The following is a 230,686-nucleotide window of genomic DNA, read 5'->3' on the forward strand; positions in this document are numbered from 1 at the left end:
GACCGTCGCCGGCGTCGAGCAGGCGGCCGCGCGGCTCGCCGCCCTCGGCGCCGAGCAGGCCGCCTCCGGCAGGGAGCAGGGGGCCATGGCGGGGGCGCTCGCGGGCGAGATCGAGGAGGCTGGGGTGGCCGCGCAGGCGCTCGCCCGCTCCGGGCAGCGGGTGGGCGATGCCGTCATCGAGGCCGTGAGGGGGACCGAGGGCATGGCGGGCGGCATCGGCGCGCTCGCCCCCGCGCTCGCCAGCGTGAAGGGCGACGCCGACGCGCTCGCCGCCTCGGCGGACACGACCGCGGTCGCGCTCGAGGAGATCGCCCGCTCGGTGAAGGCGGCGAGCGCCAGCGCCGAGGAGCTCGCGTCCTCCAGCGAGGAGCTCCTCAGCGCGGTCTCCGTGACGAGCGGATCGGCCGACGAGGCGGCGGTCCGCGGCGAGAGCAGCGCCGCGGCCATCGAGCAGATCGGGGCCACCATCGAGGAGATGTCGAAGGGCGTCGCGCGCCTCTCGGCCGACGCCAAGGGGGTCGGGGCGCAGATCTCGAGCATGGCCGGGGCCGTCGTGGGCGTGAGCGGCTCCCTCGATCGCGTCGCGAAGGACGCGACCGAGATGGCGAGCGCGGTCGAGGAGACCGCGGCGACCGCCGAGCAGATGGCGCGGTCGATCCGCGGGGTGGCCGAGAGCGCGAAGGCGCTCGACGCGAGCGCGTCGACGACCGCGAGCACGATCACGGAGATCGCGAGCTCGGTCGAGGAGGTCGCGGCCACGGCCGAGAAGAACGCGGCGACCATCGAGGCAAACGCGGTCGCCGCCGAGCAGCTCGCGCGGGCCGCGCAGCAGGTCGCGCAGAGCGCCGAGCAGATCAGCGGGCTCGCGGCCGGTAACGCCGCCACGTCGTCGCAGGTCGAGGCCTCGACGCGGCGGATCGTCGCCATCGTCGAGACCGCGCGCACGACCGCCGAGCAGGGGATCGCGACCGCGCGCCAGGGCGCCGCGACGGTCGGCCGGTCCATCGCCGGGCTCGGGAGCATCCGGCAGGCGATGGCCGACTCCGCGTCGGTCATGAAGGAGATGGGCAAGCGGGCGGAGGAGATCGGCGACATCGTCCAGACGATCAACCTGATCGCCGACCGCACGAACCTCCTCTCGCTCAACGCCAGCATCGAGGCCGCGCGCGCGGGGGAGCACGGCCGCGGCTTCGCCGTCGTCGCCGAGGAGATCCGCAACCTCGCCGATCGGGCCGCCGTCTCGAGCGCCGAGATCGCCAAGATCGTCCGCGCGCTCCAGGCGAGCGCCCGGGAGGCGGTGGCCGCCTCGAGCGAGGGCGTGAAGGTCGCGGACGAGGGGACCCGGCTCGCGAGCGACGCCGATCGGGCGCTCGCGTCCATCCTGCAGGGGGTCGAGGAGCTCGGCCGCTCGATCCGCGACATCGACCGGGCGAACGCGGAGCAGGTGCAGGCGGTGGCCTCCCTGACCCAGACCGCGTCGCGCATGAGCGACGAGGGCAGGGCGGTCGCGCGCTCCGCGGCCGAGCAGACCAAGGCGATCCAGGCGCTCGCGCAGGGCAGCGCGGAGATGCGGCGCATGGCCCGGCAGACGAAGGACGCGACCGCCGAGCAGGCGCGCGCGCTGCGGGAATCCGTGAAGGCGAACGCGCAGCTCACGTCCACCGCCGAGCGCGTGTCGCGGGCGATGGACGAGCAGGCGACGGGGGCGTTGCAGCTGGCCAAGGTCGCCGCGCAGATGCGCGCGCTGACCCAGCAGACCAACGCCGCCATGGTCGAGCAGACCCGCACCCTGGCCGGGATCACGGCGCTCACGCAGGACGTCACGGGCGCGTCGCAGCGCATGGTCGCCGGCCTCGCGGAGCAGGCGGGCGGCGCGACCGAGATCGCGCGCGCGATGGACGACATCCGGCGGGTGTCGGTCCAGTCGGCGCGGAGCATCGGCGAGCAGGCGCGGGCCGCGAAGCAGCTGGAGGCGTCCGCCCGCCAGGTCGCGCGGCTCGCGGCGGCGGTGACCGCCGCCACGGCGGACCAGGGCAAGGCGACGGCGGCCCTGGCAAAAGAGGGGGAGTCCGTGCGCCGGATCGCCAGGCAGGCGGCGCGGGCCGTGGCCGATCAGGCGGAGGCGAGCATGGCCCTCGCGTCGGGCGCGAACCGGCACACGTCGTCGCTCCAGGCCGCCGAGAAGGGGATCGGCGAGCTCTCGACCCGGAGCGAGCAGCACGCCGCCTCGCTCTCGCGGCTGCGCGACCCGGTCCGGGAGCTGCTCGCCTCCACGGCCAGGCACGCGAGGGACACCGGCGCGATCGCGAGCGACGCTGGCCAGGTGCTCGAGCAGCTCGGCAGGATCCGGCAGGCGAGCGCGGAGCACGCGGTCGCGGTCGCGGGCGTCGTCGCGACGTTCGCCCACGCCGTCGCCCACATCAAGGCGAACGGGACGCCGCACCCCACGCCGCCGGAGACAGCATGATCGCTCGTCGACCCGCGCCCGCGCTCGCCATCTCGGACGCGGAGCGGCTGCGCGTCGAGCGGGTCGAGCGGCTCGCCGCCTCGGGGCCCCCGGGGGTGCCTGAGCTCATCGAGATGCTCGCGGATCCGAGCTGGACCGTGCGGCGGGCCGTCGTCGCGTCGCTCGCCGCGCTCGGCGATGCGGCGGTCCACCCCCTCTGCGCGTGCCTCTCCACCCGGCGCGACAGCGAGGCGCGCATCGCCGCCGCGGTCGACGCGCTCGTCGCGTCGCTGGGCGACGTCGACGCCGCCGTGCTCGCGCTGACCCTCGATCCTCGCCCCGCGCTCGTCGCCGACGCGGCGCAGATCCTCGGCCGCCGCAGCAGCGCGAAGGCCGTCTCCCGGCTCGCGGAGCTCACGTCGCACCCCGACGACAACGTCGCGGTCGCCGCGATCGAGGCGCTCGGCCGGGTCGGCGGCAGGTCCGCGGTCGACTCGCTCGTGGATGCCGTCTCGAGCGGAAATTTCTTCCGTGTCTTCCCGGCGATCGACGTGCTGGGCCGGAGCGGCGACCCGCGCGCGACCGGCCCGCTGGCGGTCCTCCTCGAGGATCCGCGCTACCTGCTCGAGGCGGCGCGGGCGCTCGGCCGCACCGGCAGCCGCGGCGCCGTGGCGCCGCTGGTGCGCCTCCTCGGGCGGCCGAGCGACGGCGTCGTGCGCGTCGCCGCGGCGGCGCTCGCCGAGCTGCGCGAGCGGTACCGCGAGCGCTACGGGACGGCCGCGCCGATCGACGAGGCGCTCCGGAGCGAGGCGCCGGCGCCCGGCGTGGCGCGGCGGCTCTCCCAGAGCCTCGCGGGCGCGGATCCGGCCGAGCAGGCCGCCCTCTGCAGCGTGCTCGGCGCGATCGGGGGCGACGAGGCCCTGCTCGAGCTGACGCGCCTGCTCGACGCCGATCCTCCCGTCGCGGGCGCCGCCGCGGAGGCGCTCGGCCAGCTCTCGCGGAGCGCGGACCCCCGGGTGCTCGCGGCGCTGCGCGACGGCGACAGCACGCGCAGGCTCCTGCTCCTGCCGCTCGTCCGGGGCGTCGCAGCCGCGGGCGACGTGGAGCGCTGCCTCGCCGATCCGGACGCGGAGGTCCGCGCGGCGGCGTGCGACGCGCTCGCGCGCATCGCGGAGCCCGGCTCGGCGCGCGCGCTGTTCCAGGTCCTCGACGACCCGAGCCCCCGCGTGGTCCACGCAGCGACGACCGCGATCCAGGGCCTCGGCGGCCCGGACGTCGAGGCGCTCGCGCTCGCCGCGGCCCGCGACGGGGCCCCGGCCGCGCGGCGGACGGCCCTGCGGATCCTCGGGCACCTCGCGCCTGCGTCGGCGCTGCCGGTCTTCCTCGACGGCCTCTGCGACCCCGACGTGCGGGCGCGCGAGCAGGCGATCCATGGCCTCGCGTCCCTCGCGGCGCCGGCGGCGCTCGACGCGCTCGTCGAGGTCGCGGCCGAACCCACGGCGCGGATCCGGGCCGTGGCGATGCGGGCGCTCGGGCAGTCGCGCCGGGACCCTCGCGTGATCGGCGCGCTCCTCGCGGGGCTCCGCGACGGCGACGCGTGGGTCCGGTACTACGCCTGCCAGTCGCTGGGGAAGCTCGGGTGGGAGGCGGCGGCGGGGGTCATCGCCGAGCGGCTCCGGGACGAGAGCGGCCAGGTGCGCGTGGCGGCGATCGAGGCGCTGTCGGGGATCAAGGGTGATCTCGCGCTCGCGGCGCTGGAGCAGGCGGCCCGGGACGGCGACACGGACATGCGGCGGTCGGCGCTGATCGGGCTCGGCATCGCCGGGCGGGAGGCGTCGCTGCCGACGTTGCTCGACGCGCTCTCGTCCCCGGACGTGGCGACCCGGCTGGTCGCGGTGTCGGCCATCTCCGGCTTCTCGTCGCCCGAGGTCCTGCCCGCGCTCGTGCGGGCGGCGGGCGACCCCGACGAGAGCGTGCGGGCGGCGGCGACCAGCTTCATCGCGGGGCGGCCCGGCGCCGAGGCGACGAGGACCCTGGTCGCGCTGCTCGTCACGGCGCGGGCGCAGGGCCCTCTGCTCGCCGCGCTCTCGACGCCCGTGCCGGGCCGCATCGAGGGCATCCTCGACGCGCTGGGGACGGCGGACGACGAGCTCTCGCCGCTCCTGACCGCGGCGCTCGCGCGGATGCGGCTCCCCAGGGCGCACGCCGCGCTCCTCGAGGCGCTCCGTCTGCCGCGCGCGCCGGCGCGGAAGGCGGCCGCCACGACGCTCGCCGCGGTGGCCACCCGCGAGGGATTCGCGGCGGTCGAGTGCGCCGCGCGGACCGATCCTGATCCCGAGGTGCGGCGCGTGTCCGCGTCCGTCCTCGCGCAGTGGGTCTGATCCCGTGGGCATGACGAGCCGCCTCCCCATCTCTCCGCAGGTCTTCGCGATCTTCAGCGCGCTCGTCGCCGAGAAGATCGGCTTCCACTACGACGCGGCCGATCGCGAGCTGCTCGGCGACAAGCTGTCGGCGCGCGCCCTCGACGCCGGCTTCGACTCGCTGCTCGATTACTACTACTTCCTCCGCTACGACCCGGCGGGCGCGGCCGAGATGGACGCGCTGATCGACGGGCTGGTCGTGGGTGAGACGTACTTCTTCCGCGAGCTCGCGCAGCTCGAGCTTGCCGTCTCGGAGTTCGTCGCGCCGCGCGTGGCGGCGGGCAGCCGGCCGCGGATCTGGTCGGCGGCCTGCTCGAGCGGCGAGGAGCCGTTCACGCTCGCGATGCTCCTGGCCGAGCGGGGCCTGCTCGACAAGGTCGAGCTCATCGCGAGCGACATCAGCGCGCGGGCGCTCTCGCGGGCCCAGGCCGGCGTGCTCGGGCCGCGCTCGCTCCGGAGCAACGCCCCGCCGCCTCCGTTCGCCGAGCGGTGGCTGCAGGTGACGCCCGATCGCGTCGTCGTGAGCGCCGAGCTGAGGCGGGCGATCGACTGGCGGCGGATCAACCTGCTCGACGCGTCCCATGTCGCGGCGCTGGGGCGGCTCGACGTCGTGATCTGCCGCAACGTGCTCATCTACTTCCACGACAACACGGCGCGGTGGGTGGTCAAGAACCTCTCGGGGGCGCTCTCCCCGGGCGGGATCCTCCTGGTCGGGGTCTCCGAGTCGCTCTTCAGGCTCGGCACCGCGCTCGCCTGCGAGGAGCGGGGCGGCGTGTTCCTGTACCGGAACGCGGAGCCATGAGGCGCCGTGCGGTCCGCGTGCTCGTGGTCGACGACTCGGCCTTCGTGCGCAAGGTGCTGCGGCAGGTCCTCGGCGCGAGCTCCTCGATCGAGGTCGTCGACACGGCCATGGACGGCCTCGACGCGCTGGAGAAGATCGCGCGCTACAAGCCGGATGTCGTCACGCTGGATCTCGTGATGCCGAACCTCGACGGCCTCGGCGTGCTCGCGTCGTTGCCGCGCGAGGGCGCGCCGCGGGTGATCGTCGTGAGCAGCGCCGAGGCGGACAGTGATCTCGGCGTCAGGGCGCTCCAGCAAGGCGCGACCGATCTCGTCGAGAAGCCGACGGCGCTCGCGACCGATCGCCTCTTCGGCCTCGCGGACGAGCTGGTCCGCAAGGTGCTCGCCGCTGCCGAGGCGAAGGTCCACCGCGTGGAGCCGCCGCCCGCGCCGCCGCCCGCGCCTGGCGCGATCCCGGCGCTCTCGCGCACCCAGGTCGTCGTGATCGGCGCGTCGACCGGCGGCCCGCTGGCGCTGACGCGGCTCCTCGCGGCGATGCCCGCTGGGTTCCCGGCCCCCATCGTCGTCGCGCTGCACATCCCTCCTGGCTACACGGAATCGCTGGCGCGCCGCCTGGACGACGGGAGCGCGCTCTCGATCGTCGAGGCGTCGGACGATCTCCCGCTCCGGCCCGGGCTCGTGGTCCTCGCGCGCGGGGGGACGCACCTCGCGGTCCGGCGCAACCTCGCGTGCGCCAGCGTCCGCTTCGTGGCGACGGCCAGCGCGTCCCTCTATTGCCCGTCCGTGGATCTGCTCTTCGCGAGCGCCGCGGCCGAGTTCGGGCCCGGCGTCCTAGGGGTCGTGCTGACGGGCATGGGGGACGACGGTCTGGCGGGCTCCCGGGCGATCCGCGCGGCGGGCGGGAGAGTCCTTGCGGAGGCCGAGTCGTCCTGCGTCGTCTACGGCATGCCCCGCCGCGTGCTGGAGGCCGGGCTCGCCGCGGCCGCGGCGCCGCTCGATCAGATGCCTGCGGCCATCCTGCGGCATCTTTGAGTTCGCAGGTCGCGCCTCGCGCGCCGCGCCTCGTCAAAGCGGCCAGTAGACGACCTTCCCCTCGATCTCCTGGAACGTCGCCGCGTTGCCGTCCTGGGAGACGATGAAGGCGATCCTCTCCGGGTACCCTGCGACGAACGCCGCGGCCGCGCGGTGGCGGGTGCCGCGCGCGTCGAGGCTCAAGCTCGCGTCCATCCGCTGGTCGGGGGTGGCGGCGAAGACCTCGGAGATGATCGCCCTCGGAGGCGGCAGCTTCGCGCCGAACGCGAGCACGTCGAGGGCGTGGCTCATCACGACCGCGCCGTCGACGGTCGTGAGCCGCACGATGAGCTCGAGCAGCCGGCTGACGCGCTCGGATCTCTGCAGCGCGTCTTCCGAGTCGCGCGGCGCTGGCCTCCCCCCGGACGGCTGGCATGGCCCGTCCGGCAGGTGGGTCTCGTGCGCGCCGGCGAGGTCGAGGATGGCCGAGCCGAGGCACAGGGCAGGGGCCAGCCGCTTGACCTCGGTGTCGAGCTGATTGCCCTCTTCCCCGAAGAGCTGCGGCAGGCCCTCGCCTGGCCCCAGGACGACGAGGAGCCCGCCGCGACCGAGCTCGACCATTCCCTCGACGATGCGCAGCAGATAGCCGCGCACGTTGCGGGCGAGCGCGCTCGCCTGGTCCCGCGCGACGGTCCGCTCGATGGAGTCGAGCAGCGGCCGGTTCTTGGGCATCCACGTCCGCACGGCGCCGCGCTCGTAGCGGACGACCTCCCATTCGCCGCGGTACACGGCCACGACGCCGGGCTTCGGGGCGACGACGCGCACGAGCTGATCGAGCGCGAACGACGGCCGGCTGTGCGGCACCGCGATGCCGGCGACGGCGAGCGACCCATCGAGCGGCACCACGGCCAGGAAGGCGCGCGGCCACGCGCTCGCCGGGCCCAGGTTGGCCAGGTGCTCCGCGTCGAACGCCACCGGAGACCCGAACCGCACGAGATCCCACGCGGGCTCTCCGGACTCGAACTCGGCGAGGCGCTCGGCGAACACGACGCCGATCGGGTTGAGCCGCCCCTCCTCCGTCGCCATGGACGCGAAGAACAGCGTCTCGATCAGCTGCGTCAGGATCGCGGCGAAGGAGGGCGGCGCCTCGTCGGGGGCGACGCGGGCGCCCGGAGCCAGCTTCTGCGCCGCGAGCGGAGGCTGCCCCTGCAGCTCGAGAAAAGCCGCCGTGACGTCCGCCGGATACTTGGGGCGCATGAGCTCGCTCTACCCTCCTCTGCGCCCCCGGTGAGACCGGCGGGCGGCGTGCACGCCGCTTCTCCGTGCGGGCTACGCGGCCCGACGCGAGCTGCGGCCCTTCCGCTTCGGGGCCTCCGCCTTTCGCACCCGGGATTTGCCGCCTTCTTCCGGCGCTCTTCTCCCGTCCTTCGCGCCGTCCTTCGCGCCGCTGTTCGCTTCGTCGTTCGCGGCCTTCTCGCCCTTCTGTCCGAGGCTCTTCTTGAGCAGCGCGATGAGGTCCACCGTGCCGGTGGCGCGGCGGTGGCGCTCTTCCTCGACAGGCTCCGCGGGCGCCGTCGTGCGGCCGGATTTCACCTTCCTCTCGATGAGCTTCATCACGTCGTCGCGGTACTCGTCCTTGTATTTCTCCGGCTCCCACGCGGTGGCCATCTCGGCCACCAGCCGCTCCGCCATCTCCAGCTCCCGCTTCCCGAGCCCCTTTCCCTGGGCGTCCATCTCGGGCAGGTCGAGCTCCTCATCGGAGCGGAGCTCGTGCGCGAACCGGAGCAGGTTCAGCACGAGCCCTCTGCCGTGAGGCCTCACCGCGGCGATGTGCTCGCGCGTCCGGATCACGACCTTCGCGATACCGACCTTGCCCGTCTTCCGCAGCGCCTCGCGCAGGAGGACATACGCCGTCACCGGCGATCGCTTCTTGCCGTTCTGAGACGCGGGAGCGAGGAAATACGGTTTATCGTAGTAGATCGGGTCGATCTCCGAGGCGTCGACGAAGTCGAGGATGTCCACGGTCTGCGTCGCCTCCACGTTCGCGCGGCGCAGGTCCTCGTCGGACAGGACGACATACTCGCCCTTCTCGTAGGGATAGCCGCGGACGATATCGTCCCAGCTCACCGGCTCGCCCGTCTCCCGGTTCACGCGCTCGTAGCGGATCGGCGCCATGGTGCGCCTGTCGAGCTGCGTGAAGTGGAGCTCGTCGGGCTCCTCGGCGGGGTAGAGGGCCACCGGGATCTGCACGAGCCCGAAGCTGATACTCCCTTTCCAGATGCTGCGAGGCATGTGCGCTCCTTCGACCCGGAAGGCGACCCGAGGGGCCCGCGCCAGGTCCGTCATGGCGAGCAATGCAAGCCGGCGGCCGACGACGCGTCCTCGCGCATCCTGCGCCGCGCGCCCGTCCTGGCCGCCTGGGGGCCATCGCGGATCCTGCGCCCCCTGCCGCGCGCTGCCACAGCCGAGGTCGCGTTTCGCCACGGCGGACCGGGCGCGGCGGTGATCGGCGGTGATCGCTGCCCCGCGCGCCCTCGCCTGCAGTATAACCCGCGCACGACATGCCTCGACGTTCCCACGACCTTCACGGCGCCGCGCCGGACGAGAGCCGGACAGCGCTGCTCCTCATCGACGTGATCAACGATCTGGACTTCCCGGGAGGCGACCGGCTGCTCGCCCACGCGCTCCCGATGGCGCACCGCATCCGGGCGCTGAAGCAGCGGTGTCGCGACGCCGGCATTCCGGCGGTCTACGTGAACGACAACTTTGGCCGCTGGCAATCCAACTTCCACCGTCAGATCGAGCACTGCCTGGAAGAGGGCGTGTGCGGCCGCGAGATCGCGGCGCTGCTGCGGCCTGGAGAGGACGATTATTTCGTGCTCAAGCCCAAGCACTCCGGCTTCTACGGCACCACGCTGGAGATTTTGCTCGAGTCGCTCGGCGCGCAGACGCTCCTCCTCACCGGCATGGCGGGGAACATCTGCGTCCTGTTCACGGCGAACGACGCCTACATGCGCGATTACAGGCTGCTCGTCCCGTCGGACTGCGTGGCCTCCGAGACCGAGGAGGACAACGGCCACGCGCTCCGGCAGATGCAGCGCTTCCTCAAGGCCGACATCACGCCGTCGGACGAGCTCGACCTCGAGCGGTTGCCCGCCTGACACCGGCCGATGCGCGGCGTCAGGCGGGCAGCTTCCCGAGATCACGTGGGATGACAGCGCGTCACGCTCAGGCGACGGCCCTGTGCTTCGACGAGATCCCCTCTTCGGTGAGGACCGCGACGTCGGTCGCGCCGCCGCGCTCGAGGATCTGCTTGGCGAGCGCGCGCTCGTTGCTGTCCTCGACGTGGACGGAGATGAGGATGTTGCCGCCCTTGATCTTGCCCTCGTACTGCTTGGCCTCGACCTCGGGGATGCCGAGCCCGATCAGGGCGCCGGTCACGCCGCCGAGCGCGGCGCCGGCCGCGGCGCCGCTCAGCGCGGCCATGATGGGGCCGGCCGCGATGAACGGCCCGAGCCCCGGGATGGCGAGGGCGCCGATGCCGGCGAGCAGCCCGATGGTCCCGCCGACCGCGCCGCCCGCGCTGACGCCCGCCGTCGCGCCCTCGGGCGCCTTCGTGTGCTTCTCGTGCGCGAAGTCCCGCGTCCCGTGCTTGTCGGGGAAGAGCGCGGAGATGTCGCTGGTCATGAAGCCGGCGCGCTGGAGATCGCCGACGATGATGTCTGCCTGAGCGAGCGTGCTCACGAGGCCAAGGACCGCTTTCTTCGTTGCCATGGTGTCTTCCTTTCGGACCGTTCGTATCGGTTCAGTCAACGTCGACTTCGAGCTGGTTATCGACCCTCTGCACACCCGGGATCCCGAGGGCGATGGCGGCGATGTCGGCCTTCTCCTTGTCGCTCTTCACCGGGCCGCGCAGCGTCACCACCTGCCCCGTCGTGATGATCTTGACGTTCTTCGCGCTCATCGAGAGCGTGTCGTTCGCGACCACCGCCTGCCGGATCTTCTGGGTGATCGTGCGATCGGCCTCGTTCTCGCCCTGGTCCCCGGGGGTCAGCGCGGCGGGATCGCGATCGCGATCGTTCTTGCCTGTGTTGTCGGCGGCCGTCGGCGTGGGGTTGTTCGCCCGCTGGGCGACCTCGCCCGGCACCATGGGACTGCCGTCCGAGCGAGTCGTGCCTTCCGCTCGATCGCAGCCGGCCGCAGCGGCAAGCGAGAGAGGCAGCAGCAGGACGAATTTTGCTGTGTTCATGCCCGGCACCCTCGCAAGGCCCGGGCCATCCCTGGCGGAGAGCGCCTGTCGGTGCGCGGTCGTGGTCAGGGTGGAGCATGATCCCCGTCACGCCGATGGATGAGATGCCTTTCTCCACGCCGTGTCGTGGGCGGCTCTTCCATCGCGTCGGGGTGCGCGGCGCCACGCGGCTGGCAGGCTCATGGCTGGATAGAGGCCGGACTGCCCCAAGTGGGGCGAACTGCCCCGTGCCGGCGATGTCAGAAGAGGAGAACTAATGCTATCGGGCGGAGGATGGTGCGTGTGTACGCCTGTGACGGACGCCGTCCAGAGCGCCAGTCGCCAGCGTCCGATCGGGCCCGCGCTCGCGCTCGGGGCGCTGGAGGAAGGGCTCAGTCGTCGCGGGCGCCTTTCGGCCGTTCGGTCGTGCGTGGGATGGGCGGCTCGATCGGCCGTTCGATTCCGAGCCGCCGCAGCTTCCGGTAGAACGTCGCCCTCGACATGCCCGCCTCGCGCGCGGCCTGGAGCGCGTTCCAGCCGGTCCGCTCGAGCGCGGCGAGCAGCGCGGCGCGCTCGTCGCGCGGCGGTCGCGGCGCGCCGCGGCCGCCGCCTTCCTGCGCGCGGGGCAGGTCCACGTCGTCGGGGCCGATCCTGCGGCCGTCGCACAGCACGACCGCCTTCGTGATCACGTTCTCCAGCTCGCGCACGTTGCCGGGCCAGCCGTGCTGGCCGAGCCGCCGCAGCGCCTCGTGGGACAGCTGCGGCGCCGGGCGGCCCAGCTGCTCGGCGGCGCGGCGCACGAAGTGGAGCGCGAGCTCCGGCAGGTCCTCCAGGCGATCGCGCAGCGCCGGCAGCCGGACCTGGACCACAGCGACGCGGTAGTAGAGGTCCTCCCGGAAGCGCCCGCGCGCGGCCTCGGCCAGGAGATCGCGGTTCGTCGCGCAGACGAGGCGGAAGTCCACGCGCACGGCCTCGGCGCTGCCCACCGGGCGCACCTCCCGCTCCTGGAGCACCCGGAGCAGCTTCGCCTGCACCTCGAGCGGCATCTCGCCCAGCTCGTCGAGGAAGAGCGTGCCGCCGCGCGCCGCGACCACGAGGCCGGTCCGGTCCCGGTCGGCGCCCGTGAACGCGCCGCGGACGTGCCCGAAGAGCTCCGACTCGAGCAGCGCGGCGGGGAGCGCGGCGCAGTTGATCCCCATGAACGGGCCGCTCTTCCGCGGGCCGGCGAAGTGGATGGCGCGCGCGACGAGCTCCTTGCCGGTGCCGCTCTCGCCCGTCACGAGCACGTTGACCGGCGCGTCGACCACGCGGTCGAGCGTCGCGAACACCGCGCGGAGCGCGGGGCCGCGCCCCACGATGGCGCCGTAATCGTAGCGGTGCTCCAGGGCCTGCTGGCGGACGAGCACCTGCTCCTGCAGCCGGTCGATCTCCGCGGCCTGGCCGCGCAGGAGCTCCTCGACGCGGCGCCGCTCGGCCTCGAGCTCCACGGTGCGGCGGCGCAGGTCGTCGACGAGCCGCGCGTTGCGCAGCGCGAGCGCGACCTGGTCGGCGAAGGCGAGGAGCAGGTCGACGTCCTCCGGCGCGAACCGCGCGCGCCGGAAGCGGTTGTCGAGGTAGAGCGCGCCGAGCACGCCGTCCGGCGAGCGGATCGGCACGGCGATCACGGACCTGAGCCGCATCGCGTGCACCGACGCGTGCTCGTGGAAGCGCGGGTCCTCCTGGGCGTCCACGGTGACCACGGGCTCCTGCGTCGCGATCGCGCGCTCGGCGATGCCGTAGCTGAACTTGAGGTGGCTCCTGCCGACCTTCTCCCGGTCGACGTTGCGCGCGACCGCGACGCGCAGCTCGCCGCCCGGCTGCTCGATCAGCAGGAACCCGCGCTCCGCGGCCGTGAGGTCGATCGCGGCGTCCATGGCCATCGCGAGGATGTCGGCGATCTCGACGGAGGAGTTGAGCCTGCGGAACACCGCGAGGAGCCGCTCGAGCTTGGCCGTGCGCTCCGCCGCCGGCGGCGCCGCGGCCTCGGCCGCCGCGGGTGTGCGCGCCGGCTGCGCCGCGCGGCGCCGGGGGTGGGTCCAGAAGGCGTGCTGCAGCGCCTCCGGCAGCGAGCGCGCCATGGCGGTCCAGGCGGCGGCCGCGCGCTCCCGCTGCGCCGCGGCGGCCTCCGGCTCGCCGGCGAGCTCGTGGGCTTCGGCCAGCGCCAGGCGGACGTCCGCGGCGAGGTCGGGCTGCGCCGCGCGCTCGGCGAGGCCCAGGGCGCGCTCGAGGCGCTCCCGGGCGGCGGTGAGGTCCTGACCGAGGTTGGGCTGACCGAGGTTGAGGCCACCCTGACCGAGGTTGAGGCCACCCTGACCGAGGTTGGGCTGACCGAGGTTGAGGCCACCCTGACCGAGGTTGGGCTGACCGAGGTTGGGGCCGGGGCCGCCCTGACCGAGGTTGGGCTGACCGACGACGAGGCTGAAACCGCCCTGGTCGGAACCGACCTGACCGAGGTTGCTGTCGCCCTCGCCGTCGAGCAGCGCGAGCCGCCCCTCCAGCAGCGCCGCGCGCGCCCCGAGGTCGGGCGCCTCCCGGGCGGCGCCGTGCTCCCGCGCCCGGCCCAGGGCGGCCCGCGCGTCCCCCACCGCGCCCCGCGCGAGGTGGGCCCGGCAGAGCTCCAGCTCCTCCTCCACCACCTCCCGCTGCGCCCCCTGCGCCTCGAAGCCGCGCCGCGACCGCTCGAAGCAGCGCGCCGCCTCCTCGGCGTCGCCGCCCGCGAGCGCGCAGTCCCCGAGGACCGAGGCCGCCGCCGCCGCGAAGAACGGCGCGCCCCGCCGCGCGGCCTCCGCCTCCACCCGGGAGGCCACGCGGGCGGCCCGCTCGAACGCCCCCACGTCCGCCCAGAGCTTCGCCAGATCGAAATCGAGGACGAGGACCAGGTCCGCCTGGCCCAGGGCGGAGGCGAGCCGCGCCCCGCGCTCGTAGGCGGCGAGCGCTTCCCCGAGCTCGCCCGACTGGTGGCACGCCGTACCCACGTTGAGGCTGCAGCGCGCCACCAGGTCGCCGAGCCCGTGCTCCTCCGCCGTCGCCAGCGCCTGCCGGTACCCGACGAGCGCTGCCTCGACCTCCCCGGCCCGGAAGGCGTCGATCGCCTGGTACGACAGCGCCCGCACCAGCGCCCTCGGCGCCCGCCGATCGCGGTGCAGCCCGGCGGCGAGCCCGAGGTGCAGCCCCGCGAGCCGGCGCTCCCCGAGGTAGCTCGCCGCGACGCCGACGTCCTCGTGGAGGCTCGCCAGCACCTCCGGCTCGTCGCACCACGCGAGCGCCGGCTCGGCGCGGGCCCGCGCCTCCGCGTGGGATCCGAGCCGCAGCAGCGCCCGGCTCGCCAGATCGGCGAGCCCCGCGCGCTCGCGCGGCGTGGACGATGACGCCGAGCCCTCCCCGCCGGCCTGCTCGCTCCGCTCGGCCTCGTCGAGCCGCGCGAGCGCCGCCGTGGGGTCGCCCAGCTCCAGCAGGCACGCGCCGAGCCGGACGAGGGCCTGGGCGCGCCGCGCGCCGAGCTCTCCGGCCTCGTCGCTCGCGAGCAGGTGCTCCAGCACCTCGCGCGCCCGCGCCGCGCGGCCGACGCGCTGGAGGGTGGACGCGATCTCGAGCCGCGCCTCCGCCGACGTCGCCACCTCGAGCAGCGCCTCCGCGGTCGCGCCCCACGGCCTCGGATCCGCCTCGCGCTCCGCGCGGCGCTCGAGGAACAGGCGCTCGGCGGCGGCCGCGTCGCCCGACAGCGCGAGGTGCAGCACCCGCTGCTCGGCGTGCGCCGGCAGGGCGGCGGCCGCCCGCGCGTGCGCTGCGCGCACCGCCTCGCCGCCGAGGGCGCAGAGGAGGGCGGCGATCGGCCCGGCGCGCGTCAGCGTCCACCCCCCTGCGGTGCGCGCGGCGACGCCGCGGGCGGCGAGCTCGGCCAGGTGCGCGACCGGGAGCCCGAGCGGCGGCAGCTCCTCGTCGGCGACCGCGCCCCCCTGCACGGCCAGCGTCGCCACCGCGTCCCGCAGCGGCCGCCCGAGGCCCCGCAGCCGCAGCGCGTAGCGCGCGCTCGCCCCGGGCGTCGTCGCGTCGAGCCCGGCCACGTCCCCGCTCTCGGCGAGCCGCCCCGCGATCACCACGAGATCGGCGGGCCACCCCGCGCTCGCGCGCAGCACGACCTCGGTCGCGTCGCCCAGGCCGATGTCGTCCATCCAGCGCTGCACCGCCTCGCGCCCGAGCGGCGGCAGCGCGACCTCGCGCGCGCTCCGCCCCGCCTCGGCGGCCACCGCGGCGAGCGGCGCCCGGCCGCCGCCGTGCGGGACGCGCTCGGCGGCGAGGAGCAGGACCGGATCCTCGGGGCCGAGCAGGCGGGCGAGCGCCTCGAGCATCTCCCGGTCCGCCCCGCTCACCTCGTCGGCGTCGTCGAGCACGAGCACCAGCGGCCCGGCCCCCGCCCCCGCGTGGCCTCCCCGCGCCCGCGTCAGGCGCTCGTGCGCGCGCAGGGCGCCCAGCGCGCCGGCGGGGAGCGCCTCCTCGCCGGTCGCGCGGCGCAGCATCGAGGCCACCGGCGCGCTGGCCCTGGCGAAGCCCTCCACGGCCTCCATCCGGAGCTCGGCGCTCCACGTCGCCTCGCGCAGGAGGCGGCTCTTCCCGCAGCCCGGCTCCCCGGCGATCACGCAGACGCGCGGGCCGCGCTCGCCCCGCTCGAGCGCGGCGAGCGCCTCGGCGACCGCGCGCATCTCCGCATCGCGCCCGACGAGGTGGGGCGGCTCCGGCGGCGGCGGGGCCACGGCGCGCGGCGCGGCGCCCACCCAGTCGAGCACCTCGCCCGCGTCGGCCGGGCGGTCGCGCGGCTCGGACCGCACGAGGCGCTCGACGAGCGCGCCGATCGCCTCCGGCAGCGGCTCCGCGAGCAGCGGCGCGATCGCCTCGAGCGTACGGCCGAGCGAGAACAGGTCCGCGCGCCCGTCGGCCGGCTCGCCGCGGATCACCTCGGGCGCGAGGTAGCCCCGGGTGCCGGAGACGCCGTCGTCGGGCCTCCCCCCGAGCCGCGCCGCGCAGGACAGGTCGATCAGCACCGCGCGCCCCGAGGCCCCGACGAGGATGTTGGCCGGCTTCACGTCGCCGTGGCGGATGCGCGCGCGGTGGAGGAACCGCAGCGCGTCGAGCACGTCCACGATCGCGGCCCGCGCCTCCTCGAAGCGCCGGCCTGTCACGTACTCGTCGAGCGGCGCGCCCAGCACCGCCTCCGACGTGAAGTAGAAGCGCGGCTCGCCGGTCTCCCGGAGCATGCCGAAGTCGAGGACCCGGACGAGGTGCGGATGGAAGAGCCCCGCCAGCATCCTGAACTCGCCGCGGAACGCCGCCCGCTCCGCCGTGCGCGCGTGGCCGAGCAGCTTGAGGCACAGGTCCCGCCCGAGCGCCTCGTCGCGCGCGAGCCACGCCGTGGCCAGGCCCCCCCGCCCCAGGGGACGGATCAGGCGGTAGCGGCGGGCGAGCAGGGTCCCTTCGGCTTGGCTCACCCCCATAGTGTCTCACGAATGTGCCATATGAGACAGTGAGACACTCGATGAGACACTTGTGCCTCGCATTTCACGACGATTTCCGTCCTTTTTCATTCGGCACCAGGTTTGCTCTAATGGCCGGCATGGCGATGCGGACGACATACGGACACCGAGGACGGCGGGGCGCGCGCGTCGCGACGCTCCTCGGAGCGCTCGTTGGCGGCTGTGTCGTGAGCCCGCAGCCGAGCCCGCCGGTCCACGAGCCGATCCTGGACACAGGGCTCGTCGGCGTGTCGGGCGACCCCCAGGTCTTGCGGCAACAGGTCTTCCTCAAGGGCGAGCCTGGCGCGGTCGAGCCGGCGGAGGGCGTGGTCGTGGTGACGAACCTCGACAGCGCGGACGCGCCCGTCATCGCGGAGATCAGCCGCGACGGCAGCTTCGTGGCCGCGGTGGACGCGTCGACGGATCAGGTCCTGCGGATCCAGGTGAAGCAGGGCGAGCGCCGGTCGGAGCCGGTGGATCTGCAGCTCACGGGGGAGCCCATCAACGCGACGCAGACGATGCTGGCGCACCTGCCTTGCCTCACGATCGAGCCCGCTTCGTGGGTCTCGCTCGAGGCCGGCGAGAGCGACGTTGTCGTCGGCAACACGTGCGCCGAGGACGTGTCCATCGGCGCGCCGCGCTTGCGCCGCGGCGCGGGGCCGTTCGGGGTCAGCCCGGCGGAGGCGTTCGTGGTGCCGGCGGGCGAGTCCGCCGTCGTCACGGTGCGCGCGGACGGTGAAGGGGTCGAGCGCGAGGACGTGCTCTTCCTCGAGGTCACGGCGCCCGAGCCCGGGCGCCGCGTCCTGACACTGACGCTCCCCGACTGAGCGGTCGGGGAGACGAACATCGAACTCGCGCGCCGCGCTCGCCGTACTGCGCGCGGCGCGAGGCGCCCTTCCCCTGGAGGGGAGGGGCTCGTGGATGTCTATCGCCTCGCCGGTGACGGCGGGGCTCTTTTGGAGGAACCCATGAACGTCCAGAATCGTATCAAGAGCAGCCGTATCGGATCCTTTCTCTGGCTCGCGCTGTCGATGCTCCCGCTCGCCGTGGGCTGTCAGGTGGAGATCGCCGACGACGACACCGCGTCCAACTCGGAGGAGGTGAGGGGCGGCGGCGGGCAGGGCAAGGCCTGCGGCGGCCTCCTCGGCCTCTCCTGCAAGAAGGGCCTCTTCTGCGACTACGAGCTCGACGCCATGTGCGGCGCGGCCGATCAGACGGGCACCTGCCAGCCCATCCCCGAGGTGTGCACGAAGGAGCTCAGGGAGGTCTGCGGCTGTGACGGCAACACGTACAGCAACGAGTGCATGGCGAACGCGGCGGGCACGTCGGTGTCGTCGATCGGCCAGTGCGCGCCTCCTCCGGGCGACGTCTGCGGCGGCCTCCTCGGCCTCTCCTGCAAGGAGGGTGAGTTCTGCGACTTCGCGCCGGACGCCCAGTGCGGCGCGGGCGACATGACGGGCACCTGCCTGCCCACGCCGGGCGGGTGCACCAGGGAGTACGACCCCGTCTGCGGCTGTGACGGGAACACGTACGGCAACGCGTGCACGGCGAACGCGGCGGGCGTCTCGGTCGCGTCGGAGGGCGAGTGCGCGCCGCCGCCGTCGGAAGGCAAGGCGTGCGGCACCCGCGGCGGCTGGACGTGCGAGAAGGGCGAGTTCTGCAACTTCCCGCCCGAGGTCGAGTGCGGCGCGTGGGACGGGCCGGGGGTCTGCACGCCCATCCCGGAGGCGTGCACGTTCGAGTACAACCCGGTCTGCGGCTGCGACGGCCAGACGTACGGCAACGCCTGCGCCGCCGCCTCGGCGGGCGTGTCGGTCGCGTCGAAGGGCGAGTGCGCGCCTGCTCCCGGGACGATCTGCGGCGGCATCGCGGGCTTCGCGTGCGACAAGGGCGAGTTCTGCAACTACAGCCTCGAGGCCATGTGCGGCGCGGGCGACATGACGGGCACCTGCGAGACCATCCCGGAGGCGTGCACGGAGCAGTACGACCCGGTCTGCGGCTGCGACGACACCACGTACCCCAACGCGTGCTTCGCGCACGCGGCGGGCGTGTCGGTCGTGTCGCGCGGCGAGTGCGCTGAGACGCCGGTAAGGCGGTAAGGCGGTACCGTAGGCGCCGGCCGCGCCGCGCGTCGCGTGACACCCCCCTCGCGCGACGCGCGGCGCGGCGGCGCCGCCCTTGACCGGCTACGCGCCGGTTCCGTAGCATCCTGCCGCGCATGAGCGCCGCTCGATCCCAGACAGCGTCGACGCTCCTCCTCGACGAGCACTTCGAGGCCGGCGACGACCGGTTCGTGGACGAGGTGCTCGCCTCGGAGGCGGGCCGGAAGCTGAAGGCGCTCGCCCCGCGCTGGTACGCGGACCGGCGTCCCTTCGCGCGCCGCGCGCTGCTCCGCTACATCGACGACGGCTGCGACCGGCCGCACCACCGCGGCCTCGTCAAGGTCCTTTACAAGCTCGCCGAGCAGGCGGGAGACGACGAGATCGTCGGCCGCTTCATGGTCGCCTTCGATCGCCTCGTCCGCCGCAAGCTCGTCAAGGTGACCCGCTACGACTGGGTGACCAGGACCTCCAGCGACGAGCCCTGCCTCGTCAGCGACACCGGCGTGCCGGTCAGCCTCCCGCAGGGCGACGTCGCGTCGCCGCGCTTCTCGATGCGGACGCGCCACTACCTGCGGCGCCGCGCGTTCCGTTACTTCCGGCGGCTCGGCCGGCGCGACGCCGCCCGCTACGGCCGCGCGATCCGCGCCGCGCTCGCGCTCTACCGCGACGAGCACCTCGACAGGCCCGAGCGGCTGCTCGACGCCTGGGGGCTGCTCCACGCGCTCTACTGGGGCTCGCCCGCCCTCGAGCGCCTCCCGCGCGGCGTCCGCCTCGCGGAGGGCGCCGCCCTCGCCGAGATCGAGCCCGCGCCGATCTACCCCGAGGCGTGGCAGGGCGCCTTCGACGAGGTGCTCGGCCTGGTCACGGCCGCGAGGAGCCGCACCGTCCGGGCGTTCGCCGTGGGGCTGCTCGAGCGCGGCTACGCCGCCGAGCTCCGCGGCCTGCCGCTCGCCCGCGTGCGCGCGCTCCTCGAGAGCCCGCACGACGAGGTGCAGACCCTCGCCGCCGGCCTGCTCCGGCAGATCCCGGGCCTCGGGAGCCTGCCGATCGCGGACTGGCTCTCGCTGCTCCAGACCGAGAACGCCGCGGCGCTCGCCTTCGTCTGCGAGGCGGTGGTCGAGCACGTCTCGCCTTCGCGGCTCTCGCTCGCCGAGTGCGTGGCCCTCGCCTGCGCGCGCGCCGCGCCGGTCGCGGAGCTCGGCCTCCGCTGGGCGAGGACGAAGCCCGTCGAGACCGCCGCGGATCTCGACACCCTCGCGCGCCTCGCGACCGCGGTCGCCCCCCGGGTCCGGGAGGAGGCGGTCGCGTGGCTCGTCGAGGTGCTCGGGCGCTCGCCCCACGGCCGGGCCGAGCACGTGCGCGATCTCCTGGACTCCCGCCACGAGGACGTCCGCGCCCGCGCGCTCGAGCTCTTCGAGGCCGACGTCCGCTTCCGCGACGACACAGGCCTGTGGGCTGCGCTGGCCGAGACGCCGCACGCCGATGCCCGCGCCTTCCTCGTCCGGCACCTCGCCGCCCGCAAGGCGGCCTTCTCGCCCGAGGCGCTGCGGCACGTCTGGGCGGTGGCGCTGCTCGCCGTCCACGGCGGCGCGCGCGACAAGCGCGCGGTCGTCCGGCAGATCGCGGACCGCGTGGTCGCCCGGCCCGGCGAGGCCGACGCGCTCCTGCCGCTGCTCGGCGTCGCGCTCCGCAGCGTGCGCGCGCCCGAGCGGCGCGCCGCCCTCGGCGCCCTCGCCCGCGCCGCGTTCCGCGCCCCCGCGCTGCGCGACGCCATCGCGCGCAGGCTCCCGGAGCTCCGGCTGTTCGAGGGGGAGGACGCGGCGTGAGCTTCGATCTCCGCTACCTCGGCACGAGCGGCGTCAAGGAGCTCGGCGGCGGCGCCGCCCTCAGCTTCGCGCCCAACCTCGCGCGCCCCAGGGTCTTCTTCGACGGCGAGCTCGCGCGGCCGGCGCGCTTCCGCGAGGCGATCAGCGCGCTCCACGACGTCGTCGTGGGCGACCTGCGGCGCCTGCCGAAGGATCGCTCTGCCCACGAGGCGTGGAAGCAGCAGGAGGCCGAGCGCGAGGCCCGGCTCCGCCGGGAGCTCCACGGCGAGGCCATGAAGGCCGAGCTCGCGCGCTTCGGGAGCGCGCCGCTGCCGCCGAACCTCGAGGCCGACTTCCGGAAGATGCACAAGCTCTACTGGGGCGCGCGCGTCCGCTGGGCGAACGAGCTCGCGCGGAGCGATCCGCAGCTCTTCCGCCATCTCGTCCCCTGCGATCCGGTCGTGACCGTCGCGCCCGATGTCGTCTTCTTCGAGTGCTTCTCCAAGGACGAGTCGAGCTACGGCTGCCTCTCGGTCGATCGCGACGCCTTCCGGGGCGCGCAGGACGCCGGCCTCGGCACGACGAACGTCGACTACTCGCTCGCGCTCTACGAGCACTTCCAGACGCTCCGCAGCTACCGGCCGACGCGGCTCCTCGTCGATCCGACCGGCTTCGAGGTCGCCGTGGAGGGCCGCGGCGACTACCGCGAGGAGAAGATCGATCTCCCGCCCTCGTGGCTGCGCGGCTTCGGCCAGCTCCAGGCGGCGATGTGCCTGCCGTGCCGGAGGGTCGACGTCCCCGTGGAGGCGGTCTACTCGCTGCTCGCGCACCTCGATCGGCACCGTGAGCGCACGGGCCCGCGCAGCCTGCGCTTCCAGCTCACGCCGGGCAAGGCGCCGATCCTCGTGCTCGACCCCTGGGGCGTCTCCATCCCGTGCCGCGGCGTCACCTGCGACGATGTCCCCGTGGCCGTGGGGCCCGCGGCGGGCGCGGGTGGGCTCGGCCCGTACCGCTCCGGGGCGCCGAGGGGCGCGCCGGCGGCGGAGGCGACCGAGGAGATCAAGGTGTGGGGGAGGCGCCGCCTCTCGGTGCTCGCGCGGCTCCTGCCGCTCGCCGATCGCATCGAGGCGCGGCTGCTCGGCTCCGGGCTGCCGAGCCTGTGGATCGTCTTCATGGGCGAGATGCGCTTCACCCTCGCGCTCTCGGGCTGGACGGCGAACGACTGGACCTCGGGCTCTCACCTCGACGTCATGGCGGACGCCTTCACCCCGGACGCGCAGCTGGCGGACCGCGTCGCGCGCCACCTCGAGATGGTGCGGCGCGCGTCCTACGGCGAGCTCGCCGTGTCGATGGGCGCTCCGGACGGCGCGCTCCGCGGCGCGCTGCACCTCGCCGCGAAGCAGGGGCAGGTGGTTTACGACCACGCCGCGGAGTGTTATCGCTGCCGCCCGGTGATGCCGGTCGCCCTCTCCGACGCGCTGCTCGGCCCCGAGCCCCCGGAGCTCGCGGAGGGCCGGCGCATCGCCCGGGACGGGGTGGAGATCGCGCGGGAAGAGACCCTCTCCGGCGGCCGCCGCGTCGTCATGGCCAGGGCCAAGGCGACGAGCTGCGAGCTGCTCCTCGACACCGACGGCGCGATCAAGAAGGCGAAGTGCAGCTGCTCGTACTTCTACAAGAACCGGCTGCGCGCGGGCCCGTGCCGGCACCTGCTCGCGGTCAAGCTCCACCTGTCCGGCCGCGGTGACGCGGCGCCCTCGCTGCCGTCTCCGGAGCCGTCGCAGCAGGCGGAGGCCGGCGCGCGCGGCCCGCGGGCGACGACGGCCGCCCCGCGAGGCGAGGCCGTGCCGTTCCCCGCGGAGCTCCTCGCCGAGATCGAGCGCGCCGCGGCGGCCCAGCGGGCGGGGCTCGCGGAGGTCGTCGAGGGGTCGTGGGATCTCGCGTTCGAGCGCATCCAGGGCTGCCGCTCCTGGGTCGAGGCCCTCGCGCTCGGCGGTCCGGAGGCGGAGCGGGCGCTCCGCGCGCGCGAGCTCCGCGCGCCGGTCGTCAGGACGCTCCCGGTCCACGCGGACGTGCTGGCCGAGATCCGGCGCGTCGCTGACCAGTTCAAGGCGAGCCCCGCCGCGGTGGTGGGCCTCGCGTGGCTCGTCGCCAGGCGATCGACGAAGTGAGGTTCACCCACGATCCGAGAGTCCAGCCCTGCAAGGAGGTCCGTCCGCTCGAGCCCAACATGCTGCGGCGCTCCGCCGCGGTGGAGGTTGTTCTTCCATGCATCCCCACCCCCGATGTTCTTTGGGCGCCTTTAGCAGCTGTGCGGTTCCACTCAGAGGGACCTGCGGTCCTGGAACCGCACAGCTGCCCGGCGCCTGGGTGATCGGGCGTGGTCACGAGCAAGTAGTCGGGCGGGCGGGCTTCCTTGGAGGGCTGGACCGGGTGCTGTCCAGAGGAACTGTCGAATGGGCTTCTGGGACAAGCTGAAGTCGATGCTCGGCCTTGGCGGGGCCGAGCAGGGGGAGCGAGCGCCGGACGGGGCCGAGGCCGAGCTGGTGGGCGGCGGAGGCGCCGGGGCCGCGCCTGCGCAGGTCCAGGTGGCCCGGGCGGCGAAGCCGGCCGCCCGCGCGGGGCAGCCCCGCGCCGCGGCGGCGGGCGCGAAGCCGCGCCCCGCGGACCCCTACGACGCCGGCGGGATCCTCGGCCTCTCCGCGGACGAGCTGCGCAGGCGCGCTCTCAAGATCAACCCGAACATGACGGCCTGGATCGGCCGCGTGGACACGATCCCGCCGCAGAGCGACGAGCGCACCGCCCTCATCGATCGGGGCCTCGTCCTGCGCGGCCTGCTCACCGAGGCGCAGCTCGCCGAGATCCACCGCGTCGGCGATCTCTGGCTCAGGCACAAGGACGCCGCGGCGCTCGCCGGCACCGTCGCGGCGCGCTCGGCCGACGAGGCGATCGAGCGGCTCAAGCGCGAGAAGCTCGCCCGCAAGGAGGAGAAGCGGCGCCAGAGCGCCGAGCGCAAGCGCCAGCGCGCCGAGGCCGTCGCGCGCCGCCGGGCCGAGGACATCATTTTCGTGGGCACCGACGTCTCGGCGGGCCTCGCGGACCGACGCTCGCACGTCGAGTCGCTCGCCCAGCGCGGGCTGCCCGTGCTGTCCACCCCGGCCGACCTGGCCGCGGCCCTCGGCGTCGCCGTCCCGCGCCTGCGCTGGCTCTGCTTTCACGGCGAGGCCGTCGAGCGCCCTCACTACGTGTACTTCGACGTCCCGAAGCGCTCGGGCGGGACGAGGCAGCTCGCGGCGCCCCACGCATCCCTGGCCGCGGCGCAGGCCTGGGTCCTGCGCGAGATCCTGGAGAAGCTGCCCGTCGAGGAGCCCGCGCACGGCTTCGTGAAGGGCCGCTCCACGGTCACCAACGCGCGCCCGCACACGCGCCGCGACGTGGTCGTGAACCTCGATCTGTCCGATTTCTTCCCGACCATCACGTTCCCGCGGGTGCGCGGCGTCTTCCATCGGCTCGGCTACTCCCCGGCGGTGGCCACGCTCCTCGCCCTGCTCTGCACCGAGCCGCCGCGGCGTCCTGTCGAGTACGACGGGCAGCGCTACTGGGTCGCGGTCGGCGATCGCGCGCTGCCGCAGGGCGCGTGCACGAGCCCGGCGATCTCGAACCAGGTCGCGCGGAAGCTCGATCGCCGCCTCGCCGGCATGTGCTCCCGCGCGGGCTTCACCTACACACGGTACGCGGACGACCTCACCTTCTCGGCGCCCCCGGGCAAGCGCGGCGATATTGCAATGCTGCTGGCCCGCGTCCGCCACATCGTCGAGGAGGAGGGCTTCGCCATCAATCCGGCGAAGGGTCGTATCCAGCGCTCCGGCGGTCGGCAGGTGGTGACGGGCGTCGTGGTCAACGACAAGCCCTCGGCGCCGCGCGAGGAGGTGCGCCGCCTGCGCGCGATCCTCCACGCGGCGAAGAAGACCGGCCTCGCCGCCCAGAACCGCCGGGGCGTGCCGGACTTCGAGGCGCACCTGCGCGGCAGGATCGCCTATGTGCAGATGATCGACCGCGAGAGGGCCGCGCCGCTGCTCGCGGCCCTCGACGCGCTCACGGGGTGAACGCGGGGCGCATCTTCGTGCGCTGCGAGCTCCGCCGCGTCGTTCGGCTCGCTGCGGGGTACTTTCGTACGCCTCACTCGCCTGCCTGGTGCTCGGCAGGCCTCATCCGCGAGCGCTCGATCATCACGACTTGGACTCGACTCGTCCGAGCGGCCTGGCAGCGCCCGCCAGCGCGCTTCGTGCGTCCTGCCAGGCGGGGTCTCCGGGGTAGAGCGCGGTGCGGAGGTAGGCCCGCGTGAGGAGCTGGACGGCAGCCACGCGCTCGGGGTTCTCGTCGGTGGTCTCGGCGAGGTCGTAGCCCGCCACGCCCCCCAGCCCGTGCCCTGCGTCGACCAGCATGAGCAGCGACTTGGGGCCTGGGGAGAGGAAGTAGGGATCAGCGTGCCAGGCGGCGCCTGCGGTCGTCAGGTGGGGAGAGCCGTCTTTGTCGCCGGCGACCACGAGCGCGGGCGTCGTCATGGTGGAAAAATCGATGTTCGCGAAGAATGGGTAGTTCTCTGCTGCGTACTTGCTGAGGGCGTCGCCTCGGCCGGGCGCGGCGAGCAGCACGCCCGCCTTGATCCGCGGCTCGGCGACGCTCACCTCGCTTCCGTCGTGGGGATCCACCTGGCGCGCGCCGAGCAGCACGCTCGCGGTGTGCCCGCCCATCGAGTGGCCGAGGACCGCCACCTTGCTTCGATCCACACGCCCGGCGGTCGCAGGGACGGCGCGCTCGATCGCGTCGAGCTGGTCGAGGATGCGGCTCATGTCCTCGGCGCGCGCGCGCCAGAAGAGAGGCGCATCGGGGTGGTCCGAGCCTCTGAAGGGCAGCGTCTTCGAGTCGAGATGCGTGGGCTGGATCACGACGAAGCCGTGCGCCGCGAAGTAATTGGCGAGCGGGGCGTAGCCGTGGAGCGACGAGACGAAGTTGGAGGGGCCGTGGCCGTGCGAGAGCAGCAGGATGGGCAGCTCGCTTCCGGTCACGGGCGCGGAGACGCGCACCTGGAGATCGACGGGGCGGCCGGGAGCGCGCAGCACGATGGGGTGGATCGAGAAGACCTGCGCGGGTGCGCTGGAGGCGTTCGCTGCGGGAGTCGGTTGGCTCATGATGTGGAGTTCCTTTCGGGGGCTCGGCCCCGCTCATCGCCTTGGTAGCTCCCGCCACCGCTCTCTCATTGGAAGGACCGGACATTTTCGGAGCGCTCGCGCCACGTCGGCTTGAACGAACGCAGCTGGCGCGCGACACTGCGACGGTGCTGCACACGACGGACACCGCGGCGACGTTCTCGCTCTCGCGCTTCGTCGAGGGTGTTCACTCGCTCCTGCCGGTGGGTGGGCACACACGTCATGAACGGCTGCCCGACGGACGAACGATGCTCGTCTTCCGCGTGCTCGAGGAAGGCCAGAGAGGCGACGTGTGCGTCGCGGGGCCGCGCACGCGCGCGCTGTTCAAGAACGCCGGCGGTGTGGCGCGGGCGATCAGCATCCAGTTCAAGCCAGGCTGGTCGGCGCCGCTCCTCGGCGTGGCCGCGAGCGTGCTGACGGATCGGATCGTCCCGCTGGAAGACATCTGGGGCCGCCCGGGCGGCGATCTATGCGACGAGCTGCTCGCGGCGCGCAGCCTGCCGGAGCTCCTCGACCGAGTGTCCCGCGCCATCGCCCTTCGTACCCGCCAGACGTTCGAATCGGCATCGGCGCGGCTCGCGCGCCGCGCGGTTCGCTTGCTCGAAGGAGACGAGGTTCGGGTGGAGAGCGTGGCGGAGCGGCTGGGCGTCACGGCGCGGCATCTCCGCCGTGCCTTCACCGAGAGCGTCGGCGTCTCGCCGAAGGATTTCGCGCGCACCGTTCGCCTGCAGCGTGCGGTGCGGATGGCAGCGACCTCGAAGGACTGGGCGCGCATCGCGAGAGACGCGGGCTATTACGACCAGGCGCACCTCATCGCCGACTTCCGGGAGCTCGTCGGGCTCACGCCGGGCGCCTTCGTGAAGAGGGCGAGCGCCAGGGACTCGACGACGGCGTCACGACGCTCACGGAGCTAGCGGCCGGGCAGCGTCCCGGCTCCGTGCGGGCCATCGCCCTCTGTTCCCTGCTGCCTGTCCGGAGACCTCGCAGGCCCGGCTCCCAAAGTAGCACCCTGAACCAGAACAGGTATCAACGGCGGATATCCACCCACGCCGTCCGGCGAGATTCGTCCAGCCGCGAAGCGTCTTCGTGGTACCATCCAGGACACATTCGTGGCGGGGGCATGCCACGACGTGGGCTGTTGACCGCGCCTGACAGCGCCAGAGCACGTCCGACGTCAAGGGGAGTGATGCTGACGATCTCGGGGTATCAAGCGACCGACAAGATCTACGAGAGCGGCAGCTCGCGCGTCTACCGGGGCCAGCGCGCCGGAGACGGGCGCGCCGTGATCCTCAAGCTGCTGCGCTCGGACTATCCCAGCCAGACGGAGCTCACGCGCTACCGGCACGAATACGCGGTGCTCAGCAACCTGGATGCGCCGGGCGTCGTCCGGGCGCTCGACCTGTGCAGGCACGAGAACGGGCTCCTCCTCGTCCTCGAGGATTTCGGCGGCCGCTCGCTGGCGCACCACCTCCACCACCTCCAGCGCCGCCCGCTCGACGCCGCGGACTTCGTCCGGCTTGCGATCCAGATCACGCGCGCCCTTCGCGAAGTCCACGGAAGCGGAATTATACACAAGGATATCAATCCGTCCAATATCGTAGTCAACCGCGAGACGGGTGTTGCCAAGATCATCGACTTTGGCATCTCGACGCGGCTTTCCCGGGAGGAGCTCTCGATCAAGAGCCCCGCGGTGCTCGAGGGGACCCTCGCCTACATCTCTCCCGAGCAGACCGGCCGCATGAACCGGTCCCTCGACCATCGCACCGATTTCTACTCGCTCGGCGCCACCTTCTACGAGCTCCTCACGGGCGCGCCGCCCTTCAGCGCGACGGACGCCATGGAGCTCGTTCACTGCCACGTCGCGCGCGATCCCGCCCCGCCGCGCGCGCGCTGTCCGGGCGTGCCGGAGGTCCTGTCGGACCTCGTGATGAAGCTCATGGCGAAGGCGGCCGAGGGCCGTTACCAGAGCGCGGCGGGCCTCCTTCACGACCTGGAGGAGTGCGAGCGGCGCCTCGCGGCCACGGGCGAGATCACCCCGTTCCCGCTCGGCCGCGCCGACGCCTCCGGCGAGCTCCGCATCCCGCAGCAGCTCTACGGGCGCGAGCGCGAGGTGCAGGCGCTGCTCGAGGCGTTCGAGCGCGCGGCGCGGGGCGGCGCCGAGCTGATGCTCATCGCCGGGTACTCGGGGATCGGCAAGTCCGCGCTGGCGCACGAGCTGTACAAGCCCATCACCGAGGCGCGCGGGTACTTCGTCGCGGGCAAGTACGACCAGCTCCAGCGAAGCACCCCGTACACCGCGATCACCAGCGCGTTCCGCGACCTGGTGCGGCAGATCGTCGCCGAGCCCGAGGCGCAGTTCGCGCTGTGGCGCTCGAAGATCAAGGCCGCGCTCGGGGCGAACGGGCAGGTCCTCGTCGACGTCATCCCGGAGATCGAGCGCATCGTGGGCGACCAGCCGGCCGTCCAGGCGCTGGGGCCCGCCGAGTCCCAGAACCGCTTCGTGCGCGTCCTCCAGAACTTCGTCCGCGTGTTCTGCGACGCCGAGCGCCCGCTGGCCATCTTCCTCGACGATCTGCAGTGGGCCGACGCGGCGTCCCTCAGGGTCATCGAGCTCTTGATGACCGACGCGAAGCTGCGCGGCCTGCTCGTGATCGGCGCCTACCGCGACAACGAGGTGGGGGCCGCGCACCCGCTCTCGGCCGCGATCGCCGCGCTGCGACGGGAAGGGGCGGTCGGCCGGGTGCGCGAGATCTCCCCGGGGCCGCTCGGCGCCGAGATGGTCTGCCGGATGCTCGCCGACGCGCTGCGCGCGGACGCAGCGGCGGTCATGCCGCTCGCGGCGCTGGTCACGCGGAAGACGGGCGGCAACCCGTTCTTCGTCAACGAGTTCCTCCGCACGCTGCACCACACCGGGTGTTTGCGGTACGACGCCGGGCTCGCGGCGTGGACGTGGGATGTCGAGCACATCGAGTCCAGGAACATCACGGACAACGTCGTCGATCTGATGATCGGCAAGCTGCGGGAGCTCCCCGCGGACACGCAGCGAGCGCTCATGTCGGCGTCCTGCCTCGGCAACCGCTTCGACCTGGGCAGGCTCGTTGTCATCCGCGAGGAGACCCGCGCCGATGCCTACCGGCACCTCGCGCCCGCGCTGCAGGAGGGCCTCATCGTCCCGCTCTCCCCGATGGAGCCCGCGGCGCCCGACGATCTCGCCGCGCCGCTCGTCTTCCCGGACTACAGGTTCCTCCACGATCGGGTCCAGCAGGCCGCGTACGCCATGATCGAGGACGGCGAGCGCAGCGGCCTCCACGCCGACATCGGCCGGCTGCTCCTGCAGAGCCTGGGCGGGCGCGCCCCCGAGGAGAAGGTCTTCGACGTCGTCTACCACCTGAACCGCGGCGCCGACCTGCTGAGCGACGCCGCGGAGCTGCGGCGCCTCGCGGAGCTGAACCTCCTCGCGGGCCGGCGCGCGCTGCTCTCCGCCGCCTTCGACGCGGCGCGCGGCTACTTCGCCCGAGGCCTCTCGCTGCTGCCCGCGAGCGCCTGGCAGAGCGATCCTGCGCTGATGAGCGCGCTCCACGTCGGCGCGGCCGAGGCGGCGTGCATGAACGCCGACTGGGGCGCGATGAAGGAGCTCGTGGACGCCGCCCTGTGCGAGATCCACGACGTCATGAACAGGAGCAAGCTCTACGAGCTCCTGATCCTCTATCACCACACCCAGGCGGAGTTCCGGAAGGCCGTGGACATCGCCGTGGAGGCGCTCGCGCAGCTCGGCGAGACGTTCCCGGCGAGCCCCGGCATGCAGGATTTCCTCGACGCGTACACGAAGACGACGAAGCAGGTCGCCGAGATCGGCCTCGAGCGCCTCGGCCGGCTCGCCCCGATGACGGAGGCCCCGAAGCAAGCCGCGCTCGTGATCCTCCGGCGCGCGATCCATGCGTCGTATTTCGCCGCGCCGGAGATGCTCGGGCTCTTCATCTGCCGCGCGCTCGACCTGACGATGGATCACGGCGAGTCGCCGCTCTCGTCGTATGCGTTCGCGGCGTTCAGCGTGCTCGTCAACGCCGGCGTGGGCGACATCGCGACGGGATCCCGGTTCGGTGAGCTTTCGATCGCGGTGCATCGGCGCCGGGACGAGCCGTTCTACAAGGCGAGCGTCTACAACTTCTATTACGGGCTCTCCCGGCACTTCTACCGTCCGGCCCGCGAGAGCCAGTCGCCGCTCCTCGAAGGGTACCTGAGCTACGCCGAGAACGGCGACGCCGAGAGCGCCGCGTACTGCCTGATCAACGCCTTCGTCTGCGGCGCCGTCTCCGGGCAGAACCTCCTCGACCTCGAGGCGATGTTCGACAGGCACATCGAGGAGGTGTTCAGGTTCAAGCAGGAGCAGGTCATCAACCAGCTCAGCGTGTGGCGGCAGGTCATCCGGAACCTCACCGGCAGGTCCGAGCACGCGGCGAAGATCAAGGGAGAGTTCTTCGACGCCGAGCAGGCGCTCCCCGGCCTCTACGCGACGAAGAACTTCAACACCGTCAATTATATCCATACGGCGCAGGCCATGCTCTATTTCGTGTTCGGCGAATACGAGCTCGCCTACAAGCACGCCGCCGAGACGGAGCCGACCCTCGGCGCGAGCACGGGCAAGGTGTTCACGCCGCTGCACACCTTCTATTACTCCCTCGCCATGACCGCGCTCTACCCGGCGGCCTCGCCGGAGGACAAGGCGCGCTACCGCGCGAAGCTGTCGGAGAACCAGGTGAAGCTCAAGGCGCTGTCCGGTACGTGCGCCAGCAACTTCCTGCACCGGTACCTGCTCGTGGAGGCCGAGCTCGCGCGGATCGACGGCCGCGCGGCCGAGGCGCTGGACCTGTACGACCGCGCCATCGCGTCCGCCTCGGAGCACGACTACGTGAACGAGGCCGCGGTGGCCTGCGAGCTGGCGGGGCGGTTCTGGCTCGCGCAGGGGAAAGAGAAGCTCGCGCGCGTGTACCTCGCGGACGCGAGTTACCACTACGACCTCTGGGGCGCCGTCCGCAAGGCGCAGGACCTGGAGGAGCGGTATCCACAGCTCGCCGCGCGCGAGGCGCACCCTCCGCGATCCTCGGAGATCGCGCCCTCACGGACGTTCGTCACGACGACCTCGCTCGGCGCATCGCGCCTCGACCTCAGGACGGTCCTGAAGGCGGCGCAGGCGATCTCCGGGGAGATCGTGCTCGACAGGCTCCTCGCCAAGCTCATGTCGGTCGCCATGGAGAACGCCGGCGCCCAGCGCGGCTGCCTCGTCCTCCGGGACAGCAACGGCCTGCGGATCGAGGCCGAGGTCGACTGGACGGACGGCCGCGACGAACCGCGCTTCCCGGGGCTGCCGCTCGACCAGGCCGCGGCGCACGAACGCCCGCTCCTCTGGGCCGCGATCGTGCAGTACGTCGCGCGGACGGGACAGTGCGTCGTCCTCTCCGACGCCTCGACAGATCGGCAGTTCCAGCGCGACGACTACGTCGCGCAGCGCTGCCCGAGGTCGGTCCTGTGCACGCCCATCACCCACCATAACGGCCTTTACGGGGCCATCTACCTCGAGAACAACACGGCGGCCGGGACGTTCACCCAGGAGCGGCTGGAGCTCCTCTCGATGCTGTCCTCGCAGATGGCGATCTCCATCGAGAACGCGAAGCTCTACACGGGCGTGGAGCAGAAGGTCCGCGAGCGCACGGCGGAGCTCGAGCAGGCCCACGCGACGATCGTCCGCCTGGAGCGGGAGGCGGTCGAGAACCAGATGGCGGGCGGCTTCGCGCACGAGATGCGCAACGCCCTCTCGGGGGCCGCCATGGTGCTCGAGTCGGTGACCCAGGGCGGCGAGACGCTGTGCGCGAAGAACGCGGCCCGGCTCGGCGAGCTGTTCGACTTGCTCAAGGGCGATATCCCGGAGGGCAAGATCAAGGCGGCCATCGCCCATCTGGGCGACATCGAGGAGGCCGAGGAGACGCTCGACAGCGTGCTCCGGATGGTGGGCGACTGCACGGAGCGCGCGCTGAGCGTCACGAACAGGATCCTGGAGTACTCGAAGCTCGGCGTCGCGCTCGCCGGCAACGAGGTCGTGAGCCTCCGCCGCGTCATCGAGTCCGTCGCGGCGCGGCACCGCGACGAGTTCGCGCGTCAGGGTGTGTCGGTCGAGCTCGATCTCCGGGGCGGCTCGGCGGTCGTCGGGTACGAGTCGCACTTCGACTCCATCGTGAGCAACATCGTCCTGAACGCGCGCGACGCGCTGCTCCTGGTCGGCGACGGCCGCGGCCGGCGGATGCGGGTCGAGACGGTCGACGAGGGGGAGCTCCAGGTCCTCACCATCAGCGATAACGCCGACGGGATCTCGTCCGACGACCTCTCGAAGATCTTCCAGCCGTTCTTCTCGACGAAGCCGACGACCGGCGTGGGCCTGGGGCTCAGCTTCGTCTCCCGCCTCGTCGCGATGTACCGCGGGACGATCGACGTCGAGAGCGCCGCGGAGCGCGGAACGACGTTCATCGTCCGGCTCCCGCGCGCGGCGCCCCACCAACAGCCGCAACGGCCGCAGCCGGCCGGCGCGCCCGCCGGCCGGATCGATCTCAACCTCTCCGGGAATTGAAAGGAGGCGCCAAGATGACATCGGCGAAATTCACCAGGCGCTTCCGCGAAGCTTCGGGCGAGGCGCCGGAGGAGCCCGACAAAGAGCGGGCGATCGTGGTCGTGATCGACGACGACCCGCGGATGCGGTCTGCGCTCGAGTTCACGCTGCGGCGTGATTACGACGTGCGCCTGTACGCGAGCGCGCAGGAGGGCATCGCCGCCATGACGGAGATGGTCAGCCTGGTCATCCTGGATATCCGCATGCCGGGCATCGACGGGCTCACTGCCTACCTGAAGATCAAGGCGCTGTTCCCGAAGGTGCCGATCATCTTCTACACCGCGTTCCAGGACATCCTGGAGAAGCAAGACCTGCTCTCGACCCACAAGGCGTTCGGCTATTTCGACAAGAATGGCGACGTGTCGGGGCTCATCGCGGCCGTCGAGAAGGCCGTCCAGCATCACAGCCTGGTCTCCAGCATGGCGAGCGCGCAGAAGCTCGTGCGCGGGATCATGCCCCCGGACGCGAGCTGATCAGTCGCTCGCGTGCCGCCGCGCGCGCGGCAGCTCGACCGTGAACCTCGCGCCCTCGCCCAGGCGGCTCTCCACGCGGACCGCCCCGCCCATCGCCTCCGCCGCCTCGCGCACGATCCACAGCCCGAGCCCGAACCCGCTGTAATGGCGGGACGTCGTCGCCCGCTGAAAGCAGCGGAAGATCCGCTCGTGATCGGCCGCCGCGATGCCGATCCCGCGGTCGCGGACGGTGAGGCGCGCCATGTCGCCGGACGCCTCGAGCGCCACGTCGACGGGCTTGCCGCCGCCGTACTTGGACGCGTTGGAGAGCAGGTTGGTGATGATCTGCTCGATCCGCACCGGGTCCCAGTGGCCGCGGAGGGCGCTCGGCGCGTCGACGGTGACCGGGCACGCCGCGCGCCGGAGCAGCGCCGCGTGTCCGTCCACGATATCCCGGAGGAGCGCGCTGAGGTCGACCTCCTCCGGCGCCACCGTCATCGGCGCCGCCGTGATCTGCGAGATGTCGAGGAGCTCCTCGACGAGCCGGTTCAGCCTGCCGAGCAGCGCCTCCACGGCCTCGAGCTTCGGGATCACCTCCTCGGCGGCCGGCGGCGGCCCGCCGGCCCTCCGGTACATGCGAAGGAGCGCCTGCACCCGGAGCATCACCGGGGTGAGGGGCGTCTTGAGCTCGTGCGACGCGATGGTCAAGAACTCCTGGCGCGTCTCCTCGACGTGCTTCCGGTCCGTGATGTCCTCCGCGATGACGATGAAGTAGGCAGGCGCCCCGGAGGCGTGGCGGACCAGGGAGACCGTGACCTTCGCCCAGACCGGCTCGCCGCCCTTCCGGACATAACGCTTCTCCCGCGAGACCGTCTGGACCTCCCCCGACAGGATGCGGCGCACGTTCTCGATATCGGTGGGCAGATCCGGCGGATAGGTGATCTGCTGGAACGTGAGATCGGTCATCTCTGCATGGGAGTAGCCCACGAGATCGCAGAATTTCTCGTTCAGCCGGAGCCACCGGCCCTCGACCGACGCCTGGCCGATGCCGACCGCGGCCTGGTTGAATGTGGCGCGAAAGCGCTCCTCGCTCCTCCTCAGCTCCTCCTCGGAGCGCTTGCGCTCCGTGATGTCGTGGAACGACGTGACCACCGCGTACGGGATGGACTCGCTCGGGCGGAGCAACGGCTGCGAGTTGATGGATATCCACGCCATCTCGCCCTCCGGCCGGTGGACCCCCATGATCACGTTCTTCTGCGGCGCCCCCGTGCGGAGCGTCACGATGGCCGGGTGCAGGTCGCCGTTGAACGGAGCGCCGTCCTCGTGGACGGCCCTCCAGCGGGGATCGCGGCTCTCCCGTCCCGCCATCTCCGCGGACGTGAGCCCGAGGATGCGCTCGGCGCTCGCGTTGCACGCCTCGATCGAGCCGCTCGCGTCCTGGAGGACGATCCCCTCGTCGAGGGCGGCGATCACCGAACGATAGCGCTCCTCGCTCCTCCGGAGCGCCGCTTCCGTCGCCCTCCGCTCCGTGACGTCGGCGCAGATCATGAGCAGGGTGGCGACGCGGCCGCCGCGCAGGATGGGGCTGACCCTCACCTCGTAGAGCGCTACCTGGCCGTGCTCGCCGGGGATCGTGCACTCGCAGCTGTCGGACGCCCCCGACCGCACCACGCGCTCGACGCAGGAGCGGGCCGCCTCGCGCGTCTCCGGCGCGATGTGCTCGTAGATGCTCGTCCGCAACAGGCTCGTCGAGCTCGCCCTCGGCAGCGCGCGGCCGGAGAGCAGGATCGTGCCGTCCGGGGAGATCACCAGGATGCAATCGGATGCGCCGCCCAGGATCGCCTGCAGCAACGCCTCGGCGCCGCCGAGCTCGGCCAGCTGTCGCTTGAGCGCGTCGGCGGCGCCTTCTTCCGCGGATTTCCCCAGCGCGGCCACGCTCTATGCATTGTTACCAGAGGCCGCGGCCGCAACCGCGCGGACGAGCTCGCGTCGGCTGACGGGGCCCGCGCGGGGCCCGCGTCGCCGAGGTCTCCGGCATCGTTTCTCGGCGCGACGAGCGCGCCGGCGGGTGGCGAAACGCCGAGCGCGCCACTACGCAAACCTCCGGGCGAGGACGATGCGGAGCACACGGGTGGACGGGGCTGGCCGCCAGCGCGCCGAGGGCGCCGCCGCGGCCGGGCAGGCCGAGGCGGCGCTGCGGGAGAGCGAGGCCCGCGACCGCGCGGCCAGCGCAGAAGCCGCCCGGCTGGAGGCCGAGGCGGCCGTCCGGCGGAGCGAGGAGCAGTATCGCCTCGTCAACCGCGCCACGAACGACGTGATCTGGGACTGGGATCTGGAGACGAACCGGGTCTACTGGAACGGAGCGGTCGTCCAGCATTTCGGCTGCACGCCGGAGGAGCTCGGCGACGGCCCCGAGGGCTGGTACGACCGCATCCACCCGGAGGACAGGGCGCGGGTATCCGAGGGGATCCGCGCGGCGATCGACGGCAACGGGGAGAGCTGGACCGACGAGTACCGCTTTCGCAAGGGCGACGGCTCGTACGCGCCCATCCTCGACCGCGGCTACATCGGCCGGAGCGCGAGCGGCGTGCCCACCCGCATGATCGGCTCGATGCTGGATCTGACCGAGCGCCACCGGGCCGAGGCGGCGCTGCGCGAGAGCGAGCTCTTTCACCGTCAGACCCTCGAATCGATCCCGGGCATGGTGTGGGCGACCCGGCCCGACGGCTACTGCGAGTTCTTCAGCGAGCAATGGGTCGAGTTCACCGGCGTGCCCGCCGAGCGGCAGTTCGGCGACCGGTGGCTCGAGGTCCTCCACCCGGACGATCGGGAGCGGGTCTTCGCCGCCTGGCGCGCCGCGGTCGGGGGGCTCGCCCCGTATGACCTGGAGTACCGTATCCGGTGGCGCGACGGCGGATACCAGTGGTTCAAGGTGCGCGGGCGGCCCATCCGCGACGCCTCGCGCCGGATCGTCCGCTGGTTCGGGATCGCGATCAACATCCACGATCTCAAGATGGCAGAGCAGGCGCTGCGGGACGCGGACCGACGGAAGGACGAGTTCCTGGCCATGCTCGCCCACGAGCTGCGCAACCCCCTCGCGCCCGTCCGCACGGCCGTCGCGATGCTCCGGAGGGTCGGAGCGGCGGATCCCGTGCAGCGGCGAGCCCGGGACGTGATCGATCGCCAGGTCACGCACATGGTCCGGCTGATCGACGACCTGCTCGACATCTCTCGCATCGCCCGCGGCCGGATCCAGCTCCGCAAGGCGCGCTGCGATCTCGTCGGCATCGTCCGCCAGACCGCCGAGGATTACCGGGCGAACCTCGAGGCCGACGGCGTGGCGCTCCGCGTGAGCGCGCCGGACGAGCCGCTCTGGGTCGAGGGCGACGACACCCGGCTGGCGCAGATGCTGGGCAATCTGCTGCAGAACGCCGGCAAGTTCACCGACGCGGGCGCGCGCGGGGGCGGGCGCGTGGGCGTGCGCGTCGAGGCGGGCCCTCGGCCTCGGGCGTCCGGGCGCGAAGGGGGCGTGTTTGGACAGGCCGTCATCACGGTCGAGGACAACGGCGTCGGGATGGAGCCGGCGCTGCTGTCGCGCATCTTCGATCCGTTCAGCCAGGCGGAGCAGGGGCTGGCCAGGAGCAAGGGGGGGCTCGGGCTCGGCCTTGCGCTGGTGAAGGGGCTCGTCGAGCTCCACGGCGGGACGGTGGCGGCTCACAGCGAGGGGCCCGGCCGCGGCTCGGTGTTCACGCTGCGGCTGCCGCTCGCGGCGCCGGTCGCCCGGGACGTGTCGCCCGCCTCCGACGGGGAGGAGGCCACTCGCCAGGGGGTTCGCGTCCTCGTGATCGAGGACAACCACGACGCGGCCGAGAGCCTCGAGATGCTCTTGACCCTGAGCGGCTACGACGTGGAGACGGCGTTCGACGGCCCGACCGGCCTGACGGCGGCCCGGACGCGCCCTCCGGATGTGGTCCTGTGCGACCTCGGGTTGCCGGGCGGGATGGATGGGTACGACGTGGCCCGCGCCATCCGCGCCGAGCCGTCGCTCGCGTCGACGCGCCTCGTCGCCCTGAGCGGCTACGGTCAGGACGAGGACCGGAGGAGATCGCGAGAGGCGGGTTTCGACAGGCACCTCGTCAAGCCAGCCGAGGACACCGCGCTGATGGAGGCCCTGTCGGCGGGGCGCCGCGAGCTGCGGAGCACGGCGAGCCCGCTCTCGCGCTGACCTGCGGCCGCGCGCTCCGCCTGCCTCGCTCGCCCGCGGCGCCGCGCCGGGCGGCGTCCCGGAGGCCCCGGCGCGCGCAACCGCAGGCGAGCACGACCGGTGTACCATGACCCGATGGTGCAAGGGGCAACCCCACCATGGCAGGCAAAGCGACGCTGAGGGCGAACGATGAACGACAGGGAGCTCGAGGCCGCGCTGCGGCGTGATCCGACCGACGCGCAGGCCTGGCTCGCGTACGCCGAGACGTTGAGCGCGGCGGGTGATCCGCTGGCTGAGTTGATCGAATGGGAGCGGCGGGCAAGAGCCGACGAGGCGGGAGCGTGGCAAGCGCGGCGGAGGGCGCGGGACGAGCTGCGCGGGGCGTGGGGACTGAGCGACAAGGATGGGGTCGACGGCGAGTTCGAGTGGGGGTTGTTCAGGGCGCGTCGGGTGAGGAAACATCATGCGGCGTGCCTGTGGCGTCTGACCCGAGTACGGTTGCTGGACGCGAGCTCGCTGGAGCTCGAGCAATTGCCGCGCGCTGAGCTGGAGGAGTGCCTGGCTGCGCTCGAGTCGTTGAAGCCGCGACGGCTGCTGTTGTCCGATGCCTTGCTCGACGCAGGGGATGCGTTGACGCTGGCGCGAGCTCCCGCGGCGACGATGCTGCGGCAGCTCGTGTTGGAAGCGAGCGGCGCGAGCTTCGAGGGGGACGCCGTGATGGGGGAGTTTGCTCGCGTGCTGCCCAAGGAGGAGCTCGAGCAACTGGGGCTGTGGAATCTGCGGATCGGGGATGCCGGGCTGGAGGCTCTGCACGGCGCGGGTGCCTGGCCGCGATTGCGGCACCTGTCGTTGGGCTTCAACGAGCGGGTGTTGAGCGGGTCGCTGTGCACGCTGTTCGAGGGCGCACGCTGGCCTCGGTTGGACCGGCTGGCGCTCGGCTGCGGTGAGGTGGATGCCAGCATGATGCCGCGCCTGTCGGGTCTGCCGCTGGCGGCACGGCTGCGCTCGCTGAGCTTGTGGGGAACTCCGGCGGGCCCGGCGTTCTGGCGTGACCTGGCGGAGAGCGCGAGCTGGGCCTCGCTGCAGCGGCTGAACGTGGAGGAGAGTGACTTCGATGACGCGGCCGCGTACGCGTTGAGTCACGCTCGAGATCGGTCGCTCGAGCTGCTCATGTCATTCTTCACGCCGCTCGGCGCGGACGCGGCGCTGTCGCTTCTGCGCGGCGAGGGGCTGCCGAACTTGCGGCTGCTGGCGAACATCACCTCCGCGACACCCGAGCAGACGGCGGCGCTGCGCGGCTTTGGTCAGCGGTTCACGCTGGGCAGTGTTCACGACTGCGGAACGCCTCAGTGGATCGTGCGCGATCACTTTCAGATGGATCAGTGGTAGCTTCTCCGGGGCCGCGTCGGGGTCGAGCCGCGTGACGAGGACCGTCCGGGCGCTCGACTGGGGGTTGCGGAGGCCGATTACGAGGCGCCCTGCGCTCCCTCCGACGGGCGACGCCGCGAGCCCCTCGATGGTTCGCGGCGGTCGCCTCGAGAGTGCTCAGCTCGCGCGCGCGAGGCCGACCGTGGCCGGGGCGCCGCTCTGGGCGAGGCGCTCGGCGAGGGCCTTGTCGTAGAGGGCCTGTTCGCTGGCCTTGTGGGCGGCCGTGAAGCGCACCAGGATCGCGCACACAGACGAGACGAGCGCGGCGAAGCCCAGCACCGCAAAGCAATCCTGGGTGTCGCCGACCGCCTTGAGCAGGAAACCCGCCGCGACCGCGCCGACGTTGCCGCCCGCTCCCACGATACCTGCGACGCCGCCGAGCGCCTTGCGATCGATGAAGGGCACGAGCGCGTAGGTGGCGCCGCAAGCCATGTGCGTGAAGAGCCCGAAGACGATCATCGCGAGCACCGCCATCCCCGCCGTCTGCATGCGGGAGAACCAGAGCAGGCCGAGCCCCTCGCCGACCATCAGCGCGAACAGGAGGGTCGTGCGGGCGTCCAGGCCCTTCCGGTGTGCCAGCCGATCGGAGAGCATGCCGCCCACGGCGCGGGCGAACAGCGCCAGGAGCCCGAAGCTACCCGCGGCCATGCCCGCGGTCTGGAGATCCAGCTTGAAGCGGTCCACGAAGTAGCTGGCGGCCACGTTGTGCACGAAGAGCTCGATCCCGAAGCAGGCCCCGTACGTGATGAACAACATCCAGGACCGGTAGTTGCCCATCGCCGCCTTGAAGATCGCCCATCCGCCCTTCTTCCCGCCCTCGATCTCGACGCCCGCCGCGCGAAGGTCCTTGTAGTTCCCTTGCGGGCAGTCCTGGGTGTACTTCCAGTAGAGGACCGCGACGACGAGCATGAGCGCGCCCGGCACCACCATCGCGAGGCGCCAGCCGAGCGATGAGCTGACACCCAGGCTCAGCACCGCCGCGAGCACCCAGGGCATGGTCGACTGCGTGACCCCCCCTCCGGCGTTGCCCCAGCCCGCGCTGGTGGCGTTCGCGGTGCCGACCACGTTGGGAGCGAACATGACGGACGTGTGATACTGCGTGATGACGAAGCTCGCGCCGATCATGCCGATCAGCAGCCTGAAGAACAGGAAGACCTCATAGCTCTGCGCGAGCGCGATCCCGAGCACGGGGATGGCGCCGAGCGCGAGCAAGCACGTGTAGGTCGCCCGCGGGCCGTACTTGTCGCAGAGCGGCCCGATCACCAGACGCCCCGCCACCGTGATTCCCACGGCGGCGATGTTGATGTTGGCGATCTGCTCCTTGGTCAGCCCGAATTCGCCCTTGATGACCGGCATCAGCGGTGCCACCGCGAACCACGCGAAGAAGCAGGCGAAGAACGCCAGCCAGGTCAGGTGGAATGCGCGCATCGCTGGAGTCGACAGCGAAAATAGCTCGATCTTGGTCGCCTTGGTAGCCTGGGTCATGGGTCCTCGTAAGTTGCAAGTTCTGAAGGACCTCGCGGTGCGGCGATCGAGGCCTCAGGACGGATTCATAAAACAAGGACCGTAAATGAATCGTAAATCGTATGTTTCCGGTCGATGTCGAGCCCAAAATAGGTTGTAGACCGTATGTTTCCGGTCGATGTCGGACGCCAGATGGGTTGCAGATCGTGTGTTTCCGGTCGATGTCGGACGCCAGATGGGTTGTAGACCGTATGTTTCCGTTTGATGTCTGCGCCGTGCCCATCACGGCACGCGAGGCGCGGTCAGGGCGCCTGCTGGTCAGCCATCGCGATCGGCGGACAGGCGTGCGCGAGGCGCGTCGGGCTTTCGCCTGCGTCAGACGCGCTCGTCTTGCTGGCGCCGCTCACGAGGTGTGCCGGGGGGATGCCGGTGATGGCGACCGTCACCCAGCCGGCAACAACCTCGACCAGCCGGGCCGCAACCAGAGCGCGGGGCCATGCATCGTACGGCCGCGGCCGGGAGAGGCGGGGATGAAGGATACGGCCTGACCCAAGGCATGCCAGGCGCCAGCCGGGGCCCACGCAGGATGAGGGCGTCGCCACGCGGACGGCACGAGCGTGCCGTGGACCCGCGGAGGATCGCGCCCGCCGCCGCGGCCCTGCTCGGCGTCCCGCACCTCTCGGCATCCCCGCCCCCGCCGACTTCACGCGATCTGCCTTCGTCCTGACAGCGTTCGCGTCAAACAGTCGAGACACAGAGGCGAAAGCCGATCGTTGTATGTCGCGCGACCTCGTGGCTCCAGTTGCGGTACGCCGACTGGAGCCTGCTCTCGATGCTGCGCCAGCACCCGCCGCGCAGCGGGCGCACCCGCGTCGCGCCGCCCACGCGCGGATCGCGGCCGAGGCGCATTCGTTCGAGGTGCGCGTCCGCGCGAAACGCGTCCAGGCACCAGCTCCAGACATTGCCGGCCATGTCGTGGCAACCAAAAGGGCTCGCGCCGGCCGGGTGCGCGCCTATCGGGCTCGGCCCGCCGCGATTCCAGTCTTCGGCGAAGCAGGCGCGCCGTTCGTCCGGGGGATCGTCTCCCCAGGGATACCGCCGACCATCGAATCCGCGCGCGGCGAGCTCCCATTGCGCCTCCGTGGGCAACGTCCCACCGGCCCAGGCGCAATACCGCAGGGCTTCCGCGTAGCTCACGTTCACCACGGGCCGATCGGGCGCGTCGAGCTCTGCCCGGCCCGCGGAGGGCAGCGCCGAGGCGCCCGTCGCCTCGACGAAGACATTGTATTCGGCGCGGGTGACCGGGTGCGCGCCGAGCCAGAAAGGGGACAGCTCGACGCGATGCGGCGGGTTTGGCGCCTCGGACTCGAAGATCGGATCTTGGCCCATCGTGAAGGTGCCGCCAGGGATCCACACGAGGCCGGGAGGCGTCGAGCGTGGGGCTGTTGTCATGGCGTCCGCGAGCCCGCCGCCGAGCGTTGTGCTTCGAATGGCTCGATGGAAGGCCACATCGACGCGCGCCGGCAGCCGATACAATCCTCCGCGACCGGAATCCCGGCGTCGAGCAGCCTGCGCGCCGCCGAGAGCTCGAGCAGCCCGGATTGGAACCACACCAAAGACGGACGCAACACGAGCGCATCCTCGACGTGGGGCACGAAATCCTGGGGCTTGCAGAAGACGTTCAGCACGTCGAGCGGCGTGGGAAGCTCGATCAGGCGGCGGCGGACGGGCACACCGAGGATCTGGGTCGCCTCGGGATAACGGGTCGGGACGGGGAGGATGTGGTAGCCGACCTTCTGGAGGTAAAGCGGGATCTGGTGCGCATCGAGGTCCCGGCGGCTCTCCGGCTTGATACCCAGGACCGCGATCGAGCGCGCATTCCTGAGCGTCCGTTCCATGTCCACGGTGCCGAGTAGAGGTACGTCGAGCATGTTCTTCGCCGCGGAGAAGATCTAGCATGCGCGACGTCGTCCTGGACCTGCGTGATCTCCTCGATGAAGATTCTCTCCATCGCCGTCGCGATCTCCGCGCTGAATGCAGCCAGGGCGCCACCGGCAACCCGAGCAGCCGAGGGGCGGTCGATCGATGAGGCCATGGGTGACACCGAGGCTTCGGTCAGAGGAGAGCAGGAAGACCACGTCACGAGGGGACAGCGGAGCCGAGCAAGAGGACGCCGGAGCTGCGCACCGGGGGGGTCGATCACGCGCAGGCATCGGGTCATGGTAATGTAGGACACCAAAATGGGCGAGACCCCTTTGAGCCGCGGCTACCCACGATGGCATTGCGGTTTCGGGTGATATTTTCTCGTGAAGAGGGGCAAGGACATGAGGATTCTTGCTGATTGACGCGGCGCAGTGAGCGTGAGTACGGTGACCGCATGCGTTTCATGGCGCATCTTTGCTCGGTTCTTCTCACGCTCGGGGCTGCGACAGGCTTCACGAACTCGGCCCGCGCAGACGGTATCCAGTCGAAGGCGAGACCGAGCAACGGATCGACGGTGAAGGACCTTGTTCGTCGTGGTCAGCGAGCGCGCGATGCCGGGCGGTGGACAGAGGCCTATGCCGCCTACAAGGCGGCCTTCGAGGCGGCAGACCCGGCATCCAGCACGGGGCTAGAGCGCGCGGAGATCGCCGGGGAGCTCGGGCTGTGCGAGCTCGCGCTGAACCGGCACCGTGACGCGGCCGAGCACCTGGCCTGGAGCCTTTCGCAGCTCGAGGCGCTCCCTTTGCCGCTGCAGCGAAGGTTCGAGGTCGGGCGACGCAAGGCGGAGTGGAACGTGACAGTGCTGCGTCTGAACGTGGATCCGCCGGACGCCGAGGTGCTCGTCGACGGCAAGCCGATCGGCCGGTCCGCGCGGACTTACGTGCTCTTCTTGGAGCCGGGCGAACACATGGTGTGGGCCCGAGCGCCCGGCTGTGAAAACGCGCTCCATATCGTCGGCGCCGTGGCAGGCGCGAAGCACGAGATCGTGATGCATTTGCCGCGCACGTCGGCGAGCGCGTCGGCGGGTGATGCCGAGGAGGGCGCGCCGGTGTCACCGAACGAAGCGCCGCGAGCCCCGAGCGCTCCGGCGGCTGCGCGGACGGGCTCCCCAGCCCATGGCCTCCCCAGCCCATGGGCCTCCTGGCCGGGGACGGCGCGGATCGGCGGTATCGCCGTGACGACGGCGACGGCAGCGGCCGGTGCGGTCTTTCTCCTGCGCGCTCACGTCGTTCATGGCGACCTGCGCGAGGGGGACGCCGCGCGCCGCGCGCGGGGATGGACGTCGCACACCTGCCGGGAAGCGAGCGCCCCCGCGGCGTGCGCCGGCATTCACGATCAGGTGAACGAGCGGGCTCTGTTCGCCACCCTCGGCAAGGTGTCGCTGGTGACGAGCGCCGTGTTCGGCGTGGCGACGGCGGCCTCCTTCTTCACGGAGATCGCCGTCTTCGACGCAGGGCCGAAGGCCGCTGGCGTCCGCGTCGTACCTACGGCGACGAGCGAACGGGCAGGGGTGCTTCTCGAGGGAGCGTGGTGAAGCGGGGCGAGGTCATGCGTTCCAGAGCTGGCGCCGTGGGTCGCGGTCGAGCGGTTCTCCGCTCGCTGGTGTCGATCGCGCTCGGTATGACCGGCGCGGCCGGCAACACGGGGTGCTACTCGGACAGCTGCGCGGATGACTACCTGTGCGAGGTTCCGCCGCCGGAGCCGTCTCCTTGTGATGGGGATCCGGCGAAGGCGGCGGCGCTCGACATGTGCGGCGTGTTCGTCGGCGAGCAGGGCGACGACGAGAGCGCCGGCACGAAGGACGCGCCCGTGAAGACGTTGCAACGTGCGATCCGGCTCGCCGCGAATGGGCGAGGGGGCGGTGAGGCGCCGACCCGGCGCGTGTACGCCTGCGGTGGGGTGTTCGAGGAGGCGATCTCGCTTCCCCAGGGAGTCGACCTCTGGGGCGGCCGCCTGTGTGCGGGCGGCGACTGGTCCTATGGAGGGCCGCTCGACGGGCAGAGCGCGCTGACCGTCATCGCGGCGCCGGTGGGGATCCCGGTGCGGGTCCTCGGGCGGGAAGGCGCGGTCATCGCGGGGGACGACGCGACGTCGGTGATCTTCGGCGTGCGCGCCGTGGCGGCGGACGCCTCCGCGCGCGACGGCAAGTCGTCGATCGCGATGATCCTGGAGCATGGGGCCAGGGCGATCGTGCGGAAGAGCGAGATCCTCGCAGGCGACGGCAAGGATGGAGAGCCGGGCGAGGACGCGCCGAGCTTCCGCGCGAATGCCGGCGTGCTGGGGAACGCCGGCGTGGACGCCTGCACGGCGAACGTGGCGCTGGGCGCGCTTCCGGTCGTGACGGTGTGCGACGATGGCATCGAGTCGACGGGTGGCCAGGGGGGCGATGGAGGCATCGAGACGGGCGGCGATGGGACGCCAGGCCAGCCGGAACCGGTCGGGACTCCGGACAACCGCGGCCTGGCTGGCACCGGCGCGTCCGGCATGCCGTGCGGTGATGGAGGCCGCGGCGCAAACGGCGCCCCCGCGGAGCGCGCTGCGGGAGCGGTTGGCGCTGGCCTCATGGGCGTCGACGGATGGGTCGGCGTCCGCGGTAAAGACGGGGAGAAGGGCGGCGTAGGCCAGGGCGGCGGCGGGGGTGGGGGCAGCTACTCGCGCAGCCGCACGTTCGCGTGTCCAGCAGGTCGGCCCCAGGCCGGTGCCGCCGGTGGATCAGGCGGCAGCGGCGGCTGCGGTGGCAAGGGCGGCCAGGGGGGCGGCTACGGCGGCGCGAGCATCGGGATCGTGGCCTTGCAGGGGAGCGACCTCACGGTCGATGCCAGCACGGTCCTCGGGGCCAAGGGCGGCGATGGCGGGGTCGGCGGAACGGGCCAGCCGGGCGGCGGCGGGTCAATGGGCGGTTACGGTGGAAGGTCCCCTGCGGGTTCAGGTGACATGTGGCCCGCGTGCCGCGGCGGCACCGGAGGCGACGGCGGTCGCGGGGGCGATGCCGGTGGCGGGCACGGCGGCCACTCGCTCGGCATCGGCTCCTTGGGCGCCTCCGTGGCCATCTTGGAGCATGCGACGGTCTTGCCCGGACAAGCCGGCGAGGGAGGTATCGGCGGCAATGCAACCCTGGAAAGCGGGCTCGGCGAGGGGGAACGCGGGATTGCGCAGTTCTGGTACCGGTTCGATGCGCCAGCCCCGGAACCACCTCGATGAATCGCCCTGTGCTGGCGGCGCCCGTCAGGAGACGCACATGAAAAAGAGCACCGCGGCGGCCTTGGTCCTTCTGCTGTCCCCTTGGACGACCGGCTGCGGAACTGCACCTGACGTGAACGACCCTGGCGTGACGCCTTGTGAAGGCACCTCCTGCGCGGACGAGCCGCCCCCGGAGTCGGTCTGCGTCGAGCACATCGCCGCCGACATCCTCGACGACGGCTGTGGCGTGTTCGTCGCCGGAAACTACGGCGGCGGCGACGACGGGAACCCCGGCACGAAGGCGAAGCCGGTGTTCACCGTCGAGCGCGGCGTCGAGCTCGCGCGCACTGGACGAGGGCGGGTGTTCATCTGCAATGACGGATTCGAGGTGCATCAGATCCTACTGCCCTCCGGCGTGGACCTCCTCGGAGGCTTCCACTGCCGGCGATGGGATCGCGACCCCCGAATCCCGCGGTCCACGTTCTTTCACGCGCCGATCTTCGACCCCATGGTGATCGTCGAGCCGGCGGGCCCCGAGGACACGGGGGCCGCAGACGGGGTGTCGACGCTCGCCGATCTCAACGTCTGGGCGTTTGGCCCGCTCGGCGCGCTCGTTCAATCCAACACGGCGGTGGAGATCCTGCGCAGTGAGATCCTCGCAGACAGTGCGCTGGAAGGCACCGATGGCGAGGAGTGGCCTCGGTACAGCCCACCGGACGGACCGGATGGTACGTTCGCCAGGGACGCGTGCTCGGCGGCCGTCGTCGCCGGCGGGGATGCGGCCGTGAACCGGTGCGAGAGCGGACACACGAGCATCGGCGGCAAGGGAGGCGACGGGCTGCCCGACAGCGCCGAGGATGGAGCCGACGGCGAGCCCGCCTCCGTGCGGGACCCTTCGCCCGCGGGGCTTGGTGGTACCGGCGAGCTGGGCGGGGTCCTCTGTTACGACGGGTCCAACGGGGGCCCAGGGGCGCCGGGGACGCAGGGCGCACCCGGTGGGGGCATCGGGCGTCTCACCGAGACTGGGTGGGAAGGCGACACGGGGGGCGAGGGGACCTGGGGCACCCCGGGCCAGGGGGGCGGTGGCGGCGGCGGTCGCCGGGGCGGGCTTGCCGTGTGCGGCGCGGCTTCCAAGGGAGGCGCGGGAGGAGGCTCGGGCGGGGCCGGCGGTTGCGGAGGCCGGGGGGGACGCGGGGGAGCGAACGGAAATCCAACCATCGGCGTCCTCGCGCTTCACGCCCGGGTGACCGTGCGCGACAGCGTGATCGAGACGGCCGCCGGCGGCCAAGGCGGTGACGGCGGGCCACCCCAGGAAGGCGGCCGAGGCGGCCGAGGCGCACCGGGCGCCGCCGAGGCGGACGTCTTTCAGGGCTGCCTGGGTGGCAGGGGTGGCCAAGGAGGGCCCGGCGGCTACGGCGGCCCCGGGCGCGGCGGCGACTCGATCGGCGTCGCCTACCTCGACGAGGATCAGCTCACGCTCGAGGGCGTCACCTTCGATATCGGACAGCCAGGCAAGGGCGGCACCAGCTGGAACCACGACGGCAGCACGACGGAGGGCGAGAGCGGCAACGCCGTCGAGACGTTTCGGTTTCCTGAATAGCGATGTGCTGCAGCGCGACCTCGTCGGCGATGTGCCCGAGCTCGGTCCGGTGGACAGGAGCGGCGCCGAGCTCGCCGACATGCGTCCGCCAGGTGCGCTATCCTCGCAGCACCATGGAACGCTCACCTGACTGGCTCTCCCCATGCACCGACGCCATCGACCTGGCCGCGCAAGATGCAGAAGCCCTTGAGACCCACCTGCTGACGAGCCCGAACGACGTCGAAGCACGCGTAAAGTTGCTCGGGTTCTATTTCAGGAACCAAGATGATGACGCCCGGCGCCGACGGATAGATCACGTTCGATGGCTAATCGCTCATCACCCAGAAATCAGCCTGGCGGCGTTCGCGCGCATCGCTCCGCATGAATGCCCGGACGCGTACAATGAGGGAAAGCGCCTCTGGTTGAGCGCGGTGTCCAACCATCCCAACGATCCCGCTATTCTCAGGAATGCCGGGAGATTCCTTTCGATCGAAGATCGAGATTTGGCCGAAGAACTGTACAGGCGAGGAGCCACAGTCGAACCGGATACGTCAGACTGGCGAGAGCTCCTGGGAGGGCTGTGCTTCCTTTCCAGCATTGGTGCCACATCGCGCGAAGAACGTGTGCGACTTGCGCGAGAGGCACTCGCGGAATACGAGGCGGCGCTCACGCTTGAGCGCTCTGCGCTTGGAGCGTTCGGAATTCTCATCGACATCGCAAGGGTGGCAGTCCTGTCCGAGGACTACGAACGGGCGACCGAAGCCGCAGAGCGACTGCTCTCCGATGCCACGGATCATGTGGACACATTTGAGTACGGAAATGCCGTGCATTACGCACACGTCGTTCTAGGAAAGGTCGCGATGGCACGCAGCGATTCAACCAGCGCAGTAGAACATCTCCAGGCCGCTGGTGAGGTCCGCGGCTCGCCGCAGCTTAACGCATTTGGGCCCGATTTTGAGCTCGCATCCCAGTTGTTTTCCATCGGGCATCGGGGCGCTGTTCTCTCCTACATCGACGGCTGCAAGAGGTTCTGGGAGAGCGGCGCGTCAGTGCTTGAAAAATGGGCGCTCGCCATCGAGCGCGGCGAAACGCCAGATTTTGCTGAGCGCTGGGCGACCTGACCAACACCGCAATCGCAAAGCGGCTAGACGCCGGCAGCCGGGGAACCACATGCATTGACGCCGGCGCTGACGCTGCGGTTTGCGTGTTCGCGCGCTCCTGCTGCGAGCGCGCTCCCCCGCCGCGGCGCTACTTCCCCGGCGCGAACGGCCCCATCGACGCTCGCCGCGTCCAGATCGCGCCCTCTCTCACCAGGCGCCTCACGTGGATGTGATAGCCGACCTCGCCGCCCACGCCGTCGCGCGCTATCTCGATCTCGTTGTAGCCGTTGTGCTCCTGCACCTCCCGGCTCGAGAGCGACGGCGCCGCGGCGATACGGATCGTCCAGTCCTCGTGCCGCTCCGGCCATTGCTCCTTGCCGAACCAGCCTGTGTGGCTGTGGCCGTGGAGCACCAGGCAGAACTCCTTGTGGGCCAGCGCGTCCTTCACCTCACCGGCGTTGATCAGGCCGCCGAAGCGGGCGAGCTCGGTGGACGGCAGCGGGGACACCGGGTGATGGAGGACCGCGATCCGGATCGGCGCGTGCCACTGCGCCCTGCGCAGGCGCTGGAGATCCGCGTTGTGGACCAGACCGGGATCGATGCGCGCCACGTGGTCGCGCAGCGCCGCCGCGCGCTCCGCGTCCGGCTCCTCCAGGGCGCCTTGCCGCAGGCGGCCGATGAGCGAGAGGAGCTCGTCCCGGACCGGATCCTCCTCCTCCTGGCCGCCGAACTCCGCCGATCCGAGCAACGCGAACTCCACCCCGAGATCCGCATACCGCGCCACCGCGAGCGCCCGCGTCGCCGGCGGCTCCTCGAGCGGCGGCCGCGCGCAGCGCGGGTGATCGCCGAACGCCCGCGCGAAAGGCACGTGGCGCGCCTGCGTCCCGGCCTGCGCGGGCCCCGTCGCCTGCCGCCAGTCGACGTCGTGATTGCCGCCCACGAGCAGCACGTTGGGCTCGTCGGGCGGGAGGCGAGGGTGAGTGGCGAGGTGCCTGGAGACCTGATCGAGCCAGCGGCGGGCCTCGGCGTACTGGTCGTCGTCGGCCCACTCGGCGACGTCACCGGACACGACGAGCAGGTGCGGCGCGCGGCCGGCCGCGGCGAGCTCGGCGACGTGCTCGACGTAATGATCGCAGACGCGCGGGGGGCCCAGCCCGCCCTTCATGCTGTTGCCGTGCGGGTTCCTCTCCTTGACGTCGACGCGCTCGGCGGATTTCGGGCCGAAATGGATGTCGGAGACATGGTGGATCCGCAGCGGGCACAGGTTCGCTTCGAGGATCGGATCGGCGAGCACGGGGCGCCCGCCGCGGCGCTCCACGAGGCCGCAGCGCTCGAGCAGATCGACGTGCTCGTCGCGAGGCGCCGCGCCGCGCGCGATCTCGCGGAGCACGCTCCGCTGCGCGTCGGTCAGCCCGTCCTCGAACACGGCGCGGTGGTAGGCGAATTCCATGCGCTCGCTGCTCACGCGCGCCGTTCGCAGGAGCGCCCATGGGGTGTTCGCCAGAGCGGGAGATTGCTCGGCGAGCTCGAAGACGAGCTCGAGCAGGAAGGGATTCCGGCGCCAGCTGGCGGGCAGGTCGGGGAGGAGCGCCTTCGACACCGCGGTGCGGGCGAGCTTGAGCGCCTCGCTGTGCGTGAGGGGATCGAGGAAGCGCATGTCCCGCGAGCAGACGAGCCCGGCGTCGCCGGAGGCCGCGCGCTCGAGCGCGATCCACTCGGCGGGGCTCATCGCCAGGAAGATCCTTGTGTTGTTCGTGTAGAGGTCGACGCACCAGCGCAGGAAGGCGCTCGCGTCGCGCGGGCTGCCGCCTTGGCCGGCGAGCTGCGGCTCATCCAGGAGGAGCGTTGTCCCCGGCGGCACGCTGGGGAGCGCCCGGCCGAACTTGCGGAGGTCGAGGTAACGCACGCTCGTCTTGTCGGCGAGGCCGAGGTGGTGCTCGAGCGCCCTGAGCGTCCACGTCTTCCCGGCCCTGCGGGCGCCGACGAGCGGCCATATCACGCCGTTCACCGGCAAGGACTGCAAGAGATCCAGGAGCTGCGCGTGATTGCGGACATCGCGTTCCGGTGCGTAGGGTCGCCTCACGTCGAAATCGCGCGTCACGGCTCTCTCCTTGGCTCCCTGGCCACCCGGCGAATCCAGTCGAAGAACGGCGGATCCGCCAGCCATGCGCCGAGCGCATCGCAGAGGCCCGCGTCGCAGAGGACGGCGACGTCCTCCGAAGGCAGCCTGCGCACCTCGGGCAGCGCCGCGTCGGGGGCGCCGCGGAGGGCGCCGAGCACGGCGCGCGCGCGCCGGGGCAGCTCGGCCCAGCGCGGGCGGAAGAAGGCCGCGTCGCGGTCGAGCAGGAGGCGCTGCTCGTAAAGCTCGCGCACGCCGGCGCGCTCGACCAGGGCGCGGCGCTGGCCTGCGCGGACGGCCTGGACGAGGGCATAACCCATCACCTGGAGATAGAACGGCCACGGGCCGCAGAGCTCGACGATCCAGCGGGCTGTGCGCTCGGCCTCCACCGCGACGTCGGGAGGAGCGGTGTCGACGAGGAAGCGGATCGCGTCCGCCTCGGAGAGCGGACCGAGGTTGATGGGGGTGACGTCGTTGCCGAACGAGGAGCCCGGGGCGGCGGCGAAGGCGTGCTCGACGATGGTGACCCAGTCCCAGTGCGAGCCGACGAGGACCACGCTGGTCCTCTCCTGGCCGACGGCGCGGAGCCAGGCGAAGACGGTGGCGTCGGCCTGGTGGAGATTGGCGACCTCGTCGAGGAGCAGGACGGCGTTCCCGGCGCTGGAGAGGCGGTCGCGGAGGGTGAGCGCGGGGGTGACGTCGGACTGGAGAGAGGGGTCGAGGAAGACGGCGAGATCGTCGGCGGTGCGAAGGGGAGAGGCGCGGCCCTCGAGAGAGCGGTGGTGGACGGCGCGGGCAGGGGAGAGGCGCGCGGCGAGGTGGTGGAGGATGGAGGTCTTGCCCGAGCGGCGCGGGCCGCGGAGCACCGCGGGGCTGCGGCTGTCGATGAGGGCGAGGAGCTCCGCGAGGATGGGGGCGCGGCCCGGGAGGGCAGAAGCGTCGGTGAGGGCGGGGCCGGGCCGGAAGGGGTTCGTGAGGGCGTACGACCGCGAAGGGTCGGGCGCAGGGACGCTGTCCGTGGCGGCGCGCGGGGGCACGATGCTGGCGGCTCGCGGCGCCAGCGCCCCTGGAGCATCGGAGATGAAGCGCTCGTCGCCATCCCAGGGGACCCCGCCCGAATAGCCGTGCCGTGCGAGCTCCTCTGCGACGTTATCGCCGCTGAGGTCGCCGGCGAGGGCCGCGGCCACCTTGTCCGGACGCCCCAGGACGTCGCGGAAGCCGGCGAGGGGCAGGTAGAGTGTCGTCCTCGATTCGGGGCGGCGGAGCGCGAGGCGCGCCCGCTCGGGCTCCGCGCCGTCGAGCACGCAGAAACCCCCGGGCGTGCGCGCGAGCGCGGTCAGGCCGGCGGATACGAAGCAGGCGAGGAGCCTTCGCTGATCCGCGCTCCAGATCCGCACGGCGCCGTCGTGCCCCGCGCTCGCCAGGCGATCGCCGCGCGGCTGCCAGGCCATGGCCATGACCCTCCGCGTGTGGCCCTCGAGCCGGGCGATCTCGTCGCCGGTGCCCGCGTCCCAGAGCCGCACGGTGCCGTCGTGCCCCGCGCTCGCCAGGCGATCGCCGCGCGGCGCCCAGGCCACCGCCGTGATCCCGTGCGTGTGGCCCTCGAGCCGGGCGATCTCCTCGCCGGTGCCCGCGTCCCAGATCCGCACCGTCGTGTCGTCGCCCGCGCTGGCCAGTCGTTTGCCGCCCGGGCACCAGGCCAGGGCCTTGACGTCGCGCGTATGACCCTCCAGCAACGCGAGCTGTCTGCCGGTGTCCGGGTCCCAGATCCGCACCATCGTGTCGTGTCCCGCGCTCGCCAGCCGGCCGCCGTCCGGGTGCCAGGCCAGCGCGAGGACCCAGTCGGACTGACCCTCGAACCGAGCGAGGTTCTGGCCCGTGCTCGCCTCCCAGATGCGCACGCTGCCATCGTGCCCGGCGCTCGCCAGGCGGCCGCCGTCCGGGTGCCAGGCGACGGCCAGGACACCGTTCGAATGGCCCACGAGCCGCGCGAGCTCCTCCCCCTTGCTCGTGTCCCAGAGGCGGACCGTCTGGTCGTCTCCCGCGCTGGCCAGGCGGTTGCCGTCCGGGTGCCAGGCGAGGGCCAGCACCCAGTTGGAGTGGCCCTCGAGCTGCGTCAGCTCCTTGCCCGTGCCGGTGTCCCAGATCCGCAGCATCGAGTCGTTTCCCGCGCTGGCCAGGCGGTCGCCGTCCGGGTGCCAGGCGAGGGCCAGCACCCAGCTGGAGTGGCCCTCGAGCCGAGTCAGCTCCTTGCCCGTGCCGGTGTCCCAGATCCGCACCGTGTTTCCGTCACCCGCGCTCGCCAGACGCCTGTTGTCCGGGTGCCACGCCATGGCCCTGACCGAGTTGGTATGGCCCTCGAGCCGCGCGAGCTCGCTGCCGGTGCTCGCGTCCCAGATGCGCACCGTGCTCTCGTCGCCCGCGGTGGCCAGGCGCCTGCCGTCCGGGCGCCACGCCACGACCCGGACCCCGCTCGAACGGCGCTCGAGGCGGGCGATCTCGCCTCGCGTGCTGACGTCCCAGATGCGCACCGTGTTCCCGTCGCCGGCGATGGCCAGGCGCCTGCCGTCCGGGTGCCACGCCACGGCCGTGACCCCGCGCGCCTGGCCCTCGAGCCGGGCGATCTCCTTGCCTGTGCTCGCGTCCCAGATGCGCACCGTGCTCTCGACGCCCGCGGTGGCCAGGCGCCTGCCGTCGGGGTGCCAGGCCACGGCCCTCACCCAGTCCGCGTGTCCCTCGAGCCGGGCGACCTCCTCGCCTGTGCTCGTGTCCCAGATGCGCACGGTCCGGTCGTCGCTCCCGCTGGCCAGGCGCTCGCCGTCCGGGTGCCAGGCCACGGCCCTCACCCAGTCGGTGTGCCCCTCGAGTCGGGCGATCTCCTTGCCCGTGAGGGAGTGCCAGATCCGCACCGTCAGGTCGTATCCCGCGCTGGCCAGGCGCTGGCCGTCCGGGCGCCATGCCACGGCCAGGACCCAGTCGGAATGTCCTTCGAACCGGGCGAGCTCCATGCCGGTGTCCGCGTGCCAGAGGCGCACCGTCTGGTCGTACCCGGCGGTCGCGAGGCGCTGGCCGTCCGGCGACCATGCGAGCGTGTTGATCGTGCCAGTGTGTCCGGACACCAGGTCTGCGTGCGCCGAGGGCGGGGTCGCGGCGAGCCTGCGCGCGTGATCCAGGAGCGCCCCCCTGCCCGCGATGACGCAGGCGCTCAGGTCGGTCCCTTCGGCCAGCACGCCGTTCCAGCGGCACCCGGTCCACGCCGATTGCCGCAGGATGGCGCCGCTCAGCGTCGCCAGCTCGAGGATGGCCCCCTTCGCCTCGGCTTGCGTGAAGTCCGCCCGGTGCGCGATCGCGCGCCGGAGGATCGTCCCGTCGAGCTTCGCGCCGGAGAGCATCGCCCCGCTCAGCGCGGCTTCTGTCAGGTCGGCGCCGGAGAGGTCGGCGCCGGACAGGTTGGCGTCCCGCAAGTTTGCGCCCGCGAGGGGCGCGCCGCGCAGGTCCTCGCCGGCGAGCTGAACGCCTTGGAGATCTGCCCCTTCCGGGATCCATCCGGCCGTCTCCTCGGCCCATCGCGCGAGACCGAGCAGCAACCGGAGGGCGTTCTCGGCCGGCTCCCTCGTCGAAGGGGTCAGCTGCCGGTCCATCTTCAGGAACGACTGGACCGCGCGCACCGCCGCCGCGCGCCTCGGCTCGCCGAACGTCCTCAGGATCTCGCCCACGAACGCCGCGACCTCCCGCGTGATCGGCTTGGTCCGGAGCGCCTCGAGCGGCCGCTCGGCCAGCGTCGCCACCAGCGCGCGCGCCAGGAAGTATTCGAGGAACGCCTTGTGCGCGAAGCGGTATCCGTCGCTGCCCTCCTGCACGAGGAACGTCCCGCCCTGGATCTCCAGGAACGCGGCGCCCGCCGGCATGCCTTCGGGCAGGAAGCGAAAGAGCCGCGCGCGGACCGACTGCTGGAGCTCCTGCCAGGTGCACGCCGGCCGGCCGGACCGCCAGAGCTGCTCGGCGAGCGCCTCGGCGAACTCTTTCTTCTGCTCGTCGGTGAAGCTGTCGGGGTCGCCCTTTCGGGTATTGTCGAGCCACCGCTTCAGGTACGCCTCGTAGAGATCGGCGCGCCCGACCTTCGCCCCGGAGGCGAACTCGTCCAGCGTGGCCAGCACCATCCCGAGCAGCAGCGGCCGGTGCACGAGGTCCTTGAGGTCGTAGATCGCGGCGATGCGCGAGAGCGCCGCGGCGGCGCCGTCCTCGCCGCGGATCTGCCGCACGAGCTCGCGCACCTGCGCTTCGGTGAACGGCTGGACGGCGAACCGCCGTATCCCCGCGGACGTGCCAGGCGGCTGAGAAGACACGCCCTCGGCGCTGGTCTGGAGGTGCGCCTCGGCGGGGAAGTGGTCATCTCGGGAGGAGACGAGCACCTTGCCGCCGCCGGCCGCGACCTCCAGCAGGCTGGCGCGCCGCCCTGCGAGCTCGGAGGCCTCCAGGCGAGTCGCCATCTCGTCGAAGCCGTCGAAGCAGGGGACGACGAGCCGGTGGCGGATGAGCAGGCGCAGGGCGGCGCGGTTCGCGGGGAGGTCCTCGGCCCCGGCCGCCTGGAGCAGGAGCTGCTCCGGGCTCACGTGGGGCGAGGCGCTGGCGAGGTTGACGAGCACGGGCCTCGGCCCCTCGGGGGACGCCCACCGCCGCTCGGCCCACGCGGCGAGCGCGGTGGACTTCCCCAGGCCGAACTCGCCGAGCACGAGGGCGATCTTCTCGCCCGACGAGAGCCACGCGTCGAGGGCGCCGAGAAGGGGTGTGGGCTCGTCGCGCCCGTCGACGCAGGCTTCGGGCTCCACGAACCGTCCCGCGACCTCGCGCAGCCGCTGCTCGCGGAGCGCCGCGACGACGTCGCGCGCGCCGTCGAAGCGCGGTGACAGGAGCGCGATCCGCGGAGCCAGGGTGTCCTGCGGGATCGCCTCGAGCGCAGCGTTGACCAGACCCGACCGGACGGCGGCCGCGCGGAGCTTCTCCCGCGCTCGCCGGGGCTCTGCCCAGCGCTCGAGGCCCTCGATCCACAGCAAGGTCCACCCCTCGTCCCGGAGGGCCGCGACCATGAGCGTGCACCAGGTCGGCCGCTCTTCAGGCCAGACGCCGACCGCCGCCACGTGCTCCCACCCCTCGGCGAGCGCGAGCAGAAAGACGGTCTCCGCAGAGAGGATCTGGTGCTCGGAGAACCGCGGGGCGAGCTCCTCCTTGCTCGGCTCGGCGATGGGGCCCAGCGCCGCGCGGGCGCCGCCGGAGGCGCGCGGCGCGGCGTCGTCCATGGCGGCGCGGAAGTCGGATGGCTGTCGCTTGAAGGAGAGCACCCAGCCCAGGTGCAGCTGCGTTCCGAGCGCCGCCGGGGCGAGCCTTCGCGGCAGCTCGGCCCTCACGTCCGGCGGCAGCGTGCTCTCCCGCTCGTCGTCGCTCGCCTCCGGCGCGCCGCGCACCGCCTGCGCCACCGCGCCGAGCGCCGCCATGCCGTCGGGCGTCCATTCGCCGTTGCCCCGCTTCGCGTCCACCGCCTTGCGGAGCCGCGCCTCGACCTCCACGAACCCGGCCTCGCGCGCCTCCCGCTCGGCCATCCAGGCGAACACGACGTCGGCGGCCGCCCCCGCCGTCGCCGCGCGCAGCGCCTCGAGCGGCAGCACCTCGGCGGGGACGATGATCTCCCGGGTGAACTGCCTTATCTCCTCGACGCGGGTCAGCTTGTCGAGCTCGCCGTAGAGCCGGCGCAGCCGCCTCCCGCGCGCCGCCGCCCCGGACAGGGCGCCCGCGTTCAGCAGCACGTCGCGCGCCTCCTCGAGCCGCGCGACGAGCGTCTCGAGCGCCTCGTCGTCGTCGCGTCGGAGGAGCTCCCTCGCGCCGTCGAGCCACCGCGCATAGGCCTCTCCCGCGGGGTGCCCTCGGTACACGAGCGTCGCCTCGGCGACCGGCACGACCGGCGGCGGCGCGGCGGGGCGGGTGGAGCGAGCGAGGTGCGCGCTGGCCCGCTCGTACCGGAGGTCGACGTCGGCGACGATCACACCTTCGTCGCCTGGCTCGAGGTACCCCGCCCGGTCCGGGAACCGCCGCAGCTCGTGGGCCTCGGCCTCATCGACGTAGATCGATGTGCCGCCGCCTTCGGCGCCATCGCAATACAGCGTGGGCCGCCCGTACCGGCGCGCCTCTTCCCACACCGCTCCGGAGAGCTCTGGCAGCGTGGTGTGCGGCGTCGCGCTGGGCACGGCGAGGAAGCGGCACTCGCCGACGCGCTCGGCGATGGGCGCCACGTCGTGCGCGCCGTCCCGGAGCAGGAAATCGAGACAGGCCAGCGCGCCCATGGGGCCCGGGATCCCGTCCGGCATCTCCACGGGCGCCCAGGTCTCGCCCGGGCGCATCGTGCTCCGCTCCACCGCCGCCGTGGCTCGCTTCGCGTGCAGGCCGAGGAGCCGACCCCGATGCAGCACCGGGCACACCGACTGTCCGAGCGCGGGGAGCCCCGCGCCGAGGCGCTCGTAGATGCCGGAGCGGCGCGCCGCCCGATCCACCGAGTGCGTCCCCGCCACGACCACCATGTCGCCCGCCGCGTCGGCGACGCCGCCGAGGATCTCCCAGGGGATGCTGTACTCGGGAAACACCACGATCCTCGCCCCGTACTCCAGGCAAGCCGACAGCACCGCGCGGATCCGCGCGAAGAGCTGCGCGTCGTAGGTCTCGCGGATGCGCCGCCGGAGGGCCTCGAGCCTCGGCTTGATCGCGTCGGGCACATCGGCGCGCGCCGGGAGCAGCGAATCGGCTGCTGTCCTCGGATCGAAGAGCGGGTCCTCGAGCGGAGACCGCCGATCGACGATGATCGCCGGGTAATAGGCGAGCTGCGCGACAGCAACCCGTGTGTACATCGCTCCCCCCGCGGCTATCTGCATTCGTTTGCTCGCTCTCCGCCGAAGCTCGACGCGCGCGCTGCTCACCGCGGAGCGCCGCGGTACTCTACGTGAAATACGTGAACGGCGAGGGATACGACACCTCCGACCGGCGGATCGGGCGGCGTGCGCCCGGAGACCTCCTGGTCACCGGGCGCTGGAACGACGGTGGGTAGCTCCGCGCGGTGGTCTCGGGTACGCGCCAGTCACCGGCGCGTGGTGGCGGACAGCCGGCCCCGGCGGAACAGCGGCCGCCGGAGCCGCGGCGCCCCCAGCGCGAGCGCGGCCCCGCACGCGAGCGCGAGCGCCTGCAGGTAAAACCGCGGCAGCGCCACCACCGCCTCCAGGTGGTGCCGGCCGGGCCCGACGCGCACCGCGAAGAAGCCCGGGGCGACGCGCCTCGTGGCCAGCTCGGCGCCGCCGTCGCGCACGCGCCAGCCGCTGTACGCCGTCGCGCGGAACACGACGTCGACCGGCGCCTCGGCCTCGACGAACGCCTCGTATGCGCCCGGCTCGCGCGGCACCTCGCGCACGCTGGCGCGGGCCGCGTCGCAGCCGTCGTCGGCCACGGCCACGCGCTCGAGCGGGCCGCGTGTGGCCTCCAGCGCCACGAGCTCACCAGGCGTGTCGAGCACTGTGCGCGGCTGCTTCAGGTGCTCGAAGAGCGCCGCGAGCAGATCGGCCTCCTGGCCGCGCCACACCTCGCGCACGCACCCGAGCCCCACGTAGTCCGTGCCGCCCACCCGCCGAGACAGCTCGACCTCGCCGCGCCTGTCCACGAGCGCCCACGCCTCGGGCGGCCCCGGCCGCTGCGTGGTCAGGTGGATGAGCGTGCGGATGCCGAGCGCCTCCGCGCGCGCGGCGCTCCCGGGGCGCTCGGGCGCCACCGCGAGGAAGGCCGCGGCGTGAACGCCCACATGCGCGCCCGCGCCGGTCGAGACGGCCATCGGGACCGCGCGGCGGAGATCGGCGGCGTGCATCATCGAGCAGGTCGCGAACTCGTCCTCGACGGCGTAGCTCGCGCGGCCGTGCGGCGCCTCGGCGAGCCAGCGGGCGATGAGATCGGGGTCGAAGCCCTCGGCGGGCGGCGGGCAGCCGCGCGACGCGACGAGCGCGGCCTGCTTCTCTGCAAGGACGTGGAGATCGGCCGCGCGGGCGGGGATCTCGAGGGCCGCGACGAGCGCGAGCGCGGCCGGCAGGACCGCGGCGAGCGCGGCTGGCAGGAGCCCGGCGAGCGCGGGGCGCGAGCGGCGCGCGCCCCGCGCTGCCAGCGAGGCGCCGATGCGCGCGAGCGCCGCCGCCGCGAGGTCGAGCGCGCCGAGGATGGCCGCGGCCGCGACGAGCGGCAGGAGGGCGAGGGCGCGCATCGGCTGGAACAGCGAGAGCAGCGCGCGGCCGAGCGGGCCTGCGCCGACGATCCAGCCGCCGCTCATCGACAGGAGCAGCGCGACCGCCGACGCCGCGAGGACGGCCCGCGACGCCGGGGCGCGGAGGCGCGTCGCATGGAGGAAGCAGGCGGCGATCCACGCGGAGCCGATCACCGGGGCGTGCTCGTGGTCCAGCAGGTCGCCATCGAGCATCCACGGCAGCACGCGCTCGGGCCCGAAGCCGATGTGCCGCCAGCCGAGGCCGGCGGGCCAGCCGAAGGGCGCGGCCATCGACGCGATGCCGGGGCCGTAGAGCGCGGCCGCGACCAGGCCGCCGCCGGCGAGCGAGCGGAGCACGCGCGCGCACAGCCGCCGATCCCACGCGGCGATCGCGGCCGCGCCCAGGACGGCGGCGCTCACCGTGAAGACCTGCGGGTGCGTCGCCGCGCAGGCGGCGGCGAGCGCCGGTCCGAGCTCGAAGCGGGCGGGGCGGATCACCGCGGCGGCCCACGCGATGACGAGGGGGATGACCAGGATCTGCGAGAGCAGCCCGAGGAGGAAGAATGACGGCCACCCGCCGGCGAACTGCACGTACGGCGCGACCCACGCGAGCGCCACCGCGCCGGCGGCGGCCGACGCGGGCCGCGCGCCGACCGCGCGGGCCGCGGCGAGGACGACCAGCGGGGCCCCGACGAAGGCCGCGAAGCCGAGCCCCTTCACTGCGACCACCGGCGCGACGCCGAGGCGGATCAGCGCCGCCACGAGCAGCCAGCCGACCGGCGGGTAGTGCAGCGCGACCGGGAAGCCGCCGTTGTTCGTGGCGATCCACCCGTGCGGCAGGCCGCTCGTCGCGATGTCGTAGGCGATGGCGAGGTGCGAGATCGTGTCCTTCGACAGCGCGGCGCCGGGCCCGGCGAGCGCGGGCGCGTCGCGCAGCGCGGGCAGGAGCGCCACCACCACCGCCGCCGCGGCGGCGAGCCAGGCGAGGCGCGGCGCGGGCCCGGGCGCGACGGGTACGGCCGGCGCGGACGCGGGCGCGATGGGGCCGGCGGCCGCGTCCGCGCGGAGCTCGGCCAGCCGGAGGACGAGGACGCCGAGCGCGAGCAGGAGGTAGAGCATCAGCGGAGCTCGCCGTCGCCCGGGTCAGCCCGGGGCGCGTTGCCAGGTGCCGAGGAGCGACCAGCCGGTGAGCGTGCGCCGCACCGATACGAGCCGCATCCGCTCCCCGACGTCGAGCGCCGCGAGGCTGCGCTCGTCGAACTTGCTCGGGTGGATGTGCTTGCGCGAGAAGCCGTCGCGGCGCGCGATCCACTCGAGCACCGTGGCCTCGAGGAGCGGCAGCGTCGACAGGCAGCCGTAGTTCGGGGTCGTGAGCAGCAGCGCGCCGCCCGGCGCGAGGCGCGCCGAGAGCCCGCGCGCCCAGCGCGACGGATCGAGGGTGTGTTCGACGACCTCCTTCGCGAGCACGACGTCGAACGGGCCGTCGAACCCGCCGCCCGTCGGGAGCTCGTAGGGCCCCGGACAGACGGCGAAGCGCGCTGCGCGCGCCGGGTAGAGGCGCCGGCACGCCTCGATGGCGCGCGCGTCGAGATCGCAGCCGTAGAGCTCGGTCGCGGGCGGCGCGCCGGGGATCTCCCCTTCGAGGCCGCAGCCGACGAGGAGCACGCGCGGGCGCGGGCCGCGCGCGGCGATGGCGCGGGCGAGGGGGCGGGTGAGCGCGCTGTGGTAGAGCGACCACGGGAACCGCTCGCGGCGGCGGTGGTTCGAGAAGTAGTCGCCGGGCGGCGCCGCCGTTTCAGCCATCGGGCCCTGCCTGCGCCACGAGCAGGTACTCGGCGGCCGCGTCGCCGCCCGGGGCGAGGCGCCCGAGCGCGTTGACCATGGCGCGCGCCACGTCGACGGTGAGCGGGCGGAGCGCTGGCATCGCGATCCAGCGGCCGGTGAGCTTGCGCATCACGTAGCCGAGCAAGCTCGGGTACAGCATGAAGTCGAACGCCCACGAGGTCGGCCGGCCCGCGATGGGGCGCGTCTCCACGAGGTCGAAGCCCGCGCGCGCGAGGTGATCGCGCCAGCCCGCCTCGTCGTAGAGGTGGACGTGCGAGAAGACCCGATCGAGCGCGTCGCCGTACGCGCGCGAGAGGCCGACCAGGCCCACGGAGCGGAGCGCCTCGGGCAGGGCGAGCTGGTACGTCCAGTCGGGCGTGGGCACGATGAGCACGAACCGCGCCCCGGGCCTGAGCGCGCGCCGGATGTTCACGAGGGCGCCGTGGAGATCGGGCACGTGCTCGAGGCTGCAGTTGGCGATGGCGCTGCCGAAGAACCCCTCGGGCAGGTGGACGTTGACGATGTTGCCGCAGATGAGCGTGCGGTACGACGCGGTCCGCTGCGCGCGCTGCACCTCGGTCGGGTTGATGTCGATGCCCCACGCCTGCTTGTCCGGGTAGGCGAGGCGCGCGAACAGGCCGTCGCCGCAGCCGACGTCGAGCAGCGGTTCCGGCAGATCGAGCTCGCGCACGGCGCGCAGCCGCACGCACTCGCGGATGGCGAGCGCCGCCGGCGCGAAGGCGTAGTAGGCGGAGAAGTCGTCCGCGTCGAGCGGCCACTCTCGGTCCATGGGAGCGCTCATCACCCGTGGAGGCGCAACGAGCGCCGGTATGCGCGGACCGCTCCGGTCGGGTGCGGCCCGTCCGTCGGTTCGACGATGGCCTCGAGGGCTCCTGGATCGAGGTGCGGCAGGGGCATGCGCCGCATCCTACCATCGGAGCGGCGCTCCTCGGGTACGGCCGAATTTCGCAGGCACGGGGACGCCGAGGGCCGTGTTACCGAGCGCGGGTTCGGCGTTCGCGAGCTCGGAGAGCCCGCCCTGTACGGGGCTGTCGCGCAAGGACGCGCCCATCTTCTTCGAGTTCGAGCGTGCGACTCCGGAAAGCGTCTTTCAGAAGCTCGCCGCGACCGAGCCCACCACGGGCTTCGGCGAGACGTTCCAGTGCAGCAACAGCATGGCCTCGGCCGCCGGCTACCTTGGAGGGGATGTCGCGGAGCCGATGCTCGGATACGCCTTCATCGAGGCGGACTGAGGCGCCCTGCGTCGGCGTGGCTCGACGTGTCGGCTCCGGGGGCCACGAAAGGAAGACGCGGCGATTGGCGAGATCCGCCGGCCGCGATCGCACCTTGTGATCAGGCCGTTGGTGGCAGTTGGTGTGTCGAAATGAAAATGCATCGGGCCGAGCGCGCGTAAGCGGTTTGCGATGCCCGCCGCGCGGACGAGCCTGCATTTTTCTTCGTCTCGTCCGCACGGCGTGCCAGCCTGCGCCCGCCATGCGGAACCGATCCAGCGCGGGCCAGCGACACCGGAAGAAGAGGAGTTCGTGATGACCACGCAGGAACTCGTCGAGCAATTCATCGAGCAGGGACGCACGCAGGGGGTCGCGCAAGGGATGGCGCAGGGGATGGCGCAAGCGACGATCGAGCTCTACGAAGCTCGGTTCGGCCCCATGCCGCCACCGCTGCGGTTGGCCGTGGAGGCCATGCGCGACCTGCCGACGCTCCGAGCGTGGCACCTCCTCGCCGGCACTGGGACGCGCGAGGCCGTGCACGAGGCCCTCGCCGCCGGTCCCTCCGAGCGCTCGTCCTGACCCCCGCCGCCAGCCGCCCGGCGGCGCGCCGCCGGCGCCGGGCTGGCCGGAGCGCCGCCCGCGCGACCCACGGCGGCCTCGGGTCATGGGTCGAAGCGCCTCGACGACGCGTTGCGCCGGGTGTTACCGAACGTAACGCGAGCGCATCGAAGCGTTACCGAACGTAACGCCACGTGGTCGGACGGCGCGCCCCGGGCGTTCTCCCGGCGATGAACCGAGTAGTATATCGAGTCCTCGTGTGACACACTCGATGGCGCGTGTGAGGGACATGGCATCGGCCCGCGCTCTCCCGCGCGCCTCCGGACATCGACGGTGGGCAGCGCAGCCATCCAGATGAGCTCTTCGATCGATCGGGGCTCGATCCGGGCGACGCTGCGCGCACGAGCGAACCGGCGCGCTATCGGCTGAAATCAAAAAATTCGAAAGTTCGAATGCGCTGAAGGAGCTGCTGGTCGGCGGGGGCGGTGCGCCGAGGGGCAATTCGAACGATCGCGAACACAGCAATCTTTCGAGCGTCGAGGACCATGCGAAGAATACTTTGTGCTCTTCTGTTTTTGGCTGTCGCCGGCTGCGGCGATGACACGGACACCACGACATCGAGCAGCACGTCGAGCTCGACGTCCAGCTCGAGCAGCGCGGCGAGCTCCGGCGGGGGTGATGCCTCTGGCGGCGGCGATGGCGGCGGCGACACCGGAGGGGGCGGCGCTGGCGCCACCGGCGGCGGCGGGGCCACGGGCGTGGGGGGTGGCGACGGCGGCGGTGGTGGCGCCGGCGGCGCGGCGGAGGCGCACTGGGTCGGGACGTGGACGACCGGTCCGCAGCTGACCGAGCCCCACAACAACCCGCCCCCGGACGGTCCGCAGCTGACCAACAACACGCTGCGCCAGGTGATCTATACGTCGATCGGCGGCAAGGGCGTGCGGCTGCTGCTCTCGAACGAGTTCGGCGACGGACCGGTGACCATGGAGTCGGTCCACATCGCGGAGTCGACGACCGCCGACGGCATCGACGTGGCCACCGACCATGCCCTGAAGTTCACGGGGGCCGATTCGGTGACCATCCCGGTGGGCAAGACGGTCTTCTCCGATCCGATCGAGTACACCATCAAGCCCAACACCAAGATGGCGGTGACCATCAAGTTCGGCGCCGTGCCGGCCGGGATCACCGGACACCCGGGCTCGCGGACCAACTCGTATATCCAGACCGGCAACGGGGTCTCGGCGGCGACCCTGACCTCCCCTGTGTCCACGGCGCACTGGTACTACATCACGGGCCTCGACGTCGATGCGGCTCCCGAGGCGGCGGCGATCGTCATCCTGGGCGACTCGATCACCGATGGCCGCGGCTCGGACACGGACGGGAACACCCGCTGGCCGGACTTCCTGTCTCGCCGGCTGCGGTCCAATCAGGGGACCCAGCAGGTCGCCGTGCTGAACCTGGGCATCGGCGGGGGCAACGTGCTCGCCGGCGGGCTCGGGCCGACGGCCAAGGCCCGCTTCCAGCGTGATGTCCTGGATCAGCGCGGCGCGAAATGGCTGATCACGTTCATCGGGGTGAACGACATCGGCGGCGACAGCCAGCCGCCCGTCGCCGAGAACCTGATCGCGGCCTATGGCGAGTTCATCACCAAGGCGAAGGAGAAAGGGATGCTCGTTTATGGAGCGCCCATCACGCCGCTCGGCACCGGGTACTTCTCCGCGGCCCGCGAGACGACCCGCCAGACGGTCAACACCTGGATCCGCACGAGCGGCAAGTTCGACGAGGTCATCGATTTCGAGCCGGCGGTCGTCGACCCCAACGATCCCACCAAGCTGAAAGCTGACCTCGACTACCAGGATGACGGGCTGCACTTCAACCCGACCGGCCTGGAGGCGCTCGCGAACGCCGTCGACCTCTTGCTGTTCGTCCCCCAGCCCGAGTAGAGCGGAGGCCTCTCGTGGGGGGGGCGCCCGATCGGGCGCGCGGAGCTCCGAGCTACCGCGCGCCCGGCGAAGACCACCCGCTCCCCCCGGCGGAGAAGCGCCTCGGCCCTCGTAGGGCGCCATGACCGGTAACCTGGACAACCGAGCTGCCAGCCTTGACGCGTTGCGCCATGCGTCCTCACGTATTCAGCCGCAACGGTCCTGAGTAGCCTTGTCCCATGCGCGGGCTCGAGGTGGCGCCGTGAGCCGGATCCTGCTGGTCGAGGACGAGGTCGTCATCCGGACGGAGCTCCGGCGGCTGCTCGTTCGTCATGGGCACGACGTCATCGAGGCGGGGTCGGTCGAGGATGCCTCGGCGGATCACGATCTGCGCGCGTTCGATCTCGTGCTGGCCGACGTGCGCCTGCCGGGCGCGCCGGGCACCGCGCTCGTCGGGCAGTGCGGCGGCGCGCCGGTCGTGCTCATGACGAGCTACGCCACGGTGAAGGCGGCCGTGGACGCCGTGAAGCGCGGCGCTGCGGATTACCTGTCGAAGCCGTTCGATCATGCCGAGCTCGTCGCCCTCCTCGACCATCATCTCCCCGGCGCGCGGCCTGCGCGGAGCGCGCTCCCCGACGTCGCGAAAGGCGCCTCGGTGCCCGCGCCGCCTGCGCCGCCCGTGCCGCCTGCAACTGAAGACGACGAGCTCGAGGGCATGGTCGGCGGCTCTGCGGCCATGCGCGAGGTGTTCGCGCGGGTGCGCAAGGTCGCCCCGAGCGAGGCGACGCTGCTCGTCCTCGGCGAGAGCGGCGCGGGCAAGGAGACGCTCGCCCGCGCCGTGCACCGGCTGAGCCCGCGCCGGCAGCTGGCGTTCGTCCCGGTCCACTGCGCGGCCATCCCCGAGGGGCAGATCGAGGGGGAGCTCTTCGGATACGAGCGCGGCGCCGTCCCCGGCGCGATCTCGGCGCGCGCTGGGCTCTGCGAGGCCGCGGAGGGCGGGACGCTGCTGCTCGACGAGGTCGCCGAGCTGCCGCCCAAGGTCCAGGCGCGGCTCCTCCGCTTCCTCCAGACGGGCGAGGTGCGGCGCGTGGGCGCGACCCGCGCCCGGCGCGTCGACGTGCGCCTCATCGCGGCGACGCGCCGAGATCTCGTGGCGATGGTGCGCGACGGATCGTTCATGAGCGACCTCTACTTCCGGCTGCGGGTCCTCGAGATCCGCCTCCCGCCGCTGCGCGAGCGGCCGGGCGATGCGCTGCGCCTCGCGGAGTCGCTGCTCCGGCGGCGCGCGTGGGCGATGGGCCGCGCGCCGCTCACGCTGACGCCGGAGGCGCGCGCCGCCATCGCGGCGGCCCCCTGGCCGGGCAACATCCGGGAGCTGGAGAACGCCGTTCATCGCGCGATGGTGCTCGCCGATGCGAGCGAGATCGGGCTGGAGCTGCTCGGGCTCGACGCGCCCCCTCAACCGCCGTCGCCCGCGCCTGCCGCGGACGCGCACGAGGGAGAGCCCCCGTCCGACTCTCTCGAGGGTTATTTCCGCCGCTTCGTCCTCGAGCACCAGCACGAGCTGACGGAGACCGAGATCGCCCGCCGCCTCGGCATCAGCCGCAAGGCGCTGTGGGAGCGGCGGCAGCGGCTCGGGATCCCCCGGCCGCGCTCCTGAGCCTCCGTCGACGGCGGCGCGCCCCCGTCAATTTTGGTTGACTGGTGGAATGTGAACGTTCACAATTGACTCAGGCGCGCTCGGGCAGGGCGGTGACCTGACAAAGCCTCCCTTGGGCTGGCATTTTTCGCGGGAAGTTGAACAGGGAGGCGGGGAGACGGGGAGATCGGTGGAATTTTACTCCCCGTCTCCCTGCCTCCCTGTGAATTTTCCCGAAAATTTCGGGCGAATGCTTCTGGGCGGCGACCGCGCGACAACGCCGGGTCGTCCCGACCAAGGAGCCGCGTCGCCTCGACGCGTTCGTTTTTCTTTTTTCTGACAGCCGCGCGCCGCGCGCTCTCGCTGACACCTCTTATCGGGCCATCACCATGCACTTCCCTTCCCGACCTATCAACACCCGCTCTCTCAACCGACGCGCATGCGGTGCGGCGTCTGCTGCCTGTCTCCTCGCTCTCCTCGCAAGTTGTAGTGGGGAGTCGCAGGTGGGTGACGGTGATGGCGGCGGCGGCGCCACGGGCGCGACGACCGGCCCTGGAGCGGGCGTTTCGAGCAGCAGCGGCTCGGGCGGGAGCGATGGGCAAACGACGAGCGGCGGTTCGACGAGCGCCAGCGGAAGCTCGGCCGCGTCCGGGGGAGGTGACCCCGGCGCCGGCGGCGGCGACGGCGGCGACGGCGGCGGCGCCCCAGCCGTCTGCCCCGAGACCTACTCCAATCCTCTCCTCTGGCAAGACCTCCCCGATCTGGAGGTCATTCGCGTGGACGACACGTACTACTACACGGCGTCCACCTTCCACCATGCGCCTGGAGCGCCCCTGCTCCGTTCCTACGATCTGGTCCACTGGGAATACGTCTCCCACTCCGTTCCCCTGCTGGACGTCGACCCGTCATACGACCTGAGCGGGGGTCGATCCTATGTCAACGGCATCTGGGCTTCCACGCTCCAGTACCGGGAGAGCAACAAGACCTTCTACTGGATGGGCTGCATGCACAACAAGGGCGGCGGCTGGGTCTTCACGGCCAAGTCCCCCGAAGGTCCGTGGGAGAAGCACAAGGGCGGCTGCTACTACGACATGGGGCTGTTGATCGACGACGACGACACCATGTACGTGGCTTCCGGAAACAACACGATCAGCGTGGCGCAGCTGAGCGCAGACGGCTTCAGCCAGGTCAAGAGTCAGACGGTGTTCCAGACGCCGGGCAACCTCTCCGGACCGCTGGAGGGCTCTCGCTTCATCAAGAAGGATGGAAACTACTACATCTTCACCACGCAATACGCGAACGGTGAGTACGTGCTTCGCTCGACGAGTGGGCCCTTTGGTCCCTACGAGCTGCGGCCCTTCGCGGTCAAGCTGCCCTACGCCGGCGCTCCGGGCTCCGGCGGCGCCCCGCACCAGGGCGGCGTCGTCCAGACGCAGAACGGCGACTGGTACTACCTCGGGTTCAACGACTCGTACCCGGCGGGCCGCATCCCGGTAATGGCCCCGATGACCTGGACCGACGGCTGGCCCTCGCTCACCCTGGTGGACGGCAAATGGGGAGGTACGTACCCCTTCCCGAACCTGCCTTGCGGATCGAACCGGGTGAAGCCGCCTGTGACCAAGGACACCTTCGCGGAGGCGACCCTGCGCCCCGAGTGGGAGTGGAACCACAACCCCGACAGCACCAAGTGGTCGTCCGGGGCCGGGCTGACCCTGCAAGCCGCGACGGTGACGAGCGATCTGTACGCCGCGCGAAACACGCTGACGCGCCGTATCGAAGGGCCCGTGTCGATCGCGACGATCGAGCTCGATCATAGCAAAATGCAGAACGGCGATGTCGCCGGCCTCGCCGCCCTGCGCGACATGTCGGCGTGGATCGGGGTCAAGAGAGCGAACGGGGCGACGCGCGTCGTGATGACCAATGGGGTCAACATGAACACCTCCTGGGCCACGACGAGCACGGGCACCGAGGTGGCTTCCGCCGAGGCGTCCGGCAACACGATCTGGCTGCGCGTGGAGGCCAACGTCCGCACGGACAACGGCGGCGCGCAGGCGCGCTTCTCCTACAGCACGGACGGCGCCCGATTCACCAACCTGGGCAACACGCTCAACATGAACAAGAACTGGCAGTACTTCCTCGGCTACCGGTTCGGCATCTTCAACTACGCCACACAGTCTCTGGGCGGCTCGGTGAAGGTCGCGTCCTTCGAGGTAACCAAGCCGTAAGATGGGAGCCGGCCGCCTGCATGGTCATCCGCGTGGCCGAGAGCGAGAGGCCCACGGGCCCGCTCGAGGGCGCGTTGGGTCGCCCGCCGGCTCGCGCACCGCAGGGGGTGGCATCGAGCCGGCGGCGTTCATCGATGACGATGGTGAGGCGTGCCTTGACGGGGGGTTGCCCCCCAGGGGCCGCGCATGCGCAGGGGCGAGGGGGCCGGGCGGGGCGAGTCTAATTCTTCGTCGGCGCGGGCGCGCCGCTCTGGATCCACTGGCGGAGGGTCGCGAGCTCAGCGCTCGTCACGCTCGGCTTGCCATCCGCGGCCTGCGGCATGACGCCCGTCTGGCAGGTGCCTCCGGCAGAAGGCCTGCATCCGGCGCTCCCGGCCGTCCCTGCGACCTTGAGGTAGAGCCAGCTCTGGTCCGGATTTCCCGGGACCACGAGCTTGAACTGCCCGCCGCCCTTGGCGGTCTTGTTGACGAGGCCCGCGACGATGTCCGTCGAGCTGATGTCGCCGCCGAGCGACAGACCTGCTGCGGGACCGGTCGACGGCGCGGCGTGGCAACCGCTGCACTTGTGGATCGCGCTCTCGAAGATCGGACGGACGGTGGTGTGGAACACGCCGGACTCCTCGGGCAGGGGATTCCCCGGATCCGGATCCGGCTTCAGGTCGGGATTGATGACCTGAGCGATCGCGTCCATCTCGTAGCACTGGGCGGCCACCGCGTCCTTCAGCTTCTGGTCGGTGGGCGACATGCCCTTGGCGACACGGTACTTCTCCCAGACGTTGTCGATCCAGCCGTGCAGCTTCCAGAACATGTAGTTGTCGATGTTCGTGAACTGGTTGCCGAGGCCGTGATCGGTGTTCTGGGGGCGCACCCACTTGAAGTGGAGATCCCCGTGCAGGCCGCTGGCCTGCAGGCTGGTGCCCGGGATGGCCTGGCCGGCGAAGCACTGGAGCCACATACCGAGCGCGCCCTCGTCCGGGAAGCGGCTCAGGTTCTCCGGCTTGTCGATCTCGTCGCCGATCTTCGCGTTGGCGAGCGTCGTGGAGCTCCAGGGCCTGAAGTCCGATCTCCACTGCTGGGGCAGCTCCTCCGCCGTCGTGGGGAACTTCTTGAAGCCCTCGAACTGCTCCGAGTGCTTCGGCCAGAGCTGCTTCAGCGACTGGATCATGTGCCGGTGCATGGCGAGGAACTGGTAGCCGTCGCCCGTGCTCTTGCACTCCTGGTCCGACGGGACCGGGACCGCCGACCTGCAGATATTGACCCTGCTCATGCCCATGCCGCCATTGCAGCGCCGGATGCTATGCCACTCGAAGTGGGCGGCTTGCCATTCGTTCTCCTCCATCCAGGCGATGACTTCCGGCTGAACCGTGAGATCGATCTGGTTGTTCTTCACGAACTCCGCCGCGCCGTCCTTCATCGTCGCGTCGCTGGGATGGGGATCGTAACCATCCACACAATGATCCTTCGGGTGCGTGTCGCCCGTCCCGCTCGAGCCGCCGGTGCCACCGGCGGGATCTCCGGTCGACGAGGACGAGCCCGTGGTCGCGCCGGAGGTGGAGGGGTCGCCGGCGCCGGCGCTGCTGGTGCTGGGGCCGGCGCTGGTGCCTGTCAACGAGGAGGTCGTGGTGGAGGTGGACGACACGCCGGCGCCGCCTGCTCCACCAGAGCCCCCGGCGTCGGGATCTTCGCCGCTACAGGCGCCCAGCAGCAAGGCCGTAACGCACGAGAGGAAACCGAACGTGCGTTGAGACCTCTTGCCCAATGACACAGTGGACGGACCTGCCTGATCGTTGATTCGCATGGTGCTCCTCGTTACCGCTGGATGCCGGACCGCTGGGTGCCGGGTGCATGCTTCCGCGCAGCCGCTGAGCCAGACGCCAGATGGAGCATCGGCCAACCGCCGGTAGTATTTGCGTAGCACGAGGCTTCCGAGCAGAGAAGCGGGTGTAAATTTGCTCCAAAACGATCATCGCCGTCGTTGGATGAGCCGCGGGGAGAGGGAAAGTAAAGAGTATTTAGTATGTCAAGGGTGATCGCCGCTCACCCTGGTGATTGAGGGTTCCGTGCGCCATCCGCCTTCCTCTTGGAAAAGTGAAGCTGTATCGATGGTTGATCCCGTTCAGTGAGGCCATAAATTGCCCGTTCCTGCCCAGCCGTTCCGCTGACCTCCGAGATCAAGGGGGCGCCATGGGAAGGCGAGCTCCGCAGGCCAGCGATGCTGGACGCGGCGAGCGACCTCATCCTTCGTTGATCGAACAGGGCGTCGGTCTCGGCGACCTCGTGACGCTTCAAACCCTGAAGGAGGGTATCGCGTTTGCTCTGCGGCGCGAACACCGCGGCTCTCGAGCGCCGGCTCGCGCGTGGGCAGCTCGATGAGCTCTCGGAGATCGTCACGGAGCATGTGGGGAGGCCCGCGGGCGCTTTCTCTGCCTCGTTGACCCTCTCGCGCGGCGCGGTCTACCTTGCGAGCGCCCCCATGACCATCCACGTCGTCCGCCTGGGCGAGCTGCCGGCCGCCATGGCGCGTCGCTGCTGAGGGCGATGCTTCCGGCGGACGAGGTCATCAAGAAGCTGGTGCACGTGCTCGCGCCGTACCTCGGCGAGAACATGGCGCGCGCGGCCGTGCGCAGCCAGGCGGACAAGCTGGGTTTCAAGCACGGGCGCCTCTCCCCGGCCGACGTGGAGCGCTTGCTCGCCGCGGTCGCGCCGGGGCTCGGCGTGTTCGTCGGGCGCGACAAGGCCCAGCGGATCCTCGACGAGGCGCGCGCCGCGATCGGGGCGCAGGGATGAGCTCGATGACGCGAGTCCCCGTTCGCCGCGTGGCGCCGGTGGTGGTGACGATCGTGTGCGCGGTGTACGTCCCGCGCCTCCTGCCACAGGCCGCCGAGCTCTCCGAGCGGATCCTCCCGACGTCGGTCGTCGACACCGTGGGTCCGCTCGTGCGGCTCGCGTGCCTCGCGCTCGCCGCCGTGTTCGGCCTGCGCAGCGCCGCGCGCCTCGAGCGCGACAACCCGGCGCGCGGCCCGTGGTTCCTGCTCGGCGCGTGGCTCGCGCTCTTCACCCTGGGCCAGGTCGGGCTCGTGTACTATCCGCTCGTCGCGCGCGCGCCCACGCCGCTGCCGTCGATCGCGGACGCCGCGTTCCTCCTGGGATATGCGCTGCTGATCGCCGCGTCGGTGCGCTTCGTCTTCGTGTACCGCGCGTCCGGCTTCCCCGTCGGCAGCGCGCGCGAGCACCTCGGCATCGCCGCGGGCGCGGCGGCGGCGATGGCGATCGTCGGTTATCCCCTGCTCGCCCCGATCGCGCGCGCGCCGGTGCCGCTCGGCGAGCGGCTCATCAACATCGCCTATCCCATCCTCGATCTGATCGCGCTCGTCCCCGCGCTGGTGATGCTGCGGATCACGCGCGCCTTCCGCGGCGGCAAGGTGTGGGCGATCTGGGGATCGCTGCTCGCGGGCTGCGCGCTCATGGCCGTGGGAGACATCCTGTTCGCGTTCTTCTCCTCGGCGAAGATGACCGCGTTCGGGCCAGGCGTGGACATGATGTTGCTCCTCGGGTACTTCGCGGCGGCGTGCGGGACGATGCTGCAATACGAGACGATCACCGACTGACGACGGTGGTGCGGTGCTTGCCACTGGTCACAGGTCGCCCCGGCGGCGCGCGATGGCACGGTCCGAGCGTGAGGGCGGGCGTGACATGTCACGCTCTCGGGTGTGACATGTCACGCTGTCGGCCGTGACATGTCACGGCGGCTCGCCCGGCGCAGAGGTCGAGCCGTCGGCCCGGCGCGCGCCGCGGCGCGCCCATTGGGGTCGAATTTGCCGCGTCGGCGCGCTTGCGCTGCGCCCGTGGACGTCACGCCGGGGAGGGCGCGCCAGGCGGCATGCGCGTTGCGTTGTTGCCCGCTCGCGACCCCCGTCCACGGGCGCGCGGCGCCGCCGCGCCATCACACGGAGCTGAGCGCCATGATGTCTGCGCCGATACCGATGACGACAATGAATCTCCTCTCGAGGTCCCTCTCTGTCGAAAAGCGGATCGACGAGGCGGTCCTCTGCGCCAACGTGCCGAGCCCGCTGTCCTCGGTCGCATTCCATGAGGACGTCGAGTGCATCCGCAGGTTCTTCGCCGCGGGGTTCCCGGTTCACCTGGCGGTTCACCGGGTGGACAGCGCCGAGGCGGCGCGCCGGGACTACACGGCGCTTCACACCCACGACGGCCCGGAGATCAACCTGATCCTCCCGGATCCCGCGGGCCTCGAGTACCGCGTCGAGCTCGGTTCCCGCGTCCACCACGTCACCGAGAGCACGAGCATCTGGATCCCGCCGGGCGTCCCGCACTCGGCGAACGTGATCGAGGGCTCTGGCTACTTCATCACCGTGCGCTTCGACCATGGGGGTGCGACATGAGACGTGACCTTCCTCGGAGCCTCGACAAGGACGTTGGCGTCAGGAGGCCCGCCGTGGCCGCGTCGAGCGCCGCGCAGGCCTACCGGAGAGGGAGCCTCTGGCAGAGGGGGCGCGGCGAGCGCCTCATCGCGTTCGCCGGCGTGAGGCGGGGCGAGCTCGTGCTCGACCTCGGCTGCGGCACCGGCGGCCTCACGCGGCAGCTCGCCGAGATCGTGGGCCCCGACGGGCGCGTCCTTGGGATCGATCCGGACGAGGCGCGGATCGCGCTCGCCCGGCGCACCGCAGGCGCGCCCAACCTGGAGTTCCAGGTGGCGGCGGCCGAGACCCTCGGCGAGGTCGCCCGGGGCCGCTCCTTCGATCTCGTCTTCTCGAACTTCGTGTTTCACTGGATCCGCGACAAGCGCGCGGTCCTCCGCCTGATGCGCGACCTGCTCCGCCCCGCAGGGCGCATCCTCGTCCAGTGCGTCTCGTCGCTCCCCGCGCTCGTCGGGGAGCTCTCGCGGCTCGCCGACCCTTCGGGGGAGAAGATCCTGCGGGATTTCGCCTTCGAGGACGCCGCGGCGCTCGCGCACCACGTCGAGGGCGCCGGGCTCCAGCTGCTCCGCCTGGAGGAGCAGCATGGAACTCACGTGTATCCGACGCTGGACGCATTGCTGCGGTGGTGGCAGGCGACGACCCACGACCGGTTCGACCCGAGGGCCGTCGAGCCCACGGCGCTCTCTCGGTTCGCCGAGCAGCACGGCGACGGCGGCGTGTTCCGGGTGCGCGAGACGTTCTGCTGGTTCGAGGCGCGGCTCGCCCCGGCGCACTCGTGGGGACGCGAAGGCTGACTCCCTGAATCTCGAGGGTTTTTTCTGGATTGCGCCGACGTTTGTCTGGTCTCGGGGCCAGGACGACGCGATGCTCCTGGCTGCCACGCCCCCGTTCTTTTCCGAGGTGGGCTACCATCCGCTCTCCGCAGCCTTCCGCGGCGGCGCTCGCACCCAGGACCGATCCGAATGTCGATCTTCGAGCTCTCGTTCCAGTCCGGGGAGGCCTCGCTCTCCGTGCGCCGTGTCGTGGTCCAGGAGGCTGTCTCCGAGCTCTTCGCCGTCTCGGTGTGGGCCCGGTCCAGGCTCTCGGATCTCGAGCTGGAGTCGCTCGTCGGCCAGAGCGCGTCGCTCCAGATCCAGCCCGACGCCGCGCACCTCCACTGGCTGAGCAGCAGGCTCTGGCAAGGCGTGTGCAGCCACGTGGAGCAGGTGCAGGCCGAGCCGACGGGGCTCTCGACGTACTACCTCCGCATCGTGCCGCGCCTCTGGCTGCTCACCCAGCGCCGCGGCCACCGCATCTACCAGCACCTCTCCATCCCCGACATCGTCGACGCGCTCCTCGGCGAGTGGGCGATCGAGCCGGCGTGGAAGATCGATCGCGGCGCGTACCCCAGGCTCGAGTACAAGGTCCAGCACGGCGAGAGTGATCACGCCTTTCTCTCCCGCCTCCTCGAGGAGGCGGGCATCGCCTACACCTTCCCCGACCGCGGGGCGGACACCAAGCTCACGCTGAGCGACAAGCTCGAGGCGGAGCCGCTGAGGCCGGGGCCGCCGCTGCCGTACGTCGACAACCCCCTCGAGACCGCCGAGCGCGAGTTCGTCACCAGGGTGCGGCTCGGCCACGAGGTCCGGCCCGGCGCGAGCACGATCCGCGGCCACGATTTCCGCAAGCCCTCGTTCGCGCTCACCGGCGAGGCGCCCCCGGCGCCCGCGCCCGAGGCGAAGTACGAGCAGTACCGCTACGAGCCCGGCGCGTTCCTCGCCGCGAGCGCCGGGGGCGGCGCGCCCATCGGCGACGCCAAGGGCGTTTACCGCCACGACCCGAAGCACGGAGCCGATCTCTCGACACGGGTCCTCGCGGCGATGCGCGCCGACAAGCGCGGCGTGCTCTTCGAGGCCAACGTGATCGACCTCTACCCCGGCCGGGTCTTCGCCGTCGATCAGCACCCGCACCCGGAGTTCGGAAGAGGGCCGCTCTTGGTGGCCGAGCTCGAGATCGTGGCCTCGCTCGGCGAGCCGTGGAGCGTGCGCGGGCGCGCGCTCTTCGCCGATCCCAAGGTCCCGTACCGGCCGGCGCGCAAGACGCCCAGGCCGGTCGCGCCGGGGCTGCAGAGCGCGACCGTGGTGGGGCCGCCGGGCGCCGAGATCCACACCGACGAGCTCGGGCGGGTGCGCGTGCAGTTCCCGTGGGATCGTGAGGGCAAGCTCGACGACAACAGCTCGTGCTGGATGCGCGTGAGCCAGGGCTGGGCGGGCGCCGGGTTCGGGATGTTCATGCTCCCCCGCGTCGGCCAGGAGGTGCTGGTGGCCTTCCTCGACGGCGATCCAGATCTCCCGATCGTGGCCGGGCGCGCCTTCAACGGCCGCGAGCTCGTGCCGTACAAGCTGCCGGATCACAAGACGGTGAGCACCTGGAAGAGCAGCTCGTCGCCCGGCGGCGCGGGGTACAACGAGATCAAGTTCGAGGACCAGGCGGGCCAGGAGCTCGTCTACATGCAGGCGCAGCGCGACAGGAACCAGCTCGTCAAGCGCGATGAGGTCGAGCGCACCGCGCGCCACAAGCGGAGCACCGTGGGCGGCGACGAGCACGTGGTCGTGAAGGGCGCGCGAAAGCAGCTCGTCCACGGGGGCGACCACGTGCACGTGAAGCTGGACCAGCGAACGGCCGTCGACGGCTCGGTGTCGCTCACGGTCGCGGTGAACCGGGACGAGCGCGTGGGCGCGAACCACGCGCTCGAGGCCGGCAAGCAGCTCCACATCAAGGCGGGCGCGACCCTGGTGCTCGAGGCCGGGCAGCGGCTCACCATCAAGGGGCCTGGAGGCTTCATCGACATCCACCCGGGGGGCGTCGACATCGTGGGATCCATCGTCAACATCAACAGCGGCGGCGCGCCGGGCGCCGGCCAGGGCGCGAACCCGGCGGCGCCGCTCGAGGCCGAAGAGGCGCACCCCAAGGACACGCCGTCTCCCTGAGACGAGGAGGAGCGAGATCATGCCCGCCGCCGCGCGCCTCACCGATCTGCACACCTGCCAGACCCACCCTGGCCCCACGCCGATCGTCTCGTCGGCCAGGACGGTGAACATCGGCTTCCTGCCCGCGGCGCGGGTCGGCGATCGCGCCGCGTGCCCGGCCAGCGCCGCGATCGTCCAGGGCTCGGCGACCGTGTTCATCGAGGGCGCCATGGCCGCGCGTCTCGGCGACGAGACGGCGCCGAAGGGCGCGATCGTGACGGGGTGTCCGACGGTGAACATCGGCTCGACCGCCACCATCGATGCGTTGCTCGCCGCGTCCGTGTCGGGGACTCCGTTCCTCGATTGCGAGAGCTGCCGGATGGACGGCGCCGGGTGAAGGCGCTGCTCCATGTGACATCAGGGCTGCTCGCCGGGCGGCGCGTGCGCCTCCAGGCCGGCGAGGCGCTGCGCGTGGGGCGCCTCGGGCGGGCGGACATCGTGATCTCGCAGGACGAGCAGATGGCGCCGGTGCATTTCGAGGTGGCCTGGGATGGCGCCGTGTGCCGGCTCGTCGATCGGAGCCGCCGGGGGACGCAGGTCGACGGCAAGGCGGTCGCCGAGGCCACGATCGGCGACGGCGCCCTCGTCGTCGCGGGGCAAACCCACTTCCTGCTGCGGCTCGTGCCCGACGAGCTGGGCGCCGATCTCCCGCCAGCGCTGCCGCGCCCGCCGCCGTCACGGGAGCTGCTCGCCGCGCGGGCGGTCGCGCTGGAGGCGCTGCAGAGCGAGCCGGAGCCGCTCTTCGCCCTCCTCGACGCCGCCCGCGAACGGCGCATCCTCATGCTGCTGCGCGCCTGCGAGGACGAGAATCGCTCGCTCTTCGAGGGCGTCGCGGGCGAGGCGATGGCCCGGGCGGCGCCGCACCTGGTGCGGATCGAGAAGGGGTCGGCGCTCCTGCCGGTGCTCGTGAACGAGGGGTGGGGCGAGAGCTGGGGAGTCTACCTGACCGGGCGGAGGCCTTTTCGAGAGGTGCGGCAGAGATTGCGGCGGTCGCTGATCGTGAGGGACGAAGAGACGGGGAGGGGGCTCTATTTCCGGTTCTACGATCCGCGGGTGCTGCGCGTGTTCCTGCCGTCGTGCTCGGTGCGGCAGCGGAGCGAGATCCTGGGGACGGAGATCGGCGGGGTCGTCATCGAGGGCGAGACGGGCGAGGTGCTGCGGCTCGGGGGGGCGTGACGGCGCCTGTCCGGATCCTCATGATGCGCGCCGCTGCCTGACCTGCACCACCCGCCCCAGCGCCGCCGCCTGGAGCGCCACCGGCTCCGCCTCCCGCTCGTCCATCGCCGGGTGCACCGCCGCGATCACCCGCGCTCGGAAGCGCGCCGAGAGCGGCAGCGCCTCGGCGATCGAGGCCGGCAGGTAGATGACGAGCGGCTGCGTCTCTCCGGCGACGCGCAGCAGCCCGCGCAGGTGCGGCCCGCCCAGCACCTTGCGCTTCTGGTAGTGCCGCTGCTCCAGCAGCGCGCGCTCCACCTGCTCGTTCGCGAGCTCCACCCGGCCCCTCTTTCCGTGGCCGAGCGCCTCGCGGATCTTCCCGCACAGCGCCTCGGCGACGGCGGGCGCCGTCGAGACGCCCGGCGTGGCGAGGAATTTCTCGGCGGCCCCGAGCGCCGCCGCGAGCGCGTCGTCGCCTGTCGCGAGCGGCGTCGCGGTGGAGACCAGCGCCTTCAGCGTCTCCACTTCGTCAAAGGACAGCGAGAGCTCGCCCTCGATCAGCTCGAGGGGCGGCACCGGCATGCCGCGCTTGCCGGCGGCGCGCGCGAGCGCCCCGTGCACGCCCGCGACGTCGGCGGCCGCGCCGCGATCGAGGATCTCGAAGACCTGCGCCCGATCCTCGATCTCGGCGGGCTCGTCGGAGAGCGCCGGATCGTCGGCCTCCGGGTCGAGGGGCTCGGCCTCCATCGCGTCGAGCAGGCGCTGCCAGGCCGGCTTGCGGACGATGCGCGGCACGCTCTTCCGATCGAACCAGACGAGCGTCAGCGCGTCCCGCTGCGCCGGCGCGAGCGCGGCGCCGGCGTCCGCTGCCCCGCCTGCGCCCGCGAGCATCGCGCCGATGGTCTGCGGCGCCGCCGGCGCGTGCGGGATCATGCCCATGGCGCTCGGCCCGGGCTGCGGAGCGCCGGCCGCCCAGGGGCTGACCGGCTCGCCGGGCGAGGCCTTCGCGATCGGCGGGGCAGGGATCGGAGAAGGGGTGTTCGATGCGGCGGCGGGGGGCGGCGCCGAGGACGGGGCGACGAAGGGGAGAGGCACCTTCGTCGCCTCCTCGGTGAGATCGCTCGTCTGGCCCTCGGTCGAGCTCGGCTTCGGCCGGACACCGGGCGGCTCGGCCGGCCGCGGAGCGGGCGCCTCGGGAGGAGGCGGCGTGGGCGGTCCCGCGCGAAAGGGCATGATCGAAGCCTGCACGGCGTCGAGCGATTTCGACGGCATGTCGACGGTCTGCTTCGACGGGCCGAGGGAGGGAGGCTTCACGCTGGGCGCGGCCGGGGCCACCCGCGGCGGCGGCTGGGGCCCCGGCGCCGAGGGGGTGGGTGCCTCGGCCGGCGCCTGCCTCGCGGGCCGCTCCAGCGAGACGCGGATCTGCCCTGACTCCTTGGGGCTCGCGAGCGGGAGCTGGCCTCGCCAGGTCAGCGTGCAGAGGAGGCGAGCGGTGTCGATCACGAGCGTGTCGCAGCGCATGGCGAGATCGCGCGGCCCGCCGGCGCGGCCGGTGACGGTCGCCCGCGGGCGCACGCCGGGGAGGCTGGTGACGAGGCGCGGGTGGCGAGGATGGAGGTTCTCGAGCAGGATCTGCTCGTCCTCGCGGAGCTGCAGCAGGCGCTGATCGAGCGGAGCGACGTTGAAGAAGGTGCGATCGAGATCCTCCGGCAGCGGGCTCGAGAGGAGCGCTCCCGACGACCAGGCCGCCGCGTGTCTGCCGAGCCTGCGGCGCCGCAAAGGCCAGGTGGGGGCGATGGGCCCGAAGCCCACCGCCGCGATGGGGTCGTCCGGGCTGGCCACGATCCGATCCACGGGGAGGAGGTTCGGGACGGCGGCCCTGCCGCGGGCGTCGCGCGCCTCGCGATGGATGCCCGCAGGGTTGTCCGTGTCCGGCCCGCCCGCGGCGCGCTCGTAGGCGAGCGGCATCGCCGTGAAGTGCGCTCCTTCCTGGAGCTCGCCCTCCTGGGTGAACCGGCGATCGCAGAACACCTGAATGGGTTTGTCGATCTCGCCCACCGCCATCCGCGCGATCAGCGACCGCGCGGGGCTGCCGCCGGGCGCGTGGGCGTGGCCGACGAGGACGACATCGGCGCCCTGCTTCAGCGGCGCGAGATCGCTCGCCTCGATCAGGCTGCGCGCGGGGTCGTCGTCCAGGTGCGCGTCGCGCTCGCGGATCGGCTCCTGCGCGGGCGCGAGCGGCGACTCGCCCGGCGCGAGCGTGAACGTCGCCTTGCAGACGACGGTGAGCACCCAGGTCAAGGAGCGCACCTGCCAGAGGAGCGAGGCGACGGGGAGCGGCCCGTCGGAGACGACATCCATAGGTGGGCCGACGGTACCACCACTCCGGCCGATTGGATTCGGTCAGGCGCGGCGCTCCGCGCCGTCAGGGGGCGCGCGGGCTGTCCGCGATGAACGGGAGCCCTGCCGCGGCCGCGTCCCGGAACGCCTGGGCCGAGGCGGCGGCCCGCTGCAGGCACGGCCAGCACGGCTCCTCCTGCGCGTCGTCGGGCTCCTCCGCCGGCGCTGCCGCGGCGCGCGGGCGCTGGGCCGGGACCGCCGCGGCGGGAGAGGGCGCGGGCTGGGCCAAGTCCTTCCCGGAGCCACCCTGGTCCGGGGCCTCCGCGACGTGTACCTGCCCCGCCGCGAGCGCGGCCGCGAGGTGGTCGATCACCTCGCGATCGTCCGGCGATATCGAGAGCCAGGGCCGATCCTCGCGGAGGAACCGCCGCAGCTCGTGCAGGATCTCGGCGCGCGCGCCGAGCGAGGCGATGTAGCGCCGCGCCGCGAGCCGATCTCCGCGAAGCGGCACGCGATCGCCCGGGGGCGGCTCTTCCCACGACCAGAAGAGATCGATCCACCGCTCCTCGCCCGGCCTGGCGGGCCCGCCGCCCTCCGGCGAGACAAGGTCGAGAAAACGCTCGTTCAACCGCAGCCGCAGCACGGAGGCAGGTTATCATGCCCGGGGCCGCGCCGGGCGGCCCCGCCGCGAGGTGATGGATGAATGACGCCGCGCTCGATCGAATCGTTCAGCACCTCTGGGGCGCGGAGGCGGATCTGGTCTACGCCGTCCTCGACGGCGCGCGCGACACGGCGATCTCCGACTCGGTGCGCTCCTCGGACCTGCCGCACTGCTGCCTCCTCGCGGGCGAGCTGGGCCCGGAGCTGGCCCAGGTGGCGCCCTACCTGGTGAGGCTCCAGCGATCGGGCGAGCTCACGCGACGCCTGCTCCGGCTCGGGTGGGGGAAGAGCTGGGGTATCTTCCTCGCCACGCCGTCTCCCCTCGAGACAGTGCGGCGGCACCTGCGCCGCCTGCTCCGCGTCCTGGGTCCGGACGGAGCGGCCATGTTCTTTCGCTACTACGACCCGCGGGTATTGCGCACCTACCTGCCCACGTGCAACGCCGGCGAGCTCGGCGAGGTGTTCGGTCCTGTCCTCCGCTACGCGGTCGAGGGCGAAGGCGAGGGGGAGCTCGTCGTGTTCCGGCGCGCCGGGCCCGAGCTCGCGCGCTCCGTGGTCGACCTCCGCGCGGCCGCGCCGGCGTGAATCCCAAGCGCGGCGCTGTTGATCCATGCGCATGTCGTTCGCGTTGACGCAAGAACTGCAGGTCGCTGCCCACGATCCCCGCTGCGGCTCCTCGGCAACGCCACCTTGCCAGCTCGCGATGAAGCCCGGCGGGACGTCCGCGCGCGGGTTGCACGGGCCTGGAGGTGGACACGGATCCCAGGCCAGCGCGCTCCGGACGGCTGGGGTCAGGCAGCCCCGGCGTGGCTTGAAACATCGTCTCACAGGGGGCACGTCGTGAGTCCAGTGCGACCAACGCTTCTCGAGATCGTGGTCAAGACGGCCGTGACCCACTCTGTCACCTACACCATCGTGGGTCTTCTGGCGTCTTCGCTGCTCGACTATACGCGGTTCTTCGCGGAGTCCAGCCTGAACCTCCTGATGCGGCCGACGAGCGATCCCTGGGTGATGGCGGGACCGCTCTTTCAGCCCATCCGGGGAGTGATGTTCGGGGGGCTCTTCCATCTGCTGCGCGAGCCGTTCTTCGGGAAGAGGAACGGGTGGCTGGTGATGTGGATCGCCCTGGCGGTGATAGGCATCCTTGGCACGTTCGGACCGGCTCCGGGATCCATCGAGGGGATGCTCTATACAACGTTGCCGACATGGGTCCACCTCAGGGGTCTTCCAGAGGTTCTCCTGCAGTCCCTGTCTCTGTCGCTGCTGCTGTCTTACTGGGTCCATCATCCGGAGAAGAGATGGTTGCGCTGGATGATGGGAATTTCCTTCTCGGTCCTGATGTCGTTCCCCGTCATCGGTCTGCTGGTAGGTCAGCCACGGTAGCCCAGCCCACCTCCCTGAAGCGGCGGTCACTCCTCCCTGAGGAGCCCGCGAAAGATGTCCACATAGCTGACGATGCCGACCAGCGCTCCTTCTCCGTCGACGATCGGGAGCGCGCCGATCTTGTTGTCGAGCATGAGCTCCATGAGCTCGGCCACGTCCGCGTCCGGACTGGCGCTCACGACATTGCCGCTCATGATCGTGGACACCGGCGCGCGGGCCTTCCGCGGCGCTGCGCCGACCTCCGCGGTGTCCTCGGCGTAGGGCGACTGGAGCGCGCGCAGGTCGCGATCGCTGAGCATCCCGACCAGCTCACCCTGCTCGTCGACGACCGGAACGTGGCGGAAGTCCATCGTCTGGAGCACGTTCACCGCCTCGCCGATGGGGTCGTCGACCCGCACGGTCCGGGGGTTCTCGGTCATGAGCTCGGCGGCGCAGATCTTGGGTAGTGGCATCATAGGCACGCTTGAGGCAACTTCCGGACCCGTCGGTCCTTCGATGTTGTCGAGCTCGCCGGGCGCGCGAGCGGCCCCATCCGCCGGCCCGTAGACGCCGCCGAGGGGCTCTCCGAGGCGCGCGACACGACGCGACACGACACGACAGGATGATAAAGGCGTTCAGCGGCGGGAGCCTCCGAGGGGTGGGGTCAGAGATCGTCTTTGGCCGCGATGGACACCAGCCGGTCGTGGATGCGTGGCCTTGGCTGCTGAGCACGCATCGTACGACAGCCACGCTGCATACGACCTCCCGTCGTGATCCGAGCTCTCGTGACGTGCGTTGTCGCCTGCTCGTTGCTCTGGAGCGACTCCCGAGCGCGGGCGTCGTCGACGTGCCCGTCTTCGGGCGACTGGACGTCCGCGATCTTGGCCTGGCGGTGTTCACCGTCCCGCTGGGGCTCGTGGACGGCTTCACGGCGTCGCCGGCGCGAACGGAGCGCCGCGGCCCGCCGTTCGCGCGCCGCCGTTCGCCGCGCCCGCCCCGCCACGAGGTGACGGCGCGGCCCTGCGCGGTTAAGCTCGCGCTCGTGCCGTTTCCCCGGAAGACCAACCCCGTGCGCCGCCTGCCCGCGCTCGCGCTCGCAGCGCTGACGGCGATCGCCGGCGCCGCGTGCGTCAGCAAGCCGACGATGCAGCTCGACCACGCCGAGATCACAGGGATCCGCATCGCCTTCCCGCCGAGCCTCGGCATCCTCATGACGATCGTCGTCAACGTCCACAACCCGAACTCGTACGACGTCGCTGTCCGCGCGGTGCGCGGTCAGGTCGTGCTCGCCGGCCGCTACCCGCTGGCGGTCGACTTCCGGGCCGACGGCGACGGCGTATGGCTCGCTTCCGACCGCACGACCCAGGTCCGCGTCCCCGTCAGCGTCCCCGTCGATCTCGGCCTCCAGCTGCTCCGCGAGACGCTCTCGTCGCCCGTCATCCCGTACCGCTTCAGCGGCCGGGCGGACGTCACCGCGACGCGCACCTTCCGGCTCGAGGCCGACGACTACTCGATCGACGATCACGGCGTCGTCGCCCGCAACCAGATCGAGACCGCCCTCGGCGTCCTGCGATAACACCCGCCGCGGCCGGAGGCTGCTGGCGGCACCCTGGCGGCCCACGGGGCGCCCCCGCGCGGACGAACACGCGCTCGGTCTCCGGCGAGGACCACGCGCCCCGGTGCCCGCGTTGGCGTGGCGCACGACGTGCCGATGTTGCGCAAGTCGCGCCGACGTGGCGCGGCTGCCCTCGACGTCGGCGCCCGCGCTGGCCGGCCGGCCAGATCGACGGTCGACGCAATGACAGTCCATGACAGCGGCGCGCCCGCGCCGTGAGCGTCTCGCTCCTTCCTGGTGGCGGCGCCCGCCATCAGGTGGAGGCTCCGGCCTCCAGGCGGCGCGGCGAGCCTCGACGCGCAGCCTCCGCGCGGGACATCCTGCGCGCCCTGCTCGCTCTCCTCGGCGGTGCCTCGCGCCGCCACGGAGCACGCGGGCATCCAGGCCAGTCCGTTCATCGATGGATCGGCGCGTTGGCCACCGACTTGCTTCGGCTCGCTCCTGAACTCGGTCGCACCTGCGACACGCCGTCCCGCGCCTTCGGCGCGAGGGGGAGCTTTCATGGTGGATGGCTGTTCCAGCGGTTTTCTCGCGCTCGATCCGGAGATGAGGCGCCTGCGCGAGGCCCTCGAGACCGTGGCGCCCACGCCGCTGCCGGTCCTGATCCTCGGCGAGACCGGGACGGGAAAAGAGGTGGTGGCGGAGTGGATCGCCGGCATGTCGCGGCACCCGCGCGAGCGCTTCGTGAAGGTCAACTGCGCGAGCCTGTCGGAGTCGCTCGTCGAGAGCGAGCTCTTCGGCCACGAGCGCGGCGCGTTCACCGGGGCGGTGGCGCCGCGCGAAGGGCTGTTCGAGGCCGCCCACGAGGGCACGCTCTTCCTCGACGAGGTGGGGGAGCTGTCCCCGCGCACGCAGGCGAAGCTGCTCCGCACGCTGGAGTACGGCGAGATCGTCCGCGTCGGGAGCACGCGCCCGCGCCGCGTGGACGTCCGCGTGATCGCGGCGACGCACCGCGATCTCGAGCGGATGGTGCGGGAGGGGAGCTTCCGCCAGGACCTCTACTTCCGCCTCAACGCGATCACCCTGCGGATCCCGCCGCTCCGGGCCCGCACCTCCGAGATCCTGCCGCTCGCGGAGCTCTTCGCGGCGCGCCTCTCGCAGCGGCTCGCGCGCCCGGCGCCGCCGCTCGCGAAGGAGGCGACGGCCGCGCTCCTCTCGCACGCCTGGCCGGGGAACGTCCGGGAGCTGCGCCACGTGGTCGAGCGCGCGGTCGTGATGTCGAAGGGCGGGCCGATCGGCGCGGACCACCTGATGCTGGAGGCGCCGCGGGCGCCGGTCGAGGCCGGGATCAAGGGCGATCTGCGCTCCTTCGAGCGAGACCGCATCGTCGCGGCGCTCGAGCAGTCCCGCCAGAACCAGACGCGGGCCGCCGAGCTGCTCGGCGTGTCGCGGCGCACGCTCACCAACAAGCTCAACACGTACGGCATCGCGCGGCCCCGCAAGAAGGTCGCGCTGGAGGAGTGCTGACGTGGCCTCGCCGTTCTTCCGCACGATGCGGTCGCTCGAGATCGAGCGCGGTCCGAGGACCTGGATCCGCCTCGCCGTGATCCTCGCCGTGCTCGGCGCCTGGGCGGGCTGGATGCACGCGGCGCGCGTCTCGGTCTACGCGACGACCGGGAAGGCGCGCCTGGAGGTCAGCCGGATGGCCCACCGCGTGGCCGCCGTCGAGGCCGGGCGCGTGTCGGTGGTGCAGGTCTCGCTCGGCCGCCACGTGGAGCAAGGGGAGGTGCTCGTCGAGCTGGACGCCGCCGTCGAGGAGCGGCGCCTGGAGGAGGAGCGCACGAGGGCGGCCGCGCTCGCGCCGAAGATCGAGGCGCTGCAGCACCAGATCGCGGTCGAGGAGGAGGTGCGCGCGTGGCAGGTGAAGCTGTCCGACGCCTCGGTCGCGCGCGCCAGGATCGACCTGCGCCAGCGGGATCTCTCCGCCGCGCACGGCGAGGAGCTGCGCGCGATGTCGGAGCGCCTGCACGACGAGCGGCTCGCGTCGACGGCCGACCACCTCGAGGCGAAGAGCCGCGCCGCCGACGAGCAGCTCAAGGCGGAGGGGGCGCGCGCCGATCTCCGGCGGCTCTCGGTCGCGGGGCGCCACGACGAGCGGCAGACGGCGGCCCGCCTCGCCGAGCTCGGGCGCGCGCTCGGGGATCTGGTGGCCGAGCAGCAGGCGGCCGACGCGGCGGTGCACACGGCGCTCGCGCAGATCGAGCGGCGCAAGGTCCGCGCGCCCATCGCGGGGAAGCTCGGGAACATCGCGGCGCTCCAGGTGGGGGACGTGCTCAAGCCGGGCGACCTCGTGGCGACGGTCGTCCCGGGCGACGACCTCCACGCCGTCGCCCTCTTCGCGCCGTCCGACGCGGTGGGGCGCGTCGTCCCCGGGCAGAGGGCGCGGATGCGCCTCGACGGGTTCGCGTGGACGCAGTTCGGCATGATCGAGGGGGAGGTCTCCCACGTCGCGAGCGAGCCGTACGACGGCGCGATCCGCGTCGAGCTGCTCGTGCGGCCGGAGAGCGCGGCGTCGATCCCGGTGCAGCACGGGATGCCTGGGACCGCCGAGGTCGAGGTGGAGCGCGTCGCTCCGTGGGCGCTCCTCCTGCGCGCCGTGGCGCCGGGAGGTGCGCGATGAAGCGCGCGTTCCTCGTCCCCGAGGTGCTGCAGGCGTCGCTCATGGACTGCGGCCCCGCCGCGCTCAAGGCGGTGCTGCAGGGGTTCGGCGTCGACGTGCACTACGAGTGGCTCCGCGACCGCTGCCAGACGGACGTGGACGGGACGTCGATCGACGCGCTCGCCGCGCTCGGGCAGGAGCTCGGGCTCGCGACCGCCGAGGTGGTGGTCCCCCACGACAGCTTCCTCCTGCCAGAGGCCGACTGCCTCCCCGCGATCGTGGTCAAGCGCGGCGCGGGCGGCGCGCTCCACTTCGTGGTCGTCTGGCGCCGGCTCGGGCCGTTCGTGCAGATCCTCGACCCCGGCAGCGGGCGCCGCTGGGTGCGCTCAGCGCGCTTCATGGAGGACATGCCGCACTTCCCGATCCCGATCTCGATCGAGCGGTGGCGGCGGTGGGCGTCGTCCGCGGACTCGCTCGGCCCGCTCCGCGCGAAGCTGCGCGCGCTGCGAGCGGACGGGGAGGCGCTGATCGCCCGGGCCGACGCGGACCCGGGGTGGCGGCCCTTCGCGGCGCTCGACGCCGCGGTGCGGATGGTGGCGCGCCTCGTCCGCGGCGGCGCGATCGCGCGCGGGGGCGAGGCGCAGCGCGTGCTCGAGGGCGTCTTCGAGCGCGCCCTCGCCGGGGAGGCGGGCGCCATCCCGAAGGGGTTCTTCTGGGCCACGGAGGGCAAGGCGCCGGGGAAGCTCCTCGTGCATGGCGCGGTCATCGTCCACGTCGGCCCGCGTCAGCGCGGCGCGAGCCGGGCCAGCGCGGCCGCGCGCGCCTCTGCGCCGCCCGCCGCGGCGCCGCCGCCGAGCTACCGCGGCAGCGCCGCGCCCGAGGCCGCGCGCGCGGCCGCGCCGGACCGGCCTGCGCCGCGCGCTACCGCGACCGCGGCGCTGCCGGCGTCCGTTCGCCGGGAGCTGGAGCTGCCGACGCCGTCCCCCTCGCGCCTGTTCTTCTGGATGCTGCGCGCGGACGCGGGCGGGGCGCTCGCGCTCGTCGGGGTCGCCCTCGCGGCGAGCGCGGCCATCGCGGCGATCGACGTGGTCATCCTCCGCGGGCTGTTCGACGCGGTGAAGAGCGTCACCGTCGAGTACCAGCGCGCGCTCGGGCTCCTCGCCCTCGTCGCGTTCGCCGCCGGGGGCCTGGCGCTCGAGATCTTCGTGGCCCACGCCGTCTCGCGCCTCGGGCGCGCCCTCGAGGTGCGCTTCCGCGCCGCGTTCCTGGAGAAGCTGCCGCGGCTCGAGGATCGCTACCTGCGCAGCCGGCCGACCTCGGACATGACCGCGCGGGGCCACGCGATGCACCTGATGCGCGAGGCCCCGGCGCTCTTCGCCCGCATCGCGCGCGCGGCGCTGTCGTTCGCCGCGACGCTCCTCGGGGTCGTCTGGCTCTACCCGGGCGGCGCGTGGCTGTCGCTGGTGGCGGCGGCGGTCGCGCTCGCCGCGCCGTACCTCGCGCGGAGGCCGCTCGTGGAGAGCCTCATGCGCCTGCGCACGCACGCGGCGTCGCTCGAGCGGTTCTACCTCGACGCCCTTCTCGGCGTCGTGCCCATCCGCGTCCACGGCGCGGAGCGGGCGGTGCGGCGCGAACACGAGGCGCTGCTCGTCGAGTGGGCGCGGACCGGCCGGCTCGTGCACGCGCAGTCCACCGCCATGCAGGCCGCCCAGGGGATCGCGAGCACCGCCGTGGCGGTCGCGATCGTCGGCGGCTACGTCGCCTCCGGCGGCCCGGCGGCGGCGCTGCTCCTGCTCGTGTTCTGGTCGCTCCGCCTCCCCGCGGCGGCCCAGGAGCTCGTCGCGGCGCTGCTCGGCTGGAAGAACGTGCGCAACGCGTCCGTGCGCCTCTTCGCGCCGCTCGCGGCGCCGGAGATGGACCTGCCCCGCGCGCCCGCAGAGGACGCCGTCGACGCGGCGCGCGCCGCGCAGGGCGCCACGCTGGCCGCCGCGTGCGCTACGTCGATCGACCTCCGGGGCGTGAGCGTGAAGGCGGGAGGGCACACGCTCCTGTCCGATGTCTCGCTGAGCGTCCCGGCGGGGGCGCACGTGGCGATCGTGGGGGCGTCGGGCGCGGGGAAGTCGTCGCTTCTCTCGCTGCTCCTCGGGTGGCTGCGGGCGTCCGGGGGGGAGGTGCTCGTCGACGGGCGCCCCTTCGACGACGCGGCGGTCGAGCGCCTGCGCCGCGCGACCGCGTGGGTGGACCCGGCGATCCAGCTCTGGAACCGCACGCTCCTCGAGAACATCACCTTCGGCCACGCCGGCGACGCCCTCGCGCGCGTGCCCCTGTCCATGAGCCAGGCCGAGCTCACCGGCGTCCTGGAGAGCCTGCCCGACGGCTTGCAGGCGGCGATCGGCGAGGGGGGCGCGCGCCTGTCGGGCGGGCAGGGGCAGCGCGTCCGCCTCGCGCGGGCGCTCATGAAGGGCGACGCCCGCCTCGTGCTCCTCGACGAGCCGTTCCGCGGGCTCGAGCGCGAGCGCCGCCGTGAGCTGCTCGCGCGCGCGCGGGAGCACTGGGGGCGCTCGACGCTCGTCCTCGTCAGCCACGACGTCATGGACACGCTCGGCTTCGACCGCGTGCTGGTCGTCGAGGGGGGCAGGGTCGTCGAGGACGGCGCGCCGCGCGAGCTCATGGACGACCCGCGGAGCCGCTACCGCGCGCTCGCCGAGGCGGACGCGCGGGCGCGCGACGAGGTCTGGTCGAAGGAGCGCTTCCGGAGCGCGACGATGGAGGGCGGCCGGCTCCTCCAGGGGGCGGCGTGAAGGCGGGCGAGGCCGGACAGGCCGCAACGTTGGGCGGGCTCGCGTGGCAGCCGTCCGCGCTCGGCCACGCGATGAGCGCGCTCACGGCCGCGTGCGGGCTCGCGAGCGGCGCGGCGCCGTCGCCCGGCGCGCCGCCGGAGGGCGACCCCACCGCGTGGATCGAGGCGTACGCGGGGTGCATGGGCGTCGAGGCGGAGGCCGTCCAGTGCAGCTTCGCCGAGCTCGCGCGCGCGCTCCCGTCCCTCGGCCCCTCGATCGTCCGCGTCGAGCAGGGCTACCTCGCGGTGGTGTCCGCGGGCCGGCGGGGGCTCTCGGTGCTGACGCCGGCGCTCAGGCCGGCGCGGATCCCGCTGGAGACCGTGCGCCGGGCGCTCACCGCCCACCTCGAGGATCGCCCCGCGTCGCACGTCGACAAGTGGCTCGCCGCGGCGCGCGTCCCGCCGCGGCGCGCCGCGCGGGCGCGCGACGAGCTGCTCGCCCAGCTCGTCGCGGATCGCCCCATCGACGGCGTGTGGCTGCTGCGCCCCGATCCAGGGTCGCGCTTCCGGCGCCTGCTCTCGAGGCGCGGGGTGCTCCGCCGGGGCGCGATCTTCCTCGCGGCCGCCGCTTTGCAGATCGCGCTCGGCGTCTTCGCCTGGTGGCTGATCGGCGCGGGCGCGCTCGACGGCGACGTGCAGCCGGGGTGGCTGCTCGCGTGGGTGCTCCTGTCGCTCTCGGCGCTCTTCGTGCAGCTGTTCGCCTCGTTCACGGGGGGCATGCTCACGATCGACGTCGCCGCGCTCCTCAAGCAGCGCCTGCTGTGCGGCGCGCTCCGCCTGGATCCGGCGACGATCCGGGCGCGCGGCTCGGGCGAGCTGCTGGCGATGGTCTCCGAGTCCGAGGCGGTCGAGACGGCCGGGCTCGGCGGCGCGCTCGGGGCGATCGTCGCGCTCGTGCAGCTCGCGAGCGCCGCGGCGGTCCTCGCCGCCGGCGCCGGCGGCGGCCTCCACGTCGCGCTGCTCCTCGGGTGGACGCTCGCCGTGGCGCTGCTCGGGCGCCGCTTCGCCCGGGAGCGGGCGGCGTGGACGGGCGAGCGGTTCGCGATCACGAGCGGCTTCGTGGAGCACGTCGTCGGGCACCGGACGCGCGTCGCCCAGCAGGCCTCGCACCTCCACCACATCGAGGAGGACGCGGCGCTCGAGCGCTACCACCGCGCTGCGCGCGGGATGGATCGCGTGGGGGATCTCCTTGCGTCGCTCCCGGCGCGCGGGTGGCTCGCGCTCGGGCTGCTCGGCCTGGTCCCGGCGGTCCTGGGCGGGGTGGGCGCGGGCCCGCTCGTCGTCGCGACCGGCGGCATCCTCCAGGCGCAGGCCGCGTTCGCGACGCTGGCGACGAGCCTCGGCGCGCTGCTCTCCGCCGCCGTCTCGTGGCGCTCGATCGCGCGGCTTTTCGTGGCGGCCGAGGGGCGCGAGCCCGCCGGGATCCCGCAGGCCGTGCTCGGGCGCCCCGCGGCGTCGGACGTCGTGATCGAGGCGCGGGGCGTGTCGTTCCGCTACGACGGGGCGCGCGGCGAGCCCGTCCTCCGCGGCTGCGATCTGGTCCTCTCGAAGGGCGACCGGCTGCTGATCGAGGGGCGCTCCGGCGGCGGCAAGTCGACGCTCGCGGCCGTGCTCAGCGGCCTTCACGCGCCGTCGTCGGGGCTCGTGCTGCTGCGCGGCCTCGACCGGCGGACGCTGGGCGGCGCGGCGTGGCGCAGCCGCGTGGCGAGCGCGCCGCAGTTCCACGACAACCACGTTCTCTCCGGGACGCTCGCGTTCAACCTGCTGATGGGCCGCGCGTGGCCCGCGTCGCCCGAGGACCGGCGGGAGGCGGAGGTCGTGTGTCGCAAGCTGGGGCTCGGGCCGCTGCTGGACAGGATGCCCTCGGGGCTCGATCAGGTCGTGGGCGAGACGGGGTGGCAGCTGTCGCATGGAGAGCGGAGCCGGCTGTTCCTGGCGCGGGCGCTGCTCCAGCGCTCGGACGCCGTGATCCTCGACGAGAGCTTCGGCGCGCTGGATCCGCTTACCGCCCGCGAGTGCGTTGGCGCCGTGCTGGAGCGGGCGCCGGCGCTGATCGTCATCGCGCACCCGTGAACGTGACGTGAGGGAGCGGAGGACGGCCTCGACCTAGGGTGTTGTCGCCAGCGTGAGCGCTGGTCGGTAGGCACATCGCTAGTTCCGTGCGCACAGCCACGCTGCGCGCGCTGGTTGGCAGAGATAACCTTGCGCGAACCGCATCCCTCCAGGAAAAGTGACGCTTTATCGACAAGGTCTCCGAGCCCGTGGGTGGGATCTGCGATGAATCGGCGGGAGAGGGCGAGGCGAATCGGTGCTTCGACCAGCTCAGCACCAACCCGGTCAATGGCCGAGCCCGCCTGGGGATGATGCAAGGTCGCGGGAACGACAGCGGCAAATGAGGACCGCTTCCCGGGCGCGCCTCCCCTTGTCTTGTCATGGCGCTGGGGGGGACCGTCGTGTTACCATGCTCAGGAATGAGCGCCTGCCTGCACCCCGTCGCGTCGCGTTCGTGGCCTTGCCGCGGCGCGCGTAGCGCGCTCATTCCCCTGCGATCCCGGCTCCTCTGCCGGAGGTCGCCCGCACGCTCGTAGGGGAGCGGCCTTCCGGCGTCTTTCGCTGGCCGCTCCCGGAAGGAAGCGGGCCTGGCGTCGAGGGCGCCTGAGCGGGCGACCTGGGCGAGCACTCACGCCGTCCAGCTCGCCGGCGCGGACCTTCGGCCAAGCCCGGATCGCACCGACGACACAAGGAGATCCCAGCTCATGGCACCTCACTCGAACCCCATCGTCCTCACCGAATTTGACCGCGATCGCCTCGCGCGGCTGCTCGAGGCGCTGCGCGCGCGGCCCGGGGGAGACTCCCCGAACCTGGAGGCGCTCGAGATCGAGATCGAGCGCGCCGACGTCGTGAAGCCAGGGGATATCCCGCCGAACGTCGTCACCATGAACTCCACGGTCGACCTCTTCGATCTCGACACGGAGGAGCGGCTCTGCGTGACCGTGGTGTTTCCCGGGATCGCCGACGTGAAGAGCGGCCGTATCTCGGTGCTCGCGCCGATGGGGCTCGCGCTGCTCGGCTGTCGAGAGGCCGACGAGGTGGAGTGGCCCACGCCGAGCCGCACCCGGCGGCTCCGGATCGAGCGCATCGTCTATCAGCCCGAGGCGTCGGGTCGCTTCGATCTGTGAGCCTTCGGCGTGAACGGCCGGCCTCGCCGGCGCATCGTGCGTCTTGAACGCGAAAGGCCCGACGCTGCTCATCGCAGCGCGGGCCTCCGCGGTCGTGTCGTCAGGTTCGAGGAGCCGGTCGCCGCGGGCTGCGGCATTCGGCGCCTCGACGGCCGCTCAGTTGCCGCTGCCGCAGCAGCCGGGCGGACAGGTGCAAACGGCCGGGCCGACGCCCGCCTGGAGCTCCGTGGGGACCTCCACCGTCAGGCGCGCAGGGCGCTCCTCGACGGTCTCCTGCTTCGACTCGACCTCGACCTCGACCTTGATCTGCTCGTTCATGGCGATTGCTCCGTGGATGGGTTGGTTATTTCATTCGGGGACTCGGCGTCCCGCGAGGAGGGCTATTGCAGTCGCCGTGCCACGCCGTTTTTGGCGCGGTATCGGCCGCTTCGGCGCGGTATCGGCCGCGCTTGAGCAACCCCTTTCCCAATTGGGGAAATCCGTCTGGCATCACCCTTCCCGATCGGGTCAGCCCCGGTGCACAAGTTGGGGCTCCGAGCGGCGCTCACCCGCACAGGAGACGGGCCCAGATCGGCGTTTTCGGCGCGCAAGCGCACTCCTGTGCGCCGAGCACCGAAAACGTCGAGATGGGCCCGTATCCGAAGCGGGTGAGCGCCGCTCGGCACGAGGTTCGCAACGGGCCCGGCGTGATGGACACGTCAATCATCCCCGAACTGCTCTCCTTCCGTGCGCCGTGGCTCGAAGAGAAGCTCGTGAAGGACCGGGTGGTCCCCTCCTGCGAGGAGGCGGCGCGGCTCCTCGACGAGGTAAAGAAATACCTCTTCCTCTGCGAGGCGAACCGGACCCGGCAAGTCCCCATGTTCTCCCGGAGGATCGACGAGGTCTGGCACCAGCTCGTCCTCTTCACCGAGGAGTACGCGGCCTTCGGACACCGCTTCTTCGGCGAGTTCGTCCACCACACCGCCAACACGGCTCCTCGCGGCGGCCCCGGATCGCGCCCCGAGATGACCCGCGCCGAGTTTCGCGCCGAGTACGAGGCGCTCTTCGGGCCCGTCTCCGCGGCGTGGAGCGACGAGCTCGCCGTGACGCCCGACACCCGGCTCATCCGCGTCACGTTCGGCCGCCCCATCTTCGTGCGGGTCGAGCAGGGGAGGGCAGAGCTCGTGTGGTCGCTGGAGCCGCCGCGTGTCCTCCTGCGCATCGACGCGTGGGCGAAGGACGCGCTGCAGTTCATCGTCGACTGCGATCACTTCTATGTCCGCGAGCTCCCCGGCCTCGAGGACGGCGAGCGCGTGGCGCTCTGCCGTCCGCTCGTGAAGGGCGACTTCCTCCGGGTCGCGCCATGAGGCTCGCCGAGCTCACCGCCCTCTTCGGGCGGCTCGATTTTCCGGGCCCCGAGGGCCGCGGCCGTCCGCCGCGCGATCACGTCCGCGCGGTCGAGGGCGCGGTCCGCGCCGGGCTCTCGGACGATGAGCTCCTGCTCGACCTCTTCGCGCTCGAGATCGAGCGTCGCGACGGCGCGCCGGATCTCGCGCCGTTTCACGTCCTCCCCGAGCTCGGCGTGCGCCTCGCGTTCGCGTACTGGCGGCCCGGGCGCGCGGCCGGCGCTCACGAGCACTCGGACTGGACGGTCACGGCGGTGGTCCACAACACGCTCGATGTCGCGACCTTCGACTGGGAGGCGACGGCCCGCGCGCGGCGGCTCGTGCCGAAGCGCCTGTTCTCCGCGGAGGCCGGGCGGGTCGGTCACATCTACGGGCCGTGCATCCACGACCCGCGGAACCCGACGGGGAGCTGGTCCATCTCGCTGCACCTGTTCGGCCCTCACGACGGTCCGGTCATCGAGGCGCAGGTGGGCCCCATCGAGGGCCTGACCCCCATGGCGCCCCGGGCCGAGCCGGACGACGCGCTCTCGGCGGCGCTCCTCGCGCACGAGCGGGAGTGCGTTCGCCGGGCGCAGATCGACGCCCTCGAGCGCCGGGGCCCCCAGGGCGCCGCGCTCCTCGCGCGCCTCCACACCTGCGGCGACGCGGGGACCCGGCGGCGCGCCGCCCGGGCGCTCGGCCGGACCGAGGCCCTGGGCGCGCACACCGTCCTCGCGCGCCGCTGGCCGGGCGTGGATCTCGACGTGGCGCCCCGCGCGGGCCGCGCCGAGCTCGTCGCGCGGTGCGGCGGGCGCGCCCAGGTCCTTCTCCGCGTCGACGCGTGGGCCGGGCCCGCCCTCCGCGCGGCGTCGACCGCCCGGGAGCTCCGCCCCAGCGACATCCCCGGCCTCGCGGAGGCAGAGCAGCTCGCGCTCGCCCGCGCCCTCGTCGACTGGGGGACCTTTCAGCCCTTCGAAGCCCAGGAGAACTGACCCATGCAATCCACGCAGCTCACGCAGCCCACGCAAACAGACGCCGTGACAACGGGCGCGCCCAGGCGGCCTGATCTCTTTGCCTACCGGGCGCCGTTCGTCATCAGCAAGCTGCTCATGAACAAGACCGTGGCCACCGAGCGCGAGGCAGAGGCGCTGTTCCGGGAGCTCGTGCGCTATCTCTGGCTCGTCGACTCCGACCGCTCCCGCGCTTACCCGATGTTCTCGCTGCGGGTCGACGAGGCCTGGCACCAGTTCGTCCTCTTCACGATCGAATATGCCGACTTCTGCCAGCGCTTCTTCGGGCGCTTCTTGCACCACGCGCCGAGCAACGCGCCCGTCACGCACGCCTGCCGCGAGGCGACGTGGGACGAGTTCGCGGACGCGTACAGCGCCCTTTTCGGCGAGCCGCCGCCCGAGCCGTGGAGCGACGCTTCGTCCGTCTGCGGCCCGCGTCGCGTTGTCCGCGACCGCGAGGTGTCGGTCCGGCTGAGCGACGGCAAGGCGGAGCTCGTCGATGGCGACGCGGTGCTCGTCCGCGTCGACGCCTGGGGCGAGCCCGCGCTGCGCTTCATCGCCCGGCACGGCATCTTCTACGTGCGCGAGCTGCCCGGGCTCGACCTGGACGACCGGATCGCCCTCTGCCGGGCGCTCGTGGCGTCGCGGACGCTCCGCGTCGCTCCGTAGTCCGCGTCGCTGCGCTGGAATGGGCGGTCGTCGTGGGCCCTCGGGGCGCCACGCGGCCCATGGCGCGGTTTGCGATGGCGTCGCTAGCGCACGCCGACGCCCAGGAGGGCGGTCATCGAGAGCTGCTGAGGACCGTCGCCGAACCGCGCCTGCAGCCTGTCGAGGATCGCTTTGCCGAGCGCTTCCCAGCGCTCGTCGCCCAGCTTGTCGCGCAGGAGCACCAGCGGCGCGTTGCTCCTGCTCACCGAGCGCCAGAACTCCTCGGTCGAGGGCGACTCGCGGGAGTGCTCCGCCTCGTGCACCGAGACGTCCCGGAACCCGGCGGCCGCCATCTCGGCGCGGAACTCGCCTGGGTCTCCGAGCGGCGCTTTGCCCTCGCCGAAGGGCAGCCCGGGGAGCTCGGCGCCGATCGCCGAGAAGAGCTCGCCCAGGAGGGGCGTCCTGTCCATCGGCACCCAGCTCGCGACGACCGCGCGGCCGCCGGGGCGCAGCACCCGGAGGATCTCGCGGAAGCCGCGGTCGCGGTCGGGGAAAAAGATCAGCCCGAACATCGAGAAGGCAGCGTCGAACGAGCCCTCCTCGAAGGGCAGCGCCATGCCGTCGCCGACGCGGGCGTCCACCGCGAGCCCCGCGGCCGCGGCGCGCTCGCGCAGCCGCTCGACCATCGCGGGTGCGAAATCGACCGCGGTCACGCGCGCTTCCCCGGCGGCGAGGAGGGACAGGGTGCCCGGCCCGGCGGCGACGTCGAGCACGCGGGCGCCCGGGCCGACCCCGGCGAGCCGGAGCGCGTCGGCGGCGTATTTCTCGAAGTGAGGGACGATGTCGGATGCGTAGTCGTCGGCGACCAGGTTCCACGCGACGGGGGTGGCGAGGGGGCTCGGGGGCTGGGTCATCGGCAGAGGTGCTATCACGGACGCGCCGAGCGGATCCAGCCGCGGGCGTCCTGGCGCGGAGCTCCCGCGGTCGGGGCGTTCATCGCGCTGTGCCCTCGTGCGCCCGCCGCCCCTCGAGCACCTGCCCCGCAAGGAGAGCGGCGTTGAGCAGCATCAGGTTCTCCGCCAGCTGCACGTGCCGCTGCTCCGGCAGGATGGATATCGACACCGCCGCCGTGAACAGCAGCGCGCTCCCCGCGAGGGCGAGCTGAACACCGCGGCGATGCCGTCGCGACAGCTGGAACACGAGCGCCCCGAGCGCGGCCGCCGCGAGGATCGGCTTGAGCACGGCGAGCGGCCAGCGGTAGGGGAGGGTGAATGAGCGCGTCTCGTGCCAGGTCGACACGTCGATGCCGTAGATCTGCTTCACCGCCTGGTGCGCGGTGGACGCCGGGGTCAGCTTGACGTGCCGGTCCAGTGTGCCCACCGACAGGGTTGCCTCCTGGAGGTGGTGGAGAAGGACCCGTCCAGCGTCGGCAGGCCTGTCGAGCGCCGCGCTGAGCGCGACGCGGCTCGCCCAGCGATCGAGCGCCGGCGGAGGGAGGTGGAGCTCGCGGGCGGCGATGGCCAGGGGGGATTCATCGTCCCACATCACGAAATCGAAGCCGCGCAGGTTGCCGTCGCCGTGCTCCCGGAGGAACGCGACGGAGCGCTCGTCCGGGGCGGCGTGCTCGGGTCGGATGAGGGGAGCGAGCATGCAATAGCGGTTGATTCCGGCCCAGCTCTCCATCGCCCATGCGCCGCGATGAGTCCGGTAATGGCCCATGTAAGCCACCACGATCAGGCTGGCCGCCACGACCAAGGCGCAGGGGGCGAGCAGGCGGCGCGCGCGCTCGCCGGCGCCGGAGGCCGGGCCGCGGAGGGCGGCGGCGAGGGTCAGTGCGGCGAGCAGCCCACAGACCGCGAGGCCCACCACCCGGACCGAGGCGCTCGCGCCGGCCGCGAGGCCCGCCGCGCCGAGCAGCCACGGGGAGCCGCGGTGTGCTCCTTCGGCAGCGGCGTAGCCGGCGAGGGCGACGAGGAACAGGAACAGCGCCTCCGAGAGCACATGAGTCTCGAGCAGCAGGTTCGTGGGCCAGAACAGGCACAGCCCGAGCGCCGCGAGCGGCGCCCAGCCCGGGCGCGGCGCGAGCCGCCGGGCGATCCCGTAGAACAGCAGCGCCGTGATCAGGCCGAGGGCGAGCTGCGTCGCCTGGATGAGCCGGAGATCCGGAGAGATCGCCCGGAGCCCACGCAGGAACCAGGAGTAGCCCTGCTGCCGGTCCAACGCCGGAGCCGCGCCCGGCAGGGAGCAGAAGAGATAGGTCCCGGTGTCGAACCAGACCCTCGGCTCCGGCTGCGCCGCGAACAGGGCGGCCCGCAAGGCGGCGCCCAGCCCGACCAGCGCCGCGGCGGCGCGCCGCTCCGGCGTGAGCCAGCCTGGCCAGCGCGCCGCTGTCACGACGCGTTCGCCGTGATCCGCGCCGGTTCCTCCGAGCGCGGCGTGAGCCGCGGGTCAGCGGTCTCGCAGGGCTTCGGGCAGCGGTGGGTGATGACGAGGCGCACGGAGGAGAGAAGGAGACCGAAAAGCGTTCGGGCGTGTCAAGCACCAGCCGCGCGCCCGGTGACGGGTCGACAGCGAATGCTTCATGCAGTCTCGGCTCGTCCCCTCGTGGGTCCTGTCGCGAACCTGGGAGCGCTCACGCCCCCGGGGCGAGGCGGCGGCCACCGCGTGTTCGCGCCAAGGCCATGCCGTGATGCGCTGATGCGGTGATCACCGCGCGACCGCGCTCTCGCGTCGATTCGCCATGCGCATCTGCGCCAGCGCCTTCGGCGCGCCTCTCGCGCCGGCGGGGCTCGCCGCCGCCTCCGACGAGCTCGGATCAGCATCCGAGTCCGCGCTCTGCTCCTCATCCGCCTTGTCGGTGTCGGCCTCGGTCGCGTCGTGGCGCGGCAGCACGGTCCTCGCGGTCGACACGAGCAGCACGCTGGTCAGAGCGACGACGCTCGCAGATCCGGCGACGAGCACCGCGATATGCATCATTGTGCGCTGGAGGAGGCTCCCTTCATTCAACTTCCGGAGGATCTTCAACATCGTGCTACCTGCCTCGTTCGCGAGCGCCCGCTCGCTGCCAGCGTCCCTGTGACAACTCCTGCGAATGCGAGCGTCGTGCCAGCAGGCATCCGCTGGAACCAGCGCATGGATCGAGGGGCTTCTTGCGCCGCTCTGCCAAAGCTGACACGTCCGCCACCTGTACAATGGCTCATCCTGCCAAAATGACAATCCGTTCTTTGAGCGTCTGGTCGCCGCGTCGCCGCATGGACCGCGTTGGGCACCGCGTGCCGACCGCGCGCGCCGGCGACCGTGGCGACGGGAAGACATGCGTGTCTGACGTGCCTGCCGAGCCTTCCATGGTTTCGCGTCGCGTCCTGTCCTGTCGCTCTGACCAGCCTGGACGAGGACTCCGTCGCTTCGTCCACCACACCCACCACACGACCACACGTGCGGGCTCTTCCGGCGAGGCGCGCCGTCGTCGCGCCGTCGTCGCCGATCACTGCCCCCTGCTGCGCGCGGCGGGGTAGAGATCGGGCCCATGCTGCTCACCCGCGCCGAAGCCACCGGATTCCGGGAGACCTCCCTGCACGCCGACGTCATGCGGTTCGTCCGCGCGCTCGAAGGCCGCAACGACCCGCGCCTGCACGTGAACACCTTCGGGACCAGCCCGGGCGGGCGGGAGCTGCCGCTGCTCGTGCTGTCCAAGGACGGCGTGCGATCCCCGGACGAGGCCCGCCGCGCCGGGCGCCCCGTGGTGCTGATGCTCGACGGGATCCACCCCGGCGAGGTGGAGGGCAAGGAGGCCAGCCTCGCCCTCGTCCGCGATCTGCTCGACGGCCGCCACCCCGACTGGCTCGACGCGCTCGTGCTCCTCGTCGTTCCGCTGTTCAACGCGGATGGCAACGACGCGCTCGACCCGCGGAACCGCCGCCTCGACCTCAGGAAGCTCACCGGCCAGCCAGGTCCCGTCGTGGGCACCCGCACCCAGAGCCAGGGCATCAACCTGAACCGCGACTACCTCCGCCAGGCCGCGCCCGAGATGCGCCTGCTCCAGCAGCGCGTGTGCATCCCCTGGGCGCCCGATCTCACGATCGACAACCACGCGACCAACGGGTCGGTGCACCGGTTCCACATGACGGTCGACGTGCCGCACACCATCGAGTCCGGCCGCCCGGAGCCGATCGCGATGGTGCGCGACCGCCTGGTCCCCGACGTGATCGCCGCCGTCCGGCGGCGCGGCTTCGAGAGCGGCTGGTACGGCAACTTCGTCGAGGACGAGCGGGTGCTCGACGCGGACGGCGAGGTCGACCCGGCGTCGCCCGTCGGCATCGGCTGGATGACCTACCCGCATCACCCGCGGTTCGGCTCGAACTACCGCGGGCTCACGGGGCGGCTCGACCTGCTGCTCGAGTGTTATAGCTATCTCCCGTTCGAGGAGCGCGTCCAGACCGCCTCGGCGTGGCAGATCGAGGCCCTCTCCTGGGTCGCCGCCCACGCCGACGCGGTCCGCGAGGTCGTGGCCGCGAGCGCCCGGCCGCCGGAGCGCGTCGCGGTCCGGTACCGCCTCGAGCCGACCGGGACCCCTATCGACATCCTGACGCGCAGCCCGCGGGCGTTCGACGGCGAGCCGGTCACCCTGCGGATCCCGCACCACGCGCGGTTCGTCGGGACCACGGTGGTGGATCGGCCGCGGGCCTACCTCGTGCCGCCGGCGATCGCCGAGGCCCTGCGCCGGCACGGGCTCCGCGTCGAGCCGGCCGGGGGCGTCCACGACGTCGAGGTCGCCCGGGTGGCGTCGCTCGGCGCCGAGGGGGGACGGGCGATCCTGGAGGCGGCCCGGGTCGGCGAGGTGTCGGTGCGGTGGCGCGAGGAGGCCCGGCGGGCCCCCGAGGGCTGGTTCCGGGTCGACACCGAGCAGCCGCTCGGCGCGATCGCCGTGTACCTGTGTGAACCGGAGAGCGACGACGGGGCGGTCGAGAACGGCCTGGTGGAGGCGCCCGCCATCGGGGACGAGCACCCGGCGTGGCGGGTCCGGTGAGCCCGGAGGGGTCGGGCGGTCAGGGCTTCCTGGTCGCCATCGCGAACGCGATCCCGTGCGAGAGGTCGCGGCGCGTGACGATGCTGCTGAGCTCCACCTCCAGGCCGATCAGCGCCTGAGCGACCTCGGGCCGGATGCCCGTCAACACCACCTCGACGCCGAGCAGCCGCACCGCCTGGGCGATCCGCGCGAGCGCGCTCGCTGCCCGCGTATCGAAGGCGGAGACGCCCGTGAGGTCGACGATGCAAATCTGCGCTCCCTTGTCGGCTATCTTGTTGAGGAGCGCCTCCGCCAGCTGCTGCGAGCGGCGCTCGTCCAGCGTGCCGATGAGCGGCAGGACCAGCACCTCGTCGCAGATCGGGATGATCGGCGTCGAGAGCTCGCGAAGGGCGGCAGACTGCACGCGCAGCCGATCCTGGAGCTCCTTCTGCTTGGTGATGACCTCGGTGAACATCATGATCCCGCCGATCTCGCCGCGCTCGTCGTGCCACGGGAAGACCTGCCAGCGCACCCACTCGATGCGCCCGTCGGCCCGCTGGAACGGGTCTTCCTCGCGGCGCTCGCTCGCCCCTGCGAGACAGCGCGAATGGATGTCCTTCCATCGCTGCGGGATCTCGGGGAAGACCTCGTAGTGCGAGAGGCCGATGATCTCGCGCGGCGAGAGGCCATAGTCATCGAGCCAGCGCCTGCTCGTCAGCAGGTAACGCATGTCGCGGTCGAACAGCGCGACCGCCGCCGGCATGTAGCTCGTCAGGAGTCGCACGTAGTCTTCGAGCCGTTCCACCCCCGCGTCGCGACGGCTCCTGTCCTTCTCGAGCTCGCTCACGCGCAGGCGCAGCCGCTCGAGTTCCGCGACGAGCTCGTCGTGCCCCCGTCCCTGCATGTCGTACGCTCCCCCCTGTGTTGCCCCGGGCGCGCTCGCGCCCTCGCGCCCTCGCGCGTCGTCGCGAGTCTATAACGACGCCGGCCCACGCGCGCAGCCCGTCACGCGGGTCTTGCCGCAGCCCCGCTTCGCGGCGCAAGCTGCACGCATGGCGCCCCCCTCGACACCGCCGGCCCCTGCACCCCCGACCGGCCTTGCGATCCAACGAGAGCCCATGAAGGACCAGATTCCCGGGTTTCTGTTCATCGACCACATCGCCATGGCGGTGCCCGCCGGGCAGCTCGACGCGCAGGTGAAGGCGTACGAGATGCTCGGCTTCCGCGAGGTGCACCGGGAGGAGGTGCGGGGCACGGATCAGGTCCGCGAGGTGATGCTCCGCATCGGCGACAGCGACAACCACGTCCAGCTCCTCGAGCCGCTCTCTCCCGAGTCTCCCGTCCAGAAGCTCATCGAGAAGAACGGCGGTCGCGGGGGCTTCGCCCACGTCGCCTACCGGGTCAGCGACGTCCAGGCCGCCTTCGACGAGCTCAAGGCGCGCGGCTTCCGCATCATCGACGCGGCGCCGCGGCCGGGCTCCCGGGGCACGACGATCTTCTTCGTGCACCCCCGATCGCGCGATGACGCGCCGTTCGGTCACCTCATCGAGGTCGTGCAGGCCCATGGATGACAGGCTCTTCGCCGATTTCGCGCCGGTCGCGCTCGCGACGTGGAAGCAGGCGCTCCACCGGGATCTCAAGGGCAAGACCGAGGACGACCTCTCGTGGGCGAGCGCCGAGGGGCTCCTCGTGCCGCCGATCTTCGCGCCGGACAGCCCCCCGCTCCCGCCGGCCACGGGCGGCCCGCTCGTGGCGTCGCTGGTCGCCGAGCTCCGGAGCGGCGCGCCGGAGCTGCGCTTCACGATGGGATGCAGCTATTTCCTGGAGATCGCCCGCCTCCGCGCCGCGCGCCTCGTGGCCGAGCGCCTGCGGCCGGGCGCCACGATCACCGCCGTCATCCCGTCGGCCGTGGTTCCCGGCGACGAGGAGCACAAGAACCTCCTCCGCGGCATCGTCGGGATGATGGCGGCCATCGCGGGCGGCGCGGACGACATCGTCGTCACGCCGCCCGAGCGCCTGCTCGGCAACGCCCGGGTCATCCTCCGCGAGGAGGCCCGCTTCGACGCGCGAGACGGCCCTGCGGCCGGCTCCTGGTACATCGAGCAGCTCGCGCGGAGCCTCGCGCGCGCGGCGATGCGGCAGCTCGGCGACACAACGGAGATCCCGGAGCCGGGCGCGGCCCCGTCGGACGTCGCGTCGCTCGAGCACCTCGGCTTCTCCGCCGGCGCGCCGCCGTTCCTGCGCGGGCCGTATACCAGCATGTACGTGGTCCGCCCGTGGACCGTCCGCCAGTACGCCGGGTACTCCACGGCCGAGGAGTCGAACGCGTTCTACCGCCGCAACCTGGCTGCAGGGCAGACCGGGCTCTCGGTGGCCTTCGACCTCGCGACCCACCGCGGCTACGACTCGGATCACCCGCGCGTGGTCGGCGACGTGGGGAAGGCCGGTGTGGCCATCGACACCGTCGAGGACATGAAGATCCTCTTCGACCAGATACCGCTCGATACGATGAGCGTGTCGATGACCATGAACGGCGCCGTGCTCCCCATCATGGCGTTTTACATCGTCGCCGCCGAGGAGCAGGGCGTGCGCCCCGAGCTGCTCTCCGGGACCATCCAGAACGACATCCTCAAGGAGTTCATGGTCCGGAACACCTATATCTACCCTCCGGCGCCGTCGATGAGGATCGTCGCCGACATCTTCCGTTACACCGCCGAGAAGACACCCAGGTTCAACTCGATCAGCATCAGCGGCTATCACATGCAGGAGGCCGGCGCGACCGCCGAGCTGGAGCTCGCGTACACGCTCGCCGACGGCCTCGAGTACCTGCGCACCGGGATCGCGTCGGGCATGGATATCGACGATTTCGCCGGACGGTTCTCGTTCTTCTTCGGCATCGGCATGGACCATTTCACCGAGATCGCCAAGCTGCGGGCCGCGCGGCTCCTGTGGGCGAAGATCGTGAAGGGGTTCCACCCGAAGAACCCGAAGACGATGGCGCTGCGGACCCACTGCCAGACGTCGGGCTGGAGCCTCACCGAGCAGGACCCGTTCAACAACGTCACGCGCACGGCCATCGAGGCGCTCGCGGCCGTGCTCGGCGGCACGCAGTCGCTGCACACGAACGCCCTGGACGAGGCGCTGGCGCTCCCCTCGGACTTCTCGGCGAAGATCGCGCGCGACACCCAGCTCTTCTTGCAGCGGGAGACCGATATCTGCCGGGTCATCGACCCGTGGGGCGGCTCCTACCACGTCGAGCGCCTGACAGACCGGCTCGCGCGGAGAGCGTGGCAGTTCATCCAGGAGGTGGAGTCCCTGGGCGGCATGGTCAAGGCCATCGAGAACGGCCTGCCCAAGCTGCGCATCGAGGAGGCCGCGGCCCGGAAGCAGGCCCGGATCGACGCCGGCCGTGACATCATCGTCGGGGTCAACGCGTACAGGCTGGAGAGAGAGGCGCCGATCGCGCTCCGCGAGGTGGACAACACCGCGGTTCGCGAGAACCAGCTCGCGCGGCTGCGCGAGGTGAAGGCCGCCCGCGCCGAGGCTGCTGTTGGCGAGTCGCTCGCCGCGCTCACCCGCGCTGCCGAGACGGGCGAGGGGAACGTGCTTTCGCTCGCGGTCGACGCCGCGCGACGCCGCGCGACGCTCGGCGAGATCTCCGACGCGCTCGAGCGCGTCTTCGGCCGCTACGAGGCCCCGGTGCGCACGGTGAGCGGCGTGTACGGCGCGGAGATCCGCGACGCGGGCGCTGGCCGAGAGGTCGAGGCGCTCGTCCGCGAGTTCGCGGCCCTCGAGGGCCGGCGCCCGCGCATCCTGGTCGCCAAGATGGGTCAAGACGGGCACGACCGGGGGATGAAGGTCATCGCCACCGCCTTTGCGGATCTCGGGTTCGACGTCGATATCGGCCCGCTCTTCCAGACCCCGGACGAGGTGGCCCGCCACGCCGTCGAGAACGACGTGCACGTGGTCGGGGTCTCCTCGCTCGCCGGCGGCCACAAGACGCTGGTGCCGCAGCTCATCGACGCGCTCGGGCAGGCCGGCCGCGGGGACGTCCTCGTCGTGGCGGGCGGCGTGATCCCGCCGCAGGACTACCGGTATCTGGAGGAGCGCGGCGTCGCGGGGATCTTCGGGCCCGGGACGGTCATTCCCGAGGCCGCGGCGCGGATCGTCCGGACGCTCCTCGGGAGCCTCTCGTCGCAGGAGGCGCGCTAGGTTGAAGTCGAGCCCGAGGCAGCTCGTCGACGGTCTCCTCGCGGGGGACCGGGCGGCGCTCGCGCGCGCGATCACGCTGGCCGAGAGCTCGCTCCCCCGCCACCAGGAGCTCGCCGAGGAGGTCCTGGAGCGCTGCCTGCCTCACGCCGGCGGCGCCACGCGCCTCGGCATCACCGGCGTGCCCGGGGTCGGCAAGAGCACGTTCGTCGACGCCCTCGGCGTTCACCTCGTGCGCGATCGCGAGGAGACGGTGGCCGTGCTCGCGGTCGACCCGAGCAGCCCTGTCCATGGCGGGAGCATCCTCGGCGACAAGACGCGGATGCCACGGCTGGCGAGCGACCCGCGGGCCTTCATCCGCCCCTCGCCGTCGGGCGGCTCGCTCGGCGGCGTGGCGCGGGCCACGCGCCAGGCCATCCTGCTCTGCGAGGCCGCCGGATACCGCAACATCCTTGTCGAGACGGTCGGCGTCGGGCAATCCGAGGTCGCCGTCGCCGACATGACGGATTGCTTCCTGCTCCTCATGCTGCCTGGGGCCGGCGACGAGCTGCAAGGCGTGAAGCGGGGCATCATGGAGCTTGCCGATCTCGTGATCATCAACAAGGCCGACGGCGGGAACGTCGACAGGGCCGCGCGAGCGCGCCGCGATTACGAGAGCGCCTTGCACCTGTTCCCGCCGGCGCCTCACGGCTGGGCGCCCGTCGCCTCCGTCTGCTCGGCCCAGGAGGGCCGCGGCGTCCGCGAAGCGTGGGAGATCGTGCTGCGCCACCGCGCACACATGCAGGCCGGCGGCTGGCTCCTGCGCCGCCGCGCCGCGCAGGCGCGCAGCTGGCTGTTCGAGCTCATCGAGGGGCACCTGCGGGAGGCGTTCCTGCGCAGCGCTGCCGTGCGCGAGCGCCTGTCTGGCGTGGAGGCCCTCGTCGAGGCGGGCTCGCTCGGCCCGCTGCGCGCCGCGCGGCAGCTGCTGGAGGCCTGGGATCCGGCCGGGAAGGGGTGACGGCGGGCCGGGTTGCAGCCCCGGGGCGTGCGGCGTCCGCCCGCTGGGCCGTCTGCCTCGCGCCGGCGGGCGGGGGCCGAACGCGGCGAGCGCCGCGGCGTCACTGGCTCTCCATGATCGCGCTGTGCTTGCGGCTGTAGCCGAAGTAGATCGCGAGCCCGAGGAGGAGCCAGGCGCCGAGACGCAGCCAGTTCTCGGTGGGCAGCGAGAACATGAGGAGGAGACAGATCACGATCCCGAGGATCGGAGTGAGCGGATAGAGCGGCACCCGGAACGGGCGCGGCGCGTCCGGCGCCGTCCGGCGCATGATCAGGACCGCCGCGCATACGAACAGGAACGCAAGCAGCGTCCCGATGTTGACGAGCTCCGCCAGGATCCGCAGCGGGAGGAGCGCCGAGAGGGTGGCGACCACAAACCCGGTGAGGAGGGTGGACTTCCACGGCGTCTTGAAGACCGGGTGCACCGAGCCGAAGAAGCCTCTGGGCAGGAGCCCGTCGCGGGCGATGGCGAGCAGCACGCGCGGCTGGCTGTTCATGAGCACGAGCAGGACGGAGGTGATTCCGGCGACCGCCCCGAGGGAGATGATGAACTGCGCCCACGGGAGGCCGACGCGCGCGAAGGCGTCGGAGACCGGCGCGTCGATGCTCAGCTCGGCGTAGGGCACCATGCCGGTCAGGATCGCCGCGACGGCGACGTACAGCGTGGTGCAGATGACGAGCGAGGCCACGATGCCGATGGGGAGATCGCGCTGCGGGCGCTTCGCCTCCTCCGCGTGCGCCGATACCGCATCGAACCCGATGTAGGCGAAGAAGATGGTAGCGGCGCCGGCGAGCATCCCGAGCGGCTCTCCCCCCTTGCCGATCTCGCCGAATAGCGTGTGACCGAAGACGCTGAGCCCCCCGAACCCGAACGGCGCGAACGGCCGCCAGTTGTCCGGGGTGACGTAGAACGCGCCGACCGCGATGACGAAGAGCACGACGGCGAGCTTGAGCGCGACCATCACGGCGTTGATGGTCGCGCTCTCGCGGATGCCCTTGAGCAGGAGCATCGTGACCGCGGCCGTCACGAAGATGGCCGGGAGATCGAGGATCGCCCTTGTGGACACCAGCTCGCCGAGCGCCGGATCGTAGTCGAACGGCGCGCTCCTGAGCTCTCTTGGCAGCTCTACCCCGAAGATCCCGATCAAGTCCTGGACATAGTGGGACCACCCGTGCGCCACGGCGGCGGCGCCGACGGCGTACTCGAGGACGAGATCCCACCCGATGATCCACGCCGGCAGCTCGCCGAGCGTCGCGTACGCGTACGTATAGGCCGAGCCCGCGACCGGCACCATCGCCGCGAACTCCGCGTAACAGAGGGCCGCGAACACGCAGGCCATCCCCGCGACCACGAAGGACAGCATCAGCGAAGGACCTGCCTTGTCGTGCGCGGCCTGGCCGGTGAGTACGAAAATGCCTGTCCCGATGATGGCGCCGATCCCGAGGCTCGTCAGGTGCAGCGGCCCAAGGGCGCGCCGGAGGCGGTGCTCCCCCTCCAGCTCCTCTTTCATGACCGATATCGGCTTGCGGACGAGTAGGCGGCTCCCCATGGCCTTCGGTGCGCAGGCTCTGCGGCCCGGCCCGCAGCACGTCAAGCCGGAGACTCGTCCGCGGGTAGAGGCTCTGCCGGACGCGGTCTCAGCCCCTCCATGAGCAGGCCGCTGGCGAGGTTCGCGAGCTGCGCCGCCTCGACGGGCCGGTCGTATCGTCCGAGCTGCCCCTGCGTCAGGAGCACGGCAAGCCCGTGCATGCTCGACCACAGCACGAGGGCGAGCTGCATCGGATCGCCCCCGCGCAGGATCCCCGCGGCCTGCCCTTCCGCGATGGCATCCATCGTCGCTCGATGGCTCTCGGCGCGCGCCCGCAAGAGCTCCGGGGCGCTCTCCTTCACCGTGGCATAGGGCGCCATCATCACGCGGAACGCCGCCGGGCGCTCGACCGCGAAGACGACGTAGGCCTCCGCGATCGCCCGGAGCCGCGCGATCGGGTCCGCACCGGCGGCGACCACCCGCGGCGTCAGGAGCTCCCCGAAGGCGCGGAAGCCTTCGACCGCGACGGCCGCCAGGAGCTCCTCCTTCGTCTCGAAGTGGCGGTACGGAGCGCGGGGGCTGACGCCGAGCTCGCGGCCCAGCGCGCGTAAAGAGAGGTCCTCCGCCCGCTGATGCTCGAGCGCGCGCATGGCGGCGTCGACGAGCGCTTTCCGGAGGTCGCCATGATGGTAAGTGCCGCCTTTCTTCCTCCTCACGCTGGACATTTTTCTCCTGGAGTATACAGTGAATACATGTCGAATCCGGACACGGTGCCTTTCCACCTGGCCGGCGCCTTCGCTCCCGTGCACGAGGAGCGAACCGACGTCGAGCTCGAAGTCATCGGCGAGATCCCGGCGGACCTCCGCGGCACGTACGTGCGCAACGGGCCGAATCCCCGGACCGGTCGGTCGCCGGCGTGGTTCGCCGGAGAAGGGATGCTCCACGGCGTACGCCTGGAGGGCGGCCGCGCGCGCTGGTACCGGAACCGGTGGATCGCGGGCGCCTGTCCGCCGAACACGAGCGTGGTCCGCCACGCCGGGCGGATCCTCGCGCTCGTCGAGACGCGGTCGCCGGTGGAGGTGACCGCCGAGCTCGAGACCGTGGGGCCCTACGACTTCGGCGGAGCGCTCGGCGGCGCGATGACGGCTCACCCGAAGATCTGCCCGCGCACCGGCGAACTCCTGTTCTTCTCCAATGGGCCCTCGCGTCCGCACCTCACGTACTACCGCGCAGACGCGGCCGGCCGCGTCGTGCATCGCGCGGCGATCGAGGTCCCTGCGATGACGTTCATGCACGATTTCGCGATCACCGAGCGGTATGTCATCTTCTATGTCCTTCCCGTGCTCCTCGGGGACGTGCGATCTCCGGTGCCTATCCGGTGGGACGACGACTTCCCCGCGCGCTTCGGCGTCCTGCCCCGCGACGGCGGCGATGAGGACATGCGGTGGTTCGATGTCGCGCCATGCACGATCAGCCACACGGTCAACGCCTTCGAGGAAGGCGACACGATCGTGCTCGACGCCGTGCGCGCCCCGCGCATCATGATGCCGCACGCGCTCCACCGGTTCACGTTCGACCTCTCGAGCGGCCGCGCCGCCGAGACGGCGCTGGATCCTCGGTTCCTCGACTTCCCGCGCGTGCACCCGGCGGTCGTCGGCGCCCGCCATCGCCGTGCGTACACGATCGAGCTCTGCGACTTCGGCGCCGACGGCAGCTTCTCGCGGACGACCGCGCGCCAGCACGATCTCGAGACCGGCGCCGCGGTCGTCCACGATTTCGGGGACGACGCGATGCCAGGCGAGTGCGTCGTCGCGCCGCGGCCGGGCAGCGACGCGGAGGACGATGCCTGGGTGATCCTGTTCGTCCACCGCCGCGACGGCTCCGCGACCGAGCTCGTCGTCCTCGACGCGTCGAGGTTCGCGTCGCCGCCCGTCGCCCGAGTCCGCCTGCCGTGCCGCGCCCCGCTGGGGCTCCACGGCGAGTGGCTCCCGGACCTGGCTGCATGATGAAATGCACTGTGGCTGTAAAATGCGCCTCACCTCGGGTGACCAGGGTTTGCTGAGCCTGGCGCTCCTGGGCTGCGGTGATGGCGGCGACGACCGCAAGAGCTGCGGCGACCCCCGGCTCGGTCCTTCGCCCGCCAGGGACGCGGTACAAGGGGCCTCCCATGCGCGACGTCTGCTGGCGCTGCCGGCGCCCCCGTCCGGTCTGCTATTGCGCGCTCCTGCCCTCCTTGCCGACGAGGACCCGGGTCGTGCTCCTCCAGCACCCGCGCGAGCGGAAGGTTGGCATCGGCACGGCGCGCATGGCCCACCTGGCGCTGCCCAACTCCGAGCTGCACGAGGGGGTGGTCTTCGAGGACGACGCCCGGATCGCCGCCCTCGCGAGCGATCCGACCACGGCCGTGCTCTTCCCCGGGGGCGACGCGCCCGCGGCGGGCGGGGCGCCGGTGCGCTCGCTCATCGTGCTCGACGGCACGTGGTGGCAGGCGAGGAAGATGCTCGCGCTGAACCCGCGCCTGGCCTCGGCGCGGCGCATCGGCGTGACGCCCCGCGCGCCGGGCAACTACCGCATCCGCAAGGAGCCCCGGCCCGAGTGCCTCGCCACGGTCGAGGCGGTGGCCAGCGCGCTGGCCGCGCTCGAGGGCGAGCCCGCGCGCTTCGACGAGATGCTGCGGGCCTTCACGTTCATGGTCGACCGGCAGATCGAGCACCAGGCGCGGAGCAAGGCCCCGCGACGGCGGCGCGCGCAGGCGGCCTCGCCGCTCGCGCCGCTGCGCCCCTACCTCACCGAGCCGGCGAGGGTGGTGCTCGTCGACGGCGGGGCCAGCTCCGGCTGGCCGGCGGACGCCGGCGCGGCCGAGCCGACGTCCGAGCTCGTGCACCTCGTGGCCTGCCGCGCGTCGGGCGAGCGCTTCGAGGCGTTCCTCCGCCCGCGGCGGCCGCTGGGCCCGAGCGTCGCGCACCAGCTCGAGGTGCCCGAGGACCGCCTGCGGGGCGGCGAGGACGCCGGCGCGGCCCTGAGCCGCTTCCGCGCCTTCGTCGGCGATGGCGTGCTGGGCACCTGGGGCTCCTTCACGGCGGACCTGCTCGCGCAGGAGGGCTTCGGGCGCCCGCCGAGCCTCGACCTGCGCGAGCTCTGCGCGCGGCACCTCGGGCGGCGGCCCGGCGGCATCTCCAACGGGGCGCAGGCGCTCCGGGCCGCCGAGCCGACGGCGCGGGGCCACGGGCGCGCCGGGCGCAACGTGGGCTGGCTCGAGGTCGTCCTCGCGCGCCTGCTCGACCTCGCGGGGGAGGACTCGGCACCAGACAGCTAGAGAGACAAACGGGTTGAAACCGCCTGCAAACAGCAAGAAATTGAACCGCCAAGGCGTCAAGGACGCCAAGATTTTAATGTGTTCTTGGCGCCTTAGCAGTTCAATTCTCTGGTTTCCAAGCTGATCAGCGCTCTAGTACCACGACCGGAAGCCGCTCCGGATCAGCAGAAAAACCGCCACGGCGCCGAGGCCGCCGAGAGGAGAGGAGAGGGATTGTCCCGGCACTTCCCCTCCTATCTCGATACGCGCGCTGGAGCGCTGCGCGCGTCAGTATGGCCAGAGAGGGTGCCGGGCGTCCGAACGCCCCAACGGCGACGCACGGACGGATCGCGCCGGCTTGACCGTGGCCAAGGTGACCTGTACCGTCTGGCCACCTTCGTTGCGAGATTCCCTCGAGACGGCGAGCGAAGAGGAGCGAAATCCTTATGGACGGGCGGGCGTCGAACGACAGATCCAGGATGAAACAATACTTCCAATTCGGCGACGGGCCGTTCCTCAAAGGGGCCGGGACGAGGTCGCCGGAGGCGTGGTTCTTGGGCCCGAAGGCCGAGAACGCTGACGAGTTCGAGAGGCTCATCGTGGAGGCCATCCGGGATCACTCGTTCTGGCGACGGAACTTCCACCCTCAGGATCCCACGCACATCACCGAGCAGTCCAAGCGGCACCCGTCCTACCTCCACGCGATGGACTCGCTGAAGGACAGCTTTCGGTCGCTCATGTCGTTCCTCAAGAAATCGGTGCCCTTCTTCAGCGATCGGTACCAGGGGCACATGAACTGGGACACCTCGATCCCCAGCGTGCTCGGCTACTTCGCTGCGATGCTCTACAACCCCAACAACGTCGCGTTCGAAGGGTCCACGGCGACCACGATCCTGGAGATGCTCGTGGGCGACGATCTCTGCCGGATGCTCGGCTATCCGCTGCCGGACGAGGGCGCCGGCGAGAAGGCCGTTCGACCCTGGGGACACATCACTTGCGGCGGCACGGTCGCGAACATCGAGGCGATCTGGTCTTCCAGGAACTTGAAATTCTACCCGTTGTCGCTCCGGGACGCGCTGAAATCCGAGCCGAGCCTCTCGGCGGCGCGTGAGCTCGTCGTGACCACCTGCGACGGCAGGCGCGCGCTGCTCGGCGCGCTCGACGCCTGGTCGCTCCTGAACCTCAAGGTGGACGAGATTCTCGCGCTGCCCGCGCGCCTCACGCAGGAGTACGGCATCTCGAGCGATACGATCACGGCGGCGATGGCGGGCCACTCCCTCCAGCACCTGGGGATCCAGGAGCTCTACCGGCGATGTGGGGCGGACCTGCCGTGCTCGCCTGTGTTTCTCGTCCCCGCCACGAAGCACTACTCCTTCCCCAAGGCAGCGGCCGTGCTGGGCATCGGCTCGGCGAACGTGCTCGATATCCCCGTGGACTGCGATGCGCGGATGAGCCTCTCCGCGCTGGAGGCGACGCTGAAGCGTTGCCTCGACGAGCGGCGGCCGGTCTACACCGTGGTGAGCGTCGTCGGGAGCACGGAGGAGAGCGCGGTCGATCCGCTGAAGGCGATCCTCGACCTGCGCCATCGATTCCAGAAGGAGGGGCTTTCGTTCACGGTCCACGCAGACGCCGCATGGGGCGGCTATTTCGCCTCGATCCTCCGCCCTGACGAGGGGCCGCGCGCGAAGGACGCGCCCTCGGGGCCTGCGGCCGAGATCGGGATGAGCAGGTACGTGACGGCGCAGCTCTCGGCGCTCGGCCGGGCGGATTCGATCACGGTGGACCCGCACAAGTCGGGCTATGTCCCGTACCCGGCCGGGGCGCTCTGCTACCGGAACTCGGCGATGCGCGACATGGTGACGTTCAAGGCCCCCTACATCGTCCACGGGGACGCGGAGCCGACCGTGGGCATCTACGGGCTCGAAGGGTCGAAGCCAGGAGCCGCGGTGGCGGCGGTCTACCTGAGCCACAAGGTCATCCGGCCCACCCGGAGCGGGTACGGGCAGCTCCACCGGAAGGCCCTGTTCAACTGCAAGAGGTTCTACGCGCGGCTCCTCTGCTTGGCTCGCCCGGAAGATCGGTTCGTCATCGTCCCGGTCCCGCGGCTTCCGGCCGAGATCGGGGGCGGCGACGTGGAGAGCGATCTGCAGTTCATCCGCGAGCGCATCGACCGACCGAGCCTCGAGGAGCTCCTGGCCGACCCCGAGGCAATGGCGGTGCTGCCGGAGCTCGGTCCCGATCAGAACATCCTCACCTACGCCGTCAACTTCAAGCACCCAGACGGTTCGATCAACACCAGCCTCGAAATGATGAACCGATTGAACAAGGCGATCTATGATCTCTTGAGCATCGCCCCCGGGGACGACATCTATCACTACCGGATGATCGTGAGCACGACGGACTTCAGCGAGGAGCACTACGGCAACGTCTTCATCGAGGACTACAAGCGGCGCCTCGGGGTCTCGGCGTCGCTGGGCTCGACGGTGACGGTGCTGAGGTCCACGATGATGGCGCCCTGGCTCCTGGAGTCGCCTGACGGGAGCATCCTGGATGTGCTGGAGCTCGAGCTTCGCGATGCGATCTTCAAAGCGATGATGCGGGACTCGATGCTCCAGGTCTTCGAGGAGATCGACACGAATCGGGACGGCGCCCTGGACGTGGTCGAGATCATGGCGAAGTTTCGCGAGAAGGGCTTCCGCGACGGCGAAGTTGACGAGTTTTTGCAGGTCTGCGACCTCGACAGGAACGGCAGTGTGTCGGTGAGCGAGTTCCTCGGGGCGTTCTCGCATTTCCTGGTGAAGGCGAAGCTCTCGGGGAGAGAGGCGAGGGTGTAGCCAGGCGGAGGCGGACCCTCGCCGCCTGGCTCGAGGCCGAGCCGGGATCTCGCGGCGCCGCCGTGCCGCTGGGCCGGCGTCGAGCCAAGCGCCCTGAACGCCGTTGCGGCGCCGCGCCCCGCGTGAGATGCTCCTGCCGTGGCGTTCATCCGGCTGCGCTGAGCTCGGCATCCTCGTCCTCCCTCTCGCTCCGGCGCGGCCGGGGCGACGTGGCGAGCGCGCGGGTGCCCGTCCGTGCCCAGTCTTCCCCAGCAACGTGGAAGACCGGGGCGCGGTGACTCACGCCCGGCAGCCTGGAACGTTCACGTCACGCACGCCCCGCCGGCCGTGAGCTCGCGCCGCGAGTCTTCCCCATCCGCGCGCGCCGCCCTGGAAAGGCGGCGCGCGAAGAGGCTCGCTCTCATGACCGGAAGCAACGAAATCTCCTCCCTGAGCTCTTCCACCTTCGCGCCGATCGACACGGTCGGCGCGCTCCTCGATGCGGCGCGCCGCGAGGGGCTCCGTCTCGTCACGTCCCACGCCGACTTCGACCGGAGCGGGCTCGCCTTTCTCGTCGTTCACGCCCACGACGAGCGGGGCGTGCCGTGGATCGTGCGCACGCCGCGCCGCCTCGCGGAGGTCGCGTCGGCCCGCGTCGAGGCCCGCGTGCTGGCCCTGGTAGGCCCGCGCTTGCCGGTGGCCGTGCCGGACTGGCGCGTGCACACCGACCACGTGATCGCCTATCCGCGCCTCGGCGACGTGCCCGCCGTCTCCTTCGATCCCGAGGCGGGCCCGCGCTGGAGCCGCGTCGATCCGGCGGCGCCGTCCGAGGTGTTCATCGCGTCGGTGGCCGAGGCGCTCGCGGCGCTCCAGCGCGTGGACGCGGCGGCGGCCCGTTCGGCGGGCGTCCCCGTGAAGTCCATCGACGACGCGCGCCAGCTCCACGCGCGGGCCATGGACGAGTCGCGCGCCGCGCTGGCGCCGCCGGAGGCGCTGTGGGCCCGGTGGCAGCGCTGGCTCGCGAACGACGCGATCTGGCCGCGCGACCTCGCCCTCGTGCACGGCGATCTCCACCCCGGCCACATGCTCCTCGACGAGGGCGGCCGGCTCACGGGGATCCTGGACTGGACCGAGGCCCACATCGGCGATCCCTCGGTCGACTTCGCGCTCTTCGTCGGCGCCTTCGGCAAGGCCGCGCTCGACGCGTGCATCGCGCGCTTCGAGGCGGCCGGCGGCACGACATGGCCGGGCCTCGCGGCCCACGCCGGCGAGCGCTGGGCGGCGTTCCCCGCGATCGCGGCGAAGTGGGGAGTCGAGTCCGGCGACGAGGGCGTGATCGCCCACGCGCGCAACCTGCTCGCAGGGATCGTGGCCGAGAGCGGGTGAGCGCCGGCTCGTCGCACCCCATCACCCACTGGAATGACGCGTTGCGTTGTGGGCCAGCGCATGTTCAGGCGCTGCGGCCCTGAGTAGCCTCTCCGCATGACCGGAGGACACGGCGCGGATGCCGGCGCGGCGGATCGCGCGCTCGTGCTCATGCTGCTGGGCACGGTGCTGCTCGTGTCGCCGGCGCGGCTGCTCTGGGCCCGAGGCCTGCTCGCGGTGGCCGCTGTCTTCGCGGTCTGGGCCGCGCTGATCGCGCTCGCCCTGCTCGCGACGCGCTCCGACCGCGGCGACCGCGGCGACCTACCAAACGGCGATCACGCCCGCGGCGAGCGCGAGCGCGGCGACCCGGCGCCCGGCGCCGGTGATCGAGGCCCGCCGTGATCGACGTCGGCGTCCTCCTCTTCGCCACGGTGGCCTGGCTCGCCGTGCTCGCCGCGATCGCGCTCGCCGCGCAGCGCGAGCGGATCCCCCGCGCGCTCGCGCGTCACCCGCTCGTCCTCGCCCTGTCGCTCGGCGTCTACGCCTCGTCGTGGACCTACTACGGCGGCGTCGGCTTCGCGCAGCGCCACGGCCTCGTCTTCCTCGCGGTCTACCTCGGCCCGACGCTCGCGTGCATCGCCACCCCGCTCCTCTGGTCGCGCGTCCTTCGGATCACGCGTGAGCAGCGCCTCTCCTCGCTCGCCGACCTCTTCGCCTTCCGCTTCCAGAGCCCCGCGGCGGGGGCGGTCGTCGCCGCGTTCTCCGTCGTCGCCAGCGTGCCCTACGTCGCGCAGCAGTTCCGCGCGACCGAGCAGTCGGTCCGCGTGCTCTCCGGGCCCGGGCACGAGGAGGCCGTGGGCGCCGTCTTCTGGGCGCTGCTCACGCTCTTCACGGCGTTCTTCGGCGCCCGCCCGGCCGCCGAGCAGGGGCGGGAGGACGGCCTCGCGGCGGCGGTCGCGTTCGAGTCGGCGGCGAAGCTCGCCGTGCTCGCGGCCGTGGGCCTCGTCGCCGTGCTCGGGGCCTTCGGCGGGGCGGGCGGGCTCGCGGACTGGCTCGGCGATCACGCCGCCGAGGTCGAGGCGCTCGGCCGCCCCGTGCGCGAGGACAGCGGCTGGACGTCGATGCTCGTCATCAGCTTCGCCGCCGCCTTCCTGCTGCCGAGGCAGTGGCACATGGCGTTCGCCGGCGGCACCGGCGACCGCGCGCTCGCCAAGGCGGCCTGGGCCTTCCCGCTCTTCCTGCTCGCGCTCAACCTGCCCGTCCTGCCCGTCCTCTGGGCCGGGACCCGCCTCGCGCCGGCCGAGCCCGCCGACAGCTACGTGCTGCTCGTGCCGCAGCTGCTCGGCCAGGGCTGGCTCGCGCTCGCCGCGTTCATCGGCGGCATCTCCGCGGCGAGCGCCATGGTCATGGTCACGGCCGTCGCCCTCGCGAGCGCCAGCGCCACGCACCTGCTCCTGCCGCTCGCCCGGAGGACGCTGCGCCGCAACGTCTACGCGCGCGTGCTGTGGCTCCGCCGCGGGCTCCTGATCGTCATCCTCGCCGGCGGGTGGCTCTTCCACCGCGCGCAGCCGCACCGCGGGCTGCTCGTCGAGAGCGGCATCGTGTCGTTCGTGGCCTTCGCGCAGTTCCTGCCGGGGCTGCTCGCCGCGCTCTTCTGGGAGCGCGCGACGCGCGCCGGGTTCCTCGCCGGGCTCCTCGCCGGCATCGGCACGTGGACCGCCACCTGCCTCGCGCCCTTCCTGCCCGAGCTGTCCGGGCTCGACCCGGGGTGGCTCGATCTCCTGCGCGAGGGCGCGGGGCAGGCCGGCCCCGCGGCGCACGCGGCGGCCATGGACACCTGGTCGCTGCCCACGTTCGTGTCGCTCGCCGTCAACGGCGCCACGCTCGGGCTCGTCTCGCTCCTGCGCCCCCCGGCCGAGGAGGAGCGCGAGGCGGCGCGCCTGTGCACGCGCCGCGAGATCGGCTCGTCGGTCGAGCGCGCGACCGTGGCCTCGAGCGTGGGCGCGCTGGAGGAGCGGCTCGCGCGGTTGCTCGGCCGCGAGGCGGCCGCGCTCGAGGTCACGCGCGCCCGGATCGAGCTCGACATCCCGCGCGACGAGACGCGGCCCACGGAGCTCCACGCGCTGCAGGAGCGCCTGCACCGCAACCTGTCGCCGCTCGTCGGCCCGGTGCTCGCGAGGACCGTCGCGGAGGCCGACGCGCAGGCCGCCCCCGGGGCGTTCGGCAGCCGAGCGGCGAGCGGCGCGCTCACCGAGGAGCTCCGCTGGCTGGAGCGGCGCCTCGCGCGCGGGGAGGCCACGACGACGTTCGTCGGCGCCGCGAAGGAGCTCGACCTCCTGCGGCGCTGGCTCCGCTCGGTGCTCGCGCAGCTCCCCCTCGGCGTCTGCGCCGTGGGCTCCGACGGCGCGATCAGCCTCGTGAACCGGCGCCTCGAGGCGCTCGTCGGCGCCGAGGAGCGCGACCTCGTCGGGGCGCCGCTCGACCGGCTGCCGGCCCCGTTCGCGGAGCTGTTCGCGCGCGCCGCCCGCGCCGCCTCGGCGGGCGAGGCCGGCGCGGACGAGATCGAGGCGCACGTGGCCGGCCGCGCGCGCTCGCTGCGCGTCCACCGCGCCGCGCTCGACCCGCTCGACGCGCGCGCCGCCTCGGGGGGCGTGGTCCTCCTCGTCGAGGACCGCACCGAGCAGCGCGCGCTCGAGGCGCAGCTCGCCCACCGCGACCGCCTCGCCCAGCTCGGCCGCCTCGCCGCCGGCGTGGCCCACGAGGTCGGCAACCCGCTCACCGGCATCGCCTGCCTCGCGCAGAACCTCCGCGCCGAGTCCGACAGCGACGAGATCCGCGCGCGGGCGGGCCTCATCCTGGGCGAGGCGGCGCGCATCGAGGCCATCCTGCGCTCCCTGCTCGACCACAGCCGCACCGGCGCCGTGCCGAAGCCCGGCGAGGGCGCGCGCGCGCGGGTCGGGCGCGTGGCGCTCGCCGAGGTGGTCGCCGAGGCCGTGCGGCTCATCCGGCTCGACCGCGCGGCGCCCCACGTCCGGGTGGATCAGGCCTGCCCCGAGTCGCTCGTCGTCATCGGCGACCGGCGCGAGCTCGTCCAGGTCTTCGTCAACCTGCTCGCGAACGCCCGCGACGCGTCCGAGGCCGGCGCGCTCATCGCCGTCCGAGGGTGGATCGAGGCGGACCAGATCGTGGTCGAGGTCGAGGACCACGGCAGCGGCATCCCCGAGGAGCTCCTCGCCGCGGTGCTGGAGCCGTTCGTGACGACGAAGCGCGACCCGAGCGGCACGGGGCTCGGCTTGCCGCTCTCGCGCTCGATCGTCGAGGATCACGGCGGCGCCCTCACGCTGCGGAGCGCGGTGGGGCGGGGGACGACGGTCGTCGTCCGGCTGCCGCTCGCGGGCGCGGGCGCGGGCGACGCGCGGCGCAGGCCCGAGGCAGAGCCCTGAGCCGGCGCCCGCGGGCCCGGGCCGGGGTCGTCCTCAGGGCGGCACGCGGCCGACTGCGCGCCGCGCGCGCCGCGTCGTCGAGGCGGCGTCGACCCGGTGGATGAGGCCCGAAGGTGAAGCGGTCGGCGCGGGACGTCGGGTGTTACCGATCGTAACGAGACGTCGCCGAACGAGCCCGCCAACGTGCTTGCCCCGTGGACGAACAGGTATTCTCAAGGCTGCTTGCGTGGTATTCAGATCAAAGAGAGCAGCATTCCGCGAGCCGGGGGTGACAGGGCATCGACCCACACGCTGCCCGGCCGCTCCTCCTCCCTCGCGTGCGGGGTAGGAGGAGCCATGAAGAACACCCTGGCTGCCTCTTTCCGCCCGGCGCGCCTCCAAGCCCGTCTCCGGCCCTCTCGACAAGCGCTGGAGCTCCTCCGAGGAACCGTTCTCATGGCACAGACGTCTCCCCAAACCTTCGCCGTGACGCCCACGAGCCCGGCCCCCGCGGCCGCGCGTGAGGTTGTCAGCAGCTCCACGCTCTGGAAGGTCATCTTCGCGTCCGCTGGCGGCACGATGATCGAGTGGTACGACTTCTATATCTTCGGGAGTCTCGCCGCGATCATCTCGACGCACTTCTTCCCGAAGGACAACCCGACGGCGAGCTTCCTCTTGACGCTCGGCACGTTCGCCACGGGCTTCGTCGTCCGCCCGTTCGGCGCGCTCGTGTTCGGGCGCATCGGCGATATCGTCGGTCGGAAGTACGCGTTCCTCGTGACGCTGCTGCTCATGGGCGGCGCGACGGCGCTCATCGGCTTCTTGCCGACGTACGACAAGATCGGGCTCCTCGCCCCGATCGCCCTCGTCCTGATCCGCCTCGTTCAGGGCCTCGCGCTCGGCGGCGAGTACGGCGGCGCGGCGGTGTACGTCGCCGAGCACTCACCCGACGAGAAGCGCGGCTTCTACACCTCGTTCATCCAGATCACGGCGACGCTCGGTCTGTTCGTCTCGCTGGCGGTCATCCTCAGCACCCGCCTCCTCGTGGGCGAGGAGGCCTTCAAGGACTGGGGCTGGCGCATCCCGTTCCTCCTGTCGGTCCTCCTCGTCGGCGTGTCCTTCTACGTGCGTTCCCGCCTCAAGGAGTCGCCGATCTTCAGCAAGCTCAAGGCCGAGGGGAAGACGTCGACCGCTCCCATCAAGGACAGCCTCGGCAACAAGCGCAACTGGAAGGTCATCCTGATCGCCCTCTTCGGCGCCACGGCCGGCCAGGGCGTGGTCTGGTACACGGGGCAGTTCTATGCCCTCTACTTCCTGCAGAACACGCTCAAGGTCCCGTTCATCACGGCCACGATCGTGATCGCCACCGCGCTCGCCCTCGGCATGCCGTTCTTCGTGTTCTTCGGGGCGCTCTCGGATCGCATCGGCCGCAAGAAGATCATGCTCGCGGGCAACCTGTGCGGCGCGATCGGCTTCTTCCCCGTGTTCTGGGCGATGAAGCAGAACGCGGACAACCCGGTCGTGCTCACCGCGCTCGTGTTCGTGCTCGTGCTGTTCGTCACGATGGTCTACGGCCCGATCGCGGCCTACCTCGTCGAGGCCTTCCCTGCGAAGGTGCGTTACACGTCGCTCTCGATCCCGTACCACGTCGGCAACGGCGTGTTCGGCGGGCTCTTGCCGCTCATCGCCTCGTCGGTGACGGTCGCGACGGGCAACATCTACGCGGGGCTCCTCTATCCGATCGCGGTGGCGCTCATCACCGTTGTCGTCGGCGGGATCTTCCTGAAAGAGCGCAGCGACGTGCGCCTCTGGGACGAGCTCGATCGCCCGGCTTGACGGCGATCTCCCGGCGGACGGAGCGCTGCTCGCGCGCCGTCCGCCGCCTCCTGCTCCTTGCAGATTCGCGGGATACGGGCTCAGCCGTCAGGCAATGAAGCGAGGCATACGAAGGTACGCCGCAGCGAGCCGAACGACGCGGATGAGCCCGTAGAGCTGAAGCCTCCCTCGAAATCCCGGAAAAATTCACAGGGAGGCGGGGAGGAGGGGAGTGGAATCCCACCGATCTCCCTGTCTCCCCGCCTCCCTGTTCAATTCTCCGCTGAAAATGCCGACAAGCTGAGGGGATTCGTCTGCGCGTCGAGTGGCACGCCGGTGTGCCCCGCCATCGATGACCGAGCTCCCGCGCGGCAGGACAGCAACGTACCAATCGAGCTCCATGCAGGACGGCCACGAGCTCGGCAACCACACTCCTGTCGACCGAGGATCACTGGTACGCCGACGTCGAGCTCGCGAGCATCACCGATAGCATGAAGCACGCCAAAGGGCTGAATGACGTGTGGATCGACACGATGGTCGACGTCGGGGCCTACTGGGTCGGTCAGAACAGAAAGTGCTCGCGGAGGCGACGAGCGACACGTCCGGCGACGAGACGACCTGGACGTGAACATCGTTCACGCAGGCCTGGTAGCGGGACGCCCAGGCCCGATTCGGCTGAGGGGTGCTCTGTTACCGCATCGCTCGATGCGTGGCCCTGATCTCGCGCACGAACCACAGAGGCAGCGAGGGCACAGAGGAGCATCCGTGTGCTCTGTGCGCCTGTGGTTCAAATAGTTTCTCTTCAAGGAACCCGGGTGGCCATGGGAGACGCGATGTCGGCGAATCGCGTCGATGAATAGTTTCGTTGCCACTGATGGCTGTGGGCTCGCCGATGTGCCCTGTGCTGCTTCGTTACATTGAACTACAGCATGGTGTTTGATCCGTCGCGGGCTGAGAGAGCAATTGTTCTTGACTCGGTACGTGGTGTGATCGAAGGGTCGCTGGTCGGCATCGAGAATGGGAAATCGGCAATCGGGGGACCACGAAGCGGAATACGAAACAAAGATAGGTTGAGCGCGTCGTGTCATATGCTTTGCGCGCGGCGCGTCGGCGTGGCATCTTACCGATATTGCTTGCGGCCTCTCCGGCCGCTCCTGGGAGAAAATTCATGCGCTTTGCTAGCTTGCTGAGCTTCGGCTCGGTTTCGATCGCTTGCTGCCTGGCCGCCTGCATCGCCGCGTCTCCGGACGACGAAGAGATCCTGTCGCTGGAGGGCGAACTGCTCAGCTCGGACGGGACGATGTCGGCGGAGCTGTCGTACCAGTCGCAGTGGTCGACGGGGTACTGCGCCAACGTGACCGTGAGGAACGCGAGCTCCAAGCCGAGCACGTCCTGGGGCCTCTCGATCGCGCTCAACGGCGCGACGCTGTCCAGCTCGTGGAACGCGCGGATCACGCAGTCGAACGGGCAGCTGAACGCCACCAACGAGAGCTACAACGGCTCGCTGGGAGCAGCGTCGACGGGAGCGGGCGCGTCGACGACCTGGGGGTTCTGCGCGAACGGCACGGGGAAGCCCTCGATCACGTCGGTCAACGGCAACGGGAACGGCGGCTCGACGTCGGCGAGCTCCAGCAGCGCCTCGAGCAGCTCCAGCAGCGCTTCGAGCAGCTCGAGCAGCAGCGCTTCGAGCAGCTCCAGCAGCAGCTCCTCGGCCAGCTCTGGCGCAGGCGGCGCAGGCGGCAGCGGAGGCTCAGGCGGCGGAGGCGCGGGCGGCAGCGGTGGAGGCCCGGTGGTCAATTCCGGCCTTCCGACGCCCCCAGGCCCCAGCAACGTGGCGAAGCCGTCCGGCGCGGCCGGCGGGTTCAGGGTCATCAACTGGGCCGGCTTCACGGGCGCCGTGTCGTACACGTTCGACGACTCGAACTCGAGCCAGATCCAGAACTACGACACGCTGAACGCGCTCGACGTTCCGTTCACCTTCTACCTCCAGACCGGCAAGACCGAATCGACCAATTCGGTGTGGCAAAGGGCGCTGAGCGACGGGCACGAGCTCGGCAACCACACGAAGAGCCACTCGAGCAACGACAGCGGCTCCGATACGGACGCCGCGACGCAGTTCATCGAGAGCAGGTTCGGGACCAAGGTGTGGACGATGGCGGCGCCGAACGGCTCGTCCGTGTACACGGGCATCGCCAGGACGCGCTTCCTCATCAACCGCGGCGTGGCCAACAACCTCATCGGGCCGAACGACTCGACTGATCCGTTCACGCTGCCCTGCTACATCCCGCCGACCGGCGCCTCCACGACGGTGCTGGACCAGCAGGTCACGAGCGCGCGGGACGCCAAGAAGTGGCGCACCGTCCTGGTGCACGGCTTCACCGGCGGCTCCGACGGCGCTTATCAGCCCATCGGGCTCCAGGCCTTCGTCGATCACGTCAAGCACTCGAAGGCGCTCGGCGACATGTGGCTCGACAGCGTGGTCAACGTCGGCGCTTACTGGCGCGGCCAGAAGGCGGTCTCCTCCGCCACCACCTCGACGTCCGGCGGCGCGACGACCTACACGTGGCAGCTCCCCGCCAACTTCCCGCCGGGCAAGTACCTGCGCGTGACGGTCGCCGGCGGCACGCTCAAGCAGAACGGCGTTCCGCTGAACTGGGATCCGCACGGCTACTACGAAGTCGCGCTCGACGCGAAGTCCGTGACGCTGTCGCCGTGACGAAGCGGGCCCGCGCCCCGCGGGCCCCGTCCCGCCGCGACCCGCGCGGCCCGAGCAGCCCGGACCCGAGTCAGCCGCGGAGCGCTCTGTCGCCGAGCGGCTGCAGCTCGCTCCTGGCCTCGTGAGAGAACGAATCAACGAGGCGCAGAAGGCACAGACGAGAGCGCGACTCGGTGGTTGGGGGGGAACTCCCTGCCCCCCGCGAAGGAGCTCTGTGTCCTCCGCGGTTCCAACGTGGTATCTTGGGGAGTTTGCTTGCGGCCCGTTCGGCCGCTTTCAGGAGAAAATTCATGCGCTTTGCTAGCTTGCTGAGCTGGGGCTCAGTCTCGATCGCTTGCTGCCTGGCCGCCTGCATCGCCGCGTCTCCGGACGACGAAGAGATCCTGTCGCTGGAGGGCGAGCTGCTCAGCTCGGACGGGACGATGTCGGCGGAGCTGTCGTACCAGTCGCAGTGGTCGACGGGGTACTGCGCGAACGTGACCGTGAAGAACATGAGCTCCAAGCCGAGCACGTCCTGGGGCCTTTCGATCGCGCTCAACGGCGCGACGCTGTCCAGCTCGTGGAACGCGCGGATCACGCAGTCGAACGGGCAGCTGAACGCCACCAACGAGAGCTACAACGGCTCGCTGGGAGCAGCGTCGACGGGAGCGGGTGCGTCGACGACCTGGGGGTTCTGCGCGAACGGCACGGGGAAGCCCTCGATCACGTCGGTCAACGGCAACGGGAACGGCGGCTCGACGTCGGCGAGCTCCAGCAGCGCCTCGAGCAGCTCCAGCAGCGCCTCGAGCAGCTCCAGCAGCGCTTCGAGCAGCTCGAGCAGCAGCGCTTCGAGCAGCTCCAGCAGCAGCTCCTCGGCCAGCTCTGGCGGAGGCGGCGCGGGCGGCAGCGGAGGCGCAGGCGGCAGCGGCGGCTCAGGCGGCAGCGGAGGCTCGGGCGGCGGAGGCGCGGGCCCAGGCTGGGACTGGGCCGGCATCATCGGGACCGGTCAGAGCCTGTCCGTCGGGGCGCAGGGGACGCCGGCCAGGGCGACCACCCAGCGCCGTCACAACCTCAAGCTCTCGCTGGGCAATGCCTCCGTGCCGCCCTTCGATCCGAGGAACGGCTCGCTCTCGATGGTGCCGCTCGTCGAGCCCATCCGCGCGCTGGCCACGGGCTACCCGAGCGCGTATCCGCGCAACATCTATGGCGAGTCGCCGCACACGGCCATGGGGGACCAGATCACGGCGCTGGTGCAGGCAGCGACGGGCGGCGATTACATCAGCGTTCACACCGTCGTCGGCGAGAGCGGACAGGCCATGTCGGTCATCCGGAAGGGCGCCACCGACACCGGCTCGACGGGTCGGGCCTACGCGGCGTCGCTGTTCGAGGCCGCCGCCATCGCCCGCCTCGCCGGCGCGGCAGGCAAGACGTACGGCGTCGGCGCGATCGTGATCACCCACGGCGAGTCGGACGCCGGCAGCTCCAGCTACAAGAACGACCTCATCAAGCTCTGGTCCGACTACAACGCCGATCTCAAGCCGCTGACCGGGCAGACCCGGTCGATCCCGATGTTCGTGTCCCAGCAGCACGCCTATCCGAGCGGCGCGAACCAGCGGTCGGCAGCCACGCTCGCGCAGTGGCAGGCCGGGATCGACCGCCCGGGCGACATCATCTGCTCGGGGCCGAAGTACCAGTACCCGTACGCGAGCGACAATATCCACATGACCGCGATCGGCTACGAGCGGCTCGGAGAGAAGCTCGGGCAGATCTATAGCGAGAAGGTCGTGCAGGGCCGCGACTGGCAGCCGCTCCAGCCGACGCGGGTCGAGCGCAGCGGTCGCGTGATCACGGTGCACTTCCACGTGCCCGTGCCGCCGCTCGCCTGGGACAGCTCGCTCCCCGCGCCGCACCAGAGCGCGCTCACCGAGTGGGCGCAAGGGCGCGGCTTCGAGGTCCGCACGGCGAGCACCAGGATCCCGATCAGCTCCGTCGCGATCTCGGGCGACACGGTGCGCATCACGGTCGGGAGCGATCTCCCCGCGACCGGCGTCTGGGTCGGCTACGCCATGACCAGCGACGGCACGGCGTTCTCCGGCCGGACGTGGCGCTCGGGCCAGCTGCGCGACTCCGATCCCTTCGTCGGATCGATGACGGGGACCGCGCAGCCGAACTACGCGGTGGCGTTCGAGATGGCCGTGCCCTGAGCCTCGCCGGCGCGGCGCCTCCCTCGGGATCGTCGCCGCCGAGCTCGACGGCCAGACGTCTGGCCATTCATCGCCAGACGTCTGGCCGACCCCCGTCACAGCCGCGGATCGACCGGCTCGCTCTCCAGCGCCAGCACCCCGAACACGCACTCGTGCACGCGGTGCAGCGGCTCGCCCTCCACGAAGCGGTGGAGCGCCTCCAGGCCGAGCGCGTACTCCCGCAGCGCGAGCGCGCGCTTCCCCGACACGCTGCGGTGGCGCAGCCGCGCGAGGTGCTGCGGCGCCAGGTACTCCGGCCCGTAGATGATGCGCAGGTACTCCGGCCCGCGGCACTTGATCGCCGGCTGGACGAGCCCGCGCGGGCCGCGGACCACCCACTCCCACGACTTGACCACCATGCCCTCGCCGCCGCGCTCGACCATCTCCGTCCAGAAGGCCACCGCCTGCGCCTCGCTCTGCGGGTCCGAGAGGTCGACAACGCGGTGCGGGGTCTCCACGAAGAACGCCGGATCGACCTCGGCGAGCCGCGCGAGCTGCCGCAGGTGGAAGCCGTGGTCCCGCGCCGCGTGCACCGCGCCCTCGCTCGCGAGCAGGTGGAACGGCGCCAGCCGGAGGTCCGCCAGCGACCGCACCGGCCAGCAGTAACGCCGGTAGGCCGCCACGTACCCGTCCATCGCCGCCTTCCGGGCCGCGTGCCGCTCGAGCAGCCCCCGCGCGCTCTCGTCGCGCGCGGCGGTCATCGTGAGCGCCCGCACCGCCGCGTCGAGCGACGCGCGGCCCGACGAGCCCACGGCGGCGTACTGGCCGCGCAGGAGATCCTGCGCCTTCGCCGACCAGGGCAGGAGCTCCGCGTCGAGGCAGACCCAGTCCGTGCGCAGCTCGGCCCACAGATCCGCCCGATCCATCGCCGCCCGCACCCGGTCGATGAGCTCCCGGCTCCGCGCCTCGTCCGAGAAGAACGGCCTGCCCGTGCGCGTCGTGCACACGCCGAGCGGCCCCTCGTCGAGGCGGAACCTCCGCCGCCGCGCGGCCTCGTCGCGGCACACGACAAGCACCGCGCGCGACCCCATGTGCTTCTCCTCGCAGACGACGCGGCCCACGCCGTTCTGCCGGAAGTACGCGAACGCCTCGCGCGGGTGCTCGAGCAGGCCCCCGTCCTTCGCCGTCTCGCTCGGCGACATCGTCGGCGGCAGGTAGATGAGCCACCGGGGATCCACGGCGAAGCGGCTCATCGCCTCGAGCGCCGCCGCCGCGTTCTCCTCGCGGATCGTCACCATGCCGTGCACCCGCGTCCGGATCGCGCGCCGCCCGCGCACGTCGTCGATGTCGAGCACGTCGTAGGCCTGCCCGCGCGGCTCGGCCTTCGTCTCGCCCGCGAGCGGCGCGAGCGGCTTCACGGGCTCGTAGTACACGCGGCGCGCCTTGACCTCGACCAGCTCGCGCTCCGGGTAGCGGAGCGCCGTGAGCGCGCCGCCGAACACGCACCCCGTGTCGATGCAGATCGTGCGGTTCTCCCACTCGGCCACCGTCGTCGGCGTGTGGCCGTAGACCACCATCGCCTTGCCGCGGTACTCCGAGGCCCAGTTGTACCGCACGGGCAGGCCGTACTCGTCGGTCTCGCCCGTGGTCTCGCCGTACAGGCAGAACTCGCGCACCGCGCCCGAGCCCCGGCCCTGGAACGCCTCCTTCACCCCCGCGTGCGCGACCGCGAGGTTGCCGTCGTCGAGCACGTAGTGGCTGACGAGCCCGTCGATGAAGTCCGCCGCCTTCGCCTTGAACGCGTCCGTCTCCGCCTCGAGCTGCTCGAGCGTCCGCTCGAGCCCGTGCGTCGGCTTCACGTCGCGCCCGCGCAGCTTCTTCAGCAGCTTCACGTCGTGGTTGCCAGGCACGCAGAGCGCGGCGCCCGTCTCGACCATCGCCATCGTGAGGCGCAGCACGTCGGGCGAGCGCGGCCCGCGGTCCACGAGGTCGCCGAGGAAGATCGCGCGCCGGCCCTCGGGGTGCGACGCGCGCGGCGCGTCCGGCAGCCCCTCCAGCTTGTAGCCGAGCGCCTCGAGCAGCTCGACCAGCTCGTCGAAGCAGCCGTGGACGTCGCCGATGATGTCGAACGGCCCGCGCTCGTCGCGGCGATCGGTCCACAGCCGCTGCCGCTCGATCGTGGCCGCCGCGACCTCCTCGGGGGAGGAGAGCACGTGCACGTAGCGGAAGCCCTCGCGCCGGAGCTCCTTGAGCGAGCGGCGCAGCTCGCGGCTCTGGCCCCGCACGACGTGCGGGCCGAACTGCCGGTCCGGCCGGCCGGCGTTGCGCGCGTGGCAGAGCTTCTCCGGCATGTCGAGCACGATGGCCACCGGCAGCACGTGGTGCTCGCGCGCGAGCGCGACGAGCGGCCTGCGCGCGTCCGCCTGCACGTTGGTCGCGTCGACAACGGCGAGCCGCCCCGACGCGAGCCGCTTGCCCGCGATGAAGTGCAGGACCTCGAAGGCGGCCCCGCTGGCGGCCTGATCGTTCTCGTCGTCGGACACGACGCCGCGGTAGTGATCGGACGAGAGGATCTCGGTCGGCTTGAAGTGCGCCCTCGCGAACGTGCTCTTGCCGGAGCCGGACGCGCCGATGAGCACGACGAGCGAGAGGGAAGGGACGATGAGGGGGGCCTGCTCGCTCATGACGCCACCTCCGTCGCCTGCGCGAGGGCGCTACCCGCGCCGCCGTCCTGGGCCTCTCCGCCGCCCGCGCCGCTCGTGCTGCTCGTGCCGCCCGCGCTGCCCGCGCTGCCCTCGCGCGTGAAGATCGCCATCTGCGTCGGCGCGCCGAGCGACGGATCCATCGGGCCGATGGGCAGGTGCTCGACGGCGTAGCCGTGCGCGGCCGCGACCCCCTCGCAGAAGGCGTGGAACTCGGCCCGCGTCCACTCGAAGCGGTGGTCGCCGTGGCGGAGCGCGCCGCGCGGCAGCCCCTCGAACAGCGCGTTGTACTCGGCGTTCGGGGTGGTCACGAGGACGACGCGCGGCCGCGCGTGCTCGAAGACGCTGCGCGTGAGCGCGCCGAGCCGCGAGAGGTCCACGTGCTCGATGACCTCGACGAGGGTCGCGGCGTCGTAGCCCGAGAAGCGCGCGTCGCGGTAGGTGACCGACGCCTGGAAGAGCTGGATGCGCCGCCGCTGCTTGTCGGGCAGGTCGTCGAGGCGCAGCCGGTTCTTGGCGATCTCGAGGCTGCGCACGGAGACGTCCGCGCCCGCGACGCGCTCGAACACGCGCTCGTCGACGAGGCGCTTCAGCAGCTTGCCCTCGCCGCAGCCGAGGTCGAGCACGCTCCTCGCCTCGGCCCGGCGGAGCGCCGCGACGACGGCCTCGCGCCGCGCCTGGTCGAGGCTGATCCGCGCCTCGCCCCGGTCCTCGGGCGCGGCCTTCTCGTCCTCGGCCTCTTCGGGGCTCGCCTCGTCGTCGGCCACGAGCCGCGCGAGCGCGGCCCGGAAGAGCGGCCGGCTGTGCTTCAGGTAGCGGAGCGCGATCGCCTCGCGCTCCGGGTGCTCCGCGAGCCACCCCTTGCCCTTGGCGAGGAGGTTGTCGACCTCGGCGTCGCCCACGTAGTAGTGCTTCTTGTCGTCGAGCACGGGCACGAGCACGTAGAGGTGCGCGAGCAGCTCCCTGAGCCGGCACGTCCTCGCGAGCGAGACGCGCAGGTAGGCGCTCTGGCCCCACTCCGGGAACGCCTCGTCGAGCGGGAGGCGCTCGGCCGCGACCTCGTAGCCGAGCGGCTCGAAGAGCCGCCGGAGCAGCGCCTCTCCGCCGCGGCACGGCAGCGCCTCGATCGTGGCGGAGAGGGGGATCGGCGCGTCCGCGAGCTCCGGGCGGTCGCGGCACTTGCCGCCGAGCGCCGAGCCGAAGACCTGCGCGATCGCCACGGAGAGGAACGACGAGGCGACGTAGGGCCGGTCGTTCACGTACTGCGCGAGCGTCCCGGGCTCGCCCGCGCCGCGCCCGCGCACGAGGTCCACGGGATCGACGTCGAGCAGGAGCGCGGCGGTGCACCGCTCCTCGGTCGCCTCCGGATAGAACACGTGCGCCTTGCCGAACGACAGCGGGAACGACTGCGTGTTCGCAGGGTTCTTGACGAGCAGGTAGCCGAGGTCGGTCGCAGGCCGGTGCGTGGTGGTGAGCGTGAGGAGCATCGGGGCCGCAGTCTACGTGAGCGGAGCGACTCGCCACAATCGCGGCCGCGGTGCGCCCGCGCGCGGCGAGCGCCGCTCCCGAGCGCGGCAGACAGGGAATCTGTCGCCGCGCGGGGACCGGCGATGGAGCGAGATCGCGCGCGAGCGGCGCGCGACCGCACGGAGGCGGCTTCCCCGACACCGGGGGCCCGGCGCTGCTAGCGTTGAACGGGTGACGCAGGAGCCCGCGAGCCAGGGAAAGGCCCACGTCGGCAAGGCCGTGGTGATCACCACGGCCGTGCTCTGGCTCCTCGACTGGATCGACCATGGAAGCTTCGAGCCCTGGCGCGGGCTGGGCACCGCGGTGTGGGTCGCGGCGGTCCTCGGCGCGCTCACGCTGGTGGCGCGCCGCATCGAACCGCAGCGCGCGCCGATCTGGCGTCAGCTCGTCGTGCTCGCGTTCACCGCCGGGATCGCCAGCTCCATCACCAACACCATCTTCTTCCTGCTCGCCACGGCGCTGCCCGAGGTGTTTCCAGAAGGACCGCGACGGCCGCTCGTGGCCACCGCCGTCGTGGGCTTCTTCGACGGCGACGCCTTGTTCGGCTTCTGGGCCCTCCTGATCGAGCTGCCTCGACAGATCGGCGTCGAGCGGAGGCTCGAGCACGAGCGGCGCGCGCTGCGCCAGGAGGTCGAGCTCGCGCACATCCGCGCTGCGCTCGAGCCTCACTTCGTGTTGAACACGCTCAACACGATCGCCGGCCTGGTGACCGAAGAGCCGGCCGAGGCGCGCGCCCTGATCGCGACGCTCGGCGACCTGCTGAGGGACATCATGCAGGGATCGCGCCGATCCCATCACACGGTCCGCGAGGAGGTGAGCTGGCTGCGGGGCTTCGCGCGCATCCTGGAGTCTCGGCACTTCGGGCGGCTCGCGTTCGAATGGGACGTCGACGCCTCGGTGGACGACTGCGTGCTCCCGGTGCTGCTGCTTCAGCCCCTGCTGGAGAACGCGGTGCACCACGGCGCGCTGCGCCGACGGGAGCGCGGCCGTGTCGTCTTGCAGATCACCGGGGAGGCAGGACACCTGCGCTGCGCCGTCGAGGACGAGGGCCCCGGCTTCGACCTGGCCGCTGTCCCGCCGGAGGGGCGGGGGCTCGCGCTGGTGCGGCGCCGCGTCGCCCTGGAATCGGCGGACGCGTCGCTGCGCATCGACTCGAAGCCCGGCCGGACGCGCCTGGAGGTCACGCTGCCCAGGAGGACCGCATGAAACAGCTCTCTGCTCTCGTCGTCGAGGACGAGTGGCCGGCGCGCAACTTCCTCGTGGAGCTGCTGCGCGATACCGGGAGCTTCGGGACCATCGCCGCGGTGACGAGCGTCGAGGCGGCTCGAGAGGCGCTCGATCGCATCGAGGTCGGCATCGACGCCGTCTTCGTCGATATCCGCCTCGTCGATCGCCCTGGAGACACGTCGGGCCTCGACTTCGCCCGCTCCCTCTCGGGTCGCGCGAGCCCGCCGGCGGTGGTGCTCGCCACCGCTCTGGCGCAGCACGCGCTCGATGGGTTCGAGATGGGCGCGGTCGACTATCTCCTCAAGCCGTTCACGCTCGACCGCGTCACCACGTGTGTGGCGCGGCTCCTCGAGCGACGCCGGGCGCCGTCCCCGAGCGCAGGAAACCCGCGCCTGGTCGCGCGAAAAGACGACCGCCTGGTCTTCCTGGACCTCGACGGCATGCTGGCGTTTCAGGCGGCGGAGCGGCTCACCTATCTCCACCACGTCGACGGCGTGTTCTCGGTGGACCTCTCGCTCAACGCGCTCGGGGCCACGCTGGGCGACCGTGTCCTTCGCGTGCACCGCAACTGGCTCGTCGCTCCGGCGCACGTGCACGGGCTCGGCCGGCTCGACGGGGAGCTGATCCTCGAGGTCGGTCCGGGGCTCCGCGTGCCCGTCTCGCGCGATCGCGCGCGAGAGGTCCGGCAGCGGCTCCTGGAGAACACCGTCGGCATCACTCTGCCCGACTGAGCTCGCCTCTCTCGGCCGAGAGGACCAGCTTCGCCAGCTCGATCCCGAAGCCCTCGATGTCAAACACATCGTACGTGTTCGTCCCGAGGATCACGCGCGTGTTCGCCGCCGGGCAGTCGACCGCAACCCCTCCAAGGCCATAGTCCCCGGCGCCGGCCGCGGCGTAGACCGTCTTGCCCTCCAGGTCGTGGGCGCCGCCCGAGAGGTAATGCGTCTCGTACGACTCGAATGCGGCCGGACCGAGCACCTCCCCCTTCCAGACCGCGACCAGCCAGCGCTCGACGTCGGAGACGGTCGTCACCAGCCCGCCATTGCCGACGAGCGACCAGCTGTACGGCCATCCGGCGGGGTCGTTCTCCCCGAAGGTCGAGGCGTCGTATCCGATCGCGGTGTCGACCTGCTCCCAGATCGGGTCACCGAAGAACCCGCTCTGTCGCATGTTGGCGGGAGCGAAGAGCTCGTCACGCACGTAGTCCGTGAACGCTCGTCCCGAGACGGTCTCCACGACGTCGGCGAGCAGCGTGTAGCCGGAGTTGGAGTATTCCTCGTTGCTTCCCGGCTCGAACAGCAGCTCCTGCGCGAAGATCCGCTGGCGTGCTTCGAGCCGCGTCATCGGCTCGAAGTCACCCTCCGTGTCGTGGTACTCGTCGAACCCGGCGCGGTGCTGGAGGATCTGAACGAGCGTGATCTCGGCCTTGTCGGCCGGTACGTCATCGAAGAGGGTCGCGAGCGAGTCGGTGACCGCGAGCGCGCCGTCGCCTTCGAGCTTGAAGATGGCCGTCGCGGTCAGGTCCTTCATCACGGAGCCGAAGTCGTACGCCGTGCCGGCGACGTTGGGGATGTCGTTGTCTCGATCCGCCAAGCCGTAGCCGCTCGCGAGCACCTCGGCCCCGTCGACCGTGACCAACACCGACCCGGAGAACCCGGCCGCGGCCGCGTCCGAGAGGCGGCGCTCGAGCTCCTCGCGGAGCTCGTCCCGCTCGGGAAGTGCGGGCGACTCCCCGCTGCACCCGGTTTGTGGGACAGCCAGCGTGACCAGGCCGGCTGCCATCAGCCATTGCGAGATTGGTTTCATGCCGCGCCAGACTGCCAGCCGAGCGCGCGAAGATCAGGGACGAACCGACGAGCGCCAGGTTCTCGGCCACGAGCGGGGGGTTCTGCGGGACGAGCGCGTGGGGTGGCGGCAGCGCGTCCCGAGCCCCAGAGCGCCGTCTTGGCCGGATCGAGGCCAGTCGTGGCTCGCCCGTCGAGGGCGACGCGCGCCGGGTCGAGCCGGTACACTGCGGCAGGCGGGCGGGTGCGCTCGTGGACTCGGAGAATTTATGAGCACAAGCCCTGAGCTTCTGGACAAGAAGATCCGCGTCGTCGTCGGGGGGATGGCGATCGAGTGGGATATCGAGAACGGGCAGTGCACCTGGGCCGGCGTCCCCTCGGTGTCGATGTTCCTGCCGAGCAGCGTGGTTGGGCTGATGTCCGGCTTCCAGCGGATGGCGGGGACCGAGCGCTTCAACCTCGCCGTGGAGAGCGGGGGGCGGCTCAGCATCGACGACGACTGGACCTACATCTCCGGCTATCCGACGTTCGAGGAGGGCTTCAAGGCGCTCGGCGTCGGCGCGGCCACGGCGGGCTGGGGCGTGTGGCACGTGATCTCCCTTGACCGGGAGCGGAAGGAGGCCCGCTTCCGCGTGGTGAACGGGTGGGAGTCGGTCTACCAGAAGGAGCTCGATGTCTGCTGGGGCAGCAGCATGATCGCGGGCAAGCTGGCCGGATACTGCACCCGGCTCTTCGGGGAGGAGTGCGACGTCGAGCAGACGTCGTTCGCCGCCCGGGGCGACGCCCACGACGAGTTCACGGTGCGCCCCGCCACGACCAGCCTGGAGGACCGGCTGCAGCACCTGCTCGACGAGGAGCGGGCGACGAAGACGGATCTGGCCATCGCGCTGCACAAGCTGAAGCGCGAGGTCGAGGAGCGCGCCCGCATCGCCGAGGAGCTCCAGCGGACCGAGCAGGAGCTCCGCGACAAGCTGTCGTTGATCGAGCGGCAGCAGCACGAGCTCCGCGCGCTCGCCACCCCGATCATCCAGGTGTGGGACGGCGTGCTGACGCTCCCGTTGATCGGCACGCTCGACGGGGTGAGGGCCGGGGTGATCACCGAGGAGCTGCTCGACGCCATCGTCAGGACTGGCTCCCGCTATGCGATCCTCGACATGACCGGCGTGGACAGCATCGACGGCGAGACCGCCGATCACGTGATCCGGATCATCCGCGCGGTCGAGCTGCTCGGCGCGAAGGGGGTCATCACCGGCGTGCGCCCCGCGGTGGCCGCGCTGATCACGTCGCTCGGCCTCGAGCTGTCCGCCGTGACCACGCTGCGGAACCTCCGCGAGGGGCTGCGGATGTGCATCCAATCGCTGTCGGACAAGCCGGCAGGCGCGTGACGATGGCTGGCCGTGGCGGGGCGTCTGGCTCTCGCTCGCGACGCTCGCCGGGATCGGGCTCAACGGGGCGCTCGGCTGGTGGTGGGCGGACCCGATCGCTGCCCTGGTCATCGCCGCGCTCGTCGCCAAGGAGGGCGTCGCCACGTGGCGCGGCGAGCACGGCTGCTGCTGAAGGTGTCTCCTGGCCGGCCCTGCGGCTGTTGGTGCTCGCTCCCCTCGGTCCACATGGTAGGCTCTGTCGGCTCGTGACTCGGCAGCGAAGGCAACATCCCCGATCCCGATGGACGCGGCGGCTCGTCCGGCTGCTCTCCGTGATCGTGCTCGCCCTGGTCATGAGCCAGCTGACCGTGGCGTACGCCTTCGTGGCCGTCGACGACTGCGGCGAGTCGTGTCCCGACGACGACGACCAGGGGGACTGCCCTTGTCCCCTGGATTGCGCCTCGGGGTGCTGCGCGGCGAGAGCCCCGGCGGTCCCACCCTCGCCCATCGTTCCTGTCTTGCTCGCGCCCTCCTCCGTGGAGCTCCTGCTGCTCGTGCCCGAGCGCGCGCCCCCGTCGCCCGAGGCGCGCGAGGTGCTCCACGTCCCAAGGCCCCGCGCCTAGCACGGCGCTGATGGCCGCTCCCCGGCCCGAGCCGTCGATCGCGCTCCTGTGAGCTCCACGTGGGCCCCGTCAGCCCTCGATGGCCTCAGGCGATCGCGGCGTGGTTCAGCGCCCTGCCAGGTCCGAGCGGAAGGCATGCTCGCGACGCGTCGTCGCGCGCCCGCTCCAGCGCGTCCGTTCAGCGCTGCTCCACCCAGCTCGCGCTTCACGCTCGCGGGCAAGTCGGCGGCGGTGATAGCGGTGCTGCGCCGAGCGGCGGCGCGCTGGCGCGTGAGGGCGACGGCGTGCCCGAGGCTCGTCCGTCACGTGACGTTGTGAACAACAAGGAAGGATACACCCATGAAAATTCGTTCCATCTCGCTCGTGCTCTGCGTCGTCGCCCTCGGTGCCGTGTCGTGCTCGAAGGAGGCGCCGAGCGCCGGCAAGGCGGCGCCCGAGCAGACGCAGGCGAATGCGGCGCACGCGCCGGCCGACGTGAAGCCCGGCTCCCACGAGGACTGGTGCGGAGAGCACCAGGTGCCCGAGTCGCAGTGCACCCGCTGCAACCCGGAGCTGATCCCGGCCTTCAAGGCCACGAACGACTGGTGCGCGGAGCACGGGCTGCCCGAGTCGCAGTGCCTCAAGTGCAACCCCGACCTGAAGATCGTCAGGCCGCCGAAGGGGAGCTGACATGCCCCGCCGCGTTCACATCGTGTTGCTCATGCTCCTCGCCGTTCTGTCGGGGTGCGGGGCCAAAGGGACCGACCGCGCCGCTCAGGAGAAGGCGGAGGCCAGGCCCAGGGCCGCGGCGCCCGTCGAGGGCGCCATGTGCAAGGAGCACGGCGTGCTGGAAGCCCTCTGCACGAAGTGCAATCCGAGGCTCGCCCCCATCTTCCAGGCGAGGGGAGACTGGTGCAAAGAGCACGAGCTCCCGGAGTCCATCTGCCCCATCTGCCACCCCGAGCGCGGAGGCAAGCCGGCGGCCGACGTGGCGAGCGACGGCGCGCCTGCCGACGGGACGAAGGTCAAGCTCAAGACCAAGGACACGGCCCGGCTCGCCGGGATCCTCACCGCGAAGGCCGTCGAGCGTCAGGGCGGCGGCGGCATCCCCGTGACCGCGAGGATCGCCTACGACGCGCTCAAGGTCGCGGAGATCAACGCCCGCGCCGCGGGGGTCGTCCGGCAGCTCCACGTGGACGTCGGCGCGGAGGTCAAGAAGGGCGCGCCGCTCGCGGTCATCGACAGCGCCGAGGTCGGGGCGGATCGCTCGCGGCTGGCCGGCGCGCAGTCGCGCCTCACGATCGCCGAGGAGAACCTGAAGCGAGAGGAGCAGCTCGAAAAGGAGGGGATCTCGTCGCGCCGGAGCGTCCTCGCCGCGCAGCAGGAGCTCGACGCCGCCCGCGCCGAGCGCTCCTCGTTCGCGGCCTCCCTGGCCGTCGTGGGCGCGAGCGCGGGCGGCAGCGGGGGCTACACGCTCACCACGCCGCTCGCCGGCATCGTGACCCAGCGCAAGGCGACCGTGGGCAGGCTCGTCGGCGTCGAGGAGACCCTGTTCGAGGTGGTCGACGTCTCGAGCATGTGGGCCGAGCTCGACGTCCCCGAGACCGACCTCCCGGCCGTCTCGCTGAAGCAGCCCGTGGTCATCGAGGTCGACGGGATCGCGGGGCGCGAGCTCAAGGGGGAGATCACCTATGTGGCGCCGGCCATCGACCCGGCCACGCGCACCGCCAAGGCGCGCGTGCCGCTCGCGAACCCGGACGGCGCGCTGCGGGCCAACATGTTCGGCAGGGCGCGCATCCTCGCCCCATCCCGCGCGGCGGTCGTGGTGCCCCGCGCGGCCGTGCAGCGCGCGAGGACGGTGAAGCTCGTGTTCGTGCGGCTCGCGGACGACCAGTTCGAGGCGCGGCGGGTCGAGATCGGGGCGACCGAGGGCGATGTCGTCGAGGTGACCAGGGGCGTGCGCCCGGGCGAGGAAGTCGCGACCGAAGGGAGCTTCCTGCTCAAGACCGAGACCCTCAAGGAGAGCATCGGCGCCGGCTGCTGCGGCGAGGACTGAGGCGCGCGCGATGCTGAACGCCGTCATCACCTGGTCGCTCCGCCACCGTTTCCTCGTGATCCTGGCCTCGATCGGCCTCTCCCTTGCGGGCGTCCTGGCGTTCCGTCAGCTGCCGATCGACGCCTTCCCGGACACGACGCCGGTGCAGGTGCAGATCAACACCGTCGCCCCGGCCCTCTCCCCCGTCGAGATCGAGCGCCAGATCACGGCCCCCGTCGAGCAGGCCATCTCGGGCCTGCCCAGGCTCGAGGAGGTCCGCTCGCTCTCCCGCTTCGGCCTCTCTCAGGTCACCGCCCGCTTCGAGGACGACACGGACATCTACCTGGCCCGCCAGGTCGTCATGGAGCGGCTCCAGACCGTGACGCTGCCGCCGGGGATCCATCGCCCGGAGCTCGGCCCGGTCGCCACCGGGCTCGGCGAGGTGTTCCACTACGTCGTCACGGGCAAGGGCAAGTCGCTGAGCGAGCTGCGGACGGTCCACGACTGGGTCATCGCGCCGCAGCTCCGCTCGGTGCGCGGCGTGGCCGAGGTGAACGCGTGGGGCGGCGATGAGCGGCAGATCCAGGTGCTCGTCGACCCGGCGGAGCTCACCGCGCGCGGGCTCTCGCTCCACGACCTCTCGGACGCCCTGGAGCGCAACAACGCCAACGTGGGCGGGGGCAACCTGGACCAGGCCGGCGAATCCAGCCTGATCCAGGGCATCGGCATCGCCACGCGCGTGAGCGACATCGAGGACATCGTGGTCGCCGCCAAGGGCGGGGCGCCCATCCGGGTGCGCGACGTCGCCCGGGTGGGCGAGGGGCGCGAGATCCGGCGGGGCGCGGTCACCGCCGACGGCAAGGGGGAGGTCGTGCTCGGCCTCGGCTTCATGCTGATGGGCGAGAACAGCCACGACGTCACGACGCGGCTCAAGGCGCGCCTTTCGGAGGTCGAGAAGAGCCTGCCGCCAGGGGTCGACGTCGCCGTCGTGTACGACCGCACCGAGCTCATCGACAAGGTGCTCGGCACCGTAAGAAAGAACCTGCTCGAGGGCACGCTCCTGGTCGTGGCGGTGCTCTTCGTCTTCCTCGGCAACCTCCGCGCCGGGCTCATCGTGGCCTCGGCCATCCCCCTGTCGATGCTCTTCGCGTTCGACCTCATGCTGCGCGCCGGCGTCGCCGGGAGCCTGATGAGCCTCGGCGCGATCGACTTCGGCCTCGTCGTCGACAGCTCGGTGATCATGGTCGAGAACTCGGTCCGGCGGCTCTCGGAGGACACGAGCGACCGGAGCACGACAGAGGTCGTGCGCGACGCCTCGATCGAGGTCCGCAAGCCGACGATGTTCGGCGAGCTCATCATCATGATCGTCTACCTGCCGATCCTCGCCCTCGAGGGGGCGGAGGGGAAGCTGTTCCGGCCGATGGCGCTCACCGTGATCTTCGCGCTCATCGGCTCGATGATCCTGTCGCTCACGCTCATGCCGGCGCTCGCGAGCCTGCTCCTGCCGCGCCGCATGAAGGAGCGCGAGAACGTGCTCGTGCGCCTCCTCAAGCGGGCCTACCGGCCCGCGCTGCAGCTCGCGCTGCGGTGGCGCTGGGCGGTGCTCGCCGGGGCCGCGCTGCTCCTCGGCAACGCGGCCTTCCTCGCGACGCGGCTCGGCGCCGAGTTCGTGCCGCGGCTCCGTGAGGGCACCCTCGTCGCCAACACCGTGCGGCTCTCGGGGGTCTCGGCGGGCGAGTCGATCCGCTACGGCACCCGGCTCGAGCGGGTCCTGCTGGAGAGGTTCCCGGACGAGATCGAGCGCGTCTGGACGCGCACGGGCACCGCGGAGGTGGCGACGGACCCGATGGGGCTCGAGCTGTCCGACATGTTCATCACGCTCAAGCCGCGGGAGGCGTGGAAGCGCGCCGCCACGCAGGACGAGCTCGTCCAGGCGATGGAGTCCGAGCTCGCGGGGATGCCGGGCATGCGCGTCATCTACACGCAGCCGATCGAGATGCGGGTCAACGAGATGGTCGCCGGGATCCGGGCCGATCTCGGGGTGAAGCTGTTCGGCGACGACTTCGACACGCTCAAGCAGAAGGCGCGCGAGATCGAGGCCGCCCTCAAGAAGATCCCCGGCGCCGCGGACGTCGTGACCGAGCAGGTGACGGGTCAGCCCGTGCTCGAGATCGAGGTCGACCGCGCCGCCATCGCCCGCCACGGCATCGCGGCCGCCGACGTCCTGGATGTCGTCGAGGCCCTCGGCGCGCGGGAAGTGGGGCAGCTCCAGGAGGGCGAGCGCCGCTTCCCCGTGGTGCTGCGCATCGACGATCGCTACCGGGAGGACCCTGCCTCCATCGGCCGCATCCTGGTCACCGCGGCCGGCGGGGAGCGCATCCCGCTCGCGCGGCTCGCGAAGATCCGCACGACCGAGGGGCCGGCCGCGATCAACCGCGAGTGGGCCAAGCGCCGGATCGTCGTGCAGGCGAACGTCCGGGGCCGCGACGTGGGCACCTTCGTCGAGGAGGCGAGGGCGGGGCTCGATCGGGAGGTCGAGCTCCCGCCCGGCTATTACGTCCGCTTCGGCGGGCAGTTCGAGCACCTCGAGCGGGCGCAGGCGCGCCTGCTCGTCGTCGTTCCCATCGCGCTCGGGCTGATCCTGCTGCTTCTCTACTTCACGTACGGGCGGGTCCTGGATGCGGTCCGCGTCTTCACGGGCGTCCCGTTCGCCGCGATCGGCGGCGTCGTCGCGCTCTGGCTTCGCGATCTGCCCTTCAGCATCTCCGCGGGCGTCGGGTTCGTGGCGCTGTCGGGCGTCGCGGTGCTCGGGGACATGGTGCTCGTCTCGACCATCCGGCAGCTCACCGCGGCCGGGATGCCCGTGCGGGACGCCATCGAGCGCGCGGCCGAGCGGCGCCTCCGCCCGGTCCTCATGACGGCGCTCGTCGCCTCCCTGGGCTTCGTGCCGATGGCGCTGAACACGGGCGTCGGCGCCGAGGTCCAGCGCCCGCTCGCGACCGTCGTGATCGGCGGCGTGATCTCGTCCACGCTGCTCACGCTGCTCGTCCTGCCGGCGCTCTACAGCGTGGTCGGCGGGAGGCTCCGCGCGGACGCCGCCGGCGAGGCGGGCGCCTCCGATCCTCCGCGGCGCGCCGGCCCGGCCCTCTCGCCTGCGGCGGAGTAGCCGGTGCGCGCGCGCTCCCGCCTCCGCACGATCGCCGTCACCGCGGGCGTCCTGATCCTCGCCCAGGCGCTCGCGGTGGGGCTCTACTGGGCCGTGGAGCGCCGCCGCGGCGCCGGGCGGCCAGGTCGCCCTTTCGCGGTCGAGCGGCTCCACGACGGCCAGCGCGTGCCCGACGCTGCTTTCGAGCAACCGGACGGGACCTCGCTTCGCGCCGCCGCCTTGCGCGGCCGGCCTGTGCTGCTCCATTTCTGGGCCACCTGGTGCGGCCCCTGCCGCGCCGAGCTCCCGCGCTTGCTGGAGCTCGGCCAGCAGCTGGAGAAGGCCGGGAGGCTCCAGGTCGTGGCCGTGAGCGTCGACGAGAACTGGGAAGTCGTGCGCGCCTTCTTCGGGGGCGAGGTCCCTCCCGGCGTCGTGCGGGCCGGATCCCCTGCGGTGCAGCAGCGGTTCGGGGTCTCGACGTTGCCCGACACCTTCCTGGTGGAGGCGGACGGCAGGATGTCCCTCCGCTTCACGGGCGCGAGGGACTGGCGAGCGCCCGAAGCGACAACGCTGCTGCTTGGACAGGAGCGGCCAGCGCCCTGATCGCGCTTCCCGCTACTCGGCGCCCCCGGCGGACACCGACGAGCCATCGAGGGAGCCGCCTGCGCCATTGGTGCCGCCTGCGCCATTGGTGCCGCCTGCGCCATTGGTGCCGCCTGCGCCACCCGAGGCATCCGTGCCGCCTGCGCCATTCATGCCGCCTGCGCCACCCGAGGCATCCGTGCCGCCTGCGCCATTCATGCCGCCTGCGCCACCCGAGGCATCCGTGCCGCCTGCGCCATTCGTGCCGCCTGCGCCACCCGAGGCATCCGTGCCGCCCGCGCCATTCGTGCCGCCTGCGCCGCCCGCGGCATCCGTGCCGCCGGTGCCATCCGTGCCGCCCGCGCCACTCGTGCTGCCTGCGCCACCGGAGGCATCCGTGCCGCCTGCGCCACCCGCGGCATCGGCGCCGCCCGTTGCATCGGCGCCACCGGTGCCATCCGCGCCGCCCGTTCCACCGGCGCCGCCACCACCACCCGCACCACCTGTCCCTGGGTCCTCCAGGGGGAAATTCTCGTCGAGGCACAAACGGCCTTCAGGCGTCACGGTGCAGACCTCGCCGTTCGCGCAGGCCCTCTGGCCCTTCGGGCACTTCGTCACTCCGAAGAGGCAGAATCCGTTGGTCTCCTCTCCGAGGAACACACACGAGGCGTGCGGCAGCAGGCAGTCGCTGTGGCTGTTGCACGCGGGCGCGCACAGACCGAGGTCACCAACCCCGGGATCTTCCGCCAGGGGATACACGCAGAGGCCGTTCTCCAGCCCTCCGCAGTCCTCGTTGGCGACGTCCCCGCCGATCCCGCACAGCTCGGCGCACACGCCGACGTCGGCGCCGATGTCGATGCACCACGCCGCGCAGGGATCCGTGCCGTCGGCTTCGAGCGCGCACGCGGCGCCTGCCGGCAGCCCTTGCGTAGGCTCGTCGACGCAAAAGTTCATGCGGGGATCGCACACCCGGCCGCCGCACTGGCTGTCCGATCCGCAGTTCGGCATGCACACGGACACATCGTCGATGTCCTCGCAGCGCAGCTCCTCGCGGCCGCGGCACTTCGTCGGATCGAGCTCGTCGACGATGGTCTCGAGCGGGGGCTCGCCCGAGGTGCAGCCGAGGAGACAGAGGCCGTCGAAGCACGCGCTGCCTTCGCCCTCACAATCGCTGTCTCCGGTGCACGTGGTCGTGCAGTACCCGCCCGCCGGGCCTCCGCCGAGGAACTCGTCGCCCGACTCCGTGAAGCAGAGGCCACGCCGGCCGCAGTCCGCGTCCTTCTCGCACCGGGCGCCGAGCCCCCGCCCTTCGCCGGAGCCTCCGTCACCGGAGCCGCCGTCGCCGGAGCCGCCGTCGCCGCCCCCGGCGCCGCTCTGCGCGCTGGAGCCGCCGTCGTTGCCGTCGGAGCCGCCGTCGCCAGAGCCACCGTCGCCGGAGCCGCCGTCGCCGGAGCCGCCATGGCCCGCAGCGCCCGCGCCGTTGCTGCCGGCGCCCGCGCCGTCGCTCGTCGATGTGCCTCCCGCGCCGTCGTCGGAATCGTCAGAGCAGCCGAGAAATCCCGTCGAAAAGGCGACCGTGGTGAGCAAAGCCGCCGCAATTCTTCGCACTCTCATCGCTGTCACCCGAACCAGGAGGCCGTGCCCCCATCGGGCGCGCCATCGACTGATTCACAGACGGTACCGGAATCGGCGCCTCTCCAACATCGGCAAACCGCCTTGTGCCGGCGTTCGCGGCCCCCCGCCGGCCCACCCGGGCGCGGCCCGCTCAGAGCCGCACGAGCAGCCCCAGAAACCCGGCGAACGTCGGTCTCCCCGCGGTGCCGAGCCGCTCGCCGCCGAGCGTCACGACGGCGCGGGGCTCGGCGAAGATCGCGTGTGCATCCACCAGGAGGGTTGCGCGGTCGGTCAGGCGCAGCCCGGCGCCCCCGCCCAGGGCCGCGGCGACCGACCAGACATCGCCCGTCGCGCTCCGCAGCGGCGGCAGGGGATCACCGCTGACGAACAGGTGAATTCCGCCCACGCCGGCCGAGAGCACAGGCGAGATCGCGCCGCCCGTGTCCAGCGCCCATACCGCCTCCAGAAAGGCCATCTCCTGACGGACGGACACCGTGCCGAGCTCGCCCTCGAGCGTAGGCCCCAGCGTCGGCCCGGCGAACGTCAGCCGCGCCGCGAGCCCCGCGGGCAGCGCGCCGCCGCGGCCGTCCGCGCCGACCCCGTACGACAGCCGCAGCGCGGGCCCCAGCGCCGGCCCGACGCCGTCTGCGCTCAGGAGCGCCACGAAGCCGGCCTCCACGCCCACGCCCGCGAGCATCCCGGCCCGCTCCGGCGCAGGGGGCATCCCGGCCCGCTGCCGGACCGGCGCCATCCACCGCCGCACGTCGTCGGGAACGGCGGCGCCGCCGTCCTCCGCGGCGCGCCCGTGCGGCTCCTGCAGGCTCGCCTCCAGCAGGCTCGCCTGCAGGAGCTCGACCGCGCGCACGGCCATCACCGACGGCGCCGCCGCGCCGGCCGCCTCCACGGCGCGCACCACCGTCTTCTGCGTCACCCGATCGACGATCCAGAGGTCGGCGGTCGCGCCCGTCCGCGAGCGGACGATCGTCGCGGCCGCGAACGCGTCTGCCTCCTTCGCGGCGCGCTCCAGCCCTGCGCGCAGATCGCCCTCGGGCGCTCGCATGACGCGCACCACCTCGAACCCCGCCGCGCCGAGCTCGGCCCGCAGCCGCGTCGCCGCCTCGAGCACGAGCGGGTCGTCCACGCCGGCCTCGACGATCACCACCCGTGACGCGGCCGCCTCGGCCTTCCGTGAGGGCGCGCCGGGCGGCGCCGCGTCGGCCCGCGCCGCGTCGGCCCGCGCCGCGGCGGGCGCCGACGCGAGGAGGAGCCAGAGCAGGAGAGTGAGGGAGCGCACGCGCCAGGGCTCTATCAGATCGCAGCCGGGGGTGGAGGCGCATCGCAGCGAACGGGGAGGGGGAGGGGAGGGGAGCGGGCGGGGAGGGGGCACGGGGCCCCGTGACGTACCCGAGGAGCCGAGCCACGGGATCCCGCAGCGTCCGTCCGGACGGGCCACGACCGGGAAGACCTCGCCGATGCGGCGCGCTCTCGCGGAGGAGCGTCGATGGGCATAAGCTCGACTGGGCCCCAACCTGTCGTCGAGTCGCCGCCGCAGGGGTCAGGGGCGACCGCGCCGATCGAGGGGAAACGCCATGGCAGATGGGAAGCTCGAGGATCTGCAGCAGCTGCCGTCGCGCCAACACAGCGGCTCGGATTCGAAGCGCGACGGCGGTCCGCTGGTGCTCGTGAGCCCGACGACCGGGGGGCGGCAGGGGCAGTCAGGCCATCAGGAGGCCTCGCCGGAGGCAGGGCAGCCTCCTTCCAGGCCAGAGCGGGCGCGGCGGCCGCCCTGCGGGCGAGGGGACGTACGGCAGGCGCCGCCCGCCGAGGAGATCGAGCTCGTCAACAAGACGGCTCGCCGGATCTGCATCCGGCGCGATGGCAGCGATCTCGTCGTGGCGCCTTTCGACGTGGTGCGCACGACGGAGACGGCGGCGCAGGGGCTGGATCTGAGCGTCTGGCTCGAGCGTGGTTATGTGGAGAAGCGCGCCCCGGTCCACGCCGAGGAGCCGAGCCTCGACGCCGCCGCACTCGCGGGGGTGCTGGTCCTCGGGGGGCTCACGTCGCTGTTCATGGTCACCCTGGACGGCTGGGCCCGCCTGGCCTTCGGCACGGTCGGCGTCGGGATGATCGCGTTCACCGTGTTCCCGTCGCTGGAGCGCTGGGCCCGGCATCGCCATCGCAGCACCGCGTTGATGCTGCGCGACCAGTTCTGGCGCGCGATCGGCATGCTGGCGGTGTGCCTGGTGGGGTTCGGCATCCCCGCCGCCACGGTCCTCTTGCAGGCCGAGACGCGCCTTCACGAGATCTTCACGTTATCGATGCGCAGCATGGCGCTGCTGCTCCTCTTTGCGCTGTTCATCGGCGCCGCGGCGACGTTGCCCGCGCTCCTGTTCTTTCTGTTCGCGGAGCAGCGCCGGAACGTGGTGAAGGAGCAGTTTCACCGCGACGTGCTGCGGCTCGACCCCGCGCTCCGCACGATCGACGAGGCGGAGCGGGCCTATTCTCCGCTGATGAAGGACGCGCTGGACACCCGGCGCGGTCCGCTGTTCTTCGTCCCGATCATCCTCAGCACGTTCCTCCTCTCCGTCGGCTGGGTGATCTCGGCGCTGCCGACGGTGGCGTCCGTGGCGGAGACGCTGGGGGACAAGCCGGTCGAGCTTCACTCCCTGTTCATCCCCAACCGGACCGCCTTCACGTTCGCGTTCCTCGGGACGTATTTCTTCGCGCTCAACATGGTATTCCGCCGCTATGTGCGGGCGGATCTCGGGCCCAAGGCGTACAGCCACATCTCCGTGCGCATCATCATCGCCACGATCCTGGCCTGGGTCATGAGCAAGACGTTCGAGGGCGCCTCGCCCTCGGGCGGCGCGGCGCCCATCGACAACGCGCCCTGGCAGCTGCTCGTGCTCGCCTTCTTCATTGGCATCGTCCCGGACACCGGGCTCGCCGTTCTCCATGACCTGCTCAAGACGCGCATGGTCACGTTCTTCGTCCCGACCCTGAAGGACCGCGACCCGCTGACCCATCTCGAGGGCATCACGCTCTACGACAAGGCGCGCCTGCTCGAGGAGGGCATCGAGAACATCGAGAACCTCGCGCACCACAACCTGATCGAGCTGATCCTGCGCACGCGCATCCCGGCCCCGCGCCTGGTCGACCTCGTGGATCAGGCGATCCTGTATCTCCACGCGCGAGACGAGGCCGAGCCGGCCCGGAACGCGCCGTCGAGCATCCTTTCGAGGCTGAAGGCGCATGGGATCCGCACGGCGACCGATCTCGAGCTCTGCATGGCGATGCAGGAGACGCGCGACGCCGTGATACGGCTGTCCTCCGAGTCGCGCATCCTGCTCCTGCTCAGCGCGCTGCGGGACGACGAGTGGATGCCGCAGCTCCGGAGCTGGCGCGAGTTCCGCAAGACCTACGAATACGCCTACACCGTCGAGCAGCTCACGCCGCTCTCGCCCGAGACGAGGCCCCGGGCGGCGTGACCGCGCGAGGCGCGGCGCGGCCTTCCCGCGGAACGGGGCTGGCCGCCGTCCGTCACCGCGGGCCCGCGACCGCCCGCCACCATGGGGTCGGCGCCCCGACGCGCTCGGGCTCGAACGCGGCGCCGATCCCGGGGGTCACGACGCGCGCGCCGCGCTCGGTGGCCAGGGAGAGCAGCGTCTCGGCCGGCTCGTCCCAGTCGTGGAGGGCGAGGTTGAAGGTGCCCCAGTGGACGGGCAGGAGCGTGCCGCCGCCGAGCATCTCGAACGCGGTCAGCGCGTTCTCGGGGCCGAGGTGGATGGTCCCCCACGCAGGGTGGTACGCGCCGACCTCGAGCATCACCAGGTCGAAGGGGCCGTGTTGCTTGCCGATGTCCTCGAACCCGGGGAACAGCCCGGTGTCGCCGGAGAAGAAGACCTTGCGCCGCTCCGCCTCGATGACCCATGAAGCCCAGAGCGTCGCGTTGCGGCTCGTCGGCCCGCGGCCCGAGAAGTGCTGAGAGGGCGTCGCGGTGAAGCGGACGCCGCCGATCTCCGCGCGCTCGTGCCAGTCGAGCTCGGTGATCCGGGCCGGGTCGACGCCGAGCGCCTCGAGGAGCGCGCCCACGCCGAGGGGCGTGACGATGGGGACGCGCGTGCGGGCCAGCGCCTCGATCGTCGGCGCGCAGAGGTGATCGAAGTGGTCGTGGGAGAGCAGGACCGCGTCGAGCGGCGGCAGCTCGTCGAGCGCGGCCGGGACCGGATGGAAGCGCAGCGGGCCGGCAAAGGAGACCGGCGAGGCGCGCTCGCCGAACACCGGATCGGTGAGGATCCGGCGGCCATCGAGCTCGAGGAGGACGGTGCTGTGGCCGAGCCAGGTGACCCGCAGTCCGGTGTCGCTCTGCCGGGTCCAGGTCTCGTGGGGCCGCACGACGGGCAGCGGCGCGGGCGGCTCCCGCCGGCCGCGGCGGAAGAAGAACTCGCCGAGCACGGGCAGCGTCGAGCCCTTGGTCATGGTGGGGCCGGCGCCCGACGGGTTCTCGAACTTGCCGTCCTTGAACTGGGCTGAAGCGCGCGCCCGCTCGAGCCGCAGCCCTTTGCGACGCCGTGAATCGTTCATGAGGGGACGACCTCCTGCCAGGCGCGGTGCCTGGCGAGACAGAACACGACCTTGAAGGCGACCATGCCGCGGCCTGGTCGCCGGAGGAGGCGTGGGCTCCTCCGGGTGGAGCGCGCGCTCGGCCAGGGTGGCTCGCTCACGCACCGGACGAGCTTTGTGATCGGCGCGCAGACCGTCAAGGCCTGAACTTGACAAATTGTTCTCAACTTGTCAATGTTGACCATCGCCTGACCCTTTCTCCTTGCCCCGGCCCGTTGGCGATCCGCCCCGTGCCCCGCCGGGTACCGCCTCGGGGGAGCGACCTGCCTGGATTTGTGCAGGAATCAACGCACGGCGAATCCCTGGTCATCCGATGATCCAGGGGTGCCGCGGCAACTCTCGTTCAGGCGAGACTCGACCCGTTCAGTGGCACGGGCGAAGAGGGCGAGAGAAGCCAAATGTCTCGGTCAATGTAGGACATTGCGGCACAGTTCATTGGCCATCGACTGTCGTGCTCGTGGCTTCGTAAATAGTCGTTCATAAATGCCGACAAACTGAACAAGATGGACAGATGCGCGGCAAAGTGAAGAGGATCGACGGCGGGAGACCGGCGCGGAGATGCGCAGAATTGTGCGTGTTTGCGCGGATTTATTGACGATCGCGCGAACGATCATGAGTTCGATCATGTGAACGCTCACGTGAATGACCATGTGAACGAACACGTAAAAGACCACGCAAACGAGCGTGCAAATGACGCGGTGGGACGCATGATTGGCTTGACTCGCAACACGATACGAGACAAGAGTAATCCTCTTAGCGGTGCCTGACCGCCTGTCGAACGAGTCCTCCAGCTCCGCACCTCGTGATCGAGATCCCCTGGGGGGCGATGACCGATGACCACCGCGGCCGTCCCTCCGGAGCCTCCATCGCGCATTGCGTGTCGAGAGCCCCTGACCAGCGCAAGGGCAGCGTCGAGCTGTAGATAGACCGTACTTCTTACTTGACAGAGGAGAACAACATGAGATTCGCATCAAGGAGCGCCTTGCTTGCCTCCGCGACGAGCCTTCTCGCCGTCTCATGCATCGCTGGTCTGGACGACACCGGCAGCGAGCAAGGCGACGCGCTCGAGGAGAGCCTCACGATCGACCCGAACGCGGCCTACACGCTCGTCGGCGTGCAGAGCAACAAGTGCGTCGAGATCCGCGGGGGCAGCACGGCGAGCTCGGCGGCTGCGCAGATCGCCACGTGCAACGGCTCCACGCGACAGCAGTTCCGGGCGGAGTCCGCGGGGAGTGGATACTTCCGGCTGCGGAACGTGAACAGCGGCCTCTGCCTCGGGATCAACGGTGGATCGACGGCGAACGGTGCCACCGTCGTCCAATCCAGCTGCGGCAACGCCACGAGCCAGCAATTTTCGTTCGTGGACGTCGGCAACAACGCCCAGCGGATCATGGCCCGAAACAGCAACAAGGCGCTCGACGTCATCGGGCGGTCGACGGCGGAAGGCGCCGGCCTCCAGCAGTACAGCTGGGCGAACGGCGACAACCAGAAGTTCACGTTCAAGGTCGTGGGGGGCAGCTCAAGCAGCGCGAGCAGCAGCTCAAGCAGCTCAAGCAGCTCAAGCAGCGCGAGCAGCAGCTCAAGCAGCGCGAGCACCGGCGTCGGTGGTTCGGGCGGGTCCGGCGGCGCTGGCGGCTCGACCAGCTCCAGCAGCGCGACCAGCTCAAGCAGCGCGAGCACCGGCGTCGGTGGTTCGGGCGGTGCTGGCGGCTCCGGCGGTGCTGGCGGCTCGGGCGGCGGCGACGCGGATACGGGGGTCAACCCGGCGTCGGGCTGCACGCTCGGCTACAGCCAGATCCCGGACGGGAAGGGCGGCAAGAACGTCGAGGCCGTCTGCCTTCCGAAGGAGATGAACTTCAACATGGCCGCGTCGCTGGAGGCCTTCAAGACGACGGTCTACCCGCTCTTGACCGCCAACTGCTCTGGCTGCCACAGCTCGACGGGCAAGGCCCAGGCGCCCATGCACTCCGACGTCGATCCGGCGCTGGCCCACGAGTACGCGCTCACGCGCGTCAACTTCAAGAAGCCGGCGGACTCCAAGCTCGTGGTCCGGATGGGCATCGACCGGCACAACTGCTTCGGAACGAGCTGCAGAGACGCGAACACGCAGATGCTCAACGCCGTCACGGCGTGGGCGAACGCCGTCGCGCCGACCCTGCCGGCCACCCCGCGCCCCGTCGCGGCCGGCGAGAAGGTCACCGAGGACCAGGTGAAGGCGTGGATCGCGACGGACAAGGCCACCGTCGCCGCGGCGGACGCGGAGTTCATCAAGTACGCCTCGCTGCACGAGCTCCACAACGCGGGCGTCAGCGCAGAGGAGCTCAACGTGGCCCGCGTGGGGCTGTCGAAGGCCCTGAACTCGACCGCGCGCTGGGCCCCCACGATCGTCAACCCGGTGGACATCAACGGCAAGGGCATGGTCTACCGCTTCGATACCCGCAACTACTGGGGCTACAACAAGGGGGTCACGAAGCTCCACTTCGGCGGATCGGACGACGACGTCTTCTTCGGGAGGACCTCGGTCAACTACCTGGGTGAGCCCGTCGGCTCCGACGTCACGTTCAGGGAGCGGTACAGATACACCTCGACGGTCCAGGTGGATCCGAGCTTCGCCAGGCTCGTCTGGGGGCGCGTCCTCGCCGGCAACGTGGAGGGCGCCACGGACAGCCAGGTGCTGCCGCCCAACGTCAACGGCTTCAAGACGGATTACATCGAGGCGAGCCAGCTCGTCTACACGCTGACACGCCCGGACGTCTACAACGCCATCATGGCGATCCCCTGGTACGCGCAGGATCTCGAGGCCGAGCTCGGCGTCATCAAGGACGCGGGGATCAAGTCGTACGAGTACATGCTCACGAAGCAGGCCATCACCGTCGATTCCCGCATGTACTACAGGGCCAGGACGAAGAGCGGCGGGTTCTACTGGAAGACGTGGGACGTCTTCTCCGGGCAGCTCGACGGCGTGACCACCATCGAGCAGGCGTACGAGACGGGCCAGATCCGGTTCCCCTTCTGGGCGCACCCGATCCCCAAGTTCATCAGCGGGGCCGGCGGCTCGGCGAGCAACTACAGCTTCATCGCGACGCTGGCTCAGCCGAACGGCACGGAGCCGGCGGGGTGCGACGGGGCGCCGAGCTACGCCGGCGGCAGCTACATCAACTGCCGCTACTACACGGGGACCGACGGCCTCCAGCAGTCGGCGGAGGAGGTGATCTGGGATCTGCCGAACGGCCTTCAGGGGTACTCCCTCTGGGGCGGCATCAACCAGCGCCGCGTCGACGCGTTCGTCAACATCGTGCGCGATCCGCGCCTCCAGAAGACCGCCTCGGACGCGCAGATCAACAGCACGCTGGGCTTCGCCGCCCAGGACCGCCGCCTGAACACCGGCAGCTCCTGCATCGGTTGCCATGCCGACGGCATGAACCGAGGCAACAACGATCTGCGCGACTGGCTGGACGCCGGCGGCTCGCGCCTCCCGAAGGGCGAGCACGGGGTCGACGGGTGGATCAACGACGCGGCGACGGTGGCTCAGGTCAAGGAGCTGTATCCCCCGTCGACCGTCATGCGGCCGCGCATGGAGGACGATCGCAAGGTCTTCCTGACGGCGATGGCGAAGATGAAGCGGGGCATGATCCTCGGCGCGGACAAGAACGTGTACGTGGAGCCGACGATCTGGACCATCGAGTGGGCGCAGAACTTCTACAAGTACCCGCTGAGCCGCTCGAATTGACACCTCCTCGCCAGAGCGCACTCCTGGTCTCCGAATCTTGGCGTCTTGTGGCGTCCTGACGGATCCATCGTTCCGGCAGGGTGGGGTAAGCCCCCCACCACCCGAACGTTCTCCCGCTCGGATCAAACGATGGATGCCAGAACGGGTGAGTCACCCGCCGGGCGTCACGGCGTGAGGAGATCGCGCGCCACGGGCTCATGCGCGCCGCGCGGGTGGCGCTTCAGGTAGAGCTCCGCGATGGGGCGCGCCGCCGCCCGGCCGGCCGTGCGCTCGACCGCCACCATCTTGCGGCCGAGCGCCTCGGCCGCGAACGGGCCGCCCGGCGACTCGGCGAGGTACGTGTCGTACCAGGCGACGGCCGCCTCGGGCGAGCCGCCGTCGTGGATCAGGCGGCCGAGCAGGAAGGCCGCCGCCTTGCCCTGGCTCGTCCCCGGGAACCGCTTGCGCGTCGCCGAGAGCGCGCGCTGCGCCACGTCGCCGCGCCGCGCGTACCGCGCCGCGTCCCCTAGGGCGACAAGGTCGTCCAGCGAGCCCCGCTCGAGCACCCCCGCGAGGCCGCGCTGCTCCGCCTCGGCCAGGACCGCCCGGAAATCCCCCGCCGCCACGCGCTGGGCCCAGCTCGGCGCCGCCGCCGCCGCCGCGCCGGCCGGCGCCGCCGGCCCCGCACCGTCCGTCGGAGGACTCGCGGGCGCCCCCTCTGCCCGCGAGCCCTCCGGCCGTACGGCCCCGGCGTCGCCGCCCCCGGCGCCGCCAGGTCCGATGGTCTTCTCCTCCCGGGGCTGCGCCGCCGTGCCCGCGGGCGGCAGCGCCTTCGGCGCCGGGTCCGCCGCGCTCGCGGCGTCGCCGCTCGAGATCTGCACGTCGCCCTCGCGCATCCGCGCCACGAGCCGCTGCCCGGCGCGGAGCGGCAGCCCGTCGGGCGCGAGCGGCCCGCGCACGGTCACGCTCCCCTCGTGCAGATCGACGCGCAGCGTGCCGTCGCCGCGGCTCCAGGACACGTCGAACGCCGTGCCGGTGACCAGCACCGCGAACGGCCCCGCCTCGACGGACCAGCGCGCCTTCGGCCGCCGCGTGACGCGCAGCGACGCGCGGCCGTCCTCGAGCAGCATGCGCGCCCCGGCCGCGTCGACGTCGACCACGCGCATCGCGCTGCCCGGCGAGAGCGCGACGGAGGTGCCGTCCGTGAAGCGGAGCCGCGCCTCTCCGCCGGCCGTCGCGGCGATGTACCGGCCCGCGGCGGAAGGCGCGCCCTCGACGGCGTAGTCGAGCGGCCGCGCCGGCCAGAGCGTGACGAGCGCGAGCGCGAGCGCCGCCGCGCCGGCGAGCGCGAAGCTCCACCGCGGCCGCCCGGAGAGCGCGCTCCACAGCGGCGAGGCGCGCAGCCACGAGCCCACGCGGCCCAGGGCTCCCGCGCGGCCCGCGCCGCGGCTCACCGCCTCCACGAAGCGGGCGCGCTCGGCGGCGTCGTGCGCCGCGTCGACGTCCGCGGGGACGCCGCTCCGCACGAGGTCCGCGAGCCGGCTCAGCTTCTCCGCTTCATTCATCGCGATCTCCTCCGTCGGCGGGGAGGGTCCCGGGCCGATCGAGGTCCTGCGGGGCCTTGGTGAGGTAGGCCGAGAGCGCGGGATCGCGCTCCGCGGCGGTGAGGATCCGGTGGGACGCGCGCGCGAGGTGGCGCTTCGTCGTGGCCAGGGAGCAGCCGAGCGCGGCGGCGATCTCGGTGAGCTCGAGCCCCTCGATGAACCGCAGCACGAAGAGCGCCCGGGACCTGTCGTCGACCTGGTCGAGGATGCGGTAGAGCCGCGTGAGCGCCGCGCGCCCCTGCGGATCCTGCTGCGCGCACCCCATGTCCGGGAGCTCGCCCGAGGGCGACAGCTGGAGCCAGCGCCGCACGCGCCTGCGCCGCAGCTCGGCGCGCGCGACGCGCACCGCGATGCCGACGATGAAGCTCGAGAGCAGCGAAGGGTCCCTGAGGTCCTTCGCCACGCGGAAGAAGCGCAGGAACGTGTCCTGCACATGATCGTCGACCTCGTCGCCCGGCCCGAGGGTGCGCGTCAGGATCCGGCGCACGAGCGGCGCGAACCGCTGCCAGAGGATGGGCGCGGCGCCCGGGTGCCCCTGCGCGGCGGCGCGCGCGAGCGCCTCGTCGTCGGTCGCCGCCAGCGGTAGCGCCTGCACGCCTCGCCTTTGCGTGAAGGGCGCGACCGCTGTCAAGGGCGGGACGGTCGACCGGCGGGGTTGGACCACGCCCAGCAGTGTTCCCCGGGAGGCCTCCGCGGCTCAAGATTCGGCACGCCCGCGCACCTGCGGAGCTCGAGACAAGGGACGACGAGGACCATCGATGGGATGTGCGCTGGACTACTGATCTAGGCCACAGCGGCTCCGACGCGACGTCGAACGCCGTCACGGTAGGTTCCGTATCAGTTGTAACCTGTACGCATGACCACACTCGGCGCGGTCCATGCCACCGGATCCGCGAGCCCGCTGCAGGGCTACGCCGCGGAAGCCATCCTCCACGAGGGGACGATGATCACCGTGCGCCGCGCGCGCCGCGCGTCGGACGGGCAGCCCGTCGTGCTGAAGGGACCGAGCGCCGGGCGGGCGTCGCCGCGCGCGATCGCGAGGCTCCGCCACGAGCAGGTGATCACGCGCGAGATCGCGCACCCGGGCGTCCTCCGCGTCCTCGACGTCGAGGAGAGCGACGGGGGGCCCGTGCTCGTCCTGGAGGACTTCGGCGGCGCGTCGCTCGACATCGTCCTGCGGAGCGAGAGGCTCGGCCTGGCCACGACCCTGCGGATCGGCATCCACGTCGCGGATGCCCTCGCGTCGCTGCACCACGCGGGCATCATTCACAAGGACGTCAAGCCGCACAACCTGCTCGTCCGCCTCGATCCGCTGGTGGTCAAGCTCGCCGACTTCGGGATCGCAACGCGCCTGTCGCAGGAGGCGCCGAGGGCCGAGAACCCGGGCGCCGCGGAGGGGACCCTTCCGTACATGTCACCCGAGCAGACGGGCTGGATGAACCGCAGCCTCGACTGCCGGACGGACCTCTATTCCCTGGGCGTCACCCTCTACGAGCTGCTCACGGGCGCGCCTCCGTTCACCGCGCCGAGCGCCATGGAGCTCGTGCACTGCCACCTGGCCAGGACGCCGACGCCGCCGCACGCCGCGTCGGCCGAGATCCCGCGCGTCGTCTCCGATCTCGTCATGAAGCTCCTCTCCAAGGCCGCCGAGGATCGGTACCCGTGCGCCGAGGCGCTGCGCGCCGATCTCGAGGAGTGCCTCCGGAGGTACGAGGCCGACGGCCGCGTCGATCCTTTCCCGCTCGGCGAGCGCGACGCAGGCGGCCGGCTCTGGCTGCCGGAGAAGCTCTACGGGCGCGAGGCCGAGGCGCAGGCGATCGTGGCCGCGTGCGAGCGCGCGGCGGCCGGCGCCGTCGAGCTGTTCCTCATCTCCGGCCACGCCGGCGTCGGCAAGTCCGCCCTCGTCCGCGAGGTCTACAAGGTGCTCGCGCGGCGGCCCGGGTACTTCGTCTCGGGGAAGTTCGGCCAGCTCAAGCAGCGCACCCCCTACGCGGCCATCGCGCGGGCGTTCGGCGAGCTGTGCGAGCGCATCCTGTCGGAGGGCGAGGAGTCCGTGGCGCGCTGGAAGGCCCGGCTGAGCGCCGCGCTCGGCTCGATCGGGCAGGTCGTCGTCGACGTGATCCCCGAGCTCGAGCGCGTCGTCGGACCCCAGCCCGCCGTGCAGCCGCTCGGGCCGAACGAGTCGAAGAACCGCTTCCGCCTGGCGTTCCAGACCTTCGTCCGCGCCGTCACGGAGGAGCACCTCCTCGCGCTCTTCATCGACGACCTCCAGTGGGCCGACCCGGCCTCGCTGAAGCTCCTCGAGCTCCTCATGACCGATCCCGACGTCCGCGGGATGCTCGTGATCGGCGCCTACCGCGACCAGGAAGTCGACGACGCCCACCCGCTGGCGAGGCTCGTCGACGGCCTGCGGGCGGCGGGCGCGTCCGCCTCCGAGGTGTGGCTCGGGCCGCTCGAGATCGAGGACATCCGCCGGCTCCTCGCCGACGCCCTGCGTTGCCGCCTCGAGGACACGGACGCCTTCGCGGCGCTCATCCTGGAGAGGACCGCGGGCAACCCGTTCTTCATCCACCAGCTCCTGCACGCCCTCGCCGGCGAGGGGATCGTGCGCTTCGATCCGGCCGCGGGGGCGTGGGCGTGGAGCCTCGATCGCGCCCGGAGCGCGGAGGGCGCGGAGGGCGTCGTCGAGCTGATGGCCGCGAAGATCCGGCGGCTCGCGCCCGGCGCGCAGCGCGCCCTCCGGCTCGCCGCCTGCGTGGGCCACCGCTTCGACCTCCGGACGCTCGCGCTCGTCGCCGAGCAGCCTCCGGGCGAGGTGGCCGCGGCCCTCTGGGAGGCCCTGCGGGCGGGCCTCGTCGTGCCCCTCGATCCCGAGTACCGCCTCGTCCACGCCGGCGACGCGGCGGTCGCGGGCAGGCTGCTCGAGGACCCCTCGTTCCGCGTCTCGTACCGGTTCCTGCACGATCGCGTCCAGCAGGCGGCGTACGCGCTCATCGATGAGCCGGAGCGGAAGCGGCTGCACCACCGCATCGGCCGGCTGCTCGCGGCGAGCCTCGGCGAGGACCCGAGCGACGAGGATCTGTTCGTCGTCGTCGGCCACCTGAACCTCGCCCCGGCCCCGATCGAGGATCCGGCGGAGCGCGGCGAGTTCGTGCGGCTCAACCTGGCCGCGGGGCGGCGCGCGCAGGCGGCGACCGCGTACGACGCCGCGTTCGGCTACCTGAGCGCCGCGGCGTCCGCGCTCGGCCCGGATCCATGGGCCGGCGAGCCGGGCCTCGCCTTCGACGTCTTCGACATCCATGCCGCGAAGGCCGAGTGCGCGTACCTGACCGGCCGCTGCGACGACGCGGAGGCGCTCTTCGACGCCCTCCTCGAGCGCGCCACCTCGGACGTCCAGCGCGCGCGCGTTTACTGCATGCGGATGGTCCTCTACAACGCGCAGCACCGCTGGGCGGACTCGCTCGCGGTGGCGCTCCAGGGCCTGCGCCTCTTCGGCATGGAGGTGCCCACCGAGGGCGAGGCGCTCGCCGCCGCGCTCCGCGCGGAGCTCGCCGAGGCCGAGCGCGGCTTCGCCGCCCGGCGGGGCGAGGACGTCGGCGCGGGCCCGGAGCTCGCCGATCCGCGCGTCAGGATCGTGGTGGAGATGCTCGGCTACGGCTCGCCCTCGGCGTATATCGTCAACCTGCCGCTGGCCCAGCTCCTCGCCGTCAGGATGGCGAACCTGTCGCTCCGGCACGGGATCTCGCCGATGGCCAGCGTGGCGTACGCGCTCCACGGCTTCTACCTGGCCGCGTTCTGGGGCCAGCCGCACGAGGGCTACAGGATCGTGCGGATGGGCGTCGCCCTGAACGAGAGGTACCGGGTCGATGCCATCAGGGCGAAGGTCGACTTCAACTACGGGGTCGTCATGAACCACTCGAGGCCGCAGCGCGAGGCGCTCGAGGTCCTCCAGCGGGCGCGGGTCGCCGGGATGGAGACCGGCGACTTCATGTTCGCGTCGGCGGCCTCCAACATCGTCGCCCAGATGAAGCTCAGCCTGGAAGGCGAGCTCCGGCGCGTGCGCGAGGACGTCGGCGGGTTCCTGCGCTTCACCTCACGCACGAAGGACGCGCTGTCGACGGCGGTCCAGACCGTCGCGCTGCAGGTGATCCAGAACCTCGAGGGGCGCACGCTGGACCGCGGCACGCTGAGCGACGCCGGCTTCGACGAGGACGCCTTCGTGCCGAAGCTCGATGGGATGGGCTTCGCGATCGTCGCTGGCTTCTACTACACGAACAAGCTCGCGCTCGCGTACCTCTACGGCGATTACGAGGGCGCGCTGCGGGTGGCGCGCCGCGCGCACGAGCGGGCCCGCGCCGTGACGGGCCAGTACATCGGCATCGTCGATCTGCCGCTCTACACCTGCCTCACCATCCTGGCGCTCGGCCCTCGGGCGAGCGGGGAAGAGGGCGGCGCGCTGGCCGAGATGCTCGCGTCGAGCCACGACAAGCTCGCCGTCCTCGCGCGGGACTGCCCCGAGCTCCGGCACCTGGAGCTGCTCGTCCGGGCGGAGCGCGCGCGCGTCGCCGGGGAGGCGCTGGAGCCGATCCTCGAGCTCTACCAGCAGGCGAGCGACGCGGCGGAGCAGGCGGGGTACGTGCGCTACCGCGCGCTCGTCAGCGAGCTCTTCGGCAGGCTCCTCGCGGCGAGGCGCATGCCGTGGCTCGCGCGCTCGTGCCTCGTCGAGGCCTACCAGGCCTACGCGCGCTGGGGCGCCACGGCCAAGCTGCGGCAGATGGAGGAGGCGTACGTCGAGCTGCTCCCCCGCGCGGCGGCGGGCCAGCCCGCGTCCGCGAGCGTCCTGTCGAACCTGACCTCGGTCGCCTCGTCGACGATCGAGACGGTCGCGCGGCGCGTGGCGCTGCTCGACGCGGCGGCGCTCATCCGCGCCGCGCAGGCGGTGGCGCGCGAGATCGACCTCGGCCGCGTGATGACGCGGCTGCTCCGGCTCGCCGTCGAGAGCGTGGGCGCCCAGCGGGGCGCGCTGATCCTGGACCACGAGGGCGGGCCGCGCGTGGAGGCCGTCGCCGAGGACGAGGGCGAGGTGCGCGTCGGCCCGTCCACGCCCGTGCGCGAGAGCGGCGCCGCCGCAGCCCGGGTGATCGAGCTCGCGATGCGCACCGGGAGCGCCGTCGTCGTGGCCGACGCCGCGCAGGACGGGCGGTTCGACGGCGACCCCTACGTCGCGGCGCGCAGGCCGCGATCGGTGCTCGCGCTGCCCATGGTGAGCCAGGGGGAGATCTCGGGCGTCCTCTATCTGGAGAACAACGCCGCGCCCGAGGTGTTCTCGCCCGCCCGCCTCGACGTGCTCGAGCTCGTCGCCGCGCAGGCCGCCATCGCCGTGAAGAACGCGCTGCTCTACGCGCGCGTCAAGGCGGCGAGCGACGAGCTCCGCAGGGCCAACGACGCGCTCGAGGCGGCCGTCGCCGCCCGCACCGCGGAGCTCTCCGCGGCGAAGGTGCAGCTGGAGGCGGAGCTCGTCGAGCGGGAGAGCGCCGAGCGGGCGCGCGCCGCCCTCCAGGAGGACCTCATCCGCGTGCAGCGCGAGCGGCTCGCCGAGCTGTCGACGCCGCTCATCCCGATCACCGACCGGATCATGGTCATGCCGCTCATCGGGACCCTGGACGCGGAGCGGGCGGACGAGGCGCTCGAGACGGCGCTGCGCGGCGTGGCGGACACGTCGGCGCAGGTCGTCATCCTGGACATCACGGGCGTGAAGGGCGTGGACAGCAGCGTCGCCGCGACGCTCGTCCGGGCCGCGACCGCGCTGCGGCTGCTCGGCGCCGAGGCGGTGATCACCGGGATCCGAGGCCACGTGTCGCAGACGCTGGTCAGCCTCGGGATCGACCTGAGCGAGACCGTCGTCCAGGGGACGCTCCAGCGCGGGATCGCGTACGCGCTCCGGAAGACCGGCCAGGCGCGGCAGCTCGCCGCCATGGCCCCTCGCTGACGGCCCGCGATCGCGGGCGCTCAGTTGGCGAGCTTGTTCGCCTCTCGCGGGCCGAAGATCGCCTCCCAGTTCGAGCGGTAGGCGTCGGTCGCGACCTGCGCGGGGCCTGACCGGGGCGACTCGCGCGCCGCCGGGAGGAGCACCTCCACGTCGAAGAGCCGCGCGTGCTCGGACCGCTGCGTCAGCTTCACGAGCTCCCCGTTCAGCGGGCGCCCGTGCTCGGTGGGCCGCAGCTCGCCGACTTCGAGCCGGTCCTCCCGGCTCCGGATGACCCGGAAGCCTTCCCCCTGCTCGACGGGGCTATGGATGAAGACGACATCCTGATTCGCGGCGGGCGCGGGCGTGTCCTGGTTCTGCGGGGGCTCGTCCTTGCCCATCGCGAGAGTTTCCCACGTTTGCCCCCCCGAGCGCCAGGTGAAGCGAGCGCTCGATCACCGCCCGTCACCGCCTGTCGCCGCCCGTCACCGCCCGTCACCGCCTGCCGCCCATCGCACACCGCCTCCGCCCCCGTTGCTCCGTCGCTCGCCGCGCCGCAACGCTGCGCATCACGGCGGCGCGTATTCACGTGGCGCGTGGCGCGTGGCCGGGGCCTCCAAAACTTGGCCAGCGCGGGGCTTACGCCGTACTGCCGGCCAATGGGCCCTTTGCACCGCGGAGGGCCCGCGACGGCGGACGCGGCTTCGCGGCGGAGGAATGGGCGTATGAACGGTCGAGGCGCAGAGGGAGAGGGCGTTCGCAAGGCGCCGGAATCCTTGGACAGGGAGCGCGAGGGCGGCGGCGAGCGGCGCGCTGGCGCCGGGCAGCGGGTCCGCGTCGAGGCGCTCGTCGCGGTCGGCGAGACGTCGGGCGGCGGCTTCGAGGCCGAGTCGATCGACATGTCCCCCGAGGGGATGCGCCTGCGCACGGCGTACCTGCCGCGGGTCGGCGACGCCCTGATCTGCCGGTTCGACGGGCTCGGCAAGGAGCTGGTCGTCGAGGGCGAGGTCTGCTGGCGCGCCGAGCAGGCGCGCGGCGGCGAGTTCGGCCTGCGCTTCACCGGCCTCGACGCCGGGTCGGAGGAGGCGGTGCGCGCGATGTGCTCGTCGATCGACGCGGGCGCTGCGGGCCCCGCGCCGGCGCTCGCCGTCCAGGCCGCGGCCGCGTCGCCCGGGGCCGCGCAGCGGGGCTCCCGCGTGCGGCTCCACATCGAGGGTCTGGGCTCGCCCATGAAGGCGCGCGTGCGCGGCGGCGGGCTCGACGACCTGGAGGTCGGCTCCAACCTGGAGTTCCTCAAGGTGGGCCGCTCCCTCGAGCTGGAGGAGGTCGATCAGGGCACGCGCCGCGAGGCGTACATCGATCACGTGAGGGTCGAGGTCGACCCGGCGACGAGCGTGCCGCAGCTCGTTGTCACGCTGGCCTACGAGGCGCCCCGCGCGGCCAGGGCGCCGCGGCCGCGGCCCTCGTCGCCCGAGGCGCTTCCCCCGGCCCCGGCGCGATCTTCCCACGACGCCGGCGCGCGGGCGCCGTCGTCGCCGCCGCAGGGCGAGCGCGCGGCTGGGCGACCGTCGTCGGCGCCGACCGTCCCGGCGCGCGATCATCAAAGCGAGCGCGCGGCTGCGCGGCCTTCCACGGCGCCGACGGTTCCGGCGCGCGATCATCAGGGCGAGCGCGCGACGGCGCGGCCGTCCTCGGCGCCGCCGGCCGAGCCTAGGGGCGAGCGCGCCCCCTCGGGCGCGAGCGGCGGCGCGGCGGCCCACGCGGACGACGACCACGACAGCGACGTGTCGCCGGCGCTCTCGGCCCGGGAGGCGCGCGCGGGCGCCGAGGCGGCCCCGCCCTCCGCGGACGACGGAGCGCCGTCCTCCGCGGGGAGCGCGGCCGAGGACGCGGGCGCCGAGGCGGCTGCCGACGCGCAGCCGGGCCGGCTGCGTGAGGTCGGCGAGAAGGCCGCGATGGCGGGCAAGGCGGTGGCGGGCAAGATCGCGCCCGCGCTCGCCGGCGCCGGGGCGCGCGCGGCCACGGCGATGGCGGGCCTCGTGGCGAGGATCAAGGCGCGGCGCGCCGCGCGCGCAGGCGACGGCGACGGGTCGGGCAAGGACGGCGGCCCGCGCCGCAAGACGGCGCCGCCGCCGGCTGGCGCGCTGAAGTCCGGCGGGCGCCGGCTGGTGCGCGAGGAGCCCGAGGAGGCGGCGGGCGAGGGCGGGGAGCCGCCGCGCTTCAACAAGAAGGCGGCCGCGGTCGGCAGCTTCCTTGGGCTGGCGGCGGTGCTCGTGGTGTTCGGGGCGGCGCGCCTCTTGGGCCTGCGGGGCGGCGACGCGCCCTCGGCCGGGGCCGAGTCGGCCGCGGGCGCGCCGGCGCTGCCAGCGTCGGCGTCCTCCGGCGCGCCTGCCCTCGCGGCGGCCGCGGGGCCCGCTGCAGCGCCGGGCGGCGCGCTCACCGCGAACGTCCCGCTGTTCGGCGCGACGCCCCTGTCGACGACGGAGCCTGTGCCGCCGACGCCGCCGGCGGAGCCGAGCGCGCTGGCCGGCGACGCGCTCGCGCCGGGCGCGGCGGTCCCGGGCGGCCCGGGCGAGGACGACGAGGTGGAAGCGGCGGACGACGGCGACCAGGAGGGGCCGCGGGAGTGGGGGCAGGGGTCGGTGAGGAACCCCATCGTCCTGAAGCTGAAGATGGACGGCCCGATCGAGGAGCTGAACGGCGCGGCCGGCGCGATGGGCTTCACGGTATCGCTGCCCGATCGGCGGGCGCTGTCGTCGGGCAGCGGCCTCGCCCGCAAGGACAAGCGCATCGCGTCGGTGCGCGTGGTCAACACCGCGCACGGCGCGGAGGTCACCCTGCAGTTCAAGGACGGCGTGCCCGCCTACAAGGCGAAGGCGCGCGGCGATCGCCTGGAGATCGCGCTCGGCCGCGGCGAGTCGAAGAAGGTGGCGTCGAAGTCGAAGCCCGAGAAGAGCGAGAAGCACGAGAAGAAGAAGGGCGACGACGCCAAGAAGAAGAGCGAGAAGGGGAGCGGCAAGAAGGACAAGGAGCGCTGAGGGGCGCGGGCCGGGCGGAACTAGCCAGGTTGGCGCGCCGTCCTCGGCGTGGCATTCTCCTGGGGTGCGGTGGAACGACGAGAAGAGCCGGCGTTTCCAGGCGCTCCGCGCGGCCGAGGCGCGCGGGACGTTGACGGACCCCGAGCGCGCGGAGCTCTCTCGTCTGTTCGAGGATCTCGACGCGGAAGAGGCCGACGCCCTGCGCCCGGCGATGGAGCTGGCAGCGGCACGCGCGGAGCACCTCGCGGCGCAGAAGGCACAGCTCGAATCCCAGGCTGACGCCCTGGCGCGCATCGTGGCCGAGCAGGAAGGGCTCCTGGCAGATGCCACCACCTACCTCCAGAAGCTGCGGGAGAAGAACGCGGCCTTGGCGGAGGACTACCGGCGCCTCATGGGGCACGATCTCGCCCCGGCCCGCTGAAGGCGTAGTCGCGTGGCCGATGAGTTACGCGCGCTGGTCCGGGAGGGCTTTCGAGCGCGCTGCGCCTACTGCGGGGTGCACGAGGATGCGGTCGGGGCCACGCTGACGGTCGACCACCATCGCCCGCGCGCGCATGGAGGCACCGATGACGTGGCGAACCTCGTCTACTGCTGTGCCAGGTGCAACGAACACAAGGGCGCCTACTGGCACGAGCAGGATCCTCCTTATGTCCGCCTGCTTCATCCCGGGCGAGATAATCTGGCGCAGCACCTGCACGAGAGCGACGACGGACATCTCGTTGGCCTCACCCCCGCAGGCGAGTTCTTCGTCCAGCGCCTGCGATTGAATCGCCCGCAGCTCGTGGCCTATCGGCTCGCACGGCAGGCGGAGGCGACGCTTACAGCGGAGCTCGCGGTGAGCCGCCGGCGCGTCGAGGAGCTGGAGCGGGCGGTGCTCGATCTGCGTGCGGCGCTGGAATCGACCGCGGATGAGATCGAGCGCCGGTCGAAGGGGCGCCCCGGGGAGCCCTGAACCGGTCGAATCCGGGCTCGGCGCTTTCCTCTCCTCTTCAGAGGAAGAAGTGGACCGTCAGGTTGACGGACCCGCTGCTGGCGTTGCTGCTCTCGCCCATGTACTCGTAGCTCAGGATTGTCCAGCGCCCGGTCATCTCGAACCCGAAGCCCTTCGGACGACCCCACAGAACGCCCAGCTCCAGCATGCCGCCCAGGGCGTCGTCGAACCGAGCATCGGCGCCGCCGAGGACGCCGTCGCCATAGAGGCGCGGGTTGATCTCCAGGATCCCGCCCGCGGCCAGGACGCCGTGCCACGAGCTGTCGACTGCCACCAGGCTTCGGACGGAGGCCATCAATGGGATGCGCTCCAGCTTGATCGAGCCATCGGCGTCGACGAGGGTGCTCTTGTACTTCCACCCGGCGTCCAGCCCGAGACCGAGTCCCACGCGATCTCCGAGCCAGAGAGGCGTCCAGGTCAGTCCACCGGAGAGGGAGATCCCTTCTCCGGCGTGGACGGCGGTCGTGGAGCCGTCCGAGTACGTGAGCTCGGCGAGCTCATCGCCGCCGAAGGCGAGGCCGAGCGAAGCGTGCAACCCCAGAGACGAGAGCCATTCCCCGCGGCGCAGGGCCGGGGCGAACTCGTTCGGAGCGCGATCCGCCTCGGGTGCTGCGGAGGGAGCCTCGGCGCGCGCCACGGAAGCCCAACCCAGTATTCCCATTCCCAGCGCAGTGATCAGGATCTTCGAGTTGATGGTCATGGTTCTCGCTCCAATCCGAGCCGTCAGCCGATGACGGCGACGACGACCTTGTCGCGCACGTCTACGAGTACGCGTTCGCCAGCGCGGCTCTCCCCGACGTCGTGCAGCCCTTTGAACGCCGTCATGCCGGCGATCGGTGCGGCGTCAGCCTTGGTGAAGGACAGGCACGCTGGCGTTGTGTGAGCCTTCGTGTGACGAGGCGATAGACAATGCGTTTGTTGTGTAATCTTGTCAACGGCGAAGCAGGGAGGGGTCATGGCGTTATGGAGGCATACCCAGCAGGCTTGGGTCGAGCTCCCGGGAGCGCTCGCCACGGACGCCGCGCAAGGCTCGGTCGATGGATGGATGGATGCGCAGGAGCGTGGCGGTGGGGCCGACCCGCGCATCGCTCTGTCGCGGGATCGGGTGTTTCGGGCGGTGCTTCGCTTCGCCGATGAGGCCGGCCTCGACGCCGTGACGATGCGGGCTGTCGGCCAGCGCCTGCACGCCGAGGCCATGTCCCTCGACAAGCATGTCACTCACAAGGGGGAGATCGTCGACGATCTCGTCGAGATCGTGTTCTCCTAGATACTTTGCCATCGGCCTGGGGGTGCCGCCGGGGGGGAGCAACGGATTGGATCCGTTGGGAGGGGGCGTCGCCAGGGGGTTGCGGCGGACCGGATCCGTTGGAAGGGGGCGTCGCCAGGGGGGTCGCAACGGATCGAGTCCGTTGGAAGGGGGCGTCGCCAGGGGGGTCGCAACGGATCGAGTCCGTCGGGAGGGGCGTCGCCAGGGGGGTCGCAACGGATCGAGTCCGCTGGGAGGGGCGTCGCCGGGGGGGGCGCCACGGATCGAGTCCGCTGGGAGGGGCGCCGCCAGGGGGGTCGCAACGGATCGAGTCCGCTGGGAGGGGCGTCGCCAGGGGGGCGCAACGGATCGAGTCCGCTGGGAGGGGCGTCGCCAGGGGGTCACAATGGGTCCGGACCGTTGAGGGGGCCGCCGGGGCCGCGACGCGCGCTGACTGTCCGCGTCCTGGGCCCACGTCGCCGAAGGTCCTCCTTGATTCCCCATCCACGGCAGCCGCGGTAGGCCCCCGTGGCATAGGTGTTAACCATGCGCGTTCAGGGCCCCAAGCCAGCCCCCAGCAGCCACCCCTGCGGTCGTGGTCGTGGTCGTGGTCGTGAACGTGGTCGTGAACGTGGTCGTGGTCGTGGTCGTTAACGGCTCAGTCGTGAACGTGAACGTCTCGTCCCGTCAATCGTCGATCAAGGTACCGGCGGAACGTTCACGTCTACGATCGTGTCGTCGACGACCACGACCACGACCACGACCACGACCACGTTCGCGTTGGTGAACGCTGGGGGAGGGGGTCGCGCTTGGGGCCCTGAGCGCGACCGAACGACCTCCGCCGCCGCGGCGCTACACGGATCTCCCCGGCCCCACCGGCGGCGGGATCGACCACTCCGCGCTGTCCGACAGCCGGGGCTCCGCCTCCTCCGCCGCGCTCCCGAAGAAGTCCGCGACGTCGTGCCGCCTCGCCTCCGCGTCCGCGCGCCCCAGCTCGATCAGCTTCCGCGTGAACGAGCCGTCGAACAGGAGATAGCTCGCGAGATCCGCGTCGTTCTCCGCGCCGACGTCCACCAGCGAGAGCAGCCTCCGCATCATCGCCGGGCCGCCCTGCAGCTTGCCCGCCCTCACGTGCTCCGCCGCCAGACGCCCGAGATCCGCGCTCGGCCGCACCACCAGCGTCTCCACCCGCCGGTACGGCAGCGCCCCGCGCAGCGCGGCGGCCCCGTTGATCGATTGCAGGAAATCCGGGCCGAACGCCTGCTCCCCGTCCTCGATCATGTGGTTCACCCGCGTCAGCACCTCGAAATCGGTCTGGATGTGGTCGAGCAGGAACGCGTTCAGCACCTTGCCGAGCACGAGCGCCATCCCCGGCGGCTTGCCGCTGTCCCCCGCGTCGATGCTCCGCACCTCGCGCGACAGCCCGATCGCCAGGACGTGCGTCGCCCCCAGCCGGAGCGCCGGCGCGATCGGCGTGTTCTGCCGCACGCCCCCGTCCATGTACAGATCGCGGCCGATCCGCACCGGCGGGAACAGGATCGGGATCGCCGCGGACGCGAGCGCGTGCTGCGGGCCTATCAGCGCCCCCCGGATGATCGTCCGCGGCGGCGCCGTCGTCGGCAGCGCCCCGTCCGGGCCCGTCTGCATGAAGATCACCGTGCGGCCCGTCCCGATCTCCGTCGCCGACACGCTCACCGCCGAGAGGTAGCCGTGACGCAGCGTCCGCGCGATCGCGCGCCACGGGATCTCCCGCTCGACGAGCCGCTGCATCGGCGACACGTCGAACAGGCCCACCCCCTCCGACCCGCCCCCGAACAGCAGCTTCGGCATCGAGATCGCCTGCCGGACCCCGAAGCCGAGCACCGTCTCCAGCTTCAGCTGCGTCCACAGGTTGACGAGGCGCCGCACCCCCAGCGTCGGATCGTCGAGGTGCGCCGCGAGGTAACACGCGTTCACCGCGCCCACCGACGTCCCGCACAGGATGTCGATGCGCGGCGGCGCCCCGCGGAGCCGGGCGAACGCGTCGAGGACGTACGACAGCACGCCGACCTCGTACGCGCCCCGCGCGCCTCCGCCCGAGAGGATCACCGCCACCTTGCGCCGCGGCTTCGCCCCGGTCCTCGCGCCCGTTCCCGTCATGCCATCTCCCCGCGGCGGAGCGGGTCGTGCGCCGCCGCCGGTCCGTCCGCCTCCGCGGCGAGGACCCGCCGCACCACGGTGCGCTCCAGGAACAGCGCCCTGAGCCGCGCGTCGCGGATGTAGCCCGCCACCCTCCGCACGTGCGCCGCCGCGCGGTGGTACGCGTCCGTCGAGCTCGCCGGCGCGCCCTTCTGCAGCGCCTCGCAGCAGAGGTCGCGCACTTCGATCCCGTACTCCGAGCTGCCCGCCTCGACAGCGCCGAGCGCCGTCCGCGCGAGCAGCACCCCGGAGTGGACCTCCCCCGCGTCCACCCGCGACGCCGCCTCGATCGCCGTCGCGTGGGCGTGGTAGCTCATCAGCCCCTGCGACTCGGCGAGCTGCCGCGCCTCGGAGGCGTTCGCGATCGCGCCCTGGATATCGCCTCGCGCCCTGGCCAGCAGGCCGCGGACGTTGCGCTCGTGGATCATGTCGTAGACGCTGCCGGTCACCGCGATGAGCGCGCCCGCATCGGCGCAGAGCGTGTGCGCGGCGTCAACGTCGCCCGCCTCGAGGAGGATCCCTGCCGAGCAGAGGAGCGTGTCGGCCCGCGCATCCTGATCGTCATAGCGCTCGTGGGCCTCGCGCGCCCGCTTCATGTACGCAAGGCTCCGCGGTACGTCTCCCAGCTTCGCGTAGGCGTGGCCGATGTTGCTCAACGTTTTGGCGATCTGGAACCGGCCGCCGATCGCGAGATCGATGGAGATCGACGAGAGCCCGACCGCGATCGCGTCCTCGAAGCGCTCGAGCACGAACATCGCCACCGCGAGCGAGTTCTTCGCGCGCGCCTCGCTGCGGCGCGCCCCCACCGCGCGGAACACCGCGATCGCCTCGGCGTAGGCCTCCACCGCCTCCTGCACGCGGCCGACCCGGCGCAGGAGCACCCCCTTCGTGCGCAGCACCTCCGCGCGCGCCCGCGGCGTCAGCCCGCCCGCCTGCGTCACCCGGAGCGCGCGATCCGACGCGCTGATCGCGCCCTGGACGTCGCCGAGCTCGCGCAGCACCTCCGACAGGATCGTGAGCGCCTCGACCTCGAGCGCGGGGCGGCGCGCGATGCGCGCGATCTCGGCCGCGCGCTGCGCCACCGGCAGGCCGCGGGCGAGGTAGCCGTCGTCGAGGTCGAACCGCGCGGTGCGCACGAGGGCGAGCGCCGCCCAGCGGGCGTGGCCGCTCTCCTTCGCGAGCTGGCGCAGCGCCGCGAGGTGCCGCCGCCGGTCGCGGCGGCGGCCGAGGTGGCGGAAGATCGCCTCCAGCGCCTCGTGCGCGATCATCCGCCGCGTGTCGCCGGTCGGCAGGAGCGACAGCGCGCGCTCGTAGTACCGCCGCGACAGCTGCGCCTGGTGCCCCGCGCGCGCGGCCCGCGCGGCGTCGAGGTAGAGCTCCGCCGCCGGCCCGGGCGCCTCGCCCCGCGCGAGGTGCTGCGCCACGATCGCCGCCGAGAGCCCCTGCGAGAGCGGCGTCGTCGAGAGGTGCTCGCCGAGCCGCCGGTGCATGCGCACGCGGCTCGCGCCGTCGAGCGCGAGGTAGGCCACGTCGCGCACGAGCGGGTGCCGGAAGTCCACCGCCCCGGCGCGGCGATCGCACAGGCCGCGGGCGCAGAGGCGCGTCACCGCCTCGTCGTCGGCGAGCCGCGTCAGGTTCAGGATGTCGTCCTTGAGCAGCGGCCCCCCCGCGACCGCCAGCCAGTTCACGACGTCGTGCTCCGCCGGCGGCAGCTCGCGCAGGCGGTCGCCGATGAGCTGCTCCAGCGTCGAGGGCAGCGGCTCGCCGCGATCCCCCGTCCGGTCGTGGCGCACGAGCTCGTGCCGCCCGCCCGGGTGCTCGACGATCTCCAGCGTGCCCCGCTCGAGGAGCGCGTCGATCATCTCGAGCAGGAAGAACGGGTTGCCGGCGACGCGCGGCACGAGCTCGCCGCAGACGGCCGCCACCCCGTCGCGCACGCCGAGGCGGGCCTCGACGAGGCGCATCTGCTCCTCGGCGCTGAGCCCCCGGAGCTCGATCCGCACGAGCCCCTCGATGAACGGGGTCACGCGCTCCTCGGGTCGCGTGAGGAGCAGCACGAGCACCGGGAGCCGCTCCGCGCGCTGCTTCAGGAGCTCCGAGAGGAGCTCCAGGCTCGGCCGGTCGGCCCACTGGAGGCCGTCGATGACGACGACGAGCGGCTGGTGGCGCGCCAGCGAGCCGAGCAGGTACTTCACGCCCCGCACCACCACGTCGCGGCCGTAGGCGGCCGCTTCCTCCTCGGGGTGCTCGAGCTGCTTGCCGGTGACGAGCTCGGCGAGCCGCGTGACGATGCGCGCGCCGAGCGGCGAGCGCGCGATGGGCCCGAGCAGGGCGCGGATCACGTGGGAGGCGTCGTCGATCGCGTGGTCGAGCCCCATCCCGGTGACGTCGCGGAGCACGTCGCAGACCGTGGCGAGCGGCAGCTCGCTCTTCACGGGCGAGCACTCGACGTGGAGCACGCGCGCGTCGCCGGGGAGCTCCGAGAGGAACGTGGAGATGAGCGCGCTCTTGCCGATGCCCATCTCGCCGACGATGACGCGCGCCACGGACTGGCCGCGGAGCGCGCCGACCGGCGGGCTCGAGGGCCTGCTCGAGATGCTCGGGGGCCTGCTCTGCCGGCTCCCCGGCGGCTCGCTCTCGCCGAAGCGCGCGGGCGGCTCGACGTTGCCCTTCACGGGCGGCGAGATCGCCCGGTGGTAGGCCGCGTGCAGGTCGGCCCGCTCCGCGTCGCGCCCCACGAGGTCGTTCGGCGAGAGCGCGATCTCCGCCATCCGCTCCTCGCGCGTGAGCGGCCGCTGCAGCGCGTAGAGCCGCATCTGGTGCGGGACCGGGTAGCCGCGGGCGTCGTCGAGGTCGAGCGAGGGCGCGTCGCCCCAGCGGAAGTCGCGGCGGACGAGGCGGTAGACGCCGCCCGCGACCCACGTCTTGCCGAACGGGGTGCGGCTGCCGATGCGCTCGGCGAGGAAGTTCGCGGGCTCCTTGAGCGCGTGGTTGATGAGGTGCCCCTGCTCGTCGCGCTCGCCGTACGCGATGCCGCGGACGATGCCGATCGCGGCGCGGAGCTCGACGGGCAGGTCCTCCGACGCGCCCGCGAGCGCCTCGTGCACGTCGACCGCCAGCGAGGCGGCGTCGGCCGCGGCGCGCGAGGGGTTCGCGAGCAGCCCGACCACCGCGCGCGCGCTCGCGTGCGACTCCCACGACCAGATCGCCCCATGCTTGAAGGCGATCGCGTCGAGGGTCGTGCGGATCGAGCGCCCGCTGCGCTTGCCGGCGAGCCGGCCCTGCGCCCCGAGCAGCGCGTCGACGCCCTCGATGCGCAGCGTGACCACGGCGACGTGGCGCACCTCGCGCACGGCGCGCGGCGCGCCCGTGCCCTCGGCGTCGCCTCCGGTGCGCGCGGCCGGCACCGCCGCGAGCGTCTGCGGCTGCGCCACGGAGCCGTCGTCTTCGGGCTGCTCCTCCGCGCCCTCCGCGCCCTCCACGCGGCGCGCGGCGCCCTCGCGCGCCTCCTCCGCGCGGTCGCGGCCGAGCAGGTGGGCCACGGTCTGCTCGACCGAGGCGTTGTCGACGAGCTCCTGCCTCGCGAGCAGCGCGCGCGCGACCGCCCCGGCCAGGTCGCGCGCGGTCTGGAAGCGGGCCTCGGGCTCGCGCTCCATGGCGCGCATCACGATCGCCTCGAGCTCCGCGGGGATGTCGCGCGCGTGCGACGACGGCGGGTCGAAGCGGCCCTCCTTCACGGCCTGGAGCAGCGCCTCGTCGTCGAGCTTGCCGTACGGCGAGCGCATGGCGAGCAGCTCGTAGAGCACGACGCCGAGGGCGTAGATGTCGCTGCGCCGGTCGACGCGCTCGCCGCGCGCCTGCTCGGGCGACATGTACCCGAACTTGCCCTTCAGCACGCCGGGCTCCTCGCGGAAGAGGTTGGCGCTGGCGATGCCGAAGTCGGCGATCTTCACGACGCCCTCGAGCGAGAGCAGGATGTTCTGCGGCGAGACGTCGCGGTGGACGATGGCGAGCGGCATGCCGCCCTCGTCCTTGCGCTCGTGGGCGTAGTGCAGCCCCTTCGCCGCCTCGGAGACGATGAACGCCGACACGAGCGGCGGGATCCGCGACTCCTTCTGCTGGGCGGCCCGCATCAGCTTGCCGAGGTCGAAGCCCTCGACGTACTCCATCGAGAGGAGCAGCCCGTCCTCGCCGTGGTCGGAGAACTCGTAGACCTGGACGATGTTCGGGTGGTTCAGGCGCGTGGCGAGGTGGGCCTCCTCCACGAACATCGCGCGGAAGCGCCGCGAGGCCCCGTGCGCGGGGAGGATGCGCTTGACGACGAGGAGCTTGTACGTCCCCTCGGCGCCCCGCTTCTTGGCGAGGAAGACCTCCGCCATGCCGCCAGCGCCGAGGCGGCGCTGGATCTCTAGGTCGGCGAGCTGGGACGGGTGCTTGGCCATGCAGCGAAGCGGCGCGCGGGCGCCCTGGCTGGGAGGCGCCGAGCGCGGTGAATCGGGTGACCGGTGATGAACGAGGTCCGCGCTCGGTTCCCCCGATCCATGGGAGGACTACGGGTTGACCCGCATGGTAGCGTCCCGCCCGCGTCTCCGGGGAGACAACCAGGGTGGAAAGGCGAATCTTTCTGGGTGGCTCGGGGATCCCCGGCGGGGGTGAGCCTGCCCGCGCGCCGCACATCCGCGATGGCGGCGCCGCCAGACCCCGGCCCTGACGCTTCGCTTGCAAGGCGCCCTCCCACGGCGCCCGACACCCGGCCGGTGCTGCGCCAGCAGCAACAAAGCGGTTGCCGAAGCACAGGTCGTCTGTTAAAACGGATGCCGCGTCTGTGATGAGAGACGCCGGGCGTCCGACCCTGGCCGCTGTCCGTTGGCCCGTTGGGCCGAGAGGCGGTGGGGTCGTCGTGTGCGCGCGCCTGAAACCTTGAGGGCTTGTAATGGACATTCGCGTGACAGAGGCGGACGTCGTCGTCGTGGGCGGCGGCAGCGCAGGCTCCACTGCAGCGGTGGAGGCGCAACAGCGGTTGCCCCGGGGGAGGGTCGTCCTCCTCGAGAAGGCGCATATCAAGCGGAGCGGCGCCATCGCGATAGGCATGGATGGGCTGAACAACGCCATCATCCCAGGGCACGCGACGCCGGAGCAGTACGTGAAGGAGATCACGGTGGCCAACGACGGCATCGTGAACCAGCGCGCCGTCTATGAATATGCGCGCAACAGCTTCGCGATGATCCAGGAGCTCGACTCCTGGGGCGTGAAGTTCCAGAAGACGCGATCGGGCGATTTCGACGTCAAGAAGGTCCACCACAACGGGAGCTACGTCCTCCCGATGCCCGAGGGCTACGATCTCAAGAAGATCCTGACGCGCATGGTCAAGCGCGCCGGCGTGAAGGTCGTCAACCGCGTGATGGCGACGCGGATCCTCGTGACCGACGGGCACGTCGCCGGGGTGATCGGCTTCGACACCCGGGAAGGACAACTCGAGATCATCAAGGCGAGGGCGGTCATCCTGTGCTGCGGCGCCTCGGGGCGGCTCGGGCTGCCGGCGTCGGGCTACCTCCACGGGACGTACGAGAACCCGTCCAACGCGGGAGACGGCTACTCGATGGCGTACCACGCGGGCGCCGAGCTCTCGGGCATCGAGTGCTTCCAGGTGAACCCGCTCATCAAGGACTACAACGGTCCGGCGTGCGCGTACGTGACAGGCCCGCTCGGCGGGCACACGGTCAACGCGCGGGGGCACCGCTTCATCGAGAGCGATTACTGGAGCGGGCAGATGATGCTCGAGTTCTACCGGGAGCTCCACTCCGCGAACGGCCCCGTGTACCTGAAGCTCACCCACCTCGCCCCGGAGACGATCACCGAGGTCGAGCGGGTCCTGCACCAGACGGAGCGCCCGAGCCGCGGGCGCTTCCACGAGGGGAGGGGGCACAGCTACGCGAGCGATCTCGTCGAGATGCACATCTCCGAGATCGGCCTGTGCAGCGGGCACAGCGCGTCGGGGGTCTGGGTCAACGAGAAGGGCGAGACCACGGTGCCCGGGCTCTACGCCGCCGGCGACATGGCGTGCGTGCCGCACAACTACCTGCTGGGCGCGCTCACCTACGGGAAGATCTGCGCCCAGAGCGCGCTCGATTACCTCGAGCGCGCGCCCGCGGTCGAGCCGCTCGCCGCCGCGGTCGACGCCGAGCGGGAGCGCATCCTGGCCCCCCTCTCGCGGCGGAGCGGGGTGGCGCCGCACCAGTACGAATACAAGGTGCGGCGCCTGGTGAACGATTATCTCCAGCCGCCCAAGACGGGGAACAAGATGACGCTCGGGCTCGAGTACTTCCTGCGGGCGAAGGAGGAGCTCGAAGAGGTCACCGCGGAGAGCCCCCACGAGCTCATGCGGGTGATGGAGTGCCATTTCATCCGCGACTGCGCGGAGATGGCGGCGCGCGCGTCGCTGTACCGGACCGAGAGCCGCTGGGGCCTCTACCACTACCGGCTCGATTACCCCGAGATGGACGACCGAAGCTGGTTCACGCACGTGCACCTGAAGAAGGACGAGCGCGGCGAGATGGTCGCCTTCAAGAGGCCGGTGGAGCCTTATCTCTTCCCGATCGACGACGGCGAGCGCGCGGCCTACCACCGGCTGCGCATCCCGGCCGAGGAGCAGCGCGCGTCGGCCTGACGAGCGAGCGAGAACGCGAGAACACGAGGTCAATCAAGCGATGGGTCACCTGCTCAACCGCGAATCCGTCAAGGCGCAGAGCGCCAGGTCCGTAGGCCACGCCGAGGCCGCCGTGCGGCTCGATCTGCCTGTCGTCATCGACGAGGCGTCGTGCATCAAGGGCTGCCGCATCTGCATCGACTCGTGCCCGGTCGATTGCCTCGCGATCGATCCCGAGACGAAGAAGGCCCGCATGGCCTACGACGAGTGCTGGTATTGCCTCGCGTGCGAGATCGATTGCCCCAAAGAGGCCATCACCGTGAAGATCCCCTTTCTTATCCGATAACGACCCCACGGCAGAGACGACATGACACAGCCTTCGCTCGCGCAGGATCTCGAGGGTATCCTCGGGGATCCCGACCCCGGCGCGCGCCAGCTGGCGCTGACGCAGATAGAGGATCTCTCGGATCCGGAGATCATCCACCCCCTGATCGCGGCCGTCCGCGACGAGGATCCGACGGTGCGGGCGCTCGCGCTCGGGCACCTCGAGGATCTCGGCGACGCCCGCGCGGTGCCCGCCGTCGTCGGGGCGCTCGACGACGAGGACGCCCGCGTGCGGGAGGCGGCCGCCACGGCGCTCCGTGAGATCCGCGGGGCAGACGCCGCCACGCACCTCATCGACGCGCTCGGGCACACGAGCCCGTTCGTCCGCACCTCGGTGATCGTGGCGCTCCGCGAGATCCGCGACCCGCGGGCGCTCGCGCCCCTCGAAGGGGCGCTCGGCGACCCGGATCCCGAGGTGCGGCGCGAGGCGGTCCTCGCCCTGGCCTACCTGCGGCGGCCCGAGTCCGCGCCGGCGCTCCGCCCGAGCCTGCGCGATCCCGACGCGCGGGTGCGGCAGGTGGCGATCGGCGCGCTCGAGTCGTTCGGCGCGCGGGGTACTACCGCGCTCGTCCAGGACCTCGTGGGGCTGCTCTCCGATCCGGACTGGCGGGTGCGGGTCGAGGCCGCCATCGTGCTCGGCCGCTCGGCGCACGGCCTCGCGGCGCCGCACCTCCGGAGCGCGCTCGACGACGGCGCCTGGCAGGTCCGGAAGGAGGCGGCGCTCGCGCTCGGGCGGCTCCGGGCCGCCTCGGCCACGGAGGACCTTGTCGGGCTGCTCGGGAGCGATCTCGCGGATCTGCGCAAGGCGGCCGCGCAGGCGCTCGGCGAGATCGAGGCGGCGGCCGCGGAGGCGCCGCTCCGCCGGCTGCTCGGCGACGCCGACGTCGAGGTGCGGAAGGCGGCGGGGCGCGCGCTCGAGGCCATCCGGACGGGAATCGGACGAGGCAACGAACGACATGAGACCTTTGCGAGGGATTGAACCGATGACCAGGGCACTTCGCGCGCTCGCCTTCCTCAGCTTCCTCGCGGCGGTCGTCGCCGGGCTGTCGTGCAAGCCCGAGGCGAAGCAGACGATCCGGATCGCGATCGGGACGCAGGACACGACCATCAATTGCGCCACCGGCGGGCTGCTCATCCGGGAGCTCAAGCTGCTCGAGAAGCACCTGCCGAGGGACGGCAAGTACAAGGACGTCACCTACGAGATCGAGTGGAAGGACTTCACCTCGGGGCCGCCGCTGACGACCGAGATGGTGGCCGAGAAGCTCGATATCGGCGCGATGGCCGACTTCCCCGGCGTGCTGAACGGCGTGGCGTTCCAGAAGCAGGGGAGCCGCAGCCGCTTCATCGCCACGCTCTCCGGCAGCGCGCTGGGGAGCGGCAACGGGATCGTCGTGCCGAGCGACTCCCCGGCCCAGGGCCTGAAGGACCTCAAGGGCAAGCAGATCTCGGTGCCGTTCGGGTCGTCGGCCCACGGCATGCTGCTCCGGGCGATCCGCGATCTCGGCTGGGACCCGGACAGGGACGTGACGCTCGTCTCGCAGTCGCCGGAGGTGGGCGGCTCGTCGCTCAAGGCGAACAAGATCGACGCGCACGCGGATTTCGTCCCGTTCGCTGAGCTCTTCCCCTTCCGCGGCTTCGCCCGGAAGATCTACGACGGCTCCGGCGTGAAGGTGCCGACGGCGCACGGCGTGCTGGTGCGCGAGGCGTACGCGGAGAAATACCCGGAGATCGTCGTGGCCTTCCTCAAGGCGGCGCTCGAGGCCGACCGCCTGTTCGCGGAGGAGCCCGAGAAGTACAGCGAGCTCATCGAGAAGGTGACCGGGGTGGACGCCGAGGTCGCCTACATGTTCCACGGCCCGCTCGGCATCCAGACGCGGGACTTCACGATCAAGCCCGAGGTCCGCCGCGCCCTCCAGGTGGCGGTCGACACGCTCACGCTGCTCAAGCGCACGGACACGACCCTCGATGTCGGCACGTTCGTGGACGACCGGTACATCCGGCGCGCGGCGGCGGAGCTCGGGCTCGACTACGAGGCGCGGCTCGCGAGCTACGCGAAGCTCCCGCTGGCCGGGAAGGACGCGCTGTCCGGGGAGCCGATCGCCGAGCCGACGCTCGTCGCGCAGATCTGGGTCGCGGGCGAGCCGAAGGTGCGCGCGTACGCCAGCCCCGGCACGGCGCTCGCCGCGCTCGGGCAGCTGACGACCGAGGGCAAGGAGATCCGCGCGGTGTTCGTGCACGATCGCGCGAGCGGGGTGAAGCTCCTGGCCGATCGCGCGTGGTACGCGAGGCGCCCGGACGGCGGCCTGTCGGCGTTCCTGGCGAAGGAGGACGCGGATCGGTGGGCCGCGGAGAACGGCGCGGCGGTCGTCGACTTCGCGACCCTGCGGGCCGAGCGCGCGAAGCTCACGGCGGCGGCGCCATGACGATGATCTCCGAGCGCAGCGCGCCGGCCGGGGCGGAGCTCGCCGGGGGCGCGGCCTTCGCGCCCGCCCCGGCGAGCGCGGCCCGGCGGGGCGCGTCGTCCCCCGCGCCGGCGACGACGCGCCGCGACCTCCGCCGCGCCTCCCTGCGCGCCCTGTCCGTGGCGGCGTGCGTCGGCCTCTGGCAGTGGGCGTCGATGACCCGCGCGGATCTCGGCGTCGTCACGTTCCTCAACGTGCCTGCGCCGACCGACGTCCTCGCCGCGGCGCGGGAGCTCTTCGCCTCGCCGAAGCTGTGGCAGCACCTCGGGAACAGCGTGTTCCGCGTCCTCGCGGGGTTCGCCGCCGCGGGCGCCACGGGGGTCGTGCTCGGGCTCCTCATCGGCAGGTCGCGGCTCGCCGAGGACACCCTGCTGCCGCCGCTCGAGATCCTGCGCCCCATCCCCGGCGTCGCCTGGCTCCCGCTCGCGATCCTGATGTTCCCGTCGGCCGAGCTGAGCATGATCTTCATCACGTACATGGGCGCGCTGTTCCCGATCCTGATCGCGACGATCCACGGCGTGGGCGCCCTCGATCCGCGGCTCATCGCGAGCTCCCGCAGCCTGGGCGCGCGCCCGCTCCGCCTGTTCCTCGAGGTGGTCCTGCCGGGCGCGCTGCCGAGCATCGTCACGGGGATGAGCATCGGCATGGGGACGTCCTGGTTCTGCCTCGTGACCGCCGAGATGATCGGGGGGCAGTACGGCATCGGCTACTTCACCTGGGAGTCGTACAACTTGCAGCGCTATCCGGACATCGTCCTCGGCATGCTGCTCATCGGCCTGCTCGGCATGCTCAGCAGCGCGCTCGTCCTGCGGGCCGGCGCGTGGCTCACCCCGTGGCAAGAGCCCCAGGAGAAGGGCCGATGACGCTCGACGCGAACCGCGCGGCGGCGCGCCGGGAGAGCCCGGGGGGCGCCGTGGAGATCCGCGGCCTGTCCGTGGCCCTCGGGACGGGCGCCCGCCGCGTCGAGGCGGTGCGCGACCTCGACCTCCGCGTCGAGGGCGGCGAGCTCGTGAGCCTGCTCGGCCCGTCCGGGTGCGGGAAGTCGACGATCCTGAACGCCGTCGCCGGGTACGTGGCGCCGGAGCGCGGCAGCATCGTCGTCGGCGGCGAGCGGGTCGAGGGGCCGGGGCCGGCGCGCGGCATGGTCTTCCAGCAGAGCTCCCTGCTCCCCTGGAAGACGGTGCTGAACAACGTCGGCTTCGGCCTCAAGGTGCGCGGCGTCCCCGAGCGCGAGCGCCGGGAGGCGTCCCGGCGCCTGCTCTCGCTGGTCGGGCTGTCGGGGTTCGAGGACGCCTATCCGGCGCAGCTCTCCGGCGGCATGCAGCAGCGCGTGGAGATCGCGCGCGTGCTGATCACCGAGCCGCGCGTCGTGCTGATGGACGAGCCGTTCAGCGCGCTGGACGCCCAGACCAGGCTCTCGATGCAGGAGCTCTTGCTCGACGTCTTCCGCCAGGTGCGCACGACGGTGCTGTTCGTCACGCACGACATCGACGAGGCCATCTTCCTGTCCGACCGCATCGCCCTCATGACCCGCCGCCCCTGCCGCGTCGGCGCGGAGATCGCGGTGCCGTTCGGGAGGCCGAGGACCGCGGCGATCGTGGGCTCCGGCGAGTTCGCGGCGATCAAGCGGCGGTGCCTCGAGGCCCTCCGCGACGAGCGCGCGGCCGCCGCGCACCGCCACGACCTGGAGGCCCAGACCAGCGCGTGAGGCGCGGCCGGCGCGCCGTGCCCGGGCCGCGGGGGCGCGGCGCCTCGGGCCGGCGGCTCCGGTCCTCTCGTACGCGCTTGATGTCCCGGGCGTTCCTCCTTACTACCGAGGCCGAGAGGAGTGATCCCGATGCTCAAGAGATTCCTGCGGGTAACCGACGTGCCGTTCTCGGCCTCGGTCGGGCTGCTCGCGCTGCGCGTCGTTATCGGCGTCGCGTTCATGTTTCACGGCTGGGGGAAGATCCAGGCCCCCTTCAGCTGGATGGGGCCCACCGCGCCCGTTCCGGGGTTCTTGCAAGGGCTGGCCGCGCTCTCGGAGTTCGGGGGCGGCCTTGCCTGGATCCTCGGCCTCCTGACGCCGGTCGCGTCGCTGGGCCTCGTCGCCACCATGGTCGTCGCGGTCTTGATGCACGTGTCGCGCGGTGATCCGTTCTTCGCGATGGGCGGACCCGCCTACGAGACGGCGGCGGTCTACCTCGGCATCTCGGTTGCGCTCCTCCTCGTCGGCCCGGGGAGGCTCTCCGTCGACGCGGCGGTCTTCGGGACGAAGCAGCGCTGAGCGCTCGCGCGCGCCCTCGCGCGATCCGCGCGAGGGCATCGCCGCCCGAGCTCGTGCGTCGGAGCCGAGCGCCGCTGCGCGCTCCGTCCGGCACGGCGGATGAGGTCGGCGCAGGCCGGAGCGCCTGATCCATCTGCGTCGGACAGCGCGTGCGCCGTCCGGTTTGCGCGTCTGAATTGCGCAGGTGGAGCCGCGCCGTCCCGGTAGCCCGGCACTATGCTCTGGCCGGGAGGACCCGATGGGAGACGGGGCGATGGTGCCTTCGAGCGGCGCGCGACGCGGTGTCGCCGTCGCGGCAACCTGCTCGCTCGTCCTTGGGTGCGTCGCCCTGCTCGGCTGGTGGATCGGGTCGACCACCCTCATCTCCATCGCGGACGGCCTGCCGAGCATGGTGCCCAACACCGCGGCGGCGCTCGTCCTGTCGAGCGTGTCGCTCTGGGCGCTGGGCGTGCGCGAGCGTCCGGCGCCGGTCCGCCGGCTGGGACAGGCGTGCGCCGCCGTCGTGATCGCGCTCGGCCTGGCGATCCTCGTGGAGTACGCCTTCGCGCGCGATTTCGGCGTCGATCGCCTGCTGCCCGCGGGGCGCATGGATTCCCCTGGCAAGCTCCCCGGCAGGCCCTCGCCGAACACCGCGCTCTGCTTAATCCTGATCGGCCTATCGCTCCTCTCGCTGCCCGTGAAGACGCGGCGAGCGTGCCTGCTCTCGGAGTGGAGCGCGCTCCTGGCCGCGGCGCTCGCGCTCGCCGCGCTGACTGGCTACGTGTTCGGCGTCGACCACTTCTACGGGCTTCCGGCGCTGCTCCCGTTCACGGGCATGGCGCTCCACACCGCGATCGCCTTTCTTGCCCTCTGCGCCGGGCTCCTCATGGCGCGGCCCGATTGCACGGCGCTCGCCACGCTGACGGCCAGCCGGCCCGGAGGCATCCTGCTGCGGCGCTTCCTGCCCTACGTCGTCCTCGTTCCGCTCGTGATCGGCCGTCTCGTCCTGGTCGGCGCGGATCGGGGGGCATACCCCCTCGCGGCGTCGTTCTGGTTCGCCTCCGCCATCACGACGCTCCTGCTCGGGGCCATGCTCTGGGTCAGCGCGGCGCGCATGAACCTCCTCGACGAGGCGCGGCAGCGCGCCGAGGAGGAGCGCGCCTTCCTCGCGACCGTCGCGCAGTCCTCGGACGACGCCGTGATGGGCACCGCCCTCGACGGGACCGTCCTGAGCTGGAACCCCGCGGCGGAGCGCCTTTTCGGCTACGACGCCAGCGAGGTGATCGGGAAGACGATGCCCGTCCTGTGCCTGCCCGAGCGCGCCGGCGAGGCGGAGGCCGTCCTCGCGCGCCTGCGCCGAGGCGAGCGCGTCGAGCGCTTCGAGGCCGTGAGCCGGACCAAGGGCGGGACGAGCATCGATATCGAGGTCACGGTGTCGTCGATCGCGGACGCATCGGGCCACGTCACCGGCGTCTCGATGATCTGCCGAGACATCGGGCGCCGCAAGGCGATGGAAGCCGAGATCGCGAGCGCTCACGAGGCGGAGCGGCGTATCCGCTCGCAGCTCGAGGCCATCGGCACCGCGAGCGCGGCGGTCTCGGAGGCGCTGGCGCGCCTGCCGCGCTCCGAGTCGGGGGTGCGCTCCGTGCTGGAGGTCTTGACGCGGCACGCGAAGGAGATCGTGGGCGCCGACTACGCGGCGCTCGGCATCGGAGAGGACAGCCAGCGGCAGTTCGACGCCTGGGTCCCGAGCGGCGTCCCCGCGGAGCGGATCGCGCAGATCGGCGCGCCCCCGCGGCCCGTGGGCGTCCTCGGGGCGGTGGTCCGCGAGGGCCGAACGATCCGGCTCGCCGACGTCCGCGTGCACCCCGCCTATATCGGCCTGCCGCCGCACCACGACCCGATCGAGGCATTCCTGGGCGTGCCGATCCGGTTTCACGGCCGGAGCGTGGGCAACCTGTACCTTGGCAAGCGCCCCGGCCGCCCGCCGTTCACCGAGGACGACGAGCGCGTCGCGGACCTGCTCGCCGACCGGACCTGCGGCGCCCTCGAGACCGCGCGGCTGTACCGGGCCGAGGCGAACGAGCGAAAGCGGCTCGAGGCGATCGTGGAGCAGCTGCCTGAAGCGGCGATCCTTGTCGACGCCAAGGGGCGGCTCATCAGCTGCAACAAACTGGCGCTCCAGTACGCGTCGAGCGTCGTGGACGAGCCCGATCCCTGGGGCAACCGGCTGAGTTTCGAGCACAGGACGCCGGCGGGAGAGCCCCTCGTCTGGGACGAGCGCCCGCTGATCCGGGCCCTTGAGCGCGGGGAGGTCGTGGCGGGCGCCGAAGGGCTTCTGCGGCGCGCCGACCGGGGCCTCGTCCCGGTGCTGGTCAACGCGGCGCCGGTGCGCTCGGACGACGGCGAGCTCCAGGGCGCCGTCGCCGTCTTTCAGGACATCTCGGCGCTCAAGGAGATGGAGCGGCAGCGTCAGGAGTGGATCGGCGTCATCGCTCACGATCTCCGCCAGCCCATCCAGGTCATCGCGACCGCGAGCCAGTTCCTGGGTCGCGCGGCGGACGAGCAGGCCGTCGCCGACGGTCGAAAACAGCTCGCCAGGATCACCTCGTCCATCGAGCGGCTGCGCCGCATGATCGACGACCTCCTCGACGCCTCGCGGATCGAGGCGCGGCAGCTCACGCTGGATCGTTCGCCGGTCAATCTGCGCGCGCAGCTCGGCGAGATCCTCGAGAAGTCGGCCGAGGTGACCGCGGGCCACGCCCTGCGCCTGGAGGTGAAGGGCGATGTGCCCGCCGTCCTGGCGGACCCCGGGCGGCTGGAGCAGATCGTCACCAACCTGCTCTCCAACGCGGCCAAGTACGGTCGACCGGAGGGCGACATCGCGGTCACGGTCAGCGCAGAGCGGGCCAGCGCGCACATCGCGGTGACCAACTGGGGCGGTGGTATCTCGGAGGCGTCGCTCCCGTACCTGTTCAAGCGCTTCTCGCGCGCGCCCGAGGTCGATCCGCGCAGCGTCCGCGGCGTCGGTCTCGGCCTCTACATCACGAAGGGCCTCGTGGAGGCCCACGGCGGCACCATCTCCGTCGAGAGCAGCCCAGGCGGCGCGACGACATTCCGCTTCTCGCTGCCGTTCGCGCTCGATATCGCGCGAGCCGCCGGGGCGTAGCGCGCAGGCAGCCCCTCTCTGCCCCTCTCTCCTGCTTCCTGCTCCACCGGCGACCCCATCCCGAGAAGGGGGCTTTCAGGCGAGCTCGTCAATCCGCCATCGGCGAGCTCGTCAATCGGTCCTCCCAATCCTCCCAAGACCGCAGAGACATTTGTCCTGCCGCTGTCCGTTCTCCGTATTCCGTTTTGCGGTGCTGCCATCCTTTCGCAGGTTTCTACGGCTCAGATCGTCAGAATGATGGCAGAAGGAACTTCCTGAGGTTCGTATCCTTGCTACACCTGAGATCCGCTCCGGCCCGACGCCGGAGCAGTAAGGTGGCGCAGCAGTGAATTCCTGGTTCTTGCAGGTGAGTAAGCGGCTGGGGCCCGCGGGGCGCCGGCTCTGGGTGCTTGGGTTCATGGGGGTGGTGCTTGCGGTCACGCTCGGGCTTGCGCTGCGCGCGGCGCGCGAGTCGTCCACGCAGCGTACGGCGAGTTACACCGAGCTCCTCCAGATCGCGCAGGCGGGGCAGGCGACCGCGGTCGAGGTGAGCGGGGATCGCTTCCTCGTGCGTCAGGCGGGCGGCGCCGCGGTGACGGCCGTCGTCGACGAGCCGACGCTCCGGCAGGAGCTGGTCTCCCGGTTCGCGGGCGCCGGCGCCTCTGTCGACTTCGCCTCCCGGGAGGATCCGTCGCGCGCCGCGTCCGCGGTGCTCCCGGTGGTCGTGCTCGCCGCGGTCGGCTTCGCGCTCTTCACCGTGAGCCGGCGGCGCAGCCCGAAGGTCTTCTCCGACGTGAAGGCCGGGGCGGCGCGGGCGGCGGTGCGCTTCGCCGACGTCGCGGGGATGCACGAGGTCAAGCAGGAGCTCGCCGAGACGGTCGAGTTCCTGAAGAGCCCCGATCGCTTCGCGCGCCTCGGCGGCCGCCCGCCGCGCGGCGTGCTGCTGACGGGCGAGCCCGGGACCGGCAAGACGCTGCTCGCGCGCGCCGTCGCGTGCGAGGCGGGCGTGCGGTTCCTCTCGGCGTCGGGGTCGAGCTTCCAGGAGATGTTCGTCGGCGTGGGCGCCTCCCGCGTCCGCGCGCTCTTCGCCGAGGCGCGCAAGTCCGCGCCGTGCATCGTCTTCATCGACGAGATCGACGCCGTGGGGCGGGCTCGCGCGAAGGGGCACGGCGACTCCGCCTCCGCGGAGCACGACCAGACGCTGAACCAGCTGCTCGTCGAGATGGACGGGTTTGACCACGAGACCGGCATCGTGGTCATCGCGTCGACCAACCGCGCCGACATGCTCGACCCGGCGCTGCTCCGGCCGGGGCGCTTCGACCGCAAGGTCACCGTGCCGCTCCCCGACGTGCGCGGCCGCGAGGAGATCCTCAACGTCCACGCCGGGCCGATCCCGCTCCAGGGGGAGGTCGATCTCAGCTACATCGCCCGCGGCACGCCGGGCTTCTCGGGCGCCGACCTGGCCAACCTCCTGAACGAGGCGGCCATCCTCGCGGCCCGCGAGGGCGCCGACGCGGTGGACCCGACGCACATCGACCGCGCGCGCGACCGGGTGCTCATGGGGCTCGAGCGCAAGGGGGTGCTCGTCGACGAGGACGAGCGTTATGCGACCGCCGTCCACGAGGCCGGGCACGTCGCGGTCGGGCTCCTCGCGCCGAGCTGCGATCCCGTGCACAAGGTGTCGATCCTGCCGCGGGGCCGCGCGCTCGGCGTGACTCAGGCGCTGCCCGAGAAGGATCGGCTGATGTACCGGAAAGAGTACCTCGAGGATCAGATCTGCATGCTGATGGGCGGCCGCGCCGCCGAGATGGTCGTCCTCGGGACGATGACGGCGGGCGCCTCGGACGACATCCAGCGCGCCTCGACGATCGCGTGGAAGATGGTCGCGGAGCTCGGCATGAGCCACCTCGGCCCCATCTGCGTCGGCGACGGGCACCCCTCGCGGAGCCCGGCCCTGCTCGACCGGGTCGACGAGACGGCGCGGGCGCTCACGGAAGCGCAGCTCTCGCGCGCCATCGAGATCGTGAGGTCCCGGCGAGGCGAGATCGAGGCGCTCGTCAGGGCGCTCCTCGAGAAGGAGACGCTCGGCATGGACGAGATCCAGGCCTGTTTCCCGGCCGATCGCAGGCCGCGCCCCGAAGGCCAGGCCGCCTGACCTGCGGAGGCTCGAGGACGCCGGAAAGGGAAGTCCTTTTCAGGCGTCCTCGGCGGCAGGCCGCCCGCTCGCCGCGAGCGCGTCCGGCGCTCTCCGCTCTCCCCTCTCGCCGCCGGACTCGACCCTTCCCCCTGCAGCCCAGCCGTCTCCTCTCGTCTCCGACGCTCCCGCGCGTGCGGCTGGCGTGTGAAGAGCGTGTTGTCCGAGATACGTTGTGCTCGGAAAGCTCGCTTCCCGGCCGCGCGCGCCGGATCCGAGCCGGTGCGGGGGGCTTTGAGCCGCGGCGCGTCGCGCCTTCCTTTCCGTCCGGAGAGGGCAAATCTCCCCTTGCGATTGCCGGGCAAGCTGGTGAAGTGTGGCCACTTGCATGCATGGATTCCGTTTCGTTCGCGTGTCTCTCGACAGGGCACCCTCTCCGCGTTCGCCGATGGCCAGGCCTCTCTCCGGCCGCTCCCTGAGCCCGGCGCGGCCGTCGCGGGCTCTCCTGCCCCGCGTAGGTTCGGAGGCGTGCGGTGCCTGAGCCTCGGATACTGATCCTGTCGAACAGAGATCCGGAGGAAGCCGTCGACGAGCCGCCACTCGCGCAGCGGGTGGGGAGCGGGCGGCTCCGGCTCGGTCGCGAGGACGGCAGCGCGGTGGTCGCGGAGAGCGTGCTCGCGGCCCTCGCCGCGGCCCCGGGCGTGCGCGTGGCGCACCGGCCTGTGCTCCGGCCGAGCGAGGTGCTCGCGGCCATCGGCGACCATCGCCCGGACGTGATCTTCAACCTGTGCGAGGCGCTCGACGGCGACAGCCGCCACGAGGTCATGTGCGCGTGGCTGCTCGCGGGGCTCGATCTCCGCTTCACGGGCAGCGATCACGTCGCGCTCCGGAGCTGCCTGCACAAGGCCGAGGCGAACCGGATCCTCGCGCGCGCCGGCGTGCGCGTGCCGGCGACGGTGCGGGTCGAAGGCCCGGATCGCATCCCGGAGGTCGCGTTCCCGGTCATCGTCAAGCCGGAGCGCGAGGACGGCTCGATGGGCATCGATCGTGGCTCGGTCGTCCACGATCGCAGGGCGCTCCGCGACCAGGTCGCCGCGGTCGTCGCGCAGTGCCGCCAGCCGGTGGTGGTGCAGCGTTACGTGCACGGGCGGGAGATCTCGGTCTCGCTGCTCGGGTGGCCGACGCCGCGCGTGCTGCCGCCCGGCGAGATCACCTTTCAGGGCCTGCCAGAGGGGCACCCGCACGTGGTCACGTACGAGTCGAAGTGGCGCCCGGAGACCGCCGCGTCGATCGGGACGCCCTCCTCGGCGGCGGTGCTGCGGCCGCTCGATCTGCGCCGGGTCGTCGCCGTGGGCCGCCGCGCGTTCGAGGTGCTCGGGCTGCGCGACTACGGCCGCGTGGACGTGCGGCTCGACGAGCGCGGCACGCCGCACGTCATCGACGTCAACCCGAACTGCGATCTCTCGCCGGACGCCGGCTTCGCGCGGGCGGCGGCGCGCGCCGGCCTGTCGTACGCCGACGTCGTCTGGGAGATCCTCCGCGCGGCGCTCGCCCGCGGCGCGCGCCACGACGATCTGCTCCGCGCGCGGGGCCGCGCGCCGGCGCGCGGCCGCGCCGCGGCGCGCTCCGCTGCCCGCGGCGCCCTCGCCGCCGCGCCCGAGGCGCCGTGATCACCCAGCGCGGCCTCCGCGCGGAAGATCGGCCGCTCATCGCCGCGCTGCTCGAGTCGGTCCCGGCGTTCACCGGCGACGAGCGCGCGGTGGCGCTGGAGCTCGTCGACGTGACGCTCGGCCAGCCCTCGACGGACGGTTATGGCTACCGGTTCGTGCTGAGCTTCCAGGGCGCCCCGGGCGGCGACGGGGCGCCGCGGCTCCTCGGGTACCTCTGCTACGGCCGCACGCCGATGACGCAGTCCACGTACGACCTGTACTGGATCGCGACCTCGCCCGATTTCGCCCGGTCGGGGGTGGCGCGGGGGCTCGTGTCCACGATGGAGAGCGAGATCGCGCGCGAGGGCGGCGGCCTCGTGCGCGTGGAGACGGGCAGCCGGGAGGGGCACGGCGCGGCGGTGCGCTTCTACGACGCGGTGCAGTTCACGCGGGCGGCGGTCCTCACCGACTTCTATGCGCCGGGCGACGATCTCATGATCTACACGAAGCGGGTCGCCCCGGCGGCGCCCTCGGCCGGCGAGGCGTCCGCGCGCGGCGAGGCGCCGGCGCGCGGCGAGGCGCCCGCGCGCGGCGAGGCGCCCGCCCGCGGCGATACGCCGCCGCCGGGCGAGCCTGCGCTCTACGACGCGGCGTTCGGCTACCGCGACTACGCCGCCGAGCGCGACTTCCTGCTCGCGTGCGCGCGCCGCTTCGGCGGCCGCCCGGTGCAGCGCGTCCTCTCGTGGGCCTGCGGGCCCGCGCGGCACCTGGAGGCCTTCGCGGAGCTCGGCGTCGGCTGCGCCGGCACGGACGGCTCGGCGGCGATGATCGCCTTTGCGGAGCGCGCCGCGGGCGCCCGCGGCGCCGGGGCGTGCATCCGCTTCTCGTGCGCGGAGCTCGACGAGCGCCCGGACGTCGCGCCGGTCGATCTCTCGTTCGTGCCGCTCTCGGCGATCCACCAGCTGGCCACGCCGGCGGCGCTCGAGCGCCACCTCCGGCTCGCCGCCTCGCTGCTCCTGCCGGGCGGCGTCCACGTCATCGAGGCGACCCACCCCGCCGATCTGACGCCGTCCGGCGTGAACAGGACGGAGTGGACCGAGCTGCGCGGCGAGCAGTCGATCGACGCGCGGTTCCGCATCCACATCGAGCGATCGACGCCCGATCGCGTGGTGCCCGTGACCCTCGAGGTGGTGTGCTCGGCCCGGCGCAACGGCGGCGCGCCGAGGGAGCTCTCGTCGATCCGGCAGGAGGCGACGTGGTACGTCCCGGACCTCGCCGGGTGGCGGCGCGTCGCGGAGCGGGTGCCGGAGCTCTCGCTGGTGGCGACGCTCGGCGACTTCAACGTCGACGTGCCGTTCGAGCACGCCGCGGCGTGGCGGCTGATCCTGGTGCTGAAGCGCCTCTGATCGACGCCGCGCCCGGCCGCGATCAGTTCATATCCCAGAAGTACTTGCCCCCGCTCGGCGGCGGCTCGTTCGCGCCGCCGCCGGGGCCGCCCGTGTCTCCGTCGCGCGTCAGCTGGAGCACCTCCTCGAGCGAGCTCGCCTCCTCGCGCCAGTACGCCTCCGTGCCGAAGTGCGGAAAGGTCCTCGGGAAGATGGGGTCGTGCCATCGCCGCGCGATCCATGCCGCGTAGTGGATCATGCGGAGCCCTCGGAGCGGCTCGATCAGCCCGAGGGTCGAGCGGTCGAAGCGGCGGAGCTCCTCGTAGCCCTCGATGAAGAGCTCGCGCTGCTGCCGGGCGGCCTCGTCGCGGCCGGGGAGGAGGAGCCACAGGTCCTGCACGGCGGGGCCGACGACCATGTCGTCGAAGTCGAGCACGCGGAGCGCGCCGTCGCGCAGGAGCAGGTTGCCCGGGTGCAGATCGCCGTGGATGCGGTGCACGTCGACGCCGCGCAGGCGCTCCTCGGCCGCGTCCGCGACGGCGCGCGCGGCCGCGAGGTACCGCCGCTCGACGGCCGCGGGGATGAGCTTGCGCTCGACGAGCCAGCCGAGGTCCTCGCGCGCGTAGGTGTCGGCGGAGAGCCGGACGCGGTGCTCGGCGGCGCTGGCCGCGCCCACGTTGTGGATGCGGGCGGCGAGCCTGCCGAGGCGCACGAACAGCTCGTCGCCGAGCTCGTCGGGGGCGCGGCCGCCCATGCGCTCGAAGAGGCAGTAGGGGATGTGGTCGATCTGCTTGAGCGTCTCGCCGTCGGGGAACGGGCGCGTCGGGCAGACGGGGATCTCGGCGTCCGCCAGCTCCGCGAGGAACCGGTGCTCCTCGAGGATCTGCTCCCGCGTCCAGCGCCCCGGCCGGTAGAACTTGGCGATGACGCGGGTGCGATCCTCGCGCTCGACCTCGTAGACGCGGTTCTCGAACGAGTTCAGCGGGTAGCAGACGCGGTTGCAGTGGACGCCCGCGGCCTCGACGGCCTCGATCACCTTGTGCGGCGTCAGCGACAGGAAGAGGTCGGTCGGGGTGGTGGTGCTCATGGTGGGGAGAGTTGAGCACCGACCGGCGTCGCGCTCGACGAGAACTTTCGCCGCGCGCCGCCGGAGGCCGTTTCCACGCGGCGTCGCCGCGCGTTGCCGGAGGCCGTTGCCACGCGGCGAGCGCCATTACCGGGCGGGCCCAGGGGCGCTGTGTCAAGCGCGGCCGTGATACGCTATCCTGAGGACCTCATGATGGAAGAAACGCAGCTTTCGTTTCGTCACCTCGAGATCAGCAGGCTCGAGGCGATGGTCGAGATCATGTTCCTCGCCGCATACGCTGACGGATCCATCAACGAGGCCGAGCGCGCCGAGCTCGCGCGGCACGTGACGGCCATGAGCGAGGGGCGGCTCGGGGCCGACCTCGTCGAGTCGCTGATCTCCATCATCGAGCGATCGGTGCGAGACGAGGGCAGGAGCGGCCGCTTCGCGGCGCTGCGCGTCCGCCTGCCCGACGTGCGGATGCGCGAGGCCGCGATCGAGCTGGCCGTCCGCCTCGTGGCCGCCGACGGCGTGATCCACGAGAGCGAGCACGCGCTGCTCGTCGAGGCGGCCAGGGCCCTCGAGGTGCCGATCGCGTTCAAGGGGCGCGTCGTGCCCGGCTCCGCCCGCTGAGCGGCGCGAGGGGGCGACCGCGCCGCGGCGATCCCGGCGCGCGCCCCCTGGGCGCCTCGCTGGCTATCGGGCGATCCTGACCGACATCCGCTGTCGATGTACCCGTAGAGCGCCGGTGTGGCGCGCAGGGAATGCGTCGTGCGACGACCGTTGCGCCGACGGATCGGCCGCGCGCTCGTCCCGGGACCGCGCCGGCGGACGACGCGCTGCGGCCACGGAAGACGCGCGCGCCGGTCGCGGCGGACGGCGCGCAGCCTCCGGGGCGGGCCGATGGCCGCGGGCGCCGGATCTGATGCCTCCACACCGCAATCCCGGCGCCGCGGCGGGCGGGAAAGAGGCGGATCTGCGGCGATTTTCATCGGCCTGCTCCTTGCAGCACACGTGGGCAAGGACATGGACAGCCACCGAACTGACAGCTCCACGACGCCACATGGCGGCTCGATGGATCCCGCGTCGAATCGATCCCGCCCCCCGAGCGGGGGCCGAGCCTCTCAGCGTGCGTACCGCTCGCCGCGGTCTCCGCGCTGGCCCTCGTCTCACCGCCCTCCGTTCGAGCCCGTCGACCTCCGGACGTCGGGCCGCCTGTCGCGGCCGTCCGGCTCGGCCTTCCGTCATGGCGGGGACGTCGCGCCGCTGGAGACGCCGAGCGACGCTCCGGCCACCCCGGCGAGCGTACCGCCCGCCACGCTGCGGACCGGGCTTGCCGGAGCGCCCTCCGCTGCCGCCCAGGCGGTTCCTGCGAACGACCCGTGCTCCGCCGCGCTGCGGCGCTACGCCCCAGGCGACGTCCTCGGGGGGCGCTATCGCCTCACAGAGCTCCTCGGAGAGGGCAGCATGGGCGCCGTGTGGAAGGCGCGGAATCTCTCCCTGAGCCTCGATGTCGCGCTGAAGCTCATCCGTCGCGACTGCGCCGTCCTCGAGGCCACCTCGCGGCTGATCCGGGAGGCGCAGGCGACGGCGCGGGTGTCGCACCGCGCCGCGGTGCGGATCTTCGATCTCTGCTTCACGGAGGAGGGAGAGCCGTTCGCGGTGATGGAGCTCCTCCAGGGCCGGTCGCTCGCCCAGGCGCTCGCCGAGTCGGGCGCGATGTCGCCCATCTCCGCGGTCCAGCTGCTCCTTCCCGTGATCGGCGCGCTCGGCGCGGCGCACGGCGCGGGGGTCGTGCACCGGGACGTGAAGCCGGCGAACATCGTCCTCGTGCGCGAGGGCCGCCGCACGGTCCCCAAGCTGATCGACTTCGGGATCGCGTTCACCGCGGTGCGCACGGCGGGCGACGAGCGGAGGGAAACGCTGGTCGGGAGCCCGGCCTACATGGCGCCCGAGCAGGTCCGCGGCGGGCAGGAGTCGGACGCGCGCGCCGACGTGTGGAGCGCGTGCGTCGTCCTCTACGAGCTCGTGAGCAGCCGTCGCCCGTTCGGCGGCCCGAGCAGCATCTCCATCGTGCACGACGTGCTGCGCGCCGCCCCGCCGCGCCCGGAGGCCCTCGAGCTGCACCCGCGGCTCTGGGAGATCATCGAGCGCGGCCTGGCCAAGGACCCTGACGGGCGCTTCACGACCATGGCGGCGCTCGGCCGCGCGCTGGCCCAGTGGGCGATCGCGGCCGGGGTCGCCCACGACGTGACGGGCGCGTCCCTCGTCGACTACTGGCTGTCGTGAGAGGGGCTCTCAGTACGTCACGCCGCAGCCCTTCGCGTCGGCGAAGGCCTTGATCGTCTCGAGCTCGGCCGTGGTCGCGTCGCTGTAGGCCCAGCTGATCGCGCCCGCGTATCCCTGGCTGTACCAGCTCTCCAGGAGCGTCGGCAAAGCGGCCGTCGCCAGGCCGGCGATGGGGAAATCCCCCATGATGACGGGCTTGTCCGTGATGCCGTAGTCCTCGGGCGACTGGTTGTAGGGCCAGTACAGGTTGACCCGGTCGTTGATATGAAAGGTGTAGAAATCGACGTCGGTGTCGCGCCAGGACCGCGCCCACTTCATCGACGCCGAGCCGATCGTGACGAGCGCCGTGCTCTCCGCGCGCAGCGCCCGGATGGCCTCGCCGAGGAACGCCGTCATCTGCGCGTGCTCGATCGGATCCACCTGGGCGTCGGGTTCGTAGCGAGGGCCGTCGTCGGGGCTCGGTCCGGTCATGGCCAGCTCGGGCTCGTTGATCACGTCCCACGCGACCATCCGGTGCCGGTAGGGGCTCTGCGCGACGGCCCTGGCGATCGGCCGGACGACCTTGTCTATCAGCTTCGCGCGCCGCTTTGCGTCCTTCACGATGGGGGTGATACCGACGGTCTTCACGTCGGCGTCGAGTCGCGTCGGGTGGAAGTTGTCGAAGGAGAACAGGCAGAGCACCAGGTTGACGTCCGCCTGCTCGGCGAGCTCGAGCGCCTTCTGGACGTCGCGCCGCGTCGTCCCGCCGAGGCCGGTCGGGTTCTCGCTCGCGTCGAAGACGACGCTCTCGCCCCGGATCTCCGGCAGCATCCACCACCGCACGACGCTCGCCCCGTGAGCACGGATGTCGGCGAGGTTCTTCGCGTGCGTCTCCGCCTCGGCCGCGACGCCGCGCTTGTCCCACGCGGCGATGCCGCCGAAGTCGCCGGCGAAGTTGTGCCACGCATAGTTCATTCCGAACATGAAGCGCTTCTTGCAGCCGATCGTGATACCAGCGCTCTCAGCGGGGCACTCGTCGACACACTCCATGGTGTCGATCGGCGCGCCTCCCTGTCCTCCGTGGCCACCCTCGGAGGAAGCGCTCTCGCCGCCGGCGCCGCCGGCGCCGCCAGCGCCCTTGCCGGCCGCCCCGCCGGCAGGCGGGCTCCCGCCAGTGCAGGCGACGAGGACCAGCGCGGCTGTTGCGATGAGCGCGCGGAGACCCGGTGGGCAACGGAGTGTGTTCATAAGGACAGCGGGGTGATGGTACGCGTGCTGTCACGCAAACGCCATCGGATTCCCTGTTGCTCCGGTCGAGGACAGCGTCTGGCGAGATTGGCCAGATTGGCCAGATTGGCGAGACTGGCGAGATGCGCGACGTCGCGAGGAGGCGCGCTCGCTGTGCCCTCGCAATACCGGTTGTCCTCCCCACGAACAGTGCGTGTCGTCTGTGGGGTGGAGTGAGAGAGAGGGCGCCGGGCGCGCAGACGAGGCTCGTTCGGGGTGGGGGCGCGGGCAGCGAGCGGGCTGCGCGATGCGGGCAGGCCGGGCGGCGCAATGCGGGCAGGCTGGACGGCGGGCGACGCGGGGCGGCGCCGGCGGGGTTCCCCTTGAAACCTGCTTCCCCGCCCGGCTATGGGAGGGGCTCGGGCGCCGCTCGGGCCCCGAACGCCCCGCTTGCGGGAGGAGAACCACCGATCATGAAAGCGCGCGCAGCCGTGGCCCACAAGGCCGGCGAGAAGCTGACGGTCGAGGACGTTCAGGTGGAGGGCCCTCGCGAGGGCGAGGTCCTCATCGAGATCAAGGCAACGGGCGTCTGTCACACCGACGCTTACACGCTCTCAGGCAAGGATCCGGAGGGACTCTTCCCCGCGATCCTCGGCCATGAGGGCGCGGGCGTCGTCGTCGACGTCGGGCCGTCCGTGAAGAGCCTCAAGAAAGGCGATCACGTGATTCCCCTCTACACGCCCGAGTGCCGGCAGTGCTCTTATTGTACGAGCGGAAAAACCAACCTCTGCCAGGCCATCCGCGCCACGCAGGGGCGCGGGCTCATGCCGGACGGAACGAGCCGATTCTCGATCGGCAAGGAGCGGATTCACCATTACATGGGCACGTCGACCTTCTCGAGCTTCACCGTCCTGCCCGAGATCGCCGTCGCCAAGATCCGCGAGGACGCGCCGTTCGACAAGGTCTGTTATATCGGCTGCGGCGTGACGACGGGTATCGGCGCCGTCATCAACACCGCGCAGGTGAGGCCCGGCGACAACGTCGTGGTCTTCGGCCTCGGCGGCATCGGGCTGAACGTGATCCAGGGCGCCCGGATGGCCGGCGCCGACATCATCGTCGGCGTCGACATCAACCCGAAGCGCCGCGAGCTGGCCGAGAGGTTCGGCATGACCCACTTCGTCAACCCGAGCGAGGTGGCGGGGGATCTCGTGCCCTACCTCGTCGATCTGACCCGGGGCGGCGCCGATTTCAGCTTCGAGTGCATCGGCAACGTCAAGGTGATGCGCCAGGCGCTCGAGTGCTGCCACAAGGGCTGGGGGACGAGCATCATCATCGGCGTCGCGGGGGCCGGCGAGGAGATCGCCACGCGCCCCTTCCAGCTCGTCACCGGGCGCGTCTGGAAGGGCACCGCGTTCGGCGGCGCCAAGGGGCGCACCGACGTTCCCAGGATCGTCGACTGGTACATGGAGGGCAAGATCAAGATCGACGAGCTGATCACCCACACGATGCCGCTCGACGACATCAACCACTCCTTCGACCTCATGCACGAAGGCGAGTCGATCCGCAGCGTCGTGCTCTTCTCCTGAAGCGACGCGGAGCTCGACGCCGGCCGCCTCGCGCGTGACCGCAGGGGCGGACGAGCGCGCCAGGCCGCTCGGCGCGCGGGCATGGCGCGCGCCGAGCGCGGCGCGTGCGCCATGCCCGCGCGCCGTGCCCGCGCGCCAGGCTTGCTCTTCGGGGCGCATGTCGGTGCCATGTCGGTGCCCTATCGGCGGCGACGGGTGCTGCAAAAATGCTGACCCATGTGACATCATTCGCCGCCATGGTCCATGTCACCTCCCTGGCGGGGCTGCCCGCCAACGCCCTCGCGGAGTCGAACGCGGCGATCGCGGCTTGCGATGCTGTCGTCCTCGTCGCGCCATCGCCCATCGCGAAGTACGCGGGGGGGCTCGGGTCCGCCGTGGGCGCGGTGGTCGAGGCTGCGGCGCGCGTCGACTCCGCGCTCGAGGGCAAGAGTGCTCCGGTCGTCCTGCCGGCGCCGGGGGTGCCTGGCGGGCGCCTGGTGCTCGCGCCGATGGGGCCGCTCTCGGAGGACATCGATGACGTCCGCTCCGTCGCGGAGGCCGCGGCGGCCGGCTTCGCGCGGGCGGTGGACGCGGGGGCGAGCCGGCCGCTGCTCGTCGTTCGCGCTCCGGTGGGCGCCGCGCCGCGGTTCGCGCGGGCCGTGGAGGTGGGCGCGCTCGCCGCGCTCGGGAGCCAGTGGACGCCGCTCGAGGCGCGGGAGGCGGAGATGGCCCCGCGCTCGGCCGAGTCGGTCGCGGTGCTCGGGCTGTCGGAGGCGCGCGCCCGCGAGATCGCGGCCATCGAGGTCGGCCGGGCGCTCTGCCGCGACATCACCGGCACCGAGCCGGAGCGGATGGCGCCCCGCCGCGTCGCCGAGCTGTGCGAGGCGGCGTTCGCCAGGACGGGGGTGCTCGTCAAGATCGAGCGCAACGTCGATGACTATCCGCTCATCAGCGCGGTCTCGCGGGCGTCGCGGGTCGTCGAGCGGCACCGGCCGTGCGTCGTGCGGCTCGACTACAGGCCTCGCGGGGAGATCCGGCGAACGGTGCTGCTCGCGGGCAAGGGCGTCACCTACGATACGGGCGGCGTCGATCTGAAGACCGACGGGCACATGGCCGGGATGTCCCGGGACAAGGGCGGCGCCGGCGCGGTCGCCGGCCTCGTGCGCGCGGCCGCGGCGCTCGGCCTGGAGGGCGTGCGCATCGTCGGGCTCCTCGGGCTCGTGCGCAACAGCATCGGCGAGGAGTCCTATGTGAGCGACGAGATCATCCGCAGCCGCGCCGGCGTGCGCGTTCGGATCGGCAACACCGACGCCGAGGGTCGCCTCATCCTGGCTGACCTGCTCGCGCTCGGGCGGGAGCTCGCCATGAGCGGCGCGGCCGACCCTATCCTGTTCTCGGTCGCGACGCTGACCGGGCACGTCTACCGCGCCCACGGGCCTTATACCGGCGCGATCGGCAACTCCGCCGCGCGGCCGGAGCTCGACAGGCTCGACGTCCTCGCGGAGCGCTGGGGCGAGCCGATGGAGCGCGTCCGGCCGCGGCGCGAGGACTACGCGTTCGTGGCGCCCCGGTCGAGCGCCGAGGACGTGGTCTCCTCGAACCGCCTCCCCTCGGTGAACACGCCGCGCGGGCACCAGTTCCCCTTCGCGTTCCTCGACATCGCCTCGGGGCTCAAGGGGGGGGCGCTGCCGTTCATCCACCTCGACATCGGCGGCGTCGGGGTCGAGTCGGCGGACTGGCAGTTCGGCCGCCCGACAGGCATCCCCATTCCGAGTCTGACAGCTTATCTCTCTGGCGAATCCTGACCGATAGCAGCGGGACGGAGGAGACAGGGGGCCTTCCGGGCTCTCGTGGAGAATCGGGAAGGAGCCCGTGTTTTCCGCGCTCGATGGGCGGGTGATCCGTTCTTGGTGGCCGGGGTGGGGGGCGGCCCGAGCGGATGTGTTGCGCGGTATCATCGGGGCGATGGGGGCGGTCGGCACGTCGCTGGCAAGCTGGGCCGTCATGCGGAGAACTCGCTCGACCACGACCGGCCATCACGCATCGATCCCGCGCGCGCTCGCCGGGGGACTCGCCCTCGCGGCCACCGCGTGCAGCACGGGGGAACGGGGGATCAACCTGGATGTACCGCGCCTGCCGGCACAGCGCGACAGAGGTGATGTCCTGCCGGCTGTCACGAGCGACGGCGAGCAGGCAGAGCGCGCGCAGCCGGCGCCCGATACGACCGGGATCACGAGCATGGCAGTCCCGATCGGAAGCACCGGATTTGCGCGTGGACGGTCGACGGTGGTCGTGAAGGGCTCGCTGGAGCGCGTGCGCGCCGCGGTGCTCTCGTTCGAGCGTTATCCGGAGTTCATGCCGCATTACAAGAAGTGCCGCCTGCTCGGGCGCACGCCCGCGGGCGGGTGGGATCTCTACATGGAGGTCTCGGCCCTTTCGGGCGCGGTCACGATGTGGGCGCGCATCGAGATCCAGAAGCCGGTCGTCGAGGATGGCGTCGAGACGTACGCGTCCCGCTTCATCTCCGGCAATGTGCAAGATCTCCAGGCCACCTGGCGGCTCGAGAAGATCGACGCCCAGTCGACGCGCCTGTCCCTCGAGGTGTTCCTCCGGCCGAAGCTGCCGCTTCCGAAGAGCCTCCTCAACGCGGAGAACCTGGACGGCTCCGCGCGCGCCGTCGCAGCCATCCGGGCGCGCGTCGAGCAGGCGCAGGACGGGAATCGCTGACGCGCGCGCGCGCGAGCGAGGCGGAGAGGCGGCGAGGCCGGCGTCACCCGCCCGAGGCGAGCCGCCGGACGGGGTTGGACACGTCGAGCCGCGCCGCCGTGGCGCCGTAGACGACCCGCTCGGTGCCTGGGTTGCCCAGGAACTCGTAAGGAAAGCCGAGCGGCACCCGGCTCGCCGCGTCGAGCCTCTCGAGGGCCGCGGCGGGCAAGACGACGTCGAGGCAGCCCAGGCAGTCCTGCATCTGCTCGGGCTTCCGGGCGCCGACGATGGGGATCACCTGCGCCGGGCGCGACCTGAGCCACGCGAGCGCCACCTGCGCCGAGGAGCAGCCGAGCTCCTCGGCCACCGCGTCGACCGCGCGCGCGACGCGCAGGCCCCGCTCGTCCAGGCGCCCCTGGTTCATCGCCGCGCGCGCGGCGTCGTTGCCGCCTCCCCGCGTGTACTTGCCCGTCAGCACGCCGCCGGCCATGGGCGCCCACGCGAGCACGCCCAGGCCGAGCCGGGACGCCATCGGGACGAGCTCCCGCTCCACCGTGCGCTCGATCAGGCTGTACTCGATCTCGATGCCGATGAAGTGCGACCAGCCCCGGAGCTCGGCGATCGCGTTCGCCCGGGAGACGACCCACGCAGGCGCGTCGGACATGCCGACATAGAGCACCTTGCCCGCGCGCACCACGTCGTCGAGCGCGCGCATGAGCTCGGCCTCCGGCGTCGTCCAGTCCCACGCATGGACCCAGAGCAGATCGATGTAGTCCGTCCCCAGGCGCTTGAGGCTCGCCTCGACGGACTGGACAAGGTTCTTCCTGCCGTTGCCGCTCGCGCTCGGATCGGCGTCGTTCATGGAGAGCGAGTACTTCGTCGCGATGACCCACGCGCCGCGGTCTCCGCGGACGAGCTCCCCGACGATCCGCTCGGCGCTGCCGTTCGTGTACTTGTTGGCGGTGTCGATGAAGTTGCCGCCGCGGGCGCGGTACGCCTCGAGAATGCCGCGGCACGCCTCGGCCGAGGCGCCGAAGCCCCAGTCCTCGCCGAAGGTCATGGTGCCAAGGCTGATCTCCGAGACCTTGAGCCCGCTGCCGCCGAGCAGCTTGTAACGCATCTCCATGGTCGTCCTCCTCGGGCGCAGTCGTCGCCCGGCGACAGGCATCCTAGGGCGGGCGGGGAGGGCGCTATAGAACGCCGCTGCGCTCCCTGGAACCGGGCTGCTGCGTTGACCGGCCCCGCGCCGCGGGCGCATGCTGGGGCCGGCTCTCCGATGATGTCCCGCGTCTCCCGCAGCGCCATCCCGTTCGTCCGCGCCGGCACCCGCGAGCCCATCGAGGCGCTCCGGCAGGCGGAGATCCGCGCGTCCAGCCGCTCGCTGCGCTGGACCGGCATGGTGGCCGAGCTCGGCGTGAACCCGTCCTGGGAGACAGACCACCTCGCCGTCGCCGGCCACTACATCGCCATCAACCTCGCGGACGCGCCGCTGCGCTTCGAGCGAAAGGGCCAGCGCGGCTTCGAGCGCGTGGAGATGCCGCCCGGCAGCCTCTGGCTCCAGCCCGCGGAGGTCCCTTTCTCCCATCGCGTGAGCGAGCCCACGATCTATGGCGCGCTCGTGCTCGACCCCGCGCGGCTCGCGCGGCTCGCGGGGGTGCGGGAGCTGCTGATCGAGCCCCGCGTGGGGCTCGTGGACGCCCAGATCGAGCATGTGCTCCGCGCGCTGCTGGTCGAGGTCTCGCGCGGCGGCGCCACGGGCGCGCTCTTCGCGGACGCGATGCTCTCCGGGCTCGCGGCGCGCCTCGGCGCCCGCCATGCGGTCCAGGCGGAGCGGCCGGCTCGGGGCGGGCTCTCCCCCGCGACGCTGCGGCGCTTGCTCGACTACATCGAGGCGCACCTCGGCGACGATTTCGGGCTGGAGGCGCTCTCCGGCGTGGCCGGGCTGAGCCCCGCGCACATGGCGCGGGAGTTCAAGCGAGCGCTGGGGGAGCCGCCGCTCGCTTACGTGACGCGGCGGCGGCTCGATCGCGCGCGCGAGGCGCTGCTCGCAGGCGACGTCCCGATCGGGGAGCTCGCGCGCGCGCTCGGCTTCGCCGACCAGAGCCACCTGACACGGCTCTTCAAGCGGCGGTTCGGGATCACCCCGGGCGCCCTCGCCCGTACCCGGTGATCGCCCCCGGCGGCGCGAGGCGCTCGCCGCTCGGGGCAGGCGGGTGCTGAGGTTGGCTATCCCGTCCGAAGGGCCGTCGAGGGGAGGGGAGCCGAGCGTCCATTTGCGGACCGGCGTGCCCGGCGGCAGGCCGACGTAGTTGTGGCGGTGCCGGGACCCGTTGAGGTGCGCCCGGTTGCCGGTGAAGGCGCTGAGCCCCGCGGGATCCTCGTTCTGGATGCCGTAAAGCGTGTTCCTCGACAGCGTGTTTCCCTCGACCAGCGCGCGCGCGCAGGCCCTCAGCCAGATCCCTTTGCCGTCGTTGTTCGCGGACTGGCAGCCGATGATCCTCGCGTCGCTCTGCCTCTCGAGCAGGAACCCCGCGCCCTTCTGAGGATCGCCGCGCGACGGACCGGCGTCGACGGGCGGGGCCGGCGGCTGCACGAACAGGGGCGTGCGGTGGACCGTGTTGCCGTCGGCGATGCAGTCGACGAACGCGTTGCCCTCGCCGCCCACGAGGCCGCCCTGCGGATCCGCGAGCGGCGTCGACGCGATGAACCCGGCCGCGAGCCCGTCGTCCTCGGCGGTCCCGCTCGCGTTCCTGTTCCCCACGGCCACGCAGCGCCTCAGCACCACGTGGCGGGTCGCGTGGAGCGCGAAGCCGCCGGCGGGCGCGTTCGCGCTCGCGCCGTGGTTGCCGATCGCGCGGCAACCCTCGAGAAGCCCGCGGTACACCGCCCTGCCGATGCGAAAGCCGAGCGCGGAGAAGTCCTTGACCGCATCGGCGGAGGCGGCCGGGTTCGCGTTGTAGTTCCCGTCCGCCTCGCACTCGACCATCTCCAGGTTGCTCGTTGTCGAGATGTTGAACCCGCACGCGCGGTTCCCGGTGAGCGTGAAGTTCCGGTTCGCCCTGCAGCGCAGGAATTTGTAGTTCTCTCCCCACGCGAAGAAGCCGGCCGGCTCTCCGCCCGACGTGTTGTCGTGCGCCTCGCAGTCCTCCACGAGCACGTTGCGGCAGATGACGAAGTCGGCGCCGACGACGTTGAACTGCACGCCGCTCGGCTGGGCGCTGGTGTTCGCCGTGCGGTTGAACACGCACCCTTTGACCTGCACGTCGTCGCAGAACAGGACGAGCGCGCCCAGCGTCACGACGAAATCGAGCCGGCTCGTGTTCTCCGAGCACACGCAGTTGATCATCCGGATCCCTTCGGCGAAGGCGACGCCGCCGGCCGCGTCCCGGGCGCCCATCACGAAGATCCCGCCGTTGCGGCACAGGAAGCCCGTGTCGAACACGCCGTCGCCGCCGCACCGCCGGACCGACAGATCGAGCAGATCCACCTGGCTGCACGCCCTGGCGGCGATCCCCACCCCCTGGATCCCGAGCACGCTGCCGTTCCTGATGACGAGCCGCGACCTCCCCTCGGCGAACACGCCCACGTTCCCGGAGACGACCTCGCCCCGGCAAGGCCGCGCGCCCGGGTCGGGGGCGACGACGGGCGCCGGAGGGTCGATCTGCCGCAGCGTCCTGCCGCACAGGTCGAGGGTGACGTCGTCGCTCGCGATCGTGATGGCCCGCGCGTTCGCGTCGTGCGCCACCCAGTCGACGTCTTCCACGAGGGTGTACACGCCGGGCGCCGTGATGACGAAGGGGACGCGGCGCTCCGGGTCCGGTCCGCCGTTGATGTCCTGCGCCGTGATCGGCGTCGCGGGGAGGCGCGCGCTGGCGCCGGGGAGCTCGCTCATGGTCCTCGGCCGGGAGTCTACGCCGTTCAGCCCGCTCCGCGCCGCGCTGGCGAGCGCGCGCCTCACTGGATCGGCACCGCGCGCAGCGACTCGGCGAGCTTCGCGTAGAGCGAGCTCCGCGGGTCGTCGCGCCGGTAGATGAGCCGGAAATGATCGCGCGCGAGGGGCGCGGACGGCAGGAGCCGCTTCAGCTTGCCGCCGCGGAGCTCGGCGGCGACCATGTGGCGCGGCAGCACGGCGACGCCCTCGCCGGCGAGCACCAGCGCCTTGATGGCGGCGCCGAGCCCCACCCAGCGGTGCCGCGCGAACGCGAAGCAGCCGGCGCCGCCCGCCTGATCCGCGAGGTACCGGAACAGCGGCATGGTCGGGTCGATGTCGAGCAGGCAGTGCCGCGACGCGTGCTCCGGGCGGGCGAACGCCTCGCGCCGGAGCAGCTTGGGGGAGGCGACGAACGCGTAGCGCTCCTCGTGCAGCGTCTCCGCCGCCAGGCTCGTCGCGCTCCAGCGCGCGCTGGTGACGACGCAATCGACGCTGCGGTCGTAGAGGCGCTTCAGCAGGTCGTCGGAGGCGCCGAAGTAGAGGTGGAGCGTCAGCTCGGGGCGCCGCCGTGTCAGCGCGCCGAGCTGGGGGACGATCCACGACATCCCGAGCTCGAACCGCGTGCCGAGCGTCAGCTCGACCGGAGCGGGCGCGGGGCCCATCGCGCTGCGGAGGCAGTCCTCGGCGAGCGCCAGGCACTGGCGGGCGCGCGGCAGCAAGGCGAGCCCGCGCGGCGTCAGCTGCACCCGGCGCGTGGTGCGCTCGAACAGCGCAGCGCCGACCTGCTCCTCGATCTGCCGGATGCGCTGGCCGAACGCGGCGGGGCTGAGCGCCACGGCGCGCGCTGCGGTCCGGAAGTTCAGCGTCCGCGCCGCGGCCTCGAAGCAGGCGAGGTTCTCCAAGGAAGGGAGCAGCATCGCGGCATCGTATCGTTCTGCGCAACAATCCCGGCCATGAAATACGGGATCGCGCCGGCCACGGCGCGCGGTCCACCTCGCGCCGCGGCCGGCGCGCGTGATCCGGAGGCTCGGGTGGTCCGGACCCCGGGGCGCTACCGGGGATCCTCGACGGGCGCGGTCTCGAGCGGGACGGTGCCGCCGTTCGCGACCCACTTGAAGCCGTCGACGAGCGCGGTCGAGTCGCGCATTTCGTCGCCGGTGTCGAAGATCATGAACCGCAGCTTGAGCTCCTCGCCGCCGGTCACCGGGGCCCGCGTGCGCAGCCAGCCGGTCGCGCCGGCGTCGTTCCAGAGCCCGAAGCCGGTGCCTTCGAGCTCGTCCGTCCCGAGCGGGCACTCCTCGCAGACCTCGAAGAAGCTGAGTTTGACGCTGACGGGGTTGCCAAGGCTATCGAACGAGAGATTGCCGTTGAGCGACCCTGGCGGGGCGGGCGTCGCCAGTGCGACGAACTGGTCGTTGAAGCAGTCTTCTACGGTGAACTCGGGGTATTCGAAGGTGTAGAACTTGAACGCGAACTCGTAGCCTGTCGCGTTCGTCGGCGTGCGGATGACGAGCTCGAGCGCGATGTCGTCGTGGATGTTTGCCGAGGGAGGGCACCCGGGGGCGCTTTGCGGGAAGCCGGGCGGCGCGTCGCCCGGCCCGTAGTTCGTGCAGCTATACGCGTTGCACGCGCCCGGCCACCCGGCGATCCGGGCGCGACCCGAGGACAGGACGAGCAGGCGGGTCCCGCCCTGCGGGTGCACGTTGGGGCCGAAGGAATCGAGCACGCCCACCGCGGGCGAGGGCTCCGCGGGCGAGCCGTCGCCGCGCACGTACTGCGCGCTCAGGACGCCCCACTTCCTGTCCCCGGGCGACGCCCTGGCGCAGAGGTCGATCGCGTGGGCCCCGTGGATGGCGTCGAAGTCGGCAGGAGCGATGTTCCTGTCGCAGGCCGGCGGCGCGTCGTCGATCACGCCATCGCAGTCCTCGTCGGCCGGCTCGGGCACCGCGCCGCTCGGGTCGGGCTCCGTGATCACGACCTCGACGGCGCCTGGGTTGACGTTCGCGTCGCCGTCGTTGCAGTCGCCGTCCTCGATGGTGAACCCGTCGCCGTCCTCGTCGGGTGACGGACCCTCCTCCGCCGGCGTGCCGCCGCCGAAATCAGCCCAGGAGCCCGTCGACTCCACGCGTCCGCCGGCGCCCGCCTCGGCCGTCGTGGCGCTGCTCGCGCCCCCGCCGCCGCCCTCGCCAGGCGCCTGCTGGTCGCGCGCCGTCGCGGAGCACGCGCCCGAGGCCCAGAGCGCCGCCCCGACGCTCGCGCAGAGACCCAAGTAGACGAAGCGCCCGCCTCTCATGGTGCATCCACCTCGATGGTTGGTCCGGACCGCCGGAGCGCCGCGTCCCCGGCGACCCACGGCAACATGCGAGCACATCACGGCCTGGGCTCGCTGTCTTCTGTTCGCTGCCGCGGCGGCGCGGGGCCGTCGGGCGGCGCGCCTCGCTCCCGTTCCCCTCGCTTCAGGAGCCGCGCGGCCCACAGCGAGAGCGCGAGCAACCCGACGGCCAGCGCGCCCCCGATCGGCGCGCGGTGCCGCTCGGTGAACGGAAGGTCGCGCGCGACCGGGGCGGCGCCGAGCTCCGGGTTTGCCGCTGCGGCCCCGAGCCTCGCGGCGGAGGGACGCTCGCGCACGGTGTGGTCGAGCAGGTCGGCCAGATCGTAGCTCGGGCGCTTGCCGAGCGCGTCGCCGACGTAGAGCCGGTGCGGCCCCGGCCGCGCGGCGCGGAACACGACCTCGCGCGCCCGCACCTCGCCTTGCGCGCCCGAGAGGGAGAGCGGCGCCGAGTCGCCGTCGTGGATCGTGAGCCGGAGGAAGCGTTTCCGGGTGGGGATGAGCGGGATCCGTGTCGACGCGAGCGAGGGCCCTGACTCACCGTGCGGACGGATGCGATGGATCATGCCGCTCCCCACGGCCGGCCAGACCGCGCGGTACGTGGTCGAGGCGACGTCGACGCGGCGGCTGAACTCCGGCGTGGCGACGTCGAGGAGGACGGCCTCCAGCGGCGCGCCGTCGGCGCCGGCGTCGAGCGTGACGAGCGTCGTCTTCGCCTCGCTGTCCCGCTGCGTCTCGACGATCGCGAGCGGCGGGAGCGCGGGGGACTCGGTGGGGGCCTGCGGCTCGCACGAGACGGCGCCGCCCGTGATCCGGACGTCCGCGGCCGCGTCGCGCGCCGGGGCGCCCTGGGGGACAAGGCGGATCCGGACCAGGGCGGCGCGCGAGAGGGGATAGCGGACCGACAGGTGCTCGACCGTCTCCGGGCCCTGGGGGATGCGGTACACGTGGGCGCCGCGCGCGACCTCGCTGAGCGCCCTCGGATCCGCGCCGGTCTCGACCCGCGCCTCGCGGAGGAAGCTGCCGCCGGTGACGCTGAGCTCGACGCGGCAGTGGCGCGTGCCGGGCGCGTCGAGCGCCCAGGTCGCGTGCGCCACGCCGGCGGCGTCGACCCCCGGATCGAGCATCGTGGCCGCGATCCGCCCGGACGCGTGCGCGGCGCCTGGCTCGCGGATCACGTAGGGCACCTCGGCGCCGTCGGGGCCTGCGATGCGGACGTCGGCGAGCAGCTCTTCCGCGCGGCTCTCGCGGTAGAGGTCGAGATCGACGTCGACGCGGTGGTCGCCGGCGGCGTCCACGCCCTCGATGGGCCGGACGAGCGCGTGCCTCTCGGTCGGGAGCGCCGCGCCGGTCTGCGCCTCGGCGGGCCGCGCGAGGCTCATCGCCGCGAGCAGCGCGAGCGGCCCGGCCGCGCCCCGCGATCCGGCGCGCAGGAGCGTCACGAGGCGCCGGCCGAACCGCGCGTAGAGGAACCCTCCGCCGACGAGCAGCGCCCCGACGCCCGTGAAGAGGGCGATCTGGTAGATGCGCTCGACGTGCCAGACGTCCCAGGTCACGAGCTTCGCGATGGTGACGGCGAACAGGGAGAGCCCGGCGTAGCGATGGAAGGCGTCGCGCGCCGCGAACCCCGCGGTGAGCAGCGCGATCGCCGCGAGGGCGAGCACGAGCGTGGTCGCCATCGCGAGGCTGCCTTGCTGGCCCTCGAGGGCGGCGCGGTGCTGCACGGTGAGCTCGGCGAACTCGGCCGCGTCGAGCGGGGCAGGGGGGGCGGCGGGGAGCGCGGTGATCGCGCTCCGCACCTCGAGGACGACGGTCGTGATGAGCAGGGCATACCCCGCGCCCAGCGCCGCCACCGCGGCGCCGCGCAGCTCGGCGCGCGCGGCGTCCGGGGGGCGGGCGAACGCCGCGCGCGACAGCAGCCGCCCCGCGGCGAGCAGGGCGGCGCTCACGCCCGCGAACGCATAGGTCCTCGCGTTGAGCAGGACGGGAACTGCCATCGTCCCGTCGCGGCCGTGCGTCGCGAACCACGTCGTCACGAGCGCCTCGGCCTCGGCCCGATCGACGACGAGCGCCCGCGCGAGGGCGGCGGCGAAGAGCAGCAGGGTGACGGCGAGCCAGGCGCGCTCGCCGGTGCGCGCCGCGATCGCGGCCGCCACGGCCGCGAGGATGCTCCAGACCACGGTGACCGTCGCGCCGCCGAGCCCGAACGCGACGGCCGCGGCGAACAGGGCGAGCGCCTGTCCGAGGAGCAGGGCGATGCGATCGGCGGGGGGCGCGGCGCCGGCGCGGGTCACGCCGGCGCGGAGGAGCGCGGCGCCGAGCGCCAGGTCCAGGGCGCCGGCGCCCGCGGTGAGCAGCGCGCGGAGCGTCGGCGTGTCCTCCGGCGTGGCGCCGAGCGCGGCCGCGACGAACCCGAGCGTCGCCACGCACGCGGCGAGCGCGTCGGACCACGAGAGCGCCGACGCGCCGGGCTCGCGCGTGCGCCGCGCCGAGGCGCCCGCGGCGCCGAGGAACACCAGCATGACGAGCGCTGATGCGCCGAGGAAACTTGCGTTGACGGCGCTCACGGCGTCGACGGCATCGGCGGCCGCCGAGGCGCCCGCGTCCGCCGGCGCGATCGCGAAATGCGCGGCCGCCGCGAGCGCGCCTGCCGAGACGATCGCCGCGGCGAGGAGCAGGGCGGGGAGCGCGGCGCGCGCGGCCGTCCACGCCGCGAGGGCGGCCGCGCCCGCGAGCGCGAGCGCGAAGAGCGCCGCATCGGCCTCGATCAGCAGCATGCCCGCGGTGCAGGCGAAGAGCGCTGCGCCGGCGGAGCACGCGATGGCGGTCTTCCGATCGAGCTGACCCGCGAGCCCGGCGCCGCGGAGCCACCCCGCGAGGTAGACGAGCGTCCAGGCCGCGACGAGCGCGACCAGCGTCGTCCGGTGCGCGGCAGGCGCGTCCGCGAACGTCGCGGCGAAGGCGAGGAAGGCGGCGCCCATCGGCGCCAGCAGCCAGGCGCTCTCCTCCAGCGCGCGCAGGACGACCAGCGCCGCGAGCGCGAGCGCGACGGCGGTGACTGTGAGCGCGCGCGGCGCGTCGAAGAGCAGCGCGGCCGCGCCCGCGTGGGCGAGCACGAGCGCAGCGATGCTGGTCGCCGTGGCGTCCGCGCGCGCCGCGACGCGGAGGACGCCGGTCGCTGCCGCGCCGGTCGGCGCGGCGCTTCGGTCGGGGCTCGAGGCGGGCGTGCGCCGCAGCCACAGCGCGCGCAGGATGCCCTGCGCCGCGGCGAGCGCGATGAACGCGAGGGGCGCCGCGCGCGCGGCGAGCGGGAAGTAGGGCCCCGGGAGCGCCTGCGCGGGCGAGTCGAGCCAGGGCGCCGCGTCCGGGTCTCCGCCGGCCGGGGCGGCGCTGGCGTCGAAGTGCGTGGCGTACCAGCCCCAGAACAGCGCCGTATGGCCTGCGATCGCGAGCCACGGCGCGACGCGGAAGCCGAGCCTCGCTGCGACCGCGTGGGCGACGCTCGTCATGAGCAGGAGGTAGCCGAACAGGACGAGCGGCCGGTCCTGCCCCGTCGACAGCACGACGGGGTTGAGGAAGCCGGCGACGAGGCTGAGGATCAGGATGGCCTCGCCGCGGTGGCGGAGCGCGAGGCCGGCGCCGAGCAGGAGGAGCGCCGTGTCCGCCGCGAATGCCGCGGGGATCGGGACGAGCTCGTACAGCGCGGCGCTCGCCCACACCGACGCGATCAGGACCGAGAGGCCGAGGCCGATGAGCGTGTGGACGAAGCGACGCTGCGCGCGCCCGCGGAGCACCTCGGCGATCGCGAGGAGCGCGGCGCCGGTCGCGGCGCCGATCGCGACGCGCCCGAACGGCCCGATCCAGGCGTTGTCCGAGGCATACTTGAAGAAGAAGAGCGCGCCGAGCAAGAAGGTGGTCGCGCCTGCGCGGGTGAGCCAGGTGAGGCCGAGCCGCTCCTCGATGGAGGGTCGCTCCGGGGCTTCACGGTGCGCGGGCGAGCCGGCGCCGGACGCGCTCGCGTCGAGCGTCGCCGCGGGGCGAGGCGCTCGAGGCATCGGAGGAGCGGCGGGACTCGGGAACGCGATCGCGGGGGGCGCCGCGGCCTCCGCGGCGGCGAACGCCGTGGACGCGACCGCCGGGGGCGCGGTGGCGGTAGGATGCGCGATCTCGGGAGGCGCGCCGGCGGTCGCCGCGTCGAGCGCGGGCGGCGCGCCGGCGGTCGCCATGTCGAGCGCGGGCGGCGCGCCGGCGGTCGCCGCGTCGAGCGCGGGCGGCGCACCTGCGCCCTCGGCGTCGAGCGCGGGGTGCGCCGCCGCTGGGGGCGGGATCGCGCCCTGGGCAATCCGCTCTTGCTCCAGGTCGTGTGTGCTTCGCGGGCTCTCCGCCGCTGCGGTGAGCGCTGCGCGGCCGCGCAGCCCGGAGAGCTCGGCCACCCGGTGCTCCAGCGCGTGGATCCGAAGCAGCAGGTCCTCGTTGCGCCGGTTGGCCCGGACGGCGAACACGAAGGCGACGAGCGGGGCAACCAGGAGATAGCCGACGAGCGCGAGCCCGAAGAAGACGACGATTCCTGCCCCCATGCATGCTTCGTAGCATGGGGTGCGCGTCGCAGGCGCCGCCCGTCCGCGCGACGATGCCTGTGCTGTTCACGCTGCTCGCGCCGACGGCCCCATCGGAAGGGGAGGACCTTTCGGCGCGCGCTGGGATTCGGGTAAGGTGCATCCGCATGAGGAACACACGCCTGCCTGATCGCCGCGCGCCGGGCGCCTGCTATCTTCCCCGTGTTCCCGGACGGCGGCGTTGCTCGGGGGGGGAGCGCGGCCATTCGGGAACAGTTCTTCTGTCCTCTCGACCTTCTGCGGCGGAGACATCGCGATGGTGAAGCACCCGACCGTCTCTGCATGGCAGCGGGATCACGAGGAAGGTGGTTATACGGCCGAGCTGCACGGCTGGACCTTGCGGGTCCGCTGGATACCCGAGCGCCCGGGTGAGGTCCGCGGCTTCGTGTGGGAGGCCGTCGATCCCTCGGGGAACAAGGTCACCTCGCGCGAGATCCACGAGGAGATCGAGGTGGCGATGGCGTACGCCGAGGAGCGCGCGGCCCCCGATCCGGAGAAGCGCGAGGGGAAGACCGTCGATTGAGCCGCGCGCCGCGCGGCGGCGCCGGGCTCAGCCCGCCTTGTCTGCGGGCGCCGCCTTGCGGCTCCGCCTGGCCCCGTAGTTCCGGATCACGATCTCCCCCACGCGGCCTCTGGCGTCGCTCTTCGCGTTGATGCTCCGGAGCGCCGCGACGCGGTCGATCTTGAACCGCTTGTAGAGCGGCGGGATCTCCGGAACATCGGAGTTCGAGAGCATCACCTGGACGCCTCGCCCGTCGAGCTCCGCGAAGAGGGCGGCGAGGCGCTCCTGGTCGCGGAAGCCGAAGCCGCCCGCGCTGTAGGACGTGAAGTTCGCGGTCGACGAGACCGGCGAGTACGGCGGGTCCAGGTACACGAAGTCGCCTTCTTGGGCGTGATCGAGCACGCGCTCGAAGTCGCGGACCTCGATCTCGACGCCCTGCAGCGCCGCCGAGCAGGCCCGCAGCTGGGGCGGGTTGCAGATGGACGGCTTGACGTAGCGGCCGAAAGGCACGTTGAACCGGCCGGCGCTGTTGACCCGGTAGAGCCCGTTGAACCCCGTCTTGTTCAGGAAGATGGTCCGCGCGGCGCGCTCGGGCAGCGTGAGCGAGGCGGGATCGACGTCGCGAACCTTGTAGTAGTGCGCCTCCTCGTAGGCGTGGCTGCCCAGCGCGGCGATCACCTCGTCGACCCGATCGCGCACCGCCCGGTAGCAGTCGATGAGCTCGGCGTTGACGTCCGTCAGCGTCGCGCGCTTCGGCTGCAGGCAGAAGAAGAGCGCGGCCCCCCCCATGAAGGGCTCGAAGTAGCGCCCGTAGGACGCGGGGAGGAGCGGCTGGAACTGCCGGAGCAGCTGGCCCTTGCCGCCCGCCCATTTGAGAAACGGGCGGGGCGTCACGGGCGCGTCGTCGTCGGGGTCGGTGACAAGGGCGGTGGTCATCGCGCAATACTGGACGCCAACCTACCAGGGCGCGCGATCGTCCTCAACCGCCGAAGGTCACCGCGAGCGAGCACCCTGGTCCGACGCGCCTCGCCGGTCCGCCCCCGACGCGCGGGTGCCCGGGGCCATGGGTCTCTCCAGGCTAGGTCGTTCTATGTCCATGCCGCGGCCCCGTCGGGCGGCGATGTGCCTTGAGGTCGACAGTGGATGTTGGCCTGATTCATTAGTGATTCCGATTGCTTGTAAGCATGCATGAGCGTGCGTGTCCCAGCTGGAGCGCTGCCCGGATCATGGCATGTCGCCGCTTGCACGATCGCCGAGCAGGGATAAGTTGAAGTCTCGACACGCGGGCTGGACAGCCGCTGGTGGAGCGGAGTTCTCCCGCATTCGCGCACCGCCGTGTCAGGCCATCTCGCCGGTGGACCTGCGCGGCGCGGCAGGGGCTCGCTCGGGCGCTGGGCGCGGGCGTCCCGCGCCGGGTGGCGGCTCCTCGAGGGGCCGCCATGCGTGGAAGCCGCCGTTGCTTCTCGACAGGAGGGATGCCGCCATGATGCTTGCCTTCGACCTCGATCGCGACGACGCCCCGCAGCAGCGCCGCCCCGGTCCTGCGGACGGACCGGGTTGTTTCGGTGAAGCCGCGGACTACCGTGCTCAGCGGATCCTGTACGCCGCCCGGGACTGGATCGGCGAGCAGGACGGCATCACCACCGACGGTCGCTCGCTCATCCTGCTGCACGCCCAGCGGACGCCGCCGGAGCGGCGCGAGGCGCTCGTGCGCTGCTTCGAGCGCGTGATCCTGCACGCCCCCCGGCCGGAGCTCGCCGCGCTCTCGGCGTCGCTGCGCCAGGCGGGGCTCTCCGTGGACGAGGACCTCTCGGTGATGGGCGCCCCGGCCGGCGAGGTGCGCGCCGCCGTGCAGGGGCTCAGCCGGTTTCGCACATTCCCGCCGGGCCTGCGCCTGTCCAGGGTGTCGCCGGACGACGACGAGGCGTCGATCCGCGCGATCCAGGAGCTTCAGGCCGAGAGCGGCCACGCGCCGCTCCCGGGGTGGTACCTGCGCGGCGGCGAGGGGCGCTCCTTGACGCTCGCGCTGCGCGACGGCGCGGGGGCGTTGATCGGCTGCGCCACCCTGTGCGTCATGACGCGGCCACAGCCTGCCGAGATCGGCGGGCGCGAGGCGCTCGCCCAGCTCGGGCTGCTGGGCGCCCCGCCGCTCTGGATCTCCGATGTGGGCGAGGCGCCCTCGTGGACGGCCATGCCGATCTGCACCTCTCTGCGCGAGGACCACCGCGGGCGGGGGCTCGGGGCCCCCCTGCAGGCCGCGGCGCTCCGGGAAGGGCACGATCGCTTCGGGATCCGGTGGTTCTACGCGCTCGTCAGGGCCGGCGACGAGATCGCCAAGCGCATGAACGCGCGTTGCGGGCTCGCCCTGCACCGCGCCGAAGGGTTCCTCGTCGCGTCGGCGGTGCCCCCCGAGAAGCCCCGGCGGCCGGCCGACGGCCGCCGCGGCTCAGGCTGACAGCACGGGCGCGAGGAGAAAGCGCCGCCGTCCTAGCCGAGGAGCCATGGGGCCGGCGCCTCGCCCGCGAGGCGCCGGCGGATCGTGTCGAGCGCGCGCTCGAAATAGCCGTCGCGCGCGACCACGAACTCATCGAGCCGCACGTCGCGCGGCTCGACCTTCACGGCGCCCGCGGCGTCCGGCGGCCGCCGCACGAGGCCGCTCGCGTGGGGCACCTCGCCTCGAACGAGGCGCAGCGCCGCGCCGAGCGGGAGCGACAGCAGCGCGGTCACCTCGCGCGGATCGGGACGCAGCTCCGCGAGCGCGTGTCGGGTCATCGCGAGCAGCACGTCCTGCAGCTCGCGATCGACGATGCCCGGCGCGTGATCGTCCTGGCTGCGGCGCGTGCCGAGCCGGACCACGTCGCGCGGCGCGAGCGGCAGGCCGATCTCCTCCTCCGCCTCGCGCAGCGCCCCCGCGAGATCCTCTCCGGCGCGGTAGTGCCCCGACACGGCGACCTCGAGCGCGCCGGGCCAGGTGTCCTTGTCGGAGCTGCGCTGCTGGAAGAGCACCCAGGGCTCCGCGGCGCTCTGGCCGCTGTCCGGCTCCAGGCCATCGGGCCCCCGCTCGAGGAGCACCCACACGTGAACGCTCCGGTGCCAGTCGCCGTCGCGGTGAACGAGCCTGCGCGCCTTGCGCACGCCGAGCGACCGGCCCCCGTCATCGAGGATGTCGAAGAGCTCCTCTTCGTCCTGCGCCGCCATGCGCTAGAGGGTAGCGCAACGTGAACGGAGCAGGACGTCTTCGCTGAGCTGCGTGCTCGCGCTCGTCAGATGACGCTGCGCTTCGCGCCGTGCTCGACGCACGAAATCAGACGGAAGCAGCAGGGAACGAGGCGAGGGAGGAGAAGTGGCGATCCCAGCGGGAATCGAACCCGCGTTACCGGCGTGAGAGGCCGATGTCCTAACCGCTAGACGATGGGACCTTGTTCTGTGGAGAAGACCGACAGCAGAGCTGAGCGGCCTGGCTGGGGGACAAGGATTCGAACCTTGATAGCAAGAGCCAGAATCTTGCGTCCTGCCGTTAGACGATCCCCCAAGGGGTCAGCGCCGTGTTCATCAGCGCCACGGGCCGCGGAATCTACTCGGGCTGCCTGGATTGTCAAGCGACCAAAATCGGACCCGCCAAAGAAAAATGCCCGCCGCCAAAAATCGCCCATATTTCGCGTGGTTCTGGCGCTTCGCGGGTTGAGCAAGGCCTCCCCCTGCTCAACCCTTCGCTCAACCCGCTCCGTCCTCGTTGCATGCCGTCCGTTGTCGTCGCTCGTCGCTCGTCGCTCGTCGCTCGTCGCGCTGCTGTCGCCGCGCTCTCGCCATGATCCGTCCAGATTGTTTCCGCGCTGTCGGAGGGGGCTCGTCCCTGAGGAGGCTCCACGATGTCGCGACCGCGCCCTCGCCGTCGCTTCTCCAGACATCTCGGCTTCGCCGCTCGGGACTCTCGGCCCCCGGAAAAGTCGCGGCTCCCTGCTGCGTGCCCTTGACGCGCCGGGTGACTGATTTACTTTCGCCCGCGGTTTAGCCACCGGCCTAGGAGAGTGCCAAGACACTGAGATCTCGGGCACTTAGCTCTCGTCGCGCGGGCGGAACGCCCCAGCGGGGGGGCGAACGGGACCTCCGGCGAGCCGATGGTCAGTCAACAAGCCGAGGACGAGGGAGCCAGCATGAAAATCAGGCCGCTGCAGGATCGGATTGTCGTCAAGCGCGTCGAGAGCGAGACGAAGACCAAGGGGGGCATCATCATCCCCGACGCCGCGAAGGAGAAGCCGATCGAGGGGCGCGTCGTCGCGGTGGGCAACGGCAAGGTCCTGAAGGACGGCAAGGTTCGCCCGCTCGATGTGAAGGTCGGGGACAAGGTGCTGTTCGGCAAGTACAGCGGCACCGAGGTGAAGCTCGACGGCGAGGAGCACGTGCTCATCCGCGAGGACGACGTGCTCGCCGTGACCGAGTCCGCCGCGACGTGAACCAGGTCCGAGGCAACCGAACGCAAGCGTTCGTACACGCGGCCGCGCGGCCGCGAGGGGATTGATAGATGGCTGCGAAGCAGATCGTTTTTAGCCGCGGCGCCCGCGCCGCGATCCTCAAGGGCGTGAACACGCTCGCCGATGCGGTCAAGGTGACCCTCGGGCCGAAGGGGCGGAACGTCGTCATCGAGAAGAGCTGGGGCTCCCCGGTCGTGACGAAGGACGGCGTCACGGTCGCCAAGGAGGTCGAGCTCGCCGGCAAGCTCGAGAACATGGGCGCCCAGATGGTGCGCGAGGTCGCCTCGAAGACCAGCGACAAGGCCGGCGACGGCACGACGACGGCGACGGTGCTGGCGCAGGCGATCTTCGGCGAGGGCCTCAAGCTCGTCGAGGCCGGCCACAACCCGATGGATCTGAAGCGCGGCATCGACGCGGCGGTCGCGAAGGTCATCGAGGCCGTGCAGAAGGCCGCCAAGCCGACCAAGGACAAGGACCAGATCGCCCAGGTCGCCACGGTCAGCGCCAACGGCGACAAGGAGATCGGCCAGATCCTCGCCGACGCCATGGAGAAGGTCGGCAAGGAGGGCGTGATCACGGTCGAGGAGAACAAGCGCATGACGACGGAGCTCGAGACCGTCGACGGCATGCAGTTCGACCGCGGCTACCTCTCGCCCTACTTCGTGACCGACCCCGAGAAGATGACCGCGGTGCTCACGAACCCGCTCATCCTCGTGCACGAGAAGAAGATCTCGGCCATGGCCGACCTCCTGCCGCTGCTCGAGCAGGTGGTGAAGCAGGGGCGCGAGCTGCTCATCCTCTCCGAGGACATCGAGGGTGAGGCGCTCGCCACGCTCGTCGTGAACAAGCTGCGCGGCACGATCAAGGTCGCCGCCGTGAAGGCGCCCGGCTTCGGCGATCGCCGCAAGGACATGCTGAAGGACATCGCCATCCTCACGGGCGCGACGCCGTTCATGGAGGACCTCGGCCAGAAGCTCGAGAGCGCCACGGTGCGCGACCTCGGGACGGCCAAGCGGGTCGAGATCGACAAGGACAACACGGTCATCGTCGACGGCCAGGGCGACAAGGGCGCCATCAAGGGCCGCATCGAGGCGATCCGCAAGCAGATCGCGGACACGACGAGCGACTACGATCGCGAGAAGCTCCAGGAGCGGCTCGCGAAGCTCGCCGGCGGCGTCGCGGTGGTGAAGGTCGGCGCGGCGACCGAGACCGAGATGAAGGAGAAGAAGGCGCGCGTCGAGGACGCGCTGCACGCGACCCGCGCCGCCGTCGAGGAAGGCATCGTGGTCGGCGGCGGCGTGGCCCTCTTCCGGGCTGCCGCCTCGCTGGAGTCGCTCAAGTTCAACGACGAGCGCGACGTCGGCGTGCGGCTCGTGCGCCGCGCCGTCGAGGCGCCGCTCCGCCAGATCGCCCAGAACGCGGGGGTCGACGGGACGGTGGTCGCGGAGAAGGTCCGGTCGGGCGCGCCGACGTTCGGCTACAACGCCGCGACCGACTCGTACGAGGACCTGCTCGCCGGAGGCGTCATCGATCCGGCCAAGGTCGTGCGGCACGCGCTCTCCAACGCGGCCAGCGTCGCCGCGCTGATGCTCACGACCGAGGCCCTCGTCGCCGAGAAGCCCAAGAAGGAGAAGGCCGCGGCCGGCGGGGCTCCCGGCGGCATGGGCGGCATGGGCGGCATGGGGGGTATGGGCGGCATGGGCGGCATGGGCGGCATGGGCGACTTCGACATGGGTTGATCGCCTGTCCGCGCCGCTCTCGGGCTGCCGCCGCCTCCGTGCGGCGCCGGCCCGCCGAGCGCGCTGCCCCGACGAAGCGGGCCGAGGGGTCCTCCAAAGCATGCTGGCTTGGGGGGCCCCTCGCGTTTTGTGAGCGCCAGCGCTCTTGCCCGGGTTTTTGACCCGCGGTCACGTGGGGCGCTAGACTCCCGGGCAATGTCGGAGTCGTCGTTCGCCCGCTATGGCCGCGAGTATGTGCCGGGCGACGTGCTCTTTCGTGAGGGTGACTCCGGCGACGTCATGTTCGTCATCCAGTCGGGCGCCGTGCGGATCACGAAGTCGGTTGCCGGCGAGGACAAGGTGCTCGCGGTGTTCGGGCCCGGCGAGTTCGTCGGCGAGATGGCGATCTTGAACGGCAAGCCCCGGAACGCGACGGCCACCGTGAGCGAGCCGTCCCGCTGCCTCGTGATCGACGCGCGGAAGCTGGAGGTCATGCTGCAGCGCGACGTCGAGATAGCGCTCCGTCTCCTCAAGAAGCTGGCGAAGCGGCTCGACGCGGCGAACTCGCTCGTCGAGATCCTCATGCACCGTGACCCGAAGGCGCGCGTGATGCTGGCGCTCGCGCGCCACGCCGAGGCCTTCGGGGAGGAGACGCCTGAAGGCATACGCGTCCGCTCCTCTCCCGAGGACATCGCGCGCGAGGTCGACGTCGAGCAAGAGACGGTGGACGAGGTGATGAAGCGGCTCCGCCGGCTGAAGCTCCTCTCGTACGGGCCGCCTGGACCCGCGGCGATCATGGTGACCGACATGCGCAGGTTCCGGGATTTCATCGAGTTCCTGGACATGCCGCAGAAGTTCGGCGGAGAGAGCTGAACCAGTGGAGCTGCGTGTCATCGGCTGCCACGGCGGGGAGACCCCCAGGCATCGCACGTGCGCGTTCGTCGTGGACGACATCCTCGCGATCGACGCCGGCTCGCTGACCAGCGGGCTCGAGGTGAAGGACCAGGCGCGCATCGAGGCGTGCCTGGTGAGCCACGCGCACCTCGATCACATCCGCGACCTGGCCACGATCGCGGACAACCGTTGCCAGCTCGGGTGCCCGCCGCTCGTGATCGCGGGCACGCGCGAGACGCTGCGCACGCTCAAGAAGCACTTCTTCAACAACGTGCTCTGGCCCGATTTCGCGGTGATCCCGAGCGCCGGGCAGCCGACCATCCAGTACCTCGAGCTCAAGCCGGAGCGCCCCACGCCGGTCGCCGGGCGGCTCGTGCGCGCGGTCCACGTGACGCACACGATCGACGCATCGGCGTTCGTGATCGAAGGGGACGGCGGCGCGATCGCGTACAGCGGCGACACCGGGCCCACGGAGCGGCTGTGGGAGGTGCTGAACCAGCAGCAGGACCTCCGCGCGCTGCTGATGGAGGTCAGCTTCCCCAACCGGGAGCAGCGCCTCGCCACCGTGAGCGGCCACCACACGCCGCAGACGCTCGCCCTCGAGCTCCAGAAGTTCCGCGCGCCGAGGGATCTGCCGACGATGCTCTACCACATCAAGCCGGTCTTCCAGGCCGAGGTAGAGCGAGAGTGCGCCGCGCTGAAGGGGCTGAACCTGGAGGTCCTTCAGCTCATGGATCACTTCGTCCTGTAGCCGACGCATCGGCGCGGGGCGTCCGCGGCGTCGTGCGCGCGCGGGTGATGGTGGCGCTGCGCTCGACGCGATCGTCGCGCCGAGCTGCCCGGCCCGAGGGGGATCGCTCGCTGCTCCGGGCGAGAGCGCACCGCGCAGGAGGTGAGGCCTGCGCGGCGTCGGTGTCGGGTGCTCGCGCGCGACGCGACCGTAGAGCAGAGCGGCGCGGAGCGCGGGCTAGCGGCTTTCCTGGGTGGGCTCGTCGTTGAAGGGGCGCTTGCCGTCGGGCACCTCTTCGACGCGGGCGAGGACGACCGTGATGTTGTCGGTGCCGCCGAAGTAGTTCGCCCGATCGATGAGCGCCTTGCACGCAGCGTCCAGCGAGCCGCTGGACATCACGAGCTCGAGGATCTGATCGTCGCTCACCAGCCCCGACAGGCCGTCCGAGCAGAGGAGGTACACGTCACCGTGCCGCGTCTCGTCCGTCACGAGATCGACGAGGACGTCCTCGCGGATGCCGAGCGCGCGCGTGATGACGTTGGCCGGCAGCTGCCGGACCTCCTCCTCGGTCATCCACGGCGCCATGTGCGCCGCGTCGCTGACGAGCGAGTGGTCACGGGTGAGCTGCGTGATCTGGCTGTCGCGCAGGCGATAGCAGCGGCTGTCCCCGACGTGACCCACCGTCACGTGCTCGGCGTCCTTGGAGAACATCGCCGCCACGATCGTCGTGCCCATGCCGAAGTCGGCGAGCGTCTTCAGCGAGCGATCGAAGATGCGCCGGTTCGCCAGCCTGAGGCCGGTGACGACGTAGTTCTCCTCCTCGGTCAGGTTCGGATCGGCTGGGAAGGGCCAGGTGGCGTCCCTCCCGACCGTCACGGACAAGAAGTCCGAGAGGGTGTTCACGGCAAGCTGGCTCGCAACGTCGCCCGAGCGATGTCCGCCCATTCCATCCGCCACGGCCACGACACGGTACTCCTCGCTGACGAGGAGGTTGTCCTCATTGTGGTCCCGGAGGAGCCCGGTATCCGTCATCCCGGCAAACCGGGTCCGCAACATGGGCAGAGAGTAGACGCGGAGCAGGGGGGCAGCGCAAGTTCAAGGCGAGGGCAAAGCTGAAATCCTGGGCCTGATCTCCCACAGCGGCCGCTCCATGGCCGCTGGAAGCGGCCGGCGGCAGGGGTAGAGGACCCTTCCGGAGGCGCTCGCTCGCCGGACGCACTTTGCTCTTGAAAGATGGGAGAGGACGTGGGGCTCCCCGCCGCGCGGCGCGCGCCGAGGCGACGGGCGCTCGAGCTCAGAGCCAGCTCTCGCCGATCGCGATCCCCGCCGAGGCCGCGATCGTCTCGGCGGCGCGCACGCCGCACGCGTGCGCCTCCTCGAAGAGCGCCATCCCCGGCTGATCGACGTGGGCCCAGGCGACGCGCTCGGACAGCGCGCAGCGCGGCTCGAACGGCCGCGGGCCGAGGAAGCCGGGGCGCGGGCGCGGCATCGCGTGCCCCCAGATCATGATGTCCATCCGCTCGACGTCGTCGCGCAGGTGCGGGTGCGCCGGCGCGAGATCGCGCAGCACGCCGTCGGCGAGCGACGCCCACGGCGCGCGGAGCAGCGCCGCGCGCGCGGCGGCGACGTCCGGCCCGCCGAAGGCGCGGTAGTAGGTCAGCACGGTGCGTTGCACCGGCGTCGCGAGGCGCGACCGCTGTGTCGTCGCCGCCGCGAGGTCGGTGAGCTGGTGGCGCGCGTCGACGTAGCCGAGCCCCTCCGCGCCGTAGAGGACGGAATCCCACGCGTGGTTGGGATCGATGGGCCTTTCGACGTGCAGGTTCGCCACGAGCCACGCCGACGCGACCCGCTCCGGCAGCTCGCCCGCCGCGCTCCCCGCGAAGATCCGGCGCACGACGAACGCCGGCGCCGCGAGGATCGCCGCGCGGGCCTCGACGCGGCGCGCCTCGCCGCGCTGCAGGTCGACGTAGTCGATTTCGACGCGGCCGCTCGGCTGCGGGCGCACCGACGTGACGAGCGCGCCGAGGGACACGCGCGGCGCCGCGCGCTCGAGCAGCGCCTTCACGAGCCGGCCGTTGCCCTCGGGCCAGACGAGATAGCGGCTGCCCGCGAGCTCGGGCGCGCGCGCCTTGCGCCCCGCGAAGTAGTGCAGCCCGGCCCAGGCCGAGATCTCCTCGAGCGCGCCGCCGAAGTCGTCGAGCATCGCGTAGCGCACGTACCAGCGCAGGAACGGCGTGCGGTACCCCTCGCGATCGAGCCACTCCGCCATGCTCATCCGGTCGAGCTGGAGGAGCTCGGGGTCGCGGGAGGAGCGATCGAGCGGGATCTGAAACGCCGGGCGCCCGTCGCTGCCGGTGAGCTCCGTGAGCTCCTCCTCGAGCGCGTGGAACCTCTCGAGCTCGTCCAGCGCCTCGCTCGAGAGCGCGTCGACCGGCGCGAGGCCGCTGTGCCACGCGCCCTCGTAGAACAGCCGCTCGCCCGGCGCGTGGCACAGCCGCCGCGGATCGAACATGGGGCGCCCCGCCGCGTCCCACCCGGTGACGACGCCCATCTGCTCGAGCAGCCGCAGCGTCGCGCGCGCCTCGACGTTCGGCGCGGCGAGGTAGTGCGCGCCCCACGGGTACGGCACGACGCCGTCGTCGCCCCACGCGCTCGTGCCGCCCGGCCTCGGCTCGAGCTCGAGGACGCGCAGATCGAGCCCGGCGCCGGCGAGCCGCCACGCGGCCGACAACCCGCTCACCCCGCCGCCGACGATCACGACGTCCGCGCGCTCGGCGGGGCCGCTCGCCGCGGGCAGCGGGCCGCCGCGGAGCAGGTGGCCCGCGCCGTGGGCCGCGCCGACGATCTCGCCGGCGAGCGGCGCGCGCCCCGGCGAGGCCGTGTGCACGGCCCAGCCGGCGGCCACGGAGCTCAGGAAGCCGCGGCGGTTCACCGGATCACCGGGTCCACTCGGCCCACTCGCGCGTGTACACGGAGACGAGCTTCTGGTCGTTCAGCCGGTTGATCGGCGCCTCGACGCGGCCCAGATCGCGGGGGAACCGGAAGAGCTCCGGCAGGCCGCTCGAGTCGAGGTAGCGGATCCTCGACGGATCGATCCGGAGGGCGCCGGGCGCGGCGAGCCCCTCGCCGCCCGCCAGGATGAAGCCCCACTCGCCGAAGCTCGGCACGTAGACGTGGAGCGGCGCGGTCTTGAAGCCGGCCGCCTCGAGCGTCGTCACGACGCACCAGAACGACTCGCGCGCGTAGTGGGGCGACGTCGCCTGGACGACGGCGAGCCCGCGCACGGAGAGCCGCTGCCGGAGCAGGTGATAGAAGGCGTCGGTGTACAGCTTGCCGACGGCGTAGTTGCCGGGATCGGGGAAGTCGACGATCGCGAGATCGAACGACTCGGTCGACTCCTCGAGGTACTTGAACGCGTCCTCGTTGCGGACGGCCACGCGCGGGTCGCGCAGCGAGCCCTGGTTCAGGTCCGCGGCGAGCGGCAGATCGCGGAAGGCGCCGGTGACCGCGCCGTCGAGGTCGACGAGCAGGATCTGCTCGACCGACGGGTAACGGAGCAGCTCGCGCGCGGCGAGCCCGTCGCCGCCGCCGAGGATCAGCGCGCGCCGCGGCTCGCGCCCCAGCGCGGCGACGGCCGGGTGCACGAGCACCTCGTGGTACCGATGCTCGTCGTCCGACGAGAACTGGAGGTTGCCGTTGAGGAAGAGGCGCGTCGTGCGCGGGCTCCTCGTGATGACGAGGCGCTGGTACGGCGACTGCGCCGCGTAGACGATGGGCGCCCCGAAATAGAGCGCCTCCGAGCGCTCGACGAACCGCGAGACGAGCGCGAAGGCGACCCCGAGCCCGGCGATCACGATCAGGCAGAGCGCCCGCAGCCGGACGACGACGGCGCGATCGAGCGGGAACAGGAACGTGCTCGTGAGCGCGACGGCCGCGTTGAGCACGCCGAAGAACAGGCTCGTCTGGTGGATCCCGAGGCGCGGCAAGAGGAGCGAGGGGAAGAGCAGGCTCGCGGCCAGCGCGCCGATGTAGTCGAGCGTGAGCACGCGCGCGACGAGCCGCTTGAGATCCAGCGAGAAGTTGAGCAGCCGGATGAGCAGCGGGATCTCTAGCCCCACGAGCATCCCGATGAGCAGCACGAGCGAGTAGAGCAGCGCGCGGAACGACCCGAGCGCGGTGTAGACCCGGAAGAGCATCGGCGCGGAGAGCCCGCCGACGAGCGCGAGGCCGAGCTCGATCTCGACGAAGCGCTCGAGGAGCCGGCTCTCGATGTACTGGGAGAGGTACGAGCCGATCCCCATCGCGAACAGGTAGAGGCCGATGACGAAGCTGAACTGCGTCACCGAGTCGCCGAGGACGTAGCTCGCGAGCGTGCCGGTGATGAGCTCGTAGACGAGCCCCGACGTGGCGATGACGAACACGCTCGCGAGGAGCGCCGGGTGCACGAGCCGGGGCAGCGGCTGCGCCGCGGGGAAGGGCGCCGGGGCGTCCCCGGGAGGGGCGCCCCGAGCTCCCGCAGGGCTCTCCTCGGTGGCCGGCATCGGCGCGGTCCTAGCACCGCTCGCGCTGGACCACAGCCTGTTCGGGCTCGCCGGCGCACCTGAAACGCTTCCTCTTTCGTCGTCGAGGCTTCTAGTATGGTGCTCGCGTGAGCACGCCCTTCGACCGAGCAGCCGCGTGCCCCTCCTGCGGCGCGCCGATCACGTTTCGCTTCGCGGGCGCGATGGCGCAGGTGTGCAAGCACTGCAAGTTCGTCGTCGCGCGCACCGATCGGGACCTCCGCGCCGTCGGGCGCGTCGCCGACTTGGTCGAGATTCCCACGCCCCTCCAGCTCGGCGTCACCGGGCGCTGGGGCAACGAGCCGTTCGTGGTCGACGGCCGCGTCCAGCTCGATCGGGCCAGCGCGCCGGGCGCGCCCTGGCAGGAGATCTTCATCGCGTTCCCGGCCAGCGGCCGCTGGACGTGGGTCGCGTTCGCCCAGGGGCGCTGGTACGCCACCACCGAGGCGCCGCTCCCGCTGAACGGGCTGCCGCAGTGGAGCTCCCTCCAGCCGGGCGGCCGTGTCCACCTCGAGGGGCACGGCATGTTCACCGTCGTCGAGGTCGGCCGCCGGCGCGTGATCTCGGCCGAAGGAGAGATGCCCCACGTCGCCGCGCCGGGCGTGGTGACGGGCTTCGTCGACATCGCGGGGCCGAGGGGCGAGTTCGGGACGCTCGACTACGGCGACGGGCGGACGATCCCGCCGAAGCTCTACCTGGGCCGGCAGATCGACCCGGCCATCATGAAGCTCGACACCGGGGCCCCTGTGGACCAGCCCACGGCGCAGGTGTCGGCCGTCGCGTGCCCGAGCTGCGGCGGCAACCTGCCGCTCGCCGCGCCCGGCACCACGGAGCGCATCGTCTGCCGGTACTGCGGTACTGCGAGCGACCTCACGAAGGGCGCGCTCGTCGCGCTCGGCCAGGTCCCCAGGCCGCCCATGGAGCCGTACGTCCCGCTCGGCGCCGAGGGCCAGCTCCGCGGCATGCGCGTGCTCTGCATCGGCTTCGTCATCCGCGGCTGCACCGTGGAGGGCGAGCGTTACCGCTGGCGCGAGTACCTGCTCTACGGCGGACCGAGCACTGGCTACCTGTGGCTCATGGAAGAGGACGGGGCGTGGCAGCTCGTGACGCCTCTCTCGCCCGGCGAGGTCCAGCCGATGGGCTCGACGGCGAGCTATCAAGGGCGGACGTATGCGCTCAAGCAGAGCGTCCACGCCGAGGTGGAATACGTCATCGGCGAGTTCTACTGGAAGGTCGAGATCGGCGAGGCCGTGCAGGCCACGGAGTACCAGGGCGAGGGCGGCAAGGTCAGCATCGAGCAGGCCCCGACCGAGGTGAGCGTGTCGTTCTGCTCACCGCTTCCAGGGAAGGAGCTCGCCGCCGCCTTCCACCTGCCACCCCCGCCGAGCCCCTCGTTCGGCGACGGGACGGGCGCCGGAGCCGGCCGGATCGTCGTCATCGTCGTCGTCCTGATCGTCGTCCTCCTCATTCTCATCGCGCTCAGCGACTGCGGTGGGGGCGGCGGCGGCGTCATCTTCATTCCGAGCGGGGGGGGCAGCCCGAGCTTCGGCGGCGGGAAGTGATCCAGCTCCACTGCTCGATTCGGCTGCGTATGAAATGAACGGCCTGTGCCGGTGCGTCCTTTGCGATCCCGGCTGGTGTCGAGTCGGGCACGAGCCGCACTGGACATGTCTATGTCCACCTCCGTGGAAAGGCGACATCGCGTCGAGCGGAGCGGTCGGATTCGGGCAGATGATGGTCGGTTTCGGGTATCGCCCCGCTCCGGCCGCCGCTGGCGATCGAGTAATTTCAATGGCTTACACGCTGGCCCGCGGCGGCCCGTGACGTGCAATGTGCCGTTCGACGCCGGCGGTGGACCGGCGGCGGAGGCCCATGCAAACGGTGAATTCGATCGACCCGCACGCACAGCTGCGCGCGCTCTACATCTCCCTGCTCCGAAACCAGGAGCACTTCGACGAGTTCAAGCAGCTGCTCGCCCTCTACGTCGTCGCGCCCGAGGCAGATGAGGAGCCGGTGGACGCGGCCAGGATCCGCGCGCAGCTCAACGGCCGCATCCGCTCCTGGATCGGCGGATTCTTCGATGGGCTGAGCGCCTCCCAGGTGCTCCAGTGGCGCGCGATCGTGGTCGAGGAGCGCTTCAACGTGTGCCTGTCGCCCTGGAAGGAGTCGAACGTCTATTGATGCCGCGGCGCAGGCGACAGGCGGGGTTGCACCGCCATCGGCGTACGTCTCACCGGCGCGGCTCTGCCCCGGTGCCATCTACCGGCGCCCGGAGCGCGCCGCGCACCGCGAGCGCCGAGCCCGGCGCGCCGCGCTGGGCGAGGGAGGTGCCCGCGCATGGATGACGCCCTGTGGGTGGACGAGCTCTACAAGGCGTTCTGGCGGACCCTCCCCGGGATGCTGCACGCCGACGCGCAGGGGCTGGCCTACACGCTCGGCCTGTCGCCGTCGCGCGACGTGCCCTGGAGCGCCGTGTTCAGCAACGAGATCACGCTGGCCGCGCCCGCGCTGCTCGCGGAGGCCATGCCGGGCGTCCGCGGGGCCACGGTGCAGGACGCGCTCCTCGCGCACCTGCTCGCCGTCATCGAGGCGTTCGGCACCGATCGCATCAAGGACAAGCAGGTCCGCCCGACCTGGCAGCTCGAGGCCATCCTGGCGCACGCTCGGCGGGCGCGCGACGAGGCGCTCCGCCGCGTCGCGCCAGGGGTCGACGACCCGGCCATCGATTTCGCGCGCGCGGACGACGCGACGCTGTTCGCCATCGAGACCGAGCGCAGCCTCCTCGCGAGCGGCGGGCCCGCCGGCTTCAGCCGCTATTACGCGCTCTCCCTCGGCAAGCAGAGCGTCGGCTTCCCGGCGTCGATCGCCCTCGCGCACGCCGCCGGCTGGACGGCCGAGCGGCGCGAGGTGCTCGCGCGGCTGCTGTCGTCGGTGTGGCTCGGGCTGCAGCTCCACGACGATGTCATGGACTGGCAGGACGACTACCAGCGCGGCGGCGCCTGGGCCGTCGTCCTGGCCTCGGAGCTCCGATCGCGCGCGCACGGAGAGCCCCGGGCCGAGGAGCGCGATCGGGAGCGCGCCTCGGAGCCGCGCCACCGCGGCGCGGTCGCGTACGGACCGCTCGGCACGCCGCCCTGGGGGATCGCGGTGACGCCGAAGGCGCAGAGCGAGCCGCCGACCCCCGACGCGCCCTCGTCCTTGCTCCCCGTCCGCCGGATGGTCCTCGAGTCCGGCGTCCTCGCGGCGATGCTCGACGGCGAGCGCCGGTGCTTCCGCGCCGCGCGGCGGCGCGCCGCGGTGCTCGGCGCTCGCCGCGTCGCGGCCTGGGCGGAGGGGAGGGAGGGGCAAGCCCAGGAGCTCGCTCGGTGCGAGGCCGAGAGCCCCGGCTTCGCCAACCGCGCCCACGCGCTCAACGCCTGGGCCAAGGCCGTGCTGGCATGAGCCGCGGCCGCGGCGCGGCCGCGCGAGGGGGGGCGGGCTCTCCGGAGGAGGGGTCCGCGCGCGCGCGTCCGGCGCCCGGTCGCAAGAGCGCGCCGCCCCCGGCGTCGTCCGCCACGCCCAGGGCGCGCCCGCGGCGCCCGCCGTGGGACTTCGGCTATGCCCCGGTCCCCACCGCCGCCGGCGACGACGACGATGGTCCCCTCGACGTCGTCGTCGCCTCGCGGTGCCCCGTCGCGCCCGACGCGGTCGCCGCGGCGCTCGGGGCGCGCTGGTCTGGCGTCGCGGTCGAGCGCGTCATCGAACGGACGCCCATCTTCTGGCTCCGCGCCCGGTCCCCCGACCCCGGGCGGCGCGCCGACGTCGCCGCGGCGCTCTCGGCCGCGGCGCTGCCGGTGCGCTACGTCGCGTCGGCCCGGCGCCCGAGCGCCGCCGTCGCCCCGCGCTTCGACGCGGCCGCCGGCGCCGCGGCGCGGCCGGAGGGGTGGACCGCGCGCCGCGCGTCGGTCGAGGACGAGCCCGTCACCCCCGGCCGCTGGTTCCTGCGCGACGAGGGCGGCGGGATCGGGGTCGATCGCCGCCGCTGCGGGGGCGGCGCCGGGACGCGCCTCGGGGTCATCGACGACGACGCGTGGACGGCCGACGAACTCGGCCTCGAGCGCGAGGTGCTCGTCATGATGGAGCAGCCGCCGCGCAGCCAGGCGCACGGCGCGTTCATGGTCGCGTGGGCCGTGGGCGGCCGTCGCCCCGGCGGGTTCCGCGGCGTCGCGCCGGACGCGTCGCCCCGGCTCTACCTGATCCCGAAGCCTGGATCGTGCATCCTCGCCCTGCCGGTCGCGATCGTCCGGGCGGTCAGCGACGGCGCCGACGTCGTTGTGTGCGCCGCGTACGTCGAGGGCTCGACGACGCCCATGCTCGACGACGCGCTCGAGTTCGCCGCCCGCCTCGGGCGCCGCGGCCGGGGCTGCCCTGTCGTGTTCCCCACGGGCCGTGAGGCCTCGAGCCCTCCCGAGTCGCTGCACGCGAGCTTCTCGCTCGGGTTCGGCGAGCCCGCGAGCGACCCGCGCGTGTTCTGCGTCGGCCCGGGCGCCCGCGGCGACGGGTGGTTCCTCTGGCGGGACCGGCGGGGGCGCAGCCGCCCCTTCGCCAACCGCGGCCCGGCGGTGCGGTGGCTCGCGCCAGGGGACGACATCAGCTGCCCGCTGCCGTCCGCGTCCAGCGCGACCCCCGCGCTCGAGCGGCTCTGCCATGCCGAGTCGAGCGGGGCCTCGGCCCTCGCCGCGGGCTCGCTGCTCCTCGTCCTGTCGCAGAACCCGTCGCTCCGCCTGCCCGAGCTCGACGCCCTCGTGATGCGCACGCTCGCCCCGGTGCCTCCCGCGGCGCCCGCGTCGGCCGAGCCGATCGCGGACCCGTGGGACGTGCTCCCCGACGGGCGCGATCGCGACGGCCACAACGCCAAGCACGGCTACGGCCGCATCGACGCCGGTCGAGCCTGCCTCGCCGCCGGAGATCCGATCGCGCTCGCGCTGGTGTCCGTCGGCGAGGACGGCGCCGCGCGCATCTGGCACGACGCCCGCGCCGAGGGGCCGCTCGTCCGCCGCCTGTACTCGCGCCGCCTCGCGCGCTGGGCGGTCCGGGCGCTGCTCGCCGACCCGAGCCTCTGCCACGGCGTCTGCGCGCTCGTGCGCCACGCCCGCCTCACCGCGGGCGACCCGCGGCGCCGGCGCGCCCACGGCGCGGGCGCCGTGCTGCGGCAGCTCTCGCTCGTCGTCCGCGCCCTCGCCGCGAGCCGCGCGGCGCCGCCGCCCTCGCCGCGCGTGCGCGACGAGATCACCGCCCTGCTCGACCGGCTCGAGCGATCGGCGACCGACGCCGCCGCCGTCGCCTACGTCGAGTCGCGCTTCGGAGCGCTGGCGGACGTCGTGTTCGCGGACGCCACGGACGGCGACGCGCACGAGGGCGCCGCCTGAGCGCGCCGCCGTCCCGCCGCGGGGTGATCCCGCTCTCATCTCCACGGGAAAACGTAATAATAATTGCGTAGTAGCGCCGCTGGGGCGCCGGGATCGCGGGTGACGGGCGCGTTGCGCCCCGTCCGGCGCGCGAGCCCCGTTGGTTCACCCGGAGTTCCAGCGTATCGTGAACGGCTGGCGGCGCAATTTGCGCGCCGTCGGCTCTCCCGATGCCAGCTATCGAGAATCGCCGTTGGCTCCTCGCGGTGGTCGTCCTCGCGGCGCTCGTGCTGGGCGGCTCGGGGATGAGGAGCGCTCTGAGCTGGTACGAGCGCCCGTTCCCTGGCGTGCTCGTCGATCCGGACGGCGTGGTCTCGAGCGTGGGCCTGCCGTCCTGGGAGGGCTTCCAGAAGGGCCTCCGGTACCCGGATCGCGTCGTCGAGGTCGACGGCTGGCGCCTCGAGAGCACCGCGGGGCGCTACCGCGCGAGCGCCTGGGACGCCGCGGTCGAGCGGGCGGCGCGCGAGGGGCACCGCTCGGTGCACGCCCGCGTCGAGACGGCGGAGGGGCTGCGCGGCGTCGAGCTCTCCCTCGTCCCCTTCGACGCGCTCGCCTGGTGGTTCTACGCCGGCGGGCTGATGGTCGTCGCCTCGCTCTACGTGGGCGCCGCGCTCATCGCCCTCAGCGCGAGCCCCCACGGCAAGCTCGCCCGCGCCTTCGCGAGCGCCGCGCTGTTCGCCGCGCTCTTCCAGTTCGCGCTGTTCGACTACCACAGCTCGCGCCACCTCGTCCCGTTCTTCCACGTCGCCTACGCGCTCGTCCCGATGAGCTTCTTCACGCTGGCGCTGCGGCTGCCGGACGACGTCCCGCTCATCGCGCGCTACCCCGTCTTCGCGCGGATCGCGCACGGGCTCGGCGGCCTGCTCGCCGCCGCGCTGCTCGCCTCGCACGCCATGGGCTGGACCACCGTCGCGCTCCGGAGCGTCTGCGCGATCCTGTTCGTGGCGTCGTTCTTCTTCTTCGCGACCACGCTGATCCTCCGCTTCGCCGCGGCGGAGGGCGATCGCCGCCGCACGCTGCGCGCGCTGCTCCTCGCGATGGCGCCGCCGCACGTGGTGATCGCCCTCGGCTTCATGCTCGCCATGCTCGGCGCCCCGGCGTCGACGCTCGCGTGGTTCGCGATCCCCGCGCTCGCCCTCACGCCCGTCTCGAGCGTCGTCGCGTTCATCCGCTACGACCTCTGGGGGAGCCGCGCGCTCCTGTCGCGCCCGCTCACGCGCGTCATCATCGCCTGCATGATGGTCGCCCTCACGGTGATCCTCTGCTCCGCGTGCGCGGGGTACGCCGGCCTCCCGCTGCTCGGCGCGATCAAGGTCGCGGCGCCGGCCGCCGTCGTCAGCGCGGCGCTCGTCGTGTCCGCGCTCGGCGCCGGCGATCGGAAGCTCTTCCCGGCGCGCGCGGAGTACAAGCCCACCGTCGAGCAGCTCAGCGAGGAGCTGACGCTCGTCGCCGATCCCGACGAGGTCGCCTTCGCGGTCGAGCGCACGGTGGCGCGCTGGCTCTCCTGCGAGCGCGTCACCTTCCGTCGCATCGCGGTCGACGCGGCCGACGGCGCGGGCGCGGGCAGCGCCGGCGCCGCGCCCGGCGAGCCGGCGCCGAGGGCGGACGAGTCGAGCGGCGAGCGGGTCATCGAGGTCGAGCCCTCCAAGGCGAGCGCGAGCGAGCTCTCGCTGACCGTCATGTTCCGCGGCCGGCTGCTCGGCGTCCTCGAGGTGGGCAAGAAGCGCGGCGGCGCCCTGTTCACCAGCGAAGATCTCGATCTGCTCCGCACGATCGGCAACCAGGCCGCGCTCGCCATGGCGCACGCCCACAGCTACGCGGAGCTGGAGCGGCGGCGGCGGGAGCAGGCCGCCGCGTGGCGCGACGAGCGCGCGGCGCTCATCGAGACGCTCGCGGCCGAGATCACCCACGAGGTGCGCTACCCGATCAACTTCTTCCGGTCCGTGTTCAAGCGCGGATCGAAGAACCAGAGCCTGGACGCCGAGGAGGTCGACATCGGCTGCGAGGAGGTCGAGCGCCTCGAGCGCCTCGTCATGGGGCTGCGCCGGGTGACGCACAGGAAGCTCGAGCGCCGCCGCCTCGCGGTCGAGGAGCTCGTCAGCCGGGCGGAGATGCTCCTGCGCGATCAGCTCGGCAAGCGGCGGATCGAGGCGCGCGTGAGCGCTGGATCGAGGCTCCGCTGCGATCCCGATCAGGCCACGCAGGTGCTCGTCAACCTCCTCTCGAACGGCCTCGACGCGGCCGGCGACAAGGGGACGATCGGGGTCGTCTGGGAGACCACCGAGAGCGGCGCCGAGCTCGTCGTGTGGGACACGGGGCCCGGCATCACGGGGGACGCGTCGCGCCTCTTCGCGCCCTGGTACACGACGAAGCCCCGCGGGACCGGGCTCGGGCTCGCCATCACGCACCGCATCGTCCGGGCCCACGGGTGGTTGATCGAGCCGGAGCGGCGCGACGGCACGACGCGGTTCGTGATCTCGATCCCCGCCGCCGACGTCTCCCTGACCGCGGAGGACGAGGTCGCGTGAAGATCCTGATCGTCGATGATCAGCGGAGCGGCCGCCGCACGCTGCGGCAGATCCTGGCCGCGCTCGACGAGGTCGAGGTGCTCGAGGCGGTCGGCCTGGACGACGCGATGGCGGTCGTGGAGCGCAGCGCGCCGGACCTCCTGCTCCTCGACGTGCGCCTGTCGGACGATCCGCGCGACCGCGGCGGCCTGGAGATCCTGCGGCGGGTGCGGGCCTCGGGGCGGAGCACGCCGGCGTTGATGGTCACGTCGGTCAGCGAGCTCTCCGAGATCCGGGAGGCCATGCGGCTCGGCGCGCAGGACTACGTGCTGAAGGACGAGCTCTGCCCGGAGATGCTCCTGCCGATCATCGAGGGGCAGCGCGAGCGGCTGCTCCTGAAGGGCGAGGTGGTGCGGCTCCGCGAGCGGGTCGACCGCACGTTCGGCACGAAGGCGCTCATCGGCTCGTCCGCGGGGATGGAGCGCGTCCGCCGGATCATCGAGCGGGTCGCCGAGTCGAGCAAGACGGTGCTCATCCGCGGCGAGACCGGCAGCGGCAAGGAGATGGTCGCCCGCGCGCTGCACGAGATGAGCTCGCGCCGCGGCGAGCCGTTCATCGCGGTGAACTGCTCGGCGCTGCCGGGGACGCTCATCGAGTCGCTCATCTTCGGGCACGAGCGCGGCGCCTTCACCGGCGCCGAGAAGCGCATGCGCGGCCAGCTCGAGCTCGCGGGCGCGGGCACCATCCTGCTCGACGAGATCGCCGAGATGCCCGGCGAGCTCCAGGCGAAGCTCCTCCGCGTCGTCGAGGATCGCCGCTTCCGCCCGCTCGGCGCCGAGTCGGAGATCCCGCTGCGCGCCCGCGTCCTCGCCGCGACCCACGTCGACCTGGAGAAGCGCATCAGCGAGGGGCGCTTCCGGGAGGACCTCTTCTACCGGCTCAACGTCGTCACGGTGCACGTCCCGTCGCTGGCCGAGCGCGACGCGGATCTCATCGAGCTCCTGCTCGCGTTCAGCGCGGAGCTCCCGCGCAAGCTGCGTTACACCGACGACGCGATTGCATGGCTGGTCCGGCGGCCCTGGCCCGGCAACGTGCGTGAGCTCCGGAACGTCGTCGAGCGGCTGGGGCTGCTCGCGGACGACGATCTCATCGACGTCCCCACGCTCGAGGAGCTCGCGCGCGAGCGGCCGGTCGTGGACGCCACCGCGGAGATCGACCGGCTGGCGCGCGCCCTGCTCGCGCTGCCCGAGCGGCTGGGATCGAAGCTCCGGGTGATCGAGCGCGCCGTCCTGCACCACGCGATCGAGAGCTGCGGCGGCAACAAGGCGGCCGCGGCGCGGCTCATCGGCGTCGATCGGAAGATGCTCGAGCGGCGCTGGGACCGGCACACCGGCGAGGAGCCGCCGAGCAGCCGGCGGATGTCGATGCCGACGCCGCTGGCCGCGCGCCACCTCGGCGAGGAGCCGCCGAGCAGCCGGCGGCACACGCCCGCGAACGGGACGCGGCACCTCGGCGAGGAGCTGCCGGGCAACCGCATCCACACGCCGGTGAGCTCGCCGCGGTACGTCGGCGAGGAAGCGCCCAGCACCCGCCGCCAGGTGCCGCCGCCAGACCACGACGACGCCTGAGGGGCGCGGCGCCGGTGGCGTGCCGCGCCGCGCTACCGGCGTCGGGCGCTACTTCCTGCCGATGCCCGTGTAGACGAACCCCATGCCGCGGAGCTCGTCCGGCTCCCAGATGTTGCGCCCGTCGAAGAGCGTCGGGGAGCTCAGGATGCGCTTCAGCCGGTGGAAGTCCGGGCGCCGGTACTCGTGCCACTCGGTGACGACGACCAGCGCGTCCGCGCCCTCGGCCGCGCCGTACATGCCGTCGCTCAGGAGGATGCGGCTCCCGTAGATGGCGCGCACGTTCGGCATCGCCTGCGGGTCGTGCGCCTGGACCGTTGCGCCCGCCTCGAGCAGCGCGTCGATGAGCGTGAGCGCCGGCGCCTCGCGGATGTCGTCCGTCTGCGGCTTGAACGCGAGCCCCCAGACGGCGATCGTCTTCCCCTTCAGCGCGCCGTCGAAGTAGGCGCTCACCTTGCTGGCGAGCAGCCGCTTCTGCCGCGCGTTGATCCGCTCGGTCGCCCGGACGATCTCCAGATCGTGCCCGACGGAGCCCGCGGTGTAGAGGATGGCCGAGAGGTCCTTGGGGAAGCACGACCCGCCGAACCCCGGGCCGGCGAACAGGAACTTCGTGCCGATGCGCGGGTCGGCCCCGACGCCCTTGCGCACGAGCTCGATGTCCGCGCCGAGCTTCTCCGCGAGCACGGCCAGATCGTTCATGAACGAGATGCGCGACGCGAGCAGCGCGTTGGCGGCGTACTTGGTGAGCTCGGCCGAGCGCGCGTCCATGAGCTGGATGCGGTCGCTCGCCCGCACGAACGGGTTGTAGAGGTGGCGCAGGATCTCGCGCGCCTTCGGGTCGTCCGAGCCGATGATCACGCGGTCGGGCTTCATGAAGTCGTTGACCGCGTCACCCTCCTTGAGAAACTCCGGGTTCGACGCGACCGCGAACGGCTGGGTGGCGTTCGCGCCGATGATCTGCCGGAGCCGGTCCGCCGTGCCGACGGGGACCGTGCTCTTCGTGGCGATCACTTTGAAATTGTTCAGGTTCTTGCCGATCGTCTCGCCGACGGCCTCGACGGCGGAGAGGTCGGCGGAGCCGTCGTCCGCCTGGGGCGTACCGACGGCGATGAAGACGATCTCGGCGTCGCGGATGGCGCTGGCGACGTCGGTGGAGAACCGGAGCCTGCCGTCGCGGGTGTTCTTTGCGATCAGCACGTCGAGGCCGGGCTCGTAGATCGGCACCTCTCCGCGCTTCAGCATCTCGATCTTGGCAGCGGACACGTCGACGCACGCCACGTCATTCCCGAAATCCGCGAACCCCGCGCCGGCGACGAGGCCGACATACCCTGTTCCCACGACGGCAAGCTGCATGGGCGGGACGCTACCACGACCCCGGCGCCGTTCGAGCCGGCAGTCGCACGGCGTGTGACCTCCGATCGATCTGTCCCGCTCCTCTCGCGTGCGAGCGCGCCGAGCGTTCGTGCTGCCCTTGCCCTGCCTGAGCCGAGGGGCTGCCGGGCGCGTGGTGGTCGTGGCGCCGTGGCGCCGCGCGGCTCAGGGGTGGACGAACACCACGGTGCCGGTCAGCGAGCGCGCTGCGCCGTGCCATCCCGGCGGGACGGCCGGCTCGGTCCAGAAGAACAGGCGGCGGGCGTCCTCTGGAGACAGGTTGATGCAGCCGTGGCTCTTGGGCCGGCCGAACTTGTCGTGCCAGTACGCGCCGTGCAGCGCATATCCCTCCTCGAAGTACTGCACGTAAGGCACGTCGCGCAGCTCGAACTCCTCACCGACGGTGTCCGAGTCCATGGTGCTCGTGACGAATTTCGTGTGGATACGGAAGATCCCGCGCTTGGTCGCGGTGCTGGACTCGTGGTCATCGAGCCCCGCCTCGCCGCTCGAGATCAGCGTCGCATAGACGGGCTTCGTGCCCTCGTAGGCGACGAGCACCTGCTTCGTGATGTTGACGTCGAGCCACTTCTCGCCGTTCTTGCCCCAGGCAGGCATCTTCTTGGCAGGGTCGATTCGGCCGGCGTGGCGGTCGTCGACCCAGTCGCCGTCCTTCGTCTCGTAGTGCAGCTTGCCGCCGAAGAACTGCTGTTTGCCGGTGAGGGGCACGGCGGAGCGCCACTCGAGCTCTCCGCCGTCGACGAGCTTCTTGCCCTCGACGCGCCATCGCTTGCCCCCGGCGCGGCGCACGAGCGCGAACGGGAAGTCGACGTCCTTGCCGATCTCGACGCCGTGGAACTCGGAGCCGCGGATGGGGCGGAACCTGTCGGCCGGGACGACGCGCAGATCGGTGGTGACGTTGTAGCGCCGGCCCTCGTGGAGGAACGACTCGAGGAAGGCCATCCCGTTGCGCCGCGAGACCTCGTCGATCTTCACGGCGTCATCGGTCTTGATGAGGCCGGAGAGGTTGGGGGCGCGCCGGCCGTCGCGCAGGTACCAGGGGATCTCGCGATCGGTGATCCGCTGCGCGAGCGCGTCGAGCGCGGGCGGGGCGGGCTCGGCGCTCCATTTGAGCCAGACGTCGAGGCCGTAGGTGGCGCCGCTCTCCTCGTCCTTGGCCCAGCGATCGAGGTGCTTCTTGAGGCTCGGCTCGAAGCGCGCGAGATCGTCCTCGGTCGGGATGCGCGCGTAGGCGGGGCCGCCGCGCGTGACGGTCCCGTACATGTACGGGAGCTTGTGGGTGACGTCGGGGCGGCGGGCCGCGGCGCGGACGATCTCGTCGTCGAGGTCGAGCGTCGCGTCGGGGCCGACGCACACGTAGCCGAACGGCTTGACCTTGCGGAAGCCCCCGGGGCAGCCGGACGTGCCGGCGGGCTCGGGATCCATCTCCACGACCGCGCCGGCGCGCAGGAAGCCGACGGGCTTCGCGTCGGCGCTGGGCCGCGCAAGGACGCGGGTGAGCATCGAGGTGCTGGCGAGCCGCGGGCGGCCCTCGGGGATCGGCGCCGGCGGGGTGGCGACGCCGCCGAGCGAGACGATGGGCGGGCCCTCGGGCAGGCCGGGCGGCGGCTCATCCTCGGCCGGGGCGGGGGAGGCGACGGCCGCGGGGGAAGCGAGGGCGGCGGCGGAGGCGCCCTGCGCCTTCTGGCTTCCGGCGGCGCCGGGGAGCTCGATGGGCGCGTCGGCGGCGCTCCCGGAGCGCCCGCAGGCCGAGAGGGACGCGGCGAGCGCGAGGAGCGCGAGCGCATGGTGGCTCGCCGCGAGCGTGGCTGCGGCGCGCGTTCGAGGCGGCGTGTCCATGGCGCGCCGACCGTAGTGCACAGGAGGGGGAGGAGGGCCAGTTTTCGGCAGTCGGCCGGGAGGTGGGCTCTCGGCGCCTCACCTCGGATCAGGCGCCGAGAGCCGCCCTCGACGCGCCTCGACGTCGGCGACGGCGGCCGCGCCGTCGCGCACGATCAGGGTGAACGGATACCGCTCTTCACCTCTCGTGTCGGGATCGTAGGACCCGGTGGGCAGTGCGGTCACCACGAGCGTTCGTTTCCCGTCCGCCGCGAGCCTCATCTCCGCGGAGCCGGACGACAGGTCCAGGATCTCGCCGTCCGAGTCGGGCGTCAGACCGGGGACGGCCTGGACGACGAAGCGGCGCCTCGCGTCGTCGGGCGCCTCGAGCGACACCCGGAGCGATCGTGGCGTGTCCGCTCCTGCCGAGAGCTCGATATAGCTGGTGCCGAGCAACATCGGCGCGCGCTCGCGGACGTCGATCCTGCCCGGCCTGGCCTCGACCTGGGCTGCCAGCGAGAGCTTCGCCGCCGCGAGGTTCTGAAGGCCGCCCGCGAAGTGCCGGAAATGGCGATCGTCGATGTGATCGCCGGTGTACCAGCGCCAGCGCGCGAGCTCGGGGACGGCCTCGACATAGCTCATGCCCGCCGCCTCTCGGAGCATCGCGTCGAGCGCATCGACGAAGTCAGGCTCGTTGGGCTGCGCGCCGTCGCCTGTGGCGGGGGCGTCGCGCGCCCCGAGCCACATGCGCGAGACGAACTTCGGATCGCCGTCGAAGAACCGATCTTTGAGGTAGAGAAGCACCATGGAGGCGCCGTACATGGACCATGTCTCGTAATGGTCGTTGTGGTCGATCGCCCATTCCGGGTGCCTCTGGAAATCGGCCAGGCCGTCGCTCGTATAGCGATCCGCGCGGACCTGGTCGAGGAACGTCGCCGACATCTCGAAGACGACGGGGCTCTCGCTCCAGTCGTCCGCGGCCTGCGAGGCGTGCGCCATCTCGTGCACCACGGTCTCCTCGAGAGCGGAGCCGCCGTAAGGCCCCCACGGATCGACGATCATGTACGGGTGCCGGTCGTCCCATGAGGTCGACGGCTCGCCTCCGAGGACGTCGACGAGGCAGCTGCGGTGGCCTCTCCACACGAACACATCGAACGCGTCGTCCGGCCCGCACTCTCCGCCATCGCCGATGGGCGGGCGCATGCCGATCCGGCGCACATGATAGTCCCAGCCCTCCTCGATGAACGCGAGGACCTGGCGCGCTGTGTCGCGCTCTTCCGCCTTGTAATGGTGCACGAGCACGGGGAGGGTCGAGGATCGAAGGGAGAAAGGGAACATCTCCTCGAAGTCGGCTCGCCCACAGATGCTCTCGCCTTCCGGCAAAGGGTGCTTGTACTCCGACGGTGTGGCCGGGGTCATGTCATCGCCCGCTGTGCCGCAGCCGACGGGCCCGAGGCCGAGGGTGAAGCAAGCCAGCCAGGGAAGGGATCTCCGCATCGAGGCGCTTTAACCGAGCCTCCGGGGAGCTTGCAAGGAGCGGCTGCCAGCATGGCCGCGCGGCGCGCGCAGCGGAGCAGCACCCGGCTGCGTGCGTGCCAAGGGTGCTGCCTTCGAACCTCTGCTGTAGTACTAGGCGGACTGGTCGAGTTCTCGCAGGACGTCGCGGAGCGCCTGGGCCTCGGCACGCTCGAGGATCACGGGCGCCGACAGGGGCGTGGGCGCGTGGTCGCGAAACTCCACGGGCTGGAAGGCGGCGAGCGCGCCGGACGCGGTGTAGGCGAGATCCAGGCGCACCGCGGAGGTGTCCGGGTCGCCATCCCCGTCCAGGGCGAAGGGGAGCTTCGCGATGGCGGCGAAGTCCCGCCTCTCCAGGGCGGCGGTGAGCGCTCCGATCGGGCAGGTGAAGTAGCGGAAGCCTTCTTCCACCTTCTCACCCGTGGACGTGTACACGAACTCGCTCAGGATCAGCCATTTGCGACGGGTGGTGAAGCGAGGATCGGCGCGCAGGAAGTCGGACAGATCTTGGATCTCCATCGTGCGTTCATACCGCAACCGGGCCCAGGATCTCCACCAGTCCGTCGGGGCGGATCATGCTGTTCGGTCATCGCACACATGAACGCAGGGTGGTCGTCTCGACGCACTCGCCCTAGGACATGGCCCTACGGTGGGGGACGAAGAGGGGCTACGACCGTCCGAACCTGAGCAGCAGCCCGAGCCAGCCCTTCGCCAGGTAGAGGAGGTTGATCAGCACATACATCCAGAAGAACACGTCGAGCCGGTCCGCGAGCGCGAACGCCCAGATGTGGCTCGGGTAGTGGTTCAGGAAGCGC

At 72.2% G+C, this 230,686-nt stretch carries 155 protein-coding genes, 2 tRNA genes and 1 pseudogene (2 of these 158 running past the window's edge); 101 read left to right on the top strand and 57 right to left on the bottom strand.

Annotation, left to right across the window (positions count from 1 at the left end):
• The 4 genes in view from WME82_RS14920 to cheB are tightly spaced (at most 10 nt apart) and all read left to right on the top strand, a layout consistent with a single transcriptional unit that may run on beyond the window.
• Nucleotides 1-2,467, top strand: the 3' portion of a protein-coding gene (locus tag WME82_RS14920; protein WP_438043371.1) for a methyl-accepting chemotaxis protein. Its footprint begins 83 nt before the window's first position; 2,467 of the gene's 2,550 nt are visible here — the last part of the coding sequence; the start codon falls outside the window, past its left edge; it ends in the stop codon at nt 2,465-2,467.
• A complete protein-coding gene (locus WME82_RS14925) occupies nt 2,464-4,827 on the top strand; it encodes a HEAT repeat domain-containing protein (protein ID WP_438043372.1) in 2,364 nt (787 codons plus the stop codon). Before WME82_RS14920 ends, WME82_RS14925 begins: the two co-directional genes overlap by 4 nt.
• A 10-nt stretch (nt 4,828-4,837) precedes the next feature.
• Nucleotides 4,838-5,668 (top strand): CheR family methyltransferase, encoded by an 831-nt coding sequence (locus WME82_RS14930; RefSeq protein WP_438043373.1) that lies wholly within the window; start codon nt 4,838-4,840, stop codon nt 5,666-5,668.
• Entirely contained in the window at nt 5,665-6,699 is a 1,035-nt protein-coding gene (gene cheB, locus WME82_RS14935) for a chemotaxis-specific protein-glutamate methyltransferase CheB (RefSeq protein ID WP_438043374.1), read from the top strand. The genes WME82_RS14930 and cheB overlap by 4 nt, the downstream gene beginning before the upstream one ends.
• A 33-nt stretch (nt 6,700-6,732) precedes the next feature.
• Here cheB and WME82_RS14940 read toward each other — a convergent pair whose 3' ends face one another.
• Both WME82_RS14940 and WME82_RS14945 read right to left on the bottom strand, forming a co-directional pair.
• Complete coding sequence (locus tag WME82_RS14940) at nt 6,733-7,935, bottom strand: putative sensor domain DACNV-containing protein (protein ID WP_437871822.1); 1,203 nt, start codon at nt 7,933-7,935, stop codon at nt 6,733-6,735.
• A gap of 72 nt (nt 7,936-8,007) precedes the next feature.
• Complete coding sequence (locus tag WME82_RS14945) at nt 8,008-8,970, bottom strand: Ku protein (RefSeq protein WP_438043375.1); 963 nt, start codon at nt 8,968-8,970, stop codon at nt 8,008-8,010.
• A gap of 269 nt (nt 8,971-9,239) precedes the next feature.
• Between WME82_RS14945 and WME82_RS14950 the strand changes: the two genes are divergently transcribed.
• A complete protein-coding gene (locus tag WME82_RS14950) occupies nt 9,240-9,839 on the top strand; it encodes a cysteine hydrolase family protein (protein ID WP_437746101.1) in 600 nt (199 codons plus the stop codon).
• A gap of 67 nt (nt 9,840-9,906) precedes the next feature.
• On the opposite strand, the gene WME82_RS14955 is transcribed toward WME82_RS14950, so the two are convergent.
• From WME82_RS14955 to WME82_RS14965, 3 genes are all read right to left on the bottom strand, one after another.
• Nucleotides 9,907-10,452 carry a DUF3341 domain-containing protein gene (locus tag WME82_RS14955; protein ID WP_437871826.1) on the bottom strand — a complete coding sequence of 182 codons (546 nt, stop codon included), beginning with the start codon at nt 10,450-10,452 and terminating at the stop codon, nt 9,907-9,909.
• A gap of 31 nt (nt 10,453-10,483) precedes the next feature.
• Nucleotides 10,484-10,927 carry a BON domain-containing protein gene (locus WME82_RS14960; RefSeq protein ID WP_437746103.1) on the bottom strand — a complete coding sequence of 148 codons (444 nt, stop codon included), beginning with the start codon at nt 10,925-10,927 and terminating at the stop codon, nt 10,484-10,486.
• 371 nt (nt 10,928-11,298) lie between these two features.
• On the bottom strand, nt 11,299-16,428 hold the full coding sequence (locus WME82_RS14965) for a sigma 54-interacting transcriptional regulator (RefSeq protein ID WP_438043376.1): 5,130 nt from the start codon (nt 16,426-16,428) through the stop codon (nt 11,299-11,301).
• A 212-nt stretch (nt 16,429-16,640) separates the two neighbouring features.
• Here WME82_RS14965 and WME82_RS14970 point away from each other — a divergent pair, with 212 nt between their 5' ends.
• From WME82_RS14970 to WME82_RS14990, 5 genes are all read left to right on the top strand, one after another.
• Nucleotides 16,641-17,279, top strand: coding sequence for a hypothetical protein (locus tag WME82_RS14970; protein ID WP_438043377.1), 639 nt, complete (start codon nt 16,641-16,643; stop codon nt 17,277-17,279).
• A gap of 141 nt (nt 17,280-17,420) precedes the next feature.
• Nucleotides 17,421-18,551, top strand: coding sequence for a Kazal-type serine protease inhibitor family protein (locus WME82_RS14975; RefSeq protein WP_438043378.1), 1,131 nt, complete (start codon nt 17,421-17,423; stop codon nt 18,549-18,551).
• Between the two features lie 119 nt (nt 18,552-18,670).
• Nucleotides 18,671-20,380 carry a hypothetical protein gene (locus WME82_RS14980; RefSeq protein ID WP_438043379.1) on the top strand — a complete coding sequence of 570 codons (1,710 nt, stop codon included), beginning with the start codon at nt 18,671-18,673 and terminating at the stop codon, nt 20,378-20,380.
• A complete protein-coding gene (locus tag WME82_RS14985) occupies nt 20,377-22,527 on the top strand; it encodes an SWIM zinc finger family protein (protein ID WP_438043380.1) in 2,151 nt (716 codons plus the stop codon). The genes WME82_RS14980 and WME82_RS14985 overlap by 4 nt, the downstream gene beginning before the upstream one ends.
• A gap of 285 nt (nt 22,528-22,812) precedes the next feature.
• Nucleotides 22,813-24,462 (top strand): reverse transcriptase family protein, encoded by a 1,650-nt coding sequence (locus WME82_RS14990; protein ID WP_438043381.1) that lies wholly within the window; start codon nt 22,813-22,815, stop codon nt 24,460-24,462.
• 123 nt (nt 24,463-24,585) lie between these two features.
• Here the strand turns inward: WME82_RS14990 and WME82_RS14995 are convergent, their stop codons facing one another.
• Entirely contained in the window at nt 24,586-25,548 is a 963-nt protein-coding gene (locus tag WME82_RS14995; protein WP_438043382.1) for an alpha/beta hydrolase family protein, read from the bottom strand.
• A 146-nt stretch (nt 25,549-25,694) separates the two neighbouring features.
• On the opposite strand from WME82_RS14995, the gene WME82_RS15000 reads away from it, so the two are divergent.
• The 3 genes from WME82_RS15000 (at nt 25,695) to WME82_RS15010 (ending at nt 32,697) form a co-directional block, all read left to right on the top strand.
• Entirely contained in the window at nt 25,695-26,480 is a 786-nt protein-coding gene (locus WME82_RS15000; RefSeq protein ID WP_438043383.1) for a helix-turn-helix domain-containing protein, read from the top strand.
• A gap of 272 nt (nt 26,481-26,752) precedes the next feature.
• Complete coding sequence (locus WME82_RS15005) at nt 26,753-32,185, top strand: trifunctional serine/threonine-protein kinase/ATP-binding protein/sensor histidine kinase (RefSeq protein WP_438043384.1); 5,433 nt, start codon at nt 26,753-26,755, stop codon at nt 32,183-32,185.
• Nucleotides 32,186-32,199: 14 nt separating this feature from the next.
• A complete protein-coding gene (locus WME82_RS15010; protein ID WP_437768503.1) occupies nt 32,200-32,697 on the top strand; it encodes a response regulator in 498 nt (165 codons plus the stop codon).
• Here the strand turns inward: WME82_RS15010 and WME82_RS15015 are convergent, their stop codons facing one another.
• Entirely contained in the window at nt 32,698-34,611 is a 1,914-nt protein-coding gene (locus WME82_RS15015) for a PAS domain S-box protein (protein WP_438043385.1), read from the bottom strand.
• Nucleotides 34,612-34,744: 133 nt separating this feature from the next.
• Here WME82_RS15015 and WME82_RS15020 point away from each other — a divergent pair, with 133 nt between their 5' ends.
• Nucleotides 34,745-36,901, top strand: coding sequence for a hybrid sensor histidine kinase/response regulator (locus WME82_RS15020; RefSeq protein ID WP_438043386.1), 2,157 nt, complete (start codon nt 34,745-34,747; stop codon nt 36,899-36,901).
• Between the two features lie 168 nt (nt 36,902-37,069).
• On the top strand, nt 37,070-38,269 hold the full coding sequence (locus tag WME82_RS15025) for a hypothetical protein (RefSeq protein WP_438043387.1): 1,200 nt from the start codon (nt 37,070-37,072) through the stop codon (nt 38,267-38,269).
• A gap of 156 nt (nt 38,270-38,425) precedes the next feature.
• Here WME82_RS15025 and WME82_RS15030 read toward each other — a convergent pair whose 3' ends face one another.
• From WME82_RS15030 to WME82_RS15040, 3 genes are all read right to left on the bottom strand, one after another.
• The gene (locus WME82_RS15030; RefSeq protein WP_437871865.1) at nt 38,426-39,793 is read right to left on the bottom strand and encodes an MFS transporter; all 1,368 of its coding nucleotides are present in this window, start codon (nt 39,791-39,793) and stop codon (nt 38,426-38,428) included.
• A 717-nt stretch (nt 39,794-40,510) separates the two neighbouring features.
• The gene (locus WME82_RS15035) at nt 40,511-41,224 is read right to left on the bottom strand and encodes a formylglycine-generating enzyme family protein (RefSeq protein WP_438043388.1); all 714 of its coding nucleotides are present in this window, start codon (nt 41,222-41,224) and stop codon (nt 40,511-40,513) included.
• Nucleotides 41,221-41,703: a CoA-binding protein gene (locus WME82_RS15040; RefSeq protein ID WP_438043389.1), complete on the bottom strand. Its 483-nt coding sequence runs from the start codon at nt 41,701-41,703 to the stop codon at nt 41,221-41,223. Before WME82_RS15040 ends, WME82_RS15035 begins: the two co-directional genes overlap by 4 nt.
• 566 nt (nt 41,704-42,269) lie before the next feature.
• Here WME82_RS15040 and WME82_RS15045 point away from each other — a divergent pair.
• The 4 genes from WME82_RS15045 (at nt 42,270) to WME82_RS15060 (ending at nt 47,635) form a co-directional block, all read left to right on the top strand.
• Nucleotides 42,270-43,289 (top strand): hypothetical protein, encoded by a 1,020-nt coding sequence (locus WME82_RS15045; protein ID WP_438043390.1) that lies wholly within the window; start codon nt 42,270-42,272, stop codon nt 43,287-43,289.
• A gap of 14 nt (nt 43,290-43,303) precedes the next feature.
• Complete coding sequence (locus tag WME82_RS15050; protein ID WP_438043391.1) at nt 43,304-44,956, top strand: hypothetical protein; 1,653 nt, start codon at nt 43,304-43,306, stop codon at nt 44,954-44,956.
• A gap of 37 nt (nt 44,957-44,993) precedes the next feature.
• A complete protein-coding gene (locus WME82_RS15055; protein ID WP_438043392.1) occupies nt 44,994-46,535 on the top strand; it encodes a hypothetical protein in 1,542 nt (513 codons plus the stop codon).
• Between the two features lie 113 nt (nt 46,536-46,648).
• Nucleotides 46,649-47,635, top strand: coding sequence for a tetratricopeptide repeat protein (locus WME82_RS15060; RefSeq protein ID WP_438043393.1), 987 nt, complete (start codon nt 46,649-46,651; stop codon nt 47,633-47,635).
• A 127-nt stretch (nt 47,636-47,762) separates the two neighbouring features.
• On the opposite strand, the gene WME82_RS15065 is transcribed toward WME82_RS15060, so the two are convergent.
• From WME82_RS15065 to WME82_RS15085, 5 genes are all read right to left on the bottom strand, one after another.
• Nucleotides 47,763-49,715 (bottom strand): metallophosphoesterase, encoded by a 1,953-nt coding sequence (locus WME82_RS15065; RefSeq protein WP_438043394.1) that lies wholly within the window; start codon nt 49,713-49,715, stop codon nt 47,763-47,765.
• Nucleotides 49,712-56,626 (bottom strand): eIF2A-related protein, encoded by a 6,915-nt coding sequence (locus WME82_RS15070; protein WP_438043395.1) that lies wholly within the window; start codon nt 56,624-56,626, stop codon nt 49,712-49,714. Before WME82_RS15070 ends, WME82_RS15065 begins: the two co-directional genes overlap by 4 nt.
• A gap of 227 nt (nt 56,627-56,853) precedes the next feature.
• Nucleotides 56,854-59,133, bottom strand: coding sequence for a hypothetical protein (locus WME82_RS15075; RefSeq protein ID WP_438043396.1), 2,280 nt, complete (start codon nt 59,131-59,133; stop codon nt 56,854-56,856).
• Nucleotides 59,134-59,157: 24 nt separating this feature from the next.
• Nucleotides 59,158-59,817, bottom strand: coding sequence for a class I SAM-dependent methyltransferase (locus WME82_RS15080; RefSeq protein ID WP_438043397.1), 660 nt, complete (start codon nt 59,815-59,817; stop codon nt 59,158-59,160).
• Nucleotides 59,810-60,628: a class I SAM-dependent methyltransferase gene (locus WME82_RS15085; RefSeq protein ID WP_437746134.1), complete on the bottom strand. Its 819-nt coding sequence runs from the start codon at nt 60,626-60,628 to the stop codon at nt 59,810-59,812. The genes WME82_RS15080 and WME82_RS15085 overlap by 8 nt, the downstream gene beginning before the upstream one ends.
• A 202-nt stretch (nt 60,629-60,830) precedes the next feature.
• Here WME82_RS15085 and WME82_RS15090 point away from each other — a divergent pair, with 202 nt between their 5' ends.
• The 5 genes from WME82_RS15090 to WME82_RS15110 all read left to right on the top strand — a co-directional run bounded on the left by WME82_RS15090 (nt 60,831) and on the right by WME82_RS15110 (nt 67,414).
• Complete coding sequence (locus WME82_RS15090; RefSeq protein ID WP_438043398.1) at nt 60,831-61,091, top strand: hypothetical protein; 261 nt, start codon at nt 60,831-60,833, stop codon at nt 61,089-61,091.
• 294 nt (nt 61,092-61,385) lie between these two features.
• The gene (locus tag WME82_RS15095; protein WP_437871890.1) at nt 61,386-61,649 is read left to right on the top strand and encodes a hypothetical protein; all 264 of its coding nucleotides are present in this window, start codon (nt 61,386-61,388) and stop codon (nt 61,647-61,649) included.
• 524 nt (nt 61,650-62,173) lie between these two features.
• Nucleotides 62,174-63,571 (top strand): SGNH/GDSL hydrolase family protein, encoded by a 1,398-nt coding sequence (locus WME82_RS15100; protein ID WP_438043399.1) that lies wholly within the window; start codon nt 62,174-62,176, stop codon nt 63,569-63,571.
• Between the two features lie 241 nt (nt 63,572-63,812).
• The gene (locus WME82_RS15105) at nt 63,813-65,210 is read left to right on the top strand and encodes a sigma-54-dependent transcriptional regulator (protein WP_438043400.1); all 1,398 of its coding nucleotides are present in this window, start codon (nt 63,813-63,815) and stop codon (nt 65,208-65,210) included.
• 368 nt (nt 65,211-65,578) lie between these two features.
• Nucleotides 65,579-67,414 carry a glycoside hydrolase family 43 protein gene (locus tag WME82_RS15110; protein WP_438043401.1) on the top strand — a complete coding sequence of 612 codons (1,836 nt, stop codon included), beginning with the start codon at nt 65,579-65,581 and terminating at the stop codon, nt 67,412-67,414.
• Nucleotides 67,415-67,634: 220 nt separating this feature from the next.
• On the opposite strand, the gene WME82_RS15115 is transcribed toward WME82_RS15110, so the two are convergent.
• The gene (locus tag WME82_RS15115) at nt 67,635-68,864 is read right to left on the bottom strand and encodes a hypothetical protein (RefSeq protein ID WP_438043402.1); all 1,230 of its coding nucleotides are present in this window, start codon (nt 68,862-68,864) and stop codon (nt 67,635-67,637) included.
• Nucleotides 68,865-68,883: 19 nt separating this feature from the next.
• On the opposite strand from WME82_RS15115, the gene WME82_RS15120 reads away from it, so the two are divergent.
• The 9 genes from WME82_RS15120 (at nt 68,884) to WME82_RS15160 (ending at nt 76,037) form a co-directional block, all read left to right on the top strand.
• Complete coding sequence (locus WME82_RS15120) at nt 68,884-69,159, top strand: hypothetical protein (protein WP_438043403.1); 276 nt, start codon at nt 68,884-68,886, stop codon at nt 69,157-69,159.
• 566 nt (nt 69,160-69,725) lie between these two features.
• Nucleotides 69,726-69,947: a hypothetical protein gene (locus WME82_RS15125; protein WP_438043404.1), complete on the top strand. Its 222-nt coding sequence runs from the start codon at nt 69,726-69,728 to the stop codon at nt 69,945-69,947.
• Between the two features lie 5 nt (nt 69,948-69,952).
• Nucleotides 69,953-70,201 (top strand): hypothetical protein, encoded by a 249-nt coding sequence (locus WME82_RS15130; RefSeq protein ID WP_438043405.1) that lies wholly within the window; start codon nt 69,953-69,955, stop codon nt 70,199-70,201.
• Between the two features lie 5 nt (nt 70,202-70,206).
• Nucleotides 70,207-71,022, top strand: coding sequence for a hypothetical protein (locus WME82_RS15135; protein ID WP_438043406.1), 816 nt, complete (start codon nt 70,207-70,209; stop codon nt 71,020-71,022).
• A gap of 375 nt (nt 71,023-71,397) precedes the next feature.
• Entirely contained in the window at nt 71,398-71,817 is a 420-nt protein-coding gene (locus WME82_RS15140; RefSeq protein WP_438043407.1) for an AraC family ligand binding domain-containing protein, read from the top strand.
• Nucleotides 71,818-71,870: 53 nt separating this feature from the next.
• A complete protein-coding gene (locus WME82_RS15145) occupies nt 71,871-72,647 on the top strand; it encodes a class I SAM-dependent methyltransferase (protein WP_438043408.1) in 777 nt (258 codons plus the stop codon).
• A gap of 168 nt (nt 72,648-72,815) precedes the next feature.
• Entirely contained in the window at nt 72,816-74,822 is a 2,007-nt protein-coding gene (locus tag WME82_RS15150) for a type VI secretion system Vgr family protein (RefSeq protein ID WP_438043409.1), read from the top strand.
• Between the two features lie 19 nt (nt 74,823-74,841).
• Nucleotides 74,842-75,198, top strand: a complete 357-nt coding sequence (locus WME82_RS15155; protein WP_438043410.1) for a PAAR domain-containing protein — start codon at nt 74,842-74,844, stop codon at nt 75,196-75,198.
• Nucleotides 75,195-76,037, top strand: a complete 843-nt coding sequence (locus WME82_RS15160) for a DUF4123 domain-containing protein (RefSeq protein WP_438043411.1) — start codon at nt 75,195-75,197, stop codon at nt 76,035-76,037. Before WME82_RS15155 ends, WME82_RS15160 begins: the two co-directional genes overlap by 4 nt.
• A gap of 18 nt (nt 76,038-76,055) precedes the next feature.
• On the opposite strand, the gene WME82_RS15165 is transcribed toward WME82_RS15160, so the two are convergent.
• A complete protein-coding gene (locus WME82_RS15165; RefSeq protein ID WP_438043412.1) occupies nt 76,056-78,377 on the bottom strand; it encodes a DUF2169 family type VI secretion system accessory protein in 2,322 nt (773 codons plus the stop codon).
• A 64-nt stretch (nt 78,378-78,441) separates the two neighbouring features.
• Entirely contained in the window at nt 78,442-78,984 is a 543-nt protein-coding gene (locus WME82_RS15170; RefSeq protein WP_438043413.1) for a hypothetical protein, read from the bottom strand.
• 71 nt (nt 78,985-79,055) lie between these two features.
• On the opposite strand from WME82_RS15170, the gene WME82_RS15175 reads away from it, so the two are divergent.
• The gene (locus WME82_RS15175) at nt 79,056-79,601 is read left to right on the top strand and encodes a DUF4123 domain-containing protein (RefSeq protein ID WP_438043414.1); all 546 of its coding nucleotides are present in this window, start codon (nt 79,056-79,058) and stop codon (nt 79,599-79,601) included.
• A 288-nt stretch (nt 79,602-79,889) separates the two neighbouring features.
• The gene (locus WME82_RS15180; protein WP_437871913.1) at nt 79,890-80,399 is read left to right on the top strand and encodes a hypothetical protein; all 510 of its coding nucleotides are present in this window, start codon (nt 79,890-79,892) and stop codon (nt 80,397-80,399) included.
• A gap of 26 nt (nt 80,400-80,425) precedes the next feature.
• On the opposite strand, the gene WME82_RS15185 is transcribed toward WME82_RS15180, so the two are convergent.
• Complete coding sequence (locus WME82_RS15185) at nt 80,426-80,854, bottom strand: CBS domain-containing protein (RefSeq protein WP_438043415.1); 429 nt, start codon at nt 80,852-80,854, stop codon at nt 80,426-80,428.
• Between the two features lie 314 nt (nt 80,855-81,168).
• On the opposite strand from WME82_RS15185, the gene WME82_RS15190 reads away from it, so the two are divergent.
• From WME82_RS15190 to rnk, 6 genes are all read left to right on the top strand, one after another.
• Complete coding sequence (locus tag WME82_RS15190) at nt 81,169-81,954, top strand: LEA type 2 family protein (RefSeq protein WP_438043416.1); 786 nt, start codon at nt 81,169-81,171, stop codon at nt 81,952-81,954.
• A 540-nt stretch (nt 81,955-82,494) separates the two neighbouring features.
• The gene (locus WME82_RS15195) at nt 82,495-83,460 is read left to right on the top strand and encodes a sigma-54 interaction domain-containing protein (RefSeq protein WP_438043417.1); all 966 of its coding nucleotides are present in this window, start codon (nt 82,495-82,497) and stop codon (nt 83,458-83,460) included.
• 1 nt (nt 83,461) lies between these two features.
• Nucleotides 83,462-84,613: an HlyD family secretion protein gene (locus WME82_RS15200; RefSeq protein WP_438043418.1), complete on the top strand. Its 1,152-nt coding sequence runs from the start codon at nt 83,462-83,464 to the stop codon at nt 84,611-84,613.
• Nucleotides 84,610-87,393, top strand: coding sequence for an ATP-binding cassette domain-containing protein (locus tag WME82_RS15205; RefSeq protein ID WP_438043419.1), 2,784 nt, complete (start codon nt 84,610-84,612; stop codon nt 87,391-87,393). Before WME82_RS15200 ends, WME82_RS15205 begins: the two co-directional genes overlap by 4 nt.
• Nucleotides 87,390-89,504 carry an ATP-binding cassette domain-containing protein gene (locus WME82_RS15210; RefSeq protein WP_438043420.1) on the top strand — a complete coding sequence of 705 codons (2,115 nt, stop codon included), beginning with the start codon at nt 87,390-87,392 and terminating at the stop codon, nt 89,502-89,504. Before WME82_RS15205 ends, WME82_RS15210 begins: the two co-directional genes overlap by 4 nt.
• A 683-nt stretch (nt 89,505-90,187) precedes the next feature.
• Nucleotides 90,188-90,610, top strand: coding sequence for a nucleoside diphosphate kinase regulator (gene rnk, locus WME82_RS15215; protein ID WP_438043421.1), 423 nt, complete (start codon nt 90,188-90,190; stop codon nt 90,608-90,610).
• A 156-nt stretch (nt 90,611-90,766) separates the two neighbouring features.
• On the opposite strand, the gene WME82_RS15220 is transcribed toward rnk, so the two are convergent.
• On the bottom strand, nt 90,767-90,928 hold the full coding sequence (locus WME82_RS15220; protein ID WP_437746193.1) for a hypothetical protein: 162 nt from the start codon (nt 90,926-90,928) through the stop codon (nt 90,767-90,769).
• Nucleotides 90,929-91,296: 368 nt separating this feature from the next.
• Here WME82_RS15220 and WME82_RS15225 point away from each other — a divergent pair, with 368 nt between their 5' ends.
• The 3 genes from WME82_RS15225 to WME82_RS15235 are packed head-to-tail and all read left to right on the top strand — an operon-like array spanning nt 91,297 to nt 93,653.
• Entirely contained in the window at nt 91,297-91,956 is a 660-nt protein-coding gene (locus WME82_RS15225) for a hypothetical protein (RefSeq protein WP_438043422.1), read from the top strand.
• Entirely contained in the window at nt 91,953-92,966 is a 1,014-nt protein-coding gene (locus WME82_RS15230; RefSeq protein ID WP_438043423.1) for a hypothetical protein, read from the top strand. Before WME82_RS15225 ends, WME82_RS15230 begins: the two co-directional genes overlap by 4 nt.
• A 3-nt stretch (nt 92,967-92,969) precedes the next feature.
• Complete coding sequence (locus WME82_RS15235; protein ID WP_438043424.1) at nt 92,970-93,653, top strand: glycine-rich domain-containing protein; 684 nt, start codon at nt 92,970-92,972, stop codon at nt 93,651-93,653.
• A gap of 83 nt (nt 93,654-93,736) precedes the next feature.
• Here WME82_RS15235 and WME82_RS15240 read toward each other — a convergent pair whose 3' ends face one another.
• The 3 genes from WME82_RS15240 to WME82_RS15250 form a co-directional block, all read right to left on the bottom strand.
• The gene (locus tag WME82_RS15240; protein WP_438043425.1) at nt 93,737-94,546 is read right to left on the bottom strand and encodes a class I SAM-dependent methyltransferase; all 810 of its coding nucleotides are present in this window, start codon (nt 94,544-94,546) and stop codon (nt 93,737-93,739) included.
• A gap of 79 nt (nt 94,547-94,625) precedes the next feature.
• Nucleotides 94,626-96,026, bottom strand: coding sequence for a hypothetical protein (locus WME82_RS15245; RefSeq protein ID WP_438043426.1), 1,401 nt, complete (start codon nt 96,024-96,026; stop codon nt 94,626-94,628).
• 312 nt (nt 96,027-96,338) lie between these two features.
• Nucleotides 96,339-96,659, bottom strand: coding sequence for a hypothetical protein (locus tag WME82_RS15250; RefSeq protein WP_437746199.1), 321 nt, complete (start codon nt 96,657-96,659; stop codon nt 96,339-96,341).
• Between the two features lie 499 nt (nt 96,660-97,158).
• Here WME82_RS15250 and WME82_RS15255 point away from each other — a divergent pair, with 499 nt between their 5' ends.
• A complete protein-coding gene (locus WME82_RS15255; protein ID WP_438043427.1) occupies nt 97,159-98,658 on the top strand; it encodes a M14 family metallopeptidase in 1,500 nt (499 codons plus the stop codon).
• Nucleotides 98,659-98,677: 19 nt separating this feature from the next.
• Here the strand turns inward: WME82_RS15255 and WME82_RS15260 are convergent, their stop codons facing one another.
• Nucleotides 98,678-99,541, bottom strand: a complete 864-nt coding sequence (locus WME82_RS15260) for a PAS domain-containing protein (protein WP_438043428.1) — start codon at nt 99,539-99,541, stop codon at nt 98,678-98,680.
• A 214-nt stretch (nt 99,542-99,755) separates the two neighbouring features.
• Between WME82_RS15260 and WME82_RS15265 the strand changes: the two genes are divergently transcribed.
• The 3 genes from WME82_RS15265 to meaB are packed head-to-tail and all read left to right on the top strand — an operon-like array spanning nt 99,756 to nt 103,843.
• Complete coding sequence (locus tag WME82_RS15265; RefSeq protein WP_437746202.1) at nt 99,756-100,208, top strand: VOC family protein; 453 nt, start codon at nt 99,756-99,758, stop codon at nt 100,206-100,208.
• A complete protein-coding gene (gene scpA / locus WME82_RS15270; protein ID WP_438043429.1) occupies nt 100,201-102,849 on the top strand; it encodes a methylmalonyl-CoA mutase in 2,649 nt (882 codons plus the stop codon). Before WME82_RS15265 ends, scpA begins: the two co-directional genes overlap by 8 nt.
• A gap of 1 nt (nt 102,850) precedes the next feature.
• Complete coding sequence (meaB, locus tag WME82_RS15275; protein WP_438043430.1) at nt 102,851-103,843, top strand: methylmalonyl Co-A mutase-associated GTPase MeaB; 993 nt, start codon at nt 102,851-102,853, stop codon at nt 103,841-103,843.
• Between the two features lie 100 nt (nt 103,844-103,943).
• Here the strand turns inward: meaB and WME82_RS15280 are convergent, their stop codons facing one another.
• Nucleotides 103,944-105,392, bottom strand: coding sequence for an amino acid permease (locus tag WME82_RS15280; protein WP_438043431.1), 1,449 nt, complete (start codon nt 105,390-105,392; stop codon nt 103,944-103,946).
• Between the two features lie 80 nt (nt 105,393-105,472).
• On the bottom strand, nt 105,473-106,126 hold the full coding sequence (locus tag WME82_RS15285) for a TetR/AcrR family transcriptional regulator (RefSeq protein ID WP_438043432.1): 654 nt from the start codon (nt 106,124-106,126) through the stop codon (nt 105,473-105,475).
• Nucleotides 106,127-106,162: 36 nt separating this feature from the next.
• Between WME82_RS15285 and WME82_RS15290 the strand changes: the two genes are divergently transcribed.
• The 9 genes from WME82_RS15290 (at nt 106,163) to WME82_RS15330 (ending at nt 123,019) form a co-directional block, all read left to right on the top strand.
• Nucleotides 106,163-107,416, top strand: a complete 1,254-nt coding sequence (locus WME82_RS15290) for a carotenoid oxygenase family protein (RefSeq protein ID WP_438043433.1) — start codon at nt 106,163-106,165, stop codon at nt 107,414-107,416.
• Between the two features lie 161 nt (nt 107,417-107,577).
• Nucleotides 107,578-108,726, top strand: coding sequence for a DTW domain-containing protein (locus WME82_RS15295; RefSeq protein WP_438043434.1), 1,149 nt, complete (start codon nt 107,578-107,580; stop codon nt 108,724-108,726).
• Between the two features lie 458 nt (nt 108,727-109,184).
• The gene (locus tag WME82_RS15300; protein ID WP_438043435.1) at nt 109,185-111,539 is read left to right on the top strand and encodes a pyridoxal-dependent decarboxylase; all 2,355 of its coding nucleotides are present in this window, start codon (nt 109,185-109,187) and stop codon (nt 111,537-111,539) included.
• A gap of 402 nt (nt 111,540-111,941) precedes the next feature.
• Nucleotides 111,942-112,904, top strand: coding sequence for a macrolide 2'-phosphotransferase (locus WME82_RS15305; RefSeq protein WP_438043436.1), 963 nt, complete (start codon nt 111,942-111,944; stop codon nt 112,902-112,904).
• Nucleotides 112,905-113,000: 96 nt separating this feature from the next.
• The gene (locus tag WME82_RS15310) at nt 113,001-113,285 is read left to right on the top strand and encodes a hypothetical protein (RefSeq protein WP_437916183.1); all 285 of its coding nucleotides are present in this window, start codon (nt 113,001-113,003) and stop codon (nt 113,283-113,285) included.
• Nucleotides 113,282-116,326, top strand: coding sequence for an ATP-binding protein (locus tag WME82_RS15315; protein ID WP_438043437.1), 3,045 nt, complete (start codon nt 113,282-113,284; stop codon nt 116,324-116,326). Before WME82_RS15310 ends, WME82_RS15315 begins: the two co-directional genes overlap by 4 nt.
• A 435-nt stretch (nt 116,327-116,761) precedes the next feature.
• Nucleotides 116,762-118,141 carry an MFS transporter gene (locus WME82_RS15320; protein WP_438043438.1) on the top strand — a complete coding sequence of 460 codons (1,380 nt, stop codon included), beginning with the start codon at nt 116,762-116,764 and terminating at the stop codon, nt 118,139-118,141.
• Nucleotides 118,142-119,288: 1,147 nt separating this feature from the next.
• Nucleotides 119,289-120,836, top strand: coding sequence for a cellulose binding domain-containing protein (locus tag WME82_RS15325; RefSeq protein WP_438043439.1), 1,548 nt, complete (start codon nt 119,289-119,291; stop codon nt 120,834-120,836).
• Between the two features lie 290 nt (nt 120,837-121,126).
• Nucleotides 121,127-123,019, top strand: coding sequence for a cellulose binding domain-containing protein (locus tag WME82_RS15330; protein WP_438043440.1), 1,893 nt, complete (start codon nt 121,127-121,129; stop codon nt 123,017-123,019).
• A 95-nt stretch (nt 123,020-123,114) separates the two neighbouring features.
• On the opposite strand, the gene WME82_RS15335 is transcribed toward WME82_RS15330, so the two are convergent.
• The gene (locus tag WME82_RS15335; protein WP_438043441.1) at nt 123,115-125,682 is read right to left on the bottom strand and encodes a polynucleotide kinase-phosphatase; all 2,568 of its coding nucleotides are present in this window, start codon (nt 125,680-125,682) and stop codon (nt 123,115-123,117) included.
• Entirely contained in the window at nt 125,679-127,187 is a 1,509-nt protein-coding gene (locus WME82_RS15340; RefSeq protein WP_438043442.1) for a 3' terminal RNA ribose 2'-O-methyltransferase Hen1, read from the bottom strand. Before WME82_RS15340 ends, WME82_RS15335 begins: the two co-directional genes overlap by 4 nt.
• Nucleotides 127,188-127,398: 211 nt before the next feature.
• Between WME82_RS15340 and WME82_RS15345 the strand changes: the two genes are divergently transcribed.
• Both WME82_RS15345 and WME82_RS15350 read left to right on the top strand, forming a co-directional pair.
• Nucleotides 127,399-128,433 carry a sensor histidine kinase gene (locus WME82_RS15345; RefSeq protein ID WP_438043443.1) on the top strand — a complete coding sequence of 345 codons (1,035 nt, stop codon included), beginning with the start codon at nt 127,399-127,401 and terminating at the stop codon, nt 128,431-128,433.
• A complete protein-coding gene (locus WME82_RS15350; protein WP_438043444.1) occupies nt 128,430-129,185 on the top strand; it encodes a LytR/AlgR family response regulator transcription factor in 756 nt (251 codons plus the stop codon). The genes WME82_RS15345 and WME82_RS15350 overlap by 4 nt, the downstream gene beginning before the upstream one ends.
• Here the strand turns inward: WME82_RS15350 and WME82_RS15355 are convergent.
• Nucleotides 129,169-130,236 (bottom strand): serine hydrolase domain-containing protein, encoded by a 1,068-nt coding sequence (locus WME82_RS15355; protein ID WP_438043445.1) that lies wholly within the window; start codon nt 130,234-130,236, stop codon nt 129,169-129,171. The genes WME82_RS15350 and WME82_RS15355 overlap by 17 nt on opposite strands.
• Nucleotides 130,237-130,507: 271 nt before the next feature.
• On the opposite strand from WME82_RS15355, the gene WME82_RS15360 reads away from it, so the two are divergent.
• From WME82_RS15360 to WME82_RS15385, 6 genes are all read left to right on the top strand, one after another.
• On the top strand, nt 130,508-131,623 hold the full coding sequence (locus WME82_RS15360) for an STAS domain-containing protein (protein ID WP_438043446.1): 1,116 nt from the start codon (nt 130,508-130,510) through the stop codon (nt 131,621-131,623).
• Nucleotides 131,624-131,955: 332 nt separating this feature from the next.
• Entirely contained in the window at nt 131,956-132,225 is a 270-nt protein-coding gene (locus tag WME82_RS15365; protein ID WP_438043447.1) for a hypothetical protein, read from the top strand.
• A gap of 339 nt (nt 132,226-132,564) precedes the next feature.
• A complete protein-coding gene (locus WME82_RS15370) occupies nt 132,565-132,894 on the top strand; it encodes a hypothetical protein (protein WP_437871993.1) in 330 nt (109 codons plus the stop codon).
• A 1-nt stretch (nt 132,895) separates the two neighbouring features.
• On the top strand, nt 132,896-134,260 hold the full coding sequence (locus WME82_RS15375) for an efflux RND transporter periplasmic adaptor subunit (protein ID WP_438043448.1): 1,365 nt from the start codon (nt 132,896-132,898) through the stop codon (nt 134,258-134,260).
• Between the two features lie 10 nt (nt 134,261-134,270).
• The gene (locus WME82_RS15380) at nt 134,271-137,405 is read left to right on the top strand and encodes an efflux RND transporter permease subunit (RefSeq protein ID WP_438043449.1); all 3,135 of its coding nucleotides are present in this window, start codon (nt 134,271-134,273) and stop codon (nt 137,403-137,405) included.
• Nucleotides 137,406-137,408: 3 nt separating this feature from the next.
• Nucleotides 137,409-137,987, top strand: a complete 579-nt coding sequence (locus WME82_RS15385; RefSeq protein ID WP_438043450.1) for a TlpA family protein disulfide reductase — start codon at nt 137,409-137,411, stop codon at nt 137,985-137,987.
• Between the two features lie 12 nt (nt 137,988-137,999).
• Here WME82_RS15385 and WME82_RS15390 read toward each other — a convergent pair whose 3' ends face one another.
• Both WME82_RS15390 and WME82_RS15395 read right to left on the bottom strand, forming a co-directional pair.
• Complete coding sequence (locus WME82_RS15390; protein ID WP_438043451.1) at nt 138,000-139,553, bottom strand: hypothetical protein; 1,554 nt, start codon at nt 139,551-139,553, stop codon at nt 138,000-138,002.
• Between the two features lie 178 nt (nt 139,554-139,731).
• The gene (locus tag WME82_RS15395; protein WP_438043452.1) at nt 139,732-140,874 is read right to left on the bottom strand and encodes a hypothetical protein; all 1,143 of its coding nucleotides are present in this window, start codon (nt 140,872-140,874) and stop codon (nt 139,732-139,734) included.
• 295 nt (nt 140,875-141,169) lie between these two features.
• Here WME82_RS15395 and WME82_RS15400 point away from each other — a divergent pair, with 295 nt between their 5' ends.
• On the top strand, nt 141,170-143,068 hold the full coding sequence (locus WME82_RS15400) for a hypothetical protein (RefSeq protein ID WP_438043453.1): 1,899 nt from the start codon (nt 141,170-141,172) through the stop codon (nt 143,066-143,068).
• Between the two features lie 52 nt (nt 143,069-143,120).
• On the opposite strand, the gene WME82_RS15405 is transcribed toward WME82_RS15400, so the two are convergent.
• The gene (locus tag WME82_RS15405) at nt 143,121-144,164 is read right to left on the bottom strand and encodes an MBL fold metallo-hydrolase (RefSeq protein ID WP_438043454.1); all 1,044 of its coding nucleotides are present in this window, start codon (nt 144,162-144,164) and stop codon (nt 143,121-143,123) included.
• A 997-nt stretch (nt 144,165-145,161) separates the two neighbouring features.
• On the opposite strand from WME82_RS15405, the gene WME82_RS15410 reads away from it, so the two are divergent.
• Nucleotides 145,162-147,933 carry an RICIN domain-containing protein gene (locus WME82_RS15410; protein WP_438043455.1) on the top strand — a complete coding sequence of 924 codons (2,772 nt, stop codon included), beginning with the start codon at nt 145,162-145,164 and terminating at the stop codon, nt 147,931-147,933.
• A 164-nt stretch (nt 147,934-148,097) separates the two neighbouring features.
• Here the strand turns inward: WME82_RS15410 and WME82_RS15415 are convergent, their stop codons facing one another.
• Both WME82_RS15415 and WME82_RS15420 read right to left on the bottom strand, forming a co-directional pair.
• Complete coding sequence (locus WME82_RS15415) at nt 148,098-149,477, bottom strand: FecR domain-containing protein (RefSeq protein ID WP_438043456.1); 1,380 nt, start codon at nt 149,475-149,477, stop codon at nt 148,098-148,100.
• Nucleotides 149,470-150,111, bottom strand: a complete 642-nt coding sequence (locus WME82_RS15420; RefSeq protein WP_438043457.1) for an RNA polymerase sigma factor — start codon at nt 150,109-150,111, stop codon at nt 149,470-149,472. The genes WME82_RS15415 and WME82_RS15420 overlap by 8 nt, the downstream gene beginning before the upstream one ends.
• Before the next feature lie 261 nt (nt 150,112-150,372).
• Here WME82_RS15420 and WME82_RS15425 point away from each other — a divergent pair, with 261 nt between their 5' ends.
• Nucleotides 150,373-155,505 (top strand): AAA family ATPase, encoded by a 5,133-nt coding sequence (locus WME82_RS15425; RefSeq protein ID WP_438043458.1) that lies wholly within the window; start codon nt 150,373-150,375, stop codon nt 155,503-155,505.
• Nucleotides 155,506-155,525: 20 nt separating this feature from the next.
• Here the strand turns inward: WME82_RS15425 and WME82_RS15430 are convergent, their stop codons facing one another.
• Nucleotides 155,526-155,882 (bottom strand): hypothetical protein, encoded by a 357-nt coding sequence (locus WME82_RS15430; protein WP_438043459.1) that lies wholly within the window; start codon nt 155,880-155,882, stop codon nt 155,526-155,528.
• Nucleotides 155,883-156,206: 324 nt separating this feature from the next.
• Between WME82_RS15430 and WME82_RS15435 the strand changes: the two genes are divergently transcribed.
• The 3 genes from WME82_RS15435 (at nt 156,207) to WME82_RS15445 (ending at nt 159,471) form a co-directional block, all read left to right on the top strand.
• A complete protein-coding gene (locus WME82_RS15435; protein ID WP_438043460.1) occupies nt 156,207-158,519 on the top strand; it encodes a PilZ domain-containing protein in 2,313 nt (770 codons plus the stop codon).
• A 64-nt stretch (nt 158,520-158,583) separates the two neighbouring features.
• The gene (locus tag WME82_RS15440; protein WP_437746241.1) at nt 158,584-158,940 is read left to right on the top strand and encodes a hypothetical protein; all 357 of its coding nucleotides are present in this window, start codon (nt 158,584-158,586) and stop codon (nt 158,938-158,940) included.
• 12 nt (nt 158,941-158,952) lie between these two features.
• Nucleotides 158,953-159,471: an HNH endonuclease gene (locus WME82_RS15445; protein WP_438043461.1), complete on the top strand. Its 519-nt coding sequence runs from the start codon at nt 158,953-158,955 to the stop codon at nt 159,469-159,471.
• Nucleotides 159,472-159,508: 37 nt separating this feature from the next.
• On the opposite strand, the gene WME82_RS15450 is transcribed toward WME82_RS15445, so the two are convergent.
• Nucleotides 159,509-160,210, bottom strand: coding sequence for a hypothetical protein (locus tag WME82_RS15450; RefSeq protein WP_438043462.1), 702 nt, complete (start codon nt 160,208-160,210; stop codon nt 159,509-159,511).
• Nucleotides 160,211-160,555: 345 nt separating this feature from the next.
• Between WME82_RS15450 and WME82_RS15455 the strand changes: the two genes are divergently transcribed.
• Complete coding sequence (locus WME82_RS15455; RefSeq protein WP_438043463.1) at nt 160,556-160,777, top strand: hypothetical protein; 222 nt, start codon at nt 160,556-160,558, stop codon at nt 160,775-160,777.
• A gap of 831 nt (nt 160,778-161,608) precedes the next feature.
• Here the strand turns inward: WME82_RS15455 and WME82_RS15460 are convergent.
• Both WME82_RS15460 and WME82_RS15465 read right to left on the bottom strand, forming a co-directional pair.
• A complete protein-coding gene (locus tag WME82_RS15460) occupies nt 161,609-162,895 on the bottom strand; it encodes a patatin-like phospholipase family protein (protein WP_437552608.1) in 1,287 nt (428 codons plus the stop codon).
• A complete protein-coding gene (locus WME82_RS15465) occupies nt 162,892-167,376 on the bottom strand; it encodes a serine/threonine-protein kinase (RefSeq protein WP_438043464.1) in 4,485 nt (1,494 codons plus the stop codon). The genes WME82_RS15460 and WME82_RS15465 overlap by 4 nt, the downstream gene beginning before the upstream one ends.
• Nucleotides 167,377-167,867: 491 nt before the next feature.
• Here WME82_RS15465 and WME82_RS15470 point away from each other — a divergent pair, with 491 nt between their 5' ends.
• From WME82_RS15470 to WME82_RS15520, 11 genes are all read left to right on the top strand, one after another.
• Complete coding sequence (locus WME82_RS15470; RefSeq protein WP_438043465.1) at nt 167,868-169,601, top strand: fumarate reductase/succinate dehydrogenase flavoprotein subunit; 1,734 nt, start codon at nt 167,868-167,870, stop codon at nt 169,599-169,601.
• Nucleotides 169,602-169,641: 40 nt separating this feature from the next.
• Nucleotides 169,642-169,926, top strand: coding sequence for a 4Fe-4S dicluster domain-containing protein (locus WME82_RS15475; RefSeq protein ID WP_012235387.1), 285 nt, complete (start codon nt 169,642-169,644; stop codon nt 169,924-169,926).
• Between the two features lie 21 nt (nt 169,927-169,947).
• The gene (locus WME82_RS15480; protein WP_438043466.1) at nt 169,948-170,943 is read left to right on the top strand and encodes a HEAT repeat domain-containing protein; all 996 of its coding nucleotides are present in this window, start codon (nt 169,948-169,950) and stop codon (nt 170,941-170,943) included.
• 4 nt (nt 170,944-170,947) lie between these two features.
• Nucleotides 170,948-172,387, top strand: a complete 1,440-nt coding sequence (locus WME82_RS15485) for an ABC transporter substrate-binding protein (RefSeq protein ID WP_438043467.1) — start codon at nt 170,948-170,950, stop codon at nt 172,385-172,387.
• Nucleotides 172,388-172,389: 2 nt separating this feature from the next.
• Nucleotides 172,390-173,289, top strand: a complete 900-nt coding sequence (locus WME82_RS15490; protein ID WP_438044892.1) for an ABC transporter permease — start codon at nt 172,390-172,392, stop codon at nt 173,287-173,289.
• Nucleotides 173,286-174,134 carry an ABC transporter ATP-binding protein gene (locus tag WME82_RS15495; RefSeq protein WP_437872077.1) on the top strand — a complete coding sequence of 283 codons (849 nt, stop codon included), beginning with the start codon at nt 173,286-173,288 and terminating at the stop codon, nt 174,132-174,134. Before WME82_RS15490 ends, WME82_RS15495 begins: the two co-directional genes overlap by 4 nt.
• A gap of 129 nt (nt 174,135-174,263) precedes the next feature.
• Complete coding sequence (locus WME82_RS15500) at nt 174,264-174,692, top strand: DoxX family protein (protein WP_438043468.1); 429 nt, start codon at nt 174,264-174,266, stop codon at nt 174,690-174,692.
• Nucleotides 174,693-174,945: 253 nt separating this feature from the next.
• Entirely contained in the window at nt 174,946-177,840 is a 2,895-nt protein-coding gene (locus tag WME82_RS15505; protein WP_438043469.1) for a PAS domain S-box protein, read from the top strand.
• A gap of 346 nt (nt 177,841-178,186) precedes the next feature.
• The gene (gene ftsH / locus WME82_RS15510; RefSeq protein ID WP_438043470.1) at nt 178,187-179,974 is read left to right on the top strand and encodes an ATP-dependent zinc metalloprotease FtsH; all 1,788 of its coding nucleotides are present in this window, start codon (nt 178,187-178,189) and stop codon (nt 179,972-179,974) included.
• Between the two features lie 512 nt (nt 179,975-180,486).
• Nucleotides 180,487-181,623 (top strand): D-alanine--D-alanine ligase family protein, encoded by a 1,137-nt coding sequence (locus WME82_RS15515; RefSeq protein WP_438043471.1) that lies wholly within the window; start codon nt 180,487-180,489, stop codon nt 181,621-181,623.
• Nucleotides 181,620-183,008 carry a GNAT family N-acetyltransferase gene (locus WME82_RS15520; RefSeq protein ID WP_438043472.1) on the top strand — a complete coding sequence of 463 codons (1,389 nt, stop codon included), beginning with the start codon at nt 181,620-181,622 and terminating at the stop codon, nt 183,006-183,008. The genes WME82_RS15515 and WME82_RS15520 overlap by 4 nt, the downstream gene beginning before the upstream one ends.
• A 22-nt stretch (nt 183,009-183,030) precedes the next feature.
• Here WME82_RS15520 and WME82_RS15525 read toward each other — a convergent pair whose 3' ends face one another.
• Nucleotides 183,031-184,074, bottom strand: a complete 1,044-nt coding sequence (locus WME82_RS15525) for a serine/threonine protein kinase (protein ID WP_438043473.1) — start codon at nt 184,072-184,074, stop codon at nt 183,031-183,033.
• Between the two features lie 189 nt (nt 184,075-184,263).
• On the opposite strand from WME82_RS15525, the gene WME82_RS15530 reads away from it, so the two are divergent.
• Together WME82_RS15530 and WME82_RS15535 are read left to right on the top strand one after the other, a co-directional pair.
• Nucleotides 184,264-184,686 (top strand): tellurite resistance TerB family protein, encoded by a 423-nt coding sequence (locus tag WME82_RS15530; protein ID WP_437746268.1) that lies wholly within the window; start codon nt 184,264-184,266, stop codon nt 184,684-184,686.
• Nucleotides 184,687-185,448: 762 nt separating this feature from the next.
• Nucleotides 185,449-186,342 carry a serine/threonine-protein kinase gene (locus WME82_RS15535; protein ID WP_438044893.1) on the top strand — a complete coding sequence of 298 codons (894 nt, stop codon included), beginning with the start codon at nt 185,449-185,451 and terminating at the stop codon, nt 186,340-186,342.
• Between the two features lie 9 nt (nt 186,343-186,351).
• On the opposite strand, the gene WME82_RS15540 is transcribed toward WME82_RS15535, so the two are convergent.
• Complete coding sequence (locus tag WME82_RS15540; RefSeq protein WP_438043474.1) at nt 186,352-187,569, bottom strand: hypothetical protein; 1,218 nt, start codon at nt 187,567-187,569, stop codon at nt 186,352-186,354.
• 452 nt (nt 187,570-188,021) lie between these two features.
• Between WME82_RS15540 and WME82_RS15545 the strand changes: the two genes are divergently transcribed.
• The 3 genes from WME82_RS15545 to WME82_RS15555 all read left to right on the top strand — a co-directional run bounded on the left by WME82_RS15545 (nt 188,022) and on the right by WME82_RS15555 (nt 191,840).
• Complete coding sequence (locus WME82_RS15545; RefSeq protein ID WP_438043475.1) at nt 188,022-189,134, top strand: S-(hydroxymethyl)glutathione dehydrogenase/class III alcohol dehydrogenase; 1,113 nt, start codon at nt 188,022-188,024, stop codon at nt 189,132-189,134.
• Between the two features lie 218 nt (nt 189,135-189,352).
• The gene (locus tag WME82_RS15550; protein WP_438043476.1) at nt 189,353-190,918 is read left to right on the top strand and encodes an aminopeptidase; all 1,566 of its coding nucleotides are present in this window, start codon (nt 189,353-189,355) and stop codon (nt 190,916-190,918) included.
• A 199-nt stretch (nt 190,919-191,117) separates the two neighbouring features.
• Nucleotides 191,118-191,840, top strand: coding sequence for a type II toxin-antitoxin system RatA family toxin (locus WME82_RS15555; protein WP_438043477.1), 723 nt, complete (start codon nt 191,118-191,120; stop codon nt 191,838-191,840).
• A gap of 43 nt (nt 191,841-191,883) precedes the next feature.
• Here WME82_RS15555 and WME82_RS15560 read toward each other — a convergent pair whose 3' ends face one another.
• The gene (locus WME82_RS15560; protein WP_438044894.1) at nt 191,884-192,939 is read right to left on the bottom strand and encodes an aldo/keto reductase; all 1,056 of its coding nucleotides are present in this window, start codon (nt 192,937-192,939) and stop codon (nt 191,884-191,886) included.
• 837 nt (nt 192,940-193,776) lie between these two features.
• Here WME82_RS15560 and WME82_RS15565 point away from each other — a divergent pair.
• Nucleotides 193,777-193,989: a helix-turn-helix transcriptional regulator gene (locus tag WME82_RS15565; RefSeq protein ID WP_438044895.1), complete on the top strand. Its 213-nt coding sequence runs from the start codon at nt 193,777-193,779 to the stop codon at nt 193,987-193,989.
• Between the two features lie 168 nt (nt 193,990-194,157).
• Here the strand turns inward: WME82_RS15565 and WME82_RS15570 are convergent.
• The 4 genes and pseudogenes from WME82_RS15570 to WME82_RS15585 all read right to left on the bottom strand — a co-directional run.
• Nucleotides 194,158-195,711: pseudogene (locus WME82_RS15570) on the bottom strand (right-handed parallel beta-helix repeat-containing protein); the annotation flags it as partial.
• A 62-nt stretch (nt 195,712-195,773) separates the two neighbouring features.
• Entirely contained in the window at nt 195,774-196,667 is an 894-nt protein-coding gene (locus WME82_RS15575; RefSeq protein WP_438043478.1) for a LysR family transcriptional regulator, read from the bottom strand.
• A gap of 134 nt (nt 196,668-196,801) precedes the next feature.
• Nucleotides 196,802-198,043, bottom strand: coding sequence for a putative metal-binding motif-containing protein (locus tag WME82_RS15580; RefSeq protein ID WP_438043479.1), 1,242 nt, complete (start codon nt 198,041-198,043; stop codon nt 196,802-196,804).
• 77 nt (nt 198,044-198,120) lie between these two features.
• Nucleotides 198,121-202,656 (bottom strand): DUF2339 domain-containing protein, encoded by a 4,536-nt coding sequence (locus tag WME82_RS15585; RefSeq protein ID WP_438043480.1) that lies wholly within the window; start codon nt 202,654-202,656, stop codon nt 198,121-198,123.
• A 295-nt stretch (nt 202,657-202,951) separates the two neighbouring features.
• Between WME82_RS15585 and WME82_RS15590 the strand changes: the two genes are divergently transcribed.
• A complete protein-coding gene (locus WME82_RS15590) occupies nt 202,952-203,218 on the top strand; it encodes a hypothetical protein (RefSeq protein WP_157906672.1) in 267 nt (88 codons plus the stop codon).
• 27 nt (nt 203,219-203,245) lie between these two features.
• Here WME82_RS15590 and WME82_RS15595 read toward each other — a convergent pair whose 3' ends face one another.
• A complete protein-coding gene (locus WME82_RS15595) occupies nt 203,246-204,133 on the bottom strand; it encodes a DNA adenine methylase (RefSeq protein ID WP_438043481.1) in 888 nt (295 codons plus the stop codon).
• Nucleotides 204,134-204,680: 547 nt separating this feature from the next.
• On the opposite strand from WME82_RS15595, the gene WME82_RS15600 reads away from it, so the two are divergent.
• Nucleotides 204,681-205,652, top strand: a complete 972-nt coding sequence (locus WME82_RS15600) for a hypothetical protein (protein WP_438043482.1) — start codon at nt 204,681-204,683, stop codon at nt 205,650-205,652.
• A gap of 32 nt (nt 205,653-205,684) precedes the next feature.
• Here WME82_RS15600 and WME82_RS15605 read toward each other — a convergent pair whose 3' ends face one another.
• The 3 genes from WME82_RS15605 to WME82_RS15615 form a co-directional block, all read right to left on the bottom strand.
• Nucleotides 205,685-206,395, bottom strand: a complete 711-nt coding sequence (locus WME82_RS15605; protein WP_438043483.1) for an NUDIX hydrolase — start codon at nt 206,393-206,395, stop codon at nt 205,685-205,687.
• A 146-nt stretch (nt 206,396-206,541) separates the two neighbouring features.
• Nucleotides 206,542-206,616: transfer RNA gene (locus WME82_RS15610), tRNA-Glu, on the bottom strand.
• Between the two features lie 39 nt (nt 206,617-206,655).
• Nucleotides 206,656-206,729, bottom strand: a tRNA-Gln gene (locus tag WME82_RS15615).
• Nucleotides 206,730-207,351: 622 nt separating this feature from the next.
• Between WME82_RS15615 and groES the strand changes: the two genes are divergently transcribed.
• From groES to WME82_RS15635, 4 genes are all read left to right on the top strand, one after another.
• On the top strand, nt 207,352-207,651 hold the full coding sequence (groES, locus tag WME82_RS15620; protein WP_272097991.1) for a co-chaperone GroES: 300 nt from the start codon (nt 207,352-207,354) through the stop codon (nt 207,649-207,651).
• Between the two features lie 68 nt (nt 207,652-207,719).
• Nucleotides 207,720-209,408: a chaperonin GroEL gene (groL, locus tag WME82_RS15625; protein WP_438043484.1), complete on the top strand. Its 1,689-nt coding sequence runs from the start codon at nt 207,720-207,722 to the stop codon at nt 209,406-209,408.
• Nucleotides 209,409-209,603: 195 nt separating this feature from the next.
• Complete coding sequence (locus WME82_RS15630) at nt 209,604-210,260, top strand: Crp/Fnr family transcriptional regulator (protein WP_437746281.1); 657 nt, start codon at nt 209,604-209,606, stop codon at nt 210,258-210,260.
• A 4-nt stretch (nt 210,261-210,264) separates the two neighbouring features.
• Nucleotides 210,265-211,032: an MBL fold metallo-hydrolase gene (locus tag WME82_RS15635; protein WP_437552641.1), complete on the top strand. Its 768-nt coding sequence runs from the start codon at nt 210,265-210,267 to the stop codon at nt 211,030-211,032.
• 216 nt (nt 211,033-211,248) lie between these two features.
• Here WME82_RS15635 and WME82_RS15640 read toward each other — a convergent pair whose 3' ends face one another.
• From WME82_RS15640 to WME82_RS15650, 3 genes are all read right to left on the bottom strand, one after another.
• Complete coding sequence (locus tag WME82_RS15640) at nt 211,249-212,067, bottom strand: PP2C family protein-serine/threonine phosphatase (protein WP_437746282.1); 819 nt, start codon at nt 212,065-212,067, stop codon at nt 211,249-211,251.
• Nucleotides 212,068-212,305: 238 nt separating this feature from the next.
• Complete coding sequence (locus tag WME82_RS15645; RefSeq protein ID WP_438043485.1) at nt 212,306-213,943, bottom strand: FAD-dependent oxidoreductase; 1,638 nt, start codon at nt 213,941-213,943, stop codon at nt 212,306-212,308.
• A 4-nt stretch (nt 213,944-213,947) separates the two neighbouring features.
• The gene (locus WME82_RS15650) at nt 213,948-215,552 is read right to left on the bottom strand and encodes a polyamine aminopropyltransferase (RefSeq protein ID WP_438043486.1); all 1,605 of its coding nucleotides are present in this window, start codon (nt 215,550-215,552) and stop codon (nt 213,948-213,950) included.
• A 107-nt stretch (nt 215,553-215,659) separates the two neighbouring features.
• Here WME82_RS15650 and WME82_RS15655 point away from each other — a divergent pair, with 107 nt between their 5' ends.
• The 6 genes from WME82_RS15655 (at nt 215,660) to WME82_RS15680 (ending at nt 225,152) form a co-directional block, all read left to right on the top strand.
• The gene (locus tag WME82_RS15655) at nt 215,660-217,132 is read left to right on the top strand and encodes a DUF4178 domain-containing protein (protein WP_438043487.1); all 1,473 of its coding nucleotides are present in this window, start codon (nt 215,660-215,662) and stop codon (nt 217,130-217,132) included.
• Nucleotides 217,133-217,442: 310 nt separating this feature from the next.
• A complete protein-coding gene (locus WME82_RS15660) occupies nt 217,443-217,751 on the top strand; it encodes a hypothetical protein (RefSeq protein WP_157906673.1) in 309 nt (102 codons plus the stop codon).
• Nucleotides 217,752-217,907: 156 nt separating this feature from the next.
• Nucleotides 217,908-219,011 (top strand): hypothetical protein, encoded by a 1,104-nt coding sequence (locus WME82_RS15665; RefSeq protein ID WP_437746286.1) that lies wholly within the window; start codon nt 217,908-217,910, stop codon nt 219,009-219,011.
• Nucleotides 219,008-220,978, top strand: coding sequence for a S8/S53 family peptidase (locus WME82_RS15670; RefSeq protein WP_437746287.1), 1,971 nt, complete (start codon nt 219,008-219,010; stop codon nt 220,976-220,978). Before WME82_RS15665 ends, WME82_RS15670 begins: the two co-directional genes overlap by 4 nt.
• Nucleotides 220,979-221,187: 209 nt before the next feature.
• Nucleotides 221,188-223,545 (top strand): ATP-binding protein, encoded by a 2,358-nt coding sequence (locus tag WME82_RS15675; RefSeq protein ID WP_438043488.1) that lies wholly within the window; start codon nt 221,188-221,190, stop codon nt 223,543-223,545.
• Nucleotides 223,542-225,152: a sigma-54-dependent transcriptional regulator gene (locus tag WME82_RS15680; RefSeq protein WP_438043489.1), complete on the top strand. Its 1,611-nt coding sequence runs from the start codon at nt 223,542-223,544 to the stop codon at nt 225,150-225,152. Before WME82_RS15675 ends, WME82_RS15680 begins: the two co-directional genes overlap by 4 nt.
• A 48-nt stretch (nt 225,153-225,200) precedes the next feature.
• On the opposite strand, the gene WME82_RS15685 is transcribed toward WME82_RS15680, so the two are convergent.
• The 5 genes from WME82_RS15685 to WME82_RS15705 form a co-directional block, all read right to left on the bottom strand.
• The gene (locus tag WME82_RS15685) at nt 225,201-226,502 is read right to left on the bottom strand and encodes a UDP-glucose dehydrogenase family protein (protein WP_437746290.1); all 1,302 of its coding nucleotides are present in this window, start codon (nt 226,500-226,502) and stop codon (nt 225,201-225,203) included.
• Nucleotides 226,503-226,685: 183 nt separating this feature from the next.
• Nucleotides 226,686-228,377: a L,D-transpeptidase gene (locus WME82_RS15690; RefSeq protein WP_438043490.1), complete on the bottom strand. Its 1,692-nt coding sequence runs from the start codon at nt 228,375-228,377 to the stop codon at nt 226,686-226,688.
• 78 nt (nt 228,378-228,455) lie between these two features.
• Nucleotides 228,456-229,853: a hypothetical protein gene (locus tag WME82_RS15695; RefSeq protein WP_438043491.1), complete on the bottom strand. Its 1,398-nt coding sequence runs from the start codon at nt 229,851-229,853 to the stop codon at nt 228,456-228,458.
• A 132-nt stretch (nt 229,854-229,985) separates the two neighbouring features.
• Entirely contained in the window at nt 229,986-230,390 is a 405-nt protein-coding gene (locus WME82_RS15700) for a hypothetical protein (protein ID WP_438043492.1), read from the bottom strand.
• Nucleotides 230,391-230,538: 148 nt separating this feature from the next.
• Nucleotides 230,539-230,686 carry the end of a CDP-alcohol phosphatidyltransferase family protein gene (locus WME82_RS15705; protein WP_438043493.1) on the bottom strand. 611 nt of this gene lie beyond the right edge of the window, so the window shows 148 of its 759 coding nt (coding positions 612-759); the start codon falls outside the window, past its right edge — the gene reads right to left on this strand; it ends in the stop codon at nt 230,539-230,541.

It is taken from the genome of Sorangium sp. So ce128, from assembly GCF_051525245.1.
GTDB classification, from domain to species: domain Bacteria; phylum Myxococcota_A; class Polyangia; order Polyangiales; family Polyangiaceae; genus Sorangium; species Sorangium cellulosum_B.

Bases quoted from the DNA above. Each gene is read 5' to 3' on its own strand.
- WME82_RS15265 (WP_437746202.1), top strand. From the start codon at position 99,756: ATGAAGGACCAGATTCCCGGGTTTCTGTTCATCGACCACATCGCCATG.
- WME82_RS15040 (WP_438043389.1), bottom strand. From the start codon at position 41,703: ATGCTCGACGTACCTCTACTCGGCACCGTGGACATGGAACGGACGCTC.
- WME82_RS15545 (WP_438043475.1), top strand. From the start codon at position 188,022: ATGAAAGCGCGCGCAGCCGTGGCCCACAAGGCCGGCGAGAAGCTGACG.
- WME82_RS15205 (WP_438043419.1), top strand. From the start codon at position 84,610: ATGAAGCGCGCGTTCCTCGTCCCCGAGGTGCTGCAGGCGTCGCTCATG.
- WME82_RS15330 (WP_438043440.1), top strand. From the start codon at position 121,127: ATGCGCTTTGCTAGCTTGCTGAGCTGGGGCTCAGTCTCGATCGCTTGC.
- WME82_RS15320 (WP_438043438.1), top strand. From the start codon at position 116,762: ATGGCACAGACGTCTCCCCAAACCTTCGCCGTGACGCCCACGAGCCCG.
- WME82_RS15415 (WP_438043456.1), bottom strand. From the start codon at position 149,477: ATGAATGAAGCGGAGAAGCTGAGCCGGCTCGCGGACCTCGTGCGGAGC.
- WME82_RS15085 (WP_437746134.1), bottom strand. From the start codon at position 60,628: ATGGACCGAGAGTGGCCGCTCGACGCGGACGACTTCTCCGCCTACTAC.
- WME82_RS15470 (WP_438043465.1), top strand. From the start codon at position 167,868: ATGGACATTCGCGTGACAGAGGCGGACGTCGTCGTCGTGGGCGGCGGC.
- WME82_RS15630 (WP_437746281.1), top strand. From the start codon at position 209,604: ATGTCGGAGTCGTCGTTCGCCCGCTATGGCCGCGAGTATGTGCCGGGC.
- WME82_RS15455 (WP_438043463.1), top strand. From the start codon at position 160,556: ATGGATGCGCAGGAGCGTGGCGGTGGGGCCGACCCGCGCATCGCTCTG.
- WME82_RS14940 (WP_437871822.1), bottom strand. From the start codon at position 7,935: ATGCGCCCCAAGTATCCGGCGGACGTCACGGCGGCTTTTCTCGAGCTG.
- WME82_RS15255 (WP_438043427.1), top strand. From the start codon at position 97,159: ATGCTGCTCACCCGCGCCGAAGCCACCGGATTCCGGGAGACCTCCCTG.
- WME82_RS15130 (WP_438043405.1), top strand. From the start codon at position 69,953: ATGCTTCCGGCGGACGAGGTCATCAAGAAGCTGGTGCACGTGCTCGCG.
- WME82_RS15700 (WP_438043492.1), bottom strand. From the start codon at position 230,390: ATGGAGATCCAAGATCTGTCCGACTTCCTGCGCGCCGATCCTCGCTTC.
- WME82_RS15075 (WP_438043396.1), bottom strand. From the start codon at position 59,133: ATGCTCTACCTCCTGCTCGCGCTCGGCGTCCTCGTCCTCCGGCTGGCC.
- WME82_RS15670 (WP_437746287.1), top strand. From the start codon at position 219,008: ATGAGCCGCGGCCGCGGCGCGGCCGCGCGAGGGGGGGCGGGCTCTCCG.
- WME82_RS15310 (WP_437916183.1), top strand. From the start codon at position 113,001: ATGACCGGAGGACACGGCGCGGATGCCGGCGCGGCGGATCGCGCGCTC.
- WME82_RS15555 (WP_438043477.1), top strand. From the start codon at position 191,118: ATGCGGAGAACTCGCTCGACCACGACCGGCCATCACGCATCGATCCCG.
- WME82_RS15365 (WP_438043447.1), top strand. From the start codon at position 131,956: ATGAGCCAGCTGACCGTGGCGTACGCCTTCGTGGCCGTCGACGACTGC.
- WME82_RS15050 (WP_438043391.1), top strand. From the start codon at position 43,304: ATGCGTTCCAGAGCTGGCGCCGTGGGTCGCGGTCGAGCGGTTCTCCGC.
- WME82_RS15230 (WP_438043423.1), top strand. From the start codon at position 91,953: ATGAGGCTCGCCGAGCTCACCGCCCTCTTCGGGCGGCTCGATTTTCCG.
- WME82_RS15565 (WP_438044895.1), top strand. From the start codon at position 193,777: ATGGCGCGGGAGTTCAAGCGAGCGCTGGGGGAGCCGCCGCTCGCTTAC.
- WME82_RS15295 (WP_438043434.1), top strand. From the start codon at position 107,578: ATGCGCGACGTCTGCTGGCGCTGCCGGCGCCCCCGTCCGGTCTGCTAT.
- WME82_RS15430 (WP_438043459.1), bottom strand. From the start codon at position 155,882: ATGGGCAAGGACGAGCCCCCGCAGAACCAGGACACGCCCGCGCCCGCC.
- WME82_RS15280 (WP_438043431.1), bottom strand. From the start codon at position 105,392: ATGAAAGAGGAGCTGGAGGGGGAGCACCGCCTCCGGCGCGCCCTTGGG.
- WME82_RS15335 (WP_438043441.1), bottom strand. From the start codon at position 125,682: ATGAGCGAGCAGGCCCCCCTCATCGTCCCTTCCCTCTCGCTCGTCGTG.
- WME82_RS15685 (WP_437746290.1), bottom strand. From the start codon at position 226,502: ATGCAGCTTGCCGTCGTGGGAACAGGGTATGTCGGCCTCGTCGCCGGC.
- WME82_RS15575 (WP_438043478.1), bottom strand. From the start codon at position 196,667: ATGCTGCTCCCTTCCTTGGAGAACCTCGCCTGCTTCGAGGCCGCGGCG.
- WME82_RS15540 (WP_438043474.1), bottom strand. From the start codon at position 187,569: ATGAACACACTCCGTTGCCCACCGGGTCTCCGCGCGCTCATCGCAACA.
- WME82_RS15110 (WP_438043401.1), top strand. From the start codon at position 65,579: ATGCACTTCCCTTCCCGACCTATCAACACCCGCTCTCTCAACCGACGC.
- WME82_RS15165 (WP_438043412.1), bottom strand. From the start codon at position 78,377: ATGGATGTCGTCTCCGACGGGCCGCTCCCCGTCGCCTCGCTCCTCTGG.
- cheB (WP_438043374.1), top strand. From the start codon at position 5,665: ATGAGGCGCCGTGCGGTCCGCGTGCTCGTGGTCGACGACTCGGCCTTC.
- WME82_RS15495 (WP_437872077.1), top strand. From the start codon at position 173,286: ATGACGCTCGACGCGAACCGCGCGGCGGCGCGCCGGGAGAGCCCGGGG.
- WME82_RS15240 (WP_438043425.1), bottom strand. From the start codon at position 94,546: ATGACCCAGCCCCCGAGCCCCCTCGCCACCCCCGTCGCGTGGAACCTG.
- WME82_RS15665 (WP_437746286.1), top strand. From the start codon at position 217,908: ATGGATGACGCCCTGTGGGTGGACGAGCTCTACAAGGCGTTCTGGCGG.
- WME82_RS15350 (WP_438043444.1), top strand. From the start codon at position 128,430: ATGAAACAGCTCTCTGCTCTCGTCGTCGAGGACGAGTGGCCGGCGCGC.
- WME82_RS15450 (WP_438043462.1), bottom strand. From the start codon at position 160,210: ATGACCATCAACTCGAAGATCCTGATCACTGCGCTGGGAATGGGAATA.
- WME82_RS15325 (WP_438043439.1), top strand. From the start codon at position 119,289: ATGCGCTTTGCTAGCTTGCTGAGCTTCGGCTCGGTTTCGATCGCTTGC.
- WME82_RS15560 (WP_438044894.1), bottom strand. From the start codon at position 192,939: ATGCGTTACAAGCTGCTCGGCGGCAGCGGGCTCAAGGTCTCGGAGATC.
- WME82_RS15235 (WP_438043424.1), top strand. From the start codon at position 92,970: ATGCAATCCACGCAGCTCACGCAGCCCACGCAAACAGACGCCGTGACA.
- WME82_RS15185 (WP_438043415.1), bottom strand. From the start codon at position 80,854: ATGATGCCACTACCCAAGATCTGCGCCGCCGAGCTCATGACCGAGAAC.
- WME82_RS15595 (WP_438043481.1), bottom strand. From the start codon at position 204,133: ATGACCACCGCCCTTGTCACCGACCCCGACGACGACGCGCCCGTGACG.
- WME82_RS15380 (WP_438043449.1), top strand. From the start codon at position 134,271: ATGCTGAACGCCGTCATCACCTGGTCGCTCCGCCACCGTTTCCTCGTG.
- WME82_RS15650 (WP_438043486.1), bottom strand. From the start codon at position 215,552: ATGCCGGCCACCGAGGAGAGCCCTGCGGGAGCTCGGGGCGCCCCTCCC.
- WME82_RS15250 (WP_437746199.1), bottom strand. From the start codon at position 96,659: ATGTTGAAGATCCTCCGGAAGTTGAATGAAGGGAGCCTCCTCCAGCGC.
- WME82_RS15175 (WP_438043414.1), top strand. From the start codon at position 79,056: ATGAATGACGCCGCGCTCGATCGAATCGTTCAGCACCTCTGGGGCGCG.
- WME82_RS15490 (WP_438044892.1), top strand. From the start codon at position 172,390: ATGATCTCCGAGCGCAGCGCGCCGGCCGGGGCGGAGCTCGCCGGGGGC.
- groES (WP_272097991.1), top strand. From the start codon at position 207,352: ATGAAAATCAGGCCGCTGCAGGATCGGATTGTCGTCAAGCGCGTCGAG.
- WME82_RS15460 (WP_437552608.1), bottom strand. From the start codon at position 162,895: ATGACGGGAACGGGCGCGAGGACCGGGGCGAAGCCGCGGCGCAAGGTG.
- WME82_RS15475 (WP_012235387.1), top strand. From the start codon at position 169,642: ATGGGTCACCTGCTCAACCGCGAATCCGTCAAGGCGCAGAGCGCCAGG.
- WME82_RS14945 (WP_438043375.1), bottom strand. From the start codon at position 8,970: ATGCCTCGCAGCATCTGGAAAGGGAGTATCAGCTTCGGGCTCGTGCAG.
- WME82_RS15465 (WP_438043464.1), bottom strand. From the start codon at position 167,376: ATGGCCAAGCACCCGTCCCAGCTCGCCGACCTAGAGATCCAGCGCCGC.
- WME82_RS15195 (WP_438043417.1), top strand. From the start codon at position 82,495: ATGGTGGATGGCTGTTCCAGCGGTTTTCTCGCGCTCGATCCGGAGATG.
- WME82_RS15530 (WP_437746268.1), top strand. From the start codon at position 184,264: ATGATGGAAGAAACGCAGCTTTCGTTTCGTCACCTCGAGATCAGCAGG.
- WME82_RS14975 (WP_438043378.1), top strand. From the start codon at position 17,421: ATGAACGTCCAGAATCGTATCAAGAGCAGCCGTATCGGATCCTTTCTC.
- WME82_RS14990 (WP_438043381.1), top strand. From the start codon at position 22,813: ATGGGCTTCTGGGACAAGCTGAAGTCGATGCTCGGCCTTGGCGGGGCC.
- WME82_RS15150 (WP_438043409.1), top strand. From the start codon at position 72,816: ATGTCGATCTTCGAGCTCTCGTTCCAGTCCGGGGAGGCCTCGCTCTCC.
- WME82_RS15140 (WP_438043407.1), top strand. From the start codon at position 71,398: ATGACGACAATGAATCTCCTCTCGAGGTCCCTCTCTGTCGAAAAGCGG.
- WME82_RS14955 (WP_437871826.1), bottom strand. From the start codon at position 10,452: ATGGCAACGAAGAAAGCGGTCCTTGGCCTCGTGAGCACGCTCGCTCAG.
- WME82_RS15500 (WP_438043468.1), top strand. From the start codon at position 174,264: ATGCTCAAGAGATTCCTGCGGGTAACCGACGTGCCGTTCTCGGCCTCG.
- WME82_RS15485 (WP_438043467.1), top strand. From the start codon at position 170,948: ATGACCAGGGCACTTCGCGCGCTCGCCTTCCTCAGCTTCCTCGCGGCG.
- WME82_RS15360 (WP_438043446.1), top strand. From the start codon at position 130,508: ATGAGCACAAGCCCTGAGCTTCTGGACAAGAAGATCCGCGTCGTCGTC.
- WME82_RS15695 (WP_438043491.1), bottom strand. From the start codon at position 229,853: ATGCGGAGATCCCTTCCCTGGCTGGCTTGCTTCACCCTCGGCCTCGGG.
- WME82_RS15025 (WP_438043387.1), top strand. From the start codon at position 37,070: ATGAACGACAGGGAGCTCGAGGCCGCGCTGCGGCGTGATCCGACCGAC.
- WME82_RS15005 (WP_438043384.1), top strand. From the start codon at position 26,753: ATGCTGACGATCTCGGGGTATCAAGCGACCGACAAGATCTACGAGAGC.
- WME82_RS14950 (WP_437746101.1), top strand. From the start codon at position 9,240: ATGCCTCGACGTTCCCACGACCTTCACGGCGCCGCGCCGGACGAGAGC.
- scpA (WP_438043429.1), top strand. From the start codon at position 100,201: ATGGATGACAGGCTCTTCGCCGATTTCGCGCCGGTCGCGCTCGCGACG.
- WME82_RS15675 (WP_438043488.1), top strand. From the start codon at position 221,188: ATGCCAGCTATCGAGAATCGCCGTTGGCTCCTCGCGGTGGTCGTCCTC.
- WME82_RS15410 (WP_438043455.1), top strand. From the start codon at position 145,162: ATGAGATTCGCATCAAGGAGCGCCTTGCTTGCCTCCGCGACGAGCCTT.
- WME82_RS15055 (WP_438043392.1), top strand. From the start codon at position 44,994: ATGAAAAAGAGCACCGCGGCGGCCTTGGTCCTTCTGCTGTCCCCTTGG.
- WME82_RS14925 (WP_438043372.1), top strand. From the start codon at position 2,464: ATGATCGCTCGTCGACCCGCGCCCGCGCTCGCCATCTCGGACGCGGAG.
- WME82_RS15585 (WP_438043480.1), bottom strand. From the start codon at position 202,656: ATGGGGGCAGGAATCGTCGTCTTCTTCGGGCTCGCGCTCGTCGGCTAT.
- WME82_RS15080 (WP_438043397.1), bottom strand. From the start codon at position 59,817: ATGGCTGAAACGGCGGCGCCGCCCGGCGACTACTTCTCGAACCACCGC.
- WME82_RS15070 (WP_438043395.1), bottom strand. From the start codon at position 56,626: ATGTACACACGGGTTGCTGTCGCGCAGCTCGCCTATTACCCGGCGATC.
- WME82_RS15155 (WP_438043410.1), top strand. From the start codon at position 74,842: ATGCCCGCCGCCGCGCGCCTCACCGATCTGCACACCTGCCAGACCCAC.
- WME82_RS15095 (WP_437871890.1), top strand. From the start codon at position 61,386: ATGACCACGCAGGAACTCGTCGAGCAATTCATCGAGCAGGGACGCACG.
- WME82_RS14930 (WP_438043373.1), top strand. From the start codon at position 4,838: ATGACGAGCCGCCTCCCCATCTCTCCGCAGGTCTTCGCGATCTTCAGC.
- WME82_RS15690 (WP_438043490.1), bottom strand. From the start codon at position 228,377: ATGGACACGCCGCCTCGAACGCGCGCCGCAGCCACGCTCGCGGCGAGC.
- WME82_RS15435 (WP_438043460.1), top strand. From the start codon at position 156,207: ATGAACGGTCGAGGCGCAGAGGGAGAGGGCGTTCGCAAGGCGCCGGAA.
- WME82_RS15505 (WP_438043469.1), top strand. From the start codon at position 174,946: ATGGTGCCTTCGAGCGGCGCGCGACGCGGTGTCGCCGTCGCGGCAACC.
- rnk (WP_438043421.1), top strand. From the start codon at position 90,188: ATGGCACCTCACTCGAACCCCATCGTCCTCACCGAATTTGACCGCGAT.
- WME82_RS15370 (WP_437871993.1), top strand. From the start codon at position 132,565: ATGAAAATTCGTTCCATCTCGCTCGTGCTCTGCGTCGTCGCCCTCGGT.
- WME82_RS15660 (WP_157906673.1), top strand. From the start codon at position 217,443: ATGCAAACGGTGAATTCGATCGACCCGCACGCACAGCTGCGCGCGCTC.
- WME82_RS15355 (WP_438043445.1), bottom strand. From the start codon at position 130,236: ATGGCAGCCGGCCTGGTCACGCTGGCTGTCCCACAAACCGGGTGCAGC.
- WME82_RS15035 (WP_438043388.1), bottom strand. From the start codon at position 41,224: ATGACAACAGCCCCACGCTCGACGCCTCCCGGCCTCGTGTGGATCCCT.
- WME82_RS15480 (WP_438043466.1), top strand. From the start codon at position 169,948: ATGACACAGCCTTCGCTCGCGCAGGATCTCGAGGGTATCCTCGGGGAT.
- WME82_RS15600 (WP_438043482.1), top strand. From the start codon at position 204,681: ATGATGCTTGCCTTCGACCTCGATCGCGACGACGCCCCGCAGCAGCGC.
- WME82_RS15590 (WP_157906672.1), top strand. From the start codon at position 202,952: ATGGTGAAGCACCCGACCGTCTCTGCATGGCAGCGGGATCACGAGGAA.
- WME82_RS15525 (WP_438043473.1), bottom strand. From the start codon at position 184,074: ATGAGCACCACCACCCCGACCGACCTCTTCCTGTCGCTGACGCCGCAC.
- WME82_RS15640 (WP_437746282.1), bottom strand. From the start codon at position 212,067: ATGTTGCGGACCCGGTTTGCCGGGATGACGGATACCGGGCTCCTCCGG.
- WME82_RS15060 (WP_438043393.1), top strand. From the start codon at position 46,649: ATGGAACGCTCACCTGACTGGCTCTCCCCATGCACCGACGCCATCGAC.
- WME82_RS15300 (WP_438043435.1), top strand. From the start codon at position 109,185: ATGAAACAATACTTCCAATTCGGCGACGGGCCGTTCCTCAAAGGGGCC.
- WME82_RS15375 (WP_438043448.1), top strand. From the start codon at position 132,896: ATGCCCCGCCGCGTTCACATCGTGTTGCTCATGCTCCTCGCCGTTCTG.
- WME82_RS15305 (WP_438043436.1), top strand. From the start codon at position 111,942: ATGACCGGAAGCAACGAAATCTCCTCCCTGAGCTCTTCCACCTTCGCG.
- WME82_RS15100 (WP_438043399.1), top strand. From the start codon at position 62,174: ATGCGAAGAATACTTTGTGCTCTTCTGTTTTTGGCTGTCGCCGGCTGC.
- WME82_RS15340 (WP_438043442.1), bottom strand. From the start codon at position 127,187: ATGCTCCTCACGCTCACCACCACGCACCGGCCTGCGACCGACCTCGGC.
- WME82_RS15580 (WP_438043479.1), bottom strand. From the start codon at position 198,043: ATGAGAGGCGGGCGCTTCGTCTACTTGGGTCTCTGCGCGAGCGTCGGG.
- WME82_RS15030 (WP_437871865.1), bottom strand. From the start codon at position 39,793: ATGACCCAGGCTACCAAGGCGACCAAGATCGAGCTATTTTCGCTGTCG.
- WME82_RS15290 (WP_438043433.1), top strand. From the start codon at position 106,163: ATGTCGAATCCGGACACGGTGCCTTTCCACCTGGCCGGCGCCTTCGCT.
- WME82_RS15605 (WP_438043483.1), bottom strand. From the start codon at position 206,395: ATGGCGGCGCAGGACGAAGAGGAGCTCTTCGACATCCTCGATGACGGG.
- WME82_RS14980 (WP_438043379.1), top strand. From the start codon at position 18,671: ATGAGCGCCGCTCGATCCCAGACAGCGTCGACGCTCCTCCTCGACGAG.
- WME82_RS14960 (WP_437746103.1), bottom strand. From the start codon at position 10,927: ATGAACACAGCAAAATTCGTCCTGCTGCTGCCTCTCTCGCTTGCCGCT.
- WME82_RS15260 (WP_438043428.1), bottom strand. From the start codon at position 99,541: ATGCAGGGACGGGGGCACGACGAGCTCGTCGCGGAACTCGAGCGGCTG.
- WME82_RS15135 (WP_438043406.1), top strand. From the start codon at position 70,207: ATGACGCGAGTCCCCGTTCGCCGCGTGGCGCCGGTGGTGGTGACGATC.
- WME82_RS14995 (WP_438043382.1), bottom strand. From the start codon at position 25,548: ATGAGCCAACCGACTCCCGCAGCGAACGCCTCCAGCGCACCCGCGCAG.
- WME82_RS15010 (WP_437768503.1), top strand. From the start codon at position 32,200: ATGACATCGGCGAAATTCACCAGGCGCTTCCGCGAAGCTTCGGGCGAG.
- WME82_RS15400 (WP_438043453.1), top strand. From the start codon at position 141,170: ATGGCAGATGGGAAGCTCGAGGATCTGCAGCAGCTGCCGTCGCGCCAA.
- WME82_RS15405 (WP_438043454.1), bottom strand. From the start codon at position 144,164: ATGAACGATTCACGGCGTCGCAAAGGGCTGCGGCTCGAGCGGGCGCGC.
- WME82_RS15425 (WP_438043458.1), top strand. From the start codon at position 150,373: ATGACCACACTCGGCGCGGTCCATGCCACCGGATCCGCGAGCCCGCTG.
- WME82_RS15220 (WP_437746193.1), bottom strand. From the start codon at position 90,928: ATGAACGAGCAGATCAAGGTCGAGGTCGAGGTCGAGTCGAAGCAGGAG.
- groL (WP_438043484.1), top strand. From the start codon at position 207,720: ATGGCTGCGAAGCAGATCGTTTTTAGCCGCGGCGCCCGCGCCGCGATC.